The following is a 228,813-nucleotide window of genomic DNA, read 5'->3' as shown; positions in this document are numbered from 1 at the left end:
ACAGCGCGAGCAGAGGAAGGGGGCGGGATGAGTCGGCAGCCAGGGCCCCGGGTGTTCAGGACCAGCGAGAAAGAAGGAAGGGACAGGAGGCGTTGGCGCTCCGGCTCCGGGTGTTCAGGACCAGCGAGAAAGAAGGAAGGGACAGGAGGCGTTGGCGCTCTGGCTCCGGGTGTTCAGGACCAGCGAGAAAGAAGGAAGGGACAGGAGGCGTTGGCGCTCTGGCTCCGGGTGTTCAGGACCAGCGAAAGAAGGAAGGGACAGGAGGCGTTGGCGTTCTGGCTCCGGGTGTTCAGGACCAGCGAGAAAGAAGGAAGGGACAGGAGGCGTTGGCCTCTGGCTCCGGGTGTTCAGAACCAGCGGGAGAGGGGGGAGGGCATGGCGTAGGCGTAGCCCTGTTGGTAGTCGCAGCCGAGGCGGTTCGCTATCTCGATATGGGTCTGGGTCTCCACCCCTTCACACACCACGGCCATGCCGAGTCGCTGCAGGTATTTCACCAGCCCCACCAGCATCTTCAAGGCGTGTGAGGTGCACGCCGCCTGCAGCAGCAGGGAGCGATCCAGCTTGACTACCTCGTAGGGCAGTGCCATCAGCCGCTGAAAGTTGCACTCCAGGGAGCCGAAGTCGTCGCAGGCGATGTGGGCGCCATGGGCGCGCAGCACCTCTATCAGCGCCCTGTACTGGCTCTCCAGCCGGGTGTGCTCCAGCACCTCGAACCAGATGTCGATCCCCACCTTGCGGGCCTGTATCAACACCAGCAGCAACAGATTCTGATAGGTCGGACTGGAAGGCGCCGGGTTGAGGTTGATGGAGAGCGTATAGGGGCCTTTTTGCGCGAGTACGGGCAGGTCGCGCAGTATGGCCCTGAGCATGACGATATCCAGATGCAGGGACTCGTCCTGGCTGAGCGAGGCAAAATCGATGCCCTGATAACATTGCGCCACCGGATCCCAGCGCCTGGCCAGCGCCTCGTACCCCTTGACCTGACGGTCCCGACCGATGATCGGCTGGTAAAAGGGAACGGCAACATCTGCCATGGCCATCATTGCCATGGCACTCATCGGATACTCTTCTTTGAACGCAAACATGGCACTCACCTGATGGACGAATATGGCTGCGCATCATACAAGGCGCAGTCATCCAGCCGCTGTAGGAATTGTCTGATAATCAACCTGCTGCTTGCGTGGGCAGGGGCTGGCTGGAGAGTCGCGAGGGAGATCCGTCAGGAAGCAGGGGCGCGTGATGAAATGGGTCCCAGGGAGGTCGGGTGAGGTGTCAGCGAAGTGCGTGTTCCGGCTGGTGGCCTCCGGCATCAAGGATGGGCGTACCATGCATGGCCTGGGCCAGCCACTCCCAGTCCAGTGGCGGTGTGCCGGCCTTGAAGCGCTGGTAGGCCTGGCCCTGATGGATGGTTAGAAACAGGGTTGTCGACAGGCCGAGGCGATTGAGATAACGCACCATGACGTCCCCTTGATAATGGCGCAGCCGTTGCTGCAGCTGGGGCAGGCTCAAGCCCTGCTCCTGGCCGGTTTCATCCCAGATTGCAAACATGCGAGGTGGCTCCTGACGGTGAGGAGTCCACTGTTTCGAAAAACGCGGAGCAGGGCAATTGTCAGATCTGACAGTGCCGAATGGAATCTTTCCAGAAAAGCGAAAACCCGGCGCAAGGCCGGGTTTTCTGAAGGATGGTGGAGGGAGAAGGATTCGAACCTTCGAAGGCAGAGCCGTCAGATTTACAGTCTGATCCCTTTGGCCGCTCGGGAACCCCTCCACAGGGGTACTACTTTTTACAGGCCTTGCATGCAATACAGGAAGATGGTGGAGGGAGAAGGATTCGAACCTTCGAAGGCAGAGCCGTCAGATTTACAGTCTGATCCCTTTGGCCGCTCGGGAACCCCTCCACGCGGTATTTTCCTGATTGTTCGCACTTGAATGGTGGAGGGAGAAGGATTCGAACCTTCGAAGGCAGAGCCGTCAGATTTACAGTCTGATCCCTTTGGCCGCTCGGGAACCCCTCCCCAAGTGCGAGGCCGCATACTACCAGATCCGGCAAGCTTGTGAACCCCCAGGCCGCATTATGACGACAAAAAAGTGTCGACTGGTTATTTTTTGATATCTCTCGCTCAAAATTCACGCTTTTCAATGACTTTTATGTCGATGTCCACAGCGGAGGTCGGCAGGGAGGAGATACACAGAGGAGCCACGATGGGCTCCTCTTTTTTATGCGGCAAAGGATGGCAGTGGCGAGGCTCAGGCGTCGGAGGGGCGCGCCTGCTGGCAACCCTGCACCGCGTGGGCGATGAGTTCGAGGGCGCTCTGCTCGCAGGGGGGCAGCTCCTCGTCACATTGGCCGAGCGGGGTGACGCGCTCGCCCCATTTGATGAGGGCGGCACCCCAGGTCAGGCCGGCCCCGAAGGCGGCGGTGAGCAGATAGCTGCCTGGCTTGACCCGGCCCTGCTCCAGCGCCTCGCACAGGGCGATGGGCACGGTGGCGGCGGAGGTGTTGCCGTACTGCTCTATGTTGACCATCACCTTCTCCATGGGGGCGTTCATGCGCTTGGCCAGGGTCTCTATGATGCGCACGTTGGCCTGGTGCGGCACTATGAGGTCGACTTGCTCGGGGGTTATGCCGGCCTGGGTCAGCACGACGCCGGTGGCCTCGCCCATGCCGCGCACGGCGCGCTTGAAGATCTCCTGCCCCTCGAAGTTGAAGGTGAACAGGCCGTCGATGTCGGCGAAACGCACCCGATCGGTGCCGAAGTTCGGCACGTGCAGTATCTCTCGCGCCTCGCTGTCACAGCCGAGCTTGCTGGCAATCAGGCCGCTCTTCTGCTCGCTCGCCTCTATCACCACGGCGCCGGCACCGTCGCCAAACAGCACGGCAGTGTCGCGCTTGGCCCAGTCCAGCAACTGGGTGAGGCGCTCTGCGCCTATCACCAGTACCTTCTGCATCATGCCGGTCTGCACCAGGGAGGTGGCGACCGAGAGTGCGTAGACAAAGCCGGTACAGGCGGCATTGAGGTCGAACACCGCCGCCTTGTGGGCGCCCAGGGCCTGCTGCACGGCAGAGGCACAGTTGGGCACCAGCGTGCCCGGGGTGGCGGTGGCGAGTATGATGCCATCGAGTTCACCGGCGTCCAGACCGGCGCAGGCCAGGGCGCGGCGGGCGGCCAGGGTGGCGAGTGCCTGGGTGCTGACATGGGAGACCCGACGGGCCTTGATGCCGGTACGCGGATAGATCCACTCATCCGAGGTATCCATGATGGTGCTGAGGGCATCGTTGGTCAGCACTGCGGGAGGCAGACATTTGCCCCAGCCGGTGATATTGGCGTATTTCATCTTGTTATCGCTTCTTGTTGTGGATCGCCCGCGGGCGGAAGACATTGCGCAATTATGTCGTACAGGGTTTCCAGTGTCATCCCGCGGGGAGGGGAGCGCAAGGGGGCGCAGGGGGAACAAGGTCGTGATTTTGCTTAAATTCCCGCGCCTCCTTGTCTTAAGATGAGAGCCCGACCCAGGTTCTCCCTTCCCGAGGTGTTGTCAGTGCACAAAGCGAATCTCAACCTGTTGCCCACCCTCAAGGTGTTGCTGGAGACCCGCAACATCAGCCGGGCGGCTGAGCTGCTGCACCTGAGTCAGCCCTCCATCAGCAAGCAGCTCGGCCAGCTGCGCAGCGAGTTTGGTGACGAGCTGCTGGTGCGGGAGGGGCAGCGCTGGCTGCTGACGCCGCGGGCAGAGAGTCTGGCGGCGGCGCTGGCCGACTCGCTCGGTGCACTGGATCGGCTCTATGCGGCGCCGGAGTTTGCCCCCGAGCGCTGCGAGCGGGTGTTCCGGCTCGCCTCCTCCGACTACGTGGCCCAGCATATCCTGCCCGACATCTGCGCGGCGCTGGCCAGGGCGGCGCCCCGGGCGGCGCTGGAGTACAGCCTGTGGGACAAGCGCCAGCTGCCGCAGCTGTGGCAGTCCGAGCTGGATCTGGTCTCCACCATCACCGAGCTGGTGCCGGATCAGATCCGGGGGCTGCACCAGGGGGAGGACAGGCTGGTGATGCTGATGGGGCGCCACCATCCGCTCTCGGGCACGGCGCCCAGCCTGGATGACTACCTCGCCTGGCCCCATCTGCAGGTGAGCGGCGGCGGCGACAAGGACAGCCCGGTGGAGCAGGTGCTGGCGCCCCGGGGGCTCTCCCGCCGCTGGTTTGCCCGGGTGCCCTTCTTCCAGGCCGCGGTGGAGGTGCTGCTGCGTACCGACTGCCTGATGACCACCCCGGCCCACATCGCCTGGCAGCTCTCCCGGGAGCACGCCCTGAGTTTTTGTGATCTGCCCTTCGCCACCCGGGTGCAGCAGTATCATCTGCTATGGCACCAGCGCCACCACCTGGATCCGGCCCACCGCTGGTTTCGCGAGCTGGCCTACCCCTTCCTGCGGGATCATCTGCAGCGCACCCTGGGGGAGAGCCGCAAACAGCTGGGGCTGAAGGCAGACCCGCTCCGCTAGGGCAGTCGGTTATGCCAGCCTATAGCCGTTGGCTATGGACTCTATTCATAACTTTCACTTCTGGCATAGCTGGCCGCCTCCTACCCTGATCCCAGTTAGAGACATTCGACTAGAGAGAAGGAAAGGGTATGGAAATGACGAGTTGGCTGGCGCTCGCCGCCATTTGCGCGATGGGGGCCATCAGTCCGGGGCCCAGCCTGGCGCTGATCATCCGCAACACGGTACAGGGGGGGCAGGGCCACGGGGTGGCCACGGCGCTCGGCCACGGCCTGGGGGTGGGGATCTACGCCCTCATCACGGCGTTGGGTCTCTCGCTGCTGATCACCCAGACCCCGCTGCTGTTTGATCTGATCCGCTACGGCGGCGCCGCCTTCCTCGCCTGGCTCGGAGTCAAGGCGCTGCTGGCCAAGCCCGCCAGTGGCGACGCTGCCGACGAGACGGTGCACGGTGCCCGTGGTCGTCAGGGGGCATTCGAAGGCTTTATGGTGGCCTTCTTGAACCCCCAGCTTGCCATCTTCTTCATCGCCCTGTTCAGCCAGTTCGTGCACGCTGATACCGGCTGGCGCGAGGGGAGCATCATGATGCTGACCGCCGGCGGCATAGACGCGCTCTGGTACGTGCTGGTGGCCCTGGTGCTCTCCCGTGGTCCTGTGCTGGCCTGGCTCAAGGCCAAGTCTTTCGTGATCGACAAGGTCAGCGGCCTGGTGTTGCTGGGATTGGCGCTCAAGGTGGTGATCTAGACCCGCGTTGGGTGCCAGCGTAGTCGGCACCCTCTCTCTGCTCCCTTCTTCCCTGGCGGGAGAAGGGTTGGGGATGAGGGGGCAGCCATATGTGCTTTTCCGTGTACCAGGTCAATCCTGCATTCTGCGGTGATCTTAAGCGGGATCAAGGTGAAGGGCGCCCGGTCTCGCTAGAGTGACGGGCATTTCTCGTCCGCCTTCAGACCAGACCCATGCAGGATCACACCCAGACTAACCGCCTCGAGCTGCTGGCCCCGGCCAGGAACCTCGCCTATGGCATCGAAGCCATCAACCATGGCGCCGATGCCGTCTATATGGGCGGCCCCGCCTTCGGCGCCCGCAGCGCGGCGGGCAACTCCCTCGAAGATATCGAAGCGCTGGCCCGCCACGCCCACCGCTTCGGCGCCCAGGTGTTCGTCGCCTTCAACACCCTGCTGCATGACCACGAGCTGGAGCAGGCCCGGCGCCTGACCCACCAGATCTACGAAGCCGGGGCCGATGCGCTTATCGTGCAGGACATGGGGCTGCTGGCCCTGGATCTGCCCCCCATCGCGCTGCACGCCAGCACTCAGACCGACAACCGCACGCCGGAAAAGGTGAAGTTTCTGCAGGACGTGGGTTTCTCCCAGGTGGTGCTGGCCCGGGAATTGTCCCTAGAGCAGATCCGTGCCATCAGCGCCCAGACCCAGGTGCAGCTGGAATTCTTTATCCACGGCGCCCTGTGCGTCTCCTACAGCGGTCAGTGCAACATCAGCCACGCCCGCACCGGGCGCAGCGCGAACCGTGGTGAGTGTGCCCAGCTCTGCCGGCTGCCCTGCTCCCTGCAAACGCCAGGGGGGGAGGTGCTGGTGGAGAACAGTCACCTGCTCTCCTTGAAGGACATGGATCAGAGCGTGAACCTGGAGGCGCTGATCGCCGCGGGCATCCGTTCCTTCAAGATTGAGGGGCGCCTCAAGAGGCTGGACTACGTCAAAAACGTCACCGCCTGGTATCGCCAGAAGCTGGACTCCATCCTGGAGCGCCGCCCCGATCTGGTGGCCGCCTCCGCCGGTCGTTGCAGCTACGGCTTCACGCCGGATCCGAAGAAGAGCTTCAACCGGGGCAGCACCGACTACTTCCTCCATGGCCGAAAGCCGGACATCGACTCGCCGCGCAGCCCGAAATATCTGGGTGAGCCGCTCGGGCGCGTCAGCAGGGTGACCCGAGATGGCATCGAGATCGACGGCAAACCCGTGACCCTCAACAATGGCGACGGCCTCGGCTTCTTCAAGCCGGGGGGCGAGCTGGTGGGGATGCGCCTGAACAAGGTGGATGGCAAGCAGTTGCTGCTGTCGGGGCCCATACCCGGGCTCAAGGTCGGCGCCGAAATCTACCGCAACCACGATCAGGCCTTCAGCAAGCTTCTGGAAAAGGCCAGCGCCGCTCGCCGCATCCGGGTCGATATGCGGCTCTGTGAGTGCGATGAGGGATTGCGACTCGAACTTGTGGACGAGCAGGGCGTCGGCGCCGGCGTCACGCTTCCCTGCGACAAGCAGCCGGCCGACAACCCGGCGCGGGCGCTGCAACAGGCGCGCGACCAGCTCGGCAAACTCGGCAACACCCTGTTTGTGGCGCGCCAGATTGAGTTGGTGCTGACGAGGCCGCTGTTTATTGCCGCATCCATGCTCAACGGCCTGCGCCGGGACGGCATTGCCGCCCTGGAGGCGGCGCGTCTGGCCGCCTACCGGCGACCCGAGCGGCGCATCCCGTTGCGAGGCGCCATCTATCCCCAGCACCGGCTCTCCTACCTCGGCAACGTGCTGAACAGCGCGGCCGAGGACTTCTTTCGCGAGCACGGGGTGGGGCGCATCGCCCCCGCCTATGAGGCGAACCAGGAGCTGGGGGAGGTGGTGCTGATGACAACGAAGCACTGCATCCGCTACAGCCAGCACCTCTGCCCGAAGGAGGTGCCCGGCCTCAAGGCCGAGCCGCTGGAGCTCAAGATGGGCAAGGACAGCTTCCGCCTGCGCTTTGACTGCCATCGCTGCGAGATGCAGGTGATGGGCAGCCTAAAGGGGTGATGGCCTAGTCCTGGCCCCCTTTCTGGGGGATGCCCGGTGTCAGGCATCCATCACCAGAGTGGGCCATGACTTGGGGGAAGGAGTGTGCTCTTATCAGGGGGAACTGCGAAGAGGAGCTGTCATCTTTCTTCGTGAGAGGCTCGATGCCTTATTCGAGCCTCTATGTCTGTGTTATCACCCCAAGGAATGAGGTTTAGACGGATCTATGCTCGCACTCTCGATAGTCAGTCCACACGGTACAAATATCGCCTCAGGTAAAAAGACATTGGAAGTCCGTTCTTGGTGCCCCCCATCTTTGCCTGTTCGTGATCTATTGGTCGTTGAAAATTCAGTATTTTTATCTCTCGATATGTCTGTCGATCCTGATGGCAAAGTCGTTGCGATCGTCGACATTGAAGAGGTTCATGAATGGCAACCCGATGAAGTCGCCGCCGCCTGCTCGAGTGGCTGGGTGCCCGGCTACTGGGCTTGGCGTATTGCCAATGTTCGCCCCATTGTTGATGGCCCCGTTGTGCCCGCCCAGCGCAAGCTGTATGAGATTGACCCACAGAGCCTGACGCCGGGCATGAGCTATCAGGTGGCGGACAACGCCGAGCCCCATCGCTCTTACACCGAGCAGGGCGCCCGGCTCTTTATCGTCGACTGAGCCACCCTCTTTCCCGCTTCCCTTTATGTGTCAGGAACTTGCCATGCTTGAACTCAGACCGAACTGTGAATGCTGTGACCGGGATCTGCCCGCCGACACGGCGACGGCCTATATCTGCTCCTTCGAGTGCACTTTCTGCGCCGAGTGCAACGATCAGTATCTGCACCTGACCTGCCCCAACTGTGGCGGCGAGCTGGTCAGGCGCCCGCGCCGCCCGGCGGCCAAGCTGGTGAACAACCCCGCCTCCCTCAAGCGCGTCTTCAACCCGGCACTGAAAGCGGCCCTGAGCAAGGGACGCTAGGGCTGCCGGGCACACATGCGGGCAAGCCACCATTTGAATTCTTGCCTACGCCTCCAGTCGTCAGGGGGAAACGGTATGGCTGTGGAACCATGACGGGTGGACAAGACGAGGCTGCTGGGAGGTCTGTACCGGTGGGCGAGCGCCCACCGGTGGGTTCGGTCGCAACCCTGGCAGGTTGCCGACGACACACTATGGTTTGGCGAACTGATCGGCGCTGAGCACCTCGATGCCAACGAACGGCTGATCGCCCTCGACCCAGGCATCGTGCCCCGGTGGAATGGTGTAGGACTCCCCGGCGTTGATGGTCTTGAGGGTGCCATCTGCGAGACGGACCGTGAGCGACCCCGAGACGGCGTAACCCAGGTGCGAGAGCTGGCATTGCTCCGTTTTGACGACCGGTTTGATGCAGTCAGACCAGCGCCAGCCGGGGGCGAAGTTGAACCGCCCTATGGTGTAGCCATCGAGTTTGACGACCTCGACCCGGGTCTTGTCGGGGGTGCGCACCTCGTCTGGGGCGCCGTGGGACTTCACCTGGAATTCAGTGACGGTGACTGGAGTGGACATGTTTCCTCCTCGTTTCAAACGGATCGCGGCGATAGCCGCGATCGGATCGCCAGGAAACACGCCGTGATCTCGATAGTCAGCAAGCTGCCAACGCGCAGCGTCATCCCGGTATTCGAAGTATTCGCCCAAACTCCCGTCGGCGCCGTGCTTTGAGGCCAGTGACCGGCAAGTATTCAACCCGGGGGCGGCGTCCCGCTTTCACCTTCTCTCGGAGTCATCGGTATAACCGTTTTTTTTCAATCTCTTGTCTGGTTGGTGCCAGACGAGGTGTTGTCTGGCCGTGCAGGCTGGATGGGATGAATGGCCAGGGGCCGGACGGCCCCTGGTTGTGGAAACACAGAGCCGTGGGTCAGCGCGAAATCCCCTCGAGGTGCAGTAGCGCCTGCTTGATGGGCAGGCCGCCCGCATAGCCGGTCAGGCTGCCACTTTGGCCAATCACGCGATGGCAGGGCACTATGATGGAGAGCGGGTTGCGGCCGTTCGCGGCGCCCACCGCACGGCTCGCGCTCGGCTTGCCGATGGCGCGGGCGATGTCGCCGTAGCTGCGCGTCTCGCCATAGGGGATGTCGCACAGTGCCTGCCACACCGCCTGCTGAAACGCCGTGCCCCGCGCCGCGAGCGGCAGCGTGAAGCGCTGCAACCGGCCCGCGAAGTAGTCTCGAAACTCCGCGAGGAAGGGGGCGAGCGCCTCGCCGTCCTGCCGCCAGTCGCTCATGTCTGGCAGCGGCCGCAGCCCGGCCACGAAGTCCACGTGCACCAGACCGCGCTCATCGATGGCGACCAGCAGATCGCCGCAGCGGGTGGGCAACATATCGTAACGGATCATGGGGTTGTCTCCTTGGGTTCGTTGTCCGGGTTTGCCCGGGTCGGGTCTGTCAGCAGCGCGGGCTGCTCGCTCATGGCGTGCCACAGCCAGCTCGCGGCATAGGCGCGCCACGGTTGCCAGGGGGTGCTGCGCGCTTCCACCTCCTTTACCGGCAGCTTGGTGCCGCCCCCCAGCGCCTTTTGCAGCACGAGATCCGAGGCGGGGAAGGCGTCCGTGTCCAGCCCGCAGCGCAGCCGCCAGTACGCGACCGTCCAGGGCCCAATGCCCGGCAGCGCGAGCAGTTGCTCGTCGCTCGCGCTGCCAAGGGTGAGCGCGCCGCTCGCGAGCGCCGAGGCCAATCCCTGCAGCGTGCGGATGCGGCTGCCCGGCATGCCGATGCCGTCGAGATTGAGCTCGCACAACTGCGCCGGCGTGGGTAGCTGCGCCGTGCCGAACTGCGCCAGGGTGCGCGCCACCAGGCGCCCCATGATGGTGATGGCGCCCTTGACCGACACCTGCTGGCCGACGATGGCGCGCAGCATCACCTCGTACTCGTCCCAGCCCCCCGGCAGTCGCACCCCGGGCCAGCGCCCCTGTATCCGCGCCAGCAGCGGATCCTGCCCGAGTTGCTTGCCGATGCGCACCATGTCCGCATCGAGATCCCACATGCGGCGCACGCGATACAGGATGTCCGGTAGTGCACTCGGCGGCAGATCCTGCACCGTCAGCCTGAGCCTGTTCCCCTCAAGGGGCTCGATGCGGACGAGCCCCTCCTGCTCACCAACCCGGTGGCGTCGCTCATAACCGTGCTCATCCACCCGTTCCAGCCCCGGAATGGCGCGCAGCCGGTAGAACGCGAGCATGGCCTGCGCATCGAACGGCGGGCGATACATCAGTTGCAACTGCAGGCTTGCCTGCGGTGTCTGCGCTGGCGCACCGCCTTCCTGTTTGCGCAGGGCACCGGGCGTCAGTCCGTACGCCTGGTGCCAGGCATCGTTGAAGCGGCGAATGCTCGCAAAGCCCGACGCGAACGCGACGTCCGTGATGGGCAGCCGCGTCTCCGTCAGCAGCCGCTTCGCGAGCAACAGGCGGCGCGTCTGCTCCACCTGTTTTGGCGAGGCGCCGAGGTGTTGCTCGAACTGACGCCGCAGCGTGCGCTCAGTGATCCCGGCCTGCGCCGCGAGCGCGCCCAGGCTGTGCTCCGCGAGCTCACCGCGCTCGATGCGCGCCAGCACTTGGGCGACCAGCGGCGGCAGATCCCCGCTCTGGGACGGTGCGAGCTCCGGGCGACAGCGCAGGCAGGGGCGCAGCCCGTGCTGCTCCGCCGCCGCCGCGAAGCGAAAATAGCGCACGTTGTGCTCGTGCGGCGCCCGCGCAGGGCAGATGGGGCGGCAATAGATGCCGGTGGACAGCACGCCGGTGAAGAAGCGGCCGTCGAAACGCGCGTCTCGCGCTAGCCGGGCGGCATGGCACTGCTCGCGCGTGAGGCCGGGAATAACCTCGTCCCTGGGGGATTCATGTGAGGGCACTGTGGTCATGGCATGACTCGGATTTCTGTGGGCATGTCCCAGAGACTAAGCGGGGGCGAGAGGGGTGACTAGCCAAAAACGGACAGGGATAGCAAAAAAAGTCGGGCGCTCGGGGAGAGGATAACAGGGCGCAGCGCGAGGCTGCGCCCTGGGAAGGCGCTTACTTCAAATAGCGCTGCTCGAGGTGCTTGCGCAGCCACTGCGGATTCAGCGCCTCGCCGGTCGCGCGACGGATGAGCTCGTCCGTGCCGTGCAGGCTGCCCTGGGACCAGATGTGGCGGCCGAGCCAGCCAAAGATCTCCGGCAGGCGGCCCGCCGCGATGAGCTGCCCCATGTCGCCGAGTTCACGTTCCAGCGCGAAGCGCAGCTGCGCTGCGTACATGGCGCCGAGCGTGTAGCTCGGGAAGTAACCAAACGAGCCGTCCGTCCAGTGAATGTCCTGCATGCAGCCATTCTGGTAGTTGCCCTTCGTGGACAGCCCGAGCCACTGCTGCATCTTGCCGTCCCACAGCGCCGGTATGTCCGCGACCTCGATGCGCCCCTCGATGAGATCGCGCTCCAGCTCGTAGCGCAGTATGACGTGCGCCGGGTAGGTCACCTCGTCCGCATCGACGCGGATGAAACCGGGCTCGACCCTGTTGTACAGCCGCTCGAGGTTCGCCGGTGCGAGTGCGGCCTGCTCGCCGAAGTGCGCGCGGATGCGCGGCGCTAGCAGCGAAAGGAACGCGGGCGCATGGCCGAGCTGCATCTCGCAGAACAGGCTCTGGCTCTCGTGAATGCCCATGGATCGCGCCTCGGCGACCGGCTGACCAAGCAGATGGCGCGGCAGCCCCTGCTCGTAGCGTGCGTGGCCCGTCTCGTGGACTATGCCCATCAGGCTGGAGACGAATTCGTCCTCGTTGTAGCGCGTGGTGATGCGCACGTCCGTCGGCACACCGCCGCAGAACGGGTGGCTGCTCACGTCGAGCCGGCCGTGGGTAAAATCAAAGCCGAGCAGCCCCATCACCTCCTGACCGAGCGCCTGCTGCGTCGCGATGGGGAAGGGGCCTTGTGGGGTGAGGATGGCGTCGCTCTTCTGCCGCTCGCTCACGGTCTGGATGAGGCCGGGCAGCCAGCTCGTGAGATCGCCGAAGATCTGGTCCAGTCTCTCGCTCGTCATGCCGGGCTCGTACAGCGCCAGCATGGCGTCATAGGGGCGCACCCCGAGCGCCTCGGCGCGAAGCCGTGCCACTTCCCGCGACAGGCGCACCACCTCCTCGAGGTTAGGGGCAAAGCCTGCCCAGTCGTTCTCCTTGCGCTGGCGGCGCCAGGCGTGCTCGCACTTGCTGCCGGCCAAGGAGAGCGCCTCCACCAGCTCGCTTGGCAGCAGGCTCGCATCCTGCCAGTGGCGCTTGATCTCCGCGAGGTTGGCGCGCTGGATCGCGTCCAGCGGTTCGCTCTCGGCCTTGGCAATCCAGTCGCCGAGTTCGGGGGCGGTGCGCTTGCCGTGGATCAGCACGCCGAGCTCCGCCATCGCCTCGGCGCGGGCCTCGTTGCCGCCCTCCGGCATCATGGCGGCCTGATCCCAGCCGCAGATGGCGGACAGGTGGGAGAGGCGGTGCAGTTGTTGCTGATGTTGTTCGAGTTTCTGGTATGACATGGGATTGTCCTTGTTATCGTCCCTGATGGTATGCACCCCGTACCTGGCATGATCGGGGCAGCCCGATGCTAGCACTGTGCCGCGGGCGGGGGCCACCCTCAGGCGGTCAGCCGAGGCGCTTCTGGTGACGCTCGCGGTTCTCGGCCTTCTTGCGCTCGCTCTTTCGCAGCAGCACATAGAGGGCGCCGCTGCCGCCATGGCGACGCTCGGCACTGTGGATGGCCATCACCGCAGGCAGTTGCGGCAACCAGGCGCTGACATGGCTCTTGAGCAGGGCGCGCGGGGTGCTGCGCTCCCCCTTGCCGTGCAGGATCAGCAGGCAGCGGATATCCCGCACCTCGCACTCCGCAATGAACTGCACCAGGGCGATTCGCGCCTCCTTGATGGTCTTGTGGTGCAGGTCGAGGGAGCCTTGCAGCTCGTACTTGCCGAGCCGCAGCTTCTTGTAGACCCCCTCCTGCACGCCGTCGCGCTTGAAGCCGACGATGTCGTGGGGATCCAGCATGGGGACAGCCTCCATGCTGAGGTGATCCAGGGTGAGCTGTTCGGCGGTGGCGGCCTCCCGGCGCGCGAGTTGCGCCTCGGTCGGCAGGCTGTTGCCCGCGCTGGGGGCTATGTGGTCGCTGCGCAGCGGCCGCACGTCGGCCACTTCCTGCAGGAACAGTGAGAGTTCGTCGTTATGAGACACGGCAGGCTCCCCGCATGAGAATGAGGGAGGCATTATAGCGGGCCTGGCCTGTGCTTAGAATGGCGGGGCGCGGCGGGCTAAGAGGCCCGCACCTGGTGCCACACCCGGTTATTGACCCTCCTTCGGCGGCTCTGCGTGCATCACCTTGTAGATGAAATAGACCGCGTAGGCGCTGATCAGCAGGAAGGTGCCAATAATCACCAGCATGGACATCAGCCCCACGCTGTTGCCGAACATCAGGTTCATCCAGAATTCCATCTCGTCCACTCCTGTCATTGCGCGATGACAGGCATGATAAATACCTCTTTGGGAGTGAGGAGATGATCTCGATCAACTCCCTTTGTGGTTATTTAATCGGCAGCGAATTCTGTGAGCGGCCTCGCACCCGGCACCCTGCCCGGTGACAGGACGCCTGTCTGGCGGACTTAGTTTGCCGCTGCGGGTTCGGTGAGCGGCGTGATGCGCCAGCCTTGCTGCTCCAGCAGCGCGAGCAGGCCCTGCTCGCCGTAAAGGTGCAGCGCCCCTACCACGATAAAGCTCTCGTTTGGCAGGCCGGGCCACCGCTTGACCCAGTTGCGGTTGCGCTCCGCCAGCAGGGTCTGCTCCAGCCAGGCTTGCAGCTTGGGCGGTGCCATCTCCTCCTTGAGCAGGTTGATCAGGGTGGCCTGATCCCCGTCCTGCCACGCCTTCATGACCTCGGCGAACCCCTTCTCGAGGTCCGGCAACTCATCCAGGGTGCTCTCCAGCATCAGGGTCTGGTTGTCACCGACGCTCGCGAGATAGCCGAGCTGTTCCAGCAGGGTCTCCAATCCGATGATGGGTTTGCCGCCGTCGTTTGCCCGCTTGGCGAAGTGCTGATCCACCCCGAATTCACCGCGGTAACCGGTGCGCTCCAGCGCGGCCTGGGTCAGGGTGATGGCCGCGAACCAGGGACGCAGCGGCGCCAGCATGCTCTCGTTGAGGCCGTTCTGGCCGGCGGCGATCAGGGTGCGCCGGTAGAGATCGATGGGCAGGTGATCCTTGAGCGTCTTGCCATCCACCAGCCGGGTGATGGCCCCCATCTCCTGCCACTGCGCCTGGCTGATGTGGGTCATGTCGACTTCCATCACCAGGGCGTGGCTCTGCTGCCAGGCGCGCTCGACGGGATCCGGCAGGGGATAGAGGGAGGGTTTGCCCGCATGGATGGAACCCAGCAACCAGTGCTGATCGTTGCCCTTGCTGATGCGGTAGAAGGCCGGGTCGGCAAAGGCGTGCAGCGGTAGCAGCAGGCACAGCAGGAAGGGAAGCAGCGTGCGATGGAATCTCATGAGGCACCTTATGTGAGCGGGATGAGTGCTCTATGATAAGTCCTCATTTGTCACAGCCAAGAGGTTTCCCATGCCCCACCTTCGTTTTCGGGCAGTTTCTGTCGACACCCTGCAGCAGATAAGCACGCCCCTGCTGGCGGATCTCTGCGCCCTGACTGGCGGCAAGCCGGAGTTCGTCACCCTGGAGTGCGTTGCCAGCACCCAGGTGAGGGACGGTGCGATCGACGCCGGTTTTCCCTTCGTGGAGCTGGTCTGGTTCGAGCGCCCGCAGGAGGTGCAAGATGCCGCAGCCGCCCTCATCACCCGTCACCTCAAGGCGGTGTTGGGTGAGCAGATCTATGTGGTGGTGCAGGTGCTGCCCATCGTCAAGAGCGCCTACTACAGCAATGGCCAGCACTACTGAGTAGATGCACGTGTTCGGGCGGGGATCAATCCCCGCCGGGGATCAGGCCGACTTGCCGAGGATCCGGTCAAGCCAGCGGCTCGGCAACAGGCGACGCAATATGCTGAACAACCTGGTGGGCAGGGTGACCGGGTATCGATGCCTGGGGCGTTTGCTCTGGAGCGCGTGCAGCAGCGGCGGTATGCAGGCCTCGCTCGGCAGCGTGAAGCCGCTGGTAGAGCCCTCTTTCTCCAGCCGGGTCAGGGTCTGGCGATAGGCGCCCTGATGGCGGCTCTGGGCCGGATCGATGTGGCGTACGAAGGCGTCGCGGGCATTGGCGCGAAACCGGGTGTCGATGGGGCCGGGCTCGATCAGGCTGATGTGCACGCCACTGCCCTCGAGTTCGAGGCGCAAGGTGTCGGTGTAGCCTTCCAGCGCGAACTTGCTGGCGTTATAGGCGCCGCGATACTTCATGGCCACCAGGCCAAGCACCGAGCTGTTCTGCACTATCCGCCCCTCACCTGCGGCCAGCATGGCCGGCAGCACCTGACGAATGAGATGGTGCCAGCCAAACAGGTTGGTGTTGAACTGCGCCTTGAGCGCCTCCGTGGGCAAGTCTTCCAGCGCGCCGGGCTGGCCGTAGGCACCGTTGTTGAACAGCCCGAACAGGCGCCCCCCGGTCAGGGCCAGCGCCTCTGCCGCCCCCCGCTCTATGCTGGCGGTGTCCGCCAGATCCAGCTGCACCGCCAGCAGACCCTGCTGCTGCAACTGGGCGACATCCTCGGCCTTGCGGGCGGAAGCGATCACGGTGAAGCCGTGGGCGCCGAGCGCATTGGCGGCGGCGAGGCCGATGCCGCTGGAGCAGCCTGTGATAAGCACGAAGGGGTGGGGCATGAAGATCATCCTGATTGGCGGCCAGCACAGGGCCGAAGTGGGCATGGTAGCCCGAGTGCCACCAAAAACAAAACCGGGCCACGTGGCCCGGTTTTCGATCAGAACAGATGCCTGATTACATGATGGTGAACGGCATGATGATGTGGAACTTGACGTCATGCTCGGAGCTGAACATGTTCGGGTAGTACCAGCTGCCCTTGTCGTCCTGCTCGTTGTTGTAATCGGTGTAGTGCAGCTTGAACAGGGTGCCCTTCAGCTTGCCGTCCTGCACCGTGTACATGACGTCGAAGTTGACGGCCCACTCTTTGCCCGGCTCCAGGGTGCCGTCGCCGTTGTTGGCATCCCAACCGTAGGCACCGGAGACACCGGCGGCCCAACCCGGAGCACCGACCAGATCATCCAGGGTACGTGTGGTACCGAAGAACACGGCCTTCTCTTCGTTGTGGTTCCAGTCTGAGCGGGAATCCCACCAGATCTCGTTCGCACCCTGGGAGTTGCCGTAGCCACGGGTCAGACGGGGCAGGTAGTTGCCCAGATCCCCTTCGGCCTTGGTGTAGAGACCTTCCAGGCGGAAGGCATAGGGGCCGGCTGCCCAGCTGGCGGTCAGGGCCTGTTGCCATGCCAGACCGTCATAGTCTTCGTTCTCGGTGTCGGAACCGTAGAACTGGTAGCTGGTGTTCAGGCCACCCAGCACGTCAAACTTGTGAGCCAGCTTGAAGTGGTAGCTGTCCATGTAGCCTTCGGACTGACCGAAGCCACCTGTGATGGCAGTGCCGTTCTCGAAGGTGTAACGGGCTGCCAGACCGTGGATGTAGTCGATCTTGTTCGCATCGGTGAAGGGATCGCTGGCATAGGGGCTGCTCTTGGAGAAGCCGGCGGTGTTCTTGAACCAGGGCGCCTTGTACTCATCGGCGATGGCGTAGGTCAGGTAGAGGCCGCCGAAGTTGCCTTCGATCTGGCCACCGCGGTAGGTACCGGGTTGATAGGACCAGTTGACGCCCAGGATGCCGGGTACATAGAGCTGGGTGTAACCCCCCTTGGCGGTGACAGCGTCACCGAACTTGAACTTCAGGGCGGCGGTGGAGAGGCTGAAGCCATTCTCGGGAACACCGTCACCACCTGAACCCCACTGGTCGCCCCAGAAGGAGAACTCGTTCTCTTCGTTGACCCCGTTGCTCTCGTCAACGGCCAGGTCATAGGCGCCAAAGCCGCCGACATCCAGTCCGACCATGCCCCAGGCATAACCGGAGTTGTAGTTCAGGGCTGCCTGGGTGGTAGCATGGCTCAGGTTGGAGTGGTATTTGCCGTCCTGACCCGGACCGGCCTGGACGCGATCACGCTCGCGCTGGAAGTAGAACAGGCCGCCTGTCAGCTTGCCTTCGTCGATGAAGGCTTCATAGGACTTGCCGTAGTCCGGGCTCATCATGTCTTGAGCCGCGGATGCCATGCCGGGGGCGAGCAGCGCCGCAACCACGGCGGCACTCAAAGAGGCGCGCTTGAAGATCACTTTTTCCATTTGTTATTGCTCCTGATTTTATGGACTTAGCTTTTTTTCCGGCAGTCGGGCAGGCGCCCGCCGCTCGGTATTGGCATTGCAATCAACACCCCGTAGGGCAAAAGAAATTGTTCTGTGTTGTGCCCATATGCCCGGATGCCTTGGCGCATCAACGAAGGGCAATCTGCATCTTTACAGTCATTATTTTTTAGGTCTCGATCCTTGGCGATCTGACACCACCAAGAGTACGTTCGCGGTGCGAAATATCAACATGAAGTTCCCGCCAAGTTTCAAAAATATGACCGAGTGCAAATAATCATGATTCTTGGTGTGGGCACTCCCAGCCCACTCGTGTCGGTAATGAGAGCGTTTTCAGGTGGTTTTTTCCGTTAACCGGAAGGGAGCTGGGCGCGGATGCAGAACTTTCTTTGTTAACCTGGCGGCAACATATAATTTTGTGTCACAAAAAAAGATATTCATCCTTGTCGGGGTTGTGTCTCCTGCTCGGCGCGTGGAGCAGGCTCCCCCGAGGGGTCATGGGCGCGAGGGACGGAGGGGGTTAACCGGGTGCGGGCATATCAGGGAACAGGCCGGGCGCCTCAAGGGGGGCCCGGCCCGATAGGGGGAGGGCGACTCAGGCCTGACTCAGGATCCGGGGGATCTGCTGAGCCTGGTGGTGGATGTGCTCCGATACCTGCACCGAGAGGCGGCTGCCCTGGCGGGCGTGCTGGCTGATGCGGCCGATGAGGGCGGCGAAGCTGGCGAGCCTGTGCTCCTGGCTCCTGGCGTTGTCGGCACCCTGCAGGGCGATAACGGCGGTGCTGCGCGCCATCTCCCGCACCGTCTGGGTGGTCTGGCGCAACTGTTCGGCCTGCTGGCGCTGCGCGGCTGCCTCTGCGGTGATGCGGGCCAGCACGGTGGCGAGCTGATCTCCTGCCTGGGTGAGGCTCGCCAGGATCTCCGTGATCTGGCCGAGGGAGCGCTGGGTGTCGGCGGAGAGGTGGCGCACTTCGTCGGCGACCACCGCGAAGCCGCGTCCCTGCTCACCGGCACGGGCCGCTTCTATGGCGGCGTTGAGCGCCAGCAGGTTGGTCTGCTGGGAGATGTGGCCGATGACGTCGACGATGGCGGTCACATCTTCCACCGAGCGGGTCAGCTGGGCCAGGGCGCCGCTGCTCTCGTCGATGGCGAGCCCGGTCTGGGCGGTGGCCGCCAGCATGCCCCCCACCAGCAGCTCGCTCTGGCTCATGGAGTGCTCATTGTGCTGGGCGTGCTCCGCTATCTCGGCGGCGACCTGGTGCACCTCGCCGGCAAGTTGATTGAGCTCCTGCATCATGGTGTCGCTCTCATCCACCGCCTGCTCGGTGGTGCGGGTGCTGTGGTGGATCTCCTGCACCTGCTCCACCATCTCCTGCAGGCTGGAGGAGACGCTCGAGAGCTGCCCCGCCTTCTGCTGTTGATCCTGTTGCAGGCGCTCGATCAGGCGGTTGTAGCTCGCGACTATGTCGGCCAGTTCGTTGCGCTCGCGCCCCGTTGCCAGCAACTGCGCCTGCCCGGTGGCATCGAGCTGCAGGAAGGCCGCCCGCAGTCGCAACAATGGCCTGACCAGCCAGCGGCGCTGCACCAGGGCAAACAGCAGGGCGACCACCACCAGGCAGAGCGCCAGGGAGCCGAGCACGGTGGCGAGCTCCCGGTTCATCGTCTGACGAGCGGCGGCGAGCTGCTCCCCCAGTTGCTCGCCGGCCTGCAGCAGCTGCGCGATGTCCTGCTGCACCATCTGGCGCGCGGCCTGCTGCTGTTGCAGCGCCTTGCGGCTGTTCTCCAGCTCCTGGGGATAGCGTTTTAGCAGGGAGGTCAGCTCGGCTTTGGGCAGCTCCCCGAGCTCCTTGCGCACCGGCTCCCCCAGGGTGAACTCATCGGCAGCGGTCTCCTCGAAGAGGTTCAGACTCGGCAGGGCCGTCAGCGCGTCCGCCTGCTTTTGCAGAGCGGCGAGTTCGAACTGCAATCCTTCGAGGCGCTTGGCGCTCGCCTGCTCCATGTAGTTCTGGCGCTGGTGGGCGAGGGCGGGCAGGGTCGCCAGTATGTCGGCGGCCCCCTGGCGGTAGGCCTCGGCGCTGGCCGGATCCAGGTCAGCACCCTGCTGGCCGTAACGCAGCAGCGCCCGGGCCTGGGTGCTCAGCTCGTTCTCGGCGTTTTGCAGCAGCCACTGGCTGTTGCCGGAGAGCTTGCCCGCCGCCAGGTAGTCCCCCTCGATGCGTGCCCCCATCTGTTCGAGCAGGGCACGCAGCGGACTGGTTTGCGACCCGTCTTGCTGCGCCAGCAGCGAGAGCGCCTGCTGGCGCACTCCCTGGGCTTCGGCCAGGCGCAGGGGATCGCCGCTGCCGAGGTAGTCGCGAAGCGCCCCCTGCAGGGGGCCGCTCAGTTGTTGTTGCAGGCGTTCCTGCTGGCGCTGGGCCTGTTCGGCCCGATTGAACTGCTGCCAGCCGTGAAACAGGGCGGTGGCCTGAACGCCGGCCACCAGCAGCAGTACGAGGGAGGAGAGGGAGGCATAATGAGCAATTTTCACATCAGAGTCCTGCTTGAACCACGCAATGGGCGTGAGCTTAAGCAGGCCTGATGGCGTTTTTATGACAGTGGCTCTGCCACTGGCCGAGTCTTGGGTGTTTTCACCAGCAAACCGAGCAGGGCTCCGCCCATGATGAGAGCCCCCGCCAGCAGGTGGCGCGGGGTGAGCTGCTCACCGTTGAGCCAGACCAGCAGCAGGGTGCTCAGCAAGGGGGTGAGGTAGGCGAGCGCCCCGATGCGGCGCGGATCCCCGTCCCGCAGCGCCAGATACCAGGTGACGAAGGCCGCCCCCATGGGGCCGAGGGCCAGCCCGGCGATGAGCAGCCAGTCTGCCTGGGGGATCTGGTCGAAGGGCAGCGGCCCCTCCAGCCCCCAGGCAAGCAGCAGCGCCAGCAGCCCGGCGGGCAGGCAGGCGGCCGCCGTGACCACGGCGGGGGCGGGGGGCAGGCGGCGGGAGAGCACGGAATAGGCGCCCCAGACGATGGCGGCGCCGAGCGCCAGCAGGTAGCCGGGTAGGTGGGCCTGCTGCAGTTGCAGGCTGCCGTCCACCATCACCAGCACCGAGCCGACGAGGCCGAGGGCCCCGGCCAGCAGATGATGCAGGCTCAGGGGATGACCCGGCAGCAGCAATGGGGTGAACAGGATGATGCACAGGGGCCAGAGGTAGTTGATGAGGTTCGCCTCCAGCACGGGGGCGTGGCGAAAGCTCATGAACAGCAGCAGGTGATAGAGCAACAGCGCCGTGATGGTCACCAGCCAGGTGAGGGAGCTGGCGCGCCACTGGCGCCAGAACGGCAGGGCGCCTGCGCCACAGAAGAAGAGCACCAGTCCCACCAGCACCAGCGGTGAGACGCTGGTGATTCGGGAGGTGAGGGCAGCGAGCGAGGCCCACAGCAAGATGGTGAGCAGCGCAAAACCGGTGGACTTGTCCCACCAGGAAGAAGCAGACATCCAACACTCCTTTGCAAGATGAATAAAAAAGAGGGCCAGTCTAGCAGACTGGCCCTCGTCACACAGCGTTGCCATGACGCTGCGGGTTATGACTCCCGGCTCGGCACTGCACTGGCCGCCGGCGCCAGGGACTGGCCCCTGACGTACCAGACGATGAGCGCCAGCACCAGCAGCGGCAGCACGGGGTCGAACCAGGTGCCGCCGGAGCCGAATACCAGGTTCAGCAGGGCGACGCCGGTGCCGCCGATGGCCCAGGCGATGGTGGTCGGGATGGACCAGACGATCATCTGCTGCTTGACGTCCGAGATCCCCATCATGCGGTTGACCACCCAGAACAGGCTGTCGTTGAAGTAGCCGAAGAAGAGCGACCCCATGGTGGCAGCCTGAGCCGCCAGCAGCATGTTGACCCCGGGGATCTGCGCCAGTATGGGGGCGGAGATGGAGGCCGCCGTCACCATGGCCACAGTGCCTGAGCCCTGGATGAGGCGCACCAGGGTCGCGACGATGAAGGGGATCAGTATGGGGGAGATGGGCAACTGGGCGATCTGCTCGGCGAGCTGCTGGCCCGCACCGCTGTCGCGCAGCACGGCACCCAGGGCGCCGCCGGCACCGGTCACCAGCAGTATGATGCCGGCCGATTGCAACCCCTCTTCGAGGCGAGCGGCGGTGGCGTGTCTGTCCATGTGCGGCACCAGCGTATAGACCGCCAGCAGCACGCTGATGGCGAGCGCTATGATGGGGGTGCCGATGAAGTTGATGCCCTGCACCAGGGGATTCGCCATCAGGCCGTCCATCCCCTCCAGGGTGGCGAGGGTGGTGAAGATGGCCTTGACGAAGATAAGTACTATGGGCACCAGGATCGGCAGCAGCGACAGGGTCAGGCTCGGCAGGGTCTTGCCTTCCTTCTCCTTGAGGTACTGCTCATAGGTAGCTTGCAGCTCGTCCGGGGTCTGGGCTGCGTTCGCGCCGAACTCGGGGTACTTCTTGTCGAGCCACTGGGCGTAGAAGACGATGCCGAGCACGCAGGGGATGGCCAGGGCCATGCCCATCAGCAGCATGGCGCCTATGTCCACGCCAAACAGACCGGCAACACCGAGCGGCCCCGGGGTCGGCGGCACCGTATGGTGGGTGACCACCAGGCCCCCCGCCAGGGCGACCCCCAGGGTCAGCAGGGAGCGCTTGCCGCTTTTCGCCAGCGCCTTGGCCACCGGATAGAGGATGACGAAGGCGGAATCCACGAAGATGGGGATGCTGACGATGTAGCCCGTGATGGCTAGTGCCCACTCTTCGCGGCGCTTGCCGAGCCACTTGATGAAGCTGTAGGCGATCTGTTCGGCGGCGCCGGAGACCTCAAGCAGACGCCCCATCATGACCCCGAGGCCGATGACGATGCCGATGCTGCCGAGGGTGGAGCCAAAGCCTTGCGTGATGACGGTGAGGGTCTTGTCGATGCTCATGCCACCGGTGATCCCGGCGATGCAGGCCGCCGCCAGCATGGCGATCAGGGCGTGCACCCGGGTGCGGACCACCAGGAATACCAGTACGAAGACGGCGATGACCAGGCCGATGATGGGGGTAGGGATGTCGCTCATGATGCCTCCTGCATGTCATGGGTGATGAAACTGTCGATGATGTCGGCAAACGTCCTGTCTGCCGCGAAGCCGAGGGCGCTGGCCCGCTGGTTGTCGATGCGTCCCGGCCAGCTCGCGACTATGCGCTCGATGGCCGGATCGGCGGCAAACTGCACCCGATCCCGGGCCGCCTGGCCACCGGCCCGGGCGAGGGCCTCCAGCATCTCGCCGACGGTGACGCTGATGCCGGGCAGGTTGATGCTGCGGGCGTCACCTGTGGCGGGAAGCCTGGCCGCCAGCAGGAAGTTCGCGACTACGGTGGCGGGGCTCGAGAGCCAGAGGCGCAGTTCCGGGCTCACCGGGCAGAGGGCGTTCTCACCCTGCAGCGGCTCGCGGATGATGCTGCTGACGAACGACGAGGCGGCGCGGTTCGGCTTGCCCGGCCGTACGCAGATGGTGGGCAGGCGCAGCACCAGGCCATCCACATAGCCCTTGCGGCTGTAGTCGTTGACCAAGAGCTCCCCCATGGCCTTCTGGGCGCCATAGGAGGAGGTCGGGGTGAGCGCGGTGCCATCGTTCACCAGCTCAGGCAGCGGGCCGCCATAGACGGCGAGCGAACTGGTGAAGACGAAGCGGATGCCGGGGCGGGTGTGGCGGCAGGCCTCCAGCAGGGTGCGGGTGGTGTCCAGATTGACCTTCCAACCGAGATCGAAGTCCTGCTCTGCGTGGCTGCTGACGATGGCTGCCAGGTGGTAGACCACGGTTGTCCGCTCGCTGATCAGGGACTCGGCGACACCGGTTTCGGTGAGGTCGGCCTTCAGGCAGCGCACCCTGGGATCCGGCAGGGGGGATTGCGGCTGCTGGATGTCCACCAGCAGCAGCTCGGTGAAGGGGTGGGGGCCTTGCAGCAGGGCCCGGGCCAGTTTCTGGCCCAGGAAGCCACCGCCGCCGGTGATGATGATTTGCATCTCGTTATCCTCAGACTCGTTCATGTGTAGGTTGTGTTTCTTATTGTTGTGTCAGCCAGCCCAGCCCTTCCCGGGTGCCGGCTCTGGGGTTGTATTCGCAGCCAATCCAGTCGTGGTAGCCCGCCTGCGCCAGCACCTTGAACAGGTGGGGGTAGGCGATCTCCCCCTCGTCCGGCTCGTGGCGATCCGGTACCGAAGCTATCTGGACGTGGCCGATGGCCGGTCCCAGCTTGCCGATGAGACGGGTGAGATCCCCGTCCATGATCTGGGCGTGGTAGAGGTCGAGCTGCACCCCCACGTTGGGTCTGTCTATCTCCTGCACCAGGGCCAGGGCGTCGAGCTGGTGAGCCAGGAAGTAGCCGGGCACGTCCCGATCATTGAGAGGCTCAAGCAGCACCTTGATGCCGTCTGCGGCCAGGAAGTCGGCGGCGAAGCGGATGTTCTCGATCAGGGTCTGGCTGTGGGTCGCCAGGCTGTGTGTCGGGTCGACTATGCCGCTCATGGCGTGCACCTTGGTGCAGCCGAGCGCCAGGGCGTAGTCACGCACGCTTGGCAGGTGAGCGCGAAACTCTGCCTCCCGCCCCGGGATGGCAGCCATGCCGCGCTCCCCCGCCCCCCAGTTGCCCGGCGGCATGTTGAACAGGGCCTGGGAGAGGCCGTTCTCGCGCAGCAGGCGGCCCAGCTCGGCGGCCGGCCACTCGTAGGGGAACAGGAACTCCACCGCCTCGAAGCCTGCCTCGCGGGCGGCGGCGAAGCGCTCCAGGAACGGCAGCTCGGTAAACAGCATGGTGAGATTGGCGGCAAACTTGCTCATGGCGTGATGCTCCTCAATGCGTTGTGTTCGTATCGGGTCAGAGAGGCGGACCAGGATTGGCTCATGGCTTCAGGCTCCTCAATTCGGTGATCTCGGGTTCGCTCAGGTAGCGGATGGACTGGCCATGGAGCATCAGTGCCAGGCGCGCCGTCTCCTCCAGCTCCTCCATGTTGTTGACCGCATCCACCAGATCCTTGCCCGTCACCACGGGGCCGTGGTTGGCGAGCAGGAAGGCGTTGCCCTCGGGGGCGCGGCGCCCCAGCTCCTCGGCGATGCGGGCATCCCCCGGCTTGTAGTAGGGGATGAGCGGCAACTGGCCGACCCGCATCACGTAGTAGGGGGTGAAGGGGCGGATGACGTTGGCCGGATCCAGCCCCTCCAGGCAGGAGAGGGCGGTCAGGTAAGTGCAGTGCAGGTGCACCACGGCCCGGCAGTCCGGATTGTTGTGATAGATGGCGAGGTGGAAGGCCACCTCCTTGGAGGGGCGGTCACCCCCCAGGTGTTCCCCCTGCAGGTTGACGTGAGAGAGCCTGTCGGCGCTCAGACGTCCCAGGCAGGAGCCGGTCGGGGTGGCGATCAGGGTGCCGTCCGGCAGCAGGGCGGAGAGGTTGCCAGCGCCCCCGGTGGCATAGCCGCGCTGGAAGAGGGAGGCCCCCAGCATCACCATGGTGTCGCGCAGTGCCTGTTCAGTCATGGAAGTACTCCTGAGCCTTGTCGAAGAAGTCGTCGCTCCCGAAATTGCCGGACTTGAGGGCCAGCGACAGCGGGGCGTCGATGGCCCGTACCCAGGGCACACCGGGGGCGATTTGCGGGCCTATGTGGAACGCCTTGACGCCGAGGGCCTGGGTGACCCGGCTCGAGGTCTCGCCACCGGCGATGATGAAACGGTCCACGCCTGCGTCTTGCAGCAGTTGGGCGAGGCGGGCAAAGCAGTGCTCCACCGCGTCGCTGGCTGCCTGCTGGCCGTGGGTCTCCTGAATGCGGGCCAGCTCCACCGGGCTGGTGGTGGCGTAGACCAGCGGCGCCGGGGTGAGGGGCTGGGCCAGTACCCAGTGAGCCAGCTCGGCCGGGTAGTCGGCATCCTCGAGGCAGCGCACTACATCCAGCGCCAGCGCGGGGGCGTGCTGGCGATAGCGGGCCACCTGGCGGTTGGTCATCTCGGAGCAGGAGCCCGACAGCACCACGGCGCGGGTGCCTCTGGGCCAGCCAGCCTCGCGGGCACCTTGCAGATCGCCGCTGCCAAGCTGGCGGGCCAGGCCGATGGCGAGGCCGGAGCCACCTGTCACCAGGGGCATGTCGAGGGCGGCGGTGGCGATATCCAGCAGGTGTTGCTCGGTCAGGGTGTCGACCACGGCGTAGCGCACACCAGCTTGTGTTAGCTGCTCAAAGGCGTCGGCAATGGCATCGGGGCCTTGAGCTATGGTGGTGAACGGCACCAGACCGGCGCGGCCCTGGGCCTGCCCCTCCATCAGCCGCAGCAGATTGCTGTCGGTCATGGGGGTGATGGGGTGGTGGCGCATGCCGGATTCGGCCAGTGGCTGGGCACCGACGAAGAGGTTGCCCTGATAGACGGTGCGACCGTTGACCGGCAGGGCCGGGCAGATCAGGGTGAAGTCGTGGCCAAGCGCCGCCAGCAGAGCGTCGGTGACCGGGCCTATGTTGCCCGCCGCCGTGCTGTCGAAGGTGGAGCAGTATTTCTGGTAGATGCGCGGGCAGCCGCGGGCCTTGAGCCAGGCCAGGGCAGCCAGGGAGTCGCGCACCGCTTCGCCCGCCGGGCAGGAGCGGCTCTTGAGGCTGATCACCACGGCATCGACCTGGGGCAGATCCCCGTCATGCTCCGGCACGCCGGCGAGTTGCAGGGTGGAGAGGCCGTTCTCCACCAGGAAGCCGGCGATGTCGGTGGCGCCGGTGAAGTCGTCTGCGATGACACCGAGTTTCATGCTTGATCCTCCTGACCCGGCAGCTGGATGCCGGAGAAGATCTTGATGACGGCGCTGTCATCTTCCTGGCCGTGCCCTGCGTTGCTGGCGCCGAGGAACATGTTGAGGGCGGTGCTCGCGAGCGGCAACGGGAAGCGCAGCGCCTTGGCGGTGTCCGCCACCAGGGTGAGATCCTTGACGAAGATGTCCACTGCGGAGCGGGCCTGGTAGTCGCCGGTCAGCACCCGGGGCATGCGGTTTTCAAACATCCAGGAGTTGCCGGCGGCATGGGTCACCACGTCATACATGAGATCCAGCGACACGCCGGCCCGACTGGCCAGGGCCATGGCTTCGGCGGCAACGGCGATGTGCACCCCGGCCAGCAGCTGATGGATGATCTTGACGGTGCTGCCCTGGCCCGGTTCGCTGCCGACCCGGTAGAGCTTGCCTGAGACTGCATCCAGCACAGGGGCCAGCTTGTCGAAGGCGGTGTCTGATCCTGCGGCCATCACAGTCATCTCGCCCGCGTCGGCCTTGATGGCGCCACCGGAGACAGGGGCGTCCAGCATCGGCAGCCCCAGTTGTGCCAGCTCGGCGGCCAGGGCGCTCGCCTCTTCGGCCGCAATGGTGGAGGAGACCATGATGGCGGTGCCCGGTTTGAGGTGGCGAGCCAGCCCCTCTTCGCCGAGCAGGATGCGGCGCACCTGGGTGGCGTTGACCACCAGCAACAACACAGCATCGAGCGTCTCGGCCAGAGGTCTGGCATCGGCCATGACGGCGGCGGCACCGGCCTGCTGCAACTGGCTGCGGGCCTGCTCGCTGAGATCAATGCCGTAGGTGGTGAGCCCGGCCCGCAGGCAGGAGCGGGCGGCGCCCATGCCCATGGCCCCCAGGCCGATGACAGCAACATGATAGGAAGTGCTCATCTCGTGATTCCTCGATAACGACTGATGAGCAGATAGTAGAGGCTTGTGACGGTGAAATATCAGGCAGGTGTCACAAAAAATAACTTATTTAGTGTTAATTTTTGTTATTTATGCGGATTGAGATTCTTTTGAGTCAATTTTTGGCGTTTTCTATGTGAATAAATGTGATTTGTGAGCCCCTTCGAGCTTATTTATCATTTTTTACCATGTTGCTGGGGTAGAATGGCGCCTCTTTTCCCTGAGGGGTGAGTCAAGATGATTCCCGTAGAGCGACAGCAACGTATCCTGCAACTGCTGGCAGAGCGCGGCGTGGTCAGCATAGTGGAGCTGACCGACTGGTTGCAGGTCTCCCACATGACCATCAGACGCGACATCCAGAAACTGGAGGATCAGGGGCGGGTGCTCTCGGTATCCGGCGGAGTCAGTCTCTCCCAGCGGATCAAGAGCGAGCCCTCCCACGCTACCAAGCGCAGCCTGATGCAGGGGGCCAAGCTGGCCATCGCCCGGCTCGCCGCCGCCCAGGTGAGCGAGGGGTGCACCGTCTATCTGGACGCCGGCACCACCTCTCTGGAGCTGGCCCGGGAGCTGGCGCTGCGGGAAGATCTGATGATAGTGACCAACGACTTCATGGTCTGCGCCTACCTCATCGAGCACGGCCGCTGCCGCCTCTATCACACCGGGGGCCAGGTCATTCGCGAGAACCAGTCCTGCGCCGGGGAGGCCACCGCCCACTTCCTGCGCAACCTCCACCTGGACGTTGCCTTCCTGTCTGCCTCCTCCTGGGATGGACAGGGGATCTCCACCCCGAGCGAGCAGAAGGTGCCGGTGAAGCGGGCCGTGGTGGAGTCGGCGGCAACCCGCATCCTCATCTGTGATTCGTCCAAATATGGCAAGGTCGGCACCTTCAACGTGGTGGGCTGGGATGCAATCGATCAGGTGATCACCGACGAGCAACTGCCCCAGAGCGCCCGCGAGGCATTGGCACAGCACGGGGTCAGGGTGACCATGGCCCCGCTCGCCAGCCTGGCCTCCGGCGTCGAGTGACTGTGTGAGCCTTAGGTTGTCACTCTTTGCCGGCCTGAGGCTCGCTCGTCAGGTTGGCAGAGCCCTGGATCACCTCGCCCGCCTTCTCGATGTCCCGCCCCACCCCGTGTATGGTGTTGCAGCCCAGCAACCAGAGGCTGGCACAGAGCACCAGCAGGGTACGATTCTTGTTCATGCTTCCTCCTTGCATCTTATGGGGTCAGTTTGAGCAGGCACCCCTGGCCTGAATCCGTCAACAGGTAGAGGGCACCGTCGGGGCCCTCCTTGACGGTGCGGATCCGCTCCCCGAGGTCGGTCAGCAGCCGCTCTGCCGACATTATCTTGTCTCCGTCGAGGTGCAGGCGCAACAGGGCCTGGCCGCGCAGGGCGCCGACCAGCAGATCCCCCCGCCACTCCTTGAACAGTTCCCCCTGATAGAAGGTCATGCCCGAGGGGGCGATGGAGGGCACCCAGATCCAGCGCGGCGGCGTCATGCCGGGCGCGCTCTGGCCCAGGCCAATCTTGCCGCCACCGTACTCCTCGCCGAAGGTCACTTTGGGCCAACCGTAGTTGTGGCCGGGCAGGATGAGGTTGACCTCGTCCCCGCCCTGGGGGCCGTGCTCGTGGGCCCAGAACTGCTGGCTGCCGGGACGCAGTGCGGCTCCCTGCATGTTGCGATGGCCCAGGCTCCAGATCTCCGGCAGGGCACCCGCCGTCTTGACGAAGGGATTGTCGGCGGGGACCCGGCCATCCTTGTGCAGGCGTACCGTCTTGCCGAGGTGGTTGTCGAGCGTCTGGGCCCGCTCCCGTTCGCTGTAACGATCGCCGAGGGTGATGAAGAGATAGCCGTCCTCCGTCAACGCCAGACGGGATCCAAAATGGGCGCCGCCGGCCACCTTGGGTTCTTGGCGAAACAGCAGTTGCCAGTCGATGAGGGCCTCCTTTTGCAGCCGGGCCCGGGCCACTGCGGTGCCGGCCCCGCCGTCCCCCGGCTCGCTGTAGCTGAGATAGAGCCAGCCCTCGCCGTCCAGGGCGAGATCGAGCAGGCCTCCCTGGCCCGTGGCGGCGAGGGGCGGCAGGCCCGAGATGAGGTGACGTTTGCCCGCGGCGTCGATGTGCAGCAGGCGGCCCGGGCGCTCGCCAATCAGATAGCCGCCATCCGGCAGCAAGACCAGCCCCCAGGGATGATTTAGACCCTCCACCAGGGGAGTCAGTGTCAGCGCCCGCACCGGGAACACCAGGCAGACAAGCAGCAGTGCAAGCAGTCGCAACAAGGAGGGTCTCCTCTTGGAAAGGGGGCTGGCCGGCGGCGCAACGTCGCTGAAGTATAGGGGAGCGAGATGGCAAAACGTGAGAAACAACAAGCCTCTGCATCGGGCTGGCGCATACACTTCTCTCTGTAACCGTGCCTGCATCCTGAGGGTGCAAGGGGCGGAGGATGTCGCACCGAACTGCCGATCATGAACTCGTTTTAGAGTCATGCCCACCGGCGCCCGGCCAGACCCGTGATCATGGAGGACAAGATGTCATCACCCGCGTTGGCGCCAAGGCGCTCCCTGTCCGATCTGCTGGCCGGCGTCACCGCGGCGGCGGTCGTGTTGCCCAAGGCCATGGCCTACGCCAGCGTGGCCGGTCTGCCGGTGGCTATCGGTCTCTATACCGCGTTTGTGCCCATGGTGCTTTACGCCCTGTTGGGCTCCTCCCGAGTGCTCAGTGTCAGCTCCACCAGTACCCTGGCGATCCTGACTGCGACCCAGCTCGGACTGGTGGTGCCGGATGGGGATCCCGGTCGGCTGATCACGGTGACGGCCACTCTGACCCTGCTGGTGGGGGCCATGCTGATGCTGGCGGCGGTGCTGCGCCTCGGCTTCGTGGCGAACTTCATCTCCCTGCCGGTGCTGGTGGGGTTCAAGAGCGGCATCGGGCTGGTGATCATCCTCGATCAGCTGCCCAAGCTATTCGGTGTGCACATCCAGAAGGAGAACTTCTTTCTGGATCTCTATCACCTGGGGCTGGCGCTGCCCCAGACCTCCTGGCTGACCCTGGGAGTCGCTCTCGTCACCCTGGTGGTGCTGGTGTTCATGGAGTGGCGCTTTCCCCATTCTCCCGCCCCCTTGCTGGGGGTGGGCATCGGCATCGCGCTGGTGTGGGGCTTTGGCCTGAACGAGGCAGGGGTCGCCATCGTCGGGAGCATTCCCACCGGCTTGCCCGCCCTGACGATGCCGGATCTGACCCTGGTGTTGCAACTGCTGCCGGGGGCGGCGGGCATCGCGCTGATGAGCTTCACCGAGACCATAGCCGCAGGCCGGGCCTTCGTGGGCAAGGAAGAGCCGGAGATCAATCCGAACCGCGAGCTGGTGGCCACCGGGCTGGCCAACCTGGGGGGAGCCTTCTGCGGCAGCATGCCGGCAGGGGGGGGGACCTCCCAGACCGCCGTGGTGCGCTCCGTCGGGGGCGTCAGCCAGTGGGCCTCTGCGGTCACCGCCGCCATGGCGCTGGCCACCATGATCTTCCTCGCCCCGCTGCTCTCCTGGCTGCCGAGCGCCACCCTGGCGGTGGTGGTCATCGTCTATTCGGTGGGGCTCATCCAGCCGGGGGAGTTTCGCAAGATAGGGCAGATTCGCATGATGGAGTTTCGCTGGGCCGCCATCGCCTGCCTGGGAGTGCTGCTGTTCGGCACCCTGGAGGGGATAGTGGTCGCCATCCTGGCCTCCTTGCTGGGGCTGGCCAGCCAGACGGCGCAGCCACCCGTCTATGTGATTGGCCGAAAACCCGGGGAGGATGTGCTGCGGCCGCTGGCCGCGCGTCATCCCGATGACGAGACGGTCCCCGGCCTGTTGATCCTGCGCCCGGAGGGGCGCCTCTTCTTCATCAATGTGCAGCATGTGGCCGCCCGGATCCGCGAGCTTATCGAGACTCACCAGCCCGAGGTGGTGGTGCTGGACATGAGCCGGGTGCAGGACGTGGAGTACTCGGCCCTGATGATGCTGATGGAGGGGGAGCAGCAGGCGCGCGCCCGGGGCGTCACCCTCTGGCTGGCCGGGCTCAATCCCGGGGTGCTCGAGAACGTGCGTCGCAGCGGGTTGGCCAGTCAGCTCGGGGAGAGCCGCATGCTGTTCAATGCCAGGGCGGCCATCCGCCAGTATCAACAGGGCAGGGCGTGAGGGAGCAAGGGGTGAGCCAGAGGCTCCCCCTTGACGGTGATCAGAACAGTTCCGGGATCACCCGGAACGGGTGCTCCGAGGCCTTGACCTTGCCAATCTTGCGTTTGGGCAGCTTGACCGGTTCGGCCGGCAGTTCCTCGTAGGGAACGTGGGCCAGCAGATGGGAGATGATGTTGAGCCGCACCCGCTTCTTGTCCTCGGAGCGGGCCACGAACCAGGGAGCCCAGGCGGTGTCGGTGGCGGTGAACATGGCATCCCGCGCCCGGGTGTAGTCATCCCAGCGATCGAAGGACTTGATGTCCATGGGGGAGAGCTTCCAGATCTTGCGACCATCGTCGATGCGATCCCGCAGCCGCCGCTCCTGCTCCTGTGGGGTCACCTCCAGCCAATACTTCAGCAATATGATGCCCGAGTCGACCATGGCCTGTTCCACCATGGGAACCCCCGCCAGGAATTTGTCGCTCGCCTCCTGGCTGCAAAAGCCCATGACACGCTCCACCCCGGCCCTGTTGTACCAGCTGCGATCGAAAATGACGATCTCGCCCGCCGCCGGCAGGTGCGGGATGTAGCGCTGGAAATAGAGCTGGCTCTTCTCCCGTTCGGTGGGGGCCGGCAGCGCGATGACCCTGAACACCCGGGGACTGACCCGCTCGGTGATCGCCTTGATGGTCCCCCCCTTGCCAGCGCCGTCGCGCCCTTCGAACACTATGCAGACCTTGAGTCCCTTGTGCACCACCCACTGCTGCAGTTTCACCAGCTCCACATGCAGGCGACGCAGTTCCTTCTCGTATGCCTTGTTGCCAAGCGGCTTGGACTCTGCTGCCGGAGCAGGCTGTTCAGTCGTAGATTTTTTTTTGCTGGCCATGATTCCCTTCTCTTGATGCGAGCCAATGAAGAATGGTCGTCGTCATCGACGGCCCACATCCTGAGTGTAATCGAGCGCAGGGCTGGGTACAGATGCGAAGTGCCGCGGTGGGACAGGGATCAAGTGAAAGTCGTGGGTGGCCTTATGGATCTCGTTCGGGGCGTCCAACAAACAGAGGGGCACCATCTCGTTGGCCAGCATTTGGTTATCGTGTCCCGCAACCAAGATATCTTCCGGAATGCGTAACCCTGCCTCCGCAATGGCCTGATAGCAGCCCTGGGTCATGTAGTCACTGCAGCAGAAGACCGCGTCTGGTGTGTTGGGGAGTGCCAGCAGCTGCCGGGTCTGCTCATAGGCCTCGCGCAGCGGCCAGTTAGCGACGCGTACCCATTGTGGAGCCGGGATCCGGTCATTTGATCAGGGCTTGGCGATATCCCTCCAGCCGTAGGTTGTTGGCCTCCCTCCAGGGTTTCCCCTGAATGAGAGCTTCACCGCGCTCGAACCGTTGAGCACCAGAGATACAGTAGATTGGGAGACGCCGGCTGCGGCGGCGATGGCACTCATGGTGATGCGTTGCTTGTTCATCGATATGACCAGCCCCTGTCATCAAGCTAATATTATTAGTTTTTTTTCTCGTCAATCATACCCCACCAGATTGGGGGAACCAGCCATGTTATCGTCATCAGCGCGGATCAATACGATCGATAAACACCCAATCCAGGCTGTCAACGCGCTTAAAAACGGTATGTTAACCAGACGTTGCAATGAGCCTTGGTCTGGCTCATTTTGTGACTGACCACCAAATTCCATCTAACACCCTTTGCTATTAATATGATTAGCAAATAAAAATTAGCTCATAAATATTAAACATTAGCAAAAGGGGGGGGCGATGGCGGTACAACAGTGGTCAACAGAACAGGCCTGGCAGTGGTGGAGCAAGCAGCCCTGGCTGAGAGGGTTCAACTACTTGCCCAGAACCGCCGTCAACTGGACGGAGATGTGGCAACGGGAGACCTTCGATCTCCCGACCATCAGGCAGGAGTTAGCGTGGGCCAGAGAGGTGGGCTACAACACCCTGCGCACCAACCTGCCCTTCATCGTCTGGCAGGTGGACAGAGATGGCCTGATCGCCCGCATCGACGACTTCCTGGCGGTGGCGGCCGCAGAGGGGATCAGCGTCATGCTGACCCCCATGGATGATTGCGGCTTCTCCGGCGATCACCCCTATCTGGGCCCGCAAAAAGAGCCTGTCAAAAACCTGCACAACAGTCAGGCAGCGGCGAGCCCTGGACGCAACGTCGTCATGGATGTCACCCAATGGTGTGAACTGGAGCGTTACATCAAGGATGTCGTCGGCATGTTCGCCCAGGATGAACGTATTCTGGTGTGGGATCTCTACAACGAGCCGACCAATCGCGGCATTTTCCGTGGCCCCAATCAGCATGAAGAGTTCGATCCTGCCATGGAGCCCTACAGCCATCATCTGATGGAGCTGGCCTTCAGCTGGGCGCGCGAGGCCAATCCCTGCCAGCCGCTGACGGTCTGTGCCTGGCATGCTGCCAACCACTTTAGCCCGGACGATCCCATCTTCACTCATCCCACCGACCTCCGGGCAATGGCGCTGTCGGATGTGATCAGCTTCCATGCCTATCAGTCACTCGAACTGCTGGAAAAAAGTCTGGAAATCGTCGCGACCTACGATCGCCCCCTGCTCTGCACCGAGTGGCTCGCTCGCCATGCCAAGTCGTTCATGCATGAGCAACTGCCTATCTTCAAGGAGCGCAAGATCGCCTGTTACCAATGGGGACTGGTCAAGGGGAGAACCCAGACGCATCTGCCCTGGCCCAATATCCAGCGAGCCGTTCCGGAGTACGCGGACACCTGGTTCCACGACCTGCTCGAGGCGGATGGCTCCCCCTATGACGAGCGTGAGGTCGCCCTGATCCAGTCCCTGACCACCGAATAAGAAAGACTCCTCCGAGGCGATGCCAACCCATCGGCATCGCCTCACCCTACACATAGAGGTCATATCATGAAGAAGATAAAGCTGCTGGCATTGCTGGTCGCGGGGGCAACGCTTTCTCCCATTACCCTGGCACAAACCACACTGCAATACTGGACCCTGCTCAACGGCGGCGATGGCGCGCGCATGAAGCAACTGGTCGACGGTTTCAATGCCAGCCAGGGTGACTACAAAATAGAGACTACCACCCTGAACTGGGGTGAACCCTTCTATACCAAACTCAAGACCGCCTCTGTCATGGGCAGCGGTCCGGACATGGCGACCATCCATCTCTCCAAGATCTCCGGCCTGACCCAGACCCAGGGCCTTGAGCCCATCAATCCCGAGGTTCTGAAGCAGGCTGGCTACGATAGCAACCAGCTTTTCCCGCTGCTCTGGAAGCAATCGAACGTCGATGACAAGACCTATGCTCTGCCCATCGATACCCATGCCATGGTGCTCTATTACAACAAGCGCATCGCGGCCAAGGCCGGCTTGCTGGATGAGCAGGGTAGACTCAAGCCCATTGCCTCGCTGGCGCAGTTTGATGCGGCGCTCAAAAGCGTGAAAGAGCAAGGGGCGATGGGTCTGAGCATGGAGACTTCGCCCATGTCCTACATGCCTTACCGTCTCTGGCTCTCCATGATCAGCCAGCAGGGCGGCAAGACCATAGAGAACAACGAGTTTGTCTATGGCGAGGCGGGTAGGCAGGCGATGGCGGCGATGGCCAGGTGGTACGCCGACGGCTACGCCACCAAGGGGCTGGATTACGCTTCCTCCACCACGGAGTTCATGACCGGCCGCTCGGCCTTGATGCTCAATGGCGTCTGGGAGCTCCCCTCCGTTACCGACGGCATGAAGAGCGGCAAGCTTGGATTCGAAGTGGGCATCGCATCTCTCCCCTCCTTCTTCAACGGTAGCAGGGCCGCCTGGGCCGACTCCCACGCATTGGCCATTCCGCGCAATAAAGACAAACCCATCTCCGACGAAAAAGTGCTGGGGATTGCCAAATTTGCCAACTATATCAACCAGAACGCCCTCACCTGGGCCGAAGGGGGCCACATTCCGGCCTACGAGCCGACGGTCGCCACCCAGGCGTTCAAGGAGATGCCACTGCTCGCGGATTATGTCAGCGAGACGGCCAGCAACATCGTCTATGACCCGGATGGCTGGTACAGCGGGGCGGCTGGCCCCCTGCAGGCCACCGCCTCCAAGTACTTCCCGGCGGCGCTGACCGGTCAGTTGCCCATCGAGAAGGCGCTGCAGATGTTCGAGCGCGATGCGGGCAAGTTCATGAGTCGTCCGGCACGTTAATGACCCTGGGGCAGAAGGCCAATCCTCTGCCTCCCGGTTTCCTTCATTCCAGGCCCGAGTTCAGATATGGATAATAAAGACACTGCCAGAACCACCGTCGGTCGTTTTGGTGCCCTGATGACGCCTTGGCTCATGTTGGCGCCCTTCTTGCTCGCCTTTTTGCTCTTCTTTGTCATTCCTGCATTGCAAACGTTGCAGTTGAGTTTCACCGACAGCGGGCTGACCGAGACTCACGGCTATGTTGGTTTTGCCAACTATGTGGAGCTGCTGCAGGACCCCAGCTTCTGGGATTCCTTGCTGCAGACCGCCTACTTTGCCCTGTTGACCGTGATCCCGCTGACTGCTCTGGGATTGGTCATGGCGATGCTGATCTGCCGTCTCACCCGCTTCGCCGGTCTGGTCCAGGCTATCTTTTTCATCCCCAACATCTTGCCCATCGCAGTCATGGCCATGATCGGTGGCTGGATGCTGCACCCGACCTTCGGCGTGGTGAACCTGGTCGCCGGCACCGAGATCGCCTGGTTCAACGATCCGGACTTTGCCATGCCCATGGTTGCCATCGCCACCATCTGGTGGACCGTTGGCTTCAACGTGCTGCTGTTCATGGCGGCCCTCAAGAACATACCGCAGGACCTCTACGAAGCGGCCAGGCTCGATGGCGCCTCGGAGTGGGGGATCTTTCGCTACATCACATGGCGCCAACTGCGCCCTGTCACCGTGATGGTCTTCGGCCTGCAACTGGTCGCATCCCTCAAAATCTTCGGTCAGACCTATCTGTTGACCGGAGGGGGCCCCTTCGACAGCACCAAAGTGGTTCTGCACTACATGTACGAGACCGGGTTCGTCAACCAGAACGCCGGCTATGCCTCGGCCATCGCCGTGGTCTTCGTGCTGATAGTGCTGCTCATTCTGGTGCTGCAATCCCTGGCTAATCGCTTCATCAATCGTCGAGGCTAAGATGAATAGCAAACTGACATTTACCGCCTTGCTCGCCATCACGTTGACTGTGCTGCTCTGCCTGCTGTGGGGCGCCCCTCTGCTGTGGGCGATCAGCACGGCGCTGCGCCCGGAGGCTCAGACTGTCGCCGGTCTGCAGTGGCTGCCCGATCCCGTCATCTTCGATGCCTTCATCAAGGTGCTGACCATGGGGGATCTGCCCGTCTTCTTCATGAACAGCGTGGTCACCTCGCTGGCGGTTACCCTGGTGACGCTGCTGATCACTGTGCTGGCGGCCTACAGCTTCTCTCAACTGCGTTTCAAGGGGGCGAACCTGCTGTTCTGGTGCTGCATGTTTGGCATCATCTTCCCCTTCGAAGCCTTGGTGATCCCGCTCTTTCGCCAGGTCTACCACATGGGGCTGGCCGACTCTCTGGGGGGGATCATATTGCCTCAGGTGGTGTCACCCATGGTGCTCTTCGTTCTCAAGCGCTTCTTCGATCAGATCCCCAAGGATTTTCGCGAGGCGGCCATCCTCGATGGCGCCCGGGAGTGGCAGGTATTGCTCCGCGTCTATCTGCCTCTCTCCCGGAACATCATTTATGCCATGGCGATCATCACCTTCATGGGGGCGTGGAACAATTTCCTCTGGCCATTCCTGGTGGTCAGCTCCACCGAGAACATGACCATTCCCATCGGTCTGACTCAGCTTAACGACACCTATGGGGTGAGGTATGCCCAGAACATGGCCTCTGCCCTGATCGGTGGCCTGCCGGTCGCCATCCTCTATGTCATGTTCCAGAAGCGTGTCGCGTCGGGCTTCCTCGCCGCCACCGGCCTCAAGGGTTAACGATTCACGGGCCTGCCAAGGCGGGCCCCCTGTTTTTACGGCCGCGATGAGGCCGTCGTGAGAGAGCACCATATGTCCAGCGTATCGCTTAAGCACATCAAGAAGACCTACCCCAATGGCAATGCCGTCATTCACGGCGTGGATCTGGAAATCGAACAGGGGGAGTTCGTCGTCTTCGTCGGCCCCTCCGGCTGCGGCAAGTCGACGCTGCTGCGCATGGTTGCCGGGCTGGAGGATATTTCCGCAGGCGATCTCCACATCGGCAACCTGCGGGCCAATGAGCTCGACGCCGCCAAACGGGGGGTGGCCATGGTATTCCAGTCCTATGCACTCTACCCCCACCTGACGGTGGCCGAGAACATGGGCTTCTCCCTGCTGTTCAACAACACACCGAAGGCCGAGATAGAGACCAAGGTAAACCGGGTGGCGGAGACCCTGCAACTGGCCCACCTGCTGGAGCGCAAACCGGCCGAGCTCTCCGGAGGCCAGCGCCAGCGGGTTGCCATCGGACGAGCCATCGTGCGTGAACCCGAGGTGTTTCTGTTTGATGAGCCGCTCTCCAACCTGGATGCCGCCCTGCGTGGGCAGATGCGTACCGAGCTGGCGCGCCTGCATCAGAAGCTGGGGACCACCATGATCTATGTGACGCACGATCAGGTGGAAGCGATGACGCTGGGGGACCGGATAGTGGTCTTCAACAAGGGCCACATCGAGCAGGTGGGCTCTCCCCTGGATCTTTATCAGCGCCCCGCCACCGAGTTTGTGGCTACCTTCCTCGGCATGCCGAAGATGAACATGTTGACCTGCAAGCTGAAGGGAAAAGATGGCGATCTCTGGCAGCTAACGCCGGGTAAAGGGATCGAGGTGACGGCGTCTGAGTCATGGTTTGACTGCACAGGCCAGAGCAACATCAAGATAGGGATCCGCCCCGAGCATCTGTTGGTGGGGGTTGAAGGCGCCCCGGAGGCCCATCTGCATGGCCGGGTCTCTCTGGTCGAAAACCTCGGTGATGCGGCGATCTTGCACATCAAGTGCGAGGGCATAGAGCGGCTGCTGCTGGCCAAGGTCAATACGGATCGACGGGTGCCTTCATGCGACGAGGCGGTCTCCCTCACCGTCGCTCTCGAATATATCCATCTCTTCGGTGAGCAGGGACAGAGCCTGCGCCGTTGAGCTGAGGGGCGGCGGATCCTGTCCCTCGTGGAGCACCAGTCATGTACCGAATCCTTCTTTCTCTGTTCATTCTATTGGGAACCATCATGCCAGCGCAGGCCAGTTCGACTTTTACCAATCCGATCTTGGGTGATGGCGCCGATCCCTGGGTTGTGCGTCATGATGACGGCTTTTACTACTACACCCAGACCACCGGCAGCGACATCACGCTATGGCGTACCAAAGACATCACCGACCTTGAGAATGCCGAGCGCAAGGTGGTGTGGATGCCGGCTCAGGGCGCCGTCAACGGCACCCATCTCTGGGCCCCCGAACTGCACCTGCTGGACGGTCGCTGGTACATCTATTTCGCCGCATCGGATGGCGACATGGCTCGGCAGCGCATGTATGTGTTGCAGTCAAAAGGGGTGGATCCTTTTGGCGAGTACGCCTTCCCTGCGGGTACCCAGGAGGGCAAGATGGCTGATGCCAGTGACAAATGGGCCATCGACGGCACCGTCCTCGATTACCGGGGGGAACGTTATTTCATCTGGTCAGGCTGGGAGGGAGAGGTTAATGATCAGCAGCGCCTCTATATCGCCAGAATGGCCTCGCCCTGGCAGCTGGCTGGGCCGCGCGTTGAGATCTCCAGACCTGAACTGGCGTGGGAGCGTATCGGCACACCCCAGGTCAACGAGGCTCCCCAGGTGCTGTTAAGCCCAGGGGGGCGACTCTTCCTCACCTATTCCGCCAGCGGCAGCTGGACGGACGATTACTGTCTCGGTCTGCTGGCGCTGGAGGGGGAGGATCCTATGAATCCGGCACACTGGCGCAAGCGGCCTCAGCCCGTCTTTAGCAAGGACGAGGCGCTGGGAGTCTATGGCCCTGGGCATAACGGCTTCTTTATGGACGATGGAGGCCGACCCTGGCTGATCCATCATGCCGCCAAATTCAAAGGGGCGGGCTGGAACAGGGAAATTCATCTGCAACCCTTTGACTGGGATACGCGTGGGCTGCCCTCTTTCGGACTCCCTGTCGGTACCAGCCGACAACAGATGGCACCGCGCTGAGGGCTACGACCGAGGTGTTGAGGTGACTGAATATAAACATGCAGCCCTCTGACTAGAAATAAAGGCGTCGTATTGTCAATATTGCTTTCTGCGGAGTCATCAGACTCCACTTTTAATTATTTAATTCTTAATGAGAGCTGAATTTAATAGAAAGCTGAACCAGGCCTAAATACGTAAATAGAAAACAGACATTGGTGCTTGCAAAATTTTGTTTAAAACAAGAACTGTAAACGATTACATTAATGTGATCGCTATCACCAGATTATTATTTTTTTAGGGAAGGTGCGAATAAGCGGGGAAATTCTTCTCGGCTGACTCAGTCATTTCATTTTTTCAGTTTGAGCCGATCTTTTCTCCCGTAAATGCCTTGAATCAGCCTATTTAGACCGTTTCTTCGCCATTTAAGGCGTTATTCCCAGTTTTTAGTGAGATCTCTCCCACTGACGTATCATTTGGTCCGCCCGAAACAGGTTGGCCAGCGTGAATAACATCGCCAGTTGGTTATCGTTTTTCAGCAACCCCTTGTATCTGGCTTTCACGAAGCCGAACTGTCGCTTGATGATGCGAAATGGGTGCTCCACCTTGGCCCGGATGCTGGCTTTCATGTATTCGATGTTGATGGCCGTTTTGTTCTTGCGTGGATGCTGTTTCAAGGTTCTTACCTTGCCGGGGCGCTCGGCGATCAGCCAGTCCACATCCACCTCAGCCAGCTCCTCGCGCTGTGGCGCCCCTTGGTAGCCGGCATCGGCTGAGACAAATTGCTCCTCTCCATGCAGCAGATTACCCAGCTGATTGAGGTCATGCTCGTTGGCCGCGGTGGTGACTAGGCTGTGGGTCAGGCCACTCTTGGCATCGACACCAATGTGGGCCTTCATGCCAAAGTGCCACTGATTGCCTTTCTTGGTCTGATGCATCTGCGGATCGCGTTGCTGCTCTTTGTTCTTGGTCGAGCTGGGTGCCTCAATGATGGTGGCATCGACCAAGGTGCCTTGAGTCATCATGACGCCTGCTTCGGCCAGCCAGCGATTGATGGTCTTGAACAATTGGCGGGCCAGTTGATGCTGCTCCAGCAGGTGGCGGAAATTCATGATGGTGGTGCGGTCCGGCAAGGCGCTATCCAGGGATAACCGCGCAAACAGACGCATGGAGGCGATTTCGTACAGAGCATCTTCCATCGCGCCATCGCTCAGGTTGTACCAATGCTGCATGCAGTGAATGCGCAGCATGGTTTCCAGCGGATAGGGCCGACGACCATTACCGGCTTTGGGATAAAACGGCTCGATGACTTCCACCATGTTTTGCCATGGCAGAATCTGCTCCATGCGGGACAAGAAAATCTCTTTTCTGGTCTGACGGCGCTTACTGCTGAATTCACTGTCGGCGAAGGTAAGTTGATGACTCATGATGAACCCTGTTCCATGGCTCCAGATGACAAACATGATCTCATATCAGGGACTTGTTCGCACCTTCCTTAGCATTACCATATTCCTGCCACCCATGGTGGATGATTAAAACATACATATGACCATGCCATAAAAAACCACCTCTTTTTATGCAGGTCGAGCATGCACGTCAATTTAATATAATAACTATCGAGGATGTATTTTGAAAAACTCAATTCGCTACATTGTCGCCGCGTCTTTGTCTATCGCAGCCACCAATGCCATTGCTACTGAGGGATTTGATTTTTGGGGTTATTTCCGTGCCGGTGTGGGGACCGGGGCCGATGGCTCAGCTTCAAATAGCATCGGTGGTTCAGATTTCCAGAAGAACAAGATTGGCCGTCTCGGGAACGAGTTTGATAATTATGCCGAGATTGGCTTGGGGAAGGAGCTGAATAACGACGGCGACAAATCTGTTTATATCCAGACCATGTTCAATATGTGGGATGGTGATGCCGATAGTGTCAGTAATGACTCCCCATTCGGCTGGGAAAACATGAACCTGCAATTGCGGAACTTCATGGGGATGGGGGAGACCTCCTGGGCGGGTATTCGTCAATATAATAAAGGCTATTATATTGATATGAACGATTACTTTTACTGGAACCAGACCAATGTGGGTGCCGGTATAGAGCGCATGAACCTCGGTGCAGGTAAATTCTCAGTAGCGGTATTACATCGTGATTTTGAAAATGAGATCGGCACGGATACCCAGCATAGCAAGCATCAGATCAATGCCAATAATCTGGAATTGACCTATGACTCCCTGCCTCTGTGGGAAGGCGGTAGCCTGGCACTCGGATACAAGTTTTTGAATGCCGATCCGTCGGCTGATCAGGTGGATGAGCCAGGTAGCGGTGAGCATGATTACAGCGATGGTCATGCCTTCATGGTGGAATTGAACCAGGCCGTGGCTGGCACAGGGTTTAACAAGACGGTGCTGCAATATTATGTGGATGGTTCAGCGGCACAAGGGGTGCTCATGGGGGCGGCAGATACCCTCAATGGCAACGTCAAGAGTGGTAGCGGTTACGCGATCCGCAACTACGGCAGCATTCCGTTGGGTGACCGTTGGGATCTGAGCCATGCCATCAACTATGCAGCGGCCGACAGCATTGAGACCTGGGACAACGATCAGCTCGATGCCACCATGTTTGGTGCCTCAGCCAAATTGGCGTATCACTGGTCTGAAATCACTCGCACCTACGCAGAGGTGGGTTATTTCGCCGATGAGAAGACCGAGAATGGTGCGGATTATGATCGCAGTGGTTCCAAGTACACCGTCGCCCAGGCCTGGTCTCTGGGTCGCAACCAGCCGGAACTGCGTCTCTACGCGAGCTATTTCGACAGCGACAACGACAACTGGAGTGACAGCAGCCACGCTTTTGAAGGCGATGACAGTGATGACACCTGGGTGGTTGGAGTGCAGGCCAACGTCTGGTGGTAATGACGTAGCCTCACCTGAAGGCTAGATATGGCGCTTGCCTGGGGCATATCGACAGTGGCCAGGCAAGATAAAAGGCAATCAAAAACAAGGGGCTGGCATCTGATGATGCCAGCCCCTTGTTTTATATGGCGTTCCCGACTGGAGTCGAACCAGTGGCCTGTCCCTTAGGAGGGGATGGTTATAAGAGCTTTTAAATAAAAAATATCGTTAAAAAACAATGATTTAAGTGTATTTTTGGATTTGAATAGCGCTGAAATAGCGCGAAATAATGCTTGCAACGCATGCGCAAATGCATTATTGGGGGTGAAATGAGGTTACGAGATGGCGTCCCAGGCAGGATTCGAACCTGCGACCTTGCCCTTAGGAGGGGCGCGCGCTATCCAGCTGTGCCACTGGGACGTGCGTGCATTATATAAAAATACTAATAAAAATAAACAGCTGCGTAGATTTTCTGTCGGAAAGCTTCTTTTTTAGCCTGATTGGGTGCTTGTTGTTCAGATTTTTTGGTAGGGAGCCACCACACGGCAAAAAATGATTTTTAGTCCTCGATTGCTAACTCCAATCTGACCTCATTAAGGCTTATGTAGTGCCCTTTTTGCCATTCATGATATCGATAATTGGATCGCCTGCGGCCACCGAGGCGCAGATTGGCCCGTTGTCAGCCGACAATCACTGTTTGCCAGGGTCTGAGTTCCATTTCACGATACCTGTAGCAGTTCCGGCCTATTTGGGTTTTGGCGCAGATCACCTCGTTGTCAGCCGACAATCGCTGCCTGTCAGGGTCAGATTTCCATTTCACGATACCTATAGTAGTTCCGGCCAGCGGGTACTCAGGCACAGATAAGCCTGTTGTCAGCCGACAATCACTGTTTGCCAGGGCCATATTTCCATTTCACGATACCTGTAGCACATCGGGCCAGCGGGTACTCCGGCGCAGATCAGCCCGTTGTCAGCCGACAATCGATGTTTGCCAGGGTCAAAATTCCATTCCACGATACCTGTAGCAGTTCAGGCCAGCGGGCCACTCTGGTGCAGATCAGCCCGTTGTCAGCTGACAATCGCAGCCAGTCAGCAGAGAGGGTTCCATTTCACGATACCGATAATGCGGTTGTCAGCGGGGCTGAGGTGCAGATCACTCCGTTGTCAGCTGACAATCGCAGCCAGTCAGCAGCGAGGGTTTCATTTCACGATACCTATAGCGGTTCCGCACTCGGGCACACCGGTGCAGATCACCTCGTTGTCAGCCGACAATCATTGTCTGCCAGGGTCAGAATTCTATTCCACGATACCTGTAGCAGTTCAGGCCAGCGGGCACTCTGGTGCAGATCAGCCCGTTGTCAGCCGACAATTACTGCCTGCCAGGGTCAGAATTCCATTTCACGATACCTGTAGCACATCGGGCCAGCGGGTACTCCGGCGCAGATCAGCCCGTTGTCAGCTGACAATCGCAGCCAGTCAGCAGCGAGGGTTCCATTTCACGATACCTGTAGCAGTTCCGGCCAGCGGGTACTCATGCACAGATCAGCGTGTTGTCAGCCGACACTCGCTGCCTGCAATGAGCCAAATTCCATTTCACGATACCTATAGCTGATAAGCCCCGATGTCGAGCAGCACAAAACAGCGTGTTGTCAGCCGACAATCGAGCTCGCTGGGGTCAAATTTTCATTTCAAGATACCTGTAGCTGATAAGCCCCAATGTCGAGCAGCACAGTTAAGCGTTGTCAGCCGACAATCGCTGCCAGTCAGCAGCGAGGGTTCCATTTCACGATACCTATAGTAGTTCCGGCCAGCGGGCACTCAGGTGCAGATCGGCCCGTTGTCAGCCGACAATTACTGCCTGCCAGGGTCAGAATTCCATTCCACGATACCTGTAGCAGTTCCGGCCAGCGGGCACTCTGGTGCAGATCAGCCCGTTGTCAGCCGACAATCACTGCCTGCCAGGGTCAGAATTCCATTTCACGATACCGATAATGCGGTTGTCAGCGGGGCTGAGGTGCAGAACACTCCGTTGTCAGCTGACAATCGCTGCCAGTCAGCAGCGAGGGTTCCATTTCACGATACCTGTAGCACATCGGGCCAGCGGGTACTCCGGCGCAGATCAGCCCGTTGTCAGCTGACAATCGCAGCCAGTCAGCAGCGAGGGTTCCATTTCACGATACCTGTAGCACTTCGGGCCAGTGGGTATTCTGGTGCAGATCAGCCCGTTGTCAGCCGACAATCGAGCTTGCTGGGGTCAGATTTCCATTTCACGATACCTGTAGCAGTTCCGGCCAGCGGGTACTCATGCACAGATCAGCGTGTTGTCAGCCGACACTCGCTGCCTGCAATGAGCCAAATTCCATTTCACGATACCTATAGCTGATAAGCCCCGATGTCGAGCAGCACAAAACAGCGTGTTGTCAGCCGACAATCGAGCTCGCTGGGGTCAAATTTTCATTTCAAGATACCTGTAGCTGATAAGCCCCAATGTCGAGCAGCACAGTTAAGCGTTGTCAGCCGACAATCGCTGCCAGTCAGCAGCGAGGGTTCCATTTCACGATACCTATAGTAGTTCCGGCCAGCGGGCACTCAGGTGCAGATCGGCCCGTTGTCAGCCGACAATTACTGCCTGCCAGGGTCAGAATTCCATTCCACGATACCTGTAGCAGTTCCGGCCAGCGGGCACTCTGGTGCAGATCAGCCCGTTGTCAGCCGACAATCACTGCCTGCCAGGGTCAGAATTCCATTTCACGATACCGATAATGCGGTTGTCAGCGGGGCTGAGGTGCAGAACACTCCGTTGTCAGCTGACAATCGCTGCCAGTCAGCAGCGAGGGTTCCATTTCACGATACCTATAGCGGTTCCGCACTCGGGCACACCGGTGCAGATCACCTCGTTGTCAGCCGACAATCACTGTCTGCCAGGGCCAGGTTTCCATTTCACGATACCTGTAGCAGTTCCGGCCAGCGGGCACTCTGGTGCAGATCAGCCCGTTGTCAGCCGACAATCACTGCCTGCCAGGGTCAGAATTCTATTTCACGATACCGATAATGCGGTTGTCAGCGGGGCTGAGGTGCAGATCACTCCGTTGTCAGCTGACAATCGCAGCCAGTCAGCAGCGAGGGTTCCATTTCACGATACCGATAATGTGGTTGTCAGCGGCCACTGAGGTGCAGATCCCCCGTTGTCAGCTGACAATCGCAGCCAGTCAGCAGCGAGGGTTCCATTTCACGATACCTGTAGCAGTTCCGTCCAGCGGGCACTCCGGCTCAGATCACCCCGTTGTCAGCCGACAATCGATGTTTGCCTGGGCCAGCATTCCATTTCACGATACCTGTAGTTGTTCAGGCCAGCGGGTACTCAGGTGCAGATTACCTCGTTGTCAGCCGACAATCGATGTTTGCCAGGGGCGGAATTCCATTTCACGATACCTGTAGCAGTTCGGGCCAGCGGCTACTCTGGTGCAGTTCAGCCCGTTGTCAGCCGACAATTGCTACGGTGTGCAGAAATGGATTTCTAGTTAAACAGCAAACGAGATCTGAGATCCGTTTGGCATTTCAACATTGAGCTGTAGTTTTCCCCCAGCAGCCTCGACCCAGCGTTTAAGATCCATCAGTGTAACGTCCTGTACTGATGGTGTTTGATCGCAAATCATTGGTTCGGTGCCAGCCTGGGTCAGCATTTCACGCAGTTGGGTGAGATGAATCTCCAGTCGCATTTGCTCTGCTTTTTCCCTGGCCTGAGTGACAACGTCGGGCATTTCTGTGGTCAATATATCATCAAGCTTGCGTGCCATGGCTACCTCAAAAGAACCCTCGCTGGAGTGGGTCCTGAAAAAGTCATTTTGCGCTGAACGTAAGTGGCTAAGTTCTGTGCAAGATATGAGCAGTATCACCGGTGTGGGTTGAGGTGTCTACGAACGGGCTCCAATGGAGTTTTTTCGTGTTTGCTGCGGCTATGCCGCCAGCAGCTATACCAGTTGTAGGAGAGCTGCGTTGTTCCATTTCTCACTACCGATAATGGTGTGAGATTGATGTGGTGATAGGTATATGGTCGCGGAATCAGGTATTGCTGTTGAATCTTGAAGCTATCGATGAATTGTTACTGTTGGATCACAGAAGTGGGGCGGTGAAAACAGTCAGTAAAACAATGTCAGCCAAGCTGAGCTGACTGACATTAGGTTATCGTATAGCTCTTTTCTTTGTTAACGACATAGACAGTGGAAACTCCACCTTGTCCTAGGGAAGGTGCTAACAAGTCACTTGGCACAAAAACACACCATTCTAAATTATTGATATTAAATGGCTAAACTTTTTAGTTTTGGCACATAGGGTACTTATTCGCACCTTCCTTAGCAGAATGATTGTCGTCATCACCAGATCCCTGCCAGCATGAATAAACTAGTCTAGCAGTAACTAATGGAACCCGTTGAAGGTCGATCTCCGGTGAGAGGATTGCATACAGTACACGTTGAACGATCAAAAGCAGCCTCCCTGTGCAACTCAAATAATTTATCGAAAAATATTGGCACCAAACTACAGCTAGGAGATAATGCTAGGCGATAAACAAATAACTTTTTAGGCGTGATATCCATGAACGATTTTATCAAAACACTGTTGAATATTCGTAGTCTCCGGGCTGCTCTGCGTGAACTACCATTCGAACAACTGATCGAGATTAAGGCAAAAATTGATGAGGTGTTTGCAGAGCGTGAAGCTGCTGAGCTTCGATATCAGGAAGAAAACGCCGAACGTCTGCGTAAGCTGGCAGAGTTCAGCGAGATGTTGAAAAACGCAGGGATTGACCCCAGCGAACTGGTTGGCAGTGCTGCTCCGTCGAAAGCTGACGGAATGGAAAAGTCCAAGCGAGCACCGCGCCCCGCAAAGTACAAGTATCATGAAGATGGCCAAGAAAAAACCTGGACAGGTCAGGGCCGTATGCCGAAAGCCATCGCTGAGGGGGTTGCTAGCGGAAAACCCTTAGAGGATTATTTGATCTAATCCACAATTATCGTAGTCTTGAAGGCAGCCGTAAGGCTGCTTTTTTTATTCATTCTACTATAATAAATTTTGCTTAGGGTGGCATGAGCCATTTTGTTCATGCTACCCGTCAATTACTCTACATGTATAGCGAGTATTACAATGAAAATAATGACCACAAAAGAGGTGGAGGTTATAGCTGATATTCAATGCGACATATGTCATAAAAGCACAACCCCACATATGAACCCAAATTTGTATGATCCACAGTTTGGAGTACTGACTGCAAAATGGGGTTATGGTTCGAAACATGATGGTACGGCATATGAGGTGCATCTATGTGAGGAGTGCTTTTTTACTGTGCTGAGTCAGATAAAAAATATTCGTATAAATGATCATGCGGGTTATGTTGATGATCAATCATTTGGGAGGCTTTTATCTCATAGCCCTGAGCTTATATGACACCATTGGTACGACCAGTTCTAGAAAAGGTATGTCTGTCATAGGATGAGGGCATGCCTTTTTATATAACTTTAATCATCCTATGTCATAGTTTTAATTTCACGGAATAAAATTAAATTCACCATGTAAGTCTAATTAATTTCATATTTTAAATATTAACTTTCGCCAATACCATTGATAACATTAGTCGTTAAATTAATAATTTAGCTCAAAAAATTGTTGATATTATATTTAGTGTTTGCAATACTATAATTAGAGTGAGTATTAAATATCACCGAATAATTTAGGGAAGGTGCGAATAAGTCATATGGCACGAGAGCATTTACTGGTAACCCATTGATATTAAATGACTAAAATTTTCATTTTTTGTTCGTGGGATACTTGTTCGCACTTTCCCTAGATCTCTCCAATCTGGAGTCTGTGGTGAAGTATCTGTTCAGTGGACTAATTATTTACGTTTGATTCAAAACGAATTCGATAAAAGTAGATTTTTTTATGCGATATTCTTCCTCAGATAAACCTTCGCAAGATAGTTTTAACTCATTGTACATATTGGCTAACGAGCTATTAGTCAGTAACTTATCACGAAATGACAAAAAAAATTCAAATTCAGAACCATTAACTACGACTTGAAGTGCAACATTGTCATTTTTATTAGACTCTAACATACATAGTTCAGTGGTTCTTAATGTATCTTTTTTCTCTCTAAAATCCAAGGTCATTAGTGATTGAATAGCTTTTTCAAAGTCGCTGCTATCGACACCTACAAATATATCTAAGTCGCCTTTGGATATAGCAAGTGGAATTGATGATGCTCCGATGTGTTCAACTCTAGCGTTAGGTAGTAAGTTCTTTATTAAGTTATTATAGTGAATGTAATTTTCCTCACAAATTTTTTGATATCTATCTGCACTGTAAAATTTCATATAATTCCTCAAGTTATCGTCTAACGCTAATGAATGAACCTTTTTTGAATATATTTGAGGTGTTTGTTAGGATTGCCATTTTTTATCTAGATCTTTAGCATACAATAAAATTGCTCGCTGATACTCTTTAATTTCAGCACTATTCGTCGTTGAAACTAAAAGTCTAAGTAAAAGAGACGTAGCTTCTTTGTGGCGCTCTAAATTGTATAAGCACATAGCATAGAAAGGCTGAACCTCGATAGACTCTGGATATTCGCTTATCGTTTTTTCGAAATAAACCAAAGACTCTGGATAGTTACCAAGACTGCGGTAGGTGCTTGCTAAACCAAATAATGCATCAAACCGCTCTGCTGACGAAAGAGTACCAGATAGAGATGACAGATAATGACCAATTGCTTCTTGCTCTTTACCTTCATTATCGTATGACCATGCGATTTGTAGATGAGCTTTAGCTGCATAATTCTCATCATTTAATAGTGTTTCTAACAGTGCTCTCGACTCTTGGTATTTAGCAGCTTTTCGAAAATCTATTGCTTGTTTGATAATATCTTCCATATTTCCCTCTAACTTATAACGCTTGGTTAAGTAGCCGACAACAATCACACACAAAAATGAACCATAATTATCAAGGTTCAAGGTAACTAAAAACGTTGCGTATTGACAGTACCTTTTGAGCTGGGTGATGCCTCCGATCAGTTCAAGCTGTATGATAAGAGTTTTTTGACACTTAACTCATTTATGTCGCCGATCACTGCTCATCCTCTTCTTGGCTGTTTCAATTGGGTGCATCGCCACAGTCAAGCCCCTTGCCGCTAACGTTTGTTATCGCTAGCAACCAGGCTCCTTAACCTATGAGACCTGTAAACTTGCCATCAAGCGGCGAGCATGCGCTTTACTACGAGTAGCATGGATGATCTTGTGAATGTAGTGTTGCTGTGGTGGCGACAGAGGAGAGAATAGGCATCGACTATTCGGAATGGCAATTTAGATAGAGGGGCACATATCTTCTGAGGAGACCACAGGTTTTATTAGGGAAGGTGCGAATAAGCGGGGAAATTCTTCTCGGCTGACTCAGTCATTTCATTTTTTCAGTTTGAGCCGATCTTTTCTCCCGTAAATGCCTTGAATCAGCCTATTTAGACCGTTTCTTCGCCATTTAAGGCGTTATTCCCAGTTTTTAGTGAGATCTCTCCCACTGACGTATCATTTGGTCCGCCCGAAACAGGTTGGCCAGCGTGAATAACATCGCCAGTTGGTTATCGTTTTTCAGCAACCCCTTGTATCTGGCTTTCACGAAGCCGAACTGTCGCTTGATGATGCGAAACGGGTGCTCCACCTTGGCCCGGATGCTGGCTTTCATGTATTCGATGTTGATGGCCGTTTTGTTCTTGCGTGGATGCTGTTTCAAGGTTCTTACCTTGCCGGGGCGCTCGGCGATCAGCCAGTCCACATCCACCTCGGCCAGCTCCTCGCGCTGTGGCGCCCCTTGGTAGCCGGCATCGGCTGAGACAAATTGCTCCTCTCCATGCAGCAGATTACCCAGCTGATTGAGGTCATGCTCGTTGGCCGCGGTGGTGACTAGGCTGTGGGTCAGGCCACTCTTGGCATCGACACCAATGTGGGCCTTCATGCCAAAGTGCCACTGATTGCCTTTCTTGGTCTGATGCATCTGCGGATCGCGTTGCTGCTCTTTGTTCTTGGTCGAGCTGGGTGCCTCAATGATGGTGGCATCGACCAAGGTGCCTTGAGTCATCATGACGCCTGCTTCGGCCAGCCAGCGATTGATGGTCTTGAACAATTGGCGGGCCAGTTGATGCTGCTCCAGCAGGTGGCGGAAATTCATGATGGTGGTGCGGTCCGGCAAGGCGCTATCCAGGGATAACCGGGCAAACAGACGGATGGAGGCGATTTCGTACAGAGCATCTTCCATCGCGCCATCGCTCAGGTTGTACCAATGCTGCATGCAGTGAATGCGTAGCATGGTTTCCAGCGGATAAGGTCGCCGGCCATTACCAGCCTTGGGATAAAACGGCTCGATGACTTCCACCATGTTTTGCCATGGCAGAATCTGCTCCATGCGGGACAAGAAAATCTCTTTTCTGGTCTGACGGCGCTTACTGCTGAATTCACTGTCGGCGAAGGTGAGCTGATGACTCATGATGAACCCTTTTTCATGGCTCCAGATGACAAACATGATCTCATATCAGGGACTTGTTCGCACCTTCCCTCATACATCGTTCTTGTCCACTTTGTATTGAACGACTGATTCTGAATCGAGTTGACTGTTGAGATAGAACACTCATCCCCTCAAAATTATTAGAGTTTATAGATATTTTTGCCATTTTAGGGCTCAATTATAATGTTTAACTAATAATTCAAGAAAAAAATCAATATATTTTTCTTTACCCTGTTGCAAACGCTTTGGAATAAGAATATCGTTCATTTCATACATACCAGTCAGTGTATGTAGATACATAATTTATATTTATTAATTCTTCCAAGAGATTAAAAAATCTCTAAGGAGCATACCTACACCAAATTTTAGGTGTGAATGCTAGGGAAGGTGCGAACAAGTCCCTGATATGAGATCATGTTTGTCATCTGGAGCCATGGAACAGGGTTCATCATGAGTCATCAACTTACCTTCGCCGACAGTGAATTCAGCAGTAAGCGCCGTCAGACCAGAAAAGAGATTTTCTTGTCCCGCATGGAGCAGATTCTGCCATGGCAAAACATGGTGGAAGTCATCGAGCCGTTTTATCCCAAGGCTGGTAATGGCCGGCGACCTTATCCGCTGGAAACCATGCTACGCATTCACTGCATGCAGCATTGGTACAACCTGAGCGATGGCGCGATGGAAGATGCTCTGTACGAAATCGCCTCCATGCGTCTGTTTGCCCGGTTATCCCTGGATAGCGCCTTGCCGGACCGCACCACCATCATGAATTTCCGCCACCTGCTGGAGCAGCATCAACTGGCCCGCCAATTGTTCAAGACCATCAATCGCTGGCTGGCCGAAGCAGGCGTCATGATGACTCAAGGCACCTTGGTCGATGCCACCATCATTGAGGCACCCAGCTCGACCAAGAACAAAGAGCAGCAACGCGATCCGCAGATGCATCAGACCAAGAAAGGCAATCAGTGGCACTTTGGCATGAAGGCCCACATTGGTGTCGATGCCAAGAGTGGCCTGACCCACAGCCTAGTCACCACCGCTGCCAACGAGCATGACCTCAATCAGCTGGGTAATCTGCTGCATGGAGAGGAGCAATTTGTCTCAGCCGATGCCGGCTACCAAGGGGCGCCACAGCGCGAGGAGCTGGCCGAGGTGGATGTGGACTGGCTGATCGCCGAGCGCCCCGGCAAGGTAAGAACCTTGAAACAGCATCCACGCAAGAACAAAACGGCCATCAACATCGAATACATGAAAGCCAGCATCCGGGCCAAGGTGGAGCACCCATTTCGCATCATCAAGCGACAGTTCGGCTTCGTGAAAGCCAGATACAAGGGGTTGCTGAAAAACGATAACCAACTGGCGATGTTATTCACGCTGGCCAACCTGTTTCGGGCGGACCAAATGATACGTCAGTGGGAGAGATCTCACTAAAAACTGGGAATAACGCCTTAAATGGCGAAGAAACGGTCTAAATAGGCTGATTCAAGGCATTTACGGGAGAAAAGATCGGCTCAAACTGAAAAAATGAAATGACTGAGTCAGCCGAGAAGAATTTCCCCGCTTATTCGCACCTTCCCTAACAGTTATTTCGGGAATTCAGATAATAAGTGCGACACTCATGGATGAATGGCGAGAGGTGGCCAACTGCTGATTGGTGGTACCCTTCTGCTCGCCAAAGTAAAAGCAGTATCACCATGAGCTATCAGCAGTTGACCGAGGGGCAACGATACCAGTTATCGGTGCTTCGCGCACAGGGGATGTCCATCCTTGCCACCGCACGCGCCATTGGCGTTCATCGCTCCACCCTCTACCGGGAGTTGCGTCGTAACGCCGGGCCGCAGGGCTACCAGCCAGACAATGCGCATCAGCACGCCACCCACCGACGGGCCAGTGCGGCCAAATCTCGGCTATCTGCCGATGTCATCCAGTTTGTCGAGCTGACACTCGCCTGGTGGTGGAGCCCGGAGCAGATAAGCGCGGTGGGCAAGCAGATAGGCCTCATGGTGAGTCACGAGTGGATATACCGCCATGTGGCCGCCGACAAAGCCCGGGGTGGCCAGTTGTACCGCCATCTGCGCCAGGGCCACAAGCGCTACCGCAAGGGGGCGAGCAGCCTGCGTTCTCCCATCAAGGAAGCCCGCTCTATTGATGAACGGCCGGCTATCGTCGATAGCCGGGAGCGGCTCGGTGATTGGGAGGCGGACACGGTGCTGGGCAAGCGAGGCACAGGTGCACTGGTCACCCTGGTGGAGCGCAAGAGCCGGCTCTATCTGGTCAAGCGGGTCGCGAGCAAACAGGCTGGGGTGGTGCGGGATGCGATAATCGAGATGTTAACGCCCTACATCGAGCAGGTGCATACCATCACCTTTGACAACGGCGGCGAGTTTGCTGAACACAAGGCGATAGAGGAAGCGCTGGGTGCCGAGACTTAATTTGCGCACCCTTACTCTTCGTGGGAGCGCGGTCTGAACGAGAACAGCAATGGGCTGTTGAGGCAGTTTATCCCAAAGGGAACAGACCTGAGAGAGGTCACGGACGAGGATGTCAGGAGAGCGGAGCAGTGGCTCAACCTACGACCTCGGAAATGTTTCGGATTCAGGCAGCCTGTCAAGGTATTCGAAGAGTACCGTCAGGCGGCATAGGCGAGTGTCGCACTTCGAAGTTGAATTCGCGGTTCATACTAAGTTAGTATCTTTATGGCAATAATCTATCTAGGATTATTCATGGTATATCCTACATAGAAACGAGATTGTTTTATATTGTGATGGGGCTTTTGATGTGAATTAAGTTTTCATAGATGTAATAATGGCTTTATAAAAATACTTGGGGTGGCTGTAGAATTAATGCTTATAGTTATCTAACTTGTTAAAAAGAAAATAGGCTTGGCGAACTGTATGGAAAAAGCATTCGAGAAATTAATGTATTCATCTCGCTGGATTATGGCTCCTATATATCTAGGTCTCAGCCTGGTACTAGTAGCACTTGGAGTGAAGTTTTTCCAAGAAATATTCCATATAATCCCAAACATATGGAAGATAAAAGAGGTTGAGTTAGTGCTAGTCACGCTATCACTTATAGATATTGCTCTTGTTGGTGGGCTAATAGTTATGGTGATGTTTTCTGGCTATGAGAACTTCGTATCAAGGTTAGACGTAGGGGATAACGACGATAAGTTAGGCTGGTTAGGTAAGCTAGATGCAGGTTCTCTCAAGAATAAAGTAGCTGCATCTATTGTGGCAATATCATCTATTCACCTATTAAAAGTGTTTATGAATACAGAGAATATTCCTAATGATAAAATAAAATGGTATCTTTTGATTCATATCACTTTTGTTTTGTCTGCATTCGCCATGGGTTATCTCGATAAAATAACCAGAAAATAGTTCTGCTATTAATAGTGATAAGGCCATTGTGTTACTATGAGATAATGCATATTGGCCTTTTTATCATAGGGTTCACTCTTAAGTTTCGGACAAGACTATAATGATGTTTTTACTATCATGATTGATCTCTATTGCTGTTTAATGAGCTAATTTTATGAAAGTAATAAATTAATGAATTCCTGATTACCCATGATTAGGGAAGGTGCGAATAAGTACCCTATGAGCCAAAACTAAAAAGTTTAGCCATTTAATATCAATAATTTAGAATGGTGTGTTTTTGTGCCAAGTGACTTGTTAGCACCTTCCCTAGAGTATTCTGGTAATTAAGTATGAGCAATTCACTTGCTCATACTCTTAGTACATAATGTTTTTTACTGGTCAGCATCATAGTTTTCATTCAGTGCTGTAATACGTGCTACTTGGAAAGTATTTTGAAGCGATTGTAATTCTGTTTTATGCTGCTGTGCCAATTGCTGTAAATATTCTCTCCCTTTGTCTGTTAAATACACATCTACTTTGCGCTTGTCATTTTCATTTTTCCGCCGTTCAACAAGGTCCAACTCCTCACATCGCGTAAGTAAAGCTACGGTAGCATGATGACTCATTTGTAGCCTTTCCGCTAGTTCACCCACGCTTGCCCAGTTGCGCCCTGGGTATCCTTGAATGTGCAGGAGGGATAAATATTGTAATGGTGTGAGCCCGAGCTCCTTGGCCGCAGTTTCACTAAAGTGAAGAAAACGCTTTAACTGATAGCGAAACTCAGAAAGTGCCTCAAATTGAGCTTTTGTTAGCATAGCTTACTCGGTTGTTGACTTCTTAGGTGAAATACAATAAGTTCAATTATATCACACTGTGATATAATTTGTAGTGTTTCTGTTACAAAGGAGATGGCAATGCATAAGCAAGTTCACCCAAAATCACTTTATTGGGGAAACACCGTAATTCTACTGAGTACCATCGATGATACTGATACAACTAACATTACACCAATATCATCGAGTTGGTCTCTTTCGAATAATATTGTCATCGGCCTCAGTCTAAATTCAAAGGCTATCGAAAACATTGAGAATTGTCCAGAAGTCGTATTGAATGTTGCATCAGACAACCTTTCGGATAGAATTGAATCTATTGCCAAATTGACCGGAAAGGATCCTGTCCCATCTGAAAAGATAGGTTTCAGTTATTGTGGTAATAAATTTGCTCTTGGTGGATTTACAGAGCTGGCGTCCTGTACCGTTAAACCATCTCGTATCCAAGAATGTTTAATTCAGGTCGAGTGTTTAGTTGAACATATAACAAAGCGCAATAATTTTGCTATCGTTGAATTGCGAGCCACTCATGTGCATGCAGATGCATCTTTACTTAAAAAAGATGACGTTATTGACGCGGATTTGTGGAGCCCTCTGATTTATAATTTCAGGAGTTACCACGGAATTACCAGCGCTATTGGTAGAAACTTTAAATTTGATAATTGATTTCGCAGATGCCCTATTTATTAAGGGCATCTTCATGGGACTATGATTTTTAAAGGATGTTTTATGAGTGAATGTTTACGTTCTTTACCATTGGTTTATTCATGCTCTGGTTGTTCAAGTGCAGCGCAGATGGCAAACTATATGGCTATTCAGCTAGATAAACGAGGTGATGCAGAAATGTCCTGCATTGCAGGTGTTGGTGGAAACGTAAAGCATTTAGTCCGTATAGCAAAGTCTGGTAGATCGATCATTGCTATCGATGGATGTCCTTTACAATGTGTCAAAAGTTGTTTGGCTATTCACAATCTCACTCCTACAAATCATGTCTTATTGAATGAGCATGGAGTCAAAAAACTTCAGAAAACAGATTTTGATTCTGATGAAGCGGATAGGCTTGTTTTTGAAATTGCACAGTTATTAACTCTTCTATAAGAGGTTGATCCTCAAATTTATCGGTATGTATTATTCATACGTGGCTATAGATATGGGGTACCACCTATCCGATTACCCATGATCTTCCCGATATGGCATCAGATGGATTTCCTCTATCGTGTGGTTCAATTCAACCAGCATGCTCTTGATGCCAAAACGATGCTTAAATCGGAAGCATCATTCCGTCAGATGATTTGGTAGAGGCTTGGTTCCAAGCGTATGGCAACTGCTCCGCAGCGAGTTCTGCACATTCCCTATTATCGTGCTTACCCAGTTGAACGCAAGATGCTCCAGTAAATCCAGGTTGCCTCCAGTGATGACACTCAGGTACTCACAGTTGGCTTCCTTGACTGCCCTGAAACGGGATAACTCATCAGATATCACGGCACTCCCGTTAGCAAGATGTCGTTTAGCCCACTTGCCAATGGTCTTAGTTTTGAACCCATCAACCACCGTCATCCACATTTTGATTGGATTTCTTTCCTTCTTCAGGGACACTGCCGCCACAAAGGTGTCTTGCAAACGGTACCACAACCCCGCTTGCCACCACGGCGTTCACTGCCCCAGTAGACATCATCGAGTTGAATGATACCGCTGATGGGATGCTTGTCGTCAGACTCCTTCATCGCTTGCAGCAGCTTGTGCTTGAGCATCCAGGCGAGATCTCCGTCGCTCGTTGGTAGAGACGGCGATGTCCCGGTTCAAACAGCTGATGGTGGGAAGAATCAGTCAACGAAACTACAACGACCAAGTGGGGGAAGTGATGGCGTATGTGAGTGTGATAAACAAACTGCTCAGGCTGCTTGATCCGGGACTGTCCGATCTTGTCAGGACACCTCATAACGTGTGCATCCGGTGTCAGTTGACATACCGGGCCCATTAGCTATGTTCGGTTCACATGGTACTGTGTTCATAGGACGCGTGATGGAATCAACAGTTTTTAGGTGTGGTCGTGGCCAGGGGGTATACCTGCCCGAGGCCGTGGCCCTGCCAGATGAGGTCACGCATGTTGAGATCGTCGTGGTTGGTCGTACTCGCATAATCACACCTGTAGGTGAGTCCTGGGATAGGTGGTTTGATGAGCCTTGTATGAGCGCCGACTTCATGGCCGAACGTGAGCAGCCAACCGCCCAGGAGCGAGAGAAACTCTGAGGTCCAGCAGGGTAACTGAGTTGCGTAGCTGAGAGGGATTGTTTTTATATATATAGATAAAGCGTATCCCTCTCACCTGAAAAGTTGAATTGCTATGGCTATCATTCTCGCGTAGCGAGGATTGTTCATAGATCTGTCGGTACTCGTCCCCCCCAGGCAGGATAGCTCAGTAGCCATTTTTTCTAAATAGCTGTTCCGAATAGTAGATCACCGGAGGAAGGGAACTCAGTCCAGTTTGTGCGATCTGATTAGTCGCTAAACAAAACAAGCCACACCCAAAGGACTGAGTTGATGCCTATCCTACCACCTCTGCCACGACCACAACGGCGCCGCATTCACAAAATCATCCATGCCACCCGTGATAAAGGACATGCTCGTCGCTTGATGGCCATCTTGCTGTTACATGAAGGACGCACGATCACCGATGTTCATCACCTTACCGGCGCTGCGCGCTCGACCATCGGTCGTTGGCTTCGGTGGTATCGAGATGAAGGCATAGATGCGCTAGAAGCCTTACCGGCTGGCCGTGCCCCAGTCTTACCTATCGCCAAGATTGTCACCTTACTGGTGCTGCTCATGCAGTTTTCTCCGCAAGATTTTGGTTATCAGCGCAGCCGTTGGTGTACTGAACTATTGGCTATAAAAATCAATCGGTTAACAGGGCTCAATGTGGCAGCCTCCACGCTCCGCCGATGGTTACCTCGTATGGGCATTGTCTGGCGCAGGCCCGTGCCGACCTTGCGGATAAAAGACCCATCCTATCAGGAAAAAATGGCGAATATCGACGCCGCGCTGGCCCGCTGTGATGCCGATAATCCGGTGTTTTATGAGGATGAAGTCGATATAGACCTCAATCCCAAATTAGGAGCCGACTGGATGTTCAGAGCGCAGCAAAAGCGGGTTGTCACACCGGGGCAGAATGCCAAGCATTATCTGGCAGGCGTTCTCCACGCAGGCAACGGAAGGGTACTTTACGTCAGCGGGATCAAGAAAAACTCATCGCTGTTTATTGCCATGCTGGAAAAGCTGCGCCACCACTACCGACGAGCCAAAACCATCACGTTGATCCTCGATAACTACATCATTCACAAACCTGATTACCCATGATTAGCAGTTACCACGAGCTATACTGATCTTACGTACAGTTACTGAGGTACGAGATCATGGCCAAAAGCAAAGTCCAATTCCAGAAAGGCTACAGCCTGTTTGATTTTTATGTTTGTTGAATTGAGGCATGCAGTCGTGGCAAGCCCGCCGATGCCATATCGGCTCTTGAAGCTGGCTGAGGGTCATGGGTAATCAGAAATTTCATTAACAAAGTGCGATCCCGCCCTGGGATGCGCTAGGGGAAGCCGTTTGCATCTGTTTAGGAAAAACCGGGCCCCGCTATCCGCGGGGCCCGGTTTTGATTTAGGCCATCAGCTTTTGCATGGCGCGGTTGAGGTCGACCGCGGTTTGATGCAACTGGTCGCTGGCACCCTGGGTGCGGTGGGCGTTCTCTTCGTTCTCGGTGGCGATGGTTTTGATATCCACCAGGTTGCGGGCGATATCTTCCACCACCAGCGTCTGCTCCTCGGCGGCGGTGGCGATCTGCTGGTTCATGCCGTGGATCTGGCTGATGGAGCTCGTGATGCTCTGCAACTTGCGACCCGCGACCGTCACCTGTTCGATACTCTGCTGGCTGAGTTGCTGGCTACTACCAATCGCCTGTACCGCTTCCTGGGTGCCACGCTGTACCTTGGCGATGATCTGGTTGATCTCCGCCGTAGAGTCCGCCGTGCGCTTGGCCAGGGTACGAACCTCGTCCGCGACCACGGCGAAGCCGCGACCCTGCTCACCGGCCCGCGCCGCTTCAATCGCCGCATTCAAGGCCAGCAGGTTGGTCTGCTCGGCAATGGAACGGATCACCTCCAGCACGGTACTGATGCGGCGGCTATCTTCATCCAGTTGTTTTATAACGCCAGCCGTGTTGTCAATTTCTTTACCCATCTGGGCAATGCCGCCTATGGTGTCCTGCATCACTTGCTCGCCTTCGTGAGCCGTATGGTCCGCCTGATCCGTCGCCTGGGCGGCCGATGCGGCATTCTCCGCGACATTCTGCGCCGTAGCCGACATCTCGTGCATCGCGGTAGCCACCATATCGGTGCGGGAGAATTGATCCTGGGTGCCCTTGGCCATCAACCCGGAGATTTCCTTGAGTTCATGGCTGGCACTATCCAGCTGCTCGCCACTCAACTTGAGCTGGGAAAAGGTCGTCCCCAAGAAATCGCGCAGGGTATTGGCGGCCTTGGCCAGGGCACCTAGTTCATCCTGCCGTTGCAGCGCAAAGGGTCGATCAAACTTGCCATGGCTCAACTGGATAATGAAGTCGGTGAGCGCCTTGATCGGCACCAGCAGTTGGCGATTCACCAACCAGAGACTGAGCACCCCCACCAGTAATGACGCCACAATCAGGAATACCACGCCGAGAATGGCTTGGCTGTGGGTCTCCTCACTAATGGCTTGGGCCTGACGATTGCCTTCTTCATGCAGATGCTTGACCAGAGCCTCCATCTGCTCGCTGGTTGCCCGATCGATACCCTTCACCGCCTGATCCCCCACAGTCGGGTCGCCCTGAGCGGCAACAAACTTCTCTTTGCCCTGACGATAGGCCAGCCCGAGTTTCTGATGTTCATCACTCAGGCTCCGCACCTGGGCAACCAACTCCTGACCCTGCCACTGCCCGGCCAACTGGCTCAGTTGCGCCAGCGTCTGGTTGACCGCACGCTCCTGCTCTTCAAACCGGGTCCAATACTTGGTCAGAGCCTCCGGATCCTTGCCGCGCAGCAGGACATTTTTCCACTCCTGAACCTGGCTCTTGAACTCCAGATTGGCCCGATCAACCAGCGTCGACTCTTGCAGCGTGCTGTTAACCAGGGATTGATAATCTTCGACCCCTTGCTCCAGCAGACGGAAACAGAACAACGAGATGATGACGAGGAGAAGAATACTTCCGCCCAACAACGCCAGTAACTGTGCTCTCAACGAACCTTGTATGGACATACTTGCCCCTTCATGACCTGAATCTGTACCTATATAGCGACCCATGGAGCCTGACACCGTAATGGTGTCGTCACCGGGGGCGGCGTAGCATACACCGTAAGCGCCGTTAAATCGACCTACTTGCCTTCGTTGTATTGCACCACTTTTTTTGAAATCGGCTCCAGCGCCACATTCCACGGTAGCAGCGCTTCCAGCTTTTCCAGGCTGTCCGCTTCGCCGATCCGCGCAGCACATAATTGATATACGCTGACGGCTCCAGTTGATTGGCTTTGGCGGTCTCCAGCAACGAGTAATATGACACCGCCTGGATGCTCAAGCACAAGCTGCTGCAAGCCATGAAAGAGTCCGATGACAAGCAGCCCATCAGCGGCATCATTCAGCTCGATGATGTCTACTGAGGTGGCGAGCGCCGTGGTGGCAAACGGGGTCGGGGCGTGGCAGGCAAGACGCCGTTTGTGGCAGCAGTGGCCCTGAACAAGGGAGGGCATCCAATCAAGATGCGGATGACGGTGGTCGATGGTTTCAAAACGTCATTGCTGATTGGGCAAAACGGCATCTTGCTAGTGGTAGCGCGGTGATATCCGATGGATTGGCCTGTTTCAAAGCGGTCAAGGAGGCCAATTGTGAGCACCTGGGTGTTGTCACCGGGGGCAACCTGGACTGGCTGGATCATCCGGCATTCAACTGGGTAAACACGATGATAGGAAATGTGAAAAACTCGCTGCGGGGCAGTTGCCATACGCTCGGAGCGAAGCATTTACCAAGGCATCTTGCGGAATACTGCTTCCGGTTTAATCATCGTTTTGACCTCAAGAGCATGTTGGTTGAATTGGGGCATGCAGTCGTGGCAAGCCCTCCGATGCCATATCGGCTCTTGAAGCTGGCTGAGGGTCATGGGTAATCAGGTAAGGCCTTGATTATATAAGCTGTTCATGTCAGTCTTTTGTTTTCAGCGGAAGAGAAAAATTCGATGGGAAGTTCTGAACTTAGCTTGCTGAAAATGGCGATTATGCAGTCTTGGAACGCGGTTGTGATTACCAGTGCTGACAGGGCAGCAGGATATCCTGTAAAAATTGCGAACCCTGCTTTTTGTCAGATGACAGGTTACGCAATTGATGAGTTGTATGGTCAGTCATTGAAGATGTTACAAGGCCCTGCTACAGATCAGGAGGTGATTAACCGGCTTAGAAGTTGTCTTACCAGTGGTGAATACTTCGAGGGTATGACTACTAATTACCGCAAAGACGGTTCGCCATATTTGGTGCGCTGGAATATCTCACCGGTACGAGATGAGGTGGGTGACATCACGCACTTTGTTTTAGTGCAGCAAGATATGACTGCTTATGCCAAGGTAGAAGATACCAGTAAAATTCTTGGTCAGGCACTGGATGCCGCAGCAGAGCCGATACTCGTTACCGATGCGCATGCAAAGATAATCTTTGCTAATCAATCGTTTATCCAGGTTAGCGGTTACGAAGAATCAGAATTAATCGGCAATACACCAACACTTTTCAAGTCAGGCTTACACGACGATGACTTTTATAAGAACTTAAAAGCGTCTTTAATGACAGCAAAGACGTTCCAGGCAATTTTCATTAATAAACGTAAAGACGGTACCTTGTATCATTCTGAGCAGAGTATCTCCGCTATCAAAGACCAAGCTGGTAACATTACTAACTATGTTAGTGTTGGAAAAGATGTCACTGAGCGACTTCTTGAAGAGCAGGCGCTTCGTGAATCGGCAACAGTGGATCAACTAACTGGTTTGTTTAACCGCAATCATGGTAAGGCGTTGTTAAGTGAGGCTTATAGCTTTACTCTTAGCCGGGAAGAGTCCATGAGTCTCATTCTTTGCGATATTGACCACTTTAAGCAGATTAATGATAGCTTTGGGCATCCTGTTGGTGATCAGATTTTAGCTCAAGTATCGGGTCTGCTTCGAAAGTCGGTTCGGGGTAATGATCGGATAATTCGTTGGGGCGGCGAGGAGTTTTTGATCCTGCTTGAGAATTGCACTGATATGGTCGCGGCAGAATTAGCTGAACGTTTGCGATTGCGAATTGCTTCAGAGCAGTTTCAGAATGTAGGCAAGGTCACCGTGTCACTGGGAGTTGCATCATTATTTCAGAAAGAAAGTTTAGAGCAGCTGATCAGCCGTTGCGATGAAGCCTTGTATAAGTCAAAACGTAATGGTCGAAACCAACTAACGTTAGGGAAGGTGCGAACAAGTCCCTGATATGAGATCATGTTTGTCATCTGGAGCCATGAAAAAGGGTTCATCATGAGTCATCAGCTCACCTTCGCCGACAGTGAATTCAGCAGTAAGCGCCGTCAGTGCGTATTCCGGCGAAGTTGAACAGCCATTCCGGCCAACGTGAACACCCTGATCCTTAACGCGCTCACGTCATCTCGTTTCTAACTCGACTGTTCAGATTGGGTCAACTCACTTCTCCTCTTCCTCATCGATTCTCCCTTCAGTGGCAGCCGGTGAGCGTTGTGCATCAGCCGGTCCAGGATCGCATCTGCCAGGGTGTTGTCACCCAAGCTCGCGTACCACTCTTCAGTTGGCAGGTGACTGACCACTATCGTCGAGTATTTCCCATACCGATCATCCATGATCTCCAGCAGTGCGTTGCGCTGTTCGGCATTCACCGCCTCCAGTCCCCAGTCATCCAGGATCAGCAGCTCTATCCTTGCCAGTTGACCCAACAGTCTGGCGTAACTGCCATCTACCTTGGCCTGGCTCAGCTCAAGCAGCAGACGTGGCAGCCGGTAGTAACGAGTGCTATGCCCTTGCTGACAGGCTTGGTAGCCCAGCGCACAAGCCAGGTAGGTTTTTCCACAGCCACAGGGGCCGGTAATGAGCAGGTTCTGGCCCCGGCGCAGCCACTCTCCTTGGGCCAGGTTTGCTACCTGTGACCGCTCCAGGTTGCGTGCTGACTGGTAGTCCAGCTCCTGCACCGTGGCCTGGAGTTTGAGCCTTGCCTGCTTGACCAGCCGAGTTTGCTTACGCTGCTCCCGGCTCAGTTGTTCGTGTTCGACCAGCAGGCTTAGCCGCTCGATGAAGGGCAGCCCTTCGTAGGTACTCGCATGTTCCAGTTGTTGTTGCACGGCATCCGCCATGCCGGTCAGTTTCAGGTTTCTCAGGCGGGTCAGGGTTTGTTGGGTCATGGAGCGTATCCTCTTTAGTGGAAGCTCTGGGGGCCACGGATGTTCTCGTGCTCTTGCGGTAACTCTGGGTAGCTCAGCGGGCTTGCGGGCAGTTGGTCGCGGCCACTGGTCAGCACCGACTTGAGCTGTTTGAGTCGCACCAGACCTTCCCGGTTGGCCAACTGGCAACAGGCTTCAACCCGTGATGGCGGATACTCCCGGCTAAGACTCAGCAGCCCCAGGCAGAGTCGGTATGCCTGCTCGGCATGGGCTTTCTCTTCCAACCGTTCGCTAACCCAGCAAAAGGTGCTCGGTCCGATGTCAGCAGCCCACTGTTTAAGACGCCCTGGGGTCCAGCGTTGCTGCTTGCTGTGACGTTCCGGCATGTGCTCAGGGAGCGTGCTCATCCCCGGGATGGTTTTACGTGGATGGCTCGCGACCAGCTGTTGCTGGTGATAGACCTGAAGCAGTGTGTCGCCTGCATGGAGCTCCAGTTGCTGACCCACATACTGGTGTGGCACCGAGTAATGGTGCCGCTCATAGCTGACGTGATAGTCGATGTTGACCTTGACCGTTTTGATGGCGACATAGCGATAGGGATGCACCGGCAGTGGTCCCAGTGCCGGGCGGTCCAACTGCTCAAATGCGTCACGTCGGTTACCGGGCAGTTGCGTGAACGGACGCTCGTTGAGTTCGTTCAGCAAGGCACGGATGCACTGGTTGAGTTCGGCAAGCGAGAAGAAGGTCTGATGGCGTAGACGGGCCAGGATCCAGCGCTCGACGATCTGCACACCCACCTCCGCCTTGGCCTTGTCCTTGGGCTTGTAAGGACGAGCTGGCATCACCGCCACCTGATAGTGCTCGGCTAACTGCTGGTAGCTGGGGTTGAGCTCGGGATCGTATCGGCAAGCCTTGCTGACACCGCTCTTGAGGTTGTCGGGGATCAGCAGTGCCGGTGTCCCGCCGAAAAACTCAAAGGCACGGACATGGCTTTGCAGCCAGTCCGGCAGTGACTGTGACCAGGTGGCCTCGGCAAAGGTGTAGTTGGACGCACCGAGCACGGCGACAAAGACTTGTGCCTGACGGACCTCACCCGTGGTCGGCGACACGATGGGCACCGTGGGCCCGCAGTAGTCGATAAAGAGCTTTTCCCCCGCCTTATGGATCTGGCGCATGGAGCGCTTTTGCAACTGACACCAGGACTTGTAACGGTCGCAGAACTGGGAGTAGCTGTAAAAGCTATTGGGATAGCGCTGGGTGTACTCCTCCCAGAGCAGCTGTTTGGAGACCCCCTTGCGCTTGAGCTCCTGATGGACAGAGGGCCAATCCGGCACGACATGGCAGGCCGATATGGTGGTATCGGCCTGCGGATAAAACAGGGCAGCCAGTCGGCCATCATCAAGCTCGGTGGGCAGGGGCCAGCTAAGGCCGAGCGCCTGGGCACTTTTGAGGAGTTTCTGGATGGAGCCGACACTGACCTTGGTACAGATACTGATTTGGCGAACAGAGAGGTCAGCTTCCAGCCGCAGTCGCAGCACTTAACGAATTTTACGCATTGCAATCCTCTTGGCAGACATAGGCTCTTCCCTGGCAAAAGGGAGAGCGTATCAAAGGTTGTTAAATCAATGCGTTAAGGATGATTCTGGTGAATGTGAACAGTGATTCAGGGATGTTGAACACTGTTTCCGGAAAGGAGGGGCAAAGTGTTCAGGTTGAGCCGGAATGAGCGTTCACATTGGTCCGGAAATGGTGTTCACGTTGAACCGGAATCGGTGTTCATGATCGGCCGGAATATGCAGTCAGACCAGAAAAGAGATTTTCTTGTCCCGAATGGAGCAGATCCTGCCATGGCAAAACATGGTGGAAGTCATCGAGCCGTTTTACCCCAAGGCTGGTAATGGCCGGCGACCTTATCCGCTGGAAACCATGCTACGCATTCACTGCATGCAGCATTGGTACAACCTGAGCGATGGCGCGATGGAAGATGCTCTGTACGAAATCGCCTCCATCCGTCTGTTTGCCCGGTTATCCCTGGATAGCGCCTTGCCGGACCGCACCACCATCATGAATTTCCGCCACCTGCTGGAGCAGCATCAACTGGCCCGCCAATTGTTCAAGACCATCAATCGCTGGCTGGCCGAAGCAGGCGTCATGATGACTCAAGGCACCTTGGTCGATGCCACCATCATTGAGGCACCCAGCTCGACCAAGAACAAAGAGCAGCAACGCGATCCGCAGATGCATCAGACCAAGAAAGGCAATCAGTGGCACTTTGGCATGAAGGCCCACATTGGTGTCGATGCCAAGAGTGGCCTGACCCACAGCCTAGTCACCACCGCGGCCAACGAGCATGACCTCAATCAGCTGGGTAATCTGCTGCATGGAGAGGAGCAATTTGTCTCAGCCGATGCCGGCTACCAAGGGGCGCCACAGCGCGAGGAGCTGGCCGAGGTGGATGTGGACTGGCTGATCGCCGAGCGCCCCGGCAAGGTAAGAACCTTGAAACAGCATCCACGCAAGAACAAAACGGCCATCAACATCGAATACATGAAAGCCAGCATCCGGGCCAAGGTGGAGCACCCATTTCGCATCATCAAGCGACAGTTCGGCTTCGTGAAAGCCAGATACAAGGGGTTGCTGAAAAACGATAACCAACTGGCGATGTTATTCACGCTGGCCAACCTGTTTCGGGCGGACCAAATGATACGTCAGTGGGAGAGATCTCACTAAAAACTGGGAATAACGCCTTAAATGGCGAAGAAACGGTCTAAATAGGCTGATTCAAGGCATTTACGGGAGAAAAGATCGGCTCAAACTGAAAAAATGAAATGACTGAGTCAGCCGAGAAGAATTTCCCCGCTTATTCGCACCTTCCCTAAGTTAAGGAACTTTAATTTATCAGTGCTCTTTAAATTTCATTTATTTAAAAAAATAGCTTATGGGGGGGTAGTAAAACTGGTTTCTCTTCGCTGCGCAGCAGCGGAATGTTGAAATGGAAAAAATTAATTTATAGCTCTCATAATTAGTAAATGGACAGTTTTCCGAATTTTTCAAGTGGGGGGATGTGAAAAAGTTTGAAAATAATTCTGTTTGGTGGAAATTTAGCCAATCTGGATGGTTTTATTCTCACCGCCCCCCGACTTATTGCTTATACGCAAACCCCATGCCTAATCCGTCCCACCAGATCGACAACGGCCTGAACCCCCATCGGTGTCTTCAATAGCTCGGCTGGAGCTACGCCACCGAGGCCCCAGGCTGGTCTGTTTAGCCATGACAACGCCTTGGCAGTATCGTTCTTGTTGAGGGATAGTGCCGCATCGAGTGCCTGTACAACGCCGTATACCCTGGCACCCTGAGAGATTGATAGGGGTGCCCCAATCCTCAGCTTGCGAGCAACAGTGCTCAGGCTAATGCCTGCTAAGCGGCATATCAAACCTGAGTCTGTGTTCATCAATTCAGCTAGTCGATGAATGATGCCAGGAGCTACGCCAGCTATGAACCAGAGATGTGCACTCAGTGGATCTTGAGGGATGTTGAGAGTCGTCATAAGGGTGGCGCGAACTAGCCAGCGTACTGGGTTGATAAACTGAAAGTGACATATTTTACTGTTCCCATATTGACAATGATTTGTTCTCATCATCGTACTCGATGTTCAGATTTTCTGACAGTTACCTCACTGGTTATAATTGTTGATGTTGCTGATATGGAGGGCACTCGCCCCCTCCATTAGCGAATGAGCGAACTGAATCATGTTCATGGCCTATACCTGAAATATGGCCTCATTCAGCAAATCCATTTCAAGAAAATAATAGCTTTATATTCACGCTACAGCATTTCTTTAAGCCAAAAAATTTGCTCTGCATTTAGTTGGTTTTGGTCACCCAAATCTTTCATTTCTTGTACGAACGTAGAGAGTTCATCTTTTATATTCTTCTTTATACATCTCCTAATATAGCTTTCATATAGGCTATTAACAGATGGAGGGAAATTTGTTTCCTGTTGCACCTTTATAGCTGCATTAGAATTTGTTGCATCCCTTAACTTTTCTCTTGTGGCTTTGCTGATGTTGTTGTCAATATAGTAATCCATCAGCGTTTGGAGGCTGTGTCCAGTGATCTTGGATAAATCTTGAATAGGCACTCCGCTTTCTAGTGCTTTTTTGGCAAAAGTATGTCTGGCATCATATAATCGGCCTATCTTAGGAAAATTAAACTCTTTTTTAACTGCCTGCCAAGTTTTCTGATAAAGGCTCGAAGTTACATGGGGGGCCTTTGCTTCGCGACAACAAGGAAACATTAACTCACCCTCTCTATCACTCAAGCTTTTTAGAGTTTTGTATTTCGCTACATAATTCCAGTATGAGTCTGACTCAATAGCAACAACGTGAATTCAGATAATAAGTGCAATGCCCATGGTGCATAGGAGAGAGGCGGTCAACTACCAGTTAGGGTACGCTTCTTCTCGCCAAAGAAACAAAGCGATACACCATGAAATACCAGCAGTTGACCGAGGGGCTACGATACCAGATTGCCTGCCTCCGTGACCATGGCCTGTCACAGGCCCGCATTGCCAAACAGCTCGGGGTTCATCCATCGACTATCAGTCGTGAGCTTCGTCGTAATTGTGCTGGGCAGGCCTATCAGCCGCAGCAGGCTCACCAACTTGCCACGGCACGACGGCTGACGAGTCAGAAGCGTACTGTCCCGTCTGATACCATCGACTTTGTTTGCATGGCGCTGGTCGCGGACTGGAGTCCCGAGCAAATCAGTGGCGTTGGAGACATGATTAACTGCCCGGTTAGCCACGAGTGGATATACCGCTATGTGGCACGCGACAAGGCCAACGGTGGCACGCTATACCGGCATCTGCGTCAGGGTCACAAACGCTATCGCAAGGGTAAGAACAGCAAACGCAGTGTCATTCCCAATCCGGTATCGATTGATGAACGCCCTGCGATAGTCAATGAGCGGAGCCGTGTGGGAGATTGGGAAGTCGATACCGTGTTGGGTAAGCAAGGCAGCGGTGCAATAGTGAGTCTGTTGGAGCGTAAGAGCCGGCTCTACCTGGTTCAATACGTTCCCAGCAAAACAGCCAGCGCGGTGGCGGACACCATTATCAGCATGCTGAAACCCTACCAGGCACATGTCCATACCATCACAGCTGACAATGGTAGCGAGTTTGTCGAACATGAACGTGTTGCAGCAGAGCTGGAAGCGCAGGTGTACTTTGCGCATCCATACAGTGCATGGGAACGGGGACAGAATGAGAATAGCAATGGTCTGCTGCGGCAATATGTGCCCAAAGGCAGTGATTTGAGTGTGGTGACAGCAGAGGCACTGTCAGCCGTCGAAAAGCGGCTGAACTTCAGGCCGCGCAAATGCTTGGGATTTAAACAGCCACAGGTGGTTTTTGACGAACTTCTGAAAGCAGCCTGATTTTTAATCGGGAATTGCACTTCGAAGTTGAATTCGCGCAATGCGTGCAGCCTTGTTTTTACTAATGTGCTCAGGAATACGTATGGTTCTATCATTAATATTAAAGTTGTTGCTTGTGTTTCTATATATTTCAGAGTTTCTTGCCCCGCATAGGAACATGGTTGCAACTATGATCTTGGAATCCCCACCACCTGGAGTGTCTTCATTAAAAATAAATTCCACGACTTCATTTGTGGGGTCAGTATATGTTGTGACAGGCCTCTTAGGGTTTCTGGGGAACAGAAAAATATGCCTATCAATTTTATTCTTCGGTAAATAGGTGCACGTAACACACATATTAAACAAGCTATTTAATAAGGAATAGTATTTCCTCATTGTTTCTGATGTTATTGGCGTTTCTTTGTTCTGCCAATACTTTTTGAATATTACTGGATGATCTTCATTAAATTCAGATAGCTTTAGGTCTAACCATGGTTCAAAGGCAGATGAGATTTCCCTTATTGTTTTGTCGGTAACAGGGCTTAATGAATTTCTCTTGTTTGATTTATTTTCACGGTCGTTTTTATAATGCTCTAAAAGATATGTTCTCAATGTAAAAGACTGATATTTCCACTTTTCTGGATTAATCTTTTCAGCATCACTAACTAATCTCTTAAACTCTTCCTTAGCCTGTGTAACGCTAAAAAAACCTTTTTGGTAATGTCCACTTTTAGTGCGAGGCGTCCAATTGCCAATTTTCTGCCTCCGATTTTTATCGTAAACAATATAGAATGTCTTAACACTGTTTCCGATTCTTAGTTTTAATCTTGGTTTGTTCTTTTCATTATATTTTTCATCGTCAGAACTATAGTGCGTTAATTCAACACATTTATTTTTATCATTAATAAATGGAAGACTATCTATGTACTGGTCTTTAAAGGTAAATGAGAATTTCCCTTTAATTATGGCCGCAGGGTGACCCTGGAGCAGCGTCTTAAGATCGAACTCTTCTTTGCGTATGGATGTAGCCGGATTTTTGGGAGCCATTGGGTACCACCGAAAAATGTTCTATTGAGACATTATAGCGGCAAAATAGCGCAAAAGTAGAGTTGAATGGCGTGAATAGCTCTTAAATAGCGCAAAACGGGCATCGATTGCGCCGCTCACAAAACAAGCAGCCTGGTTGTTTATGAATGCTTTTTGATCTATAAGGCTATGTTTTTAAAGGAGATATTTATAATTCCTAATATTTAAAAAATCTTATAACAGCCTATTTAGATAGATTTTTAAGCAATAAACATCCCTTAGGAGGGGACCGCTCTATCCTGCTGAGCTACGGGAACCTTGTGGCGGGCATTATACAAGAAGCATTGTGCTTTTAAACCCTTGATTCCTATTCCAATACGGCTAGATCGCCAATTTGGACATTAAACGGCGAATATTTGTTCTGGCTGCTGATGATGGCACCGTCCTCGAACACCTGCACTACCTCGAACAGGCCGTCGGCGGGGTTGCGCATCACCCGGGACTTGCCGTAGGGATCGATGAAGTCGGCGCTGTGCTGGACGCGGAACTGATCCCCAAGCTTGACGCCGTTGCGACGGCCCAGGTTGATGTGGGGGCCGCGTTCGTGCTGGGCCACGATGCGGGCGGTGACGGGGGCGCAGGCGAGCTCGGCGACGATGTCCTGGGCCGCCTCCTTCAACTGGTAGCTCAACTCCTGGCCGTAGCTGGACTGCCAGAACCGGCCATTGTGGCTGCCCACCTGCTCCCGCTTGGAGAAGGTCCAGTTGGCCCGGCCCTGATACTCCTTGCGCCCGAGCAGGCTGCCGTTGATGCCGTCGAACAGGTAGAGCTGCATGCGGAAGTTGCGGATCGGGTCTTCATACCAGCTGGTCAGCTGGTTGCCCTGGGGTTCGAGGGAGAGATCGTCGATGCTGCCGAGCACCAGATACTGGCTGTCGGTTCGCAGGCTCAGGGCCTTGATCTCCTCGAGGGCGCTGCGATCCCCCTGCTGCAAATGGAGGGGATCGATGCGCAGGTTCTCGTCCAGCCACTGGCGGGCGACCACCCCTTGAGGCGCCGCCGCCAGGGTCTCGAACAGGCGGCGGGAGAGATCCGCCGGCATGTCGTCGAGGGCGCCGGTGCTCGCCTGATCCGGGTAGCGCATGCGCAGGCGCACCAGCGTCAAATCCTTGGCGTAGTGTTGGGTCTGGCAGATCTGCCGCTCGGCCTGGATGTCGGCCACCAGGGTGATGTACATGCGGCCGTTGCGCACCTCCTCGCGCTTGAGGCGGTACTGGCGGATGTCGCCGCCGGAGCGGATCTGGATCTGCTCCGAACGCAGGCTGCCGTTCTCCAGGCGCTGGATGCTGGAGACGGAGGCGCCGCTGGCCAGCAGGGCCTGACGCAGCGCATCCCGGGTCGCCTGCTCGCGGGCATAGACCTCGTCGCCCCCCAGGATGGCGGCACTGCCTTGCGCCTCTATGAGCTCGGCGCGGGCCGACAGACTGGCCAGCAACAGGGTTGACAGCAGCACAACTTTCATAACGTACACCTTGAATAGATGAACCCCTCTTGCGCCCAAGGGGCGGATGAGCGGCTTCATGGACACTGGCCTGGTTTGCACCGGGTGCGCAAATAAAAGCAAGATCCATGCCTTGTTCCGGTGAAAGAGTGCGCGGCCCGCCGGATTTCCCGGCCCCGGCCTCTGTATTGGCGCCGCCCAAGGCCCTCTGGCGGATCATCGGATGATCCTTGGCGCATTCCCGTCTCAAGTGTTGGCCGCTGCGACCGATAACAAGTCAGGTGTAGATACAGGAACAGGTATCCATGAACAGAATTATCACGGCGCTGGCGGTTGCGCTGGCGCTGGCCGGCTGCGGCTCGGCCGACCCCATCAACCGGGAGCAAGGGGATCCCAGGCAGGCGGCCAAGGGGATGGAGCTCAACTGGCTGGTGGCCCGCATGACGGATCAGCTGATGGAGCGAAAGTCTCTCACCACCCTGAGCGAGCCCATCGCCGTCGCCTCCTTCGTCGATCTCGACACCCTGAAGGACACCAACTGGATGGGGTTGCAGATCGAGGAGAGCTTCATCTACGAGCTGAACCGGCGCGGTGAAGTAGTGGTGGACTTCAAGACCACGGGCAGCATTCAAGTGACCCCCAGTGGCGACTTCGTGATGAGCCGCAACTACAAGGATCTCTCCGCCCGGCTGCCCATCTCCCGGATCCTGACCGGTACCTTCAGCCGCAATTCGCAGGGGATCCTGGTCAATGCCCGGATCATCGATCTGCGTACCAAGATGGTGGAGACCACGGCCCAGAGCCTGATCCCGCAACAATATCTGTCCGGCGCCAGCAACTCGTTTGGCCGGGCATCGGTCAACCGGGGTTACCTGATGCGGGGCGGCCAGAGCGCGTCCGGCCATCTGGTCAACCTGACCCCCTGATTTCTGAGGAGTAGACAGCCATGAGAATCGTGCTTGGCCTGATGATGGCCCTCTTGCTGACGGCGTGCAGCGGGAACCGGGTCGTAAACTACGACCAGGGGGAGAAGCCAGATGACTTCCCCGTGCTCAAGGCGGTGGGCTACGCGGTGATCGACATCCAGCCCGGCCCCTCCCAGTCGGAGAAGATGCTGCAGGCGATCCGGGCGTCCAAGATGGATGCCTACCGGGAGCTGGCGGAGCAGCTCAACGGCCAGCAGGTGCGTGGCCAGAGCAGCTACAAGGACCTGACCCAGACCTCCAACTCGCTGGATGTGTCGGTGGCCGGCATGGTGCGCGGTGCCCGTGTGGTGGCGACCTATCCCCGTGGCAACACCTATGCCACCGAGCTGGAGCTCGATACCCGCAACCTCTACCACCTGAACCAGCTGATGGCGGGTCAGTTCTAGCACCAGGAGCGAGACTCCATCCTCTGTCACCCGAGCCTGTCGGCGGGGTACCAACTAGGCGAGCAATGAGCTCGCCTTTTTGTTGTCCGGGGGCGGGGCAGGGGGCAGAAAAGAGAGAGGCGAGCCTGATGCTCGCCTCTTGCCGTTCGGGGGGCTTAGCTGCCCATCAGCACCGGCGGTACCGCGGTCGGCTTGACGTCTTCGCTCGGGTAGCAGCCGAGTACCTTGACGTAGCGGGTGATCTTGGTGAGCTCCAGCAGGGCGGCCTGCATCTCAGGGGTCTGCAGGTTGGCGGAGACATCCAGATAGAACATCTCTTCCCAGGGGTTGCCCTGCACCGGACGGGATTCCAGCTTGGTCATGTTGATCTCGTGGCTGCGCAGCACCAGCAGCGCCTCCACTAGGGAACCCGGCTTCTGGGAGGTGGACATGATGAGGGTGGTCTTGGCCGGGATCTGCGGCGCCACGTCGATGGGCTTGCGCGCCACCACGATGAAGCGGCTGTAGTTCTCCTTCTGGTTCGCGAGCTGCTCGGCCAGCACGTCCAGCCCATACAGCTCGCCGCCGGCGGCGCTGCCGATGGCCGCCGCATCCGGGCTAGCCAGCTCCTTGACCTTCATCATGGCGCTGGAAGAGGAGTCGCAGATTTCGTGGCGCGCTCCTTCCAGCTTGCTGAGGTAATGGGAGCACTGCTGGAATACTTGGGGATGGGCGTAGAAGGTCTTGATGCGGGACAGCTCGGTGGGCACGGCAGTGAGGATGCAGTGCTCTATGGGGTAGGTCAGCTCACCCACGATGGAGAGGGTGGTGTGCTGCATCACATCGTACACCTCGTTGATGGAGCCCGAGCTGGTGTTCTCTATGGGCAGCACCCCGAAGGCGGCGCGACCCGATTCTACCGTGTCCAGCACCTCGCGGAAGTTCTGGCAGTTCACCTCTATCACCTGATCCTTGTAGCGCGCCAGGTACTTGCGGGCGGCCAGGCTGGAGTAAGAGCCGCGCGGGCCCAGGTAGGCGACGCTGGTCATGGGCTCCTGCTGCTGGGGGTTGAGCAGGCTCTGCAGATAGGCCTGCTGGGAGAGCACGGAGTCTTCGATGATGGTGTGGTAGATGCGGGTGATGTACTGGGCGTCCAACCCGAGCGCGCGCCCTTTCTGGATCAGGGCAACCAGCAGATCCTGCTCCCGCTGGGTGTCGCGGATGGGACGGGGATTGGCCTGCTTGGCGCGGGCAACCTCGATGCTGAGGGTCTTGCGTTTGGCCAGCAGGGCGAGCAGCTCCTGATCCAACTGGGTGATGTCTTGTCTGATCTCGTCGAGCGTAGCCATGGTGGTTCCCTATCCAAATCTTCTGTGGTGGTTGCTGCAAAAAAAAGCCTCCGCTGGGGGAGGCTCGATTCGTCTTTGCGTTCTGTTCATGCGACGACAGGGCCTTCCCTCATGAGGGCCGGATAAACGAGAACGCAAAGAAGAATGGTGTGTGCATGATGTTGTCCTGAATGTAACGTCATAACCATTAAGGGATTTGGCACGCCGATGCAAGTAAAACTTGCCCCTGTGCATTGAACGGGGCAGGGTAGGTGGTCGGGATCCATGGCCAAATGAGTGCCACACCGGTCCCATTTTTTCTGGTCAATGAGAGGGAGACGAGAGGATGGCGATTATCTTCGATCTGGGACGGGTGGTGGTGAGCTGGGATCCGGTCGGCATAGTGCGCTCGGTGCGAGGACCGGATGGCGCCGAGGCCCTAGCGGAGCGGCTGTTCAACCACCCCGACTGGCTGGAGGTGGACAGGGGCACCCTCTCCCTGCATGCCATGGCGAGTCAGGCCGAGGCGCGCACTGGCTTGTCCATGGCCGAGAACCTCGCCATCCTGCAGGCGGTGCCCGCCTCCTTGCTGCCGGACCCCGCCATGGTGAGCTTGATTGAGACGCTGTACCGAGCCGGTCACCGGCTCTACGCCCTCTCCAACATGGGCCATGCCAGCATCGACTGGCTGGAACAGCATCAGGAGTTCTGGCGCTTCTTCAGCGGCAAGGTGGTGTCGGCCCGGGTGCGGATGATCAAGCCCGAGCCCGACATCTACCGTTATCTGCTGGTGTCGTTCGACCTCAAGGCTGGGGAGTGCCTCTTTATCGACGACAGCCCGGCCAACGTGGCGGCGGCCCAGGCGCTCGGCCTGCAGGGCATGGTGTTCACCGATGCTGCTGCGTGCCGCCGGCAGCTGGTCGAGCAAGGATGGTTGCCCGCCTGAAAGGGGACGGGCCCTGCGTTGTGCCCGAAGAAAAGGGATCTGATGTGCATTCAGAGCGAATAAAGTACTGCTTTGTCCCTGCCGTTTAAGTGTCTATTCAGCTTTCACGCCGCAAAATAACATCCTATTCACCATCCGGAGCGTTGTTATGGATGCCAATGTAGTCGCGCTGAATCGGGGATACGATCAGAACTTTCAGGCCAGGGAACAGAGGCTCATCAGCACCCTGGCAGGATATGGCGAACTGCTTGTCTCCTTCTCCGGTCGGTTGGAGTCCTGCTACAGCATGGACCTGTGCCGGGCCAGCGGGGTCCGCTTTCGGGCCATCACCCTGGACAACCCGACCCTCAGCCGCAAGGCGGTGGCCCGGGCTAAGCGCTACTGCCAGCACTACGGCATAGCGCATCAGGTGATCAAGACCGACGAGATGATCTTCAGCGTGCACCTCGGTCACCTCGCCGAGGTGATGGATCCGGTACGCTACCTCTGCCAGCAGCTCGAGCACGGCGATGGCCCCCCGCTTCTGATGTCGGCCTCGGTGGAGGAGATGCAGGAGTATCTGCGGCGTTTCGACAGCGTGCCGGCCAATACGCTGTGGCTCTTTGCCGAGCAGGGCATGACCAACCGTGACTTTCGCTATGGCTTCCACAAGCGCCAGCTGGCCCTGTGGGGGGCGGGGGGAGAGGCTTGCCTGAGTCAGCGCTTCTCCGATATTGAGTCACTGGACCGGCGCCACTTGCGCATGGTCGACATGGCCGAGCAGATGTTGTTCGACATGGGGCTGGATGGAGCCCAGGTCTTCTTCCATACCCTGGCGGACAGGGTCACTACCCTGGCCAGGATCAGGGTGCCCCAGCGCATGCGGGCCCTGGTCTTCGACATGCAGCCGAACATTCAGAAGGCGCTCCAGAGCGCCCAGTTCGATCTGGTGACCCTGGACCTGGTCTCGGGCGAAGATCCTCAACAGCTGGTCATCTGATCCCGGGCCCGGCCCGTAACGTGAGTCGGGTCATAGGCAAGGGCTGCCCGACTCTTTATACTGCTCCCTCTGCATCCCTATCGAGTCATGTGCCCATGAAACCCTTGTCCAGACTGCTGCTTGCCCTCTGCCTCTCCCCCCTGCTGGCCCAGGCCGCGCCCCTGACCCAGGTCACCCTGGCAGATGGCCGTCAGGTGCAGCTCAACGACGACTTCACCTGGGAATACCTGCTGGTCAAGCCCGCCGAGACGGTAGCCGGCAAGACGGTGACGGCGAGCGTGGCGGCGCCGGTGCTGACCGAGCAGGCCCTGGCCAATCCCGACCTGCTTGCCCAGGCGACCCGGGACGGGATCACGGTGACCCTGAACCAGGTGGAGGGCGAGGATCCGCTGCGTCTGCAGTTCGTGGTGAGCAACACCGGCAGCCGCAATGTGGTGCGGGTCAACGGCAGCCTGACCCTGTTCAGTGCCGAGGGTGTGCAGCTCTCGACCCAGCCGGTGCGTTTCTGGGTCGGAGAGAATCGCCTGCCGGAATCCTATCTGCGCAAGGGCGAGCAGCGCCCCTCGCGCGCCATCGAACTGGCCCGTCCGGCCAATCTGACCGGCAAGCCGCTGGTGCGGGTGCAGATCGACGAAGTGGAATTCCGCTAGGATCGGGGCGGGGACGGGCAGGCCCGTCCCCCGTGGAGTGTTGCTCCGGTAACCGTCTGCAACATCTGCTTACATCTGCCATGGTTTGGCAACAGCTTGCCGCTCGGCGACTCCCCCTTTGCCCGTCACAATGGCTCCATTCCCGTTAGGTTCCGCCTAACGCAACAATCGGAGTCAACAAAATGCAAAAGCTCGCACTGTCTGTTCTGGTTCTGGCCGGTCTCTCTTCCACTTCCGTGCTGGCGCAAGATGCGTTCAGCTATGCCAAGGGATCCGCCACCTGGGCACACACCAAGTCCGACTACGTCGGTGGCAAGGACAGCAACAACCGCGATTTCGGTGGTCTGAGCCTGGATCTCTCCAAGAGCTTCGGCTCCAACGTCTACGGCCGACTCGGCAGCGAATACACCTCCCGCAACAGTGGCAACGACAGCATGGCCATCTCCAATCTGGGGATGGGGGTGTTCACTCCCCTCAGCACCGGCCTGAACCTGTACGGTGAAGCGGGTCTGATGGGCTACAGCATGGAGCGTGAACTCGCCTCCAACGTGAACGACAGCGGCTGGGACAACATCACCCGCAAGCAGAGCGGCAGCCTGTACGGTGAAGTGGGCCTGCGCTACGACATCGGCGCCGTCGAGCTCTCCACCGGCTACCGTTACGCCAACATGACCGACGACATGCACGACTTCAAGGCGGGTGCCGCCTACAAGGTGAGCCAGAACCTGGCCCTCACCGCCGACTACACCTATCGCAACTGGGATCTGCAGAAAGGATCCATCAGCAGCCTGGGTGTGAAATACAGCTTCTGATTTCCCTGTCTGTCGCAACGTCCATTTTGCCCATGACCCCGGTCATGGGCTTTTTCATTTTCCGGTGATCCTGTTTTTGCTCTTGTGTCGTATCGGTCGGTAATAGTTATACAACTTTCATTTTTTTGTATAACTGCTATAACTGAGTCAATGCTTATACAAGGGGTGCAATCATGTACAAGATCAAGGTCGGTATCAGTGCCTGTCTGCTGGGCCAGGAAGTGCGGTTCGACGGGGGCCACAAGCGTTCCAGCTTCTGCGAGCGGGATCTTGGCGCTCACTTCGAGTATCACCCGGTCTGCCCCGAGATGGCCATCGGCCTCGGTGCCCCCCGTGCCGCCATCCGGCTGGTCAAGCGCCACGGAGAGGTGCGCGCCGAGGCGAGCAACGGCAGCTTCGACGTCACCGACAAGCTTATCGCCTTCAGCGAGCAGAAGGCGAGTCAGCTCGACTTCCTCTCCGGCTACATCCTCTGCGCCAAGTCTCCCAGTTGCGGCATGGAGCGGGTACGCATCTATGGTGCCAACAACGAAGGGAGTGCCAAGGAGGGGATTGGTCTCTTTGCCAAAGCCTTGATGGAGGCCAACCCCCTGCTGCCGGTGGAGGAAGACGGCCGCCTGTGCGATCCCATACTGCGGGAGAACTTCGTGCTGCGGGTCTTCGCCTATCACGACTGGCAGCAGCTCTGTGCTCGCGGGATCACCGCCGCCGCTCTCATCCGGTTCCATTCGCGTTACAAGTATCTGGTGCTCTCCCACGCCACTACCCACTACCGCACCCTCGGCAAGCTGCTCGGCAACCTCGGCAAGGCCAACCTGCAGGAGGTGGCGGACAGCTACATCAAGGGCCTGATGGCTGCCCTGACCCTGCGTGCCAATCGTCGCAGCCACACCAATGTGCTGATGCACCTGCAGGGTTATTTCAAGCGGGTGCTGACCCCGGCCCAGAAGCAGGAGCTCTGCGATACCATCGACAAGTACCGCACCGGCGTCTTCCCGCTGCTGGTACCACTCACCCTGATCCGCCACTACCTGCGGGAATACCCCAATGCCTATTTGTCCGAGCAGGTCTATCTCAATCCTCATCCCGATACGCTCAAGTTGCGTTACGGGCTTTGAGAATAGCGAGATCAGCTTTATCCAGAGCCGCACCCCGATATGCTCAAGTTGCGTTACGGGCTTTGAGAATGGCGAGATCAGCTCGATCCAAAGCCCCACCCCGATACGCTCAAGCTGCGCTACGGGCTCTGAATTCGTTTGTGCCCCGACGCAGCCTCTGGGCTCGGGGCGCCCATACCCTGTTGAATGGAAGTCACCATGTCAGATGTACCACAAGATGATGCCGCCAAGCCGGACGAGGGGATCTACCCCATCCGCGAGGTCTCCCGACTCACCGGGGTCAACGCCGTCACCCTGCGCGCCTGGCAGCGCCGCTACGGGCTGGTGCAGCCCGCCCGTACCGAGAAGGGGCATCGCCTCTACAGCGAGCAGGATATCCGCCAGATAGGCGAGATCCTGAGCTGGCTGGAACGGGGGGTGAGCATAGGGCAGGTGAAGGGGCTGTTGAGCGAACCTCAGTCCCAGCCGGTGAGCGATCACTGGCAGCAGACCCTGGAGCAGTTCAGTCAGGCCCTGCTCGCCTTCAACCAGCGCAAGGCGGAGGCCGAGCTCAATGATCTGCTGGCGAGCTACCCGTTCGAGCTGGTGCGCAGTCGGGTGCTGCAACCGTTGGTGGATCAGCTGCTCGGCCTGTGGCGCGAGCGGCCGGATGGCGAGCTGCTGCAACAAGTGTGGCTGGGCTGGCTCCACACCCGTTTCGCCCGCCACCTCATCGAGCAAGAGAAGGGGCTGCCGGTCACCCTGGCGAGCTGGGGTCAGGTGGGCCCTCTCGATCTGGTCTGGGCCGCGTATGAGCTCATCGGTCAGGGTTATGAGGTACAGCTGCTGGGGGCGGTGGAGCCGCGCCATGCAGCCCTGCTGGAGGGGCGGGCCGCCACCCCCTGGCTGGTGCTGCTGGGGGCCGGCCTTGGCAAGCCGGCGCTGGCCGCCGACTGGCCTGCCGGTACCCGGCTCTTTGGCGAGCTGGGGCGACTCTATGACGCTGACTGGCTGGCCGCTCACGGCTGGCGGGCGACCCTGGCCGAGGTGATGGCGGACAAGCCTGCCGCGCGCGGCTTGAGCGGGCGCGGGAGCAAGAGATCATGAGGCTGGTCTGGTTTCGCAATGACTTGCGCCTGGCCGACAACCCGGCCTTGCGTCATGGCTGCGCTGATGAGGAGCCGGTCGCTGCGCTGTTCATCATCTCCCCCACCCAGTGGCGGCAGCACAAGATGGCCCCCATCCGTCAGCGCTTCATCCTGGCCCAGGTCGATGTGCTGGGCCGCGAGCTGGCGGCCCTCGGCATCCCGCTTCATCTGCTGCGGGTCGAGACCTTTGCCGAGACACCGGCGGCACTTGCCGCGCTGGCTCGCGATCTCGGCGTCACGCACCTCTACGCCAACCAGGCCATCGAACTTGACGAACAGCGCCGGGACCATGGCGTCACCGCCGCGCTGGCAGAGCAGGAGGTGAGCTGCCACTGGCTCAACGGTTGTTGCGTGCTGCCCCCTGGGCGGGTGCTGACCGGCGGTCGGGAGATGTTCAAGGTCTTCACCCCCTTCAGCCGCGCCTGGTTCAAGGCGCTCGATGAGGATGGCTTCGTCATTCACCGGGCCCCGGCGCTGCGTGGTGAGCCCCTGCCCTGGCAGCCGCTGGCCGAGCGGGCTTTTGTCGATGAGGGGCTCGGGGAGCTGACCCCGGATCCCCGCTGGCCGGTAGGGGAGGCCGAGGCCCTGCGGCGGTTGCACGCCTTCCTGGAGCAGGGGGTGCTGGACTATGGCGAGACCCGGGATTTTCCGGCGCAGGGCGGCACCTCCGTGCTCTCCCCCTATCTGGCGGCGGGCATCGTCAGCCCCCGTCAGTGCGTGGCGGCCTTGCAGCAGCGGCTCGGTGCCCGGCCCCAGTCCAAGGCGCAGCCCGGTTTTGTCTGGCTCAATGAACTCATCTGGCGCGAGTTCTATCGCCACCTGCTGGTACTGATCCCGACCCTCTCGATGAATCGCCCTTTCAAGCCAGAGACGGCGGCCCTGCCCTGGAGCTGGGACCCGGATGCCTTTGCCGCCTGGTGCGCGGGGCGCACCGGCTACCCCATCGTCGACGCCGCCATGCGCTGCCTCAACGCCACCGGCTGGATGCACAACCGGCTGCGGATGATAGTGGCGAGCTTCCTGACCAAGGATCTGCACATCCACTGGCGGCTCGGGGAGGATTACTTCATGAGCCAGCTCATCGACGGGGATCTGGCGGCCAACAACGGTGGCTGGCAATGGGCCGCGGGAACGGGTGCCGATGCGGCCCCCTACTTTCGGGTGTTCAACCCCACTACCCAGGGGCAACGATTTGATCCACAAGGGGACTTTATCCGTACCTGGGTAACTGAGCTTGCCGATGTGCCTGCCGCCTATGTGCACCAGCCCCACGACTGGCTGCGGCTCAAGGGACGGCAGGATTACCCGGCGCCCATGGTGGATCATGCCGTTGCACGGGTGAGGGCCATCGAGATGTTCCGTGACCTGGAGAAGACATGACATGAATGACGCGCTGGCCCATTTCATCGTGCTTTATCTGCAACTGGACAAGCATCAGTTGCACCGTCTGCCTGAGATCTATGCCGATCAGGTGGTGTTTATCGATCCGGCCCACCGCATCGAGGGGCTGGCCGCGCTCACCCGCTATTTTTCCTCTCTCTATGAGCGGCTCAAGGAGTGCAGGTTCGAGATCACCAGCCAGCAGTTGCAGGGCAATGAGGCCTGGCTCGGCTGGGTCATGACCTTCGTCCATCCCCGGATTGCCGGTGGGCGACCGGTGCGGGTGGAGGGGGCCACCCGGTTGCAATTCGATGCCTGGGGCAAGGTCTGCCTGCACCGGGATTACTTCGATCTCGGCGCCATGCTGTACGAACAATTGCCGCTGCTGGGCCCCGTGGTGCGCGCCATCAAGGGGAGGCTGGGCACATGAGCGGGCGGGTACTGATCACCGGGGCCACCTCCGGCATAGGTCGCCAGCTGGCCCTTGATTACCGGCGCTCTGGCTGGCAGGTGTGGGGTTGTGGCCGCGATAGTGAACGGCTGCAGGCCTTGGCTCATGAGGGGATCATTCCCCTGCAGTTCGATGGACGGGACAGCGCCGCCATGGCCGCGATTGCCGCCGATCTGCCCGCGCTGGATCTGCTGATCCTCAACGCCGGCAACTGCGAATACATGGATCTGGCCGAGGGATTTGACGGTGCCCTCTTTGCCCGGGTCATCGAGACCAACCTCATCGCCACCGGCCACGCCCTGGCCGCCTTCCTGCCGCGGCTGGTGTCCGGGTCGCGGCTCGCCATCGTCGGCTCCTCGGTGAGCTGGTTACCGCTGCCAAGGGCCGAGGCCTATGGCGCCTCCAAGGCGGCCCTCGACTATCTGGCCGCCACCCTGCGCCTCGATCTCGCGACCCGAGGCATAGGGGTGACCCTGATCCGTCCGGGTTTCGTGCAGACACCGCTCACCGCGAAAAATGATTTTCCCATGCCTTGTCTGGTGACGGTGGAGGAGGCGTCCCGCGCCATCATGAGCGGGCTGGCCGCCGGTCGCCATCAGATCCACTTCCCCCGTCGCTTCATCTGGTTGCTGCGTCTGCTTGGCGCACTGCCGACGGGGCTCTGGCTGCGCCTCGGTCGCACCCTCATCTCGAAAGGATCCCCTTCATGAAGAAAAAGATCGCCATCATAGGTTCCGGGATCTCGGGACTCAGCGCCGGTTTTCTGCTCCACAAGCTGCACGACATCACCCTGTTCGAGGCGGCCCCCGTGCTCGGCGGACATACCGCCACCGTGGATGTCAGCCTGGCCGGTCGTAGCTATGCCATCGATACCGGTTTTATTGTGTTCAACGACCGTACCTACCCGAATTTCCTGAAATTGCTGGAGCGGATCGGGGTGGCGCGCCAGCCCACCGAGATGAGCTTCTCGGTCAAGAGCCCCCAGGGGTTGGAGTACAACGGCCACAACCTGGACACCCTGTTTGCCCAACGCAGCAACCTGCTGAGTCCGCGTTTTTACCGTTTCGTGGCCGAGATCCTGCGTTTCAACCGGGAGGCCCGCGCCTGGCTGGCGGACCGCGGGCGCCGTGGGGATGGCAGCGAACCGACCCTGGGGGATTTTCTGCTGCTGGGGGAGTTCAGCGACTACTTCGCCCGCCACTACATCCTGCCCATGGGGGCGGCCATCTGGTCTTCCACCCTGGCTGACATGCGCGCCTTTCCGCTGGGTTTCTTCCTGCGTTTCTTTGCCAACCACGGCCTGCTGGATGTGGCCAACCGCCCTCAGTGGTACGTCATTCCGGGCGGCTCGCGGGAATACCTGGGTCCCCTCACGTCGGGCTGGATGTCGCGGATCCGGCTGGCCTGTCCGGTGCAGGCGATCCGGCGCTCGGCCGAGGGGGTGCTTGTCCAGAGCGGCTATGGGGAGGAGCGCTTTGACGAGGTGATCCTCGCCTGTCACAGCGATCAGGCGCTGGCCCTGTTGGCCGATGCAAGCGAGCGGGAGCAGGCCATTCTCGGCGCCATGGCCTATCAGGCCAACGATGTCTGGTTGCACACCGATGTGAACTGCCTGCCGGCCCGGCCAAAAGCCTGGGCCAGCTGGAACTATCAGCTCGGGGATGACGACGAGGCGCGCCCCCTGGTGAGCTACAACATGAACATCCTGCAGGGGATTAGCTCGCCGCAACCCTTCTGCGTCAGCCTCAACCCCCAGGGCCGGGTGGACGAAAGCAAGGTGCTGCGCCGCTTCGTCTACCACCATCCTGTCTTCAATCAGGCCTCCATCGCCGCCCAGCAGCGGCGAGCCGAGATCTGCGGCCGGCAGCACACCCATTTCTGCGGCGCTTACTGGTACAACGGCTTTCACGAGGACGGGGTGCGCAGCGCCCTGAATGTGGCCAGTCGCTTCGGAGCCAACCTATGAAGGCCGCCGGGGACACCATCAGCGCCATCTGGCACGGCTCTGTGCGCCACCGTCGCTTTGCGCCGCGCAACCACGCCTTCTCGTACGGCCTCTTCATGCTGGGGCTGGATCTGGACGAGCTGCCGAGCCTCAGCCAGGGGCGCTGGTTCGGCGTAGAGCGGGCCGGGTTGCTCTCCTTTCATCGCAATGACTATCTCAAAGGCAGCGAGGGGAGCCTCAAGCAGGCGGTGTGGGACAAGGTGACCGCCCTTGGCGGTGACGCCGAGCCGGACGGTCGGGTGCTGCTGCTCGGCAATGTGCGCTGCCTGGGGTTCTACTTCAGCCCGGTCAACTTCTACTTCTGCTACCGGGAGGAGGAGGCGCGTTACCTGCTGGCGGAGGTGTCGAACACTCCCTGGAACGAGCGTCACTACTACCTGCTGGATCTGGCGGCCCTGGCCCCCCATGACAAGGATTTTCACGTCTCCCCCTTTATGGGGCTGGCGATGCGTTACCACTGGCGCATTCGCCCGCCCGAAGAGGAGACGCTGATCCATATCGAGAGTCATCCCAGGTCAGGCGAGGCCAAGCTGTTCGATGCCACCCTGGCGCTGCGTCGCGAACCGCTGTCGCGCCAGGGGCTGGTGGCCCTGCTTGCCCGCTGGCCCTGGATGACCCTCAAGGTGCTGCTCGGTATCTACTGGCAGGCCTTGCGTCTTTTTATCAAACGCACCCCCATCTTCAGCCACCCGGAGAGCCGCTGATGAAGCCGACATTCTCGCGTATTTCAGCTTCCAGTCGTTGTCCGCAACCCATGATGCGGGTTTGTATCAAACGAACCTCTTTTATCTTCATCCATCCGGAGAGCCGCTAATGGAACTTGCTCAATCAACCCTCTCTGCCTCTTTCATCGACAAGGGGGCCAGGCAACTGCTGCTCACTCTGCTGGGACGTCTCGAACAGGGTCAACTGCTGCTGCGGGACGGCAGCGAGCGTCACAGCTTCGGGGTGGCGGGCACCGATCTCCATGCCGAGGTGATAGTGCAGGATCCTGCCTTCTATCGTCGTCTGCTGCTGGGGGGCAGCATAGCCGCCGGTGAGACCTGGGTGGAGGGACTCTGGACCAGCCCGGATCCGGTGGCCCTGGTGCGGCTGCTGGCGCGCAACCTGACGCTGCTCGACACCCTGGAGCGACGGCTCGGCTGGCTCAGCTTCCCCTTCAACAAGGTGCGTCATTGGCTCAATCGAAATACCCTGACCGGGTCGAGATCCAATATCGCCGCCCACTATGATCTCGGCAATACCCTCTATCAGGGCTTTCTCGACAGCCACATGCAGTACTCGAGCGCCATCTACCCGAGCGCCGAGGCCAGCCTAGAGCAGGGGCAGCAGGCCAAGCTGCGCACCATCTGCGAGCGGCTCGAGCTGGGACCGGAGGATCACCTGTTGGAGATAGGCACCGGCTGGGGCGGCCTGGCCGTCTATGCCGCCCGTCACTACGGCTGCCGGGTGACCACCACCACCATCTCCCAGGCCCAGCATGACTACGCAAAAGAGTGGATTGCGCGGGAGGGGCTGGAGGATCGTATCACCCTGCTGCTGGAGGATTACCGCAAGCTGGAAGGGAGCTTCGACAAGCTGGTCTCCATCGAGATGATAGAGGCGGTGGGGCACGCCTTCCTGCCGGACTACTTCCGCCAGCTGTCACGGCTGCTCAGACCCGGCGGTCGTCTGCTCATTCAGGCCATCACCATCGCCGATCAGCGCCATGCCCAGTATGTGCGCGGGGTCGATTTCATCCAGCGCTACATCTTCCCCGGCGGCTGTCTGCCGAGCGTCTCCCAGATGGCGGGACTGCTCGCCCGGGAGACCGACATGCAACTGGTGCGGCTGCACGATCACGGCCACCACTATGCCCGCACCCTGGCCCACTGGTGCGAACGCTTCCTGGCGCTGGCCCCCGAGCTGCCAAGGCTCGGCTACAGCCAGGACTTCATCCGGCTGTGGCACTTCTATTTTGCCTATTGCGAGGGGGGCTTCTGGGAGCGGGCCATCAGCCTGGTGCAGCTGGAGGCGGCCAAGCCGGGCCCGCTCGGCTGGTCCGGTGATCTGCCAGTGAGCGGTCACTGACCGTGTGGCAGTGGGCCCACCTGCTGGGGTTCAACCTCTATTGGTTGCTGGCGGTGAAATGGCAGCAACCGGGCCCGCTGCTGCTGATGCTGTTGCTTCATTTCCTCTTCTCCCCGACGCCCAGATCGGACCTTCGGCTGCTTGCCGTTGCGCTCGCGGGCTGTCTGCTCGACGGTCTGCTCTGGCGGCTCGGCCTGTTCCAGTTTCCGGCCGGTTTCCCGCTCTGGCTGTTGCTGCTCTGGTGCGGTTTTGCCCTGACCCTCTCCCACGGTCTGCGCTGGCTTCGGCCCTTGCCCCGCTGGCAGCTGGCGCTGTTTGGCATGGTGGGGGGGGCGAGCTCCTATGTGGCGGGTGCTGCCATGGGGGCCGTACACTTACCCTGGGGCATCTGGATCAGCACGGCGCTGCTGGCGGTGATCTGGATGGGGTGGTTACCCGTACTGCTGTGGGTAACGGTGACGCTGGAGGGTGAATCGAGATGAACACCTTTTCGACCGACGCCTTGTTGTTTTCCAAGTGGACCAGGGATGGCCAGTGCGAGCTGGCAGAGCGTTTCTACCTGGTGGTTGCATGCCAACGCGATGCCCAGGGTCAACTGGCGAGCGTGGTGATGCAGGATATCAATACCCTGCAGGAACAGGAGATGGACTGGCATGAACTGGAAGACCCCGCCCATTGGCACATGGGGTGGAATTAGCACCTTGCTTGTGGCGCTGACGCTGCTGTTTGCCATTGCTGTACAGGCCTCTTCTGCCCCCTGGCAACAACTGCGCCCGGTCGGGCAGGGGGAGATGAGCTGGCTCTGGTTCAAGCTCTATGACGCCACCCTCTACAGCGCGAGCGGTCGCTACGAGCCTGGTCGCTATCCGCAGGCCCTGACCCTGACCTATGCCAGAGCCATAGAGAGAGAGGATTTGCTCAGTGCCACCGCCGCCGAGTGGCAGCGCCTTGGCCTTGGCAGCGAGGGAGATCGCCAGCGCTGGCTCGGCCGGCTCGCCGCTCTCTGGCCCGATGTCGGGGCTGGGGACAGACTCACCTTCTATGTGGACAGTGCGGGAGTCGGCCACTTCTGGTGGCAGGACAAGCCCCTCGGCTCCCTCGCCGATCCGCAGTTTTCCGCCGCCTTTCTGGCTATCTGGCTCGCCGACAACAGTCGCGATCCCGCCCTTACCCGCCGCCTGCGCGGCCAACCCTGATACTGGAGTTCCTCATGACCTTCCATCGCACATGGCGCATTCTGCTGCTGTGGTCACTGCTGTTGCTGACTGGTTGTGGCGCCAGCCTAGATGACTATCGGGAGCAGGGCCCGAACTGGGATCTCGCCCGTTTCTTCGACGGCAAGCTGGTGGCCCATGGCCTGGTGACGGACCGTAGCGGCGAAGTGACCAGTCGCTTTCGGGTCGAGATGCAGGGGCGCTGGCGAGAGGGCAAGGGGGAGCTGTTCGAGCAGTTCTATTTCGATGACGGCCGCCAGCAGACCCGCACCTGGTTTTTGAGCAAGGGGGCGGATGGCCACTGGCGCGGCACCGCCTCGGATGTGGTGGGGGAGGCGGTAGGCAAGACGGCAGGCTTTGCCCTGAACTGGCGCTATCAACTCGATCTGGCCCTGCCGGATGGGGAGGTGGTACGGGTGAGCTTCGATGACTGGATGTATCTGCTGGATGAAGATCGCCTGATCAATCGCGCCGCGATCAGCAAGTTCGGCATTCACCTCGGCGAGGTGATCCTCTATATCGAGCGGCTTGAGCGATGAGAGCGGGTGTTTTTCCTGCTGACGATAGCCATTCGCTATCAATGGACAAGGCAGAAGCAATTGTCCTTTGAGTCTATGCGGGGATATGCTGACTCCGTTCCCGATAATGTTTACCACCTGGAGGTGAATGATGAAGAGCCCCATTGGTCTTGATACAGTTCAATCACAAGCCCTGGCCGCCGAGTTGAACAAGTTGCTGGCCAGCTACCAGATCCTCTACATGAACGTCCGTGGCTTCCACTGGAACATCCGCGGCAACCAGTTCTTCGAGCTGCACCTGAAATTCGAGGAGATCTACAACGATCTGCTGTTGAAAGTCGATGCCCTTGCCGAGCGCATCCTCACCCTGGATGGGGTGCCCCTGCACAGCTTCAGCGACTACCTCAAGGTCTCCGCCATCCCCGAGCAGAAGGGGCTGCACGACGGTCGCGCCTGTGTCGAGTCCCTGCTGGAGAGTTTCCGCGAGCTGCTGGTGGCTCAGCGCCGTATCCTGGGCCAGGCCGCCGACGCTGGTGACGAGGGTACCGCTTCCATCCTCTCCGACTATGTGCAGCAGCAGGAAAAACTGGTCTGGATGCTGCGCGCCTACCTGGCCTGATAGAGCGCAGGGCCGGATGCCCCTGACCAGGCGCCGGTCCGACCGTTGCGTTGTCCCTTGTTGTTGCAAACCTGAGTTGTCTTTGATGTTATCCACCCGCTTGTCGCCCTGTTTGGGCGGCTTTTTTGTTTTTGATCTGCATCAATGAAACCTTAATTGGTAAATTGAATGCCTATTAAGTTTTGAGTCGGGGGAATAGAATCGCCACAAAACAAGTAACTGAAATGTCCAATTAGGAGAGGCATGATGTTTTGTGTGCAATGTGAACAGACAATTCGTACCCCCGCAGGCAATGGCTGCGCGTATACACAAGGTATGTGCGGCAAGACGGCCGAGACCTCGGATCTGCAGGATGTGCTGATTTATACGCTGCAAGGCCTCAGTGCCTGGGCGCTGGCGGCCCGTGAGCACGACATCGTCGATGACGAGATCGATGCCTTCGTACCCAAGGCCTTCTTCGCCACCCTCACCAACGTCAACTTTGACTCCGCGCGCATCGTCGACTACGTCAACCAGGCGCTGGCCTATCGGCAGCAACTGGCCGACCGTCTGGCCGCGCTGGCGGTGCAGCTTGCCGAGCTGCCTGCCGCCGCACGCTTCGAGCCGGGTGTCGAGCTGCTGGAACAGCTGGCCCATGCGCCCCAGACCGCGGTCAACCGCGGCAAGAGTGAAGTCAATGAAGACATCATGGGGCTGCGCCTGCTCTGCCTCTACGGGCTCAAGGGGGCTGCCGCCTACATGGAGCACGCCCGGGTACTGGACCAGCAAGACAGCGCCGTGGCCGCCGAATTCCACCGCATCATGAGCTGGCTCGGCACGGATCCGAGCGATCTGGATCCCCTGTTCAAGTGCGCCATGGACATCGGCCTGCTCAACTTCAAGATCATGGAGATGCTGGATCTCGGTGAAACCACGGCCTTCGGCCACCCGGAACCGACTCAGGTGCGCGTCACCCCGGTGCCGGGTAAGTGCATCCTGGTCTCCGGCCACGACATGGTGGATCTCAAGCTGATCCTGGAACAGACCGCAGGCACCGGCATCAACGTCTACACCCACGGTGAGATGCTGCCGGCCCTGGCCTATCCCTTCTTCAAGCAGTATCCGCACCTGGTGGGCAACTACGGTTCCGCGTGGCAGAACCAGCAGAAGGAGTTTGCGAACTTCCCGGGCGCCGTGGTGATGACCTCCAACTGCATCATCGACCCGAACGTGGGCAACTACTCGGATCGCATCTTCACCCGCTCCATCGTCGGCTGGCCGGGGGTGACCCATCTGGAAGGAGAGGACTTCTCTGCCGTTATCGCCAAGGCCCAGGCGCTGGAAGGCTTCAAGCACGTTGAGCTCGAGCATTTCATCACCATCGGCTTTGCTCGCAACGCCCTGATGCAGGCCGCCCCTGCGGTGATCGACAAGGTCAAGGCTGGCGAGATCAGCCACTTCTTCCTGGTGGGGGGCTGTGACGGCGACCGTGCCGAGCGCGCCTACTACACCGAGTTCGCCAAGGCGATCCCGCAGGATAGCCTGCTGCTCACCCTGGGCTGCGGCAAATACAAGTTCAACAAGCTCGACTTTGGCGATATCGGCGGCATCCCGCGTCTGCTGGACGTGGGCCAGTGCAACGACGCCTACTCTGCCATTCAACTGGCATTGGCGCTTTCCGAGGCGTTCGAGTGCGGTGTCAACGATCTGCCGCTGACCCTGGTGCTCTCCTGGTTCGAGCAAAAAGCCATCGTCATCCTGCTCACCCTGCTGGCACTCGGCGTGAAGGACATTCGCACCGGCCCGACCGCTCCGGCCTTCCTCACCCCGGCCCTGCTCAAGGTGCTGGAGGAGCAGTTCGGTCTCAAGGGAACCACGACCGCAGAGGCGGATCTCGCCGAGATCCTGGCGGCTTGATCCGGGTTCAGCCCAAGATGTTGTAAGCCTTTGGCGAGCCCCCGGCTCGCCTTTTTTTCACAAAGATATCTTTCAAAAAGAGGAGCCTTGCGATGATCTCCACCTCTCTTACCTTGCGCTGCATTGGCCGTCGTGCGGACACTCACGACGTGACAAGTTGGCAGTTTGTCGCCACCGAGGGCACTCTGCCGGCCGTGCTGGCCGGCCAGTGTGTGACCCTGCACACCGAGATTGACGGCAAGCCCCAGTGCCGCGCCTATACCCTCTCTTCCAGCCCGCAGGATCCTTTCTGGCAAGTCACCATCAAGGACGTGGGGCTGGTCTCCAATCATCTGCACCAAACCTTGCAACTGGGGGACGAGATCCGGGTTGACGGCCCCTTCGGCGACTTCAATCTGGCGGTGCTCCCCTGCGAGCGGCCGCTGCTGCTCAGCGCCGGCTCCGGCATCACCCCCATGTGGGCCATGCTGCGGGACGAGCTGGCCAAACGGCCGGACGCAGATATCCGCTTCATCCACAGCGCCCGCTCGCCGGATGATGTGATCTTCGCCGACGACCTGGCCGCACTGGCCGAGGCCCATGCGGGCGTGCGCCATACGCTGGTATTGGAACAGGCGCCGGCGGCTCATCTCTGGGTGGGACGCCTCACGCCCGCCATGCTGAGTGAGTTGGCGCCAGACCTGCTCGCGCGCCACGTCTATCTGTGCGGCCCGGCCCCTTACATGGCGGCGGTCTGCACCATGCTGGCGGAGCTGGGGCTACCGGCGGAGCAATTGCATCAGGAGTCGTTCGGCCTGCCTGCTGGAACATCGAGCACGGCGCCAGTTGCAGCCGGCAGCGACCACTTCTGGCTGACCCTCAAAAAGAGCGGCAAGAAGGTGAAGATACTGCCGGGCCAAACCCTGCTGGCTGCGCTGGAGGGAGCGGGGGAGACCATGATGGCCGCCTGCCGCGCCGGTGTGTGCGGGGCCTGTCGCTGCACCACGGAAGGGGAGATCGAGCGTCAGAGCGTGATGACGCTGAGTGCGCAGGATCTGGAGCGCGGCGTCGCGCTGGCCTGCTCTTGCACCATCAGAGGGGATGTCAGCGTCGATTACTGAGGGGCGTCATTGGTATCCCGAGCTTTTCCCGAGCGGGTCGTGCGGGTAGACTCTGACCCAGTTTCAGCAAAGCACGGGATAAAAAATGACAATTCTGGTCACGGGCGGTGCCGGCTATATCGGCTCCCACACCTTGGTTGAGCTGCTGGGTACCGGGCAGCAGGTGGTAGTACTGGACAACCTCTCCAACTCTTCCCCCGAATCTCTCAAGCGGGTCGAACGGATCACCGGCAAGGCGGTCACCTTCGTCAAGGGGGACATTCTGGACAGGGCATGCCTGCAGCGGCTGTTTGCCGAGTACAGGATCGAATCCGTGATCCACTTCGCCGGCCTCAAGGCGGTCGGGGAGTCCGCCCAGATCCCGCTCACCTACTACCAGAACAACGTGACTGGTACCCTGGTGCTGTGCGAGGAGATGGCAAAAGCCGGCGTGTTCCGCCTGGTGTTCAGCTCCTCGGCGACCGTCTATGGTGATCCCGCTTCGGTGCCCTTGCGGGAAGATTTCCCCACCGGCGCCACCAACCCCTATGGTCGCTCCAAGCTGATGGTGGAAGAGATTCTGCGGGATCTTGCCAAGTCCGATCCCCGCTGGGCCATCGTGTTGCTGCGCTACTTCAACCCGGTCGGTGCCCATGAGAGTGGCCTCATCGGCGAAGATCCCAACGGCATTCCCAACAACCTGCTGCCCTACATCAGCCAGGTCGGTGTCGGCAAGCTCAAGGAGCTGGGGGTATTTGGCAACGACTACCCGACGCCGGACGGCACCGGCGTGCGCGACTACATCCACGTGGTGGATCTCGCCATCGGTCACCTCAAGGCGCTGGCACGCATCGAGGGCGACACCGGGGTCTTCACCTACAACCTGGGCACCGGTCAGGGCTACTCGGTACTGGAGATGGTCAAGGCATTCGAAACCGCCAGCGGTCGCCCCATTCCCTACCAGATCAAGCCCCGTCGCCCAGGCGACATCGCCGAGTGCTGGGCCGAGCCTACCCTGGCCCGGGACGAGCTGGGCTGGCAGGCCGAGCGGGGTCTGGAGCAGATGATGGTCGACACCTGGCGCTGGCAAAGCAACAACCCGAACGGCTATCAGGCCTGAGGGTGTGAAGCCTGAATAGCAAAACGCCCCGGCATCGCATGCCGGGGCGTTTTTTGTGGGCGAAGAGCGGGTTACTGAATGCTCTTGCCAGCCCGCACATCCTTGACGATGGCCTTCAGGCTCGCCAGATCCCGTGGCGCACCGCGCAGGATCTGGTCGCCGATGATGAACCCCGGGGTCCCCGAGATGCTCATGGCCTCGGCCAGGGCACGGTTGGTACCAAGGTTCTGATCGATGCTGCCATCCTTGATCTTGGCCTCGACTTTGCTCCAGTCCACCCCGGCGGACTTGGCGATGGCTTGCACCTGGGCCTCGTCGGCCAGCGACCCTTGATGGGCGTACAGCTTGTCGTGGAAGGCCTGGAACTTGTCGGGCTGGCCGAGCTGCACCGCCAACGCCGCGCGGGCGGCGTAGTAGGAAGTCTCGCTCAGGATGGGGAACTGCTTGTAGATGTAGCGGATGTCCTTGTCTTCATTGAGCAACTGTTGGACGAGGGGATGAGCACGCTTGCAGTAGCCGCAGTTGTAGTCGAAGAACTCGACCACGGTCAGGCTGCCCTTGGGGTTGCCACTCTCGGGATCCTTGTTGGCGAAGAGCTGCTTGGCATGGGCCTCGATCAGCGTCTTGTCATTCTCGGCCTGCTGGCTCTCCTGTTTGGCACGTAGGGCATTGGACATCTCGACCAATATTTCCGGATTCTTGACCAGATAGTCGCGCACGATCTGCTCGACATCGCTCTTGGTCAGCTCGCTCGCCTGCACAGGCGCCGCAAGCAGGATCGCGCCGGTCAGGGCGGCGAACAGGGCATGTGTGATTTTCATAAGTCCATCTTGCTGGGAATACCTTAGTGGTCACTATAGTGGGTGAGTCTGTTTTCAAGTCAAGCCATCCGGTGGAAAAAGCACGGTTGGGGTGGCGTTTGCGGGGTTTGTTGGCCATTTAGCCCAATAAATCGGCAAACGAACAGGGTGGGGATTTACAAGGGGGATCGTCATGGGTAATATGCGTCGCACTGCTGCGGAGGGGTGGCAGAGCGGCTGAATGCACCGGTCTTGAAAACCGGCGATGGGCGACCATCCGTGGGTTCAAATCCCACCTCCTCCGCCATCTATACGGCCCATCTCATTGATTGAGGTGGGCTTTTTTGTATCTGTGGATTTTAATTCATTCCATTCCATTCCATTCCATTCCATTCCATTCCATTCCATTCCATCCCATCGCCCACGCCATTCCGTATTGACCCCTAGCTACCATATCGAAGAGTTTCAAACAGAGCCTTAAAAGCCGCGTACTCCTGTGCCTCTCTCAATACGAGGGGCTGGATGAGAGCATCGCGTTTTTCCGCGAAGAGTGCTGCGTGAATGACAAGAGGGATTGAAGGGACTGGCTGTGAGCCGTAGCCATGTTGATCATTTCAATGTTTCTTGTATAGTTGAAGTTATGAAATGTATTAAGGGGAAGTTCCATGAACAAAGAGATCGCTACCAAGGTATTCGAGTCCCTCGCATCCGGCATTCGTCTCGATGTATGGCGTCTGCTGGTCAAGGCCGGACTGGAAGGGCAGGTGGCCGGCCAGCTGGCCAGCGAGCTCGACATTGCCCCGAACACTCTCTCGTTTCACCTCAAGGCCATGCTGCATGCGGGCCTGCTCTCGGTGGAGCAGGAGGGACGCTTTTTGCGCTATCGTGCCAACATTCCCCTGATGCTGAGCCTTATCGGCTACCTCACCGAGGAGTGCTGTGCAGGTCATCCGGAGGCTTGCGGTCTGGTGGATGGTCGTCCCCAGACCGTCAGTGGTCAGCCTCGCTCGTCCTGCTGCGACGAGACCTACTGACACCTGCCCGGTATCGCCGAGAGGCGAGTCCCGCTTTCACCCTCATCCTGACGAGACATGGAGCTGCTGTTTATCATGCATCCCTTTGACATCCTGAACCTGGATAATGGCGCCCGCCTTATCTTCACCCCCTGTCCTGGCACCAAGGAGGCTTCCTTGCTGGACTCCCTCAAGACCCTGCAAGCCGCCAGAGCGGATGCCGTGATCACCCTGATGCCGGGGGCCGAGCTGGCGCACTTCAATGCCGATGCCTTGCCCGCCGAGTGTGAGGCGTTGGGTCTGGCCTGGTTCCAGCTGCCGGTGGAGGACGATTGTGCCCCCGAAGCGCTGTTCACCGAAGCCTTTGCCAACCACAAGGCGGAGCTGCTGGCGCGTCTGGCGGCAGGTCAGACCCTGGCCATTCATTGCCGTGGCGGCTCGGGACGTACCGGGCTGATGGCGGCCATCCTGCTGCTGGAGGCAGGCTATGCCCCCACTCAGGTCAAGTCGATGGTGCAAGGGCTGCGCCCCAAGGCGCTGACATTGGCAGCGCACGTCGACTATCTCAACAGCCACCACTCATTCGCCAGTTAAGGAAAACAACATGACCATCAAAGTGGGCATCAACGGCTTTGGCCGCATGGGCCGCCTCTCGTTTCGCGCCGCCTTCGACTGGGCGGATGTGGAGTTTGTGCGCATCAATGACCCGGCTGGGGATGCCGCCTCCCTGGCACACCTCATCACCTTCGATTCCGTCCATGGCCGCTGGCATCATGAAGCCGGTAGCGATGGGGACCAGATGGTGATCGGCAATCATCGCATCCCCTGCACTCGCAACAAGGAGATCGGTCAGACTGACTGGTCTGGTTGTGATGTGGTGATCGAGGCCTCCGGCAAGATGAAAACCAAGGCGCTGCTCGATGCTTATCTGGCGCAAGGGGTGAAGCGGGTCGTGGTCACGGCACCGGTCAAGGAGGAGGGGGTGCTCAATGTGGTGATGGGGATCAACCACCATCTTTATGACAAGGCGCAGCACCCCATAGTGACGGCGGCCTCCTGCACCACCAACTGCCTGGCGCCCGTGGTGAAGGTGATCCACGAGCAGCTCGGCATCAAGCACGGCTCCATGACCACCATTCACGACATCACCAACACCCAGACCATTCTGGATGCGCCCCATGCTGATCTGCGCCGTGCCCGCGCCTGCGGCCTGAGCCTGATCCCCACCACAACGGGGTCTGCCACCGCCATCACCCACATCTTCCCCGAGCTCAAGGGCAAGCTGAATGGTCATGCGGTGCGGGTGCCGCTCGCCAACGCCTCCCTCACCGACTGCGTGTTCGAGGTGAACCGCCCCACCACCGAAGCCGAGGTCAATGGCCTGCTCAAGGCTGCCGCCATGAATGAACTCAAGGGGATCATGGGCTATGAGGAGCGTCCCCTGGTGTCGGTGGATTACAAGACGGATCCGCGCTCCTGCACCATAGATGCACTCTCCACCATGGTGGTGGGCGGCACTCAGGTGAAGATCTACGCCTGGTATGACAACGAGTGGGGCTATGCCAACCGCACCGCCGAGCTGATGCGCATGGTCGGTCAAATGGACAAGGCGCAAGGATAACCCGGCCATGGCACTGACCCGACTCTCCCCAGAGATCCGCCAGTATCTGCTGGTGACCGGCAACTACTGGGCCTTTACCCTGACCGACGGCGCCCTGCGCATGCTGGTGGTGCTCTACTTCCACGGGCTGGGTTACAGCCCCTTGGCCATCGCCTCCCTGTTCCTCTTCTACGAGATCTTCGGGGTGGTGACCAATCTGGTGGGGGGCTGGCTCGGGGCTCGTCTCGGGCTCAACCGCACCATGAACATCGGCCTAGCTCTCCAGGTGCTGGCGCTTGGCATGTTGCTGGCACCGTCGCTCTGGCTGACGGTGCCCTGGGTGATGGGTGCCCAGGCGCTCTCCGGGATTGCCAAGGATCTCAACAAGATGAGCGCCAAGAGCTCCATCAAGTTGCTGGTGCCGGGGGAGGCGCAGGGTCAGCTCTACCAGTGGGTAGCACTGCTGACCGGTTCGAAGAATGCCCTGAAAGGGATGGGCTTCTTCCTCGGTGGCGCCCTGCTGACCCTGATCGGGTTTCAGGGGGCCGTGCTGGTCATGGCACTGGCGTTGGCACTGGTCTGGTGCATCAGCATGCTGACCCTGAAACGGGATCTGGGCAAGGCCAAGAACAAGCCCAAGTTCAGGGAGATCTTCTCCAAGAGCCGGGCCATCAATTACCTCTCCGCCGCCCGTCTGTTCCTGTTCGGTGCCCGCGATGTCTGGTTTGTGGTGGCGCTGCCTGTCTACCTCGCCTCCAGCCTTGGCTGGGATAACGGCTATGTGGGGAGCTTCCTTGCGCTTTGGATCATCGCCTACGGCGTGGTGCAGACCCAGGCCCCCCGCTTTACCGGCAAACGCGAGGGGCGGGTGCCCGATGGCAAGGTGGCCATGGGCTGGGCGCTGGTATTGGCCTTGACCCCGGCCCTGATTGCCCTGGCGCTCCATTTCGATCTGCATCCGGCCATCAGCCTGGTGGGCGGTTTGATGGTGTTCGGTGCCCTGTTTGCCATCAACTCCTCCCTGCACAGCTACCTCATCGTCAGCTATGCCGGAGCTGACGGGGTGTCGCTCGATGTGGGCTTCTATTACATGGCCAATGCCCTGGGCCGCCTGCTCGGCACCCTGCTCTCCGGGCTGGTGTTCCAGCTCCATGGTCTCGAGGCCTGCCTCTGGCTCTCCACCCTCTTCATTCTGTTGGCGGCGCTGATCTCCCTCGGTTTGCCCCGCCATCAGCCGCCCGTTTCATCCCACTCTCATGGAGTCTCTTGATGAGTACAACCGCCTGTTCTGACCTGCCCGTCAGCAAAAAAATGAGTTTTCTCGATCGCAACCTCACCCTCTGGATCTTCGTCGCCATGGGCATCGGGGTGGGCATTGGCTATCTGTTCCCCCAGGTGGCCCAGTGGAACGAGGCGATGTCGGTTGGCACCACCAACGTGCCGCTCGCCATCGGCCTCATCCTGATGATGTATCCGCCGCTCGCCAAGGTGAATTACGCCACCATGGGCACCATGACTCGCGACCGCCGAGCCATCACCCTCTCCCTGGTGATGAACTGGTTGGTTGGCCCCATATTGATGTTCGTGATTGCCCTGGTGTTTTTGCATGATCAACCGGGTTACATGGTGGGTCTCATCCTGATCGGCCTGGCGCGCTGCATCGCCATGGTGCTGGTGTGGAACGATCTCGGCGGTGGCAGCAAGGAGTACGGTGCGGGCCTGGTGGCCCTCAACAGCGCGTTTCAGATCCTCACCTACAGCTTCCTGGCCTGGCTGTTCATTACCGTGCTGCCGCCGCTGTTCGGCCTGCAGGGCTTCGCAGTGGACATCACCATGCTGGATATCGCGCAGAGCGTGTTGATTTATCTCGGCATTCCCTTCCTGGCAGGCTTCTTGAGCCGTCACTATCTGGTCAAGGCAAAAGGGGAGAAGTGGTACACCGAGCGCTTCATTCCGGCCATCTCCCCCATCACGCTGATCGCCCTGCTGGCCACCATAGTGCTGATGTTCAGTCTCAAGGGGGAGATGATCGTCGAGCTGCCCATGGATGTGCTGCGGGTCGCCGTGCCCCTGGTGGTCTATTTCGTGCTCATGTTCTTCACCAGCTTCCTGGTGGGCAAGAAGCTGGGTATTCCCTATGACAAGAACGCCTCCATCGCCTTTACTGCGACCGGCAACAACTTCGAGCTGGCCATCGCGGTCTCCATCGCCGTGTTTGGCTTGAGTTCGGATCAGGCCTTCGCCGGCGTCATCGGCCCCTTGGTAGAGGTGCCCGTGCTGATCGGTCTGGTCAACGTGGCCCTGCGCATGAAGCGCCACTATAGCAAAGCGGAGGTGCAGGCATGAGTGACAATGCTATTACCATCTACCACAACCCGGCCTGCGGCACGTCGCGCAACACGCTGGCGCTGATCCGCAACTCAGGCGTTGAGCCGGCCATTATCCACTATCTGGAGACACCGCCGAACCGTGAGACCCTGGTGGCCTTGATTGCGGCCATGGATATACCGGTGCGGGACCTGCTGCGCAAGAATGTGCCGCCTTTTGAAGAGTTAGGGCTGGCCGAGGAGAGGTTCAGCGATGATGACTTGATCGACGCCATGCTGGCGCATCCCATCCTGATCAACCGGCCCATCGTGGTGACGCCGCTGGGCACCAGGTTGTGCCGTCCATCAGAAGTGGTGCTGGACATCCTGCCGAGCCCGCAGCAAGGGGCCTTCACCAAGGAGGATGGGGAGCCGGTGGTGGATGCACAAGGAAAACGCATCAAGTGAGTCAGCCAACCGGTGCGCCACCTTGCCTGATGACGGCATGGCAACAGCATGAACATGAGCTCTATGGGTGGCTGCTCAAGCAATCTGGCAGCCCGATGGATGCAGATGATCTGCTGCAAGAGACCTTCTTGCGGGCAATCCGCCAGCAGAGCAAGTTCTGCGCCATCGAGAATGCCAGGGCCTGGCTGTTTGAAGTCGCCAGACATCTGGTGATCGATAACAGCCGCAGGCAGCGGACCTGGTTGCCATTGCACGACGATTTGGCGATGGCGCAAGGTGAGCTCGATGCGGTGGATTCGCTTGCTTCCTGTCTGCCGAGGGTGCTGGAGAGAATGGCGCAGAGTGACAGGGAGATCCTGAGACACTGTGATCTGGAGGGGATGAAGCAGGCGGACTTTGCTGTCAGGCATGGTTTGACCCAGGCTGCCACCAAGTCCCGTTTGCTGCGGGCCAGGGAACGCTTGCGTCAGCAGCTTTCTCTGGACTGTCAGGTCAGGCTGGATGAGACCGGTCGAGTCTGTTGCTTCACCCCGGTGGTGAAGTGAATCCCCCAGAACCTCCAGACACGCTGTTGCTGATGGAGATAGACCGATCGCCATGGGATATGCGTGCTGCAACCCGGTTTTGAGGGTAGTGAGTCAACAATCAGGAACATATGATGAGTTCTCTTGATATCCAGAAAGTCAGAGATGATGCGATAGAGTGGGCATTGACTCACGGCGTGGCCTTCAAGGAGTCGCTGTATTCTGCCGTGCATACCCCGTTTACCCTGACGCCGACACCGATCAGCCGGGGAGACTACCAGCATTTGAAAGGCGTGGCGCAGACCTTGAGCAAGCTGATCTATGCCGTCTCTGAGGATCATGGTTTTTTATACGACGCCATTCATCCCATCGCGGCGGGAGATCCCTTCTTCTCAGCCCTGCTCAGCATGCATCAACACATACATTCATCACCCGGCAGCGCGCCCAGGCTGCCCTTGCTCATCATGCGCAGCGATTTTATGGACGATAGGCGCAATGGCCACCAGCTGGTCGAGTTCAATGGCATTGCCGCTGGCATGGGACCATTTGGCCAGCGGATCCATGAGCTGCACCGCTATCTACGACGGCAATGGCCTGCCATCTCTATCCAGGAGTCGCATCAGACAGTGGCTGAGCTTGTCTGCAATCACGCCATTGAAGGGTTGTCAGCAGGCATTGCCGAGGCCACGTTCAAGATTAAGCGCGAGTTTGGCGACCCCGGCCCGGCCAGGTTTCTGATGATTGTGCAGGAACATGAAAACAATGTGTTTGATCAACATCTGCTTGAGCTTGCTCTCCAGCAGAGAGGGATAGAGACACAGCGCAGAACCTTTCGCGAACTGCATAATCAACTGAGCACGGGCGCCAACGACAGGCTGATCCTCAATGGGATCGGTCCACTCGATACCGTCTACCTGCGTGCCGGATACCAGTATTCTGATTATGAGGCTGCCGACCTCAACGAGCAAAGATGTTGCCAGGCGTTGATGGCGACCCGTGTGTTGATTGAACGACACAGAGTCGCCGTCAATGCCACTGTCGCCCAGCAGTTGGCGACCAGCAAGCGAGTACAAATGCTGCTGTCCTGCCTGGAAGAAGATGGATTGGTCGCATTTGGCTTGACCCCGCAAGAGGCCGACACCGTGAGACATCGGCTGGGTGAGATGCACCCTGTGACCCCCGATAGCATCCAGGTTGTAAAAGCGGCGCCCTCCGATAGCTGGGTACTTAAAAACCAGGGAGAAGGGGGTGGGCATTGTCTGTTTGGGGCGGACATTCAGGTAAAACTGGCAACGCTTGACCCACTCCAATATCAGGCCTGGTCGTTGATGCGCCGTTTGCATCCTGTCCCCAGAGCGATGCCAGCTTGGGTAGTGCGCAAAGGGGAGCTGCATCGGGTGACGGATTTGATCAGCGAACTGGGGATGTTCACCGTTCAGAACGATGGTAATCCAGCCAGTGCGGAGCAGAGCTTTGCGGGATATCTGATCCGTAGCAAATCGGCCGAATCGACAGAAGGGGGCGTTCATAGCGGGCAAGGTGTCCTTGACTCGCTGGTATTCAGTGATTGAGGGAGGGGGGCGCAAACCATGAGATCGCGGCGCTAGCAAGAAAAACGAAAAATATGAGCATCCTTTGGTGACATGCAACGTCTTCTGGATATCACCGATGTTGATGGAGCCACTATGTTCCAGATTTTCACCGACCTCGCCAGTTGGCTGGTCTACCAGCAGCTTGGCTTGAGCCCGCAAACCAGACTGGGGGATGCACTGCATTTCTTCGTGGAGGACGTGAGCAAGATCTTTGCGCTGCTGCTGGTCATGATCTACATCGTGGCCATGCTGCGGGCCTCCCTGAAGGTCGAACGGGTGAGGGACTATCTGGCGGGCAAGCACAGGGGGTTGGGTTATTTACTGGGCTCCGGCTTTGGTGCCATTACCCCCTTCTGCTCCTGTTCGAGTATCCCGGTGTTCCTGGGCTTTACCTCGGCAGGTATCCCGCTCGGGATCACCATGGCTTTCCTCATCACCTCACCGCTTATCAACGAAGTGGCCGTCCTGTTGCTGGTCAGCCTGCTTGGCTGGAAGTTCACCCTGATTTACGTGGTGGTCGGCATGGCGGTTGGCATGTTGGGAGGTGCCTTTCTGGACAAGATCAAGGCCGAGCGCTGGCTGGCCGATTTTGCCGCAGAGGCTCTCAAGCAGGGGCGGCATGACCACAATAAGGTGATCCAGCCAGATACGATGGCGCCGCCCCTATCGCTGTTGGAGCGTCATGCCTTCGCCAAGTCAGAAACCCTCACCATCTTCAAGCGTGTCTGGCTCTGGGTCATTGTCGGGGTGGGGCTCGGCGCAGCACTCCATGGCTTTGTTCCTGAGGGCTGGATTGCCTCACACCTTGGTGCAGGCCAATGGTGGTCAGTGCCTGCGGCGGTTTTAATCGGCATCCCCCTCTACTCCAATGCCACCGGGGTGATCCCAGTGATGGAGAGTCTGATCGTGAGTGGCTTGCCCATCGGCACGACACTGGCGTTTTGCATGAGCACGGTGGCTGCCAGTTTTCCCGAGTTTATTTTGCTTAAACAAGTGATGAAGTGGCAGCTGCTGGGCACCCTGCTGCTGGTGCTGCTGGTTTCCTTCACGCTGGTTGGGTGGGTTCTGAATGTCGTGTCGCCGTTAATGTCTTGATGAGGAGTGTGAGATGAAACAGGTCAAAGTGCTGGGCATGGGTTGTGCCAACTGCAAGAACACGGTGCAACTCATTCAGCAGGTCGTGGATGAGCTAGGGATCTCTATCCAGCTTGAGAAGGTGGAGTCATTGCCCGAGATCATGAAGTACAAGGTAATGTCGACGCCGGCAGTCGTCATCGATGACAAGGTGGTCCACGCCGGAGGGATCCCATCCAGAGAGGCGGTGCTAAGCTGGTTCGGATGAATACAGGGGCGGGTTGACCCGCCCCCGGTTGCCTATCTCAGCAAGAGCACCGCGGTACTGGTGGTTTTCAGTATCCCCGTGGTGGTGCTGCCCACGATAAATTGTCTGCTACCTGAATGGTCATAAGCCCATCACGATAAGATTGTTCCCTACCTCGATGGCATGCCGGCTGAGCACGGCGGCGACGTCTCCTGGCGCAACCGGGTATCGACCTCGAACGCTGCACTCTTCAGCACCTGGCTGACCTGCGCTAGCTGGCGTTCATGCTCATCACTCTGCGTACCGTCCATCGCCAGATCTCGCAGCAACCCCTTGAGCCGCGGACTGCTCGCCTTGGGCGCTCTTGAACAGGTGCTCGCGGTTGCCAAGACCTGTGCTGGGGGAGAGAGCGGCTGATCCCTCAACGCATTTTTCTCCACTATGTGCAGCAGGGGGATGGGCAACTCCGTGTTGGCAGAGGCTCATGCGACGGCATCGCACACCGCCGTTATGACGGGGAGCCATCGATACAGGCAGCAATGTTTGTCAGGATGGATTCGTTTTCGTGATCAGTGGCCAGCCAGCAGTTTTTCCACTTTCTCCGGTTTGTCGTGCACCCCGAAGCGATCGACTATGGTGGCACTGGCCTCGTTCAGGCCGAGGATCTCCACCTCAGTCCCCTCGCGGCGGAACTTGGTGACCACCTTGTCCAGCGCAGTGACGGCGGTGATGTCCCAGAAATGGGCATGGGTGAGATCGATCACCACCTTCTCCACCACCTCCTTGAAGTCGAAGCCGGCAAAGAATTGCTCGGCACTGGCGAAGAATACCTGGCCCCGAACCTGATAGGTGCGTACCGCGCCGCTGCGCTCGCTGTCGCTCTTGACCAGCATGAAGCGGGCGACCTTGTTGGCGAAGAACAGGGAGGCGAGCAGTACCCCGACAAAGACCCCGAGCGCCAGGTTATGGGTAGCGACCACCACGGCGACGGTGGCCACCATCACGATGCTGGTGGAAATAGGGTGGGTCTTCAGGTTGCGCACTGACTCCCAGGAGAACGTTCCGATAGAGACCATGATCATCACGGCCACCAGTGCCGCCATGGGGATCTGGCGGATCCATTCATCCATGAATACCACCATCAGAATGAGCAGTGTGCCCGCCACAAAGGTGGAGAGGCGACCACGACCGCCGGATTTGATGTTGATGATGGACTGACCAATCATGGCGCACCCCGCCATGCCGCCCATCAGGCCCGCGCCTATGTTGGCGAACCCCTGGCCCTTGCACTCGCGGTTGCGATCACTTGGGGTATCGGTCAGATCATCGACGATGGCCGCCGTCATCATGGATTCGAGCAGGCCAACGACAGCCAGACCCGCAGAGTAGGGGAAAATGATGGCCAGGGTTTCCAGATTGAGAAGCACCTCGGGCCACAGGAAGATGGGCAGGGTATCAGGCAGCTCCCCCATGTCGCCCACGGTACGAATATCGATGTCCATGGTGATGGCCACCGCCGTCAGGATGACGATGCACAGCAGCGGGGAGGGCACCAGCTTGCCCACCACGGGGATTAGTGGGAACAGATAGATGATGCCAAGGCCTGCTGCGGTCATGGCATAGACCTGTCAGGTGACGTTGGTGAGTTCCGGCAACTGGGCCATGAAGATCAGGATGGCCAGTGCGTTGACGAAGCCGGTGACCACGGAGCGGGAGACGAACCGCATCAGGCTGCCGAGCCTGAGGTAACCCGCCGCTATCTGGAAGAGGCCGGTGAGCAGGGTCGCCGCCAGCAAATATTGCAGGCCATGCTCCTTGACCAGGGTCACCATCAGGAGCGCCATGGCGCCGGTCGCGGCGGAGATCATGCCGGGGCGACCCCCTACGAAGGCGATGACCACGGCAATACAGAAGGAGGCATAGAGGCCGACCTTGGGGTCGACTCCGGCGATGATGGAGAAGGCGATGGCCTCCGGGATCAGCGCCAGGGCGACGACGATACCCGACAGCAGATCGCCCCGTATGTTGGAGAACCACTCTTGTCTTGCACGTTCCAGCATGGGGATTTTCTCGCTCGTTGAGGATCCATGACCACTCGTTGCCATAGATCTGGGGTCAGGTGGCATTCTGGCAGGATCGCATTGTTGTATTGGTATGTGAGGGGTGAACAAAAACGCTCCGGTTGGGGTAACCGGAATCAGGCGGCGCAGAGGGTGAGTCAGGGCGGCGTGACGGTCACGCCAGAGCGTAAAACAGGCATAGGGAGCGCATGTTAACAGCCTGGGTGGCGGCATGAAAGCCCGGGGCTTTATTGCAGAAAGATTGCCCGGAAGGTTCAGGCACGCTGGTGATCACGCTCTCTTTTTTAAGCGAGAAATGCTTGTTTTAAGTGCAATCGTCATATGTTCACTATGTAATACATTGTATTTAACTAGTTAAATGCTACCAATGTTTCATTGGTAGCATGTTTCTCTATTGGCGATCCCTGTTCTAAAGGGGCCTGCCATTCAGCCGCCTCATCCGGATGGCTCAAGCATCAGGCCTTTGTGTTGTTTCCACTTGTTGGCATGTTATTCAGCCCCTATTGGGGTTGATGTTGAACAATATCGTCACTGTTTATAAGCAACCTGATTACATGAATACAACCTACGCATTAGACCTCCTCTCCCGGTTTGAGCAGGCCAGCGATGAACGCACCATAGTGGCGTTGTTGCGCCAGCTGTCGGTACAGGCAGGCTTTGACTATTTCCGGCTGGCTCTGCTGTTTCCAAGTTCCATACAGCGCCCGGATGTCATCATTTTCAACGGTTGCCCCCAAGACTGGGTCGATGCCTATACCCAGGCAAATTTCTTTGCCATTGATCCCGTCGTACAGCGTGCCATGGTGCAGAGCACTCCTATCCTGTGGGCGGAGATCATGGCGCAGGGGGCATGTGATGAGCAGAGTCTGACAGTCATGACGCTGGCACAGGAGGCAGGGTTGCGTGACGGCATCACCTTCCCCTGGCATGGCGCCAACGGGCATGTGGGTCTGCTCTCCCTGATCACTCGTGAACCCCACACCGAGCAGGAGTGGTTGGCGGTTGTTCCCTCGCTGAGCTGGCTCTCCATGCATATCTTCGAGGCTGTGGTACGGATCTGTTTGGTGGGGTCATCACCTCACGATGCCCTGAGCCTGCGTGAACTGGAAGTATGCCGTTGGGCTGCGGAGGGCAAGCAGGTGAGTGATATTGCCCAGATCCTGGGGATCACCCCCCGTACGGTGACATTTCATCTGAACAATGTGGTGAGCAAGCTGGGGGCGAGCAGCAAGTGCCAGGCCATCTCTTGGGCACTCAAGCAGGGAGTCGTCCGCTTGAATGTGGAGCTGGCATCCGTTGCCAATGTGGATGAACAGCAGTGATCTCGTCCGCATGGCGCAATGTGTTGCTCAAAAAACGGAATATTGAACTGGTAAGGCAATGATTGGTGGATGAAAACGTTGAAAATCACAAGTTGTTGCGTCGTACATGCTGCGGCATTGTCGTGATGAGATGTTAACTTATTGAAATTGCTCAATTAAAAAGAATGGCATGGTCACTGCTAATGGTTTCGGTCGAGTGTCATTACCGTTCAACCCATCAGGAGCAAACTCATGCCAACTCCATGTTATATCAGCATCGAAGGTAAAACTCAGGGCAACATCACCGCTGGTGCCTTCACCTCCGATTCCGTCGGCAACATCTTCGTGCAGGGTCACGAAGACGAGATGCTGGTCCAAGAGTTCCAGCACGTCGTTACCGTGCCGACCGATCCGCAATCCGGCCAGCCCGCCGGTCAGCGTGTCCACAAGCCGTTCAAGTTCACCGTGGCCCTGAACAAGGCCGTCCCGCTGATGTACAACTCCCTGGCTTCCGGCGAGATGCTGCCGAAAGTGACCCTGAAGTGGTACCGCACCTCGGTGGAGGGCAAGCAGGAACACTTCTTCTCTACCGTGCTGACCGATGCCACCATCGTCGACATCGACTGCCAGATGCCACACTGCCAGGATCCGGCGAAGTCTGACTTCACCCAGCTGATCCAGGTCTCCATGGCCTATCGCAAGATTGACTGGGAACACACAGTGGCCGGCACCTCTGGCGCCGATGACTGGCGTGCCCCCATCGAGGCATAAGCCCCGATTTTTTATCAACGTTATTCCTTTGTAGTGCCCCAGGGTTCTGGCGTCGTCAGTGTCAGCGGTCGCCATACCCGTGCAAGCTTTCTCCGACCCGTTCAACCGGATGTGGTCGGATCTTTTGTGTTTTGCCATATGGCCACAAGGCGGCTTTATGGCAAAACACAACAGAGGCCAGCCGTGATGTGTCCCACTATTGGGTTGCTCGGTGGCATCGGCACCGAGTACGAGGATTTTCATCCCTCCCTGATAGTTGCCGCCAGTCCGGATCTATTCCTGGATGGCAAGCCAGTGGCCTGGCCGGGGGATTCACTGGCCTCCACGACAATCCCCCGTCCGTGCAGCCTCTCGGGAGGAGGTATTGGTCCTGGGTTTTTTGATACCGGGTTGCCAGTCGGGGAGCCGTCATCGGCGGTGTGGTGATAGTTGCAAGCAGCGGACAGGCAGGATAAGGAGTCACTGATGGCAGACAGCACAGGATTACAATTTACCGTCAAGGTGGGGACGCTGCCCGAGAGCACCTTGGTGGTGGTCGAGTTTGCCCTGGACGAGGGGTTGAACCAACCATTCAACCTGCGCCTGGAGCTGGCGAGCAGCCAGCCCGACATCGACTTTGGCGCCGTGCTGGACCAGCCGTGCGAGCTGCTGGTGTGGTACAACGGCGAGCTGCAGCGCCGGGTGTGCGGTGTGGTGAGTGAGTTTGCCCAAGGTGACAGCGGCTTTCGCCGCACCCGCTACACCCTGGAGGTGAAACCGGCGCTGTGGCGGCTATCCCTTCGCCAGAACTCCCGTATCTTCCAGGCGCAAAAGCCCGATGAAATCCTCTCAATTCTCTTGCAAGAGCACGGCATCACCGATTATGCCTTTGCCCTGAAAAACGAGCACGCCCAGCGGGAATACTGCGTCCAGTACCGGGAGACCGACCTCGATTTTGTCAACCGATTGGCCGCAGAAGAAGGCTTGTTCTACTTCCACGAATTCGAGCAAGGCAAGCATCGTATCGTGTTTGCTGATGACGCGGCGGCCCTGACCTCCGGCCCCGCGCTCTTCTTCAACCTCGGCAACCGCTCGCTGGAACAAGGCCCCTATGTGCGCCAGTTTCACTACCGGGAGGCGGTGCGTCCCAGCGACGTGGAGCTCAAAGACTACAGCTTCAAGACCCCGGCCTACGGCCTCTCGCACAAAAAGGTGGGAGCTGAGCTGGAACACCAGCGGAGCACCTATCAGCACTTCGATTTCCCGGGCCGCTACAAGCAAGACCCGAGCGGCAAGGCGTTTGCCCAGCATCGACTCGATGCCCTGCGCAACGACGTCGTCACCGGCAGTGGCAAGTCCAACTGCGCGGCCCTGCTGCCGGGCCAGACTTTCGCTCTCACCGAGCACCCTAACGGCAGCCTGAATACTGATTGGCAAGTGGTGCGCATCAGCCACACCGGCGAACAGCCGCAGGCGCTGGAAGAGGAGGGGGGCAGCGGCCCCACCGTCTATCACAACGAATTCGGGGTGGTGAAAGCGAGCACCACCTGGCGTGCGCGCATCGGCAGCTCCGAGGCCCCTCACAAACCGATGGTTGATGGCCCGCAAATCGCCATGGTGGTCGGCCCCGACGGGGAGGAGATTTACTGCGATGAGCACGGCCGGGTGAAGCTGCAATTCCCGTGGGACCGCTACGGCTCGAGCAACGACCAGAGTTCCTGCTGGGTGCGGGTGAGCCAGGGGTGGGCGGGCGGCCAATACGGCATGATGGCCATCCCACGCATCGGTCACGAGGTCATCGTGAGCTTTCTGGAAGGGGACCCCGACCAGCCCATTGTGACCGGCCGCACCTACCACGCCACCAACCGGCCACCGTACGAGTTGCCGGCTAACAAGACCCGCACCGTGCTGCGTACCGAGACCCACCAGGGCGAGGGCTTCAACGAGCTGCGCTTTGAAGACCAGGCTGGCAAGGAAGAGATTTATATCCACGGTCAGAAAAACCTGAACGTGCTTATCGAGAACGATGCCGCCTGGCACATCAAGCACGACCTGCACACCGATATCGACAATGAGCGGGTGACCCGCATCAAGGCCAACGACCATCTGACGGTGGAGGGTGAGAAGCGCGACCAGATAAAAGCCGACTACTCGCTGACGGTGGATGCCAGCCTGCACCAGAAGCTCGGCCAGTCCCTGCTGGTTGATGCAGGTAGCGAGGTACACCACAAGGCGGGTATGAAAATCGTGATGGAGGCGGGGGCCGAGCTGACGCTCAAAGTGGGCGGCAGCTTTGTGAAGCTGGATGCCGGCGGAGTCACGCTTTCCGGCGGCTCCATCAAGATGAACTCAGGTGGCAGCCCGGGGTCAGGCTCTGGTTGGGGGGGCAAGGCCCCCATTCTGCCAGGCAATGTCGAGGTGCCAGCACCACCACCGGCAACTTTGCCAGTCCCGACCATTCACAAGAGTATGGAGTCCATGGCACCGCTGGCCAAGTTTTGTCCGCTCGCGCCACCACCACCCGCCCCATCCCAGTTTGCCGGGGGGCCACCAGTGCCACCACCCGCGCCACCCCAGCTTGCCGGAGGGCCATCGATGCCACCGCCACCACCACCTGTTGCGGCCAAAGGGGAGGGCAAAAAGCCGGCAAGGAAGTGGGCGACGGTAGAGATATCCAAAGCGGATGAAGCGCTCAGATACTATTCGGCGCAGGGGTACACGCTGCTCAATAACTATTTGCGGGATCGCCCCTATAAGCAGCGAGAGGCCATAGATACCCTGCTTAGTCGCAGCTATTTGAATGATGAGCCGATATCTGCGAGTGAGTTTGACCAGGCAATGAAGGCCTATGTTGCCGATGTGGAGGCTGGTCTGGCGAAATTGCCGGCTTCACCTGATTTGTCTTTCGTCTACCGGGGACTGGCGCTGGACAAGCCGGAGCTTGCAGCCCTGAAAGATCAGTTCACAGGGGTGGGCAATATCGTTGTTGAGTCAGGATTCATGAGTACCTCACCGGACAAGGCCTGGGTCAACGATACCTTGTTGAAGATCCGCCTGCCTGCCGGTCATGGTGGTCGTCTGCTGGGAGACGCAGCGCACTTCAAGGGGGAAGCGGAAATGCTGTTTCCGACGCAGACCAGGCTAAGGGTCGATCGAGTGGTTTCTTCCATGAGCGGTGATTTCGATACCTTGCTCAATACAATTCCAACCTCTGACAATGCATCGGATAACCGCAGCAGGATCAAGCGACTGATCGAGGTATCCGTATTATGACGTTATCTGATTGGCTCGCTGGCGAGCAAGCGGGTGAAATATATGCCGTCATCGATGGAGCGCTAGCGGCGTCAGCCGTGGCAGATTTCTATACCTATGATGGAGAGAATGCCAATCCACTTTTTGCCGGTACCGCTTTCGATGAGCAGTCTGCGTTGGGGCCCTGGTTGCTACCTGCACCTTCCACTGAGTTCATGACTGCCAATCCTGCCCTGAGCGGCTTCTACCTGATCAGCGACCAATCAGTGGAGCTGATCCGCCGCCATTGGCAGAGCCTGATAGAAGCGATACGCGATGGAGAGGCGGTCTGGTTTCGTTTCTCTGACCCACGCATTTTCTTGCCCATGCTCAGCGCCATGACCCCTGATGAACGCGATAGTGTGCTGGGGCCCTGTTCCGGGCTCTGGATCCATGGCAAGGCCTTCTCTCGCACGCCTCATGCCCGGTTCCAACCCGCATTGCAAACCCCCTGGTTTCATATCCGGTCTAATCATCTGGTTGGACTCTACGACGAGAACCGTCATGCCTACATCTTGCGGCGGCGGTTATGGCAGACCATGACGGCTATGATGGAGCGCCATCCTGACCCGGCCGGGACCATTTTAACCGCACTCAAACAGGCCAATCAGGATGGGCTGCAAGAGGATGTGCGCGATGGTGTGGTGGCTGGCGCCTTGGCCTTGCAGGCCAATCTGGCTCTTGAAGAGATACGGGGACCATTGATGCTGACTGACGATGAGCTGGTTCAGGTAGCCAACTGGCTGAACAAACATCACGAATTGACAGGAGTATCCTGATGGCGGCAGATCCCCACTGTATCCCTTGCGAACGTTATGATAACTGGATAGAGGTAGACATTCGCGATGAGCACAATTGCTCGTTCAAGGGGCTCAAGGTCACTGTGACAGACGAAACCGGCAAGTCAGAGATGGTCACCCTGAAAGATGGGCCCACCTTGGTGCGAGGGTTTGCAGTTGGCCCGGTGACAGTAAAAATCGAGACTCCAGCCTGGCTCAAGGCGGCGCAGTCCCGTGAGGCCCTCAAGGAGGGTGAGACCACACAGGTACCCGCCTATACAGACAAGTTACTCGGGCACTGCGACGTCAAACGAGAGCATATCAAGGTGACCACGGGGGACCTCAGCCAGAGTGAACCGCCAACCCCGCTGCCTGAGGCTCACCAGAAGGGCAAGGCTGGCAATGCCCGCTTTTTTACCAAGCATTCCTATGTCATTGAGGTGAAAGGTTATCAAATCAACACTCTGCGGATCGGGGTGTTCTTCGATGGTACTGGGAACAATACCCGCAATGCCCAGGCCGGATTACAAAAGGTTGAGAAGTGGTTGCTGGAGACCTGTTCAGACCCCGCGCAGCGGGAGAAGGAGTTGCGTGGTTGTCAGATGGGACAGAGCCCGGTTGAAGGAAGCTCGGCCAATGATGTGACCAATGTGGGCAAGCTATTCGAGCAATATGACATCGCAGCAGGCCCGTTGGTGGCTCACAGCTATATCTGTGGTATTGGGACTCGTGATCCAATTGCGGGAGACAATGGTCCTGAATATCGCTCTGACGATACCCTAACCCAAGGATTGGATCTCGACTTTGGTGGGGAGAACACATCCATCATTGGCAAAGTGACGCTAGCTTGTACAGATACAATTCTGATGGGTATCCACGATGATCTTCGTGATGTTTTACCAAGTATCGACTGCATCCATCGCATTGAGTTCGATGTATTCGGTTTTAGCCGAGGTGCCGCCGCAGCCCGCCACTTTGTCAATGTGATCGATCAGAAGGCCGATCATCTCTTGGCGCAAGCTATTGCTAGTAACTCAGATATCCGACTCAAGGCTGGGTTTGATTGGGCTAGTCGGGACGATGTTCGCTTTACCTTCGTCGGCCTGTTCGATGCTGTCGTTTCCTCTTTTAACACCAACGTCAATGTTCAGCTCAAAGCTGACTGTGCCAAACGAGTGGTACACATCACTGCACTGGATGAAGTACGTAAACACTTCCCGCTATCGCGCATTACATCGGATTCGGCGGGTACCAGTATCCCGGCACACTTTACTGAGCTAGCCCTACCTGGAGCACACTCGGATATAGGGGGGGGCTATTATAGCCGTTGGAGCTTGGGTAATCCTAATAGCGATCCCGCACTGACTGAGTGCATTGAACTAGGGAAGGTGCGAACAAGTCCCTGATATGAGATCATGTTTGTCATCTGGAGCCATGAAAAAGGGTTCATCATGAGTCATCAGCTCACCTTCGCCGACAGTGAATTCAGCAGTAAGCGCCGTCAGACTAGAAAAGAGATTTTCTTGTCCCGCATGGAGCAGATTCTGCCATGGCAAAACATGGTGGAAGTCATCGAGCCGTTTTATCCCAAGGCTGGTAATGGCCGGCGACCTTATCCGCTGGAAACCATGCTACGCATTCACTGCATGCAGCATTGGTACAACCTGAGCGATGGCGCGATGGAAGATGCTCTGTACGAAATCGCCTCCATCCGTCTGTTTGCCCGGTTATCCCTGGATAGCGCCTTGCCGGACCGCACCACCATCATGAATTTCCGCCACCTGCTGGAGCAGCATCAACTGGCCCGCCAATTGTTCAAGACCATCAATCGCTGGCTGGCCGAAGCAGGCGTCATGATGACTCAAGGCACCTTGGTCGATGCCACCATCATTGAGGCACCCAGCTCGACCAAGAACAAAGAGCAGCAACGCGATCCGCAGATGCATCAGACCAAGAAAGGCAATCAGTGGCACTTTGGCATGAAGGCCCACATTGGTGTCGATGCCAAGAGTGGCCTGACCCACAGCCTAGTCACCACCGCGGCCAACGAGCATGACCTCAATCAGCTGGGTAATCTGCTGCATGGAGAGGAGCAATTTGTCTCAGCCGATGCCGGCTACCAAGGGGCGCCACAGCGCGAGGAGCTGGCCGAGGTGGATGTGGACTGGCTGATCGCCGAGCGCCCCGGCAAGGTAAGAACCTTGAAACAGCATCCACGCAAGAACAAAACGGCCATCAACATCGAATACATGAAAGCCAGCATCCGGGCCAAGGTGGAGCACCCATTTCGCATCATCAAGCGACAGTTCGGCTTCGTGAAAGCCAGATACAAGGGGTTGCTGAAAAACGATAACCAACTGGCGATGTTATTCACGCTGGCCAACCTGTTTCGGGCGGACCAAATGATACGTCAGTGGGAGAGATCTCACTAAAAACTGGGAATAACGCCTTAAATGGCGAAGAAACGGTCTAAATAGGCTGATTCAAGGCATTTACGGGAGAAAAGATCGGCTCAAACTGAAAAAATGAAATGACTGAGTCAGCCGAGAAGAATTTCCCCGCTTATTCGCACCTTCCCTAGAGCGTTTTATGAGTATCGAAAGCGTCAATATACCAGATGCTGCGAGTCGTGCTTATTTTCAGGCCAAGGCTTACGCGGAAGAAAAACGAGCCATGGGATGGGTAGATCGCATTAATCCCAACTTGCCCCGTGGTGCAGTGCCACCACTTGGGGTCATTAGCTTGAAACCTTATTCCTTCCGCCGTCCTGAGGGAAAAAATAGCACTGGTCCAGGCAAGAAATCAGTTTATGTCGAGGTCTTGATGAATCGGGTAGTGGAGGGTGAGTATTCCCGTATCCCGCTGCATATGATGGTAGAAGCAGGTCGAGCCGTAGGAGTACCGTTTAAGGAATGGGATCCCACAGCGAATGATTTACGATTGGATTCTTCAGCTATAAAACTACCTACCGAAGATCTGGAGAAATTGGATCAAATCTTGTCCCATGCAGCAATTAATCAGGGAGTGTCCAAAAATCTGGCCTATCAGCTGTCACCGGATTCCTATAAGGCTCTGCGTCGTGACTATCTGCATCACAGTGCCAGTAGTCAGGGTATAGCTAACCCGGCCAATATCAATAAATACGAATCTACTATCAGCAAAGAGAGACGTGAGCTGATAGGTAATAAGGGGTAATGATGTTCAAGCGATGGATGTGGATCTTGGGCATGCTCTGCCCCTTGCTTGCCTGTGCGACTGAGACACCGATTAAACCCTTTTCTTGGCGCTATGGTACTGGTAGCAATATCGACAAAACGACAAATACCAAGACTGAGTTTTATCGTGGTGGTGAGTTGGTTTATGCCGACCGCTTGGCGGGAGGGGGGGCAGGCGGTTTGCTTGCTGATCGTATCAAAGGACACCGTTATTACTGGGCTGGTGGCGGCGGTTTGCCTACGGACGGCGTCCCCATACCCGACAAAGCCGTGATCGAAATGGTTTCACTCTATGACCGCAAACGTTACCGTATCAAAGTGAATTTACCTGCCGATTTGGAGCAACAGATGCGTCAAGTCTATGCAGTTGAAGGGCGGTATGATCGCCGAAACCGCCTCTATTTCGGTTTGGCTCCCGGTGGTTATTTTGAAGTCGTACTCACCGGAGGGGGACTGCGACTGAGCCCTGATTTGTTGCTTACTCGTGGTATTGCCGAAGAGGTGACGGACGATTGGCGTGATAAAAAGTACCCTATAGGAACAAGCCAATACGTAGTCACCATTCGTAACTTTGACAAAGAATATGGCGAGTTATTCAAGCAATACCCGGTGCCACTCGGCATGGATTGGGCTCCCATCATGGACTCCTACCGTGCCAAGCAGCCCAAAACAGATATAAAACCAGTCAACTAGCTAACCAGTTGTATCCACAATCTTCGCTGTTATGGCAACACCATGGGCTCGGCTACCGCACGGGCGGCTTCGTCACCGCGCAACACCCGCACCAGCTCGAGGGCAAACTCGATGGCGGTGCCCGGGCCCTGGCTGGTGATGAGACGATGGGCATCATCCCGCACCACCCGGGCCGTGCTCAGTTGCGCGGCGGGCAGGCGGGCCTGAAAGCCGGGATGGCAGGTGGCGCTGGCATCCCCCAGCAAGCCGTGATGGTACAGCACCACTGCGGGGGCGGCGCAGATGGCCGCGCGCCAGCGGCCCAGCGCCGCCTGCTCCCTCAGCAGGTCGATGGCGAGCGGCGTATCGCGGATCACCTCGCTGCCGGGCAGGCCACCTGGCACGACGATGAGTTCGAAGTCGCGGGTCGTCAGCTCGTCGAGGTGGCAATCGGCCACGATCTGTACGCCGCGGGAGGCGCAGATCTGACGCGCTCCAGTGGGGCAGCAAGAGGCCAGCACCACCTCTATGCCGCCGCGCACCAGGGTGTCGACGATGGCGACCGTCTCGATCTCCTCCGACCCCGGGGCTACCAAAACCAATGCGGTCATCCTGCACTCCTTAGTCTGCCGCCCGCGATCCCGGGCTCAGCGCTTCTCTTTGACGGCCTGATAGAGACCCTGATTGACCGGCACCGCGATGCCGTGGGCGGCGGCCTTGCCAAGCAGGAAACCGGTGATGGACTCGATCTCGGTCTCGCGCCCCTGCTCCATGTCCTGATACATGGAAGAGTAATTGTCGGCGGTGAGCTCCACCACCATCATCACCCGGCGCAACAGCTCGTCGCGGTTGGCCGGTTGGCCTTCAGCCTGCATCACGTCTGCCACTTCCACGCAGATCTGTTGCAGGGCATCGGCGAAGCGTGGGCCGGCCAGCTCACCATTTTTGAGCTTGTAAAGCGCCGTGAGCGGATTGATAGCGCAGTTGATGGCGAGTTTCTGCCACTGGCGAGTCAGGATCTGCTCATCCCAGCCGGCCTGGCCGAGAGCAAGGGCAAGTTCGTCGGCCAGATGAGAATAGGCTATGGCCGCATCGTTGACCGGGCCGAGCCAGGTTTCGCCCTTGCCGGTGTGGCGGAACACGAAGTGACCGCAGCGCATGGCGCCGTGGCTGGTGACACCGGCAATGACGGGGTTATGCGGAAACAGCTGCACCACCTGTTCGGCTATCCCCATGCCATTGTGCAGCAGCACGATGGGAACCCCTGCCGCCAGCTTGCCTGCCAGGGGCGTCAGGGCCGACACCACCTGACCCGCCTTGGTCATTACCAACAGTCGCTGGATGGCGCCGGGCTTGTCGATGAAGCCCCGCTCGATGGCGAGCAGCTGAGTGTGGCCCTCGAGGGAGGTGAAATCGATGCCGGGGTGCAGGGTGGCGCGGTGCCGCTCGCTCAGCAGGACACGGGTCGGCTGGCCACTTTGGGTCAGCAAGGAGGCGAAGACGCCGCCCAGGGCACCACAGCCCAGCAAGGACCATCGGGGGGAGGAGGGGTGTCGGCTGTTTTTCAGGTTGTTGTCGCGTAATCCGCTTGGCATGGAGAGGCTCAATCAGGGTAGTGGCTGCATTCCGAACAACCCGCTACCGGGGATAAGTGAAGATGTCGCTAGGCGGACACTAACGGGTCTCGCCATTCCTGTGCGCTTGGGATTCTAGCAGAGCAATCCCATCGAAATCAGCAAATTTGCCCATTTTCTGGTAGATTTGCCCCTTTGTCAGCACAACCTGAAGTACAGCATGAGGAGCCCGGCTATGCCGTCATTCGATATTGTCTCTGAAGTCAAAATGAACGAGGTGTTGAACGCCGTCGATAACGCCAATCGTGAACTGGCGACCCGTTTCGATTTTCGTGGTGTAGAAGCCAGCTTCGAATTGAACAAGGAAGAGGTCAAGCTGGAAGCCGATGCGGATTTCCAGCTCAAGCAGATGGTCGAGATCCTGCGCGCAGCCCTGCTCAAGCGCAACATCGAGAACAGCTCGATGGACGTGGGTGACAGCGTTCACTCCGGCAAGCGTTTCCACCTGACGGTGAAGTTCAAGCAGGGGATCGAGAAAGAGACCGCCAAGAAGGTGGTGAAGCTTATCAAGGATTCCAAGATCAAGGTGCAGGCCGCCATTCAGGGCGACGAAGTGCGTGTCACCGGCAAGAAGCGTGACGATCTGCAGGAAGCCATGGCACTGGTGCGTGGCGCCGAGCTGGGTCAGCCGATGCAGTTCCAGAACTTCCGCGATTGATGATGAAGGGGGGAGGGCCTTGGCCATTCCCCCTCATCGACGAAGCGCCATAAAAAAACCGGAGCAGCTGCTCCGGTTTTTTGTGTCCGTGTAACGAGTTCGATTAGAACTTGTAGGTCACGGAGAAGTAGTGGCCGAAACCAGTGGTCTTCAGACCGTAGGAACCGTTCTGGATGCCATAGATGTCGTTGAAGTACTTCAGACCGTAACCGACGGCGTAGCGGTCGGAGTGCCAGTACAGGCCGTTGAACATGGCGGTACCGTCGGTGGAAGTGTCCTTGGCATCAAACAGGTGATCCAGGTAGCCCTGATAGGCTACGAAGCTGCCGTTGGAGAAGGTGTAGAAAGGCTTGAACCAGTTCATGGAGAACTGATAGCCGTTCCAGCCCTGCTCGCCGCCGCCTTCGTTGACGTGACGGGCATACAGGTTCATGCCAACCTTGCCGAACCAGGGCACTTGTACGTCTGCACCCAGACCGGTCATGGCTTCAAACAGACCATCCGGACCACCTACGTTGATCAGGTTGGCGATGTAGACTTCCTGCACCGGGCCGAAGGAGAGATCTTTGCCGGTCATGGCATCGATGGAGATACGCGGTGCGAACTTGATGAACAGGTTGTCTTGGTTGTGTTTGTCGTCGTGACGGTTCTGGAAGATGTCGAACACGTCAACGTAACCGTACAGATCGAAGATACCAGAGCGGCCACCAAACTCCATTTCGAAGTAGGTATCGTTGTAACCACCTTCAGATTCGCTGTAGGGCAGCTGATCGATGGTGTGCATCACGTTGAACTGGAACCACTTGTAGTCGTTCTTGTGGATGTCGCCGCTGTAATCGGCAGCAAAGGCCGGAGTGGCGGATGCAGCCAGCAGACCGGCAGCGATCAGAGTCTTGGTAAATTTGGCCATTTTATTGGTCTCTTGTGCGTTAGTTGAGGTTTTCCGTAGCCTGCCCACAAGGAGCGGAAGGGATTCTAGCCAAATAAATTCATCGGATAAACAAGAGCCAGGGAACTTTGTCCGGTTTTGTGAATCTAATCACCCCCAAAATGGCGCAAACGCTTGCTATTTGTCCGCTTGTGGTAACAAAGCATCGCCTCGTTTGGCAACCATGATGATCAGTATCATGACCGGAATGCCGAGCAGACTGGTGCCGACGAAGAAGCTGCTGTAGCCGATCAGCTCGACCACCTGACCGGAAAAACCCGCCAGCAGCTTGGGCATCAGCAACATGATGGAGCTGAACAGGGCGTACTGGGTCGCCGAGAAGGCGACGTTGGTCAGGCTCGACAGATAGGTCACGAAGGCCGCCGTCGCAATGCCGGCGCTGAGGTTGTCCAGGGAGATGATCAGGGTCAGCAGCTCCAGATCGTGACCTACCTCGTTGAGCAGGGCGAACAGCAGATTGGTGCTGGCGGTGAGCACGGCGCCGAGAAACAGGATGCGCAGGGTACCGAAGCGCATCACCAACACGCCCCCCAGGGCCGCCCCCACCAGCGTCATGATGACGCCATACACCTTGGTGATGGTGGCCACCTCCGTCTTGCTGAACTGCAGATCCACATAGAAGCTGTTGGACATCACCCCCATCACCACATCCGAGATGCGATAACAGGCGATGAGCCCCAGGATCAGCAGGGCCGAGCCGCCGTAGCGACGGAAGAAATCGGCAAAGGGGCACCAGATGGCTTCATAGGTCCAGGCGCCCAGCCCGGCCAGGGTCCTGGGCCAACCCCGCTCGAGCAGCAGCGCCTTGCGCTCCATCTGTTGCTCGTTCTGGCGATGGAGGTCGATATCCGGCTCGTGGCTGAGCAGTGTGGTGATGACGCCGAGGGACATGAGTCCCGCCATCAGCAGGTAGGTGAGCTGCCAGCCGCGGTAGTCGTAGCTGTCGTTGCTGCCAAGCCAGGCCGCCAGCGCCAGCGCCCCCGCCCCCGCCATTATCATCGCGAGCCGGTAACCCGTCATGTAGGAGGCCGCCATGGCCGCCTGCAGGCGCTCGGGGGCCGACTCGATGCGGTAGGCATCGATGACGATATCCTGTGTCGCAGAGCAAAACGCCACCAGCAGGGCGAACAGGGCGAGCTGGGCGAGCTGGGTCTTGGGATCGCAATAGGCCATGCCCACCAGGGAGAGGGCGATCAGCACCTGGGAGAGCAGCATCCAGCTGCGTCGCCGTCCCAGCAACCGGGAGAGCAGCGGCAACGGCAGTCGATCCACCAGGGGAGACCACAGCCACTTGAAGCCATAGGCCAGCGCCACCCAGCTCATGTAGCCGATGTCGGTCAGGCTGACATCGGCTTCGCGCAGCCAGAAGGAGAGGGTGCCGAACACCAGCAGCAAGGGCAGGCCGGAGGAGAAGCCCATGGCAAACAGAGTGAGTACCCGTGCTTCCAGATAGACGGCGAGGGCGTCTCGCCAGCTTGTGGCGCGGTCCGGGGTATGGCTGGGCGGGCGGAGATTGTTCAACTGCCTGACTCCTCAGAGAAAAGGGGGTCATTTTGTCAGGTTCGAGGGGGATAGCCAAGGCAAGCCGAACGGGGCGGCCCGGGATTCAGGGGCGTGAGCCGATGCAGTGACGAGGACAGGGCCCCTCGGTCACGAGGAAGGTGGCGCAGGCCATCAGTTGCTGACGCAGCCAGGTGTCGGTGACGAGCTGATGCTCGTCCCACAGGTGCAGGCTGTGGAGCAGGTGCCAGAACACCCCCTCCTGCTCGGTGGCGGGCTCTTTGTCAATCGGGATGGCGGGCAGTGCCTGCCAGTGGGAGAGGAGTTGCCAGCTCAGATCCTCGAGCTGTCGATAAGGAATTTCCCGTGCCAAAAAGTGACGAACCGCCTGGGCCAGCACAATGGCATGTTGGGCAATGTAATCGTGACAAGTCACCGGAACCTCCTCTCTCTACCTGGCCATGTCCCGCACACACAGGACAAGGCCAGAGTATAGAAAAGGGGCGCCGGTGACCCGGGTCAGGTCGTGGCAGAATGTGATCCGCCCCGCGTTATTTGTCCGCCAGCAGCACCACTTTTTTCAGGATGATGGGGCTGGTCGGCACGTCATTGGCACGCAGGATGGAGCTGTAGCCGGTCTGCACCTGAGCCAGCTTGTCCAGCACCTCCATGCCCTGCACCACCTGGCCGAACACCGTGTAACCGGCGCCGGCATTGGCGTTGAGGTTGTCGTTGTCCACCAGGTTGAAGTAGAACTGGCGGGTGGCGCTGTCGACCGCCTGGGTGCGGGCCATGGCGATGCTGCCACGCTTGTTGGGCAGGCCGCCCCTGGACTCGTTGACCACGGGGTCGAAGGTCGGCAGGGGCTGGAACTGCTGGTTGTAGCCCCCGCCCTGCACCACGAAGTTCTGGATCACCCGGTGGAACAGGCTGCCGTCATAGCTGCCATCCGCCACGTAGCGCAGGAAGTTCTTCACCGTCTGTGGCGCCTGCTTGGGGGCCAGCTCCACCACTATGTTGCCGTGGTTGGTCTCCATCTGGACTTTTTGTCCGGCGAACGCCAGGGGGGCGATCAGGGTGGCCAGTAACCAGAGAGTCTTCATTTATATGCTCCTTGCTCAGCTCGGCTGGCCTTTGAGATAACCGCGCAGCGCCTCGTCAGCCATGATCTGTTGCAGCACGCTGCCCAGTTGCTGGTTCAGGATGGACTCCAGGTCGGCCATGGTCGGCTCACCCGGCTCTTCCTTGCTGGAAGACATGTTGAACTGCTTGGTCAGTCTGTTGCCCTGGAAGTCGGCGATCACCTGCAGGCTGACCTTGGACTTGGTGACATAGGTGAAGGTCTTCTCTTCCACGGTGACGGCGGCGGTGGAAATGGCCAGGGTCAGGTTGGTGGTGCCGCTGTTGCCCACTTCGAGACCCTGGCTGCGCAGCCCTTCCGCCAGCTTTTCCGCCAGCAGGTTGTTGAGGGGCTGACTGCTGTTGACCAGCACGGGGGCCTTCTCTTTCTTCTTGATGGAGAAGACATAGGCGGCCTCGCGCTTGTCCACCCCTTCCATGGTGATGCGGTTGCCAGAGTAGTACTGCTGGTTGGAGGGGATGACTTGCGGATTGAGCAGCGCCGTCTCCGGCCAGTGGGTGGCACAACCGCCCAGCACCAGGGCGGCCAGCAGCAAGAGTGACTTTTTCATCATGGGTTTCCTTTAGCGTTTGATGGCTTTCAAAATAACGAATTTGCTGTTCGACGCAACGACTTGTGCGTTGGCAAACAAGCGCTTGAGTTTGTTGTGATAGTCCAGATGACGGTTGCCTACTATCCAGAGTTCACCCCCCTGAGGCAACACCCGGTGTGCGTCGGTGAACATCTGCCAGGCGATGTGATCGGTGATCGCCTGCAACTGATGGAAGGGGGGATTGCAGAGGATCCTGTCCGCCGCTCCGACCGCTACATCGTCGAGACAGTTGTTGACCAGGAAGTGGGCCCGCGGCAGGGCAGCCGGCAGGTTGTGCTCGACGTTGAGGCGCGCCGAGGCGACCGCCATGTGGGATTCGTCGATGAAGGTCACCTCCACCTCGCTGTCTTTTGCCAGCAGCGAGAGACCCAGCACCCCGTTGCCGCAGCCCAGGTCTATCACCTTGCGCGCGCTGTGGATCGGCAAATTGTCCAGCATGAAGCGGGCGCCTATATCCAGGCTGGTGCGCGAAAACACGTTGGCATGGTTGTGAATGAGCATGTTGGTGCCCTCCAGCGGCCAGACGGTCGGGAACGGACTGGACAGGGCAGGGCGCTCGGCCTGCGGCTCGCAGTGAATGAGGCGCGCCTTCTTCCAGGCGAGCGAGGTGCGGGTCTCCCCCAGATACTTCTCGAACAGCTTGAGGGTGGAGCTGTGGATGTCCTTGGCTTTGCCGGCGGCCAGGATGCGAGTGGCCGGGGTGACCACCTCGCGCAGGGCCAGCAGTTGCTGCTCCAGCAGCGCCTGATACTTGGAGACCTTGATCACCACCAGTGCAGGGGCAGCGGGCAGCGGGGCCAGGGCGTCCTGCAGGGTTATCTGTGCGGGATCCAGCCCGTTCTCCGCCAGATTGGCCAGGGTGGCCCGTTCGCTGATATGGGAGTCGCTCACGCAGACCGGGCCATGGCCGTGCAGAAAGGCGGCCAGGACGCCGAAGCCGTCGTTCATGATGATGACGGGGCCAGCATGTTCAAGAGGGGACTCCGCCAATGTGTTGATCAGGTACTCGTCCGCCGCATCCCAGGCCTGCAGGGGATCCTGGCTCTGCCGTGGGTAGCGATACAGGGTCAGACGACAATGGGCAGTGTCGAGCAGGGTTTGCATAAGAAAGAGTCCAACGTGTTGCTGATAGATGACGCCCGCCCGCACCGTGTTGCCCGGCAGGCAGGGAAAGTGGCGCTATTCTAGCGGCGACGGAGAATTTCACCAGCCCGCAGAGAGTAGGCGCCCGGCCTCCTTCTATTTAAAGCGGGCCTGATGCATCCGGCATGCAACCCTGGCTACAATGGCCGGATATCCAACGAGGGAGTCTTGCCCGTGAGCATGCAACAACAGATAGAGGCCAAACTGGCCGCCGCCTTGTCCCCCAGTCATCTGGAAGTGATCAACGAGAGCTACATGCACAGGGTGGAGCCGGGATCCGAGAGCCACTTCAAGGTCATAGTGGTGAGCCAGGCTTTTGAGGGGCAGCGCCTGCTGGGGCGCCATCGTCAGGTCAACGGCGTGCTGGCAGAGGAGCTGGCAGGGGCCATCCATGCGTTGGCGCTGCATACCTATACCGAGGCGGAGTGGCAGGCCCGGGAGCAGGCCCCCAAGACCCCGGGCTGTGTCAGCAAGTCCCCCTTTGCCTGAGCCTTTGACCTTTTCATTACCCAATTGTCGATTAATCAACAAAATTGTCATGATGGGGCCGGGGCACCAGCCGCCGGCACCTGAGAGCATTGGATCAGGGTAATGATTACTTTTTCTAATCAACTCCAGGGACGGATAAAATCACCTCCATATGGGTAGTAAAACAAAAAATCCTTTAAAACCACGGCTTGCAGGGATGGAAGGGAAATATTCAGTAGAGGTTAATTTTGTGATAGGACGGGGATTTTCCCCATTTGGCGTGGCGACTGACTTGTTTAAGGTGGTAAACTCAGGCGCTTTTGAATGATCCTGTATGTTGCTGATTTGTTTGTTTCTTCGACAGTTTTCCGTGATGTTGACGGGCTCATTCAACAACTCGTCGTGATGTATTTCTCGGCGCTAACCAACCTGTCTTCCCTTAACGGTAGTGCAAGTGAGTATGATTACAATTAAAAGAGGACTGGACATCCCCGTGCTGGGTGCTCCGGAGCAAGTAATCTACGATGGCCCGGCCATCACCCGTGTTGCTACACTCGGCGAAGAGTTCGTGGGGATGCGTCCTACTATGTTCGTCAAAGTAGGTGATCGCGTCATTAAAGGTCAGGAGCTCTTCGAAGATAAGAAGAATCCCGGCGTTAAATTCACGGCCCCTGCCACCGGTGTGGTTACTGAGATCAACCGTGGTGCCAAGCGTGTTCTGCAATCCGTTGTCATCGACATCGATGGTTCTGACGAGCAGGTGACCTTTGAACACTTTGCGTCTGCCGAGCTGGCACAGCTCGAGCGCAGCAAGGTGCAGGAGATCCTGGTCGCATCAGGCCAATGGACCGCATTGCGTACCCGTCCATTCAGCAAGGTGCCGGCCGTGGGCTCTGCCCCGCGTGCCATCTTCGTCACCGCCATGGACACCAACCCGCTGGCCGCCAACGCCGAGATCATCATCAAGGAACAGGCCCAGGCCTTCCTCGACGGTCTGACCGTGTTGAGCCGCCTGACCGATGGCACCGTCCACGTCTGCAAGGGCGAGGCGAGCCTGCCGCACGCCTCCCTGGCCCAGGTCAAGGAAGCCGTGTTCGTCGGTCCGCACCCTGCCGGTCTGCCTGGTACCCACATCCACTTCCTGGATCCGGTCGGTGCCAAGAAAGTGCAGTGGCACATCAACTATCAGGATGTGATCGCCTACGGCAAGCTGTTCACCACTGGTCAGATCTTCACCGACAAGGTGATCGCCCTGGCCGGCCCGAACGTGATCAAGCCGCGTCTGCTGCGTACCCGTCTGGGCGCCTGCATCAGCCAGCTGACCAACAACGAGCTGCGTGCGGACGAGAATCGCATCATCTCCGGTTCCCTGCTCAGCGGTGCCAAGGCCGAAGGGGTTCATGACTACCTGGGTCGTTACCACAATCAGGTGAGCGTACTGGGTGAAGGTCGTGAGAAAGAGTTCCTGGGCTGGGTCAAACCCAGTGCCGACAAGTTCTCGATCACCCGTACCACCCTCTCTCATCTGATGAAGGGCAAACTCATCAACTTCACTACCACCACCAACGGTAGTGATCGCTCCATGGTGCCTATCGGCAACTATGAGCGCGTGATGCCGCTCGACATCCTGCCGACCCTGCTGCTGCGGGATCTGGTCTCCGGCGACACCGACAGCGCACAAGCGCTCGGTTGCCTGGAGCTGGATGAGGAAGATCTGGCACTCTGTACCTTCGTCTGCCCCGGCAAGACAGAGTACGGCCCGGTCTTGCGTGAGTGCCTGACCAAGATAGAACTGGAAGGTTAAGCGATGAGTTTCAAGCAACTTCTTGAAAATATGGAACATCACTTCGAGCCGGGTGGCAAGTACGCCAAGTACTATGCCCTGTTCGAGGCGGCGTATACCCTGTTTTATACCCCCGGGTCCGTGACCCGCAATGCCGCCCACGTCCGTGATGCGATCGATCTGAAGCGCATGATGATCATGGTGTGGCTGGCCGTGTTCCCGGCCATGTTCTGGGGCATGTACAACGTCGGCAACCAGTCCATCGCCGCCATCGCCCATCTGGGCAGCGCGGCCGGTGCTGATACCTGGCAATACACCATAGCGACCCTGCTGGGTGCCTCGCTGGATCCGGCCGTGGCCGGCATCGGCAGCAAGATGCTGATCGGTGCGGCGCACTTCCTGCCCATCTACCTGACCGTGTTCCTGGTCGGTGGCTTCTGGGAAGTGCTGTTCGCCATGGTGCGCAAGCACGAGATCAACGAAGGCTTCTTCGTGACCTCCATCCTGTTCGCCCTGATAGTGCCGCCCGAGCTGCCCCTGTGGCAAGCCGCGCTCGGCATTACCTTCGGCGTGGTGCTGGCCAAGGAAGTGTTCGGCGGTACCGGCAAGAACTTCCTGAACCCGGCCCTGGCGGGTCGTGCGTTCCTGTTCTTCGCCTACCCGGGTCAAATCTCCGGCGATGCCGTCTGGGTGGCCGTTGACGGCTATTCGGGCGCGACTGCGCTGAGCCAGTGGGCCCAGGGCGGCCAGATGGCGCTGATCAACGGTGCCACCGGCGAAGCCATCAGCTGGATGGATGCCTTCCTCGGCAACCTGCCAGGTTCCATCGGTGAAGTCTCCACCCTGATGATCCTCATCGGTGCGGCCATGATCGTCTACATGCGGATCGCCTCCTGGCGCATCATCGCCGGCGTCATGATCGGCATGGTAGCGACCTCCCTGCTGTTCAACGTCATCGGTTCCGATACCAACCCCATGTTCAGCATGCCGTGGCATTGGCATCTGGTGCTGGGCGGCTTTGCCTTCGGCATGGCCTTCATGGCAACCGATCCTGTTTCCGCCGCCTTTACCAACAAGGGCAAGTGGTGGTACGGCGCCCTCATCGGCGTCATGGTCGTGCTGATCCGTGTCGTGAATCCCGCGTTCCCGGAAGGCATGATGCTGGCCATTCTGTTTGCCAACCTGTTTGCCCCCTTGTTTGACCATTTCGTGGCGCAGGCGAACATCAAGCGGAGGATCGCACGTGGCGTTTAATAAAGACTCTACTACCGGCACTCTCGCCGTAGTGACCGGTCTGTGTCTGGTCTGCTCCATCGTGGTCTCCGTGGCCGCCGTGGGTCTGCGTCCGGCCCAGCTGGAAAACAAGGCGCTGGACAAGCAAAGCAACATCTTGTCCGTTGCCGGTGTCGATGTCAGCTCGGTAGCCAAGCGTGACCTGGCCCAGCTGTATGGCGACAAGATTGAAGCGCGTCTGGTGGATCTGGCCACCGGTGAATTCGTTGACGGCGATGCCGACAACTTCGACACCAAGCTGGCGGCCAAAGATCCGGCCAAGAGTGTTCGCCTGGCGCCTGCCGACGACAAGGCCGGTCTGCGTCAGATCTCCAAGCTGATCCCGGTGTTCTTCGCGAAAGATGCCGAGGGCAAGGTCGACAACATCATCCTGCCGATCTACGGCCAGGGTCTGTGGTCCACCATGTATGCCTTCGTGGCGGTCGCGGCCGATGGCCAGACCATCAAGGGCATCACCTACTATGACCACGGTGAAACCCCGGGTCTGGGTGGCGAGATCGAGAACCCGGCCTGGCGCGAGCTGTTCGTCGGCAAGAAGCTGTTCGATCAGGACGGTCAGCCTGCGCTGCGGGTGATCAAGGGCCATGCTCCGGCTGGTTCCGAGCATGAAATCGACGGCCTGTCTGGCGCAACCCTGACCGGTAATGGCGTACAGCACACCTTCGACTTCTGGATGGGCCCCAAGGGCTTCGGTCCCTTCCTGGCCAAGGTACGTGCAGGAGAAATCAACAATGGCTGACAAGAGCGAAATGAAAAAATTGCTGTTGACGCCTGTGCTCGGCAACAACCCCATCGCACTGCAGGTGCTGGGTGTCTGTTCCGCGCTGGCCGTTACCAGCCAGATGAAGACGGCGTTCGTGATGACGCTGGCCGTTACCGCGGTCACCGCCTTCTCCAACCTGTTCATCTCCCTGATCCGCAACCAGATCCCGAACAGCGTGCGGATCATCGCCCAGATGGCGGTGATTGCCTCGCTGGTTATCGTGGTTGACCAGGTGCTCAAAGCCTATGCCTATGACATCTCCAAGCAACTGTCGGTGTTCGTCGGCCTCATCATCACCAACTGTATCGTGATGGGTCGTGCCGAAGCCTATGCCATGAAGAGCGCCCCGCTGCCCTCCTTCCTGGACGGCATCGGCAACGGCCTGGGTTACGGTGCCGTGCTGCTGGTCGTGGCCACGGTGCGTGAAATCCTGGGCTCCGGCACCTGGTTCGGTATCGAGCTGCTGCCGCTGGTGAACAATGGTGGCTGGTATGTGCCTAACGGCCTGCTGCTGCTGCCGCCGAGTGCATTCTTCATCATTGGTCTGATCATCTGGGGCGTGCGCACCAAGGATCCCAAGCAGGTGGAGGCAAAGGATTAAGGTATGGAACACTATCTGAGTCTGTTGATTCGTTCGATTTTCATCGAAAACCTGGCGCTCTCCTTCTTCCTGGGGATGTGTACCTTCCTGGCGGTGTCCAAGAAGGTCAAGACCGCAATGGGTCTCGGCATTGCCGTTATCGTGGTGCAGACCGTTGCCGTTCCGGCCAACAACCTGATCTACAACTACGTGCTCAAAGACGGTGCCCTGGTCTCCGGCCTGGATCTCAGCTTCCTGAGCTTCATCACCTTCATCGGGGTGATTGCGGCTCTGGTGCAGATCCTGGAGATGGCGCTGGACAAGTACTTCCCGGCGCTCTACAACGCCCTCGGCATCTTCCTGCCGCTCATCACGGTGAACTGCGCCATCTTCGGTGGTGTCTCCTTCATGGTGCAGCGTGACTACAACTTCGTGGAGTCCGTAGTCTATGGCGTGGGGTCGGGTGCAGGCTGGATGCTGGCCATCGTGGCGATGGCGGGGATCCGCGAGAAGATGAAGTACTCCGATGTTCCGGAAGGCCTGCGCGGCCTTGGCATCACCTTCATCACCGCGGGTCTGATGGCGCTGGGCTTCATGTCCTTCTCTGGTATTTCCCTGTAATCGGAAAGGAAATATAGATGGAAATTATTCTGGGTGTGGTCATGTTCACCGTGATCCTGCTGGCCTTGGTGGCAGTCATTCTGTTCGCCAAGTCCAAGCTGGTGACCGCGGGTGACGTGACAATCAGCATCAACGGCGACCCGGCCAAGGCTGTCACCAGCCCGGCGGGTGGCAAGCTGCTCGGCGTGCTCGCCGGCAGCGGTATCTTTGTCTCCTCCGCCTGTGGCGGCGGCGGCTCCTGTGGTCAGTGCAAGGTGCGGGTCAAGGCCGGCGGCGGCGACATTCTGCCGACCGAGCTGGATCACATCAGCAAGGGCGAAGCCCGTCATGGCGAGCGTCTGGCCTGTCAGGTCACCGTCCGTTCCGACATGGACATCGAGCTGCCGGAAGAGATCTTCGGCGTGAAGAAGTGGGACTGTACCGTCATCTCCAATGACAACAAGGCCACCTTCATCAAGGAACTCAAGCTGCAGATCCCCGATGGCGAGAGCGTACCGTTCCGCGCCGGTGGTTATATCCAGATCGAAGCCCCTGCCCACCACGTGCAGTACAAGAACTTCGACATCCCCGAGGAGTATCGCGGGGACTGGGATCGCTTCAAGATCTTCGAGCTGGAGTCCAAGGTCAACGAGCCGATCATTCGTGCCTACTCCATGGCGAACTATCCGGAAGAGTTCGGCATCATCATGCTGAACGTGCGGATCGCGACCCCACCGCCCAGCAACTGGACTGCGCCTCCCGGCCAGATGTCCTCCTACATCTTCAGCCTGAAAGCTGGGGACAAGGTGACCATCTCCGGCCCGTTCGGCGAGTTCTTTGCCAAGGACACCGACGCCGAGATGGTGTTCATCGGTGGTGGTGCGGGTATGGCGCCGATGCGTTCCCACATCTTCGATCAGCTGCGCCGGCTCAAGACCAAGCGCAAGATGAGCTTCTGGTACGGTGCCCGTTCCAAGCGCGAAATGTTCTATGTCGAAGACTTCGACATGCTGGCCGCCGAGAACGACAACTTCCAGTGGCACGTCGCCCTGTCGGATCCGCAACCGGAAGACAACTGGGATGGCTACACCGGCTTCATCCACAACGTCTTGTTCGAGAACTACCTCAAGAACCACGAGGCGCCGGAAGATTGCGAGTTCTACATGTGTGGACCTCCCGTGATGAACGCTGCCGTCATCAACATGCTGAAAAACCTCGGCGTTGAAGACGAGAACATCCTCCTGGATGACTTTGGTGGTTAATCCATGCACAGTGTTGTAAAGACCTGGCTAGCCTTCGGGCTAGCCTTTTTCTTGACGGGGTGCGGTCAGGAATCGGTCCAATCCAAGCCGGAGATCCACATCACCGGCAGCACCATGGGCACCTACTACTCCATCAAGGTGGCGGATGCCGCCGTCACGGATACCGCCAAGCTGCAAGCCGAGGTCGATGTCCTGCTGGAGCGGGTCAACGATCAGATGTCCACCTATCGCCCGGATTCCGAGTTGTCGCGCTTCAACCAGCACAAGGGTAGTACCCCGCTGGTGGTCTCCCGTGACACCGCCCGGGTGGTGACCGAGGCCATTCACATTGGCCGCGAGAGCCGCGGGGCGTTGGACGTCACCGTGGGCCCCCTGGTCAATCTGTGGGGCTTTGGGCCGGATGCCAAACCGACCAAGGTGCCATCCGACGAGCTTATTACCCAGACCCGGCAGAAGACGGGCCTCGGCAATCTGCATGTGGTAACCTCGGTCGACGCCGACACCCTGCAAAAGGATATCCCGGACCTCTACGTAGATCTCTCCGCCATCGCCAAGGGCTTTGGGGTGGACAAGGTGGCCGAGTACCTGGAATCCCTGGGGGCGCGCAACTACCTGGTGGAGATCGGCGGCGAGCTGCGGATCAATGGCGTCAACGGCAAGGGTCACCCCTGGCGCGTCGCCATCGAGAAGCCGACCGCCAATGCCGGCTCGGTGCAGGAGGTGATAGTGCCCGGGGACAACGGCGTCGCCACCTCGGGGGATTATCGCAACTACTACGAGCTGGATGGCAAGCGCTTCTCCCACACCATAGATCCGCTGACGGGCAAGCCCATCACCCATCGGATGGTGTCGGTCACCGTGATCCACCCCTCCTGCATGACCGCAGACGGGCTGGCCACGGCGCTGACCGTCATGGGGACGCAGAAGAGCCTGGCCTATGCCAAGGAGCGGGGTCTGGCCATCTTCGTGATCACCAAGACGGACGATGGCTTCGAGGAGGCTTACTCGGATGCCTTCAAGCCCTACCTGGCCAAGCAGCCCGGTTAATCGTCAAGAGGCCGCCATCACTCACCGGGATGGCGGTATCGAAGAATCTTGTAGCCGGATGCCGTTGAGCCGTATCTGGTTAAACAGTAAAGGGGTAATACCATGCAGATCTTTCTGATCACCTTCGGGGTGTTTCTGGTGGTGGTGGTGGCCATGGCCATCGGCTACATCTTCCAGAAGAAGACCATCTCCGGCTCCTGTGGCGGCCTCGGCACCATAGGGATCGAGAAGGAGTGCGACTGCCCTGAACCCTGCGACAATCGCAAGAAGAAGATGGCCAAGGAAGAGGCCCGTCGCAAGATGCTGGTGGATAACCGCATCCTCTGAGGGCGAGCGCCCGCTTATGGGGGCATCGAGTGCACGCGAGCCGACCCCGGGTCGGCTCGCGTTTTCATGGCGTTCAGTAATCGTATTGGCTGCAGGCCTTGTTGCGAAACTCCACCTTCCGCTTTGCCAACTCCTCCCTCGTGCCCAGCTCGTCCCCCTGCTTGATGGCCTTCTCCAGTATCTCGATACGTTCAAACAGCCAACTGCACTCGGCGGTCGGATGGTCCTTGGTCATGCCCGTCAGTGGCAGCAGCAGGCAGAGTCCCGGCCAGATTGCTCTCATCTCTCTCCTCCTTGAGTTCCATGTGGATGATGCCTTGAGAGTCTATCCGCCCGCCTCCTCCCGTGCGCTGGCAGAAATGACAGGGCTGGGGTAGCATGGGATGCCAACTGGTTATTCATACAGTGGTGTTTGACGTCTCATCATGGCTGTGACGGGTGGCACGCAACCAGGCTCTTGGTGGTGACCCTGCGAGACGTGACCTTCGGCTCACCGAGATGAGCCCTGCCTCAACCTGGCACCATGTGTCGCAACCGTGCGGCAGGCGCCGACAGCTCAACAGACTCTGGCATGCGCAAGATCATTCACATCGACATGGACTGCTTCTTCGCCGCGGTGGAGATGCGGGACAATCCGGCCCTGCGGGAAGTACCGCTCGCCATCGGCGGCTCGGCCGACAGGCGCGGCGTCATCTCCACCTGCAACTATGTGGCGCGCCGCTTCGGGGTGCGCTCCGCCATGCCGAGCGCCCTGGCCAGGAAGCTCTGTCCGCCGCTGGTGCTGATCCCCGGGCGGATGACCGTCTACAAGGAGACCTCCCGCCAGTTGCAAGCTATCTTCCTGCGCTACACAGAGCAGGTGGAGCCGCTCTCCCTCGATGAAGCCTACCTCGATGTCACTGACAGCCCCCACTGCGGCGGCAGCGCCACCCTGATGGCGGCCGAGATCCGCGCCGCCATCGCCCTCGAACTGGGGCTGACCGCCTCGGCCGGGGTGGCGCCGAACAAGTTCCTGGCCAAGCTCGCCTCCGAGCAGCGCAAGCCGGATGGCCTGTTCGTGATAAGGCCAGAGGAGGTGGACGAGTTCGTGCGCCAGCTGCCCCTTGGCAAACTGCCCGGCATCGGCCGCAAGACAGCGGAACGGCTGGAGTCCCTCGGGCTCTACTCTTGCGAGGATGCCCGCCAGCTCGGCAACGAGGAGCTGGTGAGCCGTTTCGGCAAGCTCGGGGAGATGCTCGCCGGTCGCATCTGGGGGCATGACGATCAGCCGGTGCAGGCCCGGCGGATACGCAAGAGCATAGGGGTGGAGACGACGCTCGCCAGCGACGTGCTGGATGAAGCCGCCTGCCGGGCCGTGCTCGGCCGGCTCATTCCTGAGCTGGAGCTGCGCTTTGCCAGGGCTTGCCCTGCGGAGGCGTTGATGGGGCAGGGGATCAAGCTGAAGTTTGCCGATTTCCACCAGACTACCGTCTATCGCAAGGGGAGCTACCAGGCGACCCGTTTCCACGATCTGCTGCACGAGGGGTTGCAACGGTCTCAAGGAAAACCCATTCGCCTGCTCGGGCTGGTGGTGGGACTGCCCGGGGCCGGGGAAATCAATCAACTCAGCCTGGATCTCAGTTGATTTGGTTAAGTTTTTGTTTCCAAAACCGATACAGTACTTACATCTTTAGACGTCAGGAAATGTGGCATGAGTTCTCTTTCTGTTAAGGGGCGGATCACCCTGATCGCCGGTTGTTGCCTGTTGGCCAGTGCCGCCGCACTGGTCGCCTCTTCCCTCTTCAACGCGGCGCGCATGCAGGAACAAGTGCTCACCTCCACCACCCTGGAGGGGCAGCACACGGCAGAAAACTGGATGAAGGCCATGGGGGCCACCCAGGCGGCCAGAGTGACCAGCTACCTCGACGAGGCCTATTTCAGGGCCACCCTGCTGGCGGAGGGCATCCTGTTCCAGCGCAAGAACGCGGCGGACAACTTCGTTCACTCCGAGGCGCTGCGCAGTGCCGTGAACCAGCAGTTGCAGGACGCGGCGGAGTCGTCGGCCAATCTGCTCGGGGTCTATGCGGTATTCGAACCCAACCAGCTCGATGGGGAAGATGACAACTATCAGGGCTCGACGGCGCTCGGGGCCAACGACAAGGGACGCTTCTCCAGCTACTGGGCCAGAGTCGATGGCAAGGTGACCCTGGAGGTGATGGACGAGGCGCTGCTGGCCAACGACAAGCCGTCCGGGCACGGCGGCCTGGAGAATGACTGGTACAGCTGCAGCATTCGCAGCAAGGCTCTCTGTTTGCTCGATCCCTATGTGGACGAGGTGGGCTCCCGGCAGGTGCTGATGACCTCGGTGACGGCCCCCTTGCTGGAGCAGGGCAATCTGCTCGGCATGGTCGGGGTCGACATCTCGCTGGCCACCTTGCAAAGCCTGGTGGAGGAGATGGACAAGACGCTCTATGAGGGGCAGGGCAAGGTGCTGCTGCTCAGTCACGAGGGGCGGGTAGCCGGGGTCGAAGGGTTCAAGGTCGCCCTTGGGGATACCCTGGCGCAGCAGGGGTTGGCGGCGGATCTCAACGGCTGGCTCGCCAAGGGGGAGGTAGTCACGCGCTGGAGCCCGGATGGCGCCCTGCTGCAGACCTTCGTGCCGGTCAGCATGCGCGGGACGGATCGTCAGTGGGGCATCTATATCGAACTGCCCCGGACCGTGGTGCTCACCTCCGCCCTGCAACTGCAGGATGAGCTGGAGACCCAGTCCCAGCGCAGCGTCGCCACCCAGCTGCTGATCGGTGGGGCCATCTCAGCCCTTGCCCTGCTCTGCATCTGGCTGATGGCCCGGCGCATCGTCGCCCCTATTCGCACCGTGGTGGCCCGTCTCAAGGACATCGCCAGCGGCGAGGGGGATCTGACCCAGCGCATCGACCTGCGTCGCGATGACGAGATCGGCGAGCTGGCGAAGTGGTTCAACAACTTCCTGGACAAGCTGCAGTCCACCATCAGCCAGGTGATCGATACCGTGGCCGGTACCCGGGCCAGCGCGGCGCTGGCGGCGCAAGGGGCAGCTCGCACCAGTGCCGGCATGCAGTCCCAGTATCAGGAGGTGGATCTGGTGGCGACGGCGTTCGAGGAGCTGAGCGCTACCGCCCTGCAGGTCGCGGGCAATGCCAGCTCGGCGGTGAGCGCGGCCAACCAGGCGGACATGGCGGCCCAGGAGGGCAAATCCGTGGTCGCCGATACCCAGCAGGCCATGTCCAGGCTGATGGCGGTGATCAGCGATGCCAAGCCCGTGGTGGAGCGGTTGGCCGCCAACAGCGACAACATCAACGATATCCTCGTCGTTATCCAGGGAATAGCCGAGCAGACCAACCTGCTGGCGCTCAATGCCGCCATCGAGGCGGCGCGGGCCGGTGAACAGGGTCGCGGCTTTGCGGTGGTGGCCGACGAGGTGCGCAACCTGGCCGGTCGCACCCAGAACGCCATCATCGAGATCCAGACGCTGATCACCGAGCTGCAGTCGGGCACCGAGGCGGTGGTCAAGGCGATCATGACGGGCCACAGCCAGGCGGATGTGACGCTTGGCAAGGTGGAGCTGTCGGTCAGCGTGCTGGAGCAGATCATCCAGGCGGTTGGCACCATCCATCAGATGAACGAGCAGATAGCCAGGGCGGCCCAGGAGCAGAGCGGGGTGGCGGACGAGATCAATCGCAACGTCAGCAACATCCGCGATGTGAGCCACACCATCCGGGCCGAGGCGGCGAGCTCTGCCGACAACGGACGCGAGTTGTCGCAACTGGCGGATAAACAGCAGCAACTGGTGGGGCAGTTCAGGGTATAGAGATAAGAAAAAAGGCGCCATCCAACCGGAGGCGCCAAACACATTCAGATGACAGACTGGGTTAAATCGCATCGATTTAGCCCTTCTTCCCGCAGAGGAAGAAACACAACACCACAACCGTTGTCGGCCCACTCACAAAAACCACATGTAAACCAACATGGAAGAGAAGGTGTGAGCCATATGGCAACGTATTGCGTGGCGAATTATGTTTATTCACTGGTCGACCCGCAACCGACAATTTATAATGCGCCCCATTAGAAAAACTCATCGTCGGCTGGTGTCATGTCTCGTCGTTTACCCCCGCTCAATGCCTTGAAGGCATTCGAAGCAGCGGCTCGCCACTTAAGCTTTACCCGCGCAGCAGAAGAGTTGTTTGTGACTCAGGCCGCCATCAGTCACCAGATCAAGGCGCTGGAGGAGTACCTCGGCATCAAGCTGTTCCGTCGCAAGAACCGCTCCCTGCTGTTGACCGAGGAGGGACAGAGCTACTTCCTCGACATCAAGGACATCTTCGCCTCCATCTCCGAGGCCACCGACAAGCTGCTGGCCCGCAGCGCCAAGGGGGCGCTCACCGTCTCCCTGCAGCCGAGTTTCGCCATCCAGTGGCTGGTGCCCAGGCTGGTGAAGTTCAGCGAGCGCCACCCCGACATCGATGTGCGGATCAAGGCGGTGGACATGGACGAGGGATCCCTGACCGACGACGTGGACGTGGCCATCTACTACGGCCGTGGCAACTGGCCCGGACTGCGCTCGGACAAGTTGCACACCGAGTACCTGATCCCGGTCTGTTCACCGCTGCTGCTGACCGGCCCCAAGCCCCTGCGCACCCCTGAGGATCTGACCAGGCACACCCTGCTGCACGACACCTCCCGACGCGACTGGAAGGCCTGGTTCCGTCAGCTCGACATCGACGCCCCTAACGTCAACCAGGGGCCCATCTTCAGCCACTCCACCATGGTAATCCAGGCGGCGATCCACGGTCAGGGGGTGGCGCTCGGTCACAGCGTGCTGGCCCAGCCCGAGATCGAAGCGGGTCGCCTCATCTGCCCGTTCGAGCAGGTGCTGGTGAGCAAGAATGCCTTCTACCTGGTGTGCCAGGAACAGCAGTCCGATCAGGGCAAGATAGTGGCCTTCCGCGACTGGATGCTGGAGCTGGTGGAGCAAGAGGAAGCCCGTCGCCGGGCCCGTCTCGCCGATGCTTGAGGGGATGGATGTGACAAGAGAGGGGGCGAGCGATGCCCCCGTTCGCATTCTGCTGGCCCACGGCGCCGGTGCCGGCATGGACCACGCCTTCCTCGCCGAGCTGTCGCGCCTGCTGGCGGGGCCGGACATCGAGGTGGTGCGCTTCAACTTCCCCTACATGAGCAAGCGGGCCCTGGATGGCAAGCGCAGGCCGCCGGACCGGCAGCCCGTGCTGCTCGCCCACTGGCGCGAGATGGTGCGCGCATTTGCCCATCCCCGCTTGTTCCTGGCGGGCAAGTCCATGGGGGGGCGGATGGCGGCCGAGCTCTATCATGAAGGGGGCGACGAGATGAATGCTGCAGGATTGCTCATTCTCGGGTATCCTTTCCACCCCCCGGCCAGCCCCGACCGCTGGCGGGGTGAGGTGCTCAAACAGATCACGACGCCGACCCTGCTGCTGCAGGGGGAGCGCGACACCTTTGGCTCTCGCGCCGAGCTGGCCGATTTCCCCTTCTCCCCCGCCGTATCGGTCCACTGGCTGACCGATGGGGATCATGGCTTCAAGCCGAGGAAGGCCAGTGGCGTGAGCGAGCAGGAGAACCTGCGCGAGGCTGCGGAGCGGATCAAGGAGTTTATCGCGGCGACCCCGTCCCGGTGCGTCTGAAGGGATTGCCGCGCGCAGAGAACGAGGAGAGAGGATGCAAGTCCATCGACATTGGCTGGTGCTGGCGGGTTGTTTCGGCCTGACAGCCACCATGCTGGGAGCCTATGGGGCTCACGGGCTGGCGGCGACCGGCATAGCCCCTTCACTGCTGGCTGCGTTCAACACCGCGGTGCAGTATCAGTTTTTTCACGCCCTGGCCCTGCTGGTGCTGGGGTGGTGCGGTGTGCGCAGCAAGGTGATTACCTTTGCAGGCACGACCTTTGTGCTGGGGATCCTGGGATTCTCCGGCAGTATTTACGCCATGGTGCTGCTTGGCAGCAAGGGGCTGGGGCTCATCACCCCGGCCGGTGGCCTCTGTTTTATGTTGGGATGGGCGGCTCTGATATGGGCCGGCTGTCGTCTTGGAGGAAAAAATGAATAATCTGCTGCTTTATTGCCGCCCGGGTTTTGAGAAAGAGGCGGCGGCAGAGATCACCGAACGAGCCAGCAACATGCAGTGCTACGGCTTCGCCCGGGTCAAGGACGACAGCGGTTACGTGATTTTCGAGCTGTATGACGAGGAGCAGGCGGATCTGCTGGCCCGCAAGCTGCCGTTTCGTGAACTCATCTTCATCCGCCAGATGCTGGTGGTGACCCATGAGCTGAAGGATCTGGACCTCTCCGATCGGGTTTCTCCCATCATAGAGGCGACCCGTGACTATGCCATCTGTGGCGATCTGCGGGTGGAAACGGCCGACACCAACGAGGCGAAGGAGCTCTCTGCCTTCTGCCGCAAGTTCACCGTGCCGCTGCGCCAGGCGCTGCGCGGCAACGAGATCCTGACCAAGAAGGAGACGCCGCACCGTCCTGTGTTCCACGCCTTCTTCATGGCCAATGATCACCTGTTGCTGGGGTACTCCTACTCCTTCAACAACTCCGAATTCCACATGGGCATTCCGCGTCTGCGCTGCCCGCCTGACGCCCCGAGCCGCTCCAGCCTCAAGCTGGAAGAGGCCTTCTATGTGTTTGTGCCGCGGGAAGAGTGGGAGCTGCGTCTCACCTCCGGCATGAAGGCCGTCGATCTGGGCGCCTGCCCGGGCGGCTGGACCTATCAGCTGGTGCGCCGTGGCATGATGGTGACCGCGGTGGACAACGGCTCCATGGCCCAGTCCCTGATGGATACCGGTCAGGTCAAGCACATTCGCGACGACGGCTTCGTCTGGCGGCCAGGCAAGAAGAACACCTACTGGCTGGTGTGTGACATGGTGGACAAGCCGGCGCGGGTGGTTCACATGATTGCCGACTGGTTCCGCGAGAACGACTGCCAGGAAGCCATGTTCAACCTCAAGCTGCCGATGAAGAAGCGCTATGCCGAGGCGGTGCACAATATCGAGGTGCTGCGGGAGATGCTCAAGGAGATCGACAATGCGTTCGTGATCCAGGCCAAGCAGCTCTACCACGATCGCGAAGAGATCACGGTGCACGTCTACAACAAGTTCTGGGTCTCCAAGCTCGAACCCAAGTCCTGATTCGGGCACCCGCGTCACCTGGGGTGACGCCAAAAAAACCGGACGGGGGTAGCTCCGTCCGGTTTTTGCTTTCTGGCGCCCTCAGAAGCGGTAGTCGAAACGCATCATGGACTCGTCATTGGTGATCTTGAGCTCGACCTGAAGTGGAATGGTCTTGTCGGTGGGGTTGAACTGCATCTTGACGCCGTCACCCCGGAGTTTGACCGCCGTGTTGATACCGCCGGCATTGAACTTGATCCTGGGTTTGTGCTTTTCGAAGGAGAGGCTCACGCTCTTCTCGGCCGTCAGATTGAGTTTCTGGTAGGCCGTGATCCGCTGGGTGCCGTTGCTGTCGGTCATGATGTCCACGCCGAGGGAGAGCGGCTTGGGGCTCTTGAGCAGGTCGTTGGTATCTATAGTGGACCGCCAGGTCTGCTTGGCCGGTTGCTCGAACTGAGGGGGCGGTGTCAACCAGGCGTTGTCGATGGGCCTGTCTAATGCCATGGTACTGCTGCTGAAGATCAGCAAGATGAAGGTAGCACGCATAGTGGATCTCCTTATCCCTCATATGAACATAGTATTCATCTGACGAGGGAGGTAGGGGGATCCTGCATAAAACGAAGGGAGCCGAAGCTCCCTTTTTAAATCAATCAGTTAGATATGATTTATAGACGGTCTATGATGGCCTGGGTGAATTCGCTGGTGGAGGCCGTGCCCCCCAGATCCCGGGTCACCCGATCACCGGATTCGATGGTCGCCCGCACTGCCTCGCGGATGCGTTCGGCCTTGTCCTGCATGCCGAGGTATTCCAGCATCTGGATGGAGGCGAGGATCACCGAGGTCGGGTTGGCGATGTTCTTGCCGGCGATGTCCGGCGCCGAGCCGTGTACCGCTTCGAAGATGGCGGCGCCTTCACCTATGTTGGCACCGGGTGCCATGCCTAAGCCCCCCACCAGACCGGCGCAGAGATCCGAGAGGATGTCGCCGAACAGGTTGGTGGTGACCATAACATCGAACCGCTCCGGGTACATGACCAGGTTCATGCAGGCGGCGTCGACGATCATCTCTTCGTTCTGGATATCCGGATAGCGGGCAGCCACCTCGCGCGCCACTTCCAGGAACAGACCGGAGGTGGACTTGAGGATGTTGGCCTTGTGGATGATGGTGACCTTCTTGCGCCCTTCCTGGCGCGCCAGCTCGAAGGCGAAGGTGACGATGCGTTCGGCCCCGTCGCGGGTGATGATGCTCATCGCCTCGGCGCTCTGGTTGTCATCGCTGCGCTTCTGGCCGGCACCCGAATACATACCCTCGGTGTTTTCACGCACCGTGATGATGTCGATGTTGTCGTAACGGCTCCTGGTGCCCTTGAAGGAGATCACCGGACGCACGTTGGCGTAGAGGTTGAACTTCTTGCGCAGGGAGACGTTGATGGAGGTGAAGCCGCCGCCGACCGGCGTGGTGAGGGGGCCCTTGAGGCTGACCTTGTTCTTCTCAATCAAATCGAGCGTGGCCTGGGGCAGCAGCTCGCCGTGCTTCTCCAGCGCGACCAGACCGGCATCGGCATAGTCATAGTCAAAATCACAGCCGGCGTGGGTCAGGATCTGGATGGCGGATTCGATGATGCTGGGGCCTATGCCGTCGCCCGGAATGACGGTAATTTTTCTTTTTGACATGAGACGTATCCACTTCTAGGGAACAGAGGGGGAGGATTCGGCGGTTTTATACCATTTTTGCACCACTTCCTCCATGTTTCTTTACATTTTTCCCATTTATGTCAACAGGTACGGCCTGTTTCGGGGAATTGTGTGCCGGGGATCACGCCTCCGAATCGGGCTCGGGTGGATAGCGGATCTCCCGCAGATTGAAACCGAGGGGGATGTCCTGCTGCAGCCGCACCAGCCGCTGGGCCAGCAGGGCATCCTCCCTGTGCTGGCGCAGCTTGAGCAGAGGCTTGCTCGCGTCTTCTTGTTGGCAGGCGTCCAGCATGGCGGCCAGACCGCCATATTGCTGCAACAGCTGGGTCGCCGTCTTTGGCCCTATGCCCGGCACGCCCTTGATATTGGAACCGCCGATGCCGGTCAGAGCCCAGAAGTCCACCAGCTGCGCAGGGGCGACGCCATATTGCTGCTGGACGAAGGCCTCATCCAGCCAGCGCTTGTTGAAGTAATCTCGCACCCGGATCTGCGGGCAGATGAGCTGGCAGAAGCCCTTGTCGGTGGAGATGATGGTGGCCCTGGCACCGTGCTGGGCAATTCCACTGGCCAGGGTGGCGATGAGATCGTCCGCCTCGTCGGTCTGGGAGAGCAGGGCATCCACACCGCACTCCCAGAAGGCGTCCTGCAAGTCGGCCAGCCCCTCCCTCAGCTCCTGTGGCATGGGAGTGCGCCCCTCCTTGTAGGCCGGATAGATCTCCTTGCGCCAGCTGTGCACCTCGCCATCAAACACGGCGATGACATGGGTCGGCTCGCTGCCGGTCAGCAGTTTCTTGCAGGTATTGATGAGGTTGGCGCGGGTGGCGATCAGGGCCTGGGCGGGGGTCAGTGCCTGCTGGGCCTGCACTGCGTGCAGACGGCGGATGAGGTTGAGGGCATCGATGATGAGCAGATGTGGCCTGAGGTGTTGCATGGCAGGGAGCACTCTTGGCGGTCGGGACGGCCCATTGTAACAAGGGATGGGCGTCATGCTAACCCCGGACGCCAGGGCCGGGAAGTAGTGAAGGAGGGGCACTGGGCCCCTCCTGTCATCACGGGCGCTGCGCCCTTATTTCACGATTTCGTAGCAGGGGATGTACTGGCTGCCAGGCAGCTTCATGCGCTGCTGCCTGACGAAGCTCTCCAGCAGCCTGTCCATCAGGTGCATCAGCTCCTTGTCGCCGTGCAGCTTGAAGGGGCCCTTCTTCTCGATGGCGCGAATGCCTCCCTCCTTGACGTTGCCGGCGACGATGCCGGAGAAGGCGCGCCTCAGGTTTGCCGCCAGCAGTTGGGGCGGCTGGTTGCGGTGCAGATCCAGGCTTGCCATGCTGGCGTGATCCGGCTCGAACGGCAGCTGGAACTCCGGCTCTATGCGCAAGGACCAGTTGAAGGAGTAGGCATCCCCCACTGATTTTCGGTATTCGCGGATCTTCGGCATCGCTTCCTTCATCACGCGCGCCACTTCCGGGGCATCCCCGACGATGATGCGGTAGAGGCTGGTGGCCGGTTCACCCAGGGTGGCCTTGACGAAGTCGTCGATGGCGCGGAAGTAGTCGGCGCTCTCCTTCGGACCGGTCAGTATGATGGGCATGGGCTGCCGCTCGTTGGCCGGGTGCATCATGATGCCGAGCAGATAGAGCAGCTCCTCGGCAGTGCCGACCCCGCCCGGGAAGATGATGATGCCGTGTCCCAGACGCACGAAGGCCTCCAGTCGCTTCTCGATGTCCGGCAGTATCACCAGCTCGTTGACGATGGGGTTCGGCGGTTCGGCGGCGATGATGGAGGGTTCGGTGAGGCCGATGTAGCGGCCATTGCGCACCCGCTGCTTGGCGTGGCCGACGGCGGCCCCCTTCATGGGCCCTTCCATGGCTCCAGGCCCGCAGCCGGTGCAGATGTTGAGCTCTCGCAGGCCCAGCTCGCTGCCCACGGCGCGAGTGTACTGGTACTCCACCTCGTTGATGGAGTGACCGCCCCAGCAGACCACCAGGTTGGGGTCTGCCCCCGGCAGGATCGCCTTGGCGTTGCGCAGGATGGCGAACACAACGTTGGAGATGTGGGTGGAGTTGGTCAGGTTGACCAGGCGATTGGACTCCAGCTGGGTCGAGACATAGAGGATGTCGCGCAGCACGGAGAACAGGTGCTCCTGGATGCCGCGAATGATCTCGCCGTCGACGAAGGCGTGCTCGGGGGCGTTGAACAACTCGAGTTTGACCCCGCGCTCGCGCCGGATCACATGAATGTCGAAGGACTTGAAGCGCTCCAGTATCTCTTTGGAGCTGTCGGTGTGGCTGCCGGAGTTGAGCACCGCCAGCGAGCAGTTGCGAAACAGTTGATAGATATCGCTGGAGGCGGTCTGCTTGAGGCGATCCACCTCAAGTTGGGACAGCAGGTCCATGCTGCCCACGGGATTGATGTGTGTAATCATAATTTCCCCTTTCACTCGCTTGTTATCGTTGTGCTTTCCCTGGGGAGAAAACGGGATGCCATGGCATCCCTCGATTTCGATAGTAGAGGCAAGGGGTGGGGCAGGGGAATAGGGGAAAAGTGCGTTTGCCTGTTTTTTAGCCGTCGGTCAATCCGGATTCAGGCCAGATTGACCTGATCCCGGCCCAAGTTTTTGGAGCTGTAGAGCGCCTTGTCGGCGCGCTCGAATGCGTCCGTGGTATGGTCTCCTTCCCTAAACAGGGTGGCGCCGATGGAGATGGTGATCTCGACCCTGGCATCCCGGAAGCGGAACGGAATGCTCTTGACCGTCTGGCGCAGGTTCTCCAGGGGTTTCTGGAACTTGTCCGGATTGATGTTCGGCAGCAACACCACGAACTCCTCCCCCCCGAAACGGGCGATGAAGTCGGTGTCGCGCAAGGCGTTCTGCAAAGCCTTGGCGACCACTTTCAATGCCTTGTCTCCGGCCATGTGACCGTAGTTGTCATTGATGTTCTTGAAGTGATCGATGTCGATGATGGCCAGACACAGCGGGGTGCCGTAACGCAGCCAGCGCTTGTATTCGAGTTCGAGCCGCTCGTCGAGGGCCGCCCGGTTGTGCACCTGGGTCAGGCTGTCGAGGAACAACTTGTGCTTCTGGATGGTGAGCCGCTTCTTGTACTCGGCCGTCTCCTCCTTCATCAGTCGCAGCTTGGCTTCCATGTTGGAGAGGTGGGTGAGCAGGTGACGCTCGCGGCTGGCCATGGCCTCCCGCTCCTGCTGCAGGCGACGGATGGTATCCAGGTGGCTGGAGATGGCTCCCTTGAGGGACAACGGGGAGTCATGGGTCGCCATGGTGCGATCGATGGCGGCGAGTTCCCGCTCCAGTGCCTGGCCGCTGAGGTGGGCGGCATTTTGCAGCGCCCGCCCCTCGTCCAGGGACTCGGTAAAGTTGAAATGTACTGCGGAGAGGCTCTCGTTGAGGGAGCTGAGGAAGGCCTGGGAGGATTTACGCTCCTCCCGGGTCCCTTCAATGATGAGCTCGATGATTTGCAGGCAGATCTCCGCCAGCAGGGGCGGCGTGATCCCTCCCAGCAGCTGGCGGCGGATGTCCGCCAGGCTTTCGCCCACGGATCCGGCAAAGTCGAGCTCGGTGATGAGCCGCTGCAGCTCATCGGAGATCTGGGCGTGGGCCTTGATATCGAAAGAGTCGGTGGGCGCCGGGTTGGAGAGCTCGGTGACCATCTCGGGGGCGAGCAGCGGCTGGCGTGGCAGCAGCTGGATCTTGATGGCCTGCTGGTAGAACTCCAGCAAGCGGATCACCTTCTTCTGGTGATCGCCGATGCCATAGCCCTCGGGGCTGGCGAGAAACTCCTTGAGGGAGCGACGGGTCTCTTCCGGAAAGCCCTTCAAGGACTTGAGCTGCTTGCTGCCCAGTTCGATGGCGGCCCGGGTCAGACTGATGGACTCCTCCATGGCGTGACCATGTTGTTGCAACAGCTTCTCGATGACCGCGAGGTCGGCGTCGAGCGATGACAGCGGGGGATTGCCATCGAGCTTCTGCTTGAGCTTGGCGAGTCGGTTGTCCAATTCACGATCGTGACCACGGCAGGCCTGCATCAGCTTGCCGATAAACTGGATGCTGCGGGTGCGTTCGGCATCGGAGAACGTGGCCATGCCATCGAGCTCCTGCTGTTTTTGCTGAAGGGATTCCCTGAGTCTTGCCAGTTGTCCTGTTACAGCAGCGATATCATTCATTGTTCAGGTCGCCCTGTTGTCATTATCGTTTTTGTGTCGTCCAGCAACAGTAAGCCAATGAAAGACCCCGTTGAGTACCTTGTTGTCATGGCTTATCCGGCGCTTTCGTCCGTGAAAGCAGAAGCCAATTAACCCATTGCTTTTCATGAGAAGAATTTACTTTTACCAGTCCCTTGTCAATTGCCATCAAGCAGCATTGCCACACATCGCCATTAAAAAATGCGGCCTGTTGGCAATCGATGGCTGCCAGCTCCAACCAGACGCTCTGCTGGTATTTTTCACTGAGTTGCATGGCCCCCGAAAGCGCCAGATAACAGAGGTCGAACAGGCCGTGATGGTCGAGGGCCATCGCCGCCTTGGGCAGGAAGGGATGGCTGACGATGCCGAGGCTGATGTGCCTGTCCAGCGGGTATTCGCAGGGGAAGGCGGCCAGGGTGTCCAGCAGCTCTTGCGCCAGCTGGTGCAGCTGGGCTACGTGGCGCTGGGGCACCACATAGAGCAGGTGTCCCTCGCGCAGATCGTAGATGCGGCCATCCTGGGGGGTCAGCTGATTGATATAGTGGCCGAAGGCCTGCTCAATCTCGCGGCTGACCTGATATCCATGCTGCTCCAAGTTGTTGACCAGGAAGGGGACCCGGAACAGCAGGTAGTGGAGCTTATCGTCAAACTCGCTGGTGGGCCGCTCGCTCAGGTACCAGCGATCGGATTTTTGCTGACGCTTGGCCATCTCGCGAGGCCAGCGGCTCATCAGCCGCTGCCAGTTGGCCAGGCCGCTGCGCGGCTCGATGAGCAGGGCCTCGCCCAGCTGTCTGGCATTGAGGCGGGCGACCCGCAGCTTGAGCCAGAGGGTGAAGAACAGGTAGATGAACAGAACCAGCAGCAGGCCAGTGCTGACGCTGGTCCAGAGATAGCGCTCCTGCTGATGCCGGCTCTGGTCGAGGCGCTGCTCCAGCTCCTTGACCTGCTGGGCGCGTTCCACCTGGGCGTAGTTGTCGCGGACCGCCTCCTGCTCCAGATCGAGCTGCTGCTGGCGGACCAGCTCGCTGCGCTGGTGATAATTCTTGTAGCTCTCGAGGGCCTGCTGGAGGTAGCCCTTCTGCTCGTAGGCGATGGCGAGCAGCCGGAAGATTTCAAACTGGCGGCGGATGTCGCCAAGCCGGTTGGCCAGGGTCAGGGCATTCTCCAGCTGCAGGATGGCGATGCCCGCCTCCTGCTGCTTGAGGTGCAGCTCGCCGAGCAGCAACAGGGTATCGATCAGCGACTCCTTGTCGTCCCCGAGCTCGTGGGACTGGCGCGCCGCGTTGAGGTAGTTGCGGGCCAGGGTCAGGTTGCCGGTCTGCAGATAGGTTTTGCCTATCTCGAACTTGAGGTGGGCGATGCGGGTGCGGTTGTTGCCCTCGTCCAGCAGATCCAGGGCATTGAAGAAGTAGACCAGCGCCATGTTCATCTCCCTCTGATCCCGGTTGAGGCGGGCGAGCACGATCAGGGCGTCGCTGAGCAGGGAGGGGTTGCCGAGGGCATGGAAGTAGTTGGCCGCCTCGTTGGCATACTGCAGCGCCTTTTGCGGCTCCTGCTCCGCCTGATAGAGGCTGATCATCTGGTTCGACAGCAGACCGAGGAACAGGGGATCCTGCAGATTCTTGGCCTGCTGCTGGGCATCGATATACTCTCCGAGGGCGAGTTGGGGCTGCCCGAGTGCCTGATAGAGGTCCCCTCCTACGGCGCTGACCCAGGCCCTGGCCAGGGGATTCTTGGCCTGCTCAGCCCATTGACGCGCCTCGGTCAGTTGGCGTTTGGCCAGATCGAACTGCCGTTCCTCCATGCTGGCGTTGACGTGCAACAGGCGGCTGTAGACCTGCAGCTGGCTCTCTTTGAGGCCGGGGTTGGTCAGCAGTTTGTCAAGCTGTTCGAGCGCCATCGTACTGGCGCCAGGGGCATGCTCCTGCATCTCCCGGCTGCGGATCTTGAGGTAGAGACCATGGGCCTGCAGCTCGAACTGCTGCTCCTTCTCGGCCATGGCGATGCCCTTGTCGAAGGCGTCCTGGGCCGGCTGGCGCTGTCCCAGCTGCTGCAGGCACTCACCCTGAAGCAGGTAGGCCCCCGTGGTCTGGGTCGCAGTGCCATAGCTCAGGATCGGCTCCCGATAGCCGTACTCCTGACGGTTGCTGATGATCTGCTTGGGGTTATTGGCCGTGCGTTCGAGGAAGGAGGTGGCAATCTGGACACATCTGGCGGGATCGCTCAGCACCAGGGTCTGTGCCTGCTGCAGATCGATAGACAACTGCTCCTTGGCCAGATCCAGATCCGGAGCCGACAGGGAGGACATCATCATTGCCAGAAAAAACAGTTGATTCATTGGATTAAGAACGGCACGGAGGTGCAGGCATGTTATCCAAGCCCACCCCCGCCCGTCCAGAGTTCATTGCTGACATGGGTGATGGGCCTGATCCCCCGGCTTGTGGCGCCGGGTTTACTGGCGGATGAGGCGCAGGTTGGCGGGCACGGGTTCCCAGTCACTGCGGAATGGGTTGATGTCCAGCCCCCCGCGGCGAGTATAGCGGGCATAGACGGTCAGCTGCTGCGGGGCGCAGAAGTGCTTGAGGTCGATGAAGATGCGCTCTATGCACTGCTCGTGGAACTCGTTGTGCTGACGGAAGGAGATGAGATAGCGCAGCAGCTTCTCCCGATTGAGGCGCGGGCCGCGGTAGTGGATCACCAGGGATCCCCAATCCGGCTGGCTGGTGACCAGGCAGTTGGACTTGAGCAGATGGCTGTGCAGTGTCTCCTCCACTATGTCCGCCTCTGCGGCCCCTTGCAGCAGGGTCTGGTCAAACTCGTAGCTGTCGATCTCGATGTCCTGCTCGTCGATGCACTCGCCCGGCAGCAGCGCTATCTGGTGAGGGGCCTGATCGAGGGGGAACAGAGTGACGCTCACCTCAGCTCCGGCGCAGGCGCTCAGGTCTTTGGCCAGCAGTGCCTGCACCGCTTCCAGGGAGTCGCAACGGGTCTGGTTGAAGGAGTTGAGGTAGAGCTTGAACGACTTGGATTCGATGAGGTTAGGGCTGGTGGCGGGCACGGCCACTTCACCGAGCGCAACCACGGGCTTGCCCTTGGCATTGAGCCAGGAGAGTTCGTACAGGGTCCAGACGTCGCAACCCTGAAAGGGCAGCGTCTCGCCAAGGCCGAGATCGTCGCGGTTCAGACTGCGTGGCACGGGTTGCAGCAGGGACGGGGTGTACTGGCTGATGTAGTCAGACTGCTGCCCCAGGCTCAGGCCCTGCAACGCGCTGGCGCCTGCGTATCTCTCTTGTTTGCTCATGCTTGTTTGCTCACGCTTGTCTGATAAAGGGTTTGATGGTGCAATGCCCGGATTTTTCGGTCAGGTTCTTGCGGCGATCAGAGGCCGCTATTGTGGGGAATATCGATGTCGGATCAAGTCCTGTCTGCCCTGGAGCAGTTCTTTTTACGCTGGCAGCGCGATGGCGAGGCGAGGCGAGGGCTGCCTCTGTGCGAGTGGGAGGCCGACTGGCGCTCACCTTGCGAGCTGGATGAGCCCAGAGAGGGACGGGTGGCCTGGCGCCCGTACCGTCGCCCTGTACCTGCCGACTTTGCGGCCATGGCCGATGCCCTCGAACTGACCCTGCACCCGAGCGCCATGGCCCTGTTTGGCCACTGGTTCAGCCGCCCGCTTCCCTGCTCCTACAAGGGGCTGCGCATCGAGCTCATACTGCCGTGGAACGAGGCCGATCTGGATCTGCTCAAGGAGAATCTCATCGGCCACCTGCTGATGTTGCGCAAACTCAAACGCACGCCGTCGCTCTTCATCGCCACCACCCGCAACGAGATGACGCTGGTGTCGCTAGATAACGAGAGCGGCCAGGTGTGGCTGGAGTGGCTGGACTCCGGCCGCCGTCTGGTGCTGGCCCCCTCCCTGCCGGCCTTCCTCGCACGGCTGGAGACCTTGCCGCAGTAAGCGGATCCGTTTTCGCTCGCCCAGTATTAAAGAGAAGGGCCTTGCCAGATGGCAAGGCCCTTCTTTCATGGGGGGAAACGGCGCAGGCGGAGCTAGTCCTTGAAGTCCCAGGAGAGGTTGGAGACCAGCCGGCAGGGATCGCACTTGAAGTCGAATATCTCGTGCAATGGCGCTGCCAGTGCCCACTCACCGCCGCAGCTCGGACAAGGGCGGGCTTTCTCCCCGGCCGCGCTCAGGCCGCCCACCCGATAGAGATAGTAGTAAGTCGGGATCCCGCAGAGCCCCTCCAGCCGTCTGGCCAGATCGCTGCCCCGGCGCTGCAGGCGGCTGCCCACCTCGCCGATCTCGTGCAGTACCGCGTGCTCGGCGATGGAGCCGTTCATCTGCAACTGATCGCAGGCCTCCCAATCCTCCTGCCACTTGATGATCTGCTTGTGGTCACCGTTGGCGATGGCGGGCAGGCGGTAGAGCGGAATGGGGGCGAAATGATCGCCGCAGCGCAAGGGAGAGCACGTGTGCACAAAGCTGGTGTAGAGCAGCATCCAGCTCGGCCGCTCGCCCTCCTGGCCGCAAGGATCCGTACTGTCGGAGAGCAGATCCATGCCGAGCAGCTGGGGCTTGGGAGCCAGCAGCCCCGCCTGGTGCAGGCCCTGTTCGGCCAGCGCGACCTGCTCGCTCTGGTTGTCCGGGTGCAGGCTGTCCTGCTCCGGGCAGACCACCCGAGTGACAAAGCCGCCATCCTGCATGCTGGTGGGAAACTCCCGCCCCAGGATCTGCCCCTGGTAGCGCAGCATGTCGAGGTAGTTGACTATGGCCGGCTCGGCCTCGCCGAGGGAGGTGTCACGGTAGCATTCAAAGTTGAGTTCGAGGATATACATGGGGAGGCATCAATCCTGCTGCTGTTTGAGCAGCAGGGCGGTCAGGCGATCGACCTTCTGCTCGAGGCGGTTGAGCTGCTCGCCCAGCTGTTGCAAATCGATGGCCTGGGCCTGGGCCGGGGCGGCAACGGCGGGGGCGCTGGCCGGGGCCGGGTCTGTTGACTGGGGTTGTTGCTTCCACTGGCTCAACACCTTGAGCAGCTCGGCCATGGGCACGGGGTGACTGAGGCGGGCCTTGACCATGGCGGTGGAGGGGGTGATCCCCCTGGCACTCAGTTCGTTGGCTATCTGGATGATCTCTTGGGCTGACATCTTGGCTCCTGCGCGGCTCTCTTGCTGCTTGCGGATGGTGGCACAGAGCTTAATCAAAGCCTGCCCATCAGGAAAGCGGTGCTAAAGGGGGAGGCTTAGTTTGTTGAGGTGGGGGAAGCCAGGGGGGGGGGTGAGACGTGATGGGGGCACAGAGCTCACACCCCGGCCCTCGGGAAAGCGGGGACGCGGGTCGGCTCAGTTTGCCTGGCGCAGCATCACGTCCAGTTGATCAATGGCTTCGGACCAGTCGGAGTCGTTCCAGAGCGCGTCACGCAGGAACACGGCCTGGGAGGGGCTCCAGAAGCTGGCCTCCGGCAGCAGGGTCTGGTTGTCCAGAGGGTGCTCGCGGATGAAGCGGTGCAGGCTTATCTCGTCATTGGCCAGGCCCAGCTGGGCGAAGAGGGCAGGCATGTCATGGGTCAGCAATTCCATCTCGTGTCTCCTTGAAGGGCGATTGTCGAGAATTATAGCCAGCCGCCACGGCCTTGCCCCCATGGGCTAGGAGGGGAGGCGATGGGGCGGCAGCTCGACCCCGGCGACATGCAGGCCCTGCATGCAGAGCTGGCCCTGGTAATGGCTCTCCCCGTCGCTGGAGAACTCGAACTGGTAATAGGTCAGCAGGCGCAGGGGATTGTGCCCCAGGGCGCGATGGGTGCGGGCCAGCGACAGCAGTTGCAGATCGTGATGCTGGCAGTAGCGCCGCATATATTGCCAGGCCAGCTCCGCCTGGCGGCGCTGTTGCCAGAAGGCCCAGCCGACGACGCCAAGCAGCAAGATTCCAAGCATTTCTCCCATCAGCGGGTTCCTTCTGTGATGTATGGCTTGGGCCGTGCTTCCCGGGGAAAGCACGGCCGCACCGAGAGTGGTTATACCGAGGCGAACAGTCGGCCTATGGCCTGGCCGAGGGCCTCGCTGCGCTCGGGGTCACGCAGTCTTGCCAGCATATCATTGCGCAGGGCGGGCAGTGTCACCAGCTCGGCAAAAACCTGATTGAAGAACTGGGTGGGCTGCAGGGCGAGCTGCTCCAGAAACAATCCGAGCAGCTCGGGATTTTTCAGATCGGGCCAGAGACGGCCTGCGATGGCGAGCAGCAGAGCCGGGCTCGGCCGGGTGTGCAACAGGGTCAGCAGCTTGTTGCTGCGCAAGGCATTACCGGAGCAGGAGGCCAGCGCCCGGCACAGGTAGGCCAGGGTCTCGGCATTGGGTTCGGCGCACTCCTGCTCCTTGCCGATGCGCTCGAGCAGGGCACCTTGCAGCGCCGGGGGCAGGGGGGCGTTTTCCAGGCTCTGGCACAAGGCGTAGAGCGGCTCCAGAGGCAACTTGGGCAGCGCCTTGCACACCAAGGCCAGATTGCGTTCATCCTGCAGTCGCTCCGCCAGATCGGCGAAGCCTTGCAACCCCAGGGCCTGCCACCCCTCTTCTCCTGGCACCGCCAGGTAGTGGCAGAGGGCGTCGTAGTAGGCGGAAGGCGCCTGCTCCAGCTGACGGGCCAGCTTGGCATGCAGACTGGCCATTTTGGCCTCGGCCGGCCGGAAGGTGTAGGGGTTGTCGGCCAGTCGCTGTGCCTTCTCCTCGTCCAGATCGCCGGTGAGCTTGTAGCCCAGGGTTTCGACCACCTGATCCATGAAGTGCTTGGGGCCGCTGGCGATGAGCAGGCCATGCTCGTCGAGGGCAAACTTGAGGAACCAGAGGTAGTGCCTGGATTCGGCTGGCTGGAAGAAGTGCACACCGAGCCAGGCATGCTGTTGCAGTGGCCAGGGGTAGGGTTCCTGCTGCTGTTCGATGCGAGCGAAGAGATCGCTCGCCAGCGGGCGCACCTGGCGGCCCATGTCGAACAGCTGGAACTGGGTCTCGGCCTGGGTCAGAAATTCGGTCAGGGTATTGATGGCAGACATGAGGGCATCCGGCTAAATGTGATGCGGGCGATTATAAGGAGGCTGCATCAGATAGCCAGAGGCTCAGGTGCGGGCCATGAAAGTGATGGCGGCATGGCAGCCACCCCGGGGGCGGTGTATAGTAACGCCCCTTTTTGGCACGCGTGTTTGAAGAAGGCGGCCTCCCTGCCTCTGGCAGCGGGATGGACGTCGAGACGAGGAAGAGGACGAGATGAATCAATATTTGCTGGTCGCCGGTCTGCTGGGTGAACTCACCGCCGAGTTGCAACGCCTCGAACGCTGGCAAGCCGAGCATCCTGGGGCCGAGGCGCTGGCGAGCGAGCTGCCGTTTTGCGTCGATACCCTGAGCTTCGATCAATGGTTGCAGTTCGTGCTGATACCGCGCATGGAGCAGCTAGTGCTGCTGCAGGCGCCGCTGCCCACCAGCGTATCCCTCTATCCCATGGCGAGCGAAGCCTACAAGGACGAACTGGCCGAAGTGGCCGGGTTGCTGCGCCTCATCGGTCGTTTTGATCTGCTGCTGACCGGAAAAGTGGTGGAGCAATGATCACTACCCTGCCTGCCCAGCCACGGCCCCTGGCCGCGGCGCGCTGCATTGACGATACCCGGGTGGTGGCATGAAGCTGACCCTGCTCTATCAGGATGACTGGCTGGTGGCGGTCAACAAGCCGTCGGGCCTGCTGGTACATCGCAGCTGGCTCGACAAGGCCGAGACCCGCTTCGCCATGCAGATGACCCGGGATCTCATCGGGGGGCGTCACGTCTACCCCGTGCACCGGCTCGACAGGCCCACCTCAGGGGTGTTGCTGTTTGCCCTCGATCCCGCCGTGGCCCGCACCCTGACCGAGGCCTTTGCCGCCCGTCGGGTGCACAAGGAGTACCTGGCGCTGGTGCGGGGCTGGGCCCCCGAGCAGGGGCTGATCGACTATCCCCTCAAGGAGCAGCTGGACAAGATAGCCGATGCCATGAGCAACCCGGATCGCCCCGCCCAGGAGGCGGTGACAGAGTTTCGTCGCCTGCATCAGGTCGAGCTGCCCCACGCCGTCTCCAAGAAGCATCCCACCAGTCGCTACAGCCTGGTCCGGCTCTTCCCCAAGACGGGTCGCAAGCATCAGCTGCGTCGTCATCTGGATCACCTGTTCCACCCCATCGTCGGTGACACCACCCACGGTGATGGCCGGCATAATCGCTTCTTTCGCGAGCACTATGGTTGCGAGCGGCTGCTGCTGGTCGCCCACCGCTTGAGCTTCGAGCATCCTGTGCTCAAGGTGCCGATGCGGATCCAGGCGCCACTTGGTCCAGAGGTACTGGGCCTGTTCGCCAGGCTGGGGTGGCCCGCCAGCGAGAGCGACTACGGCGCCTGATACCCGTCATCATTTGTGGCCTCTGACCGGGCTGTGGCATGCTGTAGGCCACGTTCGTCAGAGGAACCACTTATGGCTCAACGAGATACCCCGCTAGCAACCCCGCGTACCCAGACCCTGTCCGGGGCCAAGACTCCGGACAGGGTGCCAGAGCCGGGCCTTATCCTTCGTTCGAGGAGTCGCTGATGGCCGACATCGATATCCTGGTCGGTACCGTCTATGGCTCGGCCATGCTGGTGGCCGAGACACTGCGGGATCACCTGCAGGCTCAGGGGCATGTCTGCCAGCTCTTCGACGAAGCCGAGCTGACTGACATAGATGCGTCCCGCTTCTTGCTGATCGTCAGCGCCACCACGGGGCAGGGGGATATTCCTCCCAATCTGCAACCCTTCGCCACGGCGCTGGCCGATCGCGCTCCTTATATGAAGGGATGGCGTTATGCCCTCATTGCCATGGGGGATAGCAGTTATGCACATTTCTGCGGGGCTGGGCGCAGGCTCGATGAATTGTTGCAGGAGTTGGCTGCCGACGCACTGGTGCCGCGCCTGGAGATAGACGCAACGGTGGAGGATGAACCGGAAGTCGCGACGCTGGCCTGGTTGAAAACCTGGGAAAATAGGCTGTAACCGGATTGCCTGCGTATTCTAATTTTCTCCCCCGTGAGCGTGCTGACGGGGGAGTGTTATTTTGAGACTCACTTAACCCTCTTTGAAATATATCCCGCACTTCGTCAGGTTATTTTTCCCTCGTCGGAACGGATTCCTCAGTCCCATATTCATCAAGATGGCGACACATCAGAAAATTAAAAGTTCCGCACTGAAAGCGATTTCAATCATGTTTTCGTCACTGAATGACCGCATAAGCACTTATTCTTCATCGCAAATTAATATCTGAAAGCGATTTCTTTGGCGTTAGTTTGCTTTTTGGTGGTGGTTTGGGGTGTTTCATTGCTCATTTTTCCTGTTTTTATCCTGATGTACGTCCTCCAGGGTAGGGGCGCGCGATTTGTCACCGTTTTGTGAATCAGCTCATGTTTGTCACGAAATTGGCTACATATAATCGACCTCGGTTATCGCTGAAACGTTTTTCAGTGATAAGAACTTGAATATCAGGATCACACTCCCAGCGGGAATAAGGAAAATGAAAATGAAAGCAAAGTGGCTCCCGATTGCAGCAGCAGTAACCGCTGCCCTGGCTTCTCAAGCCGCCTTCGCCGTTGATTTCCACGGCTACATGCGTTCCGGTGTCGGTGTTTCCGATAATGGTGATTTGCAGATCAATGCAAAGAATAAAGTTGGTCGTCTGGGTAACGAAGATGATACCTATGGTGAGATCCAGCTGGGCCAAGAAGTTTACAATAAGGACAATAAGACCTTCTATGTAGACTCCATGTTTACCATGAAGACTGATTTCCAGAGCCGTGACTGGGAAGATACTGCTAGCGATTCATCTAATTTTGCGTTGCGCCAGTTCAACGTACAGGCCAAGAACCTGTTCGGTGGTGGTGAGACCCTCTGGGCCGGTAAGCGTTTCTATCAGCGCCATGACATCCATATCTCCGATACTTACTACTGGGACGTGTCCGGTGCTGGTGCTGGCGTAGAGAACATTGCTGTAGGCCCAGGCAAGCTTTCCGTTGCTGTTACTCGTAACGATCCGTGGGAAGCAGTGACCGGTAGCAGTGACACCATTGACACCAACGTTTTTGACATTCGTTATGCTGGCATTCCGCTGTGGACAGATGCGACATTGGAAGTCGGTTATGACTTTGCAATCGCTAACCCGACCGACGAGCAAGATCAGCTAAATCCGAATATCAACGATGGCCATATGCTAACCGCTGAACTCACCCAATCTATGCTGGGCGGTTTCAACAAGACTGTCGTTCAGTACTTCATGGATGGTCTCGCGGCTCAAGGCGTCAGCTATGGTTCCGGTTCTGGTAGCGGCTTGCAGTCTAACTCCAGTAGTGGTGATGGCTTCCGCCTAATCAACTGGGGTGTCTTGCCTGTTGGTGAGAAGGTTGAATTTGGTCATCAACTGATTTACGCACAGGCGAGTGACTTCACTGAATGGGGTACTCAGTATGACGACAAGGATACTTTCTCTGTAGTCGTTCGTCCGATGTACAAATGGACTGATGTCATGAAGACTATCGCTGAAGTGGGCTACTTCAAGGATCATGAAACCAAGAAAGGCGCAAGTGAAACCTCTACTGATGGTAGTAAGTTCACTTTGGCACAAGCTTGGTCTGCGGGATCTGGCTTCTGGGCTCGTCCTGAAATTCGAGTATTTGCCTCTTATGTTCAGCAAGATGAAGCTTTCCGTGTGGATAGCAACGGAGTCAAGCAAGATGATGCTTGGAACTTCGGTGTACAAGCGGAAGCTTGGTGGTAATCTCACCATCACCTGATACCGAGTCGCCCCCGCTTGTCGGGGGCTCTTTTTTTCAAGATGGTTTGTAGGGCGTGCAGATGAAATATACCAAGGTAGCGTTGACGGTTTTGTGTTCCACTTTGATGACTGCATGTGCGTCTCTTGAGGAAACTGTCGCTCCGACTCAGGAGTACAAGAGTATCCTCGACAGTCGTGCTAGTGCATTGCAGCAGCTCGGCGCCGCAACAGCATGCTGTAGCAGCCTCAGTGGTTTGAAGTATCAGGCGCTGGCTGCTGACCAAGAGAGTGTTGTTGCCATTGACGGCAACTCTTCCGTTTTCTCCTTCCCAGAAGGGAAGAGCTACTTTGCCGCGTTCAAGTTGCCGAGTAATTCCGGCGATCTCAAAATCACCGTGGCGGGTCTGATCGATAAAACCTTGTTCAATCCTACGGTGTTACTGCTGGACTCCCAGTTCAAGCCGACGCGCACCATAAGTTCCGACATCATCACCTACAAGCCTGCGCGTATGCTGGATGGGGACCGTGTAGAGGGCGTCTTTACCATCGATCGTTCCTATGTAGGTAATCCGAACAACGAAACCTACATGGTTATCTATACAACTCAGGCAACCTTGAGTCAGACCACGCAAGCCATGAGCCCTTCCAAGATGATGGCCAAATCCCTGAGCGTGCAGGATTATGGAGCGAAGGACCCGTTGATTCCTCACTCAGCATGGGGTGTGCTCAAGATTGATGTGGAAGACATGAGTGCGAGCAAACTGGGCGACAATTTCTACAAACCGGTTTACCAGGAAGCGATCGATGCGAATACTCCGATCGTGGACCCGGCTCCGAACAAACTGGTTGTACCTGCAGCTACCGCTGCAACAGCATCAGGGGCCGCTATTGCTGCCAAGCCTACACCGGCCCCCGCGATGTTGAGCGAAACAGAGACCTTCTACAGCAGCCAGATCGAGAAGGCGGTCAAGGCCGGGGATATCGACAAGGCGATGCAGCTGGTGAATGAAGCCGAGCGTGCAGGTTCAACCAAGGCGAAATCCGTCTTTATTGATGCGATTAAACGTTCACAAAAGAACTGAATAAGCGGATTTATTCAACGTAATATTTATTGCAGGCCTCCCTTGTTGGAGGCCTTTTTAATCGGTAGACTGGATAATATAAAGCTGCAATGAGTTACATATCGTTACAATTGGTTTCCTTGGGTATTTATTGGTTTCCTTTTGAATTATCGTGAAGTGTTTTTTTTCTTTTTGCGGCAAAGCTATAACAATACGAAATAATATTCAAGATAGCCCCCTTCCTGCTTATTTATTATCTTGTGATCTCTCCTCCAAATTTATTATTCCCTTGGCCTCGATGGAGGTATTTCCGACCCTGCTGGGTTATATTCTGTAGGTCAAAATAAACACCCCGGAAAACGCATTCGATGCAGCCATGGATGAAGTACACCGTCATCAATAAACTGCATTGAGTCGTTGTCGGAAAAAAATCCATTCAGGAGCGCACACATGTTAAAAAATGCTTTCTCTAATCTGCAAAAGGTCGGTAAGGCGCTGATGCTGCCCGTATCGGTCTTGCCCGTTGCAGGTATTCTGCTGGGGGTGGGCGCCGCTCACTTCAGCTGGTTGCCGGAAATTGTCTCCCAGCTGATGGAGCAGGCCGGTGGTTCAGTGTTTGGCCAGATGGCGCTGCTGTTCGCCGTCGGCGTGGCACTCGGCTTCACCAATAACGACGGTGTATCCGGTCTGTCTGCCATCGTCGGCTACGGCATCATGGTCGCGACCCTGAAGGTCATGGCACCTGTGATGGGGGTCGAGAGCATCGATACCGGTGTGCTGGGGGGTATCCTCGCCGGTGGTGTTGCTGCCTGGGCGTTCAACCGCTTCTACAAGATCCAGCTGCCCGAGTACCTTGGCTTCTTCGCCGGTAAGCGTGCCGTGCCCATCATCACCGGCTTCGTCTCCATCGGCCTGGGTGTTGTGCTCTCCTTCATCTGGCCGCCGATCGGTGGTGCCATCGGAGCCTTCTCCGACTGGGCTGCCAACCAGAACCCGGTACTGGCCTTCGGTATCTACGGCGTGGTTGAGCGCTCCCTGATCCCGTTCGGTCTGCACCACATCTGGAACGTCCCCTTCTTCTATCAGGCGGGTACCTGTGTCAACGCCGCTGGCGAAACCGTACACGGCATCATGACCTGCTTCCTGACTGCTGATGACGCTTCCCGTGCTGCCGGTAACGGCTTCGGTCAACTGGCCGGTGGTTACCTGTTCAAGATGTTCGGTCTGCCTGCTGCTGCGTTTGCCATCGCTCACGCTGCCAAGCCGGAAAACCGCGCCAAGATTGTTGGTATCATGGCCTCCGCTGCCCTGACCTCCTTCCTGACCGGTATCACCGAACCTATCGAATTCTCCTTCCTGTTCGTGGCGCCTGTGCTGTATGCGATTCACGCGCTGCTGGCTGGTCTGGCTTACGTCCTGACCAACATGCTGGGTGTCGTGCACGGTCACACCTTCTCCAACGGCTTCATCGACTTCGTGGTGCAATCACCCCGTGCCGACAACATGCTGCTGCTGGTCGGTCTGGGTCTGGTCTACGCCGTTATCTACTACGTGGTCTTCACCGTGGTGATCCGTGCCATGAATCTGAAAACCCCGGGTCGCGAAGACGAAGCTGCCGAAGAGACCGTTGGTCAAAGCAAAGACGAGATGTCTGCTGCCCTGGTGTCTGCCTTCGGTGGTAAAGAGAACATCGCCTCCCTGGATGCCTGCATCACCCGTCTGCGTGTCGGCGTGAAGGACGTGGCCAAGGTTGACCAGGCTGGTCTGAAGAAGCTGGGCGCCGCCGGTGTGGTGGTGGCTGGCTCCGGTGTACAAGCCATCTTCGGTACCAAGTCCGACAACCTGAAAACCGACATGGACATCTGGATGAAGAGCAACTAATCCTGTTGCCTGAATATCAGAGTTCTTGAAGAGGGAGGCGCAAGCCTCCCTCTTTGCTGGGTGCTTGTCAGCCAGCTGGGCGAGGGGCCGAGCAGATCCGGGGTGAGGGCGCTGGCAGCCGCCCTGTGCACCGGCATTAAAAAAGGCGCCTGATGGCGCCTTGTGCAGGGTGGGGGGCTGTCTAGAGTTTTTCCAGGTCCCGCTCTATTTCGCTGATCTTGTTCTGCACCACCTTTTCCAGGTGGCGCAGGTCACGCAGGATCTTCTGCTTGATGTCCTGATCGATCTCGACGTGCACGCCCTGGGTCAGGTTATCCAGCTCATCCACCACGTACTTGAGGTTGGCGTTGATCTCGGTGACATCCTTGTACTCATGGGTGCCCGAATCTATCAGCATGGTCTTGCGCTGGCGGGGATACTTGAACTTGACGCTCTTGGCGAAAAACTCCCCCTTCTGCTTCTTGAAATAGATCTTGAGGATGTCGTGGTTGGCTTCCTGGCGCAGGGTATAGCTGTCCACTGAGGTGGGTTCCTGGATCCCCAGGCTCTTCAGATTCTCGTACATCGGGCTTCCTCGGTTTGAAACGATCCTGACCCATCTATCTTAACCGAGTCACCATGGCTTGCCTGTGACAGGTGCGCCAAAATCAAAAGGGGCCCAAAAGGCCCCCTTTACCATGATGACTGGTCGATCACTCGTCGATGGAACGCAGCAGGGCGTTGATGCCGACCTTGGCACGGGTCTTGGCATCCACCTTCTTGACGATGACGGCGGCATACAGACTGTACTTGCCGCACTTGGAGGGCAGGGAGCCGGAGACCACCACTGAACCGGCCGGCACGCGACCATAGTGGATTTCGCCGGTTTCGCGGTCATAGATGCGAGTGGACTGGCCGATGAAAACGCCCATGGAGATGACGGAACCTTCCTCGACGATCACCCCTTCAACCACTTCTGAACGGGCACCGATAAAGCAGTTGTCCTCGATGATGGTCGGGTTGGCCTGCAGCGGCTCCAGTACGCCACCTATGCCGACGCCGCCGGAGAGGTGCACGTTCTTGCCGATCTGGGCGCAGGAGCCCACGGTGGCCCAGGTATCGACCATGGTGCCTTCATCGACGAAGGCACCGATGTTGACATAGGAGGGCATCAGCACGGTATTGGGGGCGATGAAGGAGCCCTTGCGAGCGGTAGCCGGCGGCACCACGCGTACGCCTGCCGCCTTGAACTGCTCTGCGGTGTAGTCGGAGAACTTGAGGGGAACCTTGTCGTAGTACTGGGCGTCGTCGCCCTTGATGATGCCGTTGTCATTGATGCGGAAGTAGAGCAGCACGGCCTTCTTCAGCCACTGGTGGACGACCCACTCACCGGCAATCTTCTCGGCGACCCGGGCCTTGCCGGAGTCCAGCAAGTCGATGGCCTCCAGGATGGCGGCCTTGGTGGCGGTATCGACGGAGCCGGGGGTGATGGAATCACGGCGCTCGAAGGCCGCTTCGATGGTCTGTTGCAACTGGGTCATGACAGGTTTCCTTTAAAAAATTCTGTTTGTTGTATCACACTTTTCCAATCGTTTTTAAGGGCTCTGGCCGATTTCTTCAAAAGAAAGGCGATTTATTATACTCAAGTGGCCCAACCACTTGTTCTGATTGATAAATCAGAACAATAAATGGCGTCTTGTGAAGCCTTGTCCGGGCCTTATCGCCCCTCCTCGTCCCCCTGCTCCTGCGGGTTGAGCTGATTGACCAGCCGCTCCTCCAGCGCCTGCTGCTCGGCCTGATTCAGCGGCTCGCCCGCCAGGGTGGTGAGGCTGAAGAAGTCTTCCACCCGCTCGCCTATGGTGGTGATCTTGGCGGCATGCAATTCGATGCCGCACTGCTGGAAGACGGCACCAATGCGGGCCAGTAAGCCCGGGGTATCCAGGGCGGTCAGCTCCAGCAGGGTGTGGCGGCTCTCTCCCTTCGTGGGTGAGGAGCGGGGCAAGAAGACCACCCGGGTCGGCACGCTGAACTGGCGGTGGCGCCGTGACAGGGGCTTGTTGCGCAGCACCAGCTTGCCCGGCTCCTGCAGCGCCTTCTCCAGCGCCTTCTTGATGGTGGCGGTGCGGTTGGGGCTGATGGGTTCGCCATTGGGTTCGAGCACGATGAAGGTATCCAGCACATAGTCGCTGCGCGAATTCATGATCTGGGCGTCGTGGATGTTGAGGTTCTTTTGATCCAGCGCCGAGGCCACGGTGGCGAACAGATTCGGGGTGTCGCGGCAATAGATGAACACCTCGCTGCCACCCCGGATGGGGTGCTTGCCGATCAGCACCAGGGGGGCCGGATTGTCGCCGTGCGCGATGATCTTGCGGCAATGCCAGGCGATCTGCTCCGGGCTGTGGCGCAGGAAATAGTCGGCCTTGAAGTCGTTCCAGAGGGCGTTGACGGCCTCCTCTGGCACCTCTCGCTGGGCCAGGATCTGCCTGGCCTGACGCTGGTTCTCGCGGATCTTGAGGCGCATGTCCGGCGGGTTTTCCAGCCCCTGGCGCAGCGCCTTCTGGGTGGCGAAGTAGAGCTCCCGCAGCAGGGTGCCCTTCCAGTCGTTCCACAGGGTGTCGTTGGTGGCGCAGATATCGGCCACGGTCAGGCAATAGAGTAGATCGAGGTGCAACTCGTCGCGCACCTTGTGGGCGAAGTCGGTGACAACCTCGGGATCGTAGATGTCGCGGCGCTGGGCGGTGACCGACATCAGCAGATGGTGGCGTACCAGCCAGGCCACCAGGCGGCTCTCGTAGCGATCCAGCCCGTGCAACTGGCAGAACTCCAGCGCATCCACGGCGCCGAGCTCCGAGTGATCCCCCCGCCGTCCCTTGGCGATGTCGTGGAACAGGGCAGCGATGCTGAGCAGCTCGGGCTTGCGCAGTTGGGTGAACACCTCGTGGCAGAGCGGGTGGGTCTGGCGGCTGGCTGTATTGGGGAAACGATGGATGTTCTGGAGCAGGCGATGGGTGTGCTCGTCCACCGTGTAGGCGTGAAACATGTCGAACTGCATCTGGCCGACGATGAGGTTCCACTGGGGTAGATAGGCCGCGAGGATCCCGTACTTGTGCATCAGGGTGAGGGGCTGGCCGATGCCGTTGGGGTGGCGCAGCAGCGCCATGAACAGGCGACGGCACTCCGGCAGGTCCTGTAGCCAGCAACTCAGGGTGCGTCTGGCCTCCCGCAGCTGGCGCAGGGTGGCGGAGTGGATGCCGGCGATGTCCGGGTGCTGGGCTATCTGGTAGAAGAGCCGCAGTATGGCGGCGGGGTCGCGGCCAAACAGCTCGGAGTCCACCGCATCGATGAGGCGACCACGGAGCTGGAACTCGTCGCTGATGCGGCGCACATCCATGGCGGTGTTGCCAAGGATCGCCTCGTCAAACAACTGCAGCAGCATCTCGTTGAGCTCGGTCACCCGCCGTACCGTCTGATAGAAGCGTTTCATCATCTGCTCGACCGGGCCGTTGCCTTCCCCCTCAAAGCCCAGCATCTGGGCCACGGTGCGCTGGCGATCGAACAAGAGGCGGTTGTCCCCCTTGTTGATGGCCATGTGCAGGGCGAAGCGCACCTTCCACAGGAAGTTCTGGCAGTCGAGCAGTTCGCGATACTCGGCCCGGTTGAGAAAACCGTGGCTGGTCATCTCGAACAGGGTGGTGGCCCCGAAGTGACGGCGGGCGACCCAGGCCAGGGTCTGGATGTCGCGAAGTCCGCCGGGATTGTTCTTGAGATCCGGCTCCAACTTGTAGGCGGTGCAGAGAAACTGCTGGTGGCGCAAGCTCTGCTCCTCGCGCTTGGCGCGAAAGAAGGCCTCGCTCGGCCAGAAGTGCTGGGGCTGGGTGGCGGCCTGCAACTGCTCGAACCCCGCCATGCGCCCGGTGATGTAGCGCGCCTCGATAAGGTTGGTGGCAACCGTGATATCGCCGCGCCCTTGCTCTATGCACTCGCTCACGTTGCGCACCGATTGCCCGACCTCCAGCTTGAGATCCCACAGCAAGGTGATGAACTCGCCGATGCGCAGCCCCAGCACCTCGTCCAGCTCGTCCCCTTCGTAGAGGATCAGCAGGTCGATGTCGGAGTGGGGGTGCAGTTCGCCGCGGCCATAGCCGCCCACCGCGATCAGGGTCAGGCTGGTCTTGTCGAAGCCGAACTTGTGCCAGAGCCTCGTCAGCAGCGCGTCCATGTACTCTGAGCGGGTGGCCACCAGTTCGATGATGTTGTCACCGGCATCGAAGCGCTCGTGCAGCCAGACAAGGAAGCGGCTCAGATACTCCTTGCAGTTGTCACGGGTGAGCTGGTCATCGGGTAACAGGTGGGGGGAAAGCAGACTGGCATCCATGGCATCTCACACACAAGTAGCAGGCAAACGGCTGGAACGGGCAGTAAAAACCCCGGCGCTTTTGAGGTCAGGGCCGGGGTTCGATGTTAGCTGTGTTTGATGACGCGGTCGATAGTGTCATCGGGGCGCAGGGTGAGTACCTCGCAGCCATCCTCGGTGACCAGCAGGGTGTGTTCCCACTGGGCGGAGTCGCCGCCGTCCTTGGTGGTGACAGTCCAGCCATCCTTGGGATTGACCTTGCAGTGATACTTTTTGCTGTTGACCATGGGCTCTATGGTGAAGCACATGCCCGGTTTCAGCTCCAGCTTGCCGCCGTTGCGGTAGTGGAGGATCTGCGGCTCTTCGTGGAACTCGGCCCCGATGCCGTGTCCGCAGTAGTCACGTACCACGGAGAAACCGGCCTGCTCGACGATGGGCTGGATCACGGCACCAATTTCGGTGATGCACATGCCGGGACGCACCTGCTTGATGGCGGCGTACAGGCTCTCCTGGGCCACCTTGCACAGCTGGCGACGCAGCGGGGTGGTCTGGCCCACGATGAACATAGCGGAGGTGTCGCCGTGGTAGCCATCCTTGATGACGGTGATGTCCAGGTTGATGATGTCCCCTTCCCGCAGCTTCTTGTGATTGGGGATACCGTGGCAGATCACATCATTGACCGAGGTGCAGATGGACTTGGGGAAGCCGTGATAGTTGAGCGGGGCGGGAATGGCCTGCTGCACCTCGACGATATGGTTGTGGCACAGGGTATTAAGCTCGTCTGTGGTGACGCCTGCCTTGACGTGCGGGGCGATCATGACCAGCACATCGGCGGCCAGCTGGCCGGCGATGCGCATTTTTTCAATCTCTTCCGGTGTCTTGATTTTAATGGACATGGGATCTCTCTTGGGGCCCGACTGCGCATCCTGCCGATGCCCAACAATCAGGTAATGAAAAATAGATGCGTTTGCAATCAGGGCAAAATTTTATCCCCAACCCCCGTTTACTTCCAGTGTGATCGTCATCGCAACGTCATCCAGCGGTCGCAGCACCTACCGGGATCCATTTTTAGCGACCCAGCTGGTGGTGTCCTGACCAAAGTTATGGTATAAAGCGCGCCGGAATGGGGAACTTGTGTCCCTTTCCATCACCCTTACTCAATAACACACACACATCGACACCTGTACCGGGGTGCCCCTTTGGGGTCGGTTACATGGGATGTGTGGAGGCCTAACCCCAATACAGAGGTATAAAATGGCTAAAGTTTCTATGCGCGACATGCTGCAAGCCGGCGTTCACTTCGGTCACCAGACTCGTTACTGGAACCCGAAAATGAAGTCCTACATCTTCGGCGCCCGCAGCAAGGTTCACATCATCAACTTGGAAAAAACCGTTCCGATGTTTGACGATGCCATGAACTTCATCAGCTCCGTAGCTGCCAAGAAGGGCAAGGTCCTGTTTGTTGGTACCAAGCGTGCCGCGTCTGAAGCCGTAAAAGAAGCCGCTGAGCGTTGCGACCAGTTCTATGTTAACCACCGCTGGCTGGGCGGCATGCTGACCAACTGGAAAACCGTTCGTCAGTCCATCAAGCGCCTGAAAGATCTGGAAACCCAGAGCCAAGACGGTACCTTCGACAAGCTGACCAAGAAAGAGGCGCTGATGCGTACTCGTGAAATGGACAAGCTGGAGAAGAGCCTAGGTGGTATCAAGAACATGGGCGGCCTGCCTGACGTTCTGTTCGTTGTCGATGCCGACCACGAGCACATCGCTATCAAAGAAGCCAATAACCTGGGTATCCCGGTAGTTTCCATCGTTGATACCAACTCCAACCCGGACGGCGTTGACTATGTCATCCCGGGTAACGACGATGCTATCCGTGCCGTACAGCTGTACCTGAATGCTGCTGCTGACACCGTACTGGAAGCTCGCGCTCAGGACATCGTTGTTCAAGCCGAACAAGATGGCTTCGTTGAAGCTGAGTAATTGATAAGGACTGTAAAGCCCTTATTAACCAAGCTGATGTAATTGGTTAGCAGGGGCCCTTGTGGCCCCTGTTTCTTGTCAATTCAAGACCGAGGATACTGGACATGGCTAACGTTACTGCCGCCCTGGTAAAAGAACTGCGCGAGCGCACCGCCGCTGGCATGATGGATTGCAAAAAAGCACTGGAAGAAGCCGCTGGTGACATCGAGCTGGCAATCGAGAACATGCGCAAATCCGGTCAGGCCAAGGCCGCCAAGAAAGCGGGCCGTATCGCCGCTGAAGGCGTGATCTTCGCCCGTACCGAAGGCAACATTGCCGCCATGATCGAGCTGAACAGCGAAACCGACTTCGTCGCCAAAGATGCCAGCTTCATGGCCATGGGCCAGAAGATCGCCGACATCGCCGCGACCCAGAAAATTGCTGACATCGACGCCCTGAAGGCCGCCGATTTCGGTAACGGTGAGTCCGTTGAGCTGACCATCACCAACCTGATCGCCAAGATCGGTGAGAACATGAACCTGCGTCGCGTGATGCTGGTTGAAGGTGACAACCTGGGTACCTACGTACACGGTTCCCGTATCGGTGTTATCACCAAGCTGACCGGCGGTACTGCCGACCTGGCCAAAGATCTGGCCATGCACGTTGCTGCCAACAGCCCGCAGTTCGTCAAGCCTGAAGACGTGTCTGCCGAAGTCGTTGCCAAAGAGCGCGAAATCCAGATCGACATCGCCATCAACTCCGGCAAGCCGAAAGACATCGCCGAGAAGATGGTTGAAGGCCGCATGAAGAAGTTCACCGGTGAGGTTTCCCTGACTGGTCAACCCTTCGTGAAAGATCCTTCCATGACCGTTGCCGAGCTGCTGAAGAAAGAAGGCGCTGACGTTGTCTCCTTCACCCGTTTCGAAGTGGGCGAAGGCATCGAGAAGCAAGAGACCGATTTCGCGGCTGAAGTTGCAGCCCAGATCGCGGCCGCTCAGAAGGCCTAATCGAACCGGTTTTTCCGTTTCCCCAGACCGCGACTTATGTCGCGGTCTTTATATGACCAGGAATCAGTGACATGAGTACCAATCCCAAGCCTGCATACAGACGTGTTCTTCTGAAGTTGAGTGGTGAAGCCCTGCAAGGATCCGAGGGTTTTGGCATTGATCCGGCGGTGCTGGAGCGGATGGCCCAAGAGATCAAAGAGCTGGTTGAGCTGGGTGTTCAGGTCGGTCTGGTCATCGGCGGCGGCAACCTGTTCCGTGGTGCCGGTCTTGCCAAGGCGGGCATGAACCGCGTGGTGGGTGACCACATGGGCATGCTGGCGACCGTCATGAACGGCTTGGCCATGCGTGATGCCCTGCATCGTGCTTATGTGAATGCCCGTCTGATGTCTGCCATCTCTCTGCAGGGTGTCTGCGATTCTTACAGCTGGGCCGAGGCCATCAGCCAGCTGCGTGCCGGCAAGGTGGTGATCTTCTCCGCCGGTACCGGCAACCCCTTCTTCACCACCGACTCCGCAGCCTGCCTGCGCGGCATCGAGATCGAAGCCGACGTGGTGCTCAAGGCGACCAAGGTCGATGGTGTGTTCACCGATGATCCGGTCAAGAACCCGGATGCAGTGCTCTATCAAGAACTGAGTTATGATGAAGTCCTTGAAAAAGAACTCAAAGTGATGGATCTTGCTGCTTTTACCCTGGCCCGCGACCACGATCTGCCGATCCGGGTGTTCAACATGAACAAACCAGGCGCCTTGCGTCGGGTCATCATGGGTGAGCCGGAAGGTACCCTGATCCACCACGTCAGCAAGTGAGACAAGCCTGAGCCGCCTGGCGCGCTTGTCCATTACGCCAGTAAACAAGATAGATACGGGCCGCATGTCGGCTCGTTCGCCAAAAGGAAAACACTGTGATCAACGAGATTAAAAACGACGCCAAGGACCGCATGGCCAAGAGCGTAGACTCGCTCAAGACCCAGATGTCCAAGATCCGTACCGGTCGTGCTCACCCGAGCCTGCTCGACGGTATCCAGGTGGAGTATTACGGTGCCGCCACTCCTCTGAAACAGTTGGCTAACGTAGTGGCAGAAGATGCCCGCACCCTGTCCATCTCCATCTTCGATCGCTCCATGATCCAGGCGGTGGAAAAAGCCATCCTGACCTCCGATCTGGGCCTGAACCCGTCCAGCAATGGCCAGACCCTGCGTGTGCCGCTGCCCCCGCTGACCGAAGAGCGTCGCCGTGATCTGACCAAGATCGTCCGTGCCGAGGCCGAAGGTGCCCGGGTTGCCGTGCGCAACATCCGTCGCGATGCCAACGCAGACCTGAAGGCACTGCTGAAGGACAAGGAGATCTCCGAGGACGACGACCGTCGTGCCCAGGAAGAGATCCAGAAACTGACCGACGCCTTCGTCAAGCTGGTGGATGAAGCCCTGGCCGCGAAGGAAAAGGAGCTAATGGAAATCTAAGCCTCCGACAGGTATATTACGAGCGCCGTGTAGTGCCCCTGCACGGCGTTTTTGTCTTTGTGGGAGAAATGAATGTCGCTTTTGGCAGCGCTAGGCGATAGCGCCAGCTCGTCCTTGCCTCGTCACGTCGCCATCATCATGGATGGCAATGGTCGCTGGGCTCAGAACCGTGGCAAGATGCGGGTCTCTGGCCACAAGGCGGGCGTGAAATCCGTGCGTGAGGCCGTGGCCTTTGCCGCCCGTGCCAAGATGGAGGCGCTGACCCTGTTCGCGTTCTCCAGCGAGAACTGGCGCCGCCCGGAAGGGGAGGTCAATGCCCTGATGGAGCTGTTCATGACGGTGCTTGGCCGCGAGGTGAACAAGTTGCACAGCAATGGCATCCGGCTCAAGGTGATAGGCGATACCGCCCGTTTCAGTGAACGGCTGCAGGCCAAGATCGCCAAGGCCGAGGCCCTGACTGCTGGCAACCAGGGACTGACCCTCAACATCGCCGCCAACTATGGCGGTCAGTGGGACATAGCCCAGGCGGCCCGCAAGCTGGCTCGCGCCGTGGCCGCGGGCGAGCTGGATGCAGAGGCGGTCGATGAAGAGGCTCTGGCACGTCAGGTCTGCATGGCTGACCTGCCTCCGGTGGATCTGCTGATCCGCACCGGCGGGGATCATCGCATCAGCAATTTTGTGTTATGGCAGCTTGCTTATGCCGAGCTCTATTTTACCCCGGTCTTGTGGCCCGACTTTGACGAGGCCGAGTTCAGCGGGGCAGTTGCCTCCTTCGTTGCTCGCGAGCGTCGCTTCGGGTGTACGGGTGAACAGATACGGGAATTGATTGCCGCGCAACAGACCGGCTAAACCCCGCTCCCAAGAGAGAGGTTTCTTTTGCTAAAACAACGAATTATTACCGCATTACTGTTAGTACCCCTGGTGTTGGGGGCACTGTTTTTCCTGCCATTGAAATTCTTTGCCCTGCTCGCTGCCCTGGTCTTTCTGCTGGCCAGCCGTGAGTGGAGCGCCTTCGTCTCTGCCCAGCCGCAACAATGGTTGCCGCTGGTGTTCTGCCTGTTGCTCGGTGCCAGCCTGTTCTGGGTGCCCGTAGAGCAACTCTGGATCCCTCAGCTGCATCCGCTGGTGATGGGCGTGCTCTGGACCGCCATCAGCTGGTGGCTGCTCGGACTGCTGCTGGTGCTGCGTTACCCCAGAAGCGCCAGGTTGTGGAAAGAGTCCGTCTGGCTCAAGTCCCTGTTCGGTCTGGTGACCCTGGTGCCCTTCTTCTGGTCACTGGTGGCCATCCGTGGGTACAACTTCTATCACGACCCCATGATGGGGGCCTGGATCCTGCTGTTCGTGATGGGCCTGGTCTGGGCGGCAGATTCTGGCGCGTATTTTTTCGGCAAGGCGTTCGGCAAGCACAAGTTGGCCCCGGCCGTCAGCCCGGGTAAAACCATAGAGGGCATGCTGGGCGGCCTCTTTACCGCCAGCGTGCTGGCCATAGGCGTGACCTGGTTCATGGGCTTCGTGCCGGCCAAGATGGGGGTCGTGCTGCTCTGCTCCCTGCTGGCGGTGCTGGCGTCCGTACTCGGTGATTTGACCGAAAGCATGTTCAAGCGGGAGGCCGGCATCAAGGATTCCGGTACCCTGCTGCCGGGCCACGGCGGCATCCTCGATCGCATCGACAGCCTGACGGCGGCCCTGCCCGTCTTTCTGCTCAGCTATCTGCTACTCGGTCAGGAGTTCTGATGCGCAATCTGGTCATTCTGGGGGCCTCAGGCTCCATCGGTCAGAGCACCCTCAAGGTGCTGCGGCAGAATCCGGGACGCTGGCAGGTGCTGGCGCTGACCGCGGCTCGCAGCGTGGACGCCATGGTGCGGGATTGTCTTGAATTCTCCCCCCGTTTCGCCGTCATGGTGGATGAGAAGGCCGCCAGCGATCTGGCCGGTCGACTCAAGACCCACTGCTGCTCTACTCAGGTGCTCTGTGGTCAGGCTGCCCTGTGCGAAGTGGCCGCTCACCCTGATGCCCACAGCGTCATGGCGGCCATCGTCGGTGCGGCGGGTCTGGCACCCACCATGGCCGCCGTGCGTGCAGGCAAGCGGATCCTGCTGGCCAACAAGGAGGCCCTGGTGATGTCCGGCGCCTTCTTCATGGAGGCGGTGCGCCACCATGGCGCCGAGCTGCTGCCCATCGACAGCGAACACAATGCGATCTTCCAGTGCCTGCCCGAGGCGATCCAGCGCGAGCCTGGTTTCTGCGATCTGGCAGGGGCTGGCATCAGCAAGATACTGCTGACCGGCTCAGGCGGCCCCTTCCGCTATACCGACATCGACGAGCTGGCCAGGGTCACGCCGGCCCAGGCGGTGGCGCACCCCAACTGGTCCATGGGGGCCAAGATATCGGTGGACTCTGCCACCATGATCAACAAGGGGCTGGAATACATAGAGGCGCGCTGGCTGTTCAACGCCCTCCCGGAGCAGATCCAGGTGGTGATCCACCCCCAGTCGGTGATCCACTCGATGGTGCAGTACAAGGACGGTTCCGTGCTGGCCCAGCTCGGCAACCCGGACATGTGTACCCCCATCGCCCACGCCCTGGCCTACCCGGCCAGGATTGAGTCTGGTGTGGAACCTTTGGATTTCTTCAGTGTCGGAGAGTTCAGCTTTATCCGTCCCGACTACGCCCGTTATCCCAACCTGGCACTTGCCATGGCGGCCTGCCAGCAAGGGCAGGCGGCGACCACCTCTCTCAATGCCGCCAACGAGGAGGCCGTCGCGGCTTTTCTTGCAGAGCGCATTGGATTTATGGATATTGCCAGAGTCAACGAATCCATCATGACGACACTGGGCACCAGTGCCGCAGGTTCGCTGGAGGATCTGATTGCGCTGGATGGCAGGGCCCGCGCCCGTGCCCAGCAACTGATAGAGGAACTTGCTCGATGAACGGACTGTGGTGGCCAGCGGCCTCTCTCTACGCCTTCGGGAATGATGTCGAGGTGAAGCTCTGATGGGCGGCGTGTTGTGGAACATAGGCGCCTTCATCGTTGCCCTCGGGCTGCTGGTGGCGGTACATGAATTTGGTCACTTCTGGGTAGCCCGCCGCTGCGGCGTCAAGGTTGAGCGTTTCTCCATCGGCTTTGGCAAGGCGATCTGGCGCCGCGTCGGCAAGGACGGCACCGAGTATGTGCTGGCCCTGATCCCGCTGGGTGGTTACGTCAAGATGCTGGACGGCCGGGTCGACGAGCTCAAGCCGGGGGAGGAGGCACAGGCCTTCAACTACAAGAGCGTCTGGGCGCGAATGGCCATCGTCGCGGCCGGCCCCATGGCGAACTTCGTGTTCGCCCTGTTCGCCTTCTGGCTGATGTTCATGATAGGCGTGCCCAGCGTCAAGCCAGTGGTCGGCGAGGTGCGCCCGGCCTCCATCGTGGCCCAGGCCGGCATCGAGCCCGGCATGGAGATCGTCGGCGTCGGCGACGAGCAGACCGGGGACTGGGAGAGTGTGACCTATGCCCTCATCAGCCATCTGGGTGATGATTCGGTCCAGCTCAGGCTGAAGGCGCAAGGCGCCAGCTACGCGGTGGACAAGACGCTCATGCTGGGGGATTGGAGCTTCGATCCGGACAAGGAATCTCCCATCGGCAGCCTGGGGATAGTACCCCTCGGCGGCAAGGTGCTGCCGGTGGTGCAGGCCATAGTGCCCTCGAGCGCCAGCGAGAAGGCGGGCTTGCAGGTGGGCGATCGCATCAAGGGCGTGGGGGATCAGGCGATCACCGAATGGGCCGAGTTTGTCCTGCGGGTGCAGCAATCACCGGAGCAGCCACTGCAGGTGACAGTGGAACGCGGTGGCAGCGATCTGACCCTGACCCTGACCCCGGATGTGAAAAAAGTACGGGGCCAGCTGGTCGGTTTCGTCGGCTTGTCGCCGCAACTGGTTCCATTACCGGATGAGTATCGAGTTCTGTTACAGTATGGGCCTTTGCAAGCCTTGTGGCATGGGGTCCAGAAGACCTGGAGCCTGATCACGCTGACCTTTGACATGATCGGCAAGCTGATCGGTGGCATCGTCTCCCTGGACAACCTGAGCGGCCCCATCTCCATCGCCAAGGGTGCCGGCAGCAGCGCAGATTACGGGTTGGTCTATTTCCTCGGTTTTCTGGCGCTCATCAGTGTCAACCTGGGGATCATCAATCTGTTTCCCCTGCCGGTGCTGGATGGAGGCCATTTGGTCTACTTCCTCATCGAGGCAGTCACCGGCAAGCCGGTACCAGAAAAAATTCAGGAAATTGGGTTCAGGATAGGCGCCGCCATTCTGATGTTACTGATGGGCATTGCGCTGTTTAATGATTTCGCTCGCCTCTGAGGCTAGAGCATCAACAAGGACACATAAGAACAAAATGGCTGTTAAAAAAGCATTGGTGTTGAGTTGCCTGCTGGGAGCCAGCTTCCTGGCTCAGGCGGCCCCTGCCTCTTTTGTGGTGCAAGACATTCAGGTCGAGGGTCTGCAGCGGGTGACCCTGGGCGCCGCCCTGTTGAATCTGCCGGTCCGGGTCGGTGACTCAGTGGACTCGGTGGCCCTGGCCAACGCCATCAAGAAGCTCTATGCCTCCGGCAACTTCGAGGACGTCAAGGTCTATCGTGACGGCCAGGTGCTGCAAGTCGTGGTGAAGGAACGCCCGACCATCTCCAGCATCGAGTTTTCCGGTAACAAGGACATCAAGGAGGAGCAGCTGACCCAGAGCCTGGAGTCCTCCGGCATCCGCGTCGGTGATCCCCTGGATCGCACCGTGCTGAGCTCCCTCGAGAAGGGACTGGAAGATTTCTACTACGGCGTGGGCAAGTACTCCGCCAAGGTCAAGGCCATCGTCACCCCGCTGCCCCGCAACCGGGTCGACCTCAAGTTCACCTTCGTGGAAGGGGAAGCGGCCAAGATCCAGCAGATCAACATCGTCGGCAACCAGGTGTTCCCGGAAGAGAAACTGCTGGCCCAGCTCTCCTTGAAGGACGATGTGCCCTGGTGGAACTTCACCGGCGATCAGCGCTATCAGAAGCAGAAGCTGGCCGGTGACATCGAAGTGCTGCGCTCCTACTACATGGACCGCGGCTACATCCGTTTCGCTCAGGAGTCCACCCAGGTCTCCATGACCCCTGACAAGAAGGGCGTCTACGTCACCCTGAACATCAAGGAAGGGGATCAGTACAAGGTCTCCGGCGTGCAGCTCAAGGGCGATCTCATCGACCGTGGCGGCGATATGAAGGGGCTCATCCCCATCGAGGCAGGCAGCGTCTACTCCGCCAGCCAGGTGACCCACACCGAAGAGGTACTCTCCAAGTTTCTCGGCCGTTATGGCTACGCCTACCCCAAAGTGGTCACCTTCCCCCAGGTCAATGACAAGACCAAGGAAGTGGAGCTGATCGTCAACATAGAGCCGGGTCCCCGGGTCTATGTGCGCAACATCAACTTCAGCGGCAACATCACCACCAAGGACGAAGTGCTGCGTCGCGAGATGCGTCAGATGGAAGGCACCTGGCTCTCCTCCGACAACGTCGAGCAGTCCAAGACCCGTCTCAACCGTCTCGGCTTCTTCGAGACCGCGGAGGTGGACACCAAGCGGGTGGCGGGCAGCGACGATCAGGTCGATCTGGACTTCAAGGTCAAGGAGCAGCCGGCGGGGTCCATCAACGCCGGTATCGGCTACGGTACCGAGTCTGGTCTGAGCCTGCAGGCGGGCCTGCAGCAAGACAACTTCATGGGGACCGGCAAGAAGATCGGCATCAACGCCAGCACCAACGACTACTCGAAGAACATCGATCTCAGCTACAACGATCCCTACTTCACTGTCGATGGCGTCAGCCTGGGTGGCCGCCTCTACTACAACAAGTTCAGTGCGGCCGATGCCAACATCGTTGACTACGAGAACACCACCATAGGCTTCCGCCTCTCCAGCGGTTTCCCGGTCAATGAGAACAATCGTCTCGACTTCAGCCTCGGCTACGAGAACAACAAGCTGTCCCAGCCCAACCCCTATGTGCAGGTGGATGAGTTCTGGAAGGTCTACCAGGCCAACCTGGACGGCGACAACCGCATGGTGTTCAACACCGTGGACGTCACCGCTGGCTGGACTCGCTCCACCCTCAACAAGGGTCAGTTCCCGACCGCCGGTGACCGTCAGCGGGTGAACGCCAAGGTGACCGTGCCGGGCATGGATCTGCAGTACTTCAAGCTCAACGCCGAAGACTCTCATTATTTCCCGTTCGATGCCGACCACCAGTGGGTCATGCTGGCCAAGGCCCGCGCCTCTTACGGCAATGGCTACGGCAGCAACGGTGACTACGACCACGTGCTGCCCTTCTTCGAGAACTACTACGCCGGTGGCTTCGATACCCTGCGTGGCTTCAAGAGCAACACAGTCGGTCCGAAGGCGCTCTACTACTACAACCTGGGTGGTAACGACGTGATCCAGGGTACCGACAGCTCGGTGGGGGGCAATGCCCTGGCGGTGGCGTCCCTTGAGATGATAGTGCCGACGCCGTTCGCGTCTGAAAGCTACCAGCCCCAGCTGCGAACCAGCTTCTTCATCGATGCCGGTACCGTGTGGGACACCACCTTCGAATATGGCCAGTACCAGAACCGTTGCTTCAGTGGTTGCAACTATCTGATGGACTACTCTGACCCCACCAATATCCGGATGTCGGCCGGTCTGTCACTGCAGTGGCTCTCTCCCATGGGGCCCCTGGTGTTCGTGCTGGCGCAGCCGCTCAAGAAATACGAAGGGGACGATACCGAAGTCTTCTCCTTCAACATCGGCCGTACCTTCTAAAGGCGGGCCCGCCCCCACCAGGGGGTATTCAATGATGGGACGCGCAGCGTGCGTGCCTCACCAGGTAACAAGCCGGTCCCAGAGATCGCTTGCACAATCAGGTAAATCAGGTAGCCCTCGACCGAGGGACCAAGGAGTAAGTGTGAATAAAGCGTTGAAAGTAGCTGGTTTGAGTTTTGCACTGATGGCTGCCGGTATGGGCTCCGCCTGGGCTGAGACCAAGATCGCCGTGGTCGACATGGGCGAAGTCTTCCAAAAGCTGCCCCAGCGTGAAGCCGTGGCCAAGAAGCTGAAGGGTGAGTTCGAGCCGCGTATGCGCGAGCTGCAGAAACTGGAATCCGACGGTCAGGCTCTGGTCGAGAAGTTCAAGAAGGACGAAGCCTTCATGAGCAACGAACAGAAGAAGCAGAATCAGGAAAAACTGGCCAAACTGCAGATGGAGTTCAACCAGAAGCGTCAGGTGTTCGAGCAGGACAACGGCCGTCGTCAGTCCGAAGAGCGCAACAAGATCCTGACCAAGGTGCAAGCTGCCATCGATTCCATCGCCAAGAGCAATGGTTATGATCTGGTGCTGGAGCGCAATGCTGCTCCCTATGCCGCCAGCAAGCTGGACATCTCCAGCCAGGTTATCTCTCAGGTAAGCAAGAGCAACTAATTGATGGCATTCACTCTCGCACAGCTGGCCCAGCAACTGGGGGCCGAGGTCCATGGGGATGGGACCCGGGAAATCCGCAAGGTAGCGACACTGGAAAAAGCCGGGGAGGGGGAGATTGCCTTCCTGTCCAACAAGAAGTACCGGCATTTCCTGGAGCAGAGCAAGGCGACTGCCGTGCTCATCACTGAGGCGGACCTGCCGTTTTGCCCCACCAATGCCCTGGTGCTCAAAGACCCCTATGTGGGCTTTGCCCGGGTAGCGCAACTGCTGGACACCACCCCGCAGCCGGCCACGGATATCCATCCGAGCGCCGTCATCGCGGCGGATGTGCAACTGGGCGAGAGAGTGGCCATCGGCGCCAATGCGGTGATCGAATCCGGCGTCGTGCTGGGTGATGATGTGCGCATCGGCCCGGGCTGTTTCGTTGGCCAAAACACCCGACTGGGAGCGCGCTCCCGGTTGTGGGCCAACGTCACCCTGTATCACAACGTGACCCTGGGCACGGATTGTCTGGTGCAAGCCGGCACCGTGATCGGGGCCGACGGTTTCGGTTATGCCAACGAGCGTGGCGAGTGGATCAAGATCCCCCAGCTTGGCGGCGTGACCATCGGCAACCGGGTGGAAATCGGTGCCTGCACCACCATAGACCGCGGTGCCCTGGAAGACACCCGCATCGCGGACAACGTCATCATCGACAACCAGTGCCAGATCGCCCACAACGTCGAGATTGGCTACGGTACCGCCGTGGCGGGCTCGACCGTGATGGCCGGTAGTCTCAAGGTCGGCAAATACTGTATCATTGGCGGCGCTTCCGTCTTTAACGGGCACATGGAGATCTGCGACCAGGCCACCGTCACCGGTATGGCCATGGTGATGCGACCCATTACCGAGCCCGGTATCTACTCTTCCGGCATCCCCCTGCAAACCAATAAAGAGTGGCGCAAGACCGCCGCCCGGGTGATGCGTATCGAAGAGATGCACAAGCGGTTGAGCCGACTTGAGAAAAAGCTGGATCAAGAATAATCACGATTGGTATAGGGTACTGTTTTGACTACTGAAAAGAAAAGCCTGGGGATCCAGGAAATCATGGACCTGCTGCCCCACCGTTATCCGTTCCTGATGGTGGACAAGGTGGAAAATTACGAGATCAGCGATGAGCGCAAGACCCTGCGTGCCATCAAGAACGTCTCGTTCAACGAGCCGATCTTCCAGGGGCACTTCCCGGCGAAGCCGGTGTTCCCCGGCGTGCTGATCCTGGAGGCCATGGCCCAGGCGACCGGTATCCTGGCCTTTACCATGGTGGGCAAACCGTCCCCCAACGAGCTCTATTACTTCGCCTCCATCGACAACGCCCGCTTCAAGCGTCCGGTCGGTCCCGGCGATCAGCTGGTGCTGGACGTGGAGTTCCTGAAGGAGCGTCGCGGCATCGCCAAGTTTACCGGCGTTGCCACCGTCGATGGTGAAATTGTCTGTACCGCCGAACTGATGTGCGCCAAACGCGAGGTGTAACCGTGATTGACCAGACTGCCATCATCCACGATACCGCCATCGTCCATGAGTCTGCCGTGATCGGCAAAGGGGTGGAAATCGGCCCCTTTACCGTCATCGGTGCCGAGGTGGAGATCGGTGACGACACCTGGGTGGGTTCCCACGTGGTGATCAAGGGCCCGACCAAGATAGGTCGTGGCAACAAGATCTTCCAGCACACCTCCATCGGTGAGGATTGCCAGGATAAGAAGTACGCCGGTGAGCGCACCTTCCTTGAGATCGGCGACAACAACGTGTTTCGCGAGAACTGCACAGTGCACCGCGGCACCACCCAGGATCAGAGCCTGACTCGGGTCGGCAGCGGTAACTTGTTCATGGTCAACGTGCACGTGGCCCATGACTGCATGATCGGTGACAACTGCATCTTCGCCAACAACGCGACCCTGGCTGGCCACGTTCACATCGGTGACTTCGTGATTTTCGGCGGTCTGTCTGCCATTCACCAGTTCGGCCGCGTCGGCTCCCACGCCTTCGTCGGTGGCTGCGCCGCCCTGAACAAGGACGTGCCGCCCTACGTGATGGCTGCCGGCAACTACGCCAAGCCGTTCGGGGTCAACTCCGAGGGGCTGCGTCGTCGCGGCTTCACGCCTGAGGCCATCTCGGCCGTCAAGCGTGCCTACAAGGAGATCTTCCGCTCCGGCAAGACCATCGAAGAGGTGCTGCCGGTGCTGAGCGAGATGGCGGCCACCGAGCCGGCCGTCCAGCTCTATGTGGATTTCCTCAAGGACAACGAGCGCGGGATCATCCGTGCCTAAGCCCATCCGCATCGGCATCGTCGCCGGAGAGACCTCCGGCGACATCCTGGCCGCAGGGCTGGTGCGCGAGCTGCAGCGCCGCTATCCGGATGCGCAGTTCGAGGGGATAGCCGGGCCGCGCATGCAGGCTCTGGGCGTCAAGGCCCTGTTCGAGATGGACGAGCTCTCCGTCATGGGCATCAGCGAGGTGCTGGGACGTCTGCCCCGGATCCTCCAGGTGCGCCGCGAGCTGCTGCGCCACTTCATTGCAAACCCCCCTGACATCTTCGTCGGGGTGGATGCACCGGATTTCAATATCGGGGTGGAGCTGAAACTGCGCCGCGCCGGTATCAAGACGGTCCACTATGTCAGCCCCTCGGTCTGGGCCTGGCGTCAGGGCCGCATTCACAAGATCAAGGCTGCCACCGACATGGTGCTCGCCTTCCTGCCGTTCGAGAAAGCCTTCTACGACCGTTTCGATGCTCCCTGCCGATTCGTGGGGCACACCATGGCGGACGACATCCCCCTGGTACCGGATCAGGCCGCCGTGCGCAAGGAGCTCGGCATCGATCCCGCCCGTCGCTGGCTGGCGGTGTTGCCGGGCAGCCGGCATGCGGAGGTAGCCTTCATGGCGCCGGTCTTCCTCGAGGCGTGCAAGCATCTGACGGTGCACTGCCCGGATCTCGGCTTCATCGTGCCGCTGGTGAACGAAACGCGGCGCGAGCAGTTCCTCGCCATCAAGGCCGAGGTGGCGCCGGATCTCGACATGGTGCTGCTGGATGGTCAGGGCCGTGAGGCCATGATCGCCGCCGACGTGGTGATGCTGGCGTCCGGCACCGCCGCGCTGGAAGCCATGCTGGTGAAGCGGCCCATGGTGGTGGGTTACAAGCTCAAGCCGCTCAGTTACTGGCTGGCCCAGTGGCTGGTGAAGACGGAGTATGTCTCCCTGCCGAATCTGCTGGCAGACAGGATGCTGGTGCCCGAGCTCATCCAGCATGAGTGCACCCCGGCCAACCTGGTGGAAGAGGTCAGCAAGTTGCTGGAGCACGACAACAGCGAGCTCATCGCCACCTTCACCAAGTTGCACCAGAAGATCCGCTGCAACGCCGATGTGCAGGCCGCCGAGGCGGTGGCCGAGCTACTCGACAGATAGGATGGCTGGCGGCGCGCTTTTGGCGTTATGTTGTGCTGATACTGGCCCTGCGGGGCCGGTTTTGATTCAAGGCCTGTGATATGACGATCGATATTCCACAAGACAAGCTGGTTGCCGGGGTTGACGAGGTGGGTCGCGGCCCTCTGGTGGGTGACGTGGTCACCGCCGCGGTGATCCTGGACCCCGCCAATCCCGTTGAAGGCCTCGCCGATTCCAAGAAGCTCTCCGAGAAGAAGCGCCTCGCCCTGTACGGCGAGATCAAGGCAAAGGCCCTGGCCTGGTCCATAGGCCGCGCCACCCCGCAGGAGATCGACGAGCTCAATATCCTGCACGCTACCATGCTGGCCATGCAGCGCGCCGTGGCGGGCCTCTCTATGACACCTGAACTGGTCTTTATCGACGGCAACCGCTGCCCGGCTCTGCCGATGGAGGCGCGCGCCGTGGTCAAGGGCGACAGCTTGGTGGCCGCCATCAGCGCCGCCTCCATCCTTGCCAAGGTGACCCGGGATGCCGAGATGACCGAGCTGGATAGCCGCCATCCCGAGTACGGCTTCGCCCGCCACAAGGGTTATCCCACTGCCGAACACCTCGCCATATTGGCCGAGCGCGGCCCCCTGCCCGAATATCGGCAGAGCTTCAAACCGGTGCGCCGGGCGCTGGGGATCGAATAACCATGGCCGATCCTCGCTTCGTCCACCTGCGGGTCCACTCCGACTTCTCTATGGTCGATGGCCTGCAAAAGATTGGCCCCATCGTCTCGGCGGCCGCGGCCAACAACATGCCGGCGCTGGCCCTGACCGATCAGATGAACATGTGCGGTCTGGTGCGCTTCTATGGCTCCGCCCATGGCAAGGGGATCAAGCCCATCGTCGGTGCGGATTTCTGGGTGCAGAGCGATGAGCTCGGCGACGAGCAGTTCCGCCTCACCCTGCTTGCCATGGACAACGACGGCTACCAGAACATCACCTTGCTCATCTCCCGCGGCTACCAGCGCGGCCACGTGCAGGGGCGACCCGTCATCGACAAGGGCTGGCTGGTCGAACACGCCAAGGGGGTGATCGTGCTCTGTGGCGGGCGCGAGGGGGATCTCGGCAAGTTCCTGCTCAAGGGCAACCGCCAGATGGTGGAGCAGAGTCTCGCCTTCTACCAGACCCACTTCCCGGATGCCTACTACCTGGAGCTGCTGCGCACCGGCCGACCCGACGAAGAGGTCTACCTGCACATGGCGGTGGCCATCGCCGCCGAGTTCGATCTGCCCGTGGTGGCCACCAACGAGGTGGTATTCCTCGGGGCCGACGACTTCGATGCCCACGAGATCCGGGTCGCCATCCACGACGGCTACACCCTGATGGACAAGCGCCGTCCGCGCCGCTACAGCCCGCAGCAGTACCTGCGCAGTCAGGAAGAAATGTGCGAGTTGTTTGCCGACATCCCGGAGGCGCTGGAAAACACGGTGGAGATCGCCAAGCGCTGCAACGTGACGGTGCGTCTGGGGGAGTATTTCCTGCCGAACTTCCCGACCGGCGACATGACCACCGAAGACTTCCTGGTGATGAAGTCCAAGGAAGGGTTGGAAGACCGCCTGGCCTTCCTGTTCCCGGATCCCGAGGTACGCGCCGCCAAGCGTGGCGAATACGACGAGCGCCTCGACATCGAGCTCAAGGTGATCAACCAGATGGGCTTCCCGGGTTACTTCCTCATCGTGATGGAGTTTATCCAGTGGTCCAAGGACAACGGCATCCCCGTTGGCCCGGGTCGGGGATCGGGGGCGGGGTCGCTCGTGGCCTATGCCCTCAAGATCACCGATCTGGATCCCCTCGAGTTTGATCTGCTGTTCGAACGTTTCTTGAACCCCGAGCGGGTTTCCATGCCCGACTTCGACGTCGACTTCTGCATGGACAGACGGGACGAGGTGATCGAGCACGTCTCCGAGATGTATGGCCGGGAGGCGGTGTCCCAGATCATCACCTTCGGCAGCATGGCGGCAAAGGCTGTGGTGCGGGATGTGGGCCGTGTGCTGGGCCACCCCTATGGGTTCGTGGATCGCATCTCCAAGCTGATCCCGCCGGATCCGGGCATGACGCTGGCCAAGGCGTTCGAGGCCGAGCCCAAGCTGCCGGAGCTCTACGAGCAGGACGAGGAGGTCAAGGACCTCATCGACATGGCGCGCCGGCTGGAAGGTGTGGTGCGCAATGCCGGCAAACACGCCGGTGGCGTGGTGATAGCCCCCACCAAGATCACCGACTTTGCGCCGCTCTACTGCGACGATTCCGGCCACCACCCGGTGACCCAGTTCGACAAGAACGACGTGGAATACGCCGGCCTGGTGAAGTTCGACTTCCTGGGGCTGCGGACCCTCACCATCATCGACTGGGCGCTCGGCATGATCAACCCGCGCCTCGCCAAGGAGGGCAAGCCGCCGGTCGACATCGCCGCCATCCCCATCGATGACAAGAAGTCGTTCGCCCTCTTGCAGCGCTTCGAGACCACGGCGGTATTCCAGCTTGAATCTCGCGGCATGAAGGATCTGATCAAGCGGCTGCAGCCCGACTGCTTCGAAGACATGATCGCCCTGGTGGCGCTGTTCCGACCCGGCCCGCTGCAATCCGGCATGGTGGACAACTTCATCGAGCGCAAGCACGGCAAGGAGGCTATCTCCTACCCGGACGAGAAGTGGCAGCACGAGAGCCTCAAACCCATACTGGAGCCCACCTACGGCATCATCCTCTACCAGGAGCAGGTGATGCAGATAGCCCAGGTGCTGGCGGGTTATACCCTGGGCGGTGCGGACATGCTGCGCCGGGCCATGGGCAAGAAGAACCCCGCCGAGATGGCCAAGCAGCGTTCCGGCTTCGAGGAAGGGGCGGTCAAGAACGGCGTCGACGGCGAACTGGCGATCAAGATCTTCGATCTGGTGGAGAAGTTTGCGGGTTACGGCTTCAACAAGTCGCACTCCGCCGCCTACGCGCTGGTCTCCTACCAGACGCTCTGGCTCAAGACCCACTTCCCGGCCGAGTTCATGGCGGCGGTCATGACCGCCGACATGGACAACACCGACAAGATAGTGACCCTGGTGGACGAGTGTCAGCGCATGGGGCTCACCGTCATACCCCCTGACGTGAATACCGGCCGCTATCGCTTCTCGGTCAACGAAGATGGCCATATCGTCTACGGAATAGGCGCGGTGAAGGGGGTCGGCGAGGGCCCCATCGATGCGATTCTCAGCGCGCGGGATCAGGACGGGCCCTTCCGCGACCTGTTCGACTTCTGCAACCGGGTCGACATCAAGAAGCTCAACAAGCGGGTGATGGAAAAACTCATCCTCTCCGGCGCCATGGACCGGCTCGGCCCGCACCGCGCCGCCCTGATGGCGACGCTGGAGGAGGCCATGCGCGCCGCCGAACAGCACGCCAAGGCCCAGGCGGTGGGTCAGGTCGACATGTTCGGGGTGCTCACCGAGGAGATAGACGACGTCAAGAAGGCGTTCGCCAACGTGCCGCACTGGCCCGACAAGGTGTGGCTGGAAGGGGAGCGCGAGACCCTCGGGCTCTACCTGACCGGCCACCCCATCAACCAGTACAGCAGCGAGCTGCGTCGCTATACCTCGGGCCGTCTGTGCGATCTGCATCCCACCTCCCGGGACACAGTGACCACGGCGGCGGGGCTGGTGATCGCGGCCCGCAGCATGGTGACCAAGCGCGGCAACAAGATGGGGATCTTCACCCTGGACGACAGATCCGGCCGTCTGGATGTGACCCTCTTCAGTGAAGCGCTGGAAAAATACGAAGAATTGATGCAAAAAGACCGTATTTTAGTGGTTTCTGGACAGGTCAGCTTTGATGACTTCTCCGGTGGCCTTAAAATGTCGGCCCGCGAATTGCTGGATATCAACGATGCGAGGGAGCGTTTCGCCAGGGCGATCCGCATTTCCCTCGATGAACAACGCATTGACGAACGCTTTTTCCCGCGTTTGTGCGAGATTTTGGAGCCCGCCCGTGCCGGAGTCTGTCCGGTTCAGGTAAACTATCGTCGGCCCGGCTCCCGGGCGCGATTGACGCTCGGTACCGAGTGGCGGGTGACGCCCACCGATCAACTGATAGATGACTTGCGAGTCCTGCTTGGACGAGAGCGGGTTGAATTGGTTTTTGATTAGAGGATCTATTGTCCCTATGAGTCTTTTTCTGGATTTTGAACAGCCGATCGCCGAATTGCAGGCTCAGATCGATGAACTTCGCCATGTGAGCGAGCACAACAGTGCCGTGGATCTCAGCGAAGATATCCGTCGGCTGGAGAAGAAAAACGAAGAGCTGACCAAGAAGATCTTCGGCGATCTGGGTGCCTGGCAGGTGTCCCAGATGGCGCGTCATCCCCAGCGCCCCTACACCCTCGACTACATCGAGCAGATCTTTACCGACTTCGACGAGCTGGCTGGCGATCGCGCCTATGCCGATGACAAGGCCATCGTCGGCGGCATCGCCCGTCTGGACGGCGAGCCCGTCATGGTGATTGGTCAGCAGAAGGGTCGCGAGACCAAGGAGAAGATCCGTCGCAACTTCGGCATGCCGCGCCCGGAAGGGTACCGCAAGGCCCTGCGCCTGATGGAGATGGCCGAGCGCTTCAAGATGCCGATCATCACCTTCATCGACACCCCGGGCGCCTATCCCGGCGTGGGTGCCGAGGAGCGTGGCCAGTCCGAGGCCATCGCCCGCAACCTGAAAGTCATGGCCGGCCTGACCGTGCCGGTGGTCTGCACCGTGATCGGTGAAGGCGGCTCCGGCGGCGCGCTCGCCATCGGGGTTGGCGATCGCGTCAACATGCTGCAGTACTCCACCTACTCGGTCATCTCGCCGGAAGGGTGCGCCTCCATCCTGTGGAAGAGCGCCGACAAGGCGCCGGTGGCCGCCGATGCCATGGGCATCACCGCCCAGCGCCTGAAGGAGCTGAAGCTCATCGACAGCATCGTCGAAGAGCCCCTCGGCGGCGCCCATCGCAACGTGGAGCTGATGGCCCAGCGCCTGAAGGATCGCATCAAGCAAGATCTCGCTGCCTTGCGCCCGCTGGACAGCGACCAGTTGTTGGAGCAGCGCTACCAGCGCCTGCTGGGTTACGGCTACTGCTAACGCCCCTGTGCATCTGTTGTGAAAAGTCCCCGCATTGCGGGGACTTTTTTATGGGCGACAGAAAACCTGAGGTCTCATCTCGTCATCACCTCTTCCCTCACCTGTACCAGGGGGCGGCGCTGGTGGCGGGGGGCCTTGGCCTGCGTGAGGCGACGCCACTCCCGCCACAGCAGCCAGCACAGCGGCGGAGTCAGCAGCAGTACGGTTGCGGGCTGGGCCAGCAGCACACCGTCGCGGCCCCACCAGAGCGGCAGCAGGAAGATGAGCGGCAGCAGCAGTGCCGTCTTGGCGGCCGAGATGACCAGGGCCTGGCGGGTGCGAGCCATGGATTGCAGCAGCACTATGCCGAACATGATGATCCCCTCCAGTGGAATGGCGGCGAGGTTGAGGGTCAGGCTGCTGACGGCGGCGGCCAGCAGCTCGGCATCCTGTTCCCCGGTATAGAGCATGGCGACCTGACGGGGCAGCAGCTGGATCAGCAGCCAGACCGCCAGACCGTAGATGAGAGTGATCTTGAGCCCCATGGCCATCAGGAATCTGAGATCCCGCTGGCGCTTGGCCCCGGTGGCCTGGCTGATCAGCGGCTGAATGCCGAAGGCCAGCCCCTGCAGGATCACGATGAACACCGCCTCGGTGTAACCGGCCACGGTGAAGCCCGCCAGATCCTTGACCGAGCCGTGCACCATCAGCTGGCTGTTGTGCAGCAGCAGCAACAGCCCCAGGTTGAACTGGGCGATCAGGCTCGGCAGCCCGGTGAACAGCAGGTTGGGCATGGCCGGGAAGCTGGGCACCATTTGGCGCCATTCCAGCCGCAACCTGGCGCGGGAGGTAAAGAAATAGCCGAGGCCAAGCAGGCTGACCACCCCTTCCGAGATGAGAGTGGCCTGGGCCGTGCCCACCAGTCCCAGCCCCAGGCGGCCGACCATGATGTAGTTGAGCAGTATGTTGAGCAGGGCACCGCCGCTCACCAGCACCATGGCGAGGCGAGGTCGGCCGTCGTTGCGCAGCAGATAGGGCACCGCCAGGTTGCTGGCCAGCAGCAGGGTGCCACCCCCAATCCAGGTGAGGTAGTCGCTGGCCTGCTGCCAGGTCTCGGTGCCCGGAACAATGCCCAGGGCCAGCAGGATGTCATGATGCCAGTGGTGCAGCAGCAGCGGTGCCAGGGTCCCCAGCAGCACCAGCAGCCAGAATGCATTGACCAGTGCCTGGCGAGCCAGGGCGAGGTTTCTGGCGCCCTGCTGGAGGGAGATGGCGGTCGCCGCCCCCATGGCGATCATGGCGGCGAGGCCGATCAGCACCATGATGACCGGATAGACCAGGTTGATACCGGCGAGACCGGCGGCGCCCACATAGTGGCCAACGAAGATGCCATCCACCAGGTAATAGGCACCGGAGACCAGCATGGCCATGATGGAGGGGAGGGCATAGCCCCAGAAACGACGGGTCATGGCCCGCTGGCGGCGAATGAAATAGGCTGACATAGCTGTGCTTCTGCGGGTTGGGGGATCGAAGGCACAGTGTAGATTCTTATATTTCTATTGATAATCCGGTCTTTATTTGATGGATTGATGAATGTTACTCATCAGTCTTGCGGGCTATGATGGGCCTTCAACATGTCTATCAGGGCCCGCAGGCCTTGGCCCAGCTGGTGGCGGCTGGGATAGTAGAGATGGAAGCCGGCAAAGGTGGGGCTCCAGTCGGACAACACCGTCACCAGTCGCCCCGCTGCCAGGGCATCGCTCACCTCCTCCTCATAGCAGTAGGCCAGCCCCAGGCCGGCCTCGGCCGCCCCCAGGTAGAGGGCGGGGGTGCTGGTGGTCAGCGGCCCGCTCACCTCGATCTCCAGCAGCTCGCCATCGGCGGCAAAGGCCCAGCGATAGTGGTGATGGGGGGTGAGGCGATAACCGATGCAGTCGTGCTGACGAAGATCCGAGGGGTGGCGAGGGATGCCGCGCCTTGCCAGGTAGTCGGGGGAGCCCACCACCAGGTAGCGCTGCAACGGACCCAGGGGCACGGCTATCATCTCCTTGGGCAGTATGTCCCCATAGAAGAGGGCGGCATCATAGCCATCCTCGATGAGGCGCGGTATCAGCTCCAGCTCCACCACCTCCACCTGCATGCGCGGATAGCGCACCAGATAGTCGATAAGCACAGGGGCCAGCACCTCCTGAATGGCGGCCCTGGGCGCACAGATCTTCAACCTGCCGACCGGTTCATCGCCATGGCGAGTCAGCTCCTCCAGCGCCTCCTCCAGCTGACCCAGGGTCGGCAGCAACTGCGTCAGCAAGCGTTCCCCCGCATCGGTCGGCACCACGGCCCGGGTGCTGCGATTGAGCAACCTGACCCCCAGACGACTCTCCAAGCCCTTGAGGGAATGGCTCAGGGCCGAGGCCGAGACCCCGAGTTCGAGGGCGGCCCTGCTGAAACTGCGGTGGCGGGCGACGGCGGCAAATACCGCCAGTTCGGCAAGATCGGTGCGGGTGATGGTCATGTTCAGCAAGCGGCAGAGAGGGAAAACCAAGGGTACGCCAAGGGAGGGCGGGAGACAATCGGCACGCTGTCGCGGGGGTTGTAACTGCTTTGTTGCTCTTTTCAGGGGTGTTTTAAACCATCACCTATTTTTGATTTGTTAAAAAAATTTCGCAACATGGCGTATGTAATGTGATCTTGCTCGTTTGAAAGGCGACTGGAATCAAACTTTGGTTGATTAATTCAAAAAAACGCTGTGATTAATAGGGCCTTTTAACTAGAGTCAGCTCATCGGATGAGGTGGCCGTTGCCGATTTGTTAAATGGCGCGAGCGACACCCTCAGCATCACGATCTCATGCCTTCGTTTGTTGCGATTTGGTTGCCACATGGAGTGATGGCCAAATGGCCGGGGCCTGAGAATAAAAAAAGGACGAACAGCAGGTGTTCCAGGGAGAGGGAACCGGGCCCATGCCCACCGACTAGTAAGAATCCACTTTCCTTGATGACAGGAACATCCCTATGTCTGACATGAATATTGCAGTTGAAGGCAGCTTGAGCAACGCCTCCTCCCGTGGCATCAACAAGGCCGATCTGGTCTGGATGCTGGGTCTGTACGGTACCGCCATCGGTGCCGGTGTCCTCTTCCTGCCGATCAATGCCGGCGTCGGTGGCCTCTGGCCACTGGTGGCCATGCTGGTGCTGGCCCTGCCGCTGACCTTCTTCGCCCACCGTGGCCTGACCCGCTTCGTACTGTCCGGCTCCACCCGTGATGGTGACATCACCGAAGTAGTGGAAGAGCATTTCGGCAAGACCGCAGGCAAGTTCATCACCCTGCTCTACTTCTTTGCCATCTACCCCATCCTGCTGATGTACTCGGTGGCCATCACCAACACCGTAGAGAGCCTGATGGTTCACCAGCTGGGCATGACGGCGCCTCCCCGTGCCATCCTGTCGCTGGTGCTGATCCTGGGTCTGATGGCGATCGTTCGCCTCGGCGGCCAGGTGATCGTCAAGGCGATGAGCGTGCTGGTGTTCCCCTTCGTGATCACCCTGATGGGCCTGGCGCTCTACCTGATCCCACACTGGAACGGTGCCATTGTGACCGAAGCGCCTGCGCTGTCCGAGGCCTTCAACGGTGACTTCATCAAGACCCTGTGGCTGGCCATCCCTGTCATGGTGTTCTCCTTCAACCACTCCCCGATCATCTCCTCCTTCGCGGTGGACAACAAAGGCCGCTATGGTGAGAAGGCGGAGAAGAAGTGCAGCAACATCCTGCTGGGTGCCCACGTCATGATGGTGATGACAGTGATGTTCTTCGTATTCAGCTGCGTACTGAGCCTCTCCCCGGCTGACCTGGCGGCTGCCAAGGAACAGAACATCTCCATCCTTTCCTACCTGGCCAACCACTTCGACAACCCGGTGATCGCCACAGTGGCACCGCTGATCGCCTTGGTTGCCATCAGCAAATCCTTCCTGGGTCACTACCTGGGTGCGCAAGAAGGCATGAACGGCCTGATGGCCAAGGCGCTGCGCGAGAAGGGCAAGAAGGTCGAGATCAAGCAGCTGAACAAGGTGACCGCTGTCTTCATGATCCTGACCACCTGGGCCATCGCCACCATCAACCCGAGCATCCTCGGCATGATCGAAGACCTGGGTGGCCCCATCATCGCCATGCTGCTGTTCCTGATGCCGATGTACGCCGTCGCCAAGATCCCGGCCATGCGCAAATACGCCGGCAACCTCAGCAACGGCTTCGTGACCCTGATTGGCCTGATCGCCATGTCCGGCATCATCTACAAGCTGATTGCCTGATAATTCCGGTTACGCTGTTGAATAAAGAAGCCGCCTCCCAAGAGGCGGCTTTCTTGTTTGCGGCGCAGAGTGCTTAACAAAGCCGTGGTGGCGGCCTAACATGGCAGGATGTTTTTCTAGACGGGACAAAAGGATATGTCTGGGTTGAAAAAGGATCTCGGGCTCTGGCAGGGGATGGGGTTGCTCGCCACCTCATTGCTCGGCACCGGGATCTTCGTGGTACCGGCGACAGCGGCGTCGCTGGCGGGAGGGGCGTCGCTCTGGGCCTGGGTGCTGCTCATCGTACTGGTGCTGCCCATCGCCTTTACCTTCGCCCGCCTCGGGCGCCGCTATCCCCATGCGGGCGGGGCGCCGCACCTCATCGGGCTCGCCTTTGGCAACGGTGCCGAGCGCTTCTCCGCCTTCCTGTTTCTGGCGGTGCTGCCGGTGGGGCTGCCTGCCGCCCTCACCATAGCCGCCGGTTTCTGGCATGCCTTGTTCGACATGGGGGAGTTGACCCTGTGGGCCATCCAGCTGCTGACCCTGCTCGGGGTCTTCCTGCTCGGCTTGAGGGGGGCGCGCTCCTCTGGCAACCTGCAGTTGCTGATCGCTCTGGCCATATTGGGGCTGACCCTGCTCATCTGGGTCAAGGGGGATCTGAGCTGGCGCGACGCCGCCCGGCCGCTGCCGACGGCCGCCGAGTGGCCCGCGATGGGCACGGCGCTGGCGGTGATGTTCTGGTGCTTCGTGGGGCTGGAAGCCTTCGCCCACATGGGGGAGGAGTTCAAGCGACCGGAGCGGGATTACCCCATCGCCCTGCTCGGCGGCGTCTTGCTGGCGGGGCTCATCTACTGGGTCCATTCCCTGGTGGTGCTCAAATACGGCCTCTATGGGGACGAGGCGACTAACGCTACCGCCATCCCGGCCCTGCTCTCCCTGCTGTTCGGCCCCACCGCCAAGTGGCTGGTGGCGGTGCTCGGCTATCTCTCCTGCTTTGCCAGCATCAACATCTACCTGCAAGGGTTTGCCCGGCTTATCTGGAGCATGGCGCGCGAAGGCAAGTTGCCCGCCTCCCTGGCCCGGCTGTCCGCCCGGGGCGCGCCACTCAACGCCCTGTGCTGGGTACTCGCCATCTGCCTCGTCTCCATCACATTGATCCTCTGGCTCAGGCTGCCGCTCGATGAACTCATCCGCTACGCCAACGGCAACTTCGTGCTGGTCTATCTGCTCTGCATGGCGGCGGGCTGGCGCCTGCTTGGCGGCACGGGCAAGGGGCTGGCGGGGGTGAGTGTCTTGCTCTGCGCGGCCGTGCTGGTGGCGCTCGCCTCCCAGGTACTCTACGCCCTGTTGTTGAGTGCGGGTTACGGCTGCTTCTCCCTGTGGCGGCGCAGGCGCCGTCGCGCGGCGCCAGGTGACATCTGCGCCATCAAGTGAGCCTTCCTCTGGATGAGAAAAGCCCCGCAGTGCGGGGCTTTTTGCTGGCGATCAGATGTGGTGGTGCTTAAAGGTCTGGCAGGTCACTGCGCAGCAGGGCGTAGTGGCGCAGGGAGACAGGCCGATCCCCCTTCCACTCGCACTCCCGCGCCGTACCTTCGTAATGAAAGCCGGCCCGCTCCAGCAGGCGGGCGGAGGGGAGGTTGGGCTCTTCCACCACCGCCAGCAGCCGATGCAGCGCTGTGGTGCGGTAAGTCAGCGGGAGCCACAGTCGCAGCGCCGCGCTCATCACCCCCTTGCCCCAGTGTTCGGGATAGAGCCAGTAGCCCAGCTCGGCTCGCCGGTGCTCAGGGTCGGCGTCGTTGTAGCCGATGGCCCCCAGCGGTTCGCCCGTGTGCCGGTCACGAACGAGGTGCCAGGCGCCGCGACCCGTGCGGGTCAGCTCGACGTACCAATCCATCTGGGCCTGGCATGCCGTCAGGCTGTCGTAGCTGACGCCGTAGTAGGCGATGACTCGCGGATCGGAGAGGCCGCGATAGATGTGGGGCAGGTCGGCCTCGCTGACGGGATCCAGCCTTATTTCTGGCGGTGTAGTTGAAGTCATGGTGGCTCCTTGCGGCCAGCCGTGGCTGGCCGCTTGTGTTGAGTCAAACAGAGGGGGATGGCCAAGGTGGTTTATGGCTGTGCTCATGATTCGACAAGCCCGAGCAGGCCGGCCAGCCTTGCCAGCTCATGGCGCCACTCTTGCTGCAGCTGCGGGGTCTGGTGCCTGGGCTTGCGGGCGAGATCGGCGGCCAGCAGGGCATCGAGCTCATACCAGCGGGCCAGCAGGGCCTCTTCGTCATCCTCCGCACTGGCAGTGGCCTGGCGGGCGTCGTGCCCGGATGGCCCGCCAGCTAGTGGCCTCTGCTGCTGGTCGATCAGCTCGGCATAGGCCCGCTCGGCACTGTGGGCCTCCTGGATGCGTCCGTCTCTGATCAGCCAGAAGCGGTTGCAACTGCGCTCGATCAGATCCCGGTCGTGGGAGACCAGCAAGACGCCCCCGGGGAAGGCGTTCAAGGCCTCGGCCAACTCCTCCTTGCCCGCCAGATCCAGGTGGTTGGTGGGTTCATCGAGCCAGAGCAGATGGTGGCTGCCGAGCGATAGGGCAAGAAACAGCAGCCTGGCCCGCTCGCCCCCGCTCAAGGCGTGCACCCGTTGGCCATGGCGGGAGTAGGGGAAGCCTGCGCGGATCAGCGCCTGGCGCCGTGTCACCTCCGGCAAGGGCGCCAGGGGATAGAGGGCGTCGCTCAGGGTGGCGTTGTCGTCCAGCTGCTGCAGGGACTGATCGTAATAGGCGATGCTGGCGCCGGGGTGGCAGTACCAGCCTTCCCCCGCCACCTGCGAAGCCAGCTCACGCCAGCATTGGCGCAGCAGAGAGGACTTGCCGGTGCCATTGGCGCCGAGCAGGGCGACCCTGTCGCCAGCCCGCAACCAGAGATCCTCAGCCCGCAGCAGGGGCGGCAAGCCGGGGGCGGGGCGCACCTCGAGGGCTTCCAGTCGCATCAGTGCATCGGCGGGCAGTGCCTGCCCGTGCAGCTCGAGGCGCCAGGGGGCCGGCGCCGCGACAGTGCTCTGCTCCTCCTGCAGACGGATGATGCGTTTTTCCATGGACTTGGCCTGGCGCACCAGCTTCTCGTTGTCATACTCGCGCCCCCAGATGGCGAGGCGCTTGCTGCTGGCACTCAGGCGGTCTATCTCCTTTTGTTCGTCGGCCCGGCGCAGGCGGGCCTGCTCGTCCTCTTCGGCCAGCGCCACCCTGGCCTGATTGCAGGGCAGGGCGAAGCGGTGCAGTTGGCCATCTCGCAGGATCAGGGTCTCGCGGGTCACCCGATCGAGCAGGCGGGCATCGTGGGAGACCAGCACCAGGGCGCCCCGCCAGCCAAGGAGGAACTGCTCCAGCCAGAGCAGGGCGGGCAAGTCCAGATGGTTGCTGGGTTCATCGAGCAGCAGCAGGTTGGGCTGGCGCAACAGGGCGCGGCCTATCTGTAACCGGGTGTGCTGGCCGCCGCTCAGGGCGCTGGCGGGTAATTCGGCCTGCTCTTCGAGTTGCAGCTCGGTCAGCATCTTGTCCACCTGCCAGTCGGCGGCGGGGTCACCCCCCAGGGCATCCTGTAGCACTACGCGGGTGCCGAGCCCTTGCAGCCTTGGGGGCAGGTGCTGGGCCACGAACTCGCAGCGGCAGGGGGCGGCCTGCTGCACCCGTCCGTCATGGGGTTGCAACTCACCGGCCAGCAGGGCGAGCAGGGTGCTCTTGCCGCAGCCATTGGCGCCAATCAGGCCCAGGCGATCGCCGCTCTGGATGCCGAGATTGATGTGGTCAAACAAGGGGAGGTGTCCCGCAGTCATCTGCAGGGAGTGGGTACTCATCAGGGTCGTCATGCTCTTGCTCTCTTAAATCGCGGGATCAGAAATCCCTGTCATCAGGAGCGCTGGCGACAACGGTCGAGAAAGGTCTCGGTGTGGAAGGAGTCGGCTTTGCTCGAACCCGCTATCGCAGCGCGATGGTATGCAGGCAAGAGCAGGCAAATGTGCCGAACAGGCGGGCCGAAATGATCGGGCACGCTTGGATAACCATGTTTTACCTCCTTGTGTTTCGTTATGGCACGGTGCGGCGATTATAAGCGCAGAAAAAATAACCGTCTATTCACGGCGACGCCCTGCGGGGGAGGTGGGAAGGAACATCGTCAGATGCGGGGCAAAAAAACGCCCCGCTGGGCGGGGCGTGGTGATGGGTGTGTCAGTCGCGGGGGGTCTTGAGCGCCTGGATCACATCTTCATTGGGGGCCAGTCCCTCCACATGGTTGAAGCTGTCCAGCCCCTCCTGTGGATTGATGGTGAAGGCGTCGGCGCTCAGGTAGCTGCCGCTGCCGGCGCTTTCGACCACGACGATGAGCTCGGGCTGCTTGTCGCCATTGAGATCCAGCAGCTTGAGCTCCTTGATGCTGCCATCGCGCGGCAGCACCTTGCCGTCGATGAACTGATCCAGCGGGAACTGGGGGTTGGCGCCGGAGTAGAGGCGCACGTCGTAGCTGCCGGTGGAGGCAGGTTCGCCGCGCCCTTCGCTGACGGTCACTACCTGGCCTGAAGGGAGCGTCAGCTGTTTGAAGAGCCCGTCCGCCGCCTGGCTGGCGAGGGGCAGGGTGAGCAGGCCGAGAGTAAGGAATAAGGCTTTCATGGATGTGACCCTTGTTGCTGCTTGTCTTGCGGTGTCAGTGGGCAGGGGCCTGGCCCCGCCCTGTCTGTGGTCGACCCGGGGCCGGTTGTCGGCCAGCCCCTGTCGACCCTGTGTTTACCAGATCTTGACCCGTTTGGCCGGATCAAGATAGAGCTTGTCACCCGGCTGGATGTTGAACGCCTCGTAGAAGGCGGGGATGTTCGGCACCACGCCGTTGACCCGGTACTCCGGCGGCGAGTGGGGATCCGAGGCGAGCAGCATCTGCATCAGCTCGGGGCGATACATGCCCTTCCATACCTGGGCCCAGCCGAGGAAGAAGCGCTGCTCGCCGGTGAAGCCGTCCAGCACCGGGGCCTCCTTGCCATCCAGCGACAGCAGGTAGGCTTTGTGGGCGATGGTAAGGCCGCCGAGATCGCCGATGTTCTCCCCCTGGGTGAACTGGCCGTTGACGTACTGCCCCTTGATGGGCTCGAAGCGGTTGTACTGAGCCACCAGCCGGCTGGTGCGGAAGCGAAACTCCTTGAGATCCTGGGGCGTCCACCAGTCGCGCATCACGCCGTCACCGTCGGATTTGGCGCCCTGATCATCAAAACCGTGACCCATCTCGTGGCCGATCACCCCGCCGATGGCGCCGTAGTTGACCGCGTCATCCGCCTGCATGTCGAAGAAGGGGGGCTGCAGGATGGCGGCCGGGAAGACGATCTCGTTGTTGCTCGGGTTGTAGTAGGCGTTCACCGTCTGCGGCGACATGTGCCACTCGTCTCTGTCTACCGGCTTGCCGAGGCGCGCCAGGTTGTCGGCGTATTCGAAGGCGCGAGCCCGCTGCAGGTTGCCCACCAGATCATCGGCACGGATCGCGATGGCGCTGTAATCCTTCCACTTGTCCGGGTAGCCGATCTTGGGTCTGAACTTGGCGAGCTTGGCCAGGGCCTGGGTCTTGGTGGCTGGCGACATCCAGTCCAGCTCCTCGATGCTCTGGCCGTAGGCGGTGCGCAGGTTCTCCACCAGCTGCTCCATGCGGGCCTTGGCCTCTGGCGGGAAGTAGCGCTCCACGTAGAGCTTGCCCACTGCCTCGCCAAGGTTGTTGTCCAGCACCCCGAGCGCTCGCTCCCAGGGGGCGCGCTGCTTGGGCGTGCCGCTTAACGTGGTGCCGAAGAAGGCGAAGTTCTGGGCATCGGTCTGGCTGTCGAGGTAGGGGGCGAAGTCCGTGATGAGCTGCCACTTGAGGTAGGCCTGCCAGTCATTGACCGGGGTCTGCTGCATCACCTCGTTGAGGGCCGCAAGGTAGCTCGGCTGGCCGATGACCAGGCTCTGCTGCCCCGCAAGGCCTGCCTGGCCGAGATAGGCGTCCCAGTCGATGGTGGGGGCGAGGCGCTTGAGCTCGCTCACCGGCCCCTTGTTGTAGTTCTTCTCCCTGTCCCGCAGGGCCACGTTGTCCCACTGGATCTGGGCGAGCCGGGTCTCGAGAGCCAGGATACGCTTGGCCTTGGCCCCCGCATCCGCCTCGCCGAAGCGGCTCAGCATGGCGGCGATGTGCTGCTCGTATTTTTGCAGCAGCGCCTGGCTGGCGGCATCCGTCTTGAGATAGTAATCCCTGTCCGGCAGGCTGAGTCCGGATTGATAGAGGTAGACCGCATAGCTGTCCGGTGCCTTGGCGTCCGCGTCTATCCAGAAGCCGAACGGGGCGTTGCCACCGATGCGGCCGCTCTGGGCGAAGGCGCGGGCGAGGTCCTGAGGGGTTCGGATCTGCTCTATCTCGCTCAGCATGGGCAACAGCGGCGCAGTGCCCTTGGCGTTGCGGGTCTTCTGATCCAGATAGCTCTGGTAAAGACTCCGGATCTGCTGGGCCTGGGTGCCAGTGGCAGCCTTGCCGTCCAGCCCTTCCACCAGCACCCGCACGTCCGCCAGGGACTTGTCCCGCAGCATGTAGAAGGCGCCGTCGGCGGGCCTGTCGTCCGGGATCTTGGCGGTACCGAGCCAGTGGCCGTTCACGTAGCGGAAGAAGTCGTCACCGGGTTTGACCCGGGTGTCCATGTTGGCCAGCGCGAGGCCGGAGTGCTTGTCTGTCTGGTCCGGTCCCTGACTGCAGCCGGCCAGCAGGGCCAGCCCGATGAGGCCAGCCAGTATGCTTTTCTTATTGTTCATTTTTCTGATTCCAATTCGGGTTACTCAGCGTCCCTGCCCAGGTCGGGAGGAAACTCACTCTAGCAGTCGGGTTAGCGCTTGATAAGCCCGACTCTGCTAAGATCGGCCTGGTCGTATTGGGGAAGCCTATGATTTCTCGTATTTATTCTCGTTTTTGTCAGGCTCTGCCCGCACCGGAAGGTTCCCGGGGCCTGTTGGTGGCCTTCAGTGGCGGGCTCGATTCCACCGTGCTGCTGGTGCTGGCGGCCCGCTTTGCTCACGCCCACGGCCTCACCCTGCGCGCCCTGCACGTCCATCACGGCCTGAGCCTTCACGCCGACGACTGGGTGGCCCACTGCGAAGCGGTGTGTCAGCAACTGGCGGTGCCGCTCATGGTGGAGCGGGTGCGGCTCTCCCGAGGCAATGGCGACAGCCTGGAGGCCCAGGCGCGGGAGGCTCGCTATCAGGCCCTTGCCGCTCAGCTGGAGGAGGGGGAGTGGCTGCTTACCGCCCACCATCAGGACGATCAGCTGGAGACCCTGCTGCTGGCGCTCAAGCGTGGCGCCGGCCTGCGTGGGCTGGCGGGCATGGTGCCGAGCCAACCCTTTGCGGGTGGGCTGCTGCTGCGCCCCTTGCTCGAGGTGAGTCGGACCGAGCTGGCGGAAGCCGCGCAGTCACTTCCTTATGGCTGGGTGGAGGATGAGAGCAACGAGGATGTGAGCTATGACCGCAACTTCCTGCGCCAGCAGCTCATCCCCCAGCTCAAGGCCCGCTGGCCTGCCATGGCCCAGACGGCGGCGCGCAGCATGGCGCTGTGCGCCGAGCAGGAGGCGCTGATCAGCGAGCTGGCGGAGGCGGACTGGCAGGTGGCAGGTGAGGGCGATGTGCTGTGCATCGAGGCGCTGCAGCCGCTCTCCCCGGTGCGGCGCAACAACCTGCTGCGCCACTGGATCCGCCGCCTGGGGGGGGAGATGCCCTCCCGGGAGCTGCTGGGGCTGCTGTGGCAGGAGGTGGCGCTGGCGCGCGAAGACGCGAACCCCAGGCTGAGTCTGCAGGGGCTGGAGTGCCGCCGCTTTCAGGGGCGACTCCATCTGGTGCCGCCCGGCCTTGCCCCCCGTGAGGAGGTGTTGCCCACCCGGGCGGGGGAGACGCTCCGCCTGCCGGACGGACTGGGGACCTTCAGGCTGCTGTCATCGGATGGGGGGGAAGGGCTGCGCCCGCCACGGGAGGACGAGCCCCTGTCGGTACGTTTTCAGGTGGCGCCAGGCGTCATGCTCAAGCCGGTTGGGCGGGTTGGCAGCCGACGCCTGAAGAAGTTGTTGCAAGAATACGGGGTGCCTTCCTGGCAACGGGGACGCATCCCCATCCTCTACTACGGGGAGCAGGTGGCGCTGGTGGCCGGGCTCTTCGTCTGCGACGGATTTCTGGCGCCCGAGGGTGGCATGGCCTGGGAGTGGCGGCGTGCCGTCACCCTGGGCGCTGGCTGACGGCACGGGATAAACGGCGCCCTATTCGAGGATGCCCGCTTCGCCGGCCTTCTTGCGGGCGTAGAGGTGGGCATCCGCCGTGGCATAGAGCCGCTCCACGTCCATGCCAGAGTGCCAGCTGGCGGCTCCCAGGCTGCACCCCACCGAGAAGGCGCTGAGCTCCTTGTGGCTGTGCAGTACATGTTGCAGCCGCAGCCAGACCGGGCGCCAGGCCTCGGGGTCCGCGGGTTGCTGCAAGAGGGCAAACTCATCCCCGCCGAGGCGAAACGCCTGATCCGTGCCGCGAATGCAGCCTTGCAGCAGTTGGGCGAAGCGGCTCAGCACCAGATCCCCCACCGGATGACCCCAGGTATCGTTGACCTGTTTGAAACGATCGAGATCCAGCAGTACCAGCACCAGACCGTGGGGTTCCCGGCAGTGTTGCTCCACCGCCCGGCCGATGGCCTCATCGAAATAGGCGCGGTTGCCAAGCCCGGTCAGATGATCGAGCCGCACCTGCTGTTCCAGCCGGCTCAACCGAAGATAGAGCGGCAGAGGCAGGCAGAACAGTTGGTGATATTGCTCCAGCAGCCGTCGCTGGCCGTCGCTCATGGGCTGATCCAGCTCGTACTGCAACTGGCCGAGCAACTGTTCATGCTGGCCGCGCAGCTCGAAGCGATAGCCATGCAGCACCTGTCTGGCCTGGGGTGGGTGAGCGATGAGGCTGTGAGGCTGGCCGCAGTCGAGGTGGAGCGTGTGGATCCGGACAATCTTTGCCACCCGCTCGGCAAAGATTGCCAGCAGGGCGTCAAGATCCCGTTGCCTCAGCAGCTCCTGAAGTTGCTGATAAGGATCCTGTCCGGTCAACGGCGTGAGCCGCTCCATCTGCTGTACCCACTGCTCTATGCCGTGTCCGAAGCCGTTCAATGACGATGTGTTTTCCACGTTGCAGCCTTGCACTTCTCCACTCATTAGGCGGGTTACTGCAATCCTCGTGCCCAAAATATGTTCGATGGAAAACAAAGGCGCTGGCTAGGCTTAACGAGATGAAATGGGAGGGTAAATAACCCCAGTGTGCCGCTTGTCGCGAGCGCCCGGAAGAGGCGGGATCCTGTCCCGTAGCCCTGAAGATGACCGGACGGTGCGAGGAGCCCGATGCACAGTCTCATCATGCCATGGGGACAGATAAAAGAGAGGGATGTGTGTACGCCGATGTGTTGATCCTGCTGCTCTCCGCCGTCCTGCTGGTGGCCATCTTCCGACGCCTGGGTCAGCCGGTGATCCTCGCCTACCTGTTCGTCGGCATGTTGCTCGGCCCCCATGGCGCGGCCATCGTCACCGGGCAGGCCATGATGCAGACCATAGGGGAACTCGGCATCGTCTTCCTGATGTTCTCCCTCGGGCTCGAATTCTCGCTGCCGCGCCTGCTCGCCATGCGCAAGCTGGTGCTGGGGGTCGGCGGCCTGCAGGTTCTGCTCACCTCATTGCTGTTCTTCTGGCTCGGCTGGTGGTGGGGTCTGAGCCTGCCTCAGGCGCTGGTGGTGTCGGGCACCCTGGCCCTCTCCTCCACCGCCGTGGTGATCAAGCAGCTCGGGGAGTTGCAGCAACTCCATACCCGGCGGGCCCAGCTCGGGGTGAGCGTCTTGCTGTTTCAGGATCTGGCGGTGGTGCCGCTGCTGGTGATGATCCCCATACTGGCCAGGCCCGAGGTGCAGGGCAGCGCCTTGTTGGCGGAAGTCGCCTGGGCCTCCCTCAAGGGGCTGTTTGCCCTGTCAGTCTTGCTCGCGGTGGGAAAATGGCTGCTGCCCATGGTGTTTCACGAGGTGGCGCGGGCGCGATCCGATGAGCTGTTCGTGCTCAGTACCCTGCTGGTGGCCTTGCTGGCGGCCTCTCTGACCCAGTGGATGGGGCTCTCCATGGCGCTCGGGGCATTCCTGGCGGGCATGATGCTGGGGGAGTCCCACTACCGTCATCAGCTTGAGGTGGATATCAAGCCGTTTCGGGACGTCTTGCTGGGGCTCTTCTTCATCACCATCGGCATGACCATGGAGTGGACGCTGGTGGCGAACGCCTGGTGGCAGGTGCTGCTCTGCGTGCTCGGGCTCATCCTGTGCAAGTCGCTGCTGGTGCTGCTGGCGGGCCGGTTGATGGGGGAGCGCAAGCGCGATGCCATGGCGGCCGGCATCATGCTGAGCCAGGTCGGCGAGTTCGGCTTCGTGCTGCTGGCGCTGGCGAGCCACCATGGCCTGCTCGGTCACGAGATGGTCTCCCTGCTCATCGGCGTCGGGGTCATCACCCTTTCTCTCACCCCCTGGTTGGTGCAGCGGGCGCTGGGGCTCGCCCACTCCCTCACCGACGGGGCCCTGCTCTCGCGCGCCGGGGTCGCCCAGTCGGGGCTCAGCAAGCATCAGCATGTCATCATCGCCGGCTTCGGGCGTACCGGGCAGACCTGTGCCCGCTTTCTCAAACTCGAGGAGATTCCCTTTCTCGCGCTGGATCTCGATCCCGAGCGGGTGAGCGAGGCCAAGCTGGCGGGGGAGCAGGTGGCGTTTGGCGATGCCAGCCGGCGCGACATCCTGCTGGCGGCCGGTCTGATGCGGGCTCGCCTGGTGATCATCACCTTCGACGATCGCAAGCGGGTCGATGCCATGCTGACGCAGATCCGGGCGTTGGCGGGGGATCTCAAGGTGCTGGTGCGAACCCGGGACGACAGCTTCCTCGAGCACTACAAGCAGGCCGGGGCCTTCGAGGTGATCCCGGAGTCCCAGGAGGGTGCCCTGATGCTGGTGTCCCACCTGCTGGTCAACTGCGACGTCCCCCTAGGCCGGGTGATCCGGCGCATGGAGCACGAGCGCAGCAGCCAGTACCGCTTCCTACATGGCTTCTACTGGGGAGATCAGAGTGCGGGCAACCTGGAGACGGATCAGTTGCTGGAGCGGCTGCACCCCGTGTTGCTGCACGATCAGGCCTGGGCGGTTGGGCGTCGGGTGCGGGAATTGCCCCTGGGGGAGGTGCGCATCAAGGCGGTCCATCGCGGAGAGCGGAGCCTGGAGCCGAGGGCCGATCTGAGGCTGCTCGCGGGAGATCGGCTGGTGCTGTTTGGTACAGCCGTGGCCATGGAGCAGGCGGAGCAGCGCCTGCTGGAGGGGCATTAGGCCCTTATCCTGGCGACGACTCCCCTGGTGACGCAGCCTGTTCAGGCCTCCTCGCGGATCCGCTCTTCGATGTCCAGGAAAGACTCGATGTGCTGACGTTGCGCCATTGCATCCTGATACCCCAACCTTATCAACTGCTGACAGTAACCCGGGTGAAACATCAGGAAGCTGGCCAGACTGCTGCTCTCCTGGCCGTTCACCCCCAGTACCCGCAGCAGGCGGCGCAACTGGGTCGGCAGCTTGGGCAGGTAATCGAGGGCGATGAGGTCGAGATCCTGGCTTGGCCTGATGACGCAGGTCTCCATCTGGCGCAGCTTCAGTCGGTTGCGCTCCCGCGGCGGGATGAGCGACAGGGTCTGGTTGATGCGCCCCAGTCGCTCCAGATCCGAATTCAGGGTGTCGGAGAAGACGGTGTTGAGCAGGTGGCTGGCGATGTTGGAGCTGGTCAGGCGGCTCTGGTGCGGGGACGCGCCCCCCTGATGGGGTGAATCCAGCGTCACCAGCAGGATCCGCTCTGCGCCCAGGTGAATGGCGGGGCTCAGGGGGCTCAGCTGGTGGATGGAGCCGTCACCATAGAAACGATCGCCTATGGGTGTGGCGGGAAAGACGAAGGGCAGGGCCGCCGAGGCCAGCAGGTGATCCGAAGTGAGCAGGGTGCGCAGGCCGCGCCGCCTGGCCCGCTCCCAGGGCTGATGCTCGGCCCGCCCCTGGAAGAAGGTGGTGGAGAGGCCGTCGTCATAGTCGGAAGCCGTGATGGCGATGGCCTCCAGGCTGCCGTAGAGGATGTTGTCATCGATACGGTGATAGTCGATAAGCTGATCGAGCAGGCGGCGCAGGGGGGCATTGTCGAACAGGTGGAAGGCGAGGTTGCTCTGGGGGCTGATGAGACCGGCCGAGCCCTGATACAGGGTGCGCCACAGCAGCTGGCAGGGATGAAAGTCGAAGATGTGATGGGTCTCGAAACGGCGCCATACCCACTCCAACTTGCGAACCCCCAGGTGAAAACAGGAGGCGTAGCACGCCAGCGCCGTGATGTTGAGGGCTCCCGCCGAGGTGCCGCACAGTATGGGGAAGGGGATGCCGAGGTTGCGGGGATAGAGCTCGGCCACTGCCTTGAGGACGCCGACCTGATAGGCGGCGCGAGCACCACCACCGGTCAACAGGAGAGCTGTATTGGGTCTGGCCATGCTGCTGTCCCTTATTGTGATAGCGCCACGGCTGATAAAAGGAGGTCGGCCATGATGCTGCGCCTTATTGTGATTGCAAGGGCGGGGTGCCACCGCGCAATTTAACTATAAGACGTTGTATCCCGGATAAAAATGGGCCGCCTCATCATTTTTTGAGGCGACCGGTACGGCGGGATCAGGCCGTGCCTCTGGGCTGGGTCAGCTGATCGAAGGCGGCGAACACGGGGGGGCTTGTCAGGATGCGACCATGGCCTAGCCCACGGGTGCTGACCAGTCGGGTGCGGCCATCCTCTACCGCCCGCAACGAGTCTTTATGGGGGGCGAACCTGTCCTCCTCGTCGTGAACGATGAGGGCCGTCCCCTGGCGGCGGGCGAGACGACCCAGGGGGTCGACAGTGCTCAAGGGATGCTGGTATTCGTGCTCGATCTCCTTGACCACCGCATCGAACAGCCGGATGGAGTAGCCGGAGCGGGCCACCATGCCATAGAGCTGGGGCACATAATCGAGCACGGGCGAGATGAGCAGCAGCGGCAGCGTGTCGAGGGCGGGGTGGCGGCTGCTGAGGGTGACGGCGCCCCCCATGCTGTGGGTGATGACCCCCTGAACTGGGCCGACGCGCGCTAGGATTTCGTCGAAGGCGCACACGAAGCGGGGCAGGTGCCCCGTGCTGCCCTCGCTCTGGCCGTGGGCGGGGTGATCATAGGCCAGCGCGGTGAAGCCCTGGGCGGCGATATGGTTCATCAGCGGGTAGAACTGGCTGGCACTGCCGGACCAGCCGTGCATCAGCAGCCACACCGGGCCCTGGCCAAGCCGGTAGCTCATCAGGGTACCCTCACCGGTGTGGATGGCCTGCTGCACCAGCCCGGCGGGGGCGGCGATCTCCCGGGTTGGGCGCTGCGGGGTCAGCAGCAACTTGCTGGCGGTGCGCTTGGCGTGGGCCGGTGCCAGTGCGTGGTGCAACCGGGTGCCAAGCCCCAGCAGCAACTTGCTCGGGCTGACGCGGCGGGTGTTGAAATAGATCTTGCTGCTCATGGTCATCCTGTGGTTTTTATGTGCGAACGGTCGTGCTTTTTTGTCTGTTTTTAAAAAGAAGAACCAGAACCTCAGCGCCAGCTGGTCAGCAGATCTTCCACCTCGGGCCAGAAGTGGCGGGCCGGATCCTGACACAAGTCCAGCGCATTGAACACCTGATCTCCCAGATAGAGGCCATATAGCCGGTAGACGGCGCGCCAGGGATCCAGATCCCTGCGCCATTCTCCCTTCTCCTGGCCCTGCACCACCTGGCGAGCCAGATAGTCGAGCCAGAAACGCACCAGCTGGCGGGCCGCCTGCTGCACCTCCCCCTCCTGGGCTGAAGTCCAGGCGTCGAGGAACATGCAGCGTCCGGCAAAGCTCTGGTTCCACGCCAGCCAGGCCTGCAGCAGGGCCAGCAGTTTCTCCTGCTGGGAGCCGTGCCGTTGCTGGCGCACCGGCTGGATCACCCGCTCCCGGAACACCTCGGCAGAGTAGGCGAGCACGGCGATCTGCAGGTTGTCGCGAGACTGGAAATGGGCAAACAGGCCGCTCTTGGACATTTCGCATGCACTGGCCAGCGAGCCTATGGTCAGGCTCTCGAGCCCTTGCTGGCTCGCCTGCTCGAAGGCGGTCTGCAAAATGTTGTCGCGGGTCAGACGGCCCTTGCTCATCGCACTCTCCTCTCTGGGTTCTGCAGCATAAAGTACGATCGTGCTAATTGTCGAGCAACAAACCGCCATAGTGGTGGAGACAAGCTGCTGACTCAGCTGTCCTTGATGTCCATCTGCTGCAGGGCGATGACCGCCTGGGTGCGGTTCTTGACCCCGAGCTTTCTGAATATGGCGGTGATGTGGGCCTTGATGGTGGCCTCGGAGACGTTGAGCTCCCAGGCGATCTGCTTGTTGAGGCTGCCGTCCCGCAACATGATCAGCACCTTGTATTGCTGGGGGGTGAGGCTGGCCAGCTTGCTGGCAAAGTCGGGGCCATCCTCGGACTCAGGGTGGAGGGAGATCCCTTCCGGCACCCAGTTGTCCCCCCCGATCACCGTATTGAGGGCGCTGACCAGCTCCTTCATGGGCACCGACTTGGGAATGAAGCCCAGGGCCCCGAGTCGCAGCACCTGCTGGATGATGGCGGCATCTTCCGAGGCAGAGACCACGACGATGGGCAAGTCCGGGTACTGGCCGCGCAGATAGGCCAGCCCCTCGAAGCCATTGGCCCCCGGCATCTTGAGATCGAGCAGCAGCAGATCGACTTCGGGGTGCTCCGCGAGCAGGTGGGTCAGGCTGTCGATGGAGTCGGCCTCCAGCAGCCTGGCCTCGTCGATGGCCATGTGCACCGCTTGATAGAGGGCGCCCCGAAACAGGGGGTGGTCATCTGCGATGACGATGGTAAATTGGCTGTCCATTGCTCACATTTTTGCTAACTGATTGTTTTGAAAAATCAAACTAGCACTGCTCCCCAAGGGGGTCAAACTCGCTGGTGTGCAAATGTGAGGCGACCATGAGATGTCGTGCCAACGGGGCCGACGGGGTGGTCATGAACAACCCAACGCAGGAGGCAATTGATGGGATCCTTGGTATTGACGGTAGGCACAGGTTCCACCTGGGCAATGCGGGCGTCACTGGTGCTCGCCATGAGCGGGCTGGAGTGGCAGGAGCAGGTGTTCGATCTGGAGGATGCCAAGGCGTTGCAACGGCTCAAGCGCACGGCGCCGGCCGGGCTGGTGCCCTGGCTGGATGACGGGATGCTGCGCATCCACGACTCCCTCGCCATCGCCGAGTATCTCCACGAGCTGTGCCCGGCGCGCCACCTCTATCCGACGGACCGGGCCGAGCGGGCATTGGCCCGCAGTCTGTGCGCCGAACTGCACGCGGGCTTTGGCCAGATCCGCAGTCGTCTGCCCTTCTTTTTGGGAGCGCCGACCCAGAGCGAGCCGCCGGTAGAGACCATCGGCGAGCTGGCTCGCTTGCAGACCATCTGGTCCCAGGCGAGAGGGCGCTTCTACTTTGGGGAGGCAGGGATCCTGGATGCCTTCTATGCGGTGATGGCCTATCGGTTGGCGAGCTACGGCATTTCGCTGCCCGGTCAGGCGGGCGCCTATCAGCAAGCCTTGCTGGCCTGGCCCCTGTGGCAGGAGACCCTGGTCAAGGCACGGCTGCAGTGGCCGGCCATCGCCCGGCAGTCGGCATGAAGTGTGCCTGTGCAATGAGAGAGGGGAGCCACTGGCTCCCCTCTTCGTTTGTCCGATTCGTGCCCGGTTATGGCTGCCGGCCGGCGAACACCACCACCACCTTGTCCTCCCCCTTCTCCCGCACGAAGGCGTAGGGGGCATCGGACAGCTTCTTGTGGCTGCCTGCCGCCACCGCCGGGTGGGCAGCGCGGAACTGGCCGAGTTGCTGCCAGTGCTTGACCAGATCGGCCTTCTCGCCGCTCCCCAGCTCCTGCCAGTTCATGTCGGATCGCACGCTCTGATCGAACACGCCGCCATCCTTGGCGAGCCCGCGGCCGGACTCGTCCCCGTAGTAGAGCTGGATGCCCCCCGGCAGCATCATGAAGCTGCTCGCGACCCGTCGTTGTAGCGGCACGTCCTGATAGTCGCCGAAGAACAGCTTGGTGTCGTGGGAGCTGATGTAGCTCAGCACGTTGAACTCGGGATCCTGGTTGATGCGGCTGGCGTAGCTGGCATAGGTGGGCTCGGCGCCCGCCATGCACTGGGCCTGGGGCAGGGCGAACTCCCGCTGATAGTCGAAGTTGATCAGGGAATCGAAGCCGTTCTGATACCAGAAATCCTTGGCGACCCCGTGATCCCATACCTCGCCCACCATGTAGAAGGGCAGATCGTCGAGGGCCTTGTCTGGGTTGGCGGCCTTCCACTCCTTGAGCGCGGTGGTGCCCGCCTGCTTGAGCTTGGCCCAGACCGCGGGCTCCAGATGCTTGACGGTGTCGGCCCGGAAGCCGTCTATGCCAAAGCGACGCACCCAGTCGGTGTGCCAGGCGATGAGGTAGTCGCTCACGGTGGCGTTGGGCAGGGTCTTGGCCCGGGTGTCTTTTTTCGCCGCCAGCAGCGGCGGCAGGCCCACCGGCTTGGTGGACTCGGTCAGGAAGTCCGGCAGCCCCGCCACCGAGCCGGTGACATCGTCGGTGCCGGGCTGCAGGTAGCCGGGCAGGCCGGCGCGCACCCAGTCAGGGCCCCACCATTTGCTGCTCCAATCGCTCGATTGATAGTCGATAAACTGGTTGTAGCCATGCCAGTTGAGGCCACCGCTCGGGCGCCACTCGTTCCAGCGGGTCGGCAATTTGCCGGTGTTCTGGGTGAGATCGGTGAGCCCCAGATCCTGCAGATCCGCCAGGGTGGCGTAGCCGGCGTGGTTCATCACCACGTCCAGGATGATCCGCATGCCGCGCTTGTGGGCCTCGTCCACCAGGGTCTTCAGGCTCTCCTCGTCGCCGTAGTTGGGGTCAATCTTGGTGAAGTCGAGCGCCCAGTAGCCGTGGTAGGCGTAGAAGGGGAAGTTGCCCTGTTCGCCACCGCCGATGAAGCCGTGCACCTGCTCCACCATGGGGGTGATCCAGATGGCGTTCATGCCGAGGGACTTGATGTAGTCGAGCTTCTCGGTCAACCCCTTGAAGTCGCCGCCATGCCAGGTGGCGACCTCGTCCTGACCATCTTTCTGGCGGCCGAAGCTGTGGTCATTGGCGGGATCGCCGTTGTGGAAGCGGTCGGTCAGCAGGAAATAGACGCTCGCCTGCTCCCAGCTGAAGGGCGCGGGTTTGGCCGCCTTGACCGGCTCTAGCAGCAGCAGGCCGCCGCTCTCCTTGCTCGGTGTCAGGGTCAGCTTGCCGCCCTTGACCACGGCTTCCTGTCCCGAGTAGGCATCCCGCAACCGGGTGCCGTCGGGCCAGACTCCCTTGAGTGATGCCGTGACCGGGCCGCCGTCCCAGGTGATACAGGGCTCTGTGGGGGGTTGGCGCTTGAACTCGCTCTTCTTGGTCGCCCGCAGCACCTTGAGGCTGGGGGTATCCGGGTTGAAGGTGAACTCGTAGTCACCGGCCAGCATCACCCTCAGGGTGAAGCTCGCCCCCTTGCTGCACTTGTCCATGGGCTGGGCTGTGCCGAAGGGGAGCGGCCTGGCCTCGGTCGGCCCGAAGCTGGTGCCACAGCTGTTGCCCGCATCGGCGATGCGGATCTGGTGGCTCCCCTTGTCCAGCCTGTGGGTCAGGGTGACGGTGCCCTTGTCCAGCGTCAGCGCCTCGGCCACCGGTTTGCCATCCACGTGGAGATGTACCTCGGGGGCTGCCAGCGCCTGACCGACGAACAGTGGCGTGGCCAGCAGGGCGAGCCACAGGGAGGATGGGCGGAGATCGAAACGAGGCGAGGGACGCATAGGCCATTCCTTGAGCTGAGTGAGGATATCGGGTTCCGTTGAGGCACTCATTCTAGGGGCCCTGCGGGTAGGCTTGGACCGGCAAAATGCCGATTTGTGAGGTCAGTTCAAATGGTTACGTTTTCAAGCCCGGCAAAGTGTGATGGCCGCCCTGCTGCCCGCAGCGCGGCGCCATAAAAAATGCCGGTCGATGGACCGGCATGTTCAGGTGGGGCTGTTCGCCTGCGGGGGATCGTTCGTCAGACGGTAAAGAACTTGAAGTTGACGAAGGCCACCGCGATGAAGGAGGCGACCATGCCGCTGATGCAGAGCACCGCAGGGCGGATGGACGGCCAGCGATGGGCCAGCAAGATGATGGCCAGCAGGGTCGGGTAGAGGCCGAACATGTAGCGCGGCATGGCGTTGAGCCCGGTCATCAGCGGTATGGTGCAGCAGATGAACATCAGGGTCGCCTCGGCCCAGCGCTTCTGGCTGAACAGGTAGCCGTTCAGGCACCAGCCGAAGATCACCATGATGGAGAGGTAGGCCTTGCGACCGCCCAGCTCGAAGCCGCTCAGCCACCAGTCCAGGGGGCTGTCCATGTAGCGACCCCAGGCGACCTGGATGTGCTTGAAGGCGAGCGCATCCCCGGTCAGGTGATAGAGGTAGACCATGTATGAGAAGAGGCCGAGGGGGATGAGCCAGAGGGTGAACACCACCTTGAAAGCCCGCTCGGTGAAGCGGAAGAATTCGCGCCAGCCATAGGCCTGCAGCGCCAGGATCAGCACGGGGAACACCATCATGACCCCCAGGTTGCGGGTCCCGGAGATGAATATCCCGAGGAAGGCCACCATCAGCCACTGCTCGCGGTAGGCGAACAGGAACATCCCCAGCATCAGCGCCATGAACATGGACTCGGTATAACCGGAGACGAAGTAGGCGGAGAAGGGGGAGAAGGCCAGCAGCCAGACCCCGAAACGGGCGGTCTCATCCCCCAGCTTGAGCTGGCGCAGCACCAGCAGCATCAGCGGCAGGCTGATGAAGAAGGCGATGTTGGCCACCAGCATCAGGCCGATCAGGCTCTCGATGTTGAGCAGGCTGGAGAGCCCGCCAGCAAGCATGGGGTAGAGCGGCATGAAGGCCCAGTTTGCCGCGTTGCCCTTGCTAAGCCAGCGTGGGTAGAGGTCGTAGCCGTTCTCGATAATGCGCTGGAACCAGACGCAGTCGAACTGGCAATAGGCTTGCAGCGGGCCTATGTCGGGGGCGCCGTAGAGCTGGACGCCGAAATAGCCCATGCCGTACAGGGCCACCCGGCTCAGCACGAAGGCGGCGATGATCATCAGCCAGTCGCGGCTGCTGATGCGCAGTGACGGGCGATAGGGGAGGGCATCCCCGGCGAGGGGAGGGGTATTGGTCATGTCATTCATCAGGCAAAAACCCAGACGCGAGAGAGTATGTAGGTGAGTACGGTAACGGTCAGGGTGGCAATCACCACCGGCAGCAGTCCGGAGAGGCCCGCAAACAGCAGGCCGCTCAGGATCAGGTTACGCACCGCCAGGGAGAAGAGGGCCACCAGCAGAAACTTGCTGGCGGCACCCTGCTTCTGGAAGGTGATGTAGCGATGGCCGAAAAACGAGAACCAGAACGCGATGGCAAAGGCCAGGGTCGTGACCAGGTGCTCAGAGATGGCGGGCCAGGTATGGAACAGGGCGATGGAGGTGCCCAGATCGACGAGGGTCGCCCCCCCGCCGACAAAACCGAAGCGAACCAGCCGCCAGAATTCCTCGCGGGAGATCATTGGGACGCCGGCTCCTGCTTGTCCGCATCCTGCGCCTTTTCACTCTGGGTTGCCGCCGCATCCGGCTGCTTGCCCGCATCCTGCCGGGCATACTGGCCGTAGACTCCCTCGATAAGGTAGACGGGGCGCTGCTTCACTTCCACGAACATGCGGCCTATGTACTCGCCTATGATGCCGAGCGATAGCAGCTGAATGCCGCCGAGGAACAGCATCACCGACATCAGGGAGGCGTAACCCGGTACGTCGATGCCGAAGAACAGCACCTGGGTGATGATCTTGAGGATATAGAGGAAGGCGATGAAGGAGACGCCGACCCCGACGTAGCTCCACACCCGCAGCGGCCAGCTGGAGAAGCTCATCAGGCCGTCGAGGGCGAAGTTCCACAGCTTCCAGTAGTTGAACTTGGTCTCGCCGGCGTGGCGGGCGGGGCGCTCGTAGGGCACGCCGACGGCACGGAAACCAGCCCAGGCGAACAGCCCCTTCATGAAGCGGTTGCGCTCGGGCAGTTGCTTGAGAGCCTCGACCACCTTGCGATCGATGAGTCGGAAGTCACCGGCGTTCTCCGGCAGCTTGGTGCTGGTGGATAGGGCGTTGAAGAAGCGGTAGAAGCCGCCTGCGGTGAGGCGTTTCATCGGGGTGTCGGCGCTGCGATCCACCCGGATGCCGTAGACGGTGTCATAGTCGCCGGTCTGCCACAGCTTGACGAATTCCAGGATGAGGGCGGGGGGATCTTGCAGATCCACGTCCATGGGGACCATGGCATCGCCCTTGGCCTGATGCAGGCCTGCGGTCATGGCCGCTTCCTTGCCGAAGTTGCGGGCCAGGTTGACCAGGGTCACGCGGGGATCGCGGGCAATGGCCTGTTCGACCACTTCACGGGTGCGGTCGCGGCTGCCGTCATTGACGAACACGATTTCAAGCCGGTCTTTGAGGGGAGCCAGTTCGGCATCTATCGCGCTGATGAAGGCGTCTATGCTCTCTTCCTCGTTGTAAACGGGCACGACCAGAGAGAGTCGAAAATCGGCATGCGACATGGGAACTTCCTTATTGAAAGAATTATTTTATAAGACTACTGATGCTGGGATCTTCAGCTTCACTGCGCGACGGTCAGGCGTACCGACTGGACGTTGAGCGGTGTCGGAGCGGAGAGCGCAAGGAAGTTGGGATGCTTGGGATCGGCCGTCAGGGAGTCGCCCGGCAGGTTGAGCCTGATTTCGTTGATGCCCGCTTTGGCCAGCTTGACCGTGGTGGTGAAATCATGGCCGAGCGCCACCTTGAGCAGGGTGCCGGCTTGCGGACTGTTGATCCTGGCCTGGATGGTGAGCTGCTCAGGTTGAGCCTGCTGCTTGGGCAGCACGAAATAGAGTCCACCCTGACCGCTCAGCTCGGTGCCTTGCTCGCTCGGCTTCTTGGCCCAGCCTTCGCTCGAGAGGAAGCGGCTCGGTTTGGTCAGGTTGAGTTCGTTGCCCGGCTGGTAAGTCATGCTGGAGTTGTGTTCCCAGAAGCGGGTCTTGCCTTCCAGGTAATAGAGTTTGTAAGCCAGGCTCACATTGGGGTGAGCGGCCAGGTAGAGGGTGTAAAGGTAAAAACCGCTCAATGCCAGGATGGCAGCCAGAAAACCGAACTTTTTGTAGGTCATATTACTCACTCGATGCCCGACGGATAGGTAGGCTGGATTCGCGCATATGCTAATCCAATTGCAAAAAAAGCATAGTGGATCACAAAAATAAATTTGCTCACATATTAACCCCCAATCCCCCTGCGTACCAAGGGGCTTTGGTGTCGTGCGCATCCTGCTTTTGTGGCGGGCATCCAGTGTGACCTGGGCCCTGTCCTGCCCATGGCCTTATCAGGCAAATGGCTGATATAGTGCATCGCTGTGGCAGGATCTGTCGCCATTTTCGTTTGACAGAATTAAGATGACCCGTCCCGCCGTCAAGGATGACCCATGAGACTGCTCTTCCTGTGTGTGCTCTGCTGTTTGCCCCTTCACTCGCTGTTGGCTCAACCGCTCTGTCCTTCCCCGCTGCGTGTCGGTTTCGATGACTGGCCCCCTTACCACTATTACCAGCAGGATGGCGACAAACGGCGGCTACGCGGCTTCGCGGTCGACTATCTCAACGCCGTCTCGGCCCGGCTGGGATGCCGTCTCATCTATGTAGAGCGTCCCTGGAAGCGGGGGCTGCACGAGCTGGAACTGGGGCGGCAGGACATCGCCATGGAGGCCTACTTCACTGAGGACAGGGCGCGCTATGCCTGGTTCTCCACCGCCTACAATCCGGGGAGGACGGCGCTCTGGGTGCGCAAGGCCGGTACCGACGATGAAACGGATCTGGGGAGCTGGCTGGCTCAGGGCCACCGGCTGGGGATCACCCGGGACTACTACTATGGTGCCGAGATCTCCGAACTGCTGCGCCGATACCCTGATCAGGTGAGCGCAGTCAATGACGTGCAGAATTACCGCAAACTGGTGCTGGGTCGGATAGACGGATTTCTCGGGGATAGTTTGGCCACTCCCTGGGGTCTGAAGAAAGAGGGGCTGTCGGAGGAGGTGGTCCCCCATGTGATGGGGATCTACGAGACGCCGACCTCTTTCATGTTGAGCAAAAAGACGATATCGAACGAATTTGTACAGCGATTCAATCAGGCGATCATGGCCGTTGGCAAGAGCGGGGAGCATGCGCTCATCTGGCGACGCTACACCTCCGCCCGCTAGCAAAGTCGCCGCCATTCCCGCATCATGGGCACCTGACCGTTGCGCCTGACAGGCCGAAGTGAACCGATTTGAGGCAAGCGTGGTAAGAAGCATGGGTAAGAAGTATTGGTTGGCATTGGCAAACCTTATCTGGCTGGGCTGCTGGCCGGCTGGCATGGTCCATGCCAGCACAGAACAGATGGTGGTGGCCAGTCCCAGCATCCAGCATGACTGGTATCAGAACAGCACCGCAGAACAGGCTCGCCATGAGCTGGAGCTGCAACTGCAGGAGGCGGTGCTTGCCCAGTTGCATCCGGATTTCTATCGGCTCTGGCAGCAGTTGCAGAAGACCCCGGCCGATCGGCGCGGCGCCCTCTACGACGAAGCCTTCGGCAAGCTGGCGCGTTTCCAGCAAGCCTGGCGCGCCATGGACCTGGTCGCCCGCGAGCAGATGCAGACCCTCAAGCTGGACCTGACCAAGCCCCTGGCCCATGAGCCCCTGGGTGACAACCTGCTGGATCAGGTCAAACAGCTCAGGCCCCAGGTCGCCGAATATGAGGCCGTACGCGATGAAGTGCGCAAGCTGCTGGCCATGCCCATGGCCAAGCATTGGCCGACCCTGGACATGCCGACCCTGCGAGCCGGGGAGAGCGCTACCGAGCTCGGCCAGATCCGCTCCATCCTCAACGAGCTGGGGGACGGTGCCCCGAACCACCAGGATGCCACCTATGACGCCGAGACCGAGCAGGCCATCAAGCAGTTCCAGCGCCGCCATGGCCTGACAGCCGACGGCATCATCGGCCGTCAGACCCGCTCCTGGCTCAATACCGGGCCGCAAGTGCGCGCCAGCCTGCTGCTGCGCAACCTGTGGCGTCGGGATCTGGTGGATCACCTCGCCGGCCGCTACGTGCTGGTCAACATCCCGGATTACCGTCTGAGTGTGGTGGAGTCCGGCAGCGAGGTCTTTACCAGTCGGGTCATCGTCGGCAAGGAGCAGCGGGCCACCCCCATCCTTGCCAGCGAGATCCGCTCCATCGTGCTCAATCCCGCCTGGCATGTGCCGCGTTCCATTCTGAGCAAGGACATTCTGCCCAAGCTGGGACGGGATCCCGCCTATCTGGACCGCGAACAGTTCGAGGTGATCGACGGCGAGGGCAATCCGGTGCAGTTCAGCGAAGATGGCTGGCACCATGCGCTGGCATCGGGCTTCCCCTATCGGTTGCGGCAAAAGCCGGGGGATCACAATGCCCTGGGGCGCTACAAGTTCTACCTGCCGAACAACGATGCCATCTACCTGCATTCGACGCCGCGCAGGGCTCTGTTCGAGCAGGGGGCACGTGCCTTCAGCTCCGGTTGCATCCGGGTCGAGCATGCGGACGATCTGGCCGAGCTGCTGCTCGCGGACTCCCGCTATCAGCCGGACAAGGTCGCCAGCATCCTGAAAGAGACCCAGACCAAGTGGTTGCCGTTGACTACCCCTATCCCGGTGTTCACCGTCTACTGGAGCAGCTGGATCGATGAAGAGGGGCGCCAGCAACTGCGCAATGATATTTACGGATTCGATCGAGTGAGCTTTCAGAGCCGCTTGCTGTGATCCCCGCCACAGAGTGAAGAGCCCGGCCAGTGCCGGGCTTTTTCATGGGCCTTTGCGGTTTGACATGACTTTTACGGGCGGGTAGTTTCGGCCTCTGTATCAAATTCATTCACCACTGTTACTTCACTCTGGAATGGACGGACAACGGATGCTGGAACAAGAGATAAGCCGACGCCGTCTGCTGCTGGGGGCCGGTTGCCTGATGGGGGCCAGCCTGCTGTCGTTCCCGGCCGTGGCGAGCCGCAGTACCACAGGGCGTGAACTCAGCTTCTTCAACCTCAATACCGGCGAGCGGGTCAACGCCAGCTATTGGGAGAATGGTCGTTATCTGAACGATGGTCTGGCGGAGCTCAACCATATCTTCCGCGACTATCGCCGCAACGAGGTGTTCAACATCGACAGGAAGCTGTTCGATCAGCTGTTTCTGCTGCAGCACAAGCTGGGCCGCAAGGGGGAGATCCAGCTCATCTCGGGGTATCGCTCCCCGGCCACCAATCGCCAGAAGCGCCAGCGCAGCCGTGGCGTCGCCAAGCACAGCTACCACACCCTGGGACAGGCGGTGGATGTACGCATCCCCGGTGTGCAGCTGGCGCACCTGCGCAAGGCTGCCCTGAACCTCAAGGTCGGCGGCGTGGGTTACTACCCCTCCGACAATTTCGTCCACCTCGATACCGGCCCGGTGCGCAGCTGGTAACGGGTTGGCACAGGGCAGCCTTGAGCTGCTAGGCTCTGGGCACTATCCAGAGGAGAGACAGATGAAGCAGATTCTGATCGGGGGCCTGATCGCCCTGCTGCTGACCGGGTGCAGCAAGCTGAACCGGGAAAACTACGACAAGCTGAAGATGGGGATCACCTATGCCGAGGCGAGCGCCATCCTTGGCAAGGCGGAGCGCTGCGACGATGCGCTCGGTACCACCAGCTGCGTCTGGGGCGGGGACGGCAAGAATATCAAGATCCGTTTCATCGCCGACAAGGCCACCTTCTTCAGTTCGGAAGGGATCAACTGAGTCAGTTTTTTCACTGCCATCAGCAACAAAAAAGCGCCATCCGGCGCTTTTTTGTTGTGTGCAATCCAGCCAATCTGGCCAGAAACTGGCGCGCTCAGTGGGTGGCGTACTGGTAATTGAAGGTGGGGAGTCCCCACTTGAAGCGCACCGCCAGCAGCCGCAGCACGAAGCCGATGCCGATGGCCCCGAAGGCGGCCCAGTCATTGGGCAGGCCCTGATCCAGTGCGAAGCAGTAGAGAGCTGCCGTCACCAGTGAGACGGCGGCGTAGAGCTCGCGCTTGAACACCAGCGGGATGCGCTGGCACAGCAAGTCCCGCAGCACGCCGCCAAACACCCCGGTCACCACCGCCATGATGCAGGCGATGCCGGCCCCGTGGCCCATCTCGAGCGCTCGGGCGGCGCCAAAGATGGAGAAGACCACCAGCCCCAGGGCATCGAGGGCCAGGAACAGCTTGCCGAGATAATGCATCAGCGGGGCCGAGATGACGCCTGCCATGGCTGCCCCCGCCACCAGCAGCACATATTCGGGGTGCTCCACCCAGAGCAGGGGGTAGTGCCCCAGCAGCACATCCCGGATGGTACCTCCCCCTATGGCCGTCGCCGAGGCGATGATGACGACACCAAACAGATCCATCCGCCGCCGGCCCGCCGCCAGCGCGCCAGTCATCCCTTCGGCCACCAGGCCGAGCAAGAAGAGTGCATGTAACATGAGTTATCCCAGGGTGCGAGAAAGGCCCGCATCCTAACAAGCCTGGTCTGGCACGACAAGCACTCTCACCTTTGCATTAGATTAAGTAATGAAAAAGGGGGCCTATGCCCCCGTTTTTGGTTATGACTGCGTGGCTCAGCGGCGGAGCTGCTTGCTGCGATACTGATCCACCCACATGGCGGTGGCGCCACAGATGGCGACCGGCATCACGAACAGATTCACCACCGGGATGGCGGAGAAGAGGGTGACCAGGGCGCCAAAGCTCAGGCACTTGCCGCGGCGCTGCTTCAAGGCATCGCGCATGGTGATGAAGCTGATCTTGTGGTTGTCAAATGGATAGTCGATGTACTGGATCGCCATCATCCAGGCGCTGAACAGGAACCAGAGCACAGGGGCCAGGGTCTGGCCCACCACGGGAATGAGGAACAGGATCAGGCAGCCGATGGCCTTGGGCAGGTAGTACTTCAGCTTGGTCCACTCCCGGCTGAAGGTGCGCGGCACATCCTTGACCACGTCCAGCATGCCGGTGTCGCTCACCGCCTCGCCGGTGAGGATCTGCTCCACCTTCTCCGCCAGCAGGCCGTTGAAGGGGGCCGCTATCCAGTTGATCACCGAGCTGAAGATGAAGGAGAACACCACCAGTATGGTGATGAGGGCGATGGGCCACAGCAGGTAGTCGAGCCAGGAGAGCCAGGCCGGGATCTGCTGATGCAGCCAGGCGAACAGGCCGTCGAGTTGCAGCAGCAGAGCATAGAAGGCGCCGGCGAACAGCACGAAGTTGACCAGCAAGGGGATAAGCACGAAGGTGCGGATGCCCGGCTGGCGGATGAGGGAGAAGCCGCGCAGGAAGTAGTCTGCGCCGCTGACCGAATCTTTGACCATGTGAGGGGATTGGCTCATCTGAGATCCATCAATGAAGGGGTAGGGTGCCAGCATATTACAAACAAGCCTCCAATTTGGTAAAGTCGCCTGCCCGCCTCCTCTTTATTTCGCTACCCACATAGGCCGCCATGCGTCTGAAACTGATCAAACTCGCCGGCTTCAAGTCGTTCGTCGAGCCGACCCGCATCGAACTGTCGGCCGACATGACCGCCGTGGTGGGCCCCAACGGCTGTGGCAAATCCAACGTCATCGATGCGGTGCGCTGGGTGCTGGGGGAGAGCTCGGCCCGCCACCTGCGCGGCGAGAACATGACGGACGTCATCTTCAACGGCTCCATCAACCGCAGCCCCCATGGCCGCGCCTCGGTGGAGCTGGTGTTCGACAATCCCCACAACCGGGTGCCCGGTGAATTTGGCCGTTATACCGAGATCTCGGTGCGCCGCGAGGTGCTGCGTGACGGCTCCAACCACTACCAGATCAACGGCCAGAAGTGCCGCCGCAAGGACGTGACCGACCTCTTCCTCGGCACCGGCCTGGGCCCGCGCAGCTACGCCATCATAGAGCAGGGCACCGTCAGCCGGTTGGTGGAGTCGCGCCCGGCGGACCTCAAGCTCTTCATGGAAGAGGCCGCCGGGGTCTCCCGCTACAAGGAGCGGCGCCGGGAGACAGAGCAGCGCATCCGCCACACCCAGGAGAACCTGGAGCGCCTCGGCGACATACGTGGCGAGCTGGGTTCCCGTCTCGAGCATCTCAAATCCCAGGCCGAAACCGCCGAGCGCTACAAGCAGCTCAAGGGCCGCAGTCGCGCCGCAAGGGCCGAGCTCATCGGCTCCGAGTTGTGGGCGCTGGAAACCCGCCTCGGCGAGGCCAAGAGCGAGCTGGCCCAGGCAGAGCAGGCGCTGGCGGCGCTCGATGCCAAGCGCACCGCGGACGAAGGGCGCCACGTCACTCTATCGGTAGCCCGTCAGGAGGCGCAAGCCGAGCAGGCGAGCCGTCAGCAGCAGATCTTCCTTGGCGGCCAGGCCATCGCCCGCCTCGAACAACAGCAGCTTCATCAGACCGAGCTCGGTCGCGACTGGCAGGCACGGCGTCAGGCCCTCGGCGAGCGCATCGAGACCATCAGGGGGGAGCTGGGGAACCAGCAGGAGCAGCTGACCGAGGGCATCCTCAAGGGAGAGGTGGAGTCGGCGCGCCTCGAGCAGTGTGAGCAGTTACTTGCCGATCAGCAGGCCGTTCGCCTCGCGGCCGGTGAGCGGCTGGAGCTGGCCCGCCAACGCCAGCAGCAGTGGCAGCAGCAGCTCGGCCAGGCACAGGGCAGGCTCAACCAGACCCGCGCCCAGCGAAGCGGCCTGCAGGAGTTGCAAGCCAAGACACGGCTGGCGCGACTCAAGCTGGAGGATGAACAGGCCGGTCCCCTCGGCGGGGAAGGTGAGAGCCTGCAGCCCGCGCTGGATGCCCTGTCGGATGAGCTGGCACTCTCTCGTGCCCGCCACGAAGTGTTGGAACAGGCGTGGCAGGCCGGCGTGGCCAGCCACGAGGCCCTCAAAGAACGGCGGGATAGGCAGGGTGGCCTGCTGCGCGAGCTCGGCGCCCGCCTCACCACTCTTAACCAGATTTTGGGGGAGCAGATGCTGGGCGCCACCCTGGCGGATCGGCTGCAGGTCGCCCCCGAGTGGGCCCAGGGGCTGGACAAGGTACTCGGGCGCTGGCTCACCGCCGAGCCGGGGGACCAGTGCAACCTCGAGCAGGGCGGACTCTGGATTGGCCCGGCTCACCCTGCGGTGCCCGGTACCCTGGCGGCCCGGATCGAGGGGGATCACATCCCCGCCTTCCTCAACGTCATCTGGCTGGCCGATGACAGGGAGGCGGCCCTGGCCCGCCAGTCATCCCTCCTGGCCGGTGAGTCTGTGCTAACCCCGGCGGGGGACTGGTTTGGCCCGAACTGGGCCGATCTCGGCCAGGGCGGCGCCCTCGGCACCCTGGCGCTGCTCGGTGAACGTGAGCGGTTACACACCGAACTGGCCGCTGGGGAGCAGGCCCTGGTTCAGCTGGATGCCCAGTTGAAGGCCGCAGATGCCGACCGCGCCCATTTGCACAGCGCCCTTGAGGCGAACCAGCGCACCCTGCGCGAGCAGGAGCTGCGATGGCAGCAACTGCGGGAAGCCTGGAGCCTGCAGCAGGGCCAGCGTCAGGAGCGGCTGCTGCGCCTCGGCCAGCTTGGAGAAGAGCTTGCCCGGCTGGACAAGGAGCAGGCCGAGGAGGCGCAGCGGCTTGCCGCGGCCCAGCAGCAGCTCGAGCTGGAAGAGGCGCAGCTTGCCGAGCTGCAGGAGCAGGGGGAGCCGCTGGCGGAGGCACTCTTGCTGGCCCAGGAGGGGGTCGCCAGTGCCGAGCGGGCGCTGGAGGAGGCGCGTGCGCGCCGGGAGCAGCAGCAGGCAAGCTACCAGCGCTGGCAACTGGCGCAGCAAAATCTGGCGCAGCTCATCGCCCTGCGCGAGCAGGAGCTGGCCCGGCTCGGGCTGGAACTGGCCGAGCTCAAGGGGCCGGACGCCCAGGCGGTGCAGGACATCTCGCCCCTGCTGGCGGAGCAACGCAACCTGGAGGCGCAGCAGCTGGCCTGCCATCAGCGGCTCGCCGAGCTGGAGCGTCAGCTGACCGAGCTGGAGCAGGCCAGAAGCGCCGACCACAAACAGTTGGTGGCCCTGCAGGAGAAGCTCGCCCAGCTCAGACTGGAGCGGGAGCGCAACCTCACCCGGCGACAGGGGCTGCACGAGCAGTTCGAAGAGCTGGGCGTGCGTCTGGTGGATCTCGATCAGGCCGTGCTGATCGCCGCCGATCGCGGCAAGCTGCGCCAGGAGATCCAGACACTGGAGACACAGGTGGAGGCACTTGGCGCCATCAACCTGGCGGCGCTGGAGGAGTATGAAGAGGCGAAAACCCGGGCAAGCTACCTGGAAAATCAGTGCCAGGATCTGGAGCCGGCGTTGGAAACCTTGAGCCAAGCCATTAAAAGAATTGATAAAGAAACACAAATACGCTTCCGCGACACTTTCGATAAGGTCAATGAAGATTTAAAATCCCTGTTCCCGAAAGTGTTCGGGGGGGGCAGTGCCTGGCTTGAGCTGACCTCGGACGATCTTTTGGAAGCCGGGGTGAGCATCATGGCAAGACCTCCGGGCAAGAAGAATGCTACCATTGCCCTGCTTTCCGGGGGGGAGAAGGCGCTAACCGCCCTTGCGCTGGTTTTTGCCATCTTCAGACTCAATCCAGCTCCCTTCTGTCTGCTGGATGAGGTGGATGCACCGCTCGATGAAGTGAACGTGGGTCGCTTCTGTTCTCTTGTCAAAGAGATGTCGAGCACAGTACAGTTCGTTTACATCAGTCATAATAAGGTCTCCATGGAGATGGCCGAGCAGCTGATAGGCGTCACGATGCAAGAGCCCGGGGTTTCTCGCATCGTGTCGGTTGACATCGGTGAAGCCGTCGCTTTGGCTGAGCAAAACTAGAAAGAGAAGCAGCTAATGCAGGAATTGCGTTACATCTTGGTTGCCCTGGGCGGTATTGCCATCGCGGCATTGCTCATTCACGGGTTGTGGAGCAACAGAAAGAACCGTCAGGCACCGATCAAGGAAAAACCCCTGGGTCGGATGGAATCCAAGTCACGGGATCGTGACAGCGATGCGTTTGACAGCGATGGCATCGGTCAGGTGCGCGTGGTCAGCGGTGGCCGTCGTGCCGAGCCCAAGCTGCGCAACGACGAGGCCCATCAGCCGGAACCCCGCCGTGCCGCCACCGTGCCCGCCTTCGATGAGGACGAGGATGACGATCTGCCGCCGCCCGTGGTGCGCAAGCCAGCCCCCCGTCCGGTGACGCCGCCCCCCGTCTATGAAGAAGAAGACGAGTATGAGGAGCCGAGCGCCGAGCCTGTCGAAGAGGTGCCTGCCGCGCCGGTACGCAAGCCTGCCCAGGTGATCCGCCGCACCCCGGTGCACCGCTCCCGCCCCCAGCGCGAACCCATGATGCAGCCACTGGACGACGAGCCGCTGGTGGAGCCGGCCTACGCCCAGGCGCCGACCTTCGGTGCCCGCGAGCCCGCGCCGCAACAGCAAGCCCGCTATGCCCAGCCCGCGCCTGCGTATGAAGAGCCCGATTATGATGACGAGCCCGCCTACGAAGAGCCGGTCCAGATGGCCGAGCCCGTTCAGGAGCAGCCGCCGGTCGAGAAGATCTGGCAGGATGTCTATGTCATCAACCTGATGGCCCGTCCTGGTCACGATCTGCAAGGGGCGACCCTGCTCTCCTCCCTGCTGGCGCTGGGCTTCAAGTTTGGCGAGATGGATATTTTTCACCGTCACGAGGATCTCAACGGCAAGGGTGAAGTGCTCTTCTCCATGATCAACATGGTCAAGCCGGGTACCTTCAATCCCTACCGCATGGAGCAGTTCAGCACCCCGGGTGTGTCCCTCTTCATGCAGCTGCCCCTGCGCAGCAATGCGGCCTTTGCATTCGAGCACATGCTGCAGGCGGCGGATCAGCTGGCGAGCGATCTCGATGCCATGCTGACCGATGCCTCGCGCAGCCCGCTCAGCGACGACGACATTGCCCGTTATCGCCATGAGCTGGCCGCCTACGAGGCCAGCCGCGACTGATGCGCCATTTGGCCTCAGCCATGAAAAGTGCGGTACCCCGGTGCCGCATTTTCATTTCTGCCCCAGACTGATTGTTCCATCACACTTCGAGACTTCTTCATGAGCGACATCCTCTCCCGCCACCGTCAATTGTGTGAGCTGCTGGTTGAATACGGCCATCAGTACTATGTGCTGGATAACCCCACGGTGCCGGACGCCGAATACGATCGCCTGATGCGCGAGTTGATTGCGCTCGAGGTCGACCACCCCGAGCTGAAAACCTCGGCCTCCCCGAGCGTGCGGGTCGGCGGCCAGCCACTCTCGGCCTTCAGCCAGGTGCGCCACGAGATCCCCATGCTGAGCCTGGACAACGTCTTCAGTGACGAAGAGCTGCAGGCCTTCGAGCAGCGCATGCGCGATCGCCTCAAGCGCGAGCTGAACTTCACCTTCTGCTGCGAGCCCAAGCTGGATGGTCTGGCGGTCAGCCTGCTCTATGTGGACGGCCAGCTGGTGCAGGCGGCCACCCGGGGTGATGGCGCCACGGGGGAGGAGATCACCGAGAACGTGCGCACCATCAAGGCCATTCCGCTCGTCCTGCGGGGCTCGGGTTGGCCTGCGCGACTGGAGGTGCGTGGCGAAGTCTTCATGCCCAAGGCCGGTTTCGAGGCGATGAATGCCAAGGCGCAGGCGGCAGGGGAGAAGGTGTTCGTCAACCCGCGCAATGCCGCCGCCGGCAGTCTGCGCCAGCTCGATTCCCGCATCACCGCCAGTCGTCCCCTGAGCTTCTACGCCTACGGGGTTGGCATAGGCGGCGACGAGCTGGGGAACTCCCACTTCGCTCGCCTCAACCAGCTCAAGGCCTGGGGGCTGCCGCTCAGCCCCGAGGTGAAGCTCAAGGAGGGCGCTGCCGGTTGTCAGGCCTTCCACGACGACATCCTGGCCCGCCGCAGCGAGCTTCCCTACGAGATCGACGGCGTGGTCTACAAGGTGGACGACATAGCGCTGCAACAGGAGCTCGGTTTCGTGGCCCGGGCCCCGCGCTGGGCCACGGCCCACAAGTTCCCGGCCGAGGAGGAGATGACCCTGCTGGAGAATGTCGAGTTCCAGGTCGGCCGTACCGGCGCCGTGACCCCGGTGGCCAAGCTCAAGCCGGTGTTCGTCGGCGGCGTCACCGTCTCCAACGCCACTCTGCACAATGCCGACGAGATAGCGCGCCTTGGCGTCATGATCGGCGACACCGTGATAGTGCGCCGGGCGGGGGATGTGGGTGTCACCTTAGTAGCTGATGTTTCACATAGACAGCACCACGCTACACTGGTCTAGTCTTCATAGTCTCCACTCTTGAGAGCAAGAGTTGCATTTAGAGGCACATAATAAATTTTTGGTATCAAAATATGAATGAATTCAAATTTAACGAAATACAGCTTTCTGCAATTAATAAATTAGACAAACAAATAAACACAAAAAAAATTGAACAGGCAATTATTAATAACTCTTTCAATGAACTTGATAATGATGAGCAAGAGATATTTCTAGAGGTTGCTAATGCTTGCTACCGAGCAGGCTTCCCTGTTATTGATGACTCAGAATATGATGTATTCTATAACCAGTTTTCTGAAAAGGAACCAGCTAGTTCATTTGTTAATTCTGTAGAGCCAGAAGTGCTTCATCTGGGGAAAACTGTACCATTACCTCAGAAAATGTTATCAACAGATAAAGCATATTCCAAAGAAGAGATTCAAAAATGGCTTGAGAGAATTATTAATTCTGCAAATGAATTAAATATAGATGCAAAAAGTATAAGTGTACGCGTTACACCAAAGTTAGATGGCTATGCAGCCTACGATGATGGTGAGCGTTTGTATACTCGTGGTGATGGCGTTAAAGGTCAGGATATCTCAAGAGCATTTGAGCGAGGGCTTCAAGTTGCACAGAGCGGTGCACGAGGGCTTGGTGCTGGAGAAATCGTTATCGATAAAAAATATTTTGAAGAGAATCTAAGCCAGCACTTCGAAAACTCACGCAATATTCAAGCCGCAATAATTGCTGAAAAGAATGTAGATCCATTGGTTCAGCAGGCAATCAATGATGGGGCATGTGTTTTTTACCCATTTGTCCTACTTAAAAATTGGACTGGGCATTATGAGCAGTTGATGACTGACTTCGAGGACATTATTGATAGCATTTGGAATACGGTTGATTATGATGTAGACGGAGTGATCCTGGAAGCAGTAGATCCCAGAATTAAAGAAAACATGGGCGCTACGCGGAAATTTCATCGGTGGCAGATTGCATTCAAAGTAAATGCTGAGTCCGCAGATGTGGAGGTTCTTGAGGTTACGCCTCAAACGTCAAGAACTGGAAGAGTTTCACCAGTTGCAGAGTTGGTGCCAACTAAGATTAGTGGTGCCACGATTAGTAGAGTGACAGTTCATCATTACAATATGGTCAAAACGAATGGTATTGGCAAAGGAGCTATTGTTCAGGTCGTTCGGAGTGGCTTGGTTATCCCTAAAATTGAAAAAGTAATTAAGCGGGTTGAACCACAAATCCCAACAAACTGTCCAAGTTGCCAGTCTCATCTAGTTTGGGAAGCAGATCACTTAATTTGTCAAAACAAAAGTGACTGTCCTGCTCAGACTGAGAATACATTGATTCATTTCTTTAAAACATTAGGTAACAATGATGGGTTTGGGCCGAAGGTTATAGAGAAGTTTACCAATAAAGGAATTAAGCACATACATGAAATATATGAGCTTAAAGCACATCATTTTTCTGGCTATGGCTTTGCAGAAAAAACAGCAAAAAATTTATTTGAACAGCTCCAGCTCAGTCGTAATGTAGAAATTGAGGATTGGCGCTTTCTATCGGCTTTTGGTGTAAGTCGCCTGGGTGGTGGTAATTGTGAGAAACTTCTTCGTCATTATTCTCTGACAGAAATATTTGATCTGTCTGCCGAGGATATCGGTAAGCTTGATGGTTTTGCACAACAGAGTTCAGAAGCGATTTTGGAAGGGTTGGCTAGCATTAAAGATGAGTTCTTTAAGGTCTACTCACTCGGTTTCAACTTGAGTATTACTCCCAAAGCATCCGATGATAGCCAGATTTCCACTCCTATTGCTGGGGCCACTATCGTTTTCACTGGCACTATGATTAAAGGCACTCGCTCCGACATGGAAAAACAGGCAAAGGCTTTAGGTGCTAAAGTTGCAAAATCAGTAACAGGTCAGACTACGTACCTTGTTACGGGAACAAAGGTCGGTGAAACAAAGATAAATAGTGCAAAAGAGAAAGGCGTTAAAGTTATCACAGAAGATGAGTATCTAGATTTAATTAGTTAAGTTTTGGGGTGTTAAAACTACTTATAATCTGGTGCAGAAGTAATAAATCCTGCACCAGATTATAAAACTTTTTGATATGAAAAATTCCAATTAATGTGAGATATGGCGGCTATCATCAAAACCTTTTTCTAAAGGGTTCATCAAAGCAGATGGCTCTTGCAATTTCACTTCTCATTTCTGTCTTCTCCTGCTCGTTCAAACTAACCAAATTATTTGAAACTATATTAAAAAACAGTTCAGGATGAAGAATGTAGTTTGTTAAATCAAGAAATTCATGATTCACTCGCATCGAGAGATACTCAATTTTATCAATGAACCTATTGTAAACCCAGCCACTTCTATGGCCTTTATTCCTGGCAGCCTCTGCAAGAACCTCTATCTCTCTCGTCAAGAATGAGCTAACAAGCTCAGCCTGGGCAGGCACATCTGTACACAATGTTTTAAATGAATCAACCCACCACCGCTTAAATGGAATAGAGGAAAATGCACAACTACCGCCAAGCCAGGGTGACCGATACCCAATATCTAATCTACGAGTAGCCTCGTTTGAAGACAAAGGGAAAAATTTTTCAATACTAACGAGTCGTGAGCTGAGCCTGAAGCCTGATGTCCCCTCTGCCTCATATACCTCACCAATGTTGTAGCTGCCGATATGGTGGTATAGAACCGTACCAAAGGGGGCGCTGCGTTGGTCTTCTACTAACTGGTATAAAGCAAAAGATCTACAATCTCCCAGATCCCACCCAACCTTTAAATCTTCACACAGGCTAGCATTAGTAGAAAACGTACTATTAAATTCATTTATGATTTCGGAATACGTATCCATATGTCCCCCTACCTTAACTCACGTAATTAGCTAGAGAAGCCGGGCGATTCATGCTGCATGAACCGAATCTCTATCTGAGCAGGCCAAAAATAGGGTATGTCCTGATCCAGTCATCCAGCTTTCCCCAAGCGCTCTTCAATAGGTTTATTACTAATTTGTAATTTTTGTGACAGCTTCATGTAATGACTCAGAGTTTATAGTTAGTCACGTAACTTGAGTCATAATTAAATGAGGTGGTTTATGAATATTAAAATTGGTGCATTAATGGCATGTACGCTGGTCGTCGGAAGCTTCTCCGCTTTTGCTCAGGCTCCGGTGCCTTATAACGTTCGTGCTGGGCACAACATTATATATATGGATTGGAGTGCCAACGCACTTAGTACCGACACTGTGAGTGTATCTACCCTGGATGACACTAAACTGGGTACTGTAATGGCTACTCCTGGGAAGACAAAGCAACTGCAACTCCCCATGGGCAAAAGTATCAACACAGTCAAAGTCAGCTACAACGGTGATGTCCATGTGATTGCACTTCAGCATGGAATGGGTAGTGGGCGAAACAGATAAAGCAAATAAAATCATGCGCTTAACGTAAGTTTGGCGCATTTTTTTCTACGCATTGAGAAAAATGACAGTATTGTAATTGTACATTGATTTCTATAATGAGCATCATCACACATCACAGCTGTGATGAAATGGAGGCGCTTATGAATGATGTTCATAGTAAAAATGGATTTAATCCTTCTATCTCAAGAAGAAAGTTTGTTAAAGGGATTGCTGCTGGCGGAGTTGTGGCATCGATTCCTATGTCAATTAACGCTAAAGAAGAACTGCCGCAAAAGGTTTACAGCTCAGTTTTAAGTGGAACAGTAATCGATCTGGTAGTTGAAGAAGTTGTTGTCAACTTTACTGGAAGTACAAGAATTGCCACGGTTGTCAATCGCTCCATACCCGCACCGACATTACGCTTAAAGGAAGGCGATGAGGTTACTCTTCGTGTTACCAATAAGCTCAGTGAGCCTACCTCTATTCATTGGCATGGTATAATACTCCCATTTGAAATGGATGGCGTACCTGGTATTAGTTTCAATGGTATTAAACCAGGAGAGACATTCACATATAAATTCACGTTGGAACAGTCCGGTACATATTGGTATCACTCTCACTCTGGTTCTCAAGAACAGACGGGAATGTATGGCGCTTTAATTATAGAGCCAAAAGAAGGCGAGATTATATCAGCCGATAGAGATTATGTTGTTCTCTTGTCAGACTGGACAGATGAGCACCCGATGCGAATTTTATCAAAATTGAAATCGCAAAGTGATTACTATAATTTTAATCAGCCTACAGCTATCGACTTCATTAACGATGTCAGCAACAGTGGATTAAAGGTTGCCTTCACCAAACGCCAGATGTGGAATGAAATGAGAATGAATTCTACAGATTTGGCTGACTTATCCTCTGCAACTTTAACCTATTTAATGAACGGAACAACCCCTAATGGAAATTGGACTGGTGTCTTCAATAAAGGTGAGAAAATCAGACTTAGATTTATAAATGGTGCTGGAGGGTCTTTTTACGATGTCAGAATTCCAGGCATAAAAATGACGGTTGTACAAACCGATGGTGTTGATATTGAACCTATAGACGTAGATGAGTTTCGTTTCGGCCCTGGTGAAACTTACGATGTCATTGTTCAACCCATCGATAACGCCCATACGATTTTCGCACAGTCGATGGATCGTACTGGTTTTGCCCGAGGTACGTTGTCGACGGCGATTGGCCTTTCAGCTCCGATTCCTACTGTAGACAAACCTGAGCCTCTTTCAATGGAAGATATGATGGGCTCCATGGACGGAATGGATCACGGCTCCATGGCAGGTATGGATCATGGCTCAATGCCTGGTATGGCATCAGGTGCAATGCCAGCGATGGATCATAGCTCTATGGCAGGTATGGATCATGGCTCAATGCCTGGCATGGCATCGGGGGCAATGCCAGCGATGGATCATAGCTCTATGGCAGGTATGGATCATGGCTCAATGCCTGGCATGGCATCGGGGGCAATGCCAACGATGGATCATAGCTCCATGGCTGGTATGGATCATGGTTCTATGGCTGGTATGAGTAATGCTACACCGCCAAGCAAGGTTAGGCATGCCAGTACAGAGTTTGGGCCCAGTGTTGATGCGAGGGTAGATACACCAAGACGCAATCTGAATGACCCTGGTGTAGGGCTACGTAATAATGGGAGAAGAGTGCTTACGTTAGCAGACCTGAAAACTAAAGGTGGGCCCATAGATCCAAGACCAGCAGAACGCGAAATTGAACTTCATTTGACTGGAAATATGGAACGCTATACATGGTCGTTTGATGGCGTTGAGTTCGGTAAATCAACACCAATTCATTTTAATTATGGAGAAAGAGTTAGAATTACTCTCCACAATGACACCATGATGACCCATCCCATGCATTTACATGGTATGTGGAGTGAACTTGAGAATGAAGATGGCTCCTTTTTGGCAAGAAAGCACACAATACCTGTGCAGCCAGCACAACGAATTAGTTTTCTTGTGACCGCTGATGCCATTGGCCGTTGGGCTTGGCACTGTCATATTATGTTCCATATGGATGCTGGAATGTTCCGTGAAGTAGTGGTTTCTTGAGGAAATAAATAATGCTAATTCAAAGTATAGTAAAAAATGGAATATGGTTGATCAGCCTTGGGTTATTTGCTTCTCTTTCTTTTTCTGAGGAGTCAAAAGATGCTGTTAGCGGCTATCACCCTGATTTAACCGCATCTGAGGATAGCGAACAAAGAAGCCCTGATGAATATTCTGATGGACTCACACTTAGTTCAGGCCCAAGCCTTTTTGAAGGCAGAGAGCAGCTTTCCTTAGCAGATGAACATACCTTTTCTTCTCTGTTAATTGACAGGCTTGAATATTCAAATGGACGAGAGGAAAATTATGCTTCCTACAAAGCCCTTGCTTGGGTAGGGAAAGACTATCAAAAAATATGGTTTAAATCTGAAGGTGAATATAAAAATTCATTACAGGATACAGAAAACCAAGTTCTTTATGGGTATGCTACATCTGCATACTGGGACATCCTTTTTGGAGCAAGATATGATACATATCAATCTAGAAGCGATAAAGGATGGCTTGCCCTTGGCCTACAAGGATTAGCGCCATATTGGTTTGAGGTTGACTCCTCTTTATTTGTAGATCAGCATGGTCTAATGCTTTTAAGCCTAGAGGCGGAATATGACCTCTTACTTACTCAGAAATTGATACTACAGCCCCAAGCTGCAATGAATATTTACAGTAAAGATAATGATGATATGTCTGTTGGGCGAGGTATCTCAGACATCAGCACTGGCTTGCGGTTACGTTATGAAATAAGTAGGCAGTTTGCTCCTTACATAGGCGTTGAATGGAAAACTCTCGCTGGCAATACATACGATCTAGCAAAAGATCATGGGGAGAGTACATCTGATACGAGATTTATTGCAGGTGCCAGATTCTGGTTCTGATTACATAAGGAAGGTAATGTATGAAATTCAAAATGATTACTGCTGCTGTGATAGTAATTTCTACGGGTGTGATGGCTTCTGAGCAAGGTCATGACATGAACTCAATGAAGAATGGCATGAACCATGACATGAGTTCAATGAAGGGGAATCCAGCTCCTATGGGGCATGACATGGGGAGTATGGCTGGTTCCCCTGGTGTTGCCAAAGATGTGTCTAGAACCATTGACGTATCTATGGATGACACCATGCGGTTTACACCGAAAACGATATCGGTCAAACAAGGTGAAACAATCCGATTCTTTATAAAGAATAATGGAAAACTACCACATGAGTTCGTTCTCGGAACAACCTCAGAGCTCAAAGAGCATGCGGGAATGATGCAACAAATGCAAGGTATGCAGATGAAACATAGCATGCCAAACATGATCTCTCTTGCACCCAGTCAGAAGAGTGCAGTGCTATGGAAATTTGATAAAGCAGGTACAGTATCATTTGCTTGTCTTGTACCTGGGCATATGGAGGCTGGAATGCTTGGTGAAGTGGTAGTGAAATAATCCACTTTTCAAACAAAAAAAGAGGGGGCTCCCCTCTTTTTTTATTTGATTTTTTTGTGTTTTTAGTTAAAAAGTTTTGCCAATATCACAGTTTGATGATCTGCTGACACAAAAAGATCTAAATACCAATTAATGCTCGGCAGTATAACTATACTTAATATTAAGTAAAAAATACCGCATCACTCAGATAGTGTGACTTATTGGGTGAGTGAGTACAGGACGTGGTGCTGAGAGAAAATGAGTTGTCTACAGCATCTAATATTAATTGGAGGGATGTCAATGAATTCACATCACGAGCATAACCAATCTGATGAACCAGGTTTCTGGCGTTCTAGGGAAGGTGCGAACAAGTCCCTGATATGAGATCATGTTTGTCATCTGGAGCCATGGAACAGGGTTCATCATGAGTCATCAACTTACCTTCGCCGACAGTGAATTCAGCAGTAAGCGCCGTCAGACCAGAAAAGAGATTTTCTTGTCCCGCATGGAGCAGATTCTGCCATGGCAAAACATGGTGGAAGTCATCGAGCCGTTTTATCCCAAAGCCGGTAATGGTCGTCGGCCCTATCCGCTGGAAACCATGCTGCGCATTCACTGCATGCAGCATTGGTACAACCTGAGCGATGGCGCGATGGAAGATGCTCTGTACGAAATCGCCTCCATCCGTCTGTTTGCCCGGTTATCCCTGGATAGCGCCTTGCCGGACCGCACCACCATCATGAATTTCCGCCACCTGCTGGAGCAGCATCAACTGGCCCGCCAATTGTTCAAGACCATCAATCGCTGGCTGGCCGAAGCAGGCGTCATGATGACTCAAGGCACCTTGGTCGATGCCACCATCATTGAGGCACCCAGCTCGACCAAGAACAAAGAGCAGCAACGCGATCCGCAGATGCATCAGACCAAGAAAGGCAATCAGTGGCACTTTGGCATGAAGGCCCACATTGGTGTCGATGCCAAGAGTGGCCTGACCCACAGCCTAGTCACCACCGCGGCCAACGAGCATGACCTCAATCAGCTGGGTAATCTGCTGCATGGAGAGGAGCAATTTGTCTCAGCCGATGCCGGCTACCAAGGGGCGCCACAGCGCGAGGAGCTGGCTGAGGTGGATGTGGACTGGCTGATCGCCGAGCGCCCCGGCAAGGTAAGAACCTTGAAACAGCATCCACGCAAGAACAAAACGGCCATCAACATCGAATACATGAAAGCCAGCATCCGGGCCAAGGTGGAGCACCCATTTCGCATCATCAAGCGACAGTTCGGCTTCGTGAAAGCCAGATACAAGGGGTTGCTGAAAAACGATAACCAACTGGCGATGTTATTCACGCTGGCCAACCTGTTTCGGGCGGACCAAATGATACGTCAGTGGGAGAGATCTCACTAAAAACTGGGAATAACGCCTTAAATGGCGAAGAAACGGTCTAAATAGGCTGATTCAAGGCATTTACGGGAGAAAAGATCGGCTCAAACTGAAAAAATGAAATGACTGAGTCAGCCGAGAAGAATTTCCCCGCTTATTCGCACCTTCCCTAGGGCTGTGGGGGGTAAGCTCGGTATTAGCGAAATATATGGCGATGTTAAACCTTCAGAGAAATTGGCTCTAGTCACCAAGTTTCAACAGATGGGGCATATTGTGGCGATGGCGGGAGATGGTATTAACGATGCCCCTGCATTAGCAAGATCTGATGTTGGTGTCGCTATGGGAACAGGTACTGATGTGGCAATTAGGGAAGGTGCGAACAAGTCCCTGATATGAGATCATGTTTGTCATCTGGAGCCATGAAAAAGGGTTCATCATGAGTCATCAGCTCACCTTCGCCGACAGTGAATTCAGCAGTAAGCGCCGTCAGACTAGAAAAGAGATTTTCTTGTCCCGCATGGAGCAGATTCTGCCATGGCAAAACATGGTGGAAGTCATCGAGCCGTTTTATCCCAAGGCTGGTAATGGCCGGCGACCTTATCCGCTGGAAACCATGCTACGCATTCACTGCATGCAGCATTGGTACAACCTGAGCGATGGCGCGATGGAAGATGCTCTGTACGAAATCGCCTCCATGCGTCTGTTTGCCCGGTTATCCCTGGATAGCGCCTTGCCGGACCGCACCACCATCATGAATTTCCGCCACCTGCTGGAGCAGCATCAACTGGCCCGCCAATTGTTCAAGACCATCAATCGCTGGCTGGCCGAAGCAGGCGTCATGATGACTCAAGGCACCTTGGTCGATGCCACCATCATTGAGGCACCCAGCTCGACCAAGAACAAAGAGCAGCAACGCGATCCGCAGATGCATCAGACCAAGAAAGGCAATCAGTGGCACTTTGGCATGAAGGCCCACATTGGTGTCGATGCCAAGAGTGGCCTGACCCACAGCCTAGTCACCACCGCGGCCAACGAGCATGACCTCAATCAGCTGGGTAATCTGCTGCATGGAGAGGAGCAATTTGTCTCAGCCGATGCCGGCTACCAAGGGGCGCCACAGCGCGAGGAGCTGGCCGAGGTGGATGTGGACTGGCTGATCGCCGAGCGCCCCGGCAAGGTAAGAACCTTGAAACAGCATCCACGCAAGAACAAAACGGCCATCAACATCGAATACATGAAAGCCAGCATCCGGGCCAAGGTGGAGCACCCGTTTCGCATCATCAAGCGACAGTTCGGCTTCGTGAAAGCCAGATACAAGGGGTTGCTGAAAAACGATAACCAACTGGCGATGTTATTCACGCTGGCCAACCTGTTTCGGGCGGACCAAATGATACGTCAGTGGGAGAGATCTCACTAAAAACTGGGAATAACGCCTTAAATGGCGAAGAAACGGTCTAAATAGGCTGATTCAAGGCATTTACGGGAGAAAAGATCGGCTCAAACTGAAAAAATGAAATGACTGAGTCAGCCGAGAAGAATTTCCCCGCTTATTCGCACCTTCCCTAACTCTAATGGCTTTTCACATGCATTCTTGTATTTCCGCTTGTAGCTATTCTCTGGTTCTTTTTCTGCACTAAATTTATCATCTTCATTTAAGTATTTGTTTACTTTGTCTTTAAGGCTGAGAAATTCTCGCTTAGTGAGAAAAATACATGCTTTTATGTGGTTCCAATCAATGTCCTTGATACTGTTGTATTTTTCAGTAATTATTTCTATAGTTTTTTCAAAAACTTGTGCATTAACCCCATATGCTAATAAGAAACCCTTTAGGTCATCGTATTTAATTTCACCTAAGGTGCGAATAAAAGGCTCACCATCAATAATTCTCCGTTCGTTCGTATGGTATATGAGATGTATAGCAGTCTTAACAATGGTTTTAACAGTGTTGGAACTTGTTATTTTACCATTTATATCTAAGTATAAAATACTATGTTGAATATCGGTCAGTAATGATTGATTTACCTTATCTCCCAGGCGCTCATTTGGTGCCGTCTCCATGGTTTCAAAATTTAAACTATGACTTCTAATGTTATTGTTATCATAAAACCTACGCTCAATACCATTTGAGGCTAACAACCATTGGCGATCGTTTGCTGATTCATTCAGCATCCATCTTGGTCTAGGATATGTTGAGTCAGCAGCCATAGCTTGAATTTTTTCTGGGTCTACCAATTCTTTTATTGGTGATATTTTTCTGTTCATTTATGAACTCTCTTGCTCTATTGACTTATGAGCATTTCGCAACATGATTTTTAAAGGTGTATTAGAGGTGGACACCATATTTATAACATCTGAGCATAA

At 59.0% G+C, this 228,813-nt stretch carries 208 protein-coding genes, 5 tRNA genes, 10 pseudogenes and 1 other annotated feature (1 of these 224 only partly in view); of the genes and pseudogenes, 130 read left to right on the top strand and 93 right to left on the bottom strand.

Going from position 1 to position 228,813, the window contains the following annotated elements:
* Positions 1-347: 347 nt before the first annotated feature.
* The 6 genes from KI797_RS16175 to KI797_RS16150 all read right to left on the bottom strand — a co-directional run bounded on the left by KI797_RS16175 (position 348) and on the right by KI797_RS16150 (position 3,336).
* Positions 348-1,085, bottom strand: coding sequence for an EAL domain-containing protein (locus KI797_RS16175; protein WP_226170096.1), 738 nt, complete (start codon positions 1,083-1,085; stop codon positions 348-350).
* A gap of 187 nt (positions 1,086-1,272) precedes the next feature.
* On the bottom strand, positions 1,273-1,548 hold the full coding sequence (locus tag KI797_RS16170; protein ID WP_226170093.1) for a hypothetical protein: 276 nt from the start codon (positions 1,546-1,548) through the stop codon (positions 1,273-1,275).
* Between the two features lie 135 nt (positions 1,549-1,683).
* Positions 1,684-1,768, bottom strand: a tRNA-Tyr gene (locus KI797_RS16165).
* Between the two features lie 45 nt (positions 1,769-1,813).
* Positions 1,814-1,898, bottom strand: a tRNA-Tyr gene (locus tag KI797_RS16160).
* 32 nt (positions 1,899-1,930) lie between these two features.
* Positions 1,931-2,015 (bottom strand) — tRNA-Tyr (locus tag KI797_RS16155).
* Between the two features lie 232 nt (positions 2,016-2,247).
* Positions 2,248-3,336, bottom strand: a complete 1,089-nt coding sequence (locus tag KI797_RS16150; protein WP_226170090.1) for a ketoacyl-ACP synthase III — start codon at positions 3,334-3,336, stop codon at positions 2,248-2,250.
* A gap of 204 nt (positions 3,337-3,540) precedes the next feature.
* Between KI797_RS16150 and KI797_RS16145 the strand changes: the two genes are divergently transcribed.
* The 5 genes from KI797_RS16145 (at position 3,541) to KI797_RS16125 (ending at position 8,241) form a co-directional block, all read left to right on the top strand.
* The gene (locus tag KI797_RS16145; RefSeq protein WP_226170087.1) at positions 3,541-4,494 is read left to right on the top strand and encodes a LysR family transcriptional regulator; all 954 of its coding nucleotides are present in this window, start codon (positions 3,541-3,543) and stop codon (positions 4,492-4,494) included.
* Positions 4,495-4,622: 128 nt separating this feature from the next.
* Positions 4,623-5,234, top strand: coding sequence for a LysE family translocator (locus KI797_RS16140; RefSeq protein WP_226170084.1), 612 nt, complete (start codon positions 4,623-4,625; stop codon positions 5,232-5,234).
* Positions 5,235-5,446: 212 nt separating this feature from the next.
* Positions 5,447-7,294, top strand: coding sequence for a peptidase U32 family protein (locus tag KI797_RS16135; RefSeq protein WP_226170081.1), 1,848 nt, complete (start codon positions 5,447-5,449; stop codon positions 7,292-7,294).
* A 205-nt stretch (positions 7,295-7,499) separates the two neighbouring features.
* A complete protein-coding gene (locus tag KI797_RS16130) occupies positions 7,500-7,940 on the top strand; it encodes an ASCH domain-containing protein (RefSeq protein ID WP_226170078.1) in 441 nt (146 codons plus the stop codon).
* 43 nt (positions 7,941-7,983) lie between these two features.
* Entirely contained in the window at positions 7,984-8,241 is a 258-nt protein-coding gene (locus KI797_RS16125; RefSeq protein ID WP_171272476.1) for a DUF1272 domain-containing protein, read from the top strand.
* Positions 8,242-8,430: 189 nt separating this feature from the next.
* On the opposite strand, the gene KI797_RS16120 is transcribed toward KI797_RS16125, so the two are convergent.
* The 7 genes from KI797_RS16120 to KI797_RS16090 form a co-directional block, all read right to left on the bottom strand.
* Entirely contained in the window at positions 8,431-8,805 is a 375-nt protein-coding gene (locus KI797_RS16120; RefSeq protein WP_041206310.1) for a cupin domain-containing protein, read from the bottom strand.
* Between the two features lie 349 nt (positions 8,806-9,154).
* Positions 9,155-9,631, bottom strand: coding sequence for a methylated-DNA--[protein]-cysteine S-methyltransferase (locus KI797_RS16115; RefSeq protein ID WP_218409689.1), 477 nt, complete (start codon positions 9,629-9,631; stop codon positions 9,155-9,157).
* Entirely contained in the window at positions 9,628-11,148 is a 1,521-nt protein-coding gene (locus tag KI797_RS16110; RefSeq protein WP_226170075.1) for an AlkA N-terminal domain-containing protein, read from the bottom strand. The genes KI797_RS16115 and KI797_RS16110 overlap by 4 nt, the downstream gene beginning before the upstream one ends.
* A 151-nt stretch (positions 11,149-11,299) precedes the next feature.
* Entirely contained in the window at positions 11,300-12,778 is a 1,479-nt protein-coding gene (locus tag KI797_RS16105) for a carboxypeptidase M32 (RefSeq protein WP_226170072.1), read from the bottom strand.
* Positions 12,779-12,884: 106 nt separating this feature from the next.
* Entirely contained in the window at positions 12,885-13,466 is a 582-nt protein-coding gene (gene smrA, locus KI797_RS16100; protein WP_226170069.1) for a DNA endonuclease SmrA, read from the bottom strand.
* A gap of 108 nt (positions 13,467-13,574) precedes the next feature.
* A complete protein-coding gene (locus tag KI797_RS16095; RefSeq protein WP_081805766.1) occupies positions 13,575-13,724 on the bottom strand; it encodes a DUF3149 domain-containing protein in 150 nt (49 codons plus the stop codon).
* Positions 13,725-13,891: 167 nt separating this feature from the next.
* Positions 13,892-14,773, bottom strand: coding sequence for a TraB/GumN family protein (locus KI797_RS16090; protein ID WP_226170067.1), 882 nt, complete (start codon positions 14,771-14,773; stop codon positions 13,892-13,894).
* A gap of 70 nt (positions 14,774-14,843) precedes the next feature.
* On the opposite strand from KI797_RS16090, the gene KI797_RS16085 reads away from it, so the two are divergent.
* Positions 14,844-15,176, top strand: coding sequence for a DUF1904 family protein (locus KI797_RS16085; RefSeq protein WP_226170064.1), 333 nt, complete (start codon positions 14,844-14,846; stop codon positions 15,174-15,176).
* 42 nt (positions 15,177-15,218) lie between these two features.
* Here KI797_RS16085 and KI797_RS16080 read toward each other — a convergent pair whose 3' ends face one another.
* The 10 genes from KI797_RS16080 to ltnD all read right to left on the bottom strand — a co-directional run bounded on the left by KI797_RS16080 (position 15,219) and on the right by ltnD (position 27,258).
* On the bottom strand, positions 15,219-16,049 hold the full coding sequence (locus tag KI797_RS16080; protein WP_226170062.1) for an SDR family oxidoreductase: 831 nt from the start codon (positions 16,047-16,049) through the stop codon (positions 15,219-15,221).
* Between the two features lie 115 nt (positions 16,050-16,164).
* The gene (locus KI797_RS16075; protein ID WP_043132048.1) at positions 16,165-17,565 is read right to left on the bottom strand and encodes an OprD family outer membrane porin; all 1,401 of its coding nucleotides are present in this window, start codon (positions 17,563-17,565) and stop codon (positions 16,165-16,167) included.
* Between the two features lie 613 nt (positions 17,566-18,178).
* Positions 18,179-20,110 carry a methyl-accepting chemotaxis protein gene (locus tag KI797_RS16070; protein WP_226170060.1) on the bottom strand — a complete coding sequence of 644 codons (1,932 nt, stop codon included), beginning with the start codon at positions 20,108-20,110 and terminating at the stop codon, positions 18,179-18,181.
* A 59-nt stretch (positions 20,111-20,169) separates the two neighbouring features.
* Positions 20,170-21,060, bottom strand: coding sequence for a DMT family transporter (locus KI797_RS16065; RefSeq protein WP_218409697.1), 891 nt, complete (start codon positions 21,058-21,060; stop codon positions 20,170-20,172).
* An 86-nt stretch (positions 21,061-21,146) separates the two neighbouring features.
* Complete coding sequence (locus KI797_RS16060) at positions 21,147-22,652, bottom strand: GntP family permease (protein ID WP_005328642.1); 1,506 nt, start codon at positions 22,650-22,652, stop codon at positions 21,147-21,149.
* Positions 22,649-23,599, bottom strand: a complete 951-nt coding sequence (gene denD / locus KI797_RS16055; protein ID WP_043132055.1) for a D-erythronate dehydrogenase — start codon at positions 23,597-23,599, stop codon at positions 22,649-22,651. The genes KI797_RS16060 and denD overlap by 4 nt, the downstream gene beginning before the upstream one ends.
* Positions 23,600-23,639: 40 nt before the next feature.
* Entirely contained in the window at positions 23,640-24,413 is a 774-nt protein-coding gene (gene otnI / locus KI797_RS16050) for a 2-oxo-tetronate isomerase (RefSeq protein ID WP_226170058.1), read from the bottom strand.
* A gap of 61 nt (positions 24,414-24,474) precedes the next feature.
* Positions 24,475-25,107, bottom strand: coding sequence for a 3-oxo-tetronate 4-phosphate decarboxylase (gene otnC, locus KI797_RS16045; RefSeq protein ID WP_005328654.1), 633 nt, complete (start codon positions 25,105-25,107; stop codon positions 24,475-24,477).
* Entirely contained in the window at positions 25,100-26,353 is a 1,254-nt protein-coding gene (otnK, locus tag KI797_RS16040) for a 3-oxo-tetronate kinase (protein WP_226170056.1), read from the bottom strand. Before otnK ends, otnC begins: the two co-directional genes overlap by 8 nt.
* A complete protein-coding gene (ltnD, locus tag KI797_RS16035) occupies positions 26,350-27,258 on the bottom strand; it encodes an L-threonate dehydrogenase (protein ID WP_226170052.1) in 909 nt (302 codons plus the stop codon). Before ltnD ends, otnK begins: the two co-directional genes overlap by 4 nt.
* 255 nt (positions 27,259-27,513) lie before the next feature.
* Here ltnD and KI797_RS16030 point away from each other — a divergent pair, with 255 nt between their 5' ends.
* On the top strand, positions 27,514-28,302 hold the full coding sequence (locus KI797_RS16030) for a DeoR/GlpR family DNA-binding transcription regulator (RefSeq protein ID WP_226170049.1): 789 nt from the start codon (positions 27,514-27,516) through the stop codon (positions 28,300-28,302).
* 19 nt (positions 28,303-28,321) lie between these two features.
* Here KI797_RS16030 and KI797_RS16025 read toward each other — a convergent pair whose 3' ends face one another.
* Together KI797_RS16025 and KI797_RS16020 are read right to left on the bottom strand one after the other, a co-directional pair.
* A complete protein-coding gene (locus KI797_RS16025; RefSeq protein WP_139434185.1) occupies positions 28,322-28,477 on the bottom strand; it encodes an entericidin A/B family lipoprotein in 156 nt (51 codons plus the stop codon).
* A gap of 16 nt (positions 28,478-28,493) precedes the next feature.
* The gene (locus KI797_RS16020; RefSeq protein WP_404801067.1) at positions 28,494-29,555 is read right to left on the bottom strand and encodes a PQQ-dependent sugar dehydrogenase; all 1,062 of its coding nucleotides are present in this window, start codon (positions 29,553-29,555) and stop codon (positions 28,494-28,496) included.
* 249 nt (positions 29,556-29,804) lie between these two features.
* Between KI797_RS16020 and KI797_RS16015 the strand changes: the two genes are divergently transcribed.
* Positions 29,805-31,445, top strand: coding sequence for a SulP family inorganic anion transporter (locus KI797_RS16015; RefSeq protein ID WP_226170043.1), 1,641 nt, complete (start codon positions 29,805-29,807; stop codon positions 31,443-31,445).
* Between the two features lie 40 nt (positions 31,446-31,485).
* Here the strand turns inward: KI797_RS16015 and ppk2 are convergent, their stop codons facing one another.
* From ppk2 to KI797_RS21165, 3 genes are all read right to left on the bottom strand, one after another.
* The gene (gene ppk2, locus KI797_RS16010) at positions 31,486-32,310 is read right to left on the bottom strand and encodes a polyphosphate kinase 2 (RefSeq protein ID WP_005328671.1); all 825 of its coding nucleotides are present in this window, start codon (positions 32,308-32,310) and stop codon (positions 31,486-31,488) included.
* Positions 32,311-32,352: 42 nt separating this feature from the next.
* Positions 32,353-32,643, bottom strand: a complete 291-nt coding sequence (locus KI797_RS21170) for a substrate-binding domain-containing protein (RefSeq protein ID WP_364577348.1) — start codon at positions 32,641-32,643, stop codon at positions 32,353-32,355.
* Between the two features lie 84 nt (positions 32,644-32,727).
* On the bottom strand, positions 32,728-32,874 hold the full coding sequence (locus tag KI797_RS21165; protein ID WP_226173145.1) for a LacI family DNA-binding transcriptional regulator: 147 nt from the start codon (positions 32,872-32,874) through the stop codon (positions 32,728-32,730).
* 325 nt (positions 32,875-33,199) lie between these two features.
* Here KI797_RS21165 and KI797_RS15995 point away from each other — a divergent pair, with 325 nt between their 5' ends.
* From KI797_RS15995 to KI797_RS15970, 6 genes are all read left to right on the top strand, one after another.
* Positions 33,200-34,276 carry a glycoside hydrolase 5 family protein gene (locus tag KI797_RS15995; protein WP_042649269.1) on the top strand — a complete coding sequence of 359 codons (1,077 nt, stop codon included), beginning with the start codon at positions 33,200-33,202 and terminating at the stop codon, positions 34,274-34,276.
* A 66-nt stretch (positions 34,277-34,342) separates the two neighbouring features.
* Positions 34,343-35,626 (top strand): extracellular solute-binding protein, encoded by a 1,284-nt coding sequence (locus tag KI797_RS15990; RefSeq protein ID WP_226170041.1) that lies wholly within the window; start codon positions 34,343-34,345, stop codon positions 35,624-35,626.
* 66 nt (positions 35,627-35,692) lie between these two features.
* A complete protein-coding gene (locus tag KI797_RS15985; protein ID WP_048824741.1) occupies positions 35,693-36,583 on the top strand; it encodes a carbohydrate ABC transporter permease in 891 nt (296 codons plus the stop codon).
* A 1-nt stretch (position 36,584) separates the two neighbouring features.
* Positions 36,585-37,412, top strand: a complete 828-nt coding sequence (locus KI797_RS15980) for a carbohydrate ABC transporter permease (RefSeq protein WP_041206300.1) — start codon at positions 36,585-36,587, stop codon at positions 37,410-37,412.
* 72 nt (positions 37,413-37,484) lie between these two features.
* Complete coding sequence (locus tag KI797_RS15975; RefSeq protein ID WP_226170038.1) at positions 37,485-38,585, top strand: ABC transporter ATP-binding protein; 1,101 nt, start codon at positions 37,485-37,487, stop codon at positions 38,583-38,585.
* A gap of 86 nt (positions 38,586-38,671) precedes the next feature.
* Entirely contained in the window at positions 38,672-39,634 is a 963-nt protein-coding gene (locus tag KI797_RS15970) for a glycoside hydrolase family 43 protein (protein ID WP_226170036.1), read from the top strand.
* 422 nt (positions 39,635-40,056) lie between these two features.
* Here the strand turns inward: KI797_RS15970 and KI797_RS15965 are convergent, their stop codons facing one another.
* Entirely contained in the window at positions 40,057-41,037 is a 981-nt protein-coding gene (locus KI797_RS15965) for an IS5-like element IS5 family transposase (protein WP_026141915.1), read from the bottom strand.
* Between the two features lie 202 nt (positions 41,038-41,239).
* Between KI797_RS15965 and KI797_RS15960 the strand changes: the two genes are divergently transcribed.
* Positions 41,240-42,523, top strand: coding sequence for a carbohydrate porin (locus KI797_RS15960; protein ID WP_197069661.1), 1,284 nt, complete (start codon positions 41,240-41,242; stop codon positions 42,521-42,523).
* Between the two features lie 322 nt (positions 42,524-42,845).
* Here the strand turns inward: KI797_RS15960 and KI797_RS15955 are convergent.
* Positions 42,846-42,922, bottom strand: a tRNA-Arg gene (locus tag KI797_RS15955).
* A 3,101-nt stretch (positions 42,923-46,023) separates the two neighbouring features.
* On the bottom strand, positions 46,024-46,299 hold the full coding sequence (locus tag KI797_RS15950) for a transcriptional regulator (RefSeq protein ID WP_226170033.1): 276 nt from the start codon (positions 46,297-46,299) through the stop codon (positions 46,024-46,026).
* Between the two features lie 796 nt (positions 46,300-47,095).
* Here KI797_RS15950 and KI797_RS15945 point away from each other — a divergent pair.
* Positions 47,096-47,503, top strand: a complete 408-nt coding sequence (locus KI797_RS15945; protein WP_119196858.1) for an H-NS family histone-like protein — start codon at positions 47,096-47,098, stop codon at positions 47,501-47,503.
* Positions 47,504-48,396: 893 nt separating this feature from the next.
* On the opposite strand, the gene KI797_RS15940 is transcribed toward KI797_RS15945, so the two are convergent.
* The 3 genes from KI797_RS15940 to KI797_RS15930 all read right to left on the bottom strand — a co-directional run bounded on the left by KI797_RS15940 (position 48,397) and on the right by KI797_RS15930 (position 51,028).
* Positions 48,397-48,870 (bottom strand): GrpB family protein, encoded by a 474-nt coding sequence (locus KI797_RS15940; protein ID WP_201902255.1) that lies wholly within the window; start codon positions 48,868-48,870, stop codon positions 48,397-48,399.
* 66 nt (positions 48,871-48,936) lie between these two features.
* Entirely contained in the window at positions 48,937-49,425 is a 489-nt protein-coding gene (locus tag KI797_RS15935) for a tetratricopeptide repeat protein (protein WP_226170030.1), read from the bottom strand.
* A 622-nt stretch (positions 49,426-50,047) separates the two neighbouring features.
* Positions 50,048-51,028, bottom strand: a complete 981-nt coding sequence (locus KI797_RS15930) for an IS5-like element IS5 family transposase (protein WP_026141181.1) — start codon at positions 51,026-51,028, stop codon at positions 50,048-50,050.
* A 468-nt stretch (positions 51,029-51,496) separates the two neighbouring features.
* On the opposite strand from KI797_RS15930, the gene KI797_RS15925 reads away from it, so the two are divergent.
* The 3 genes and pseudogenes from KI797_RS15925 to KI797_RS15915 all read left to right on the top strand — a co-directional run bounded on the left by KI797_RS15925 (position 51,497) and on the right by KI797_RS15915 (position 54,429).
* Complete coding sequence (locus KI797_RS15925; protein WP_026141915.1) at positions 51,497-52,477, top strand: IS5-like element IS5 family transposase; 981 nt, start codon at positions 51,497-51,499, stop codon at positions 52,475-52,477.
* Between the two features lie 263 nt (positions 52,478-52,740).
* Positions 52,741-53,688: pseudogene (locus KI797_RS15920) on the top strand (IS30-like element ISAs2 family transposase).
* Between the two features lie 252 nt (positions 53,689-53,940).
* The gene (locus KI797_RS15915; RefSeq protein WP_109422348.1) at positions 53,941-54,429 is read left to right on the top strand and encodes a TIGR00645 family protein; all 489 of its coding nucleotides are present in this window, start codon (positions 53,941-53,943) and stop codon (positions 54,427-54,429) included.
* Positions 54,430-54,800: 371 nt separating this feature from the next.
* Here KI797_RS15915 and KI797_RS15910 read toward each other — a convergent pair whose 3' ends face one another.
* Positions 54,801-55,223 carry a MarR family winged helix-turn-helix transcriptional regulator gene (locus KI797_RS15910; RefSeq protein ID WP_081999320.1) on the bottom strand — a complete coding sequence of 141 codons (423 nt, stop codon included), beginning with the start codon at positions 55,221-55,223 and terminating at the stop codon, positions 54,801-54,803.
* A 99-nt stretch (positions 55,224-55,322) separates the two neighbouring features.
* On the opposite strand from KI797_RS15910, the gene KI797_RS15905 reads away from it, so the two are divergent.
* Both KI797_RS15905 and KI797_RS15900 read left to right on the top strand, forming a co-directional pair.
* Positions 55,323-55,904, top strand: a complete 582-nt coding sequence (locus tag KI797_RS15905; protein ID WP_162516531.1) for a flavin reductase family protein — start codon at positions 55,323-55,325, stop codon at positions 55,902-55,904.
* A 63-nt stretch (positions 55,905-55,967) separates the two neighbouring features.
* The gene (locus KI797_RS15900) at positions 55,968-56,336 is read left to right on the top strand and encodes a putative zinc-binding protein (protein WP_050555278.1); all 369 of its coding nucleotides are present in this window, start codon (positions 55,968-55,970) and stop codon (positions 56,334-56,336) included.
* A 72-nt stretch (positions 56,337-56,408) separates the two neighbouring features.
* Here KI797_RS15900 and KI797_RS15895 read toward each other — a convergent pair.
* A pseudogene (locus tag KI797_RS15895) lies at positions 56,409-57,001 on the bottom strand (IS1595 family transposase); the annotation flags it as partial.
* Positions 57,002-57,003: 2 nt separating this feature from the next.
* Between KI797_RS15895 and KI797_RS15890 the strand changes: the two are divergent.
* The 3 genes and pseudogenes from KI797_RS15890 to KI797_RS15880 all read left to right on the top strand — a co-directional run.
* Positions 57,004-57,219: pseudogene (locus tag KI797_RS15890) on the top strand (hypothetical protein); the annotation flags it as partial.
* A gap of 2 nt (positions 57,220-57,221) precedes the next feature.
* A complete protein-coding gene (gene vapB / locus KI797_RS15885; RefSeq protein WP_307772348.1) occupies positions 57,222-57,488 on the top strand; it encodes a type II toxin-antitoxin system VapB family antitoxin in 267 nt (88 codons plus the stop codon).
* 291 nt (positions 57,489-57,779) lie between these two features.
* Positions 57,780-58,580: pseudogene (locus tag KI797_RS15880) on the top strand (IS630-like element ISAhy2 family transposase); the annotation flags it as partial.
* A gap of 318 nt (positions 58,581-58,898) precedes the next feature.
* On the opposite strand, the gene KI797_RS15875 reads toward KI797_RS15880, so the two are convergent.
* Complete coding sequence (locus KI797_RS15875; protein WP_226170027.1) at positions 58,899-60,452, bottom strand: methyl-accepting chemotaxis protein; 1,554 nt, start codon at positions 60,450-60,452, stop codon at positions 58,899-58,901.
* A gap of 194 nt (positions 60,453-60,646) precedes the next feature.
* Positions 60,647-60,822 (bottom strand): annotated as a pseudogene (locus tag KI797_RS15870) (transposase domain-containing protein); the annotation flags it as partial.
* 1 nt (position 60,823) lies between these two features.
* Here KI797_RS15870 and KI797_RS15865 point away from each other — a divergent pair.
* Positions 60,824-61,431 (top strand): annotated as a pseudogene (locus KI797_RS15865) (IS1595 family transposase); the annotation flags it as partial.
* 69 nt (positions 61,432-61,500) lie between these two features.
* A complete protein-coding gene (locus tag KI797_RS15860) occupies positions 61,501-62,766 on the top strand; it encodes a sensor domain-containing diguanylate cyclase (RefSeq protein ID WP_226170024.1) in 1,266 nt (421 codons plus the stop codon).
* 179 nt (positions 62,767-62,945) lie between these two features.
* On the opposite strand, the gene istB is transcribed toward KI797_RS15860, so the two are convergent.
* Together istB and istA are read right to left on the bottom strand one after the other, a co-directional pair.
* Positions 62,946-63,701 carry an IS21-like element ISAs29 family helper ATPase IstB gene (gene istB / locus KI797_RS15855; RefSeq protein ID WP_202040662.1) on the bottom strand — a complete coding sequence of 252 codons (756 nt, stop codon included), beginning with the start codon at positions 63,699-63,701 and terminating at the stop codon, positions 62,946-62,948.
* Between the two features lie 14 nt (positions 63,702-63,715).
* Positions 63,716-65,218, bottom strand: coding sequence for an IS21-like element ISAs29 family transposase (gene istA, locus KI797_RS15850; RefSeq protein ID WP_226170021.1), 1,503 nt, complete (start codon positions 65,216-65,218; stop codon positions 63,716-63,718).
* Positions 65,219-65,471: 253 nt separating this feature from the next.
* Between istA and KI797_RS15845 the strand changes: the two genes are divergently transcribed.
* Positions 65,472-66,410, top strand: coding sequence for an IS5 family transposase (locus KI797_RS15845; protein WP_226173142.1), 939 nt, complete (start codon positions 65,472-65,474; stop codon positions 66,408-66,410).
* A gap of 418 nt (positions 66,411-66,828) precedes the next feature.
* Here the strand turns inward: KI797_RS15845 and KI797_RS15840 are convergent, their stop codons facing one another.
* Entirely contained in the window at positions 66,829-67,227 is a 399-nt protein-coding gene (locus KI797_RS15840; protein WP_226173139.1) for an antitoxin Xre/MbcA/ParS toxin-binding domain-containing protein, read from the bottom strand.
* A 278-nt stretch (positions 67,228-67,505) separates the two neighbouring features.
* Positions 67,506-68,000 carry a site-specific integrase gene (locus KI797_RS15835; RefSeq protein WP_226170018.1) on the bottom strand — a complete coding sequence of 165 codons (495 nt, stop codon included), beginning with the start codon at positions 67,998-68,000 and terminating at the stop codon, positions 67,506-67,508.
* Positions 68,001-68,167: 167 nt separating this feature from the next.
* Here KI797_RS15835 and KI797_RS15830 point away from each other — a divergent pair, with 167 nt between their 5' ends.
* Positions 68,168-69,115 (top strand): IS30-like element ISAeca1 family transposase, encoded by a 948-nt coding sequence (locus KI797_RS15830; RefSeq protein ID WP_012564931.1) that lies wholly within the window; start codon positions 68,168-68,170, stop codon positions 69,113-69,115.
* Positions 69,116-69,118: 3 nt separating this feature from the next.
* On the opposite strand, the gene KI797_RS15825 is transcribed toward KI797_RS15830, so the two are convergent.
* Both KI797_RS15825 and KI797_RS15820 read right to left on the bottom strand, forming a co-directional pair.
* A complete protein-coding gene (locus tag KI797_RS15825; RefSeq protein ID WP_226170015.1) occupies positions 69,119-70,141 on the bottom strand; it encodes a phage integrase SAM-like domain-containing protein in 1,023 nt (340 codons plus the stop codon).
* Positions 70,142-70,487: 346 nt separating this feature from the next.
* Entirely contained in the window at positions 70,488-71,642 is a 1,155-nt protein-coding gene (locus tag KI797_RS15820) for a flagellar assembly protein FlgT (RefSeq protein WP_226170012.1), read from the bottom strand.
* Positions 71,643-71,926: 284 nt separating this feature from the next.
* Between KI797_RS15820 and KI797_RS15815 the strand changes: the two genes are divergently transcribed.
* Together KI797_RS15815 and KI797_RS15810 are read left to right on the top strand one after the other, a co-directional pair.
* Positions 71,927-72,547, top strand: a complete 621-nt coding sequence (locus KI797_RS15815) for a FlgO family outer membrane protein (protein ID WP_005332494.1) — start codon at positions 71,927-71,929, stop codon at positions 72,545-72,547.
* 20 nt (positions 72,548-72,567) lie between these two features.
* The gene (locus KI797_RS15810) at positions 72,568-72,993 is read left to right on the top strand and encodes an LPP20 family lipoprotein (protein ID WP_042650348.1); all 426 of its coding nucleotides are present in this window, start codon (positions 72,568-72,570) and stop codon (positions 72,991-72,993) included.
* Between the two features lie 155 nt (positions 72,994-73,148).
* On the opposite strand, the gene pheA is transcribed toward KI797_RS15810, so the two are convergent.
* Positions 73,149-74,321: a prephenate dehydratase gene (pheA, locus tag KI797_RS15805; RefSeq protein ID WP_025328009.1), complete on the bottom strand. Its 1,173-nt coding sequence runs from the start codon at positions 74,319-74,321 to the stop codon at positions 73,149-73,151.
* Between the two features lie 38 nt (positions 74,322-74,359).
* Positions 74,360-74,482 (bottom strand) — a sequence feature (Phe leader region).
* A gap of 164 nt (positions 74,483-74,646) precedes the next feature.
* Here pheA and KI797_RS15800 point away from each other — a divergent pair.
* The 20 genes from KI797_RS15800 (at position 74,647) to galE (ending at position 92,284) form a co-directional block, all read left to right on the top strand.
* On the top strand, positions 74,647-75,246 hold the full coding sequence (locus tag KI797_RS15800) for an HAD family hydrolase (RefSeq protein ID WP_226170010.1): 600 nt from the start codon (positions 74,647-74,649) through the stop codon (positions 75,244-75,246).
* 148 nt (positions 75,247-75,394) lie between these two features.
* Positions 75,395-76,225, top strand: a complete 831-nt coding sequence (locus tag KI797_RS15795) for an adenine nucleotide alpha hydrolase family protein (protein ID WP_043130837.1) — start codon at positions 75,395-75,397, stop codon at positions 76,223-76,225.
* A 95-nt stretch (positions 76,226-76,320) separates the two neighbouring features.
* Positions 76,321-76,875 (top strand): DUF3157 family protein, encoded by a 555-nt coding sequence (locus KI797_RS15790; protein WP_139751309.1) that lies wholly within the window; start codon positions 76,321-76,323, stop codon positions 76,873-76,875.
* Positions 76,876-77,057: 182 nt separating this feature from the next.
* Positions 77,058-77,687: an outer membrane beta-barrel protein gene (locus KI797_RS15785; protein ID WP_005332506.1), complete on the top strand. Its 630-nt coding sequence runs from the start codon at positions 77,058-77,060 to the stop codon at positions 77,685-77,687.
* A 173-nt stretch (positions 77,688-77,860) separates the two neighbouring features.
* Entirely contained in the window at positions 77,861-78,805 is a 945-nt protein-coding gene (locus tag KI797_RS15780; RefSeq protein ID WP_042650343.1) for a YbgA family protein, read from the top strand.
* A 198-nt stretch (positions 78,806-79,003) separates the two neighbouring features.
* Entirely contained in the window at positions 79,004-79,891 is an 888-nt protein-coding gene (locus KI797_RS15775) for a MerR family transcriptional regulator (RefSeq protein WP_226170009.1), read from the top strand.
* Positions 79,888-81,312, top strand: coding sequence for a deoxyribodipyrimidine photo-lyase (gene phrB, locus KI797_RS15770; RefSeq protein WP_226170007.1), 1,425 nt, complete (start codon positions 79,888-79,890; stop codon positions 81,310-81,312). Before KI797_RS15775 ends, phrB begins: the two co-directional genes overlap by 4 nt.
* Before the next feature lies 1 nt (position 81,313).
* Positions 81,314-81,742, top strand: a complete 429-nt coding sequence (locus tag KI797_RS15765) for a nuclear transport factor 2 family protein (protein WP_042650340.1) — start codon at positions 81,314-81,316, stop codon at positions 81,740-81,742.
* Positions 81,739-82,473, top strand: a complete 735-nt coding sequence (locus KI797_RS15760) for an SDR family NAD(P)-dependent oxidoreductase (RefSeq protein WP_226170005.1) — start codon at positions 81,739-81,741, stop codon at positions 82,471-82,473. Before KI797_RS15765 ends, KI797_RS15760 begins: the two co-directional genes overlap by 4 nt.
* A complete protein-coding gene (locus KI797_RS15755; RefSeq protein ID WP_226170003.1) occupies positions 82,470-83,729 on the top strand; it encodes an NAD(P)/FAD-dependent oxidoreductase in 1,260 nt (419 codons plus the stop codon). The genes KI797_RS15760 and KI797_RS15755 overlap by 4 nt, the downstream gene beginning before the upstream one ends.
* The gene (locus KI797_RS15750) at positions 83,726-84,472 is read left to right on the top strand and encodes a DUF1365 domain-containing protein (RefSeq protein WP_226170001.1); all 747 of its coding nucleotides are present in this window, start codon (positions 83,726-83,728) and stop codon (positions 84,470-84,472) included. The genes KI797_RS15755 and KI797_RS15750 overlap by 4 nt, the downstream gene beginning before the upstream one ends.
* Before the next feature lie 109 nt (positions 84,473-84,581).
* Complete coding sequence (locus KI797_RS15745; RefSeq protein ID WP_226169999.1) at positions 84,582-85,838, top strand: SAM-dependent methyltransferase; 1,257 nt, start codon at positions 84,582-84,584, stop codon at positions 85,836-85,838.
* A 2-nt stretch (positions 85,839-85,840) separates the two neighbouring features.
* Complete coding sequence (locus KI797_RS15740; RefSeq protein ID WP_226169998.1) at positions 85,841-86,320, top strand: DUF2878 domain-containing protein; 480 nt, start codon at positions 85,841-85,843, stop codon at positions 86,318-86,320.
* On the top strand, positions 86,317-86,535 hold the full coding sequence (locus KI797_RS15735; protein ID WP_005332522.1) for a TIGR02450 family Trp-rich protein: 219 nt from the start codon (positions 86,317-86,319) through the stop codon (positions 86,533-86,535). The genes KI797_RS15740 and KI797_RS15735 overlap by 4 nt, the downstream gene beginning before the upstream one ends.
* Positions 86,492-87,034 carry a chalcone isomerase family protein gene (locus KI797_RS15730; RefSeq protein WP_226169997.1) on the top strand — a complete coding sequence of 181 codons (543 nt, stop codon included), beginning with the start codon at positions 86,492-86,494 and terminating at the stop codon, positions 87,032-87,034. Before KI797_RS15735 ends, KI797_RS15730 begins: the two co-directional genes overlap by 44 nt.
* Positions 87,035-87,048: 14 nt before the next feature.
* Positions 87,049-87,591, top strand: coding sequence for a DUF3833 domain-containing protein (locus KI797_RS15725; protein WP_226169996.1), 543 nt, complete (start codon positions 87,049-87,051; stop codon positions 87,589-87,591).
* Between the two features lie 130 nt (positions 87,592-87,721).
* Positions 87,722-88,189: a Dps family protein gene (locus tag KI797_RS15720; RefSeq protein ID WP_011705037.1), complete on the top strand. Its 468-nt coding sequence runs from the start codon at positions 87,722-87,724 to the stop codon at positions 88,187-88,189.
* Positions 88,190-88,435: 246 nt separating this feature from the next.
* A complete protein-coding gene (gene hcp / locus KI797_RS15715; protein WP_182786138.1) occupies positions 88,436-90,085 on the top strand; it encodes a hydroxylamine reductase in 1,650 nt (549 codons plus the stop codon).
* 92 nt (positions 90,086-90,177) lie between these two features.
* Complete coding sequence (locus tag KI797_RS15710; RefSeq protein WP_226169995.1) at positions 90,178-91,185, top strand: hybrid-cluster NAD(P)-dependent oxidoreductase; 1,008 nt, start codon at positions 90,178-90,180, stop codon at positions 91,183-91,185.
* An 85-nt stretch (positions 91,186-91,270) separates the two neighbouring features.
* Complete coding sequence (gene galE / locus KI797_RS15705) at positions 91,271-92,284, top strand: UDP-glucose 4-epimerase GalE (RefSeq protein ID WP_226169994.1); 1,014 nt, start codon at positions 91,271-91,273, stop codon at positions 92,282-92,284.
* Between the two features lie 71 nt (positions 92,285-92,355).
* Here galE and KI797_RS15700 read toward each other — a convergent pair whose 3' ends face one another.
* Positions 92,356-93,105: a DsbA family protein gene (locus tag KI797_RS15700; protein ID WP_226169993.1), complete on the bottom strand. Its 750-nt coding sequence runs from the start codon at positions 93,103-93,105 to the stop codon at positions 92,356-92,358.
* A 198-nt stretch (positions 93,106-93,303) separates the two neighbouring features.
* Here KI797_RS15700 and KI797_RS15695 point away from each other — a divergent pair.
* From KI797_RS15695 to KI797_RS15645, 11 genes are all read left to right on the top strand, one after another.
* Positions 93,304-93,391, top strand: a tRNA-Ser gene (locus KI797_RS15695).
* 358 nt (positions 93,392-93,749) lie between these two features.
* Positions 93,750-94,118, top strand: coding sequence for an ArsR/SmtB family transcription factor (locus tag KI797_RS15690; protein WP_005332532.1), 369 nt, complete (start codon positions 93,750-93,752; stop codon positions 94,116-94,118).
* Between the two features lie 75 nt (positions 94,119-94,193).
* A complete protein-coding gene (locus KI797_RS15685; protein WP_226169991.1) occupies positions 94,194-94,691 on the top strand; it encodes a phosphatase domain-containing protein in 498 nt (165 codons plus the stop codon).
* 10 nt (positions 94,692-94,701) lie between these two features.
* Complete coding sequence (locus KI797_RS15680; RefSeq protein ID WP_005332536.1) at positions 94,702-95,718, top strand: ArsJ-associated glyceraldehyde-3-phosphate dehydrogenase; 1,017 nt, start codon at positions 94,702-94,704, stop codon at positions 95,716-95,718.
* Positions 95,719-95,725: 7 nt separating this feature from the next.
* A complete protein-coding gene (gene arsJ, locus KI797_RS15675; RefSeq protein ID WP_226169989.1) occupies positions 95,726-96,967 on the top strand; it encodes an organoarsenical effux MFS transporter ArsJ in 1,242 nt (413 codons plus the stop codon).
* Positions 96,967-98,043 carry an ACR3 family arsenite efflux transporter gene (arsB, locus tag KI797_RS15670; RefSeq protein WP_226169987.1) on the top strand — a complete coding sequence of 359 codons (1,077 nt, stop codon included), beginning with the start codon at positions 96,967-96,969 and terminating at the stop codon, positions 98,041-98,043. Before arsJ ends, arsB begins: the two co-directional genes overlap by 1 nt.
* Positions 98,040-98,471: a glutaredoxin-dependent arsenate reductase gene (gene arsC / locus KI797_RS15665; RefSeq protein ID WP_226169986.1), complete on the top strand. Its 432-nt coding sequence runs from the start codon at positions 98,040-98,042 to the stop codon at positions 98,469-98,471. Before arsB ends, arsC begins: the two co-directional genes overlap by 4 nt.
* Entirely contained in the window at positions 98,468-99,016 is a 549-nt protein-coding gene (locus KI797_RS15660; RefSeq protein WP_226169984.1) for a sigma-70 family RNA polymerase sigma factor, read from the top strand. The genes arsC and KI797_RS15660 overlap by 4 nt, the downstream gene beginning before the upstream one ends.
* Positions 99,017-99,126: 110 nt before the next feature.
* Entirely contained in the window at positions 99,127-100,566 is a 1,440-nt protein-coding gene (locus KI797_RS15655) for a glutathione synthetase (protein WP_226169982.1), read from the top strand.
* 72 nt (positions 100,567-100,638) lie between these two features.
* The gene (locus KI797_RS15650; RefSeq protein ID WP_226169980.1) at positions 100,639-101,682 is read left to right on the top strand and encodes a permease; all 1,044 of its coding nucleotides are present in this window, start codon (positions 100,639-100,641) and stop codon (positions 101,680-101,682) included.
* A 13-nt stretch (positions 101,683-101,695) separates the two neighbouring features.
* Positions 101,696-101,929 carry a thioredoxin family protein gene (locus tag KI797_RS15645; RefSeq protein WP_005332560.1) on the top strand — a complete coding sequence of 78 codons (234 nt, stop codon included), beginning with the start codon at positions 101,696-101,698 and terminating at the stop codon, positions 101,927-101,929.
* 548 nt (positions 101,930-102,477) lie between these two features.
* Here KI797_RS15645 and KI797_RS15640 read toward each other — a convergent pair.
* Positions 102,478-103,968: pseudogene (locus tag KI797_RS15640) on the bottom strand (SulP family inorganic anion transporter).
* A gap of 575 nt (positions 103,969-104,543) precedes the next feature.
* Here KI797_RS15640 and KI797_RS15635 point away from each other — a divergent pair.
* The 9 genes and pseudogenes from KI797_RS15635 (at position 104,544) to KI797_RS15600 (ending at position 114,018) form a co-directional block, all read left to right on the top strand.
* A complete protein-coding gene (locus KI797_RS15635; protein WP_226169978.1) occupies positions 104,544-105,311 on the top strand; it encodes a LuxR family transcriptional regulator in 768 nt (255 codons plus the stop codon).
* Positions 105,312-105,542: 231 nt separating this feature from the next.
* On the top strand, positions 105,543-106,061 hold the full coding sequence (gene hcp1, locus KI797_RS15630) for a type VI secretion system effector Hcp1 (RefSeq protein ID WP_005332563.1): 519 nt from the start codon (positions 105,543-105,545) through the stop codon (positions 106,059-106,061).
* A gap of 465 nt (positions 106,062-106,526) precedes the next feature.
* Positions 106,527-108,533, top strand: a pseudogene (locus tag KI797_RS15625) (type VI secretion system Vgr family protein); the annotation flags it as partial.
* Positions 108,510-109,313 (top strand): ADP-ribosyltransferase, encoded by an 804-nt coding sequence (locus tag KI797_RS21055; protein ID WP_317842681.1) that lies wholly within the window; start codon positions 108,510-108,512, stop codon positions 109,311-109,313. The pseudogene KI797_RS15625 and the gene KI797_RS21055, both read left to right, overlap by 24 nt.
* A complete protein-coding gene (locus KI797_RS15620) occupies positions 109,310-110,110 on the top strand; it encodes a DUF4123 domain-containing protein (protein ID WP_226169975.1) in 801 nt (266 codons plus the stop codon). The genes KI797_RS21055 and KI797_RS15620 overlap by 4 nt, the downstream gene beginning before the upstream one ends.
* Positions 110,110-111,516, top strand: a complete 1,407-nt coding sequence (locus KI797_RS15615; protein WP_319003223.1) for a phospholipase effector Tle1 domain-containing protein — start codon at positions 110,110-110,112, stop codon at positions 111,514-111,516. Before KI797_RS15620 ends, KI797_RS15615 begins: the two co-directional genes overlap by 1 nt.
* 45 nt (positions 111,517-111,561) lie before the next feature.
* A complete protein-coding gene (locus KI797_RS15610) occupies positions 111,562-112,542 on the top strand; it encodes an IS5-like element IS5 family transposase (protein ID WP_026141181.1) in 981 nt (326 codons plus the stop codon).
* 157 nt (positions 112,543-112,699) lie between these two features.
* Positions 112,700-113,305 (top strand): hypothetical protein, encoded by a 606-nt coding sequence (locus KI797_RS15605; RefSeq protein WP_226169974.1) that lies wholly within the window; start codon positions 112,700-112,702, stop codon positions 113,303-113,305.
* A gap of 17 nt (positions 113,306-113,322) precedes the next feature.
* Positions 113,323-114,018: a DUF2931 family protein gene (locus KI797_RS15600; protein WP_226173136.1), complete on the top strand. Its 696-nt coding sequence runs from the start codon at positions 113,323-113,325 to the stop codon at positions 114,016-114,018.
* Positions 114,019-114,047: 29 nt separating this feature from the next.
* Here KI797_RS15600 and KI797_RS15595 read toward each other — a convergent pair whose 3' ends face one another.
* Together KI797_RS15595 and KI797_RS15590 are read right to left on the bottom strand one after the other, a co-directional pair.
* Positions 114,048-114,608: a DJ-1 family glyoxalase III gene (locus KI797_RS15595; protein ID WP_226169973.1), complete on the bottom strand. Its 561-nt coding sequence runs from the start codon at positions 114,606-114,608 to the stop codon at positions 114,048-114,050.
* 36 nt (positions 114,609-114,644) lie between these two features.
* Positions 114,645-115,592 carry a ketopantoate reductase family protein gene (locus KI797_RS15590; RefSeq protein WP_226169972.1) on the bottom strand — a complete coding sequence of 316 codons (948 nt, stop codon included), beginning with the start codon at positions 115,590-115,592 and terminating at the stop codon, positions 114,645-114,647.
* Positions 115,593-115,806: 214 nt separating this feature from the next.
* On the opposite strand from KI797_RS15590, the gene KI797_RS15585 reads away from it, so the two are divergent.
* Positions 115,807-116,289 carry a YajQ family cyclic di-GMP-binding protein gene (locus tag KI797_RS15585; RefSeq protein WP_041206278.1) on the top strand — a complete coding sequence of 161 codons (483 nt, stop codon included), beginning with the start codon at positions 115,807-115,809 and terminating at the stop codon, positions 116,287-116,289.
* Between the two features lie 103 nt (positions 116,290-116,392).
* On the opposite strand, the gene KI797_RS15580 is transcribed toward KI797_RS15585, so the two are convergent.
* The 6 genes from KI797_RS15580 to KI797_RS15555 all read right to left on the bottom strand — a co-directional run bounded on the left by KI797_RS15580 (position 116,393) and on the right by KI797_RS15555 (position 121,575).
* Entirely contained in the window at positions 116,393-117,199 is an 807-nt protein-coding gene (locus KI797_RS15580; RefSeq protein WP_005330693.1) for a nucleoside-specific channel-forming Tsx family protein, read from the bottom strand.
* Positions 117,200-117,355: 156 nt separating this feature from the next.
* Positions 117,356-118,759 carry an AmpG family muropeptide MFS transporter gene (locus KI797_RS15575; protein ID WP_404801066.1) on the bottom strand — a complete coding sequence of 468 codons (1,404 nt, stop codon included), beginning with the start codon at positions 118,757-118,759 and terminating at the stop codon, positions 117,356-117,358.
* 85 nt (positions 118,760-118,844) lie between these two features.
* The gene (locus KI797_RS15570) at positions 118,845-119,174 is read right to left on the bottom strand and encodes a hypothetical protein (RefSeq protein ID WP_226169971.1); all 330 of its coding nucleotides are present in this window, start codon (positions 119,172-119,174) and stop codon (positions 118,845-118,847) included.
* A gap of 115 nt (positions 119,175-119,289) precedes the next feature.
* On the bottom strand, positions 119,290-119,841 hold the full coding sequence (locus tag KI797_RS15565) for a peptidylprolyl isomerase (RefSeq protein WP_005330697.1): 552 nt from the start codon (positions 119,839-119,841) through the stop codon (positions 119,290-119,292).
* Positions 119,842-119,856: 15 nt separating this feature from the next.
* Positions 119,857-120,429, bottom strand: a complete 573-nt coding sequence (locus KI797_RS15560) for a YajG family lipoprotein (protein ID WP_042649552.1) — start codon at positions 120,427-120,429, stop codon at positions 119,857-119,859.
* A 12-nt stretch (positions 120,430-120,441) separates the two neighbouring features.
* The gene (locus KI797_RS15555) at positions 120,442-121,575 is read right to left on the bottom strand and encodes a methyltransferase (protein ID WP_226169970.1); all 1,134 of its coding nucleotides are present in this window, start codon (positions 121,573-121,575) and stop codon (positions 120,442-120,444) included.
* A gap of 219 nt (positions 121,576-121,794) precedes the next feature.
* Between KI797_RS15555 and KI797_RS15550 the strand changes: the two genes are divergently transcribed.
* The 9 genes from KI797_RS15550 to nqrM all read left to right on the top strand — a co-directional run bounded on the left by KI797_RS15550 (position 121,795) and on the right by nqrM (position 129,737).
* Positions 121,795-122,103, top strand: coding sequence for a BolA family protein (locus KI797_RS15550; RefSeq protein WP_041204526.1), 309 nt, complete (start codon positions 121,795-121,797; stop codon positions 122,101-122,103).
* Positions 122,104-122,542: 439 nt separating this feature from the next.
* Positions 122,543-123,886 carry a Na(+)-translocating NADH-quinone reductase subunit A gene (locus tag KI797_RS15545; RefSeq protein ID WP_041206271.1) on the top strand — a complete coding sequence of 448 codons (1,344 nt, stop codon included), beginning with the start codon at positions 122,543-122,545 and terminating at the stop codon, positions 123,884-123,886.
* Positions 123,887-123,889: 3 nt separating this feature from the next.
* On the top strand, positions 123,890-125,119 hold the full coding sequence (locus KI797_RS15540) for an NADH:ubiquinone reductase (Na(+)-transporting) subunit B (RefSeq protein ID WP_042649549.1): 1,230 nt from the start codon (positions 123,890-123,892) through the stop codon (positions 125,117-125,119).
* Positions 125,109-125,897 carry a Na(+)-translocating NADH-quinone reductase subunit C gene (locus KI797_RS15535; protein ID WP_025327949.1) on the top strand — a complete coding sequence of 263 codons (789 nt, stop codon included), beginning with the start codon at positions 125,109-125,111 and terminating at the stop codon, positions 125,895-125,897. The genes KI797_RS15540 and KI797_RS15535 overlap by 11 nt, the downstream gene beginning before the upstream one ends.
* Positions 125,890-126,522, top strand: a complete 633-nt coding sequence (locus KI797_RS15530) for an NADH:ubiquinone reductase (Na(+)-transporting) subunit D (RefSeq protein ID WP_005330711.1) — start codon at positions 125,890-125,892, stop codon at positions 126,520-126,522. Before KI797_RS15535 ends, KI797_RS15530 begins: the two co-directional genes overlap by 8 nt.
* A 3-nt stretch (positions 126,523-126,525) precedes the next feature.
* Entirely contained in the window at positions 126,526-127,122 is a 597-nt protein-coding gene (nqrE, locus tag KI797_RS15525) for an NADH:ubiquinone reductase (Na(+)-transporting) subunit E (RefSeq protein WP_005330713.1), read from the top strand.
* Between the two features lie 17 nt (positions 127,123-127,139).
* Positions 127,140-128,363 (top strand): NADH:ubiquinone reductase (Na(+)-transporting) subunit F, encoded by a 1,224-nt coding sequence (gene nqrF / locus KI797_RS15520; protein WP_005330715.1) that lies wholly within the window; start codon positions 127,140-127,142, stop codon positions 128,361-128,363.
* Positions 128,364-128,366: 3 nt separating this feature from the next.
* Positions 128,367-129,410, top strand: coding sequence for an FAD:protein FMN transferase (locus tag KI797_RS15515; protein ID WP_226169969.1), 1,044 nt, complete (start codon positions 128,367-128,369; stop codon positions 129,408-129,410).
* A 102-nt stretch (positions 129,411-129,512) separates the two neighbouring features.
* The gene (gene nqrM / locus KI797_RS15510; RefSeq protein ID WP_005330718.1) at positions 129,513-129,737 is read left to right on the top strand and encodes a (Na+)-NQR maturation NqrM; all 225 of its coding nucleotides are present in this window, start codon (positions 129,513-129,515) and stop codon (positions 129,735-129,737) included.
* A gap of 73 nt (positions 129,738-129,810) precedes the next feature.
* Here nqrM and KI797_RS15505 read toward each other — a convergent pair whose 3' ends face one another.
* Entirely contained in the window at positions 129,811-130,020 is a 210-nt protein-coding gene (locus tag KI797_RS15505) for a hypothetical protein (RefSeq protein WP_042649547.1), read from the bottom strand.
* Between the two features lie 288 nt (positions 130,021-130,308).
* Here KI797_RS15505 and dinB point away from each other — a divergent pair, with 288 nt between their 5' ends.
* The 6 genes from dinB to rlmM all read left to right on the top strand — a co-directional run bounded on the left by dinB (position 130,309) and on the right by rlmM (position 136,917).
* The gene (gene dinB / locus KI797_RS15500) at positions 130,309-131,361 is read left to right on the top strand and encodes a DNA polymerase IV (RefSeq protein ID WP_043130924.1); all 1,053 of its coding nucleotides are present in this window, start codon (positions 130,309-130,311) and stop codon (positions 131,359-131,361) included.
* Between the two features lie 66 nt (positions 131,362-131,427).
* Positions 131,428-133,563: a methyl-accepting chemotaxis protein gene (locus tag KI797_RS15495; protein WP_226169967.1), complete on the top strand. Its 2,136-nt coding sequence runs from the start codon at positions 131,428-131,430 to the stop codon at positions 133,561-133,563.
* 282 nt (positions 133,564-133,845) lie between these two features.
* Entirely contained in the window at positions 133,846-134,766 is a 921-nt protein-coding gene (locus KI797_RS15490; RefSeq protein ID WP_042649544.1) for a transcriptional regulator GcvA, read from the top strand.
* A 4-nt stretch (positions 134,767-134,770) separates the two neighbouring features.
* A complete protein-coding gene (locus KI797_RS15485; RefSeq protein WP_226169965.1) occupies positions 134,771-135,409 on the top strand; it encodes an alpha/beta family hydrolase in 639 nt (212 codons plus the stop codon).
* Positions 135,410-135,443: 34 nt separating this feature from the next.
* Positions 135,444-135,830: a DUF423 domain-containing protein gene (locus KI797_RS15480; protein ID WP_226169963.1), complete on the top strand. Its 387-nt coding sequence runs from the start codon at positions 135,444-135,446 to the stop codon at positions 135,828-135,830.
* Complete coding sequence (gene rlmM / locus KI797_RS15475; protein WP_025327941.1) at positions 135,823-136,917, top strand: 23S rRNA (cytidine(2498)-2'-O)-methyltransferase RlmM; 1,095 nt, start codon at positions 135,823-135,825, stop codon at positions 136,915-136,917. The genes KI797_RS15480 and rlmM overlap by 8 nt, the downstream gene beginning before the upstream one ends.
* Positions 136,918-136,998: 81 nt before the next feature.
* Here the strand turns inward: rlmM and KI797_RS15470 are convergent, their stop codons facing one another.
* The 7 genes from KI797_RS15470 to queF form a co-directional block, all read right to left on the bottom strand.
* Positions 136,999-137,442: a hypothetical protein gene (locus KI797_RS15470; RefSeq protein WP_043130933.1), complete on the bottom strand. Its 444-nt coding sequence runs from the start codon at positions 137,440-137,442 to the stop codon at positions 136,999-137,001.
* Between the two features lie 119 nt (positions 137,443-137,561).
* On the bottom strand, positions 137,562-138,569 hold the full coding sequence (locus KI797_RS15465) for an isocitrate dehydrogenase (protein WP_005330735.1): 1,008 nt from the start codon (positions 138,567-138,569) through the stop codon (positions 137,562-137,564).
* Between the two features lie 142 nt (positions 138,570-138,711).
* Positions 138,712-139,521, bottom strand: a complete 810-nt coding sequence (xni, locus tag KI797_RS15460) for a flap endonuclease Xni (RefSeq protein ID WP_005330737.1) — start codon at positions 139,519-139,521, stop codon at positions 138,712-138,714.
* A gap of 135 nt (positions 139,522-139,656) precedes the next feature.
* Positions 139,657-141,012, bottom strand: coding sequence for a nucleotide 5'-monophosphate nucleosidase PpnN (ppnN, locus tag KI797_RS15455; RefSeq protein ID WP_041206266.1), 1,356 nt, complete (start codon positions 141,010-141,012; stop codon positions 139,657-139,659).
* A 158-nt stretch (positions 141,013-141,170) separates the two neighbouring features.
* Positions 141,171-142,766: a GGDEF domain-containing protein gene (locus KI797_RS15450; protein WP_226169961.1), complete on the bottom strand. Its 1,596-nt coding sequence runs from the start codon at positions 142,764-142,766 to the stop codon at positions 141,171-141,173.
* 85 nt (positions 142,767-142,851) lie between these two features.
* Complete coding sequence (locus KI797_RS15445; RefSeq protein WP_226169959.1) at positions 142,852-145,122, bottom strand: hypothetical protein; 2,271 nt, start codon at positions 145,120-145,122, stop codon at positions 142,852-142,854.
* Positions 145,123-145,236: 114 nt separating this feature from the next.
* Positions 145,237-146,085 (bottom strand): NADPH-dependent 7-cyano-7-deazaguanine reductase QueF, encoded by an 849-nt coding sequence (queF, locus tag KI797_RS15440; protein ID WP_226169957.1) that lies wholly within the window; start codon positions 146,083-146,085, stop codon positions 145,237-145,239.
* 105 nt (positions 146,086-146,190) lie between these two features.
* Here queF and syd point away from each other — a divergent pair, with 105 nt between their 5' ends.
* Positions 146,191-146,739 carry a SecY-interacting protein gene (syd, locus tag KI797_RS15435; protein WP_226169955.1) on the top strand — a complete coding sequence of 183 codons (549 nt, stop codon included), beginning with the start codon at positions 146,191-146,193 and terminating at the stop codon, positions 146,737-146,739.
* 92 nt (positions 146,740-146,831) lie between these two features.
* Here syd and KI797_RS15430 read toward each other — a convergent pair whose 3' ends face one another.
* The 5 genes from KI797_RS15430 to KI797_RS15410 all read right to left on the bottom strand — a co-directional run bounded on the left by KI797_RS15430 (position 146,832) and on the right by KI797_RS15410 (position 149,824).
* Positions 146,832-147,617: a Zn-ribbon-containing protein gene (locus tag KI797_RS15430; RefSeq protein ID WP_226169953.1), complete on the bottom strand. Its 786-nt coding sequence runs from the start codon at positions 147,615-147,617 to the stop codon at positions 146,832-146,834.
* A gap of 9 nt (positions 147,618-147,626) precedes the next feature.
* Positions 147,627-147,929 carry a hypothetical protein gene (locus tag KI797_RS15425; protein ID WP_226169951.1) on the bottom strand — a complete coding sequence of 101 codons (303 nt, stop codon included), beginning with the start codon at positions 147,927-147,929 and terminating at the stop codon, positions 147,627-147,629.
* 195 nt (positions 147,930-148,124) lie between these two features.
* A complete protein-coding gene (locus KI797_RS15420) occupies positions 148,125-148,361 on the bottom strand; it encodes a DUF2789 domain-containing protein (RefSeq protein WP_171276673.1) in 237 nt (78 codons plus the stop codon).
* 66 nt (positions 148,362-148,427) lie between these two features.
* Positions 148,428-148,724, bottom strand: a complete 297-nt coding sequence (locus KI797_RS15415) for a DUF3301 domain-containing protein (RefSeq protein ID WP_226169949.1) — start codon at positions 148,722-148,724, stop codon at positions 148,428-148,430.
* 71 nt (positions 148,725-148,795) lie between these two features.
* On the bottom strand, positions 148,796-149,824 hold the full coding sequence (locus tag KI797_RS15410) for a DUF3549 family protein (protein ID WP_005330776.1): 1,029 nt from the start codon (positions 149,822-149,824) through the stop codon (positions 148,796-148,798).
* A gap of 211 nt (positions 149,825-150,035) precedes the next feature.
* On the opposite strand from KI797_RS15410, the gene KI797_RS15405 reads away from it, so the two are divergent.
* The 6 genes from KI797_RS15405 to ptsG all read left to right on the top strand — a co-directional run bounded on the left by KI797_RS15405 (position 150,036) and on the right by ptsG (position 156,524).
* On the top strand, positions 150,036-150,371 hold the full coding sequence (locus KI797_RS15405) for a YqcC family protein (RefSeq protein ID WP_025327927.1): 336 nt from the start codon (positions 150,036-150,038) through the stop codon (positions 150,369-150,371).
* Between the two features lie 70 nt (positions 150,372-150,441).
* Entirely contained in the window at positions 150,442-151,188 is a 747-nt protein-coding gene (truC, locus tag KI797_RS15400) for a tRNA pseudouridine(65) synthase TruC (protein ID WP_226169947.1), read from the top strand.
* A 185-nt stretch (positions 151,189-151,373) separates the two neighbouring features.
* Positions 151,374-151,814, top strand: coding sequence for a flavodoxin (locus KI797_RS15395; protein ID WP_226169945.1), 441 nt, complete (start codon positions 151,374-151,376; stop codon positions 151,812-151,814).
* 520 nt (positions 151,815-152,334) lie between these two features.
* Positions 152,335-153,585: a maltoporin gene (locus KI797_RS15390; protein WP_041206261.1), complete on the top strand. Its 1,251-nt coding sequence runs from the start codon at positions 152,335-152,337 to the stop codon at positions 153,583-153,585.
* Positions 153,586-153,662: 77 nt separating this feature from the next.
* Positions 153,663-154,664 (top strand): MalM family protein, encoded by a 1,002-nt coding sequence (locus KI797_RS15385; RefSeq protein WP_226169943.1) that lies wholly within the window; start codon positions 153,663-153,665, stop codon positions 154,662-154,664.
* A gap of 429 nt (positions 154,665-155,093) precedes the next feature.
* Complete coding sequence (gene ptsG, locus KI797_RS15380) at positions 155,094-156,524, top strand: PTS glucose transporter subunit IIBC (protein ID WP_042649531.1); 1,431 nt, start codon at positions 155,094-155,096, stop codon at positions 156,522-156,524.
* Positions 156,525-156,705: 181 nt separating this feature from the next.
* Here ptsG and KI797_RS15375 read toward each other — a convergent pair whose 3' ends face one another.
* The 4 genes from KI797_RS15375 to map all read right to left on the bottom strand — a co-directional run bounded on the left by KI797_RS15375 (position 156,706) and on the right by map (position 161,753).
* On the bottom strand, positions 156,706-157,089 hold the full coding sequence (locus KI797_RS15375; protein WP_005330793.1) for a DUF3461 family protein: 384 nt from the start codon (positions 157,087-157,089) through the stop codon (positions 156,706-156,708).
* Positions 157,090-157,216: 127 nt separating this feature from the next.
* Positions 157,217-158,044: a 2,3,4,5-tetrahydropyridine-2,6-dicarboxylate N-succinyltransferase gene (dapD, locus tag KI797_RS15370; protein ID WP_139745752.1), complete on the bottom strand. Its 828-nt coding sequence runs from the start codon at positions 158,042-158,044 to the stop codon at positions 157,217-157,219.
* A 176-nt stretch (positions 158,045-158,220) separates the two neighbouring features.
* Complete coding sequence (gene glnD / locus KI797_RS15365) at positions 158,221-160,878, bottom strand: bifunctional uridylyltransferase/uridylyl-removing protein GlnD (protein WP_161507456.1); 2,658 nt, start codon at positions 160,876-160,878, stop codon at positions 158,221-158,223.
* 86 nt (positions 160,879-160,964) lie between these two features.
* Entirely contained in the window at positions 160,965-161,753 is a 789-nt protein-coding gene (gene map / locus KI797_RS15360; protein WP_161507455.1) for a type I methionyl aminopeptidase, read from the bottom strand.
* 358 nt (positions 161,754-162,111) lie between these two features.
* Between map and rpsB the strand changes: the two genes are divergently transcribed.
* From rpsB to accA, 17 genes are all read left to right on the top strand, one after another.
* Positions 162,112-162,840, top strand: a complete 729-nt coding sequence (gene rpsB / locus KI797_RS15355; RefSeq protein ID WP_025327917.1) for a 30S ribosomal protein S2 — start codon at positions 162,112-162,114, stop codon at positions 162,838-162,840.
* A 104-nt stretch (positions 162,841-162,944) separates the two neighbouring features.
* Entirely contained in the window at positions 162,945-163,826 is an 882-nt protein-coding gene (gene tsf / locus KI797_RS15350) for a translation elongation factor Ts (protein WP_005330802.1), read from the top strand.
* Positions 163,827-163,897: 71 nt separating this feature from the next.
* A complete protein-coding gene (gene pyrH, locus KI797_RS15345) occupies positions 163,898-164,632 on the top strand; it encodes a UMP kinase (protein ID WP_025327915.1) in 735 nt (244 codons plus the stop codon).
* 95 nt (positions 164,633-164,727) lie between these two features.
* Complete coding sequence (gene frr, locus KI797_RS15340) at positions 164,728-165,285, top strand: ribosome recycling factor (protein ID WP_005330806.1); 558 nt, start codon at positions 164,728-164,730, stop codon at positions 165,283-165,285.
* Between the two features lie 72 nt (positions 165,286-165,357).
* Complete coding sequence (gene uppS, locus KI797_RS15335) at positions 165,358-166,134, top strand: polyprenyl diphosphate synthase (protein ID WP_139436553.1); 777 nt, start codon at positions 165,358-165,360, stop codon at positions 166,132-166,134.
* 27 nt (positions 166,135-166,161) lie between these two features.
* A complete protein-coding gene (locus KI797_RS15330) occupies positions 166,162-167,019 on the top strand; it encodes a phosphatidate cytidylyltransferase (RefSeq protein ID WP_041206258.1) in 858 nt (285 codons plus the stop codon).
* On the top strand, positions 167,019-168,215 hold the full coding sequence (gene ispC / locus KI797_RS15325; RefSeq protein ID WP_161507454.1) for a 1-deoxy-D-xylulose-5-phosphate reductoisomerase: 1,197 nt from the start codon (positions 167,019-167,021) through the stop codon (positions 168,213-168,215). Before KI797_RS15330 ends, ispC begins: the two co-directional genes overlap by 1 nt.
* A gap of 64 nt (positions 168,216-168,279) precedes the next feature.
* Positions 168,280-169,632 (top strand): sigma E protease regulator RseP, encoded by a 1,353-nt coding sequence (gene rseP, locus KI797_RS15320; protein WP_161507453.1) that lies wholly within the window; start codon positions 168,280-168,282, stop codon positions 169,630-169,632.
* A gap of 34 nt (positions 169,633-169,666) precedes the next feature.
* Positions 169,667-172,090, top strand: a complete 2,424-nt coding sequence (gene bamA / locus KI797_RS15315; RefSeq protein ID WP_226169942.1) for an outer membrane protein assembly factor BamA — start codon at positions 169,667-169,669, stop codon at positions 172,088-172,090.
* 142 nt (positions 172,091-172,232) lie between these two features.
* Positions 172,233-172,745 (top strand): OmpH family outer membrane protein, encoded by a 513-nt coding sequence (locus KI797_RS15310; protein WP_226169941.1) that lies wholly within the window; start codon positions 172,233-172,235, stop codon positions 172,743-172,745.
* A 3-nt stretch (positions 172,746-172,748) separates the two neighbouring features.
* Entirely contained in the window at positions 172,749-173,768 is a 1,020-nt protein-coding gene (gene lpxD, locus KI797_RS15305) for a UDP-3-O-(3-hydroxymyristoyl)glucosamine N-acyltransferase (RefSeq protein WP_041207058.1), read from the top strand.
* A 24-nt stretch (positions 173,769-173,792) separates the two neighbouring features.
* A complete protein-coding gene (gene fabZ / locus KI797_RS15300; RefSeq protein ID WP_041206255.1) occupies positions 173,793-174,254 on the top strand; it encodes a 3-hydroxyacyl-ACP dehydratase FabZ in 462 nt (153 codons plus the stop codon).
* Between the two features lie 2 nt (positions 174,255-174,256).
* Positions 174,257-175,048: an acyl-ACP--UDP-N-acetylglucosamine O-acyltransferase gene (gene lpxA, locus KI797_RS15295; protein ID WP_161507452.1), complete on the top strand. Its 792-nt coding sequence runs from the start codon at positions 174,257-174,259 to the stop codon at positions 175,046-175,048.
* Positions 175,041-176,180, top strand: coding sequence for a lipid-A-disaccharide synthase (gene lpxB, locus KI797_RS15290; protein ID WP_005330826.1), 1,140 nt, complete (start codon positions 175,041-175,043; stop codon positions 176,178-176,180). The genes lpxA and lpxB overlap by 8 nt, the downstream gene beginning before the upstream one ends.
* 80 nt (positions 176,181-176,260) lie before the next feature.
* Positions 176,261-176,851 carry a ribonuclease HII gene (gene rnhB / locus KI797_RS15285; RefSeq protein ID WP_042649522.1) on the top strand — a complete coding sequence of 197 codons (591 nt, stop codon included), beginning with the start codon at positions 176,261-176,263 and terminating at the stop codon, positions 176,849-176,851.
* Between the two features lie 2 nt (positions 176,852-176,853).
* Positions 176,854-180,333 (top strand): DNA polymerase III subunit alpha, encoded by a 3,480-nt coding sequence (gene dnaE, locus KI797_RS15280; protein WP_005330830.1) that lies wholly within the window; start codon positions 176,854-176,856, stop codon positions 180,331-180,333.
* A gap of 16 nt (positions 180,334-180,349) precedes the next feature.
* A complete protein-coding gene (gene accA, locus KI797_RS15275) occupies positions 180,350-181,300 on the top strand; it encodes an acetyl-CoA carboxylase carboxyl transferase subunit alpha (RefSeq protein ID WP_005330832.1) in 951 nt (316 codons plus the stop codon).
* Between the two features lie 74 nt (positions 181,301-181,374).
* On the opposite strand, the gene KI797_RS15270 is transcribed toward accA, so the two are convergent.
* The gene (locus KI797_RS15270; RefSeq protein WP_161507450.1) at positions 181,375-182,781 is read right to left on the bottom strand and encodes an MATE family efflux transporter; all 1,407 of its coding nucleotides are present in this window, start codon (positions 182,779-182,781) and stop codon (positions 181,375-181,377) included.
* Positions 182,782-182,882: 101 nt separating this feature from the next.
* The gene (locus tag KI797_RS15265) at positions 182,883-183,791 is read right to left on the bottom strand and encodes a LysR family transcriptional regulator (RefSeq protein WP_161507449.1); all 909 of its coding nucleotides are present in this window, start codon (positions 183,789-183,791) and stop codon (positions 182,883-182,885) included.
* 498 nt (positions 183,792-184,289) lie between these two features.
* Here KI797_RS15265 and KI797_RS15260 point away from each other — a divergent pair, with 498 nt between their 5' ends.
* Together KI797_RS15260 and yjeH are read left to right on the top strand one after the other, a co-directional pair.
* Positions 184,290-185,582 carry an HAAAP family serine/threonine permease gene (locus KI797_RS15260; protein ID WP_161507448.1) on the top strand — a complete coding sequence of 431 codons (1,293 nt, stop codon included), beginning with the start codon at positions 184,290-184,292 and terminating at the stop codon, positions 185,580-185,582.
* Positions 185,583-185,717: 135 nt separating this feature from the next.
* On the top strand, positions 185,718-186,995 hold the full coding sequence (yjeH, locus tag KI797_RS15255; protein WP_041206251.1) for an L-methionine/branched-chain amino acid transporter: 1,278 nt from the start codon (positions 185,718-185,720) through the stop codon (positions 186,993-186,995).
* 67 nt (positions 186,996-187,062) lie between these two features.
* Here yjeH and KI797_RS15250 read toward each other — a convergent pair whose 3' ends face one another.
* From KI797_RS15250 to KI797_RS15235, 4 genes are all read right to left on the bottom strand, one after another.
* Positions 187,063-187,599 (bottom strand): GNAT family N-acetyltransferase, encoded by a 537-nt coding sequence (locus KI797_RS15250; protein WP_161507447.1) that lies wholly within the window; start codon positions 187,597-187,599, stop codon positions 187,063-187,065.
* A gap of 83 nt (positions 187,600-187,682) precedes the next feature.
* Entirely contained in the window at positions 187,683-189,416 is a 1,734-nt protein-coding gene (locus tag KI797_RS15245; RefSeq protein ID WP_226169940.1) for an ABC-F family ATP-binding cassette domain-containing protein, read from the bottom strand.
* Positions 189,417-189,774: 358 nt separating this feature from the next.
* On the bottom strand, positions 189,775-190,212 hold the full coding sequence (locus KI797_RS15240; RefSeq protein WP_161507445.1) for a PliI family lysozyme inhibitor of I-type lysozyme: 438 nt from the start codon (positions 190,210-190,212) through the stop codon (positions 189,775-189,777).
* 114 nt (positions 190,213-190,326) lie between these two features.
* The gene (locus KI797_RS15235) at positions 190,327-192,357 is read right to left on the bottom strand and encodes a M13 family metallopeptidase (protein ID WP_226169939.1); all 2,031 of its coding nucleotides are present in this window, start codon (positions 192,355-192,357) and stop codon (positions 190,327-190,329) included.
* A gap of 128 nt (positions 192,358-192,485) precedes the next feature.
* Between KI797_RS15235 and tilS the strand changes: the two genes are divergently transcribed.
* On the top strand, positions 192,486-193,823 hold the full coding sequence (tilS, locus tag KI797_RS15230; RefSeq protein ID WP_226169938.1) for a tRNA lysidine(34) synthetase TilS: 1,338 nt from the start codon (positions 192,486-192,488) through the stop codon (positions 193,821-193,823).
* A gap of 21 nt (positions 193,824-193,844) precedes the next feature.
* Here tilS and KI797_RS15225 read toward each other — a convergent pair whose 3' ends face one another.
* Positions 193,845-194,774: a GGDEF domain-containing protein gene (locus tag KI797_RS15225; RefSeq protein ID WP_226169937.1), complete on the bottom strand. Its 930-nt coding sequence runs from the start codon at positions 194,772-194,774 to the stop codon at positions 193,845-193,847.
* Between the two features lie 230 nt (positions 194,775-195,004).
* Here KI797_RS15225 and KI797_RS15220 point away from each other — a divergent pair, with 230 nt between their 5' ends.
* Positions 195,005-196,957 (top strand): monovalent cation:proton antiporter family protein, encoded by a 1,953-nt coding sequence (locus KI797_RS15220; RefSeq protein WP_171276651.1) that lies wholly within the window; start codon positions 195,005-195,007, stop codon positions 196,955-196,957.
* Positions 196,958-196,998: 41 nt separating this feature from the next.
* On the opposite strand, the gene KI797_RS15215 is transcribed toward KI797_RS15220, so the two are convergent.
* The 4 genes from KI797_RS15215 to KI797_RS15200 all read right to left on the bottom strand — a co-directional run bounded on the left by KI797_RS15215 (position 196,999) and on the right by KI797_RS15200 (position 200,567).
* Positions 196,999-198,144 (bottom strand): patatin-like phospholipase family protein, encoded by a 1,146-nt coding sequence (locus KI797_RS15215; RefSeq protein WP_226169936.1) that lies wholly within the window; start codon positions 198,142-198,144, stop codon positions 196,999-197,001.
* Between the two features lie 175 nt (positions 198,145-198,319).
* Entirely contained in the window at positions 198,320-199,177 is an 858-nt protein-coding gene (locus tag KI797_RS15210) for an alpha/beta hydrolase (protein WP_226169934.1), read from the bottom strand.
* A gap of 71 nt (positions 199,178-199,248) precedes the next feature.
* Positions 199,249-199,830 carry a TetR/AcrR family transcriptional regulator gene (locus tag KI797_RS15205; RefSeq protein WP_042649511.1) on the bottom strand — a complete coding sequence of 194 codons (582 nt, stop codon included), beginning with the start codon at positions 199,828-199,830 and terminating at the stop codon, positions 199,249-199,251.
* 92 nt (positions 199,831-199,922) lie between these two features.
* The gene (locus KI797_RS15200) at positions 199,923-200,567 is read right to left on the bottom strand and encodes a response regulator (protein WP_005324525.1); all 645 of its coding nucleotides are present in this window, start codon (positions 200,565-200,567) and stop codon (positions 199,923-199,925) included.
* Positions 200,568-200,726: 159 nt separating this feature from the next.
* Between KI797_RS15200 and KI797_RS15195 the strand changes: the two genes are divergently transcribed.
* Positions 200,727-201,353 carry a glutathione S-transferase N-terminal domain-containing protein gene (locus KI797_RS15195; protein ID WP_042649510.1) on the top strand — a complete coding sequence of 209 codons (627 nt, stop codon included), beginning with the start codon at positions 200,727-200,729 and terminating at the stop codon, positions 201,351-201,353.
* A 67-nt stretch (positions 201,354-201,420) separates the two neighbouring features.
* Here KI797_RS15195 and KI797_RS15190 read toward each other — a convergent pair whose 3' ends face one another.
* The 5 genes from KI797_RS15190 to KI797_RS15170 all read right to left on the bottom strand — a co-directional run bounded on the left by KI797_RS15190 (position 201,421) and on the right by KI797_RS15170 (position 206,963).
* Positions 201,421-203,547: an alpha-amylase gene (locus KI797_RS15190; protein WP_226169933.1), complete on the bottom strand. Its 2,127-nt coding sequence runs from the start codon at positions 203,545-203,547 to the stop codon at positions 201,421-201,423.
* Positions 203,548-203,786: 239 nt separating this feature from the next.
* A complete protein-coding gene (locus KI797_RS15185; protein WP_182786061.1) occupies positions 203,787-204,953 on the bottom strand; it encodes a hypothetical protein in 1,167 nt (388 codons plus the stop codon).
* Entirely contained in the window at positions 204,953-205,324 is a 372-nt protein-coding gene (locus tag KI797_RS15180; RefSeq protein WP_005324511.1) for a GtrA family protein, read from the bottom strand. Before KI797_RS15180 ends, KI797_RS15185 begins: the two co-directional genes overlap by 1 nt.
* On the bottom strand, positions 205,321-206,358 hold the full coding sequence (locus KI797_RS15175) for a glycosyltransferase family 2 protein (RefSeq protein ID WP_005324509.1): 1,038 nt from the start codon (positions 206,356-206,358) through the stop codon (positions 205,321-205,323). Before KI797_RS15175 ends, KI797_RS15180 begins: the two co-directional genes overlap by 4 nt.
* 59 nt (positions 206,359-206,417) lie before the next feature.
* Entirely contained in the window at positions 206,418-206,963 is a 546-nt protein-coding gene (locus tag KI797_RS15170; RefSeq protein WP_042649507.1) for a hypothetical protein, read from the bottom strand.
* Positions 206,964-207,272: 309 nt separating this feature from the next.
* Between KI797_RS15170 and KI797_RS15165 the strand changes: the two genes are divergently transcribed.
* From KI797_RS15165 to KI797_RS15150, 4 genes are all read left to right on the top strand, one after another.
* Positions 207,273-208,040, top strand: a complete 768-nt coding sequence (locus KI797_RS15165) for a substrate-binding periplasmic protein (protein WP_226169932.1) — start codon at positions 207,273-207,275, stop codon at positions 208,038-208,040.
* 91 nt (positions 208,041-208,131) lie between these two features.
* A complete protein-coding gene (locus tag KI797_RS15160; RefSeq protein ID WP_041206242.1) occupies positions 208,132-209,613 on the top strand; it encodes a L,D-transpeptidase family protein in 1,482 nt (493 codons plus the stop codon).
* A gap of 148 nt (positions 209,614-209,761) precedes the next feature.
* Positions 209,762-210,307 (top strand): YcbK family protein, encoded by a 546-nt coding sequence (locus tag KI797_RS15155; RefSeq protein ID WP_041206241.1) that lies wholly within the window; start codon positions 209,762-209,764, stop codon positions 210,305-210,307.
* A 61-nt stretch (positions 210,308-210,368) separates the two neighbouring features.
* Entirely contained in the window at positions 210,369-210,620 is a 252-nt protein-coding gene (locus KI797_RS15150; protein ID WP_042649504.1) for a hypothetical protein, read from the top strand.
* 94 nt (positions 210,621-210,714) lie between these two features.
* Here the strand turns inward: KI797_RS15150 and KI797_RS15145 are convergent, their stop codons facing one another.
* The gene (locus KI797_RS15145) at positions 210,715-211,329 is read right to left on the bottom strand and encodes a trimeric intracellular cation channel family protein (RefSeq protein ID WP_226169931.1); all 615 of its coding nucleotides are present in this window, start codon (positions 211,327-211,329) and stop codon (positions 210,715-210,717) included.
* Positions 211,330-211,464: 135 nt separating this feature from the next.
* On the bottom strand, positions 211,465-212,229 hold the full coding sequence (gene cysZ / locus KI797_RS15140; protein WP_226169930.1) for a sulfate transporter CysZ: 765 nt from the start codon (positions 212,227-212,229) through the stop codon (positions 211,465-211,467).
* 110 nt (positions 212,230-212,339) lie between these two features.
* On the opposite strand from cysZ, the gene KI797_RS15135 reads away from it, so the two are divergent.
* The 4 genes and pseudogenes from KI797_RS15135 to KI797_RS15120 all read left to right on the top strand — a co-directional run bounded on the left by KI797_RS15135 (position 212,340) and on the right by KI797_RS15120 (position 220,177).
* A complete protein-coding gene (locus KI797_RS15135) occupies positions 212,340-215,714 on the top strand; it encodes an AAA family ATPase (protein ID WP_226169929.1) in 3,375 nt (1,124 codons plus the stop codon).
* A 15-nt stretch (positions 215,715-215,729) separates the two neighbouring features.
* A complete protein-coding gene (gene zipA, locus KI797_RS15130; protein ID WP_226169928.1) occupies positions 215,730-216,857 on the top strand; it encodes a cell division protein ZipA in 1,128 nt (375 codons plus the stop codon).
* Positions 216,858-216,956: 99 nt separating this feature from the next.
* A pseudogene (gene ligA, locus KI797_RS15125) lies at positions 216,957-218,138 on the top strand (NAD-dependent DNA ligase LigA); the annotation flags it as partial.
* Between the two features lie 92 nt (positions 218,139-218,230).
* Positions 218,231-220,177 carry a BRCT domain-containing protein gene (locus KI797_RS15120; protein ID WP_226169926.1) on the top strand — a complete coding sequence of 649 codons (1,947 nt, stop codon included), beginning with the start codon at positions 218,231-218,233 and terminating at the stop codon, positions 220,175-220,177.
* Between the two features lie 115 nt (positions 220,178-220,292).
* Here KI797_RS15120 and KI797_RS15115 read toward each other — a convergent pair whose 3' ends face one another.
* A complete protein-coding gene (locus KI797_RS15115) occupies positions 220,293-221,003 on the bottom strand; it encodes a hypothetical protein (RefSeq protein ID WP_226169924.1) in 711 nt (236 codons plus the stop codon).
* 240 nt (positions 221,004-221,243) lie between these two features.
* On the opposite strand from KI797_RS15115, the gene KI797_RS15110 reads away from it, so the two are divergent.
* From KI797_RS15110 to KI797_RS15080, 7 genes and pseudogenes are all read left to right on the top strand, one after another.
* On the top strand, positions 221,244-221,570 hold the full coding sequence (locus KI797_RS15110) for a hypothetical protein (protein ID WP_017778717.1): 327 nt from the start codon (positions 221,244-221,246) through the stop codon (positions 221,568-221,570).
* 95 nt (positions 221,571-221,665) lie between these two features.
* Entirely contained in the window at positions 221,666-223,669 is a 2,004-nt protein-coding gene (locus KI797_RS15105) for a copper resistance system multicopper oxidase (protein WP_425592096.1), read from the top strand.
* Between the two features lie 11 nt (positions 223,670-223,680).
* Positions 223,681-224,538, top strand: a complete 858-nt coding sequence (locus KI797_RS15100) for a copper resistance protein B (protein WP_005303868.1) — start codon at positions 223,681-223,683, stop codon at positions 224,536-224,538.
* Between the two features lie 20 nt (positions 224,539-224,558).
* Positions 224,559-225,092: a cupredoxin family protein gene (locus tag KI797_RS15095; protein WP_005303871.1), complete on the top strand. Its 534-nt coding sequence runs from the start codon at positions 224,559-224,561 to the stop codon at positions 225,090-225,092.
* Positions 225,093-225,495: 403 nt separating this feature from the next.
* Positions 225,496-226,476, top strand: coding sequence for an IS5-like element IS5 family transposase (locus KI797_RS15090; protein WP_026141181.1), 981 nt, complete (start codon positions 225,496-225,498; stop codon positions 226,474-226,476).
* A gap of 150 nt (positions 226,477-226,626) precedes the next feature.
* Positions 226,627-226,818, top strand: a pseudogene (locus KI797_RS15085) (HAD-IC family P-type ATPase); the annotation flags it as partial.
* Between the two features lie 70 nt (positions 226,819-226,888).
* Entirely contained in the window at positions 226,889-227,869 is a 981-nt protein-coding gene (locus KI797_RS15080) for an IS5-like element IS5 family transposase (protein WP_026141915.1), read from the top strand.
* Between the two features lie 107 nt (positions 227,870-227,976).
* Here KI797_RS15080 and KI797_RS15075 read toward each other — a convergent pair whose 3' ends face one another.
* Both KI797_RS15075 and KI797_RS15070 read right to left on the bottom strand, forming a co-directional pair.
* On the bottom strand, positions 227,977-228,714 hold the full coding sequence (locus tag KI797_RS15075) for a hypothetical protein (protein WP_226169921.1): 738 nt from the start codon (positions 228,712-228,714) through the stop codon (positions 227,977-227,979).
* Positions 228,715-228,813, bottom strand: the end of a protein-coding gene (locus KI797_RS15070; protein WP_226169919.1) for a hypothetical protein. Its footprint extends 1,806 nt past the window's final position; the window shows 99 of its 1,905 coding nt (coding positions 1,807-1,905); its start codon lies beyond the right edge, outside the window — the gene reads right to left on this strand; the stop codon is at positions 228,715-228,717. It lies immediately after the preceding gene.

This window comes from Aeromonas media, assembly GCF_020423125.1.
GTDB lineage: Bacteria > Pseudomonadota > Gammaproteobacteria > Enterobacterales > Aeromonadaceae > Aeromonas > Aeromonas media.
Note: the sequence above shows the minus strand (reverse complement) of the source record. Positions and strands in the feature narration are given on the sequence as shown.

Bases quoted from the DNA above. Each gene is read 5' to 3' on its own strand.
- KI797_RS15470 (WP_043130933.1), bottom strand. From the start codon at position 137,442: ATGCGTGCTACCTTCATCTTGCTGATCTTCAGCAGCAGTACCATGGCA.
- rnhB (WP_042649522.1), top strand. From the start codon at position 176,261: ATGACGATCGATATTCCACAAGACAAGCTGGTTGCCGGGGTTGACGAG.
- KI797_RS15175 (WP_005324509.1), bottom strand. From the start codon at position 206,358: ATGTCGCATGCCGATTTTCGACTCTCTCTGGTCGTGCCCGTTTACAAC.
- KI797_RS15945 (WP_119196858.1), top strand. From the start codon at position 47,096: ATGAACGATTTTATCAAAACACTGTTGAATATTCGTAGTCTCCGGGCT.
- KI797_RS15560 (WP_042649552.1), bottom strand. From the start codon at position 120,429: ATGAAAAAGTCACTCTTGCTGCTGGCCGCCCTGGTGCTGGGCGGTTGT.
- KI797_RS15585 (WP_041206278.1), top strand. From the start codon at position 115,807: ATGCCGTCATTCGATATTGTCTCTGAAGTCAAAATGAACGAGGTGTTG.
- KI797_RS15780 (WP_042650343.1), top strand. From the start codon at position 77,861: ATGTACAAGATCAAGGTCGGTATCAGTGCCTGTCTGCTGGGCCAGGAA.
- KI797_RS15785 (WP_005332506.1), top strand. From the start codon at position 77,058: ATGCAAAAGCTCGCACTGTCTGTTCTGGTTCTGGCCGGTCTCTCTTCC.
- KI797_RS21055 (WP_317842681.1), top strand. From the start codon at position 108,510: ATGGAGTCCATGGCACCGCTGGCCAAGTTTTGTCCGCTCGCGCCACCA.
- KI797_RS15905 (WP_162516531.1), top strand. From the start codon at position 55,323: ATGCATAAGCAAGTTCACCCAAAATCACTTTATTGGGGAAACACCGTA.
- KI797_RS15650 (WP_226169980.1), top strand. From the start codon at position 100,639: ATGCAACGTCTTCTGGATATCACCGATGTTGATGGAGCCACTATGTTC.
- KI797_RS15210 (WP_226169934.1), bottom strand. From the start codon at position 199,177: ATGAGCAGCAAGATCTATTTCAACACCCGCCGCGTCAGCCCGAGCAAG.
- KI797_RS15590 (WP_226169972.1), bottom strand. From the start codon at position 115,592: ATGCCAAGCGGATTACGCGACAACAACCTGAAAAACAGCCGACACCCC.
- KI797_RS16030 (WP_226170049.1), top strand. From the start codon at position 27,514: ATGATTCCCGTAGAGCGACAGCAACGTATCCTGCAACTGCTGGCAGAG.
- KI797_RS15445 (WP_226169959.1), bottom strand. From the start codon at position 145,122: ATGAATCAACTGTTTTTTCTGGCAATGATGATGTCCTCCCTGTCGGCT.
- KI797_RS15375 (WP_005330793.1), bottom strand. From the start codon at position 157,089: ATGTACGAGAATCTGAAGAGCCTGGGGATCCAGGAACCCACCTCAGTG.
- KI797_RS15595 (WP_226169973.1), bottom strand. From the start codon at position 114,608: ATGACCGCATTGGTTTTGGTAGCCCCGGGGTCGGAGGAGATCGAGACG.
- KI797_RS16130 (WP_226170078.1), top strand. From the start codon at position 7,500: ATGCTCGCACTCTCGATAGTCAGTCCACACGGTACAAATATCGCCTCA.
- KI797_RS15415 (WP_226169949.1), bottom strand. From the start codon at position 148,724: ATGGGAGAAATGCTTGGAATCTTGCTGCTTGGCGTCGTCGGCTGGGCC.
- KI797_RS15170 (WP_042649507.1), bottom strand. From the start codon at position 206,963: ATGACCTACAAAAAGTTCGGTTTTCTGGCTGCCATCCTGGCATTGAGC.
- KI797_RS15095 (WP_005303871.1), top strand. From the start codon at position 224,559: ATGAAATTCAAAATGATTACTGCTGCTGTGATAGTAATTTCTACGGGT.
- istB (WP_202040662.1), bottom strand. From the start codon at position 63,701: ATGACCCAACAAACCCTGACCCGCCTGAGAAACCTGAAACTGACCGGC.
- KI797_RS15950 (WP_226170033.1), bottom strand. From the start codon at position 46,299: ATGGCACGCAAGCTTGATGATATATTGACCACAGAAATGCCCGACGTT.
- KI797_RS15725 (WP_226169996.1), top strand. From the start codon at position 87,049: ATGACCTTCCATCGCACATGGCGCATTCTGCTGCTGTGGTCACTGCTG.
- KI797_RS15265 (WP_161507449.1), bottom strand. From the start codon at position 183,791: ATGACCATCACCCGCACCGATCTTGCCGAACTGGCGGTATTTGCCGCC.
- KI797_RS15135 (WP_226169929.1), top strand. From the start codon at position 212,340: ATGCGTCTGAAACTGATCAAACTCGCCGGCTTCAAGTCGTTCGTCGAG.
- KI797_RS16170 (WP_226170093.1), bottom strand. From the start codon at position 1,548: ATGTTTGCAATCTGGGATGAAACCGGCCAGGAGCAGGGCTTGAGCCTG.
- KI797_RS15080 (WP_026141915.1), top strand. From the start codon at position 226,889: ATGAGTCATCAGCTCACCTTCGCCGACAGTGAATTCAGCAGTAAGCGC.
- KI797_RS21165 (WP_226173145.1), bottom strand. From the start codon at position 32,874: ATGAGTGCCATCGCCGCCGCAGCCGGCGTCTCCCAATCTACTGTATCT.
- KI797_RS15160 (WP_041206242.1), top strand. From the start codon at position 208,132: ATGGGTAAGAAGTATTGGTTGGCATTGGCAAACCTTATCTGGCTGGGC.
- rpsB (WP_025327917.1), top strand. From the start codon at position 162,112: ATGGCTAAAGTTTCTATGCGCGACATGCTGCAAGCCGGCGTTCACTTC.
- KI797_RS15270 (WP_161507450.1), bottom strand. From the start codon at position 182,781: ATGTCAGCCTATTTCATTCGCCGCCAGCGGGCCATGACCCGTCGTTTC.
- lpxD (WP_041207058.1), top strand. From the start codon at position 172,749: ATGGCATTCACTCTCGCACAGCTGGCCCAGCAACTGGGGGCCGAGGTC.
- KI797_RS16175 (WP_226170096.1), bottom strand. From the start codon at position 1,085: ATGTTTGCGTTCAAAGAAGAGTATCCGATGAGTGCCATGGCAATGATG.
- phrB (WP_226170007.1), top strand. From the start codon at position 79,888: ATGAGGCTGGTCTGGTTTCGCAATGACTTGCGCCTGGCCGACAACCCG.
- denD (WP_043132055.1), bottom strand. From the start codon at position 23,599: ATGCAAATCATCATCACCGGCGGCGGTGGCTTCCTGGGCCAGAAACTG.
- KI797_RS15775 (WP_226170009.1), top strand. From the start codon at position 79,004: ATGTCAGATGTACCACAAGATGATGCCGCCAAGCCGGACGAGGGGATC.
- KI797_RS15150 (WP_042649504.1), top strand. From the start codon at position 210,369: ATGAAGCAGATTCTGATCGGGGGCCTGATCGCCCTGCTGCTGACCGGG.
- KI797_RS15165 (WP_226169932.1), top strand. From the start codon at position 207,273: ATGAGACTGCTCTTCCTGTGTGTGCTCTGCTGTTTGCCCCTTCACTCG.
- hcp1 (WP_005332563.1), top strand. From the start codon at position 105,543: ATGCCAACTCCATGTTATATCAGCATCGAAGGTAAAACTCAGGGCAAC.
- KI797_RS15910 (WP_081999320.1), bottom strand. From the start codon at position 55,223: ATGCTAACAAAAGCTCAATTTGAGGCACTTTCTGAGTTTCGCTATCAG.
- KI797_RS15860 (WP_226170024.1), top strand. From the start codon at position 61,501: ATGGGAAGTTCTGAACTTAGCTTGCTGAAAATGGCGATTATGCAGTCT.
- KI797_RS15185 (WP_182786061.1), bottom strand. From the start codon at position 204,953: ATGAATGACATGACCAATACCCCTCCCCTCGCCGGGGATGCCCTCCCC.
- KI797_RS15690 (WP_005332532.1), top strand. From the start codon at position 93,750: ATGAACAAAGAGATCGCTACCAAGGTATTCGAGTCCCTCGCATCCGGC.
- KI797_RS15840 (WP_226173139.1), bottom strand. From the start codon at position 67,227: ATGACGACTCTCAACATCCCTCAAGATCCACTGAGTGCACATCTCTGG.
- KI797_RS16125 (WP_171272476.1), top strand. From the start codon at position 7,984: ATGCTTGAACTCAGACCGAACTGTGAATGCTGTGACCGGGATCTGCCC.
- KI797_RS15395 (WP_226169945.1), top strand. From the start codon at position 151,374: ATGGCCGACATCGATATCCTGGTCGGTACCGTCTATGGCTCGGCCATG.
- nqrE (WP_005330713.1), top strand. From the start codon at position 126,526: ATGGAACACTATCTGAGTCTGTTGATTCGTTCGATTTTCATCGAAAAC.
- KI797_RS15420 (WP_171276673.1), bottom strand. From the start codon at position 148,361: ATGGAATTGCTGACCCATGACATGCCTGCCCTCTTCGCCCAGCTGGGC.
- KI797_RS16075 (WP_043132048.1), bottom strand. From the start codon at position 17,565: ATGGAAAAAGTGATCTTCAAGCGCGCCTCTTTGAGTGCCGCCGTGGTT.
- KI797_RS16150 (WP_226170090.1), bottom strand. From the start codon at position 3,336: ATGAAATACGCCAATATCACCGGCTGGGGCAAATGTCTGCCTCCCGCA.
- KI797_RS15900 (WP_050555278.1), top strand. From the start codon at position 55,968: ATGAGTGAATGTTTACGTTCTTTACCATTGGTTTATTCATGCTCTGGT.
- KI797_RS15580 (WP_005330693.1), bottom strand. From the start codon at position 117,199: ATGGCCAAATTTACCAAGACTCTGATCGCTGCCGGTCTGCTGGCTGCA.
- KI797_RS15190 (WP_226169933.1), bottom strand. From the start codon at position 203,547: ATGCGTCCCTCGCCTCGTTTCGATCTCCGCCCATCCTCCCTGTGGCTC.
- accA (WP_005330832.1), top strand. From the start codon at position 180,350: ATGAGTCTTTTTCTGGATTTTGAACAGCCGATCGCCGAATTGCAGGCT.
- galE (WP_226169994.1), top strand. From the start codon at position 91,271: ATGACAATTCTGGTCACGGGCGGTGCCGGCTATATCGGCTCCCACACC.
- KI797_RS15495 (WP_226169967.1), top strand. From the start codon at position 131,428: ATGAGTTCTCTTTCTGTTAAGGGGCGGATCACCCTGATCGCCGGTTGT.
- KI797_RS16120 (WP_041206310.1), bottom strand. From the start codon at position 8,805: ATGTCCACTCCAGTCACCGTCACTGAATTCCAGGTGAAGTCCCACGGC.
- KI797_RS15975 (WP_226170038.1), top strand. From the start codon at position 37,485: ATGTCCAGCGTATCGCTTAAGCACATCAAGAAGACCTACCCCAATGGC.
- KI797_RS15720 (WP_011705037.1), top strand. From the start codon at position 87,722: ATGAAGAGCCCCATTGGTCTTGATACAGTTCAATCACAAGCCCTGGCC.
- KI797_RS15680 (WP_005332536.1), top strand. From the start codon at position 94,702: ATGACCATCAAAGTGGGCATCAACGGCTTTGGCCGCATGGGCCGCCTC.
- KI797_RS15830 (WP_012564931.1), top strand. From the start codon at position 68,168: ATGAAATACCAGCAGTTGACCGAGGGGCTACGATACCAGATTGCCTGC.
- KI797_RS15965 (WP_026141915.1), bottom strand. From the start codon at position 41,037: ATGAGTCATCAACTTACCTTCGCCGACAGTGAATTCAGCAGTAAGCGC.
- KI797_RS15555 (WP_226169970.1), bottom strand. From the start codon at position 121,575: ATGCAAACCCTGCTCGACACTGCCCATTGTCGTCTGACCCTGTATCGC.
- KI797_RS15260 (WP_161507448.1), top strand. From the start codon at position 184,290: ATGTCTGACATGAATATTGCAGTTGAAGGCAGCTTGAGCAACGCCTCC.
- KI797_RS15205 (WP_042649511.1), bottom strand. From the start codon at position 199,830: ATGAGCAAGGGCCGTCTGACCCGCGACAACATTTTGCAGACCGCCTTC.
- pheA (WP_025328009.1), bottom strand. From the start codon at position 74,321: ATGGCTACGCTCGACGAGATCAGACAAGACATCACCCAGTTGGATCAG.
- KI797_RS15810 (WP_042650348.1), top strand. From the start codon at position 72,568: ATGAGAATCGTGCTTGGCCTGATGATGGCCCTCTTGCTGACGGCGTGC.
- KI797_RS15990 (WP_226170041.1), top strand. From the start codon at position 34,343: ATGAAGAAGATAAAGCTGCTGGCATTGCTGGTCGCGGGGGCAACGCTT.
- otnI (WP_226170058.1), bottom strand. From the start codon at position 24,413: ATGAGCAAGTTTGCCGCCAATCTCACCATGCTGTTTACCGAGCTGCCG.
- KI797_RS15685 (WP_226169991.1), top strand. From the start codon at position 94,194: ATGCATCCCTTTGACATCCTGAACCTGGATAATGGCGCCCGCCTTATC.
- KI797_RS15765 (WP_042650340.1), top strand. From the start codon at position 81,314: ATGAATGACGCGCTGGCCCATTTCATCGTGCTTTATCTGCAACTGGAC.
- KI797_RS15795 (WP_043130837.1), top strand. From the start codon at position 75,395: ATGGATGCCAATGTAGTCGCGCTGAATCGGGGATACGATCAGAACTTT.
- KI797_RS15405 (WP_025327927.1), top strand. From the start codon at position 150,036: ATGAATCAATATTTGCTGGTCGCCGGTCTGCTGGGTGAACTCACCGCC.
- dnaE (WP_005330830.1), top strand. From the start codon at position 176,854: ATGGCCGATCCTCGCTTCGTCCACCTGCGGGTCCACTCCGACTTCTCT.
- KI797_RS15485 (WP_226169965.1), top strand. From the start codon at position 134,771: ATGGATGTGACAAGAGAGGGGGCGAGCGATGCCCCCGTTCGCATTCTG.
- KI797_RS16060 (WP_005328642.1), bottom strand. From the start codon at position 22,652: ATGAGCGACATCCCTACCCCCATCATCGGCCTGGTCATCGCCGTCTTC.
- zipA (WP_226169928.1), top strand. From the start codon at position 215,730: ATGCAGGAATTGCGTTACATCTTGGTTGCCCTGGGCGGTATTGCCATC.
- KI797_RS15925 (WP_026141915.1), top strand. From the start codon at position 51,497: ATGAGTCATCAACTTACCTTCGCCGACAGTGAATTCAGCAGTAAGCGC.
- KI797_RS16135 (WP_226170081.1), top strand. From the start codon at position 5,447: ATGCAGGATCACACCCAGACTAACCGCCTCGAGCTGCTGGCCCCGGCC.
- dapD (WP_139745752.1), bottom strand. From the start codon at position 158,044: ATGACCCAGTTGCAACAGACCATCGAAGCGGCCTTCGAGCGCCGTGAT.
- KI797_RS15200 (WP_005324525.1), bottom strand. From the start codon at position 200,567: ATGGACAGCCAATTTACCATCGTCATCGCAGATGACCACCCCCTGTTT.
- arsC (WP_226169986.1), top strand. From the start codon at position 98,040: ATGAGTGACAATGCTATTACCATCTACCACAACCCGGCCTGCGGCACG.
- KI797_RS15995 (WP_042649269.1), top strand. From the start codon at position 33,200: ATGGCGGTACAACAGTGGTCAACAGAACAGGCCTGGCAGTGGTGGAGC.
- KI797_RS15105 (WP_425592096.1), top strand. From the start codon at position 221,666: ATGAGCATCATCACACATCACAGCTGTGATGAAATGGAGGCGCTTATG.
- KI797_RS15480 (WP_226169963.1), top strand. From the start codon at position 135,444: ATGCAAGTCCATCGACATTGGCTGGTGCTGGCGGGTTGTTTCGGCCTG.
- KI797_RS15100 (WP_005303868.1), top strand. From the start codon at position 223,681: ATGCTAATTCAAAGTATAGTAAAAAATGGAATATGGTTGATCAGCCTT.
- arsB (WP_226169987.1), top strand. From the start codon at position 96,967: ATGAGTACAACCGCCTGTTCTGACCTGCCCGTCAGCAAAAAAATGAGT.
- ppk2 (WP_005328671.1), bottom strand. From the start codon at position 32,310: ATGGCCAGCAAAAAAAAATCTACGACTGAACAGCCTGCTCCGGCAGCA.
- KI797_RS15755 (WP_226170003.1), top strand. From the start codon at position 82,470: ATGAAGAAAAAGATCGCCATCATAGGTTCCGGGATCTCGGGACTCAGC.
- KI797_RS15550 (WP_041204526.1), top strand. From the start codon at position 121,795: ATGCAACAACAGATAGAGGCCAAACTGGCCGCCGCCTTGTCCCCCAGT.
- bamA (WP_226169942.1), top strand. From the start codon at position 169,667: ATGGCTGTTAAAAAAGCATTGGTGTTGAGTTGCCTGCTGGGAGCCAGC.
- ltnD (WP_226170052.1), bottom strand. From the start codon at position 27,258: ATGAGCACTTCCTATCATGTTGCTGTCATCGGCCTGGGGGCCATGGGC.
- KI797_RS15250 (WP_161507447.1), bottom strand. From the start codon at position 187,599: ATGACTTCAACTACACCGCCAGAAATAAGGCTGGATCCCGTCAGCGAG.
- KI797_RS15790 (WP_139751309.1), top strand. From the start codon at position 76,321: ATGAAACCCTTGTCCAGACTGCTGCTTGCCCTCTGCCTCTCCCCCCTG.
- KI797_RS16025 (WP_139434185.1), bottom strand. From the start codon at position 28,477: ATGAACAAGAATCGTACCCTGCTGGTGCTCTGTGCCAGCCTCTGGTTG.
- arsJ (WP_226169989.1), top strand. From the start codon at position 95,726: ATGGCACTGACCCGACTCTCCCCAGAGATCCGCCAGTATCTGCTGGTG.
- KI797_RS15825 (WP_226170015.1), bottom strand. From the start codon at position 70,141: ATGGCTCCCAAAAATCCGGCTACATCCATACGCAAAGAAGAGTTCGAT.
- glnD (WP_161507456.1), bottom strand. From the start codon at position 160,878: ATGGATGCCAGTCTGCTTTCCCCCCACCTGTTACCCGATGACCAGCTC.
- KI797_RS15745 (WP_226169999.1), top strand. From the start codon at position 84,582: ATGGAACTTGCTCAATCAACCCTCTCTGCCTCTTTCATCGACAAGGGG.
- KI797_RS16105 (WP_226170072.1), bottom strand. From the start codon at position 12,778: ATGTCATACCAGAAACTCGAACAACATCAGCAACAACTGCACCGCCTC.
- xni (WP_005330737.1), bottom strand. From the start codon at position 139,521: ATGCAACACCTCAGGCCACATCTGCTCATCATCGATGCCCTCAACCTC.
- ispC (WP_161507454.1), top strand. From the start codon at position 167,019: ATGCGCAATCTGGTCATTCTGGGGGCCTCAGGCTCCATCGGTCAGAGC.
- map (WP_161507455.1), bottom strand. From the start codon at position 161,753: ATGTCCATTAAAATCAAGACACCGGAAGAGATTGAAAAAATGCGCATC.
- otnC (WP_005328654.1), bottom strand. From the start codon at position 25,107: ATGACTGAACAGGCACTGCGCGACACCATGGTGATGCTGGGGGCCTCC.
- KI797_RS15425 (WP_226169951.1), bottom strand. From the start codon at position 147,929: ATGTCAGCCCAAGAGATCATCCAGATAGCCAACGAACTGAGTGCCAGG.
- KI797_RS15115 (WP_226169924.1), bottom strand. From the start codon at position 221,003: ATGGATACGTATTCCGAAATCATAAATGAATTTAATAGTACGTTTTCT.
- KI797_RS15565 (WP_005330697.1), bottom strand. From the start codon at position 119,841: ATGAAGACTCTCTGGTTACTGGCCACCCTGATCGCCCCCCTGGCGTTC.
- queF (WP_226169957.1), bottom strand. From the start codon at position 146,085: ATGAGCAAACAAGAGAGATACGCAGGCGCCAGCGCGTTGCAGGGCCTG.
- KI797_RS15245 (WP_226169940.1), bottom strand. From the start codon at position 189,416: ATGACGACCCTGATGAGTACCCACTCCCTGCAGATGACTGCGGGACAC.
- KI797_RS15970 (WP_226170036.1), top strand. From the start codon at position 38,672: ATGCCAGCGCAGGCCAGTTCGACTTTTACCAATCCGATCTTGGGTGAT.
- KI797_RS15195 (WP_042649510.1), top strand. From the start codon at position 200,727: ATGGGATCCTTGGTATTGACGGTAGGCACAGGTTCCACCTGGGCAATG.
- KI797_RS15915 (WP_109422348.1), top strand. From the start codon at position 53,941: ATGGAAAAAGCATTCGAGAAATTAATGTATTCATCTCGCTGGATTATG.
- KI797_RS15235 (WP_226169939.1), bottom strand. From the start codon at position 192,357: ATGAACAATAAGAAAAGCATACTGGCTGGCCTCATCGGGCTGGCCCTG.
- KI797_RS15730 (WP_226169997.1), top strand. From the start codon at position 86,492: ATGAACTGGAAGACCCCGCCCATTGGCACATGGGGTGGAATTAGCACC.
- KI797_RS16015 (WP_226170043.1), top strand. From the start codon at position 29,805: ATGTCATCACCCGCGTTGGCGCCAAGGCGCTCCCTGTCCGATCTGCTG.
- KI797_RS15655 (WP_226169982.1), top strand. From the start codon at position 99,127: ATGATGAGTTCTCTTGATATCCAGAAAGTCAGAGATGATGCGATAGAG.
- KI797_RS15930 (WP_026141181.1), bottom strand. From the start codon at position 51,028: ATGAGTCATCAGCTCACCTTCGCCGACAGTGAATTCAGCAGTAAGCGC.
- KI797_RS15540 (WP_042649549.1), top strand. From the start codon at position 123,890: ATGAGTTTCAAGCAACTTCTTGAAAATATGGAACATCACTTCGAGCCG.
- KI797_RS15215 (WP_226169936.1), bottom strand. From the start codon at position 198,144: ATGGCCAGACCCAATACAGCTCTCCTGTTGACCGGTGGTGGTGCTCGC.
- KI797_RS15760 (WP_226170005.1), top strand. From the start codon at position 81,739: ATGAGCGGGCGGGTACTGATCACCGGGGCCACCTCCGGCATAGGTCGC.
- cysZ (WP_226169930.1), bottom strand. From the start codon at position 212,229: ATGAGCCAATCCCCTCACATGGTCAAAGATTCGGTCAGCGGCGCAGAC.
- KI797_RS16080 (WP_226170062.1), bottom strand. From the start codon at position 16,049: ATGCCCCACCCCTTCGTGCTTATCACAGGCTGCTCCAGCGGCATCGGC.
- KI797_RS15605 (WP_226169974.1), top strand. From the start codon at position 112,700: ATGAGTATCGAAAGCGTCAATATACCAGATGCTGCGAGTCGTGCTTAT.
- KI797_RS15530 (WP_005330711.1), top strand. From the start codon at position 125,890: ATGGCTGACAAGAGCGAAATGAAAAAATTGCTGTTGACGCCTGTGCTC.
- KI797_RS15700 (WP_226169993.1), bottom strand. From the start codon at position 93,105: ATGAAAATCACACATGCCCTGTTCGCCGCCCTGACCGGCGCGATCCTG.
- ppnN (WP_041206266.1), bottom strand. From the start codon at position 141,012: ATGATTACACACATCAATCCCGTGGGCAGCATGGACCTGCTGTCCCAA.
- ptsG (WP_042649531.1), top strand. From the start codon at position 155,094: ATGTTAAAAAATGCTTTCTCTAATCTGCAAAAGGTCGGTAAGGCGCTG.
- nqrF (WP_005330715.1), top strand. From the start codon at position 127,140: ATGGAAATTATTCTGGGTGTGGTCATGTTCACCGTGATCCTGCTGGCC.
- KI797_RS15240 (WP_161507445.1), bottom strand. From the start codon at position 190,212: ATGAAAGCCTTATTCCTTACTCTCGGCCTGCTCACCCTGCCCCTCGCC.
- KI797_RS15635 (WP_226169978.1), top strand. From the start codon at position 104,544: ATGAATACAACCTACGCATTAGACCTCCTCTCCCGGTTTGAGCAGGCC.
- KI797_RS15985 (WP_048824741.1), top strand. From the start codon at position 35,693: ATGGATAATAAAGACACTGCCAGAACCACCGTCGGTCGTTTTGGTGCC.
- KI797_RS15980 (WP_041206300.1), top strand. From the start codon at position 36,585: ATGAATAGCAAACTGACATTTACCGCCTTGCTCGCCATCACGTTGACT.
- KI797_RS15155 (WP_041206241.1), top strand. From the start codon at position 209,762: ATGCTGGAACAAGAGATAAGCCGACGCCGTCTGCTGCTGGGGGCCGGT.
- KI797_RS16065 (WP_218409697.1), bottom strand. From the start codon at position 21,060: ATGTCTGCTTCTTCCTGGTGGGACAAGTCCACCGGTTTTGCGCTGCTC.
- KI797_RS15710 (WP_226169995.1), top strand. From the start codon at position 90,178: ATGATCTCCACCTCTCTTACCTTGCGCTGCATTGGCCGTCGTGCGGAC.
- KI797_RS16095 (WP_081805766.1), bottom strand. From the start codon at position 13,724: ATGGAATTCTGGATGAACCTGATGTTCGGCAACAGCGTGGGGCTGATG.
- KI797_RS15545 (WP_041206271.1), top strand. From the start codon at position 122,543: ATGATTACAATTAAAAGAGGACTGGACATCCCCGTGCTGGGTGCTCCG.
- KI797_RS15385 (WP_226169943.1), top strand. From the start codon at position 153,663: ATGAAATATACCAAGGTAGCGTTGACGGTTTTGTGTTCCACTTTGATG.
- KI797_RS15600 (WP_226173136.1), top strand. From the start codon at position 113,323: ATGTGGATCTTGGGCATGCTCTGCCCCTTGCTTGCCTGTGCGACTGAG.
- KI797_RS16110 (WP_226170075.1), bottom strand. From the start codon at position 11,148: ATGACCACAGTGCCCTCACATGAATCCCCCAGGGACGAGGTTATTCCC.
- KI797_RS15615 (WP_319003223.1), top strand. From the start codon at position 110,110: ATGGCGGCAGATCCCCACTGTATCCCTTGCGAACGTTATGATAACTGG.
- nqrM (WP_005330718.1), top strand. From the start codon at position 129,513: ATGCAGATCTTTCTGATCACCTTCGGGGTGTTTCTGGTGGTGGTGGTG.
- yjeH (WP_041206251.1), top strand. From the start codon at position 185,718: ATGTCTGGGTTGAAAAAGGATCTCGGGCTCTGGCAGGGGATGGGGTTG.
- KI797_RS15465 (WP_005330735.1), bottom strand. From the start codon at position 138,569: ATGTCAAAAAGAAAAATTACCGTCATTCCGGGCGACGGCATAGGCCCC.
- KI797_RS15410 (WP_005330776.1), bottom strand. From the start codon at position 149,824: ATGTCTGCCATCAATACCCTGACCGAATTTCTGACCCAGGCCGAGACC.
- KI797_RS16085 (WP_226170064.1), top strand. From the start codon at position 14,844: ATGCCCCACCTTCGTTTTCGGGCAGTTTCTGTCGACACCCTGCAGCAG.
- KI797_RS15515 (WP_226169969.1), top strand. From the start codon at position 128,367: ATGCACAGTGTTGTAAAGACCTGGCTAGCCTTCGGGCTAGCCTTTTTC.
- KI797_RS15820 (WP_226170012.1), bottom strand. From the start codon at position 71,642: ATGAAAGTTGTGCTGCTGTCAACCCTGTTGCTGGCCAGTCTGTCGGCC.
- KI797_RS15940 (WP_201902255.1), bottom strand. From the start codon at position 48,870: ATGAAATTTTACAGTGCAGATAGATATCAAAAAATTTGTGAGGAAAAT.
- KI797_RS15735 (WP_005332522.1), top strand. From the start codon at position 86,317: ATGAACACCTTTTCGACCGACGCCTTGTTGTTTTCCAAGTGGACCAGG.
- KI797_RS15430 (WP_226169953.1), bottom strand. From the start codon at position 147,617: ATGTATATCCTCGAACTCAACTTTGAATGCTACCGTGACACCTCCCTC.
- hcp (WP_182786138.1), top strand. From the start codon at position 88,436: ATGTTTTGTGTGCAATGTGAACAGACAATTCGTACCCCCGCAGGCAAT.
- tilS (WP_226169938.1), top strand. From the start codon at position 192,486: ATGATTTCTCGTATTTATTCTCGTTTTTGTCAGGCTCTGCCCGCACCG.
- KI797_RS15490 (WP_042649544.1), top strand. From the start codon at position 133,846: ATGTCTCGTCGTTTACCCCCGCTCAATGCCTTGAAGGCATTCGAAGCA.
- pyrH (WP_025327915.1), top strand. From the start codon at position 163,898: ATGAGTACCAATCCCAAGCCTGCATACAGACGTGTTCTTCTGAAGTTG.
- KI797_RS15110 (WP_017778717.1), top strand. From the start codon at position 221,244: ATGAATATTAAAATTGGTGCATTAATGGCATGTACGCTGGTCGTCGGA.
- KI797_RS15815 (WP_005332494.1), top strand. From the start codon at position 71,927: ATGAACAGAATTATCACGGCGCTGGCGGTTGCGCTGGCGCTGGCCGGC.
- truC (WP_226169947.1), top strand. From the start codon at position 150,442: ATGAAGCTGACCCTGCTCTATCAGGATGACTGGCTGGTGGCGGTCAAC.
- KI797_RS15145 (WP_226169931.1), bottom strand. From the start codon at position 211,329: ATGTTACATGCACTCTTCTTGCTCGGCCTGGTGGCCGAAGGGATGACT.
- KI797_RS15090 (WP_026141181.1), top strand. From the start codon at position 225,496: ATGAGTCATCAACTTACCTTCGCCGACAGTGAATTCAGCAGTAAGCGC.
- KI797_RS15620 (WP_226169975.1), top strand. From the start codon at position 109,310: ATGACGTTATCTGATTGGCTCGCTGGCGAGCAAGCGGGTGAAATATAT.
- KI797_RS15225 (WP_226169937.1), bottom strand. From the start codon at position 194,774: ATGAGTGGAGAAGTGCAAGGCTGCAACGTGGAAAACACATCGTCATTG.
- KI797_RS15750 (WP_226170001.1), top strand. From the start codon at position 83,726: ATGAAGGCCGCCGGGGACACCATCAGCGCCATCTGGCACGGCTCTGTG.
- tsf (WP_005330802.1), top strand. From the start codon at position 162,945: ATGGCTAACGTTACTGCCGCCCTGGTAAAAGAACTGCGCGAGCGCACC.
- rlmM (WP_025327941.1), top strand. From the start codon at position 135,823: ATGAATAATCTGCTGCTTTATTGCCGCCCGGGTTTTGAGAAAGAGGCG.
- dinB (WP_043130924.1), top strand. From the start codon at position 130,309: ATGCGCAAGATCATTCACATCGACATGGACTGCTTCTTCGCCGCGGTG.
- KI797_RS16140 (WP_226170084.1), top strand. From the start codon at position 4,623: ATGGAAATGACGAGTTGGCTGGCGCTCGCCGCCATTTGCGCGATGGGG.
- KI797_RS15120 (WP_226169926.1), top strand. From the start codon at position 218,231: ATGAATGAATTCAAATTTAACGAAATACAGCTTTCTGCAATTAATAAA.
- KI797_RS16115 (WP_218409689.1), bottom strand. From the start codon at position 9,631: ATGATCCGTTACGATATGTTGCCCACCCGCTGCGGCGATCTGCTGGTC.
- rseP (WP_161507453.1), top strand. From the start codon at position 168,280: ATGGGCGGCGTGTTGTGGAACATAGGCGCCTTCATCGTTGCCCTCGGG.
- KI797_RS15610 (WP_026141181.1), top strand. From the start codon at position 111,562: ATGAGTCATCAGCTCACCTTCGCCGACAGTGAATTCAGCAGTAAGCGC.
- KI797_RS15645 (WP_005332560.1), top strand. From the start codon at position 101,696: ATGAAACAGGTCAAAGTGCTGGGCATGGGTTGTGCCAACTGCAAGAAC.
- otnK (WP_226170056.1), bottom strand. From the start codon at position 26,353: ATGAAACTCGGTGTCATCGCAGACGACTTCACCGGCGCCACCGACATC.
- KI797_RS16090 (WP_226170067.1), bottom strand. From the start codon at position 14,773: ATGAGATTCCATCGCACGCTGCTTCCCTTCCTGCTGTGCCTGCTGCTA.
- KI797_RS15180 (WP_005324511.1), bottom strand. From the start codon at position 205,324: ATGATCTCCCGCGAGGAATTCTGGCGGCTGGTTCGCTTCGGTTTTGTC.
- KI797_RS15075 (WP_226169921.1), bottom strand. From the start codon at position 228,714: ATGAACAGAAAAATATCACCAATAAAAGAATTGGTAGACCCAGAAAAA.
- KI797_RS15390 (WP_041206261.1), top strand. From the start codon at position 152,335: ATGAAAGCAAAGTGGCTCCCGATTGCAGCAGCAGTAACCGCTGCCCTG.
- KI797_RS15800 (WP_226170010.1), top strand. From the start codon at position 74,647: ATGGCGATTATCTTCGATCTGGGACGGGTGGTGGTGAGCTGGGATCCG.
- vapB (WP_307772348.1), top strand. From the start codon at position 57,222: ATGTTCGGTTCACATGGTACTGTGTTCATAGGACGCGTGATGGAATCA.
- KI797_RS15935 (WP_226170030.1), bottom strand. From the start codon at position 49,425: ATGGAAGATATTATCAAACAAGCAATAGATTTTCGAAAAGCTGCTAAA.
- uppS (WP_139436553.1), top strand. From the start codon at position 165,358: ATGTCGCTTTTGGCAGCGCTAGGCGATAGCGCCAGCTCGTCCTTGCCT.
- KI797_RS15450 (WP_226169961.1), bottom strand. From the start codon at position 142,766: ATGAATGATATCGCTGCTGTAACAGGACAACTGGCAAGACTCAGGGAA.
- syd (WP_226169955.1), top strand. From the start codon at position 146,191: ATGTCGGATCAAGTCCTGTCTGCCCTGGAGCAGTTCTTTTTACGCTGG.
- KI797_RS15505 (WP_042649547.1), bottom strand. From the start codon at position 130,020: ATGAGAGCAATCTGGCCGGGACTCTGCCTGCTGCTGCCACTGACGGGC.